Annotated in this window: 202 protein-coding genes and 1 riboswitch (1 of these 203 cut by a window edge); of the genes, 87 read left to right on the top strand and 115 right to left on the bottom strand. The window is 63.3% G+C overall.

Features of this window, described 5'->3' with window-relative positions:
• Both AAIL67_RS03980 and AAIL67_RS03975 read right to left on the bottom strand, forming a co-directional pair.
• A protein-coding gene (locus AAIL67_RS03980) for a cytochrome c biogenesis protein ResB (protein ID WP_343483444.1) crosses the window boundary here: on the bottom strand, positions 1-2,005 show its 5' portion. The gene continues 176 nt to the left of window position 1, outside the view; 2,005 of the gene's 2,181 nt are visible here — the first part of the coding sequence; the start codon lies at positions 2,003-2,005; its stop codon lies beyond the left edge, outside the window.
• Positions 2,006-2,135: 130 nt separating this feature from the next.
• Positions 2,136-2,759, bottom strand: a complete 624-nt coding sequence (locus AAIL67_RS03975) for a c-type cytochrome (protein ID WP_034357400.1) — start codon at positions 2,757-2,759, stop codon at positions 2,136-2,138.
• Positions 2,760-2,836: 77 nt separating this feature from the next.
• Between AAIL67_RS03975 and yihA the strand changes: the two genes are divergently transcribed.
• Together yihA and AAIL67_RS03965 are read left to right on the top strand one after the other, a co-directional pair.
• Positions 2,837-3,607, top strand: a complete 771-nt coding sequence (yihA, locus tag AAIL67_RS03970; protein WP_034361323.1) for a ribosome biogenesis GTP-binding protein YihA/YsxC — start codon at positions 2,837-2,839, stop codon at positions 3,605-3,607.
• 44 nt (positions 3,608-3,651) lie between these two features.
• The gene (locus AAIL67_RS03965) at positions 3,652-4,569 is read left to right on the top strand and encodes an alpha/beta fold hydrolase (protein WP_343483443.1); all 918 of its coding nucleotides are present in this window, start codon (positions 3,652-3,654) and stop codon (positions 4,567-4,569) included.
• 50 nt (positions 4,570-4,619) lie between these two features.
• On the opposite strand, the gene AAIL67_RS03960 is transcribed toward AAIL67_RS03965, so the two are convergent.
• Together AAIL67_RS03960 and AAIL67_RS03955 are read right to left on the bottom strand one after the other, a co-directional pair.
• A complete protein-coding gene (locus AAIL67_RS03960) occupies positions 4,620-5,501 on the bottom strand; it encodes a lipid A biosynthesis acyltransferase (protein WP_224649770.1) in 882 nt (293 codons plus the stop codon).
• Positions 5,498-6,349: a lysophospholipid acyltransferase family protein gene (locus tag AAIL67_RS03955; RefSeq protein ID WP_034357391.1), complete on the bottom strand. Its 852-nt coding sequence runs from the start codon at positions 6,347-6,349 to the stop codon at positions 5,498-5,500. Before AAIL67_RS03955 ends, AAIL67_RS03960 begins: the two co-directional genes overlap by 4 nt.
• A gap of 126 nt (positions 6,350-6,475) precedes the next feature.
• Here AAIL67_RS03955 and metK point away from each other — a divergent pair, with 126 nt between their 5' ends.
• The gene (gene metK, locus AAIL67_RS03950) at positions 6,476-7,663 is read left to right on the top strand and encodes a methionine adenosyltransferase (protein WP_034357390.1); all 1,188 of its coding nucleotides are present in this window, start codon (positions 6,476-6,478) and stop codon (positions 7,661-7,663) included.
• 189 nt (positions 7,664-7,852) lie between these two features.
• A complete protein-coding gene (locus AAIL67_RS03945; protein WP_003058756.1) occupies positions 7,853-8,026 on the top strand; it encodes a DUF1328 domain-containing protein in 174 nt (57 codons plus the stop codon).
• A gap of 65 nt (positions 8,027-8,091) precedes the next feature.
• Here AAIL67_RS03945 and AAIL67_RS03940 read toward each other — a convergent pair whose 3' ends face one another.
• Positions 8,092-8,775, bottom strand: coding sequence for an NUDIX domain-containing protein (locus AAIL67_RS03940; RefSeq protein WP_034357388.1), 684 nt, complete (start codon positions 8,773-8,775; stop codon positions 8,092-8,094).
• A gap of 122 nt (positions 8,776-8,897) precedes the next feature.
• On the opposite strand from AAIL67_RS03940, the gene AAIL67_RS03935 reads away from it, so the two are divergent.
• From AAIL67_RS03935 to AAIL67_RS03910, 6 genes are all read left to right on the top strand, one after another.
• Complete coding sequence (locus AAIL67_RS03935) at positions 8,898-9,746, top strand: cysteine hydrolase (RefSeq protein WP_343483442.1); 849 nt, start codon at positions 8,898-8,900, stop codon at positions 9,744-9,746.
• A 67-nt stretch (positions 9,747-9,813) separates the two neighbouring features.
• A complete protein-coding gene (gene pncB, locus AAIL67_RS03930; protein ID WP_034357386.1) occupies positions 9,814-11,019 on the top strand; it encodes a nicotinate phosphoribosyltransferase in 1,206 nt (401 codons plus the stop codon).
• Between the two features lie 16 nt (positions 11,020-11,035).
• Complete coding sequence (locus tag AAIL67_RS03925; RefSeq protein WP_343483441.1) at positions 11,036-12,739, top strand: NAD+ synthase; 1,704 nt, start codon at positions 11,036-11,038, stop codon at positions 12,737-12,739.
• Between the two features lie 217 nt (positions 12,740-12,956).
• Positions 12,957-14,117 (top strand): bifunctional nicotinamide-nucleotide adenylyltransferase/Nudix hydroxylase, encoded by a 1,161-nt coding sequence (locus tag AAIL67_RS03920; protein WP_343483440.1) that lies wholly within the window; start codon positions 12,957-12,959, stop codon positions 14,115-14,117.
• A 66-nt stretch (positions 14,118-14,183) separates the two neighbouring features.
• Positions 14,184-14,678, top strand: a complete 495-nt coding sequence (locus tag AAIL67_RS03915; RefSeq protein WP_034357384.1) for a GNAT family N-acetyltransferase — start codon at positions 14,184-14,186, stop codon at positions 14,676-14,678.
• 188 nt (positions 14,679-14,866) lie between these two features.
• Positions 14,867-15,205 carry an H-NS histone family protein gene (locus tag AAIL67_RS03910; protein WP_034381503.1) on the top strand — a complete coding sequence of 113 codons (339 nt, stop codon included), beginning with the start codon at positions 14,867-14,869 and terminating at the stop codon, positions 15,203-15,205.
• Positions 15,206-15,218: 13 nt separating this feature from the next.
• Here the strand turns inward: AAIL67_RS03910 and AAIL67_RS03905 are convergent, their stop codons facing one another.
• Positions 15,219-17,861: a chemotaxis protein CheW gene (locus AAIL67_RS03905; protein ID WP_231905812.1), complete on the bottom strand. Its 2,643-nt coding sequence runs from the start codon at positions 17,859-17,861 to the stop codon at positions 15,219-15,221.
• Between the two features lie 246 nt (positions 17,862-18,107).
• On the opposite strand from AAIL67_RS03905, the gene groES reads away from it, so the two are divergent.
• Both groES and groL read left to right on the top strand, forming a co-directional pair.
• On the top strand, positions 18,108-18,398 hold the full coding sequence (groES, locus tag AAIL67_RS03900) for a co-chaperone GroES (RefSeq protein WP_003058782.1): 291 nt from the start codon (positions 18,108-18,110) through the stop codon (positions 18,396-18,398).
• A gap of 93 nt (positions 18,399-18,491) precedes the next feature.
• Entirely contained in the window at positions 18,492-20,135 is a 1,644-nt protein-coding gene (gene groL, locus AAIL67_RS03895; RefSeq protein WP_003061955.1) for a chaperonin GroEL, read from the top strand.
• Between the two features lie 158 nt (positions 20,136-20,293).
• Here groL and AAIL67_RS03890 read toward each other — a convergent pair whose 3' ends face one another.
• Both AAIL67_RS03890 and AAIL67_RS03885 read right to left on the bottom strand, forming a co-directional pair.
• Positions 20,294-21,463 (bottom strand): porin, encoded by a 1,170-nt coding sequence (locus AAIL67_RS03890; protein ID WP_034357378.1) that lies wholly within the window; start codon positions 21,461-21,463, stop codon positions 20,294-20,296.
• 229 nt (positions 21,464-21,692) lie between these two features.
• Complete coding sequence (locus AAIL67_RS03885) at positions 21,693-22,751, bottom strand: porin (protein WP_034357376.1); 1,059 nt, start codon at positions 22,749-22,751, stop codon at positions 21,693-21,695.
• 330 nt (positions 22,752-23,081) lie between these two features.
• Between AAIL67_RS03885 and coq7 the strand changes: the two genes are divergently transcribed.
• On the top strand, positions 23,082-23,699 hold the full coding sequence (coq7, locus tag AAIL67_RS03880; RefSeq protein WP_034357373.1) for a 2-polyprenyl-3-methyl-6-methoxy-1,4-benzoquinone monooxygenase: 618 nt from the start codon (positions 23,082-23,084) through the stop codon (positions 23,697-23,699).
• Between the two features lie 60 nt (positions 23,700-23,759).
• Here coq7 and AAIL67_RS03875 read toward each other — a convergent pair whose 3' ends face one another.
• Positions 23,760-24,212: an OsmC family protein gene (locus AAIL67_RS03875; RefSeq protein ID WP_012837016.1), complete on the bottom strand. Its 453-nt coding sequence runs from the start codon at positions 24,210-24,212 to the stop codon at positions 23,760-23,762.
• A gap of 383 nt (positions 24,213-24,595) precedes the next feature.
• Between AAIL67_RS03875 and ilvA the strand changes: the two genes are divergently transcribed.
• The 3 genes from ilvA to AAIL67_RS03860 all read left to right on the top strand — a co-directional run bounded on the left by ilvA (position 24,596) and on the right by AAIL67_RS03860 (position 27,656).
• The gene (ilvA, locus tag AAIL67_RS03870; protein WP_045838472.1) at positions 24,596-26,149 is read left to right on the top strand and encodes a threonine ammonia-lyase, biosynthetic; all 1,554 of its coding nucleotides are present in this window, start codon (positions 24,596-24,598) and stop codon (positions 26,147-26,149) included.
• A gap of 108 nt (positions 26,150-26,257) precedes the next feature.
• Positions 26,258-27,085: an adenosylcobinamide-GDP ribazoletransferase gene (locus tag AAIL67_RS03865; RefSeq protein WP_343483439.1), complete on the top strand. Its 828-nt coding sequence runs from the start codon at positions 26,258-26,260 to the stop codon at positions 27,083-27,085.
• Between the two features lie 7 nt (positions 27,086-27,092).
• Positions 27,093-27,656: a histidine phosphatase family protein gene (locus tag AAIL67_RS03860; protein WP_343483438.1), complete on the top strand. Its 564-nt coding sequence runs from the start codon at positions 27,093-27,095 to the stop codon at positions 27,654-27,656.
• Here AAIL67_RS03860 and AAIL67_RS03855 read toward each other — a convergent pair.
• On the bottom strand, positions 27,649-28,119 hold the full coding sequence (locus AAIL67_RS03855) for a type II secretion system protein N (RefSeq protein ID WP_343483437.1): 471 nt from the start codon (positions 28,117-28,119) through the stop codon (positions 27,649-27,651). The genes AAIL67_RS03860 and AAIL67_RS03855 overlap by 8 nt on opposite strands.
• A 70-nt stretch (positions 28,120-28,189) precedes the next feature.
• Here AAIL67_RS03855 and gspG point away from each other — a divergent pair, with 70 nt between their 5' ends.
• The 10 genes from gspG (at position 28,190) to AAIL67_RS03805 (ending at position 37,767) form a co-directional block, all read left to right on the top strand.
• Complete coding sequence (gene gspG / locus AAIL67_RS03850) at positions 28,190-28,618, top strand: type II secretion system major pseudopilin GspG (protein WP_003058806.1); 429 nt, start codon at positions 28,190-28,192, stop codon at positions 28,616-28,618.
• A 173-nt stretch (positions 28,619-28,791) separates the two neighbouring features.
• A complete protein-coding gene (locus tag AAIL67_RS03845; RefSeq protein ID WP_343483436.1) occupies positions 28,792-29,232 on the top strand; it encodes a prepilin-type N-terminal cleavage/methylation domain-containing protein in 441 nt (146 codons plus the stop codon).
• The gene (gspI, locus tag AAIL67_RS03840; protein ID WP_034357356.1) at positions 29,229-29,594 is read left to right on the top strand and encodes a type II secretion system minor pseudopilin GspI; all 366 of its coding nucleotides are present in this window, start codon (positions 29,229-29,231) and stop codon (positions 29,592-29,594) included. Before AAIL67_RS03845 ends, gspI begins: the two co-directional genes overlap by 4 nt.
• 3 nt (positions 29,595-29,597) lie before the next feature.
• On the top strand, positions 29,598-30,290 hold the full coding sequence (locus AAIL67_RS03835; RefSeq protein ID WP_343483435.1) for a prepilin-type N-terminal cleavage/methylation domain-containing protein: 693 nt from the start codon (positions 29,598-29,600) through the stop codon (positions 30,288-30,290).
• 65 nt (positions 30,291-30,355) lie between these two features.
• Positions 30,356-31,357: a type II secretion system minor pseudopilin GspK gene (gene gspK, locus AAIL67_RS03830; RefSeq protein WP_224651068.1), complete on the top strand. Its 1,002-nt coding sequence runs from the start codon at positions 30,356-30,358 to the stop codon at positions 31,355-31,357.
• Positions 31,358-31,402: 45 nt separating this feature from the next.
• Positions 31,403-32,629, top strand: a complete 1,227-nt coding sequence (gene gspL / locus AAIL67_RS03825; RefSeq protein WP_343483434.1) for a type II secretion system protein GspL — start codon at positions 31,403-31,405, stop codon at positions 32,627-32,629.
• Positions 32,626-33,168: a type II secretion system protein GspM gene (gene gspM, locus AAIL67_RS03820; RefSeq protein WP_034381482.1), complete on the top strand. Its 543-nt coding sequence runs from the start codon at positions 32,626-32,628 to the stop codon at positions 33,166-33,168. The genes gspL and gspM overlap by 4 nt, the downstream gene beginning before the upstream one ends.
• Before the next feature lie 8 nt (positions 33,169-33,176).
• Entirely contained in the window at positions 33,177-34,007 is an 831-nt protein-coding gene (gene gspN, locus AAIL67_RS03815) for a type II secretion system protein N (protein ID WP_343483433.1), read from the top strand.
• Between the two features lie 3 nt (positions 34,008-34,010).
• Complete coding sequence (gene gspD / locus AAIL67_RS03810) at positions 34,011-36,392, top strand: type II secretion system secretin GspD (RefSeq protein WP_034381477.1); 2,382 nt, start codon at positions 34,011-34,013, stop codon at positions 36,390-36,392.
• 13 nt (positions 36,393-36,405) lie between these two features.
• Positions 36,406-37,767 (top strand): ATPase, T2SS/T4P/T4SS family, encoded by a 1,362-nt coding sequence (locus AAIL67_RS03805; RefSeq protein WP_034357344.1) that lies wholly within the window; start codon positions 36,406-36,408, stop codon positions 37,765-37,767.
• A gap of 11 nt (positions 37,768-37,778) precedes the next feature.
• Here the strand turns inward: AAIL67_RS03805 and AAIL67_RS03800 are convergent, their stop codons facing one another.
• Positions 37,779-38,957 carry a helix-turn-helix transcriptional regulator gene (locus tag AAIL67_RS03800; RefSeq protein WP_343483432.1) on the bottom strand — a complete coding sequence of 393 codons (1,179 nt, stop codon included), beginning with the start codon at positions 38,955-38,957 and terminating at the stop codon, positions 37,779-37,781.
• 173 nt (positions 38,958-39,130) lie between these two features.
• Here AAIL67_RS03800 and AAIL67_RS03795 point away from each other — a divergent pair, with 173 nt between their 5' ends.
• The 5 genes from AAIL67_RS03795 to AAIL67_RS03775 all read left to right on the top strand — a co-directional run bounded on the left by AAIL67_RS03795 (position 39,131) and on the right by AAIL67_RS03775 (position 44,084).
• Complete coding sequence (locus tag AAIL67_RS03795) at positions 39,131-41,083, top strand: hypothetical protein (protein ID WP_343483431.1); 1,953 nt, start codon at positions 39,131-39,133, stop codon at positions 41,081-41,083.
• A 97-nt stretch (positions 41,084-41,180) separates the two neighbouring features.
• Positions 41,181-41,465, top strand: a complete 285-nt coding sequence (locus AAIL67_RS03790) for a hypothetical protein (protein ID WP_063662093.1) — start codon at positions 41,181-41,183, stop codon at positions 41,463-41,465.
• Between the two features lie 45 nt (positions 41,466-41,510).
• The gene (locus AAIL67_RS03785) at positions 41,511-42,518 is read left to right on the top strand and encodes an LLM class flavin-dependent oxidoreductase (RefSeq protein ID WP_063661904.1); all 1,008 of its coding nucleotides are present in this window, start codon (positions 41,511-41,513) and stop codon (positions 42,516-42,518) included.
• A 126-nt stretch (positions 42,519-42,644) separates the two neighbouring features.
• Positions 42,645-43,334 (top strand): YafY family protein, encoded by a 690-nt coding sequence (locus tag AAIL67_RS03780; RefSeq protein WP_034381465.1) that lies wholly within the window; start codon positions 42,645-42,647, stop codon positions 43,332-43,334.
• 93 nt (positions 43,335-43,427) lie between these two features.
• Positions 43,428-44,084, top strand: a complete 657-nt coding sequence (locus AAIL67_RS03775) for a glutathione S-transferase family protein (protein WP_034409029.1) — start codon at positions 43,428-43,430, stop codon at positions 44,082-44,084.
• Between the two features lie 71 nt (positions 44,085-44,155).
• Here AAIL67_RS03775 and AAIL67_RS03770 read toward each other — a convergent pair whose 3' ends face one another.
• Positions 44,156-44,905: an SDR family oxidoreductase gene (locus tag AAIL67_RS03770; RefSeq protein ID WP_063661906.1), complete on the bottom strand. Its 750-nt coding sequence runs from the start codon at positions 44,903-44,905 to the stop codon at positions 44,156-44,158.
• A 160-nt stretch (positions 44,906-45,065) separates the two neighbouring features.
• Between AAIL67_RS03770 and gspF the strand changes: the two genes are divergently transcribed.
• From gspF to AAIL67_RS03750, 4 genes are all read left to right on the top strand, one after another.
• Positions 45,066-46,289 carry a type II secretion system inner membrane protein GspF gene (gspF, locus tag AAIL67_RS03765; RefSeq protein WP_063661908.1) on the top strand — a complete coding sequence of 408 codons (1,224 nt, stop codon included), beginning with the start codon at positions 45,066-45,068 and terminating at the stop codon, positions 46,287-46,289.
• Between the two features lie 131 nt (positions 46,290-46,420).
• A complete protein-coding gene (locus tag AAIL67_RS03760; protein ID WP_034381457.1) occupies positions 46,421-47,623 on the top strand; it encodes an ammonium transporter in 1,203 nt (400 codons plus the stop codon).
• Positions 47,624-47,684: 61 nt separating this feature from the next.
• Positions 47,685-48,602: a 5'-nucleotidase gene (locus AAIL67_RS03755; RefSeq protein ID WP_003061895.1), complete on the top strand. Its 918-nt coding sequence runs from the start codon at positions 47,685-47,687 to the stop codon at positions 48,600-48,602.
• A 71-nt stretch (positions 48,603-48,673) separates the two neighbouring features.
• A complete protein-coding gene (locus AAIL67_RS03750) occupies positions 48,674-49,141 on the top strand; it encodes an EF-hand domain-containing protein (protein WP_034381455.1) in 468 nt (155 codons plus the stop codon).
• Positions 49,142-49,206: 65 nt separating this feature from the next.
• Here AAIL67_RS03750 and AAIL67_RS03745 read toward each other — a convergent pair whose 3' ends face one another.
• From AAIL67_RS03745 to AAIL67_RS03735, 3 genes are all read right to left on the bottom strand, one after another.
• Positions 49,207-49,644: a hypothetical protein gene (locus AAIL67_RS03745; protein ID WP_034357327.1), complete on the bottom strand. Its 438-nt coding sequence runs from the start codon at positions 49,642-49,644 to the stop codon at positions 49,207-49,209.
• Between the two features lie 205 nt (positions 49,645-49,849).
• Positions 49,850-50,341: a DUF1854 domain-containing protein gene (locus AAIL67_RS03740; protein ID WP_034381453.1), complete on the bottom strand. Its 492-nt coding sequence runs from the start codon at positions 50,339-50,341 to the stop codon at positions 49,850-49,852.
• Positions 50,338-52,635: an ABC transporter ATP-binding protein gene (locus tag AAIL67_RS03735; RefSeq protein ID WP_034381451.1), complete on the bottom strand. Its 2,298-nt coding sequence runs from the start codon at positions 52,633-52,635 to the stop codon at positions 50,338-50,340. Before AAIL67_RS03735 ends, AAIL67_RS03740 begins: the two co-directional genes overlap by 4 nt.
• 225 nt (positions 52,636-52,860) lie before the next feature.
• Here AAIL67_RS03735 and cphA (AAIL67_RS03730) point away from each other — a divergent pair, with 225 nt between their 5' ends.
• From cphA (AAIL67_RS03730) to AAIL67_RS03715, 4 genes are all read left to right on the top strand, one after another.
• Positions 52,861-55,041 (top strand): cyanophycin synthetase, encoded by a 2,181-nt coding sequence (gene cphA / locus AAIL67_RS03730; RefSeq protein WP_063662096.1) that lies wholly within the window; start codon positions 52,861-52,863, stop codon positions 55,039-55,041.
• 96 nt (positions 55,042-55,137) lie between these two features.
• On the top strand, positions 55,138-57,708 hold the full coding sequence (cphA, locus tag AAIL67_RS03725; protein WP_012836988.1) for a cyanophycin synthetase: 2,571 nt from the start codon (positions 55,138-55,140) through the stop codon (positions 57,706-57,708).
• A 269-nt stretch (positions 57,709-57,977) separates the two neighbouring features.
• Positions 57,978-58,352, top strand: a complete 375-nt coding sequence (locus AAIL67_RS03720) for a hypothetical protein (RefSeq protein WP_063661910.1) — start codon at positions 57,978-57,980, stop codon at positions 58,350-58,352.
• Positions 58,353-58,436: 84 nt separating this feature from the next.
• On the top strand, positions 58,437-60,752 hold the full coding sequence (locus AAIL67_RS03715; protein WP_343483430.1) for a TonB-dependent receptor: 2,316 nt from the start codon (positions 58,437-58,439) through the stop codon (positions 60,750-60,752).
• Positions 60,753-60,764: 12 nt separating this feature from the next.
• Here AAIL67_RS03715 and AAIL67_RS03710 read toward each other — a convergent pair whose 3' ends face one another.
• Positions 60,765-61,964 (bottom strand): MFS transporter, encoded by a 1,200-nt coding sequence (locus AAIL67_RS03710; RefSeq protein WP_059439770.1) that lies wholly within the window; start codon positions 61,962-61,964, stop codon positions 60,765-60,767.
• A gap of 273 nt (positions 61,965-62,237) precedes the next feature.
• Between AAIL67_RS03710 and AAIL67_RS03705 the strand changes: the two genes are divergently transcribed.
• Positions 62,238-62,738: a CreA family protein gene (locus AAIL67_RS03705; RefSeq protein WP_034381446.1), complete on the top strand. Its 501-nt coding sequence runs from the start codon at positions 62,238-62,240 to the stop codon at positions 62,736-62,738.
• A gap of 71 nt (positions 62,739-62,809) precedes the next feature.
• Here the strand turns inward: AAIL67_RS03705 and AAIL67_RS03700 are convergent, their stop codons facing one another.
• Positions 62,810-63,031, bottom strand: a complete 222-nt coding sequence (locus AAIL67_RS03700) for a hypothetical protein (RefSeq protein ID WP_034357313.1) — start codon at positions 63,029-63,031, stop codon at positions 62,810-62,812.
• A gap of 127 nt (positions 63,032-63,158) precedes the next feature.
• Positions 63,159-64,115 carry a LysR family transcriptional regulator gene (locus AAIL67_RS03695; RefSeq protein WP_224649726.1) on the bottom strand — a complete coding sequence of 319 codons (957 nt, stop codon included), beginning with the start codon at positions 64,113-64,115 and terminating at the stop codon, positions 63,159-63,161.
• 265 nt (positions 64,116-64,380) lie between these two features.
• Here AAIL67_RS03695 and AAIL67_RS03690 point away from each other — a divergent pair, with 265 nt between their 5' ends.
• The 3 genes from AAIL67_RS03690 to AAIL67_RS03680 all read left to right on the top strand — a co-directional run bounded on the left by AAIL67_RS03690 (position 64,381) and on the right by AAIL67_RS03680 (position 68,128).
• Positions 64,381-65,469: a YeiH family protein gene (locus AAIL67_RS03690; RefSeq protein ID WP_034381442.1), complete on the top strand. Its 1,089-nt coding sequence runs from the start codon at positions 64,381-64,383 to the stop codon at positions 65,467-65,469.
• Positions 65,470-65,645: 176 nt separating this feature from the next.
• Entirely contained in the window at positions 65,646-66,137 is a 492-nt protein-coding gene (locus AAIL67_RS03685; RefSeq protein WP_343483429.1) for a MarR family transcriptional regulator, read from the top strand.
• Positions 66,134-68,128, top strand: coding sequence for an FUSC family protein (locus AAIL67_RS03680; protein ID WP_343483428.1), 1,995 nt, complete (start codon positions 66,134-66,136; stop codon positions 68,126-68,128). The genes AAIL67_RS03685 and AAIL67_RS03680 overlap by 4 nt, the downstream gene beginning before the upstream one ends.
• A 5-nt stretch (positions 68,129-68,133) precedes the next feature.
• On the opposite strand, the gene AAIL67_RS03675 is transcribed toward AAIL67_RS03680, so the two are convergent.
• The 19 genes from AAIL67_RS03675 to AAIL67_RS03585 form a co-directional block, all read right to left on the bottom strand.
• Positions 68,134-68,889, bottom strand: coding sequence for an ABC transporter ATP-binding protein (locus AAIL67_RS03675; RefSeq protein WP_343483427.1), 756 nt, complete (start codon positions 68,887-68,889; stop codon positions 68,134-68,136).
• Positions 68,889-69,890: an iron ABC transporter permease gene (locus tag AAIL67_RS03670; protein ID WP_343483549.1), complete on the bottom strand. Its 1,002-nt coding sequence runs from the start codon at positions 69,888-69,890 to the stop codon at positions 68,889-68,891. The genes AAIL67_RS03675 and AAIL67_RS03670 overlap by 1 nt, the downstream gene beginning before the upstream one ends.
• A 135-nt stretch (positions 69,891-70,025) precedes the next feature.
• Complete coding sequence (locus AAIL67_RS03665) at positions 70,026-71,078, bottom strand: iron ABC transporter substrate-binding protein (RefSeq protein WP_343483426.1); 1,053 nt, start codon at positions 71,076-71,078, stop codon at positions 70,026-70,028.
• Complete coding sequence (locus AAIL67_RS03660; protein WP_343483548.1) at positions 71,072-71,608, bottom strand: DUF2478 domain-containing protein; 537 nt, start codon at positions 71,606-71,608, stop codon at positions 71,072-71,074. Before AAIL67_RS03660 ends, AAIL67_RS03665 begins: the two co-directional genes overlap by 7 nt.
• A 25-nt stretch (positions 71,609-71,633) precedes the next feature.
• Positions 71,634-72,530, bottom strand: a complete 897-nt coding sequence (locus AAIL67_RS03655; protein WP_343483425.1) for a substrate-binding domain-containing protein — start codon at positions 72,528-72,530, stop codon at positions 71,634-71,636.
• A gap of 5 nt (positions 72,531-72,535) precedes the next feature.
• A complete protein-coding gene (locus AAIL67_RS03650; protein WP_063662105.1) occupies positions 72,536-74,500 on the bottom strand; it encodes a TonB-dependent receptor in 1,965 nt (654 codons plus the stop codon).
• Between the two features lie 255 nt (positions 74,501-74,755).
• Positions 74,756-76,198: an NAD-dependent succinate-semialdehyde dehydrogenase gene (locus AAIL67_RS03645; RefSeq protein ID WP_034381428.1), complete on the bottom strand. Its 1,443-nt coding sequence runs from the start codon at positions 76,196-76,198 to the stop codon at positions 74,756-74,758.
• A 145-nt stretch (positions 76,199-76,343) separates the two neighbouring features.
• Complete coding sequence (cobA, locus tag AAIL67_RS03640) at positions 76,344-77,168, bottom strand: uroporphyrinogen-III C-methyltransferase (protein WP_343483424.1); 825 nt, start codon at positions 77,166-77,168, stop codon at positions 76,344-76,346.
• 36 nt (positions 77,169-77,204) lie between these two features.
• The gene (locus AAIL67_RS03635) at positions 77,205-80,066 is read right to left on the bottom strand and encodes a molybdopterin-dependent oxidoreductase (RefSeq protein WP_343483423.1); all 2,862 of its coding nucleotides are present in this window, start codon (positions 80,064-80,066) and stop codon (positions 77,205-77,207) included.
• 203 nt (positions 80,067-80,269) lie between these two features.
• Positions 80,270-80,668, bottom strand: coding sequence for a nitrite reductase small subunit NirD (gene nirD, locus AAIL67_RS03630; protein ID WP_034381424.1), 399 nt, complete (start codon positions 80,666-80,668; stop codon positions 80,270-80,272).
• A gap of 177 nt (positions 80,669-80,845) precedes the next feature.
• Positions 80,846-83,308: a nitrite reductase large subunit NirB gene (gene nirB / locus AAIL67_RS03625; protein WP_343483422.1), complete on the bottom strand. Its 2,463-nt coding sequence runs from the start codon at positions 83,306-83,308 to the stop codon at positions 80,846-80,848.
• Positions 83,277-83,663, bottom strand: a complete 387-nt coding sequence (locus AAIL67_RS03620; RefSeq protein ID WP_139032043.1) for a hypothetical protein — start codon at positions 83,661-83,663, stop codon at positions 83,277-83,279. The genes nirB and AAIL67_RS03620 overlap by 32 nt, the downstream gene beginning before the upstream one ends.
• A gap of 12 nt (positions 83,664-83,675) precedes the next feature.
• Entirely contained in the window at positions 83,676-84,488 is an 813-nt protein-coding gene (locus tag AAIL67_RS03615) for an ABC transporter ATP-binding protein (RefSeq protein WP_012836969.1), read from the bottom strand.
• 110 nt (positions 84,489-84,598) lie between these two features.
• A complete protein-coding gene (ntrB, locus tag AAIL67_RS03610; protein WP_063661930.1) occupies positions 84,599-85,591 on the bottom strand; it encodes a nitrate ABC transporter permease in 993 nt (330 codons plus the stop codon).
• Between the two features lie 26 nt (positions 85,592-85,617).
• Positions 85,618-86,889, bottom strand: coding sequence for a CmpA/NrtA family ABC transporter substrate-binding protein (locus AAIL67_RS03605; RefSeq protein WP_034381418.1), 1,272 nt, complete (start codon positions 86,887-86,889; stop codon positions 85,618-85,620).
• Between the two features lie 259 nt (positions 86,890-87,148).
• A complete protein-coding gene (locus AAIL67_RS03600) occupies positions 87,149-88,423 on the bottom strand; it encodes a nitrate regulatory protein (RefSeq protein ID WP_063662111.1) in 1,275 nt (424 codons plus the stop codon).
• A 57-nt stretch (positions 88,424-88,480) separates the two neighbouring features.
• Positions 88,481-88,855, bottom strand: coding sequence for a DUF2809 domain-containing protein (locus tag AAIL67_RS03595; RefSeq protein WP_343483421.1), 375 nt, complete (start codon positions 88,853-88,855; stop codon positions 88,481-88,483).
• A 63-nt stretch (positions 88,856-88,918) separates the two neighbouring features.
• A complete protein-coding gene (locus tag AAIL67_RS03590; protein ID WP_343483420.1) occupies positions 88,919-89,950 on the bottom strand; it encodes a tripartite tricarboxylate transporter substrate binding protein in 1,032 nt (343 codons plus the stop codon).
• 194 nt (positions 89,951-90,144) lie between these two features.
• Positions 90,145-93,018, bottom strand: a complete 2,874-nt coding sequence (locus AAIL67_RS03585; protein WP_343483419.1) for an Hsp70 family protein — start codon at positions 93,016-93,018, stop codon at positions 90,145-90,147.
• Positions 93,019-93,235: 217 nt separating this feature from the next.
• Between AAIL67_RS03585 and AAIL67_RS03580 the strand changes: the two genes are divergently transcribed.
• Entirely contained in the window at positions 93,236-94,246 is a 1,011-nt protein-coding gene (locus tag AAIL67_RS03580; RefSeq protein ID WP_343483418.1) for a porin, read from the top strand.
• 252 nt (positions 94,247-94,498) lie between these two features.
• Here the strand turns inward: AAIL67_RS03580 and AAIL67_RS03575 are convergent, their stop codons facing one another.
• Positions 94,499-96,475 carry an Hsp70 family protein gene (locus AAIL67_RS03575; protein ID WP_343483417.1) on the bottom strand — a complete coding sequence of 659 codons (1,977 nt, stop codon included), beginning with the start codon at positions 96,473-96,475 and terminating at the stop codon, positions 94,499-94,501.
• Positions 96,476-96,478: 3 nt separating this feature from the next.
• Positions 96,479-97,156 carry a DUF2760 domain-containing protein gene (locus AAIL67_RS03570; RefSeq protein WP_034381397.1) on the bottom strand — a complete coding sequence of 226 codons (678 nt, stop codon included), beginning with the start codon at positions 97,154-97,156 and terminating at the stop codon, positions 96,479-96,481.
• Positions 97,157-97,621: 465 nt separating this feature from the next.
• Here AAIL67_RS03570 and AAIL67_RS03565 point away from each other — a divergent pair, with 465 nt between their 5' ends.
• Complete coding sequence (locus AAIL67_RS03565; protein WP_063661943.1) at positions 97,622-98,533, top strand: transporter substrate-binding domain-containing protein; 912 nt, start codon at positions 97,622-97,624, stop codon at positions 98,531-98,533.
• Positions 98,534-98,658: 125 nt separating this feature from the next.
• On the opposite strand, the gene AAIL67_RS03560 is transcribed toward AAIL67_RS03565, so the two are convergent.
• Positions 98,659-99,576, bottom strand: coding sequence for a LysR family transcriptional regulator (locus tag AAIL67_RS03560; protein ID WP_343483416.1), 918 nt, complete (start codon positions 99,574-99,576; stop codon positions 98,659-98,661).
• 170 nt (positions 99,577-99,746) lie between these two features.
• Here AAIL67_RS03560 and AAIL67_RS03555 point away from each other — a divergent pair, with 170 nt between their 5' ends.
• From AAIL67_RS03555 to AAIL67_RS03535, 5 genes are all read left to right on the top strand, one after another.
• Positions 99,747-101,165 (top strand): VOC family protein, encoded by a 1,419-nt coding sequence (locus AAIL67_RS03555; protein ID WP_253232567.1) that lies wholly within the window; start codon positions 99,747-99,749, stop codon positions 101,163-101,165.
• Positions 101,162-102,400: a PLP-dependent aminotransferase family protein gene (locus AAIL67_RS03550; RefSeq protein WP_253232539.1), complete on the top strand. Its 1,239-nt coding sequence runs from the start codon at positions 101,162-101,164 to the stop codon at positions 102,398-102,400. Before AAIL67_RS03555 ends, AAIL67_RS03550 begins: the two co-directional genes overlap by 4 nt.
• 194 nt (positions 102,401-102,594) lie before the next feature.
• Positions 102,595-102,774: a hypothetical protein gene (locus AAIL67_RS03545; protein WP_012836954.1), complete on the top strand. Its 180-nt coding sequence runs from the start codon at positions 102,595-102,597 to the stop codon at positions 102,772-102,774.
• 143 nt (positions 102,775-102,917) lie between these two features.
• Complete coding sequence (locus tag AAIL67_RS03540; RefSeq protein ID WP_063662116.1) at positions 102,918-103,787, top strand: hypothetical protein; 870 nt, start codon at positions 102,918-102,920, stop codon at positions 103,785-103,787.
• Between the two features lie 93 nt (positions 103,788-103,880).
• Positions 103,881-104,588, top strand: coding sequence for a riboflavin synthase subunit alpha (locus tag AAIL67_RS03535; protein WP_253232540.1), 708 nt, complete (start codon positions 103,881-103,883; stop codon positions 104,586-104,588).
• A gap of 57 nt (positions 104,589-104,645) precedes the next feature.
• Here AAIL67_RS03535 and AAIL67_RS03530 read toward each other — a convergent pair whose 3' ends face one another.
• The 4 genes from AAIL67_RS03530 to AAIL67_RS03515 form a co-directional block, all read right to left on the bottom strand.
• Positions 104,646-107,129: a heavy metal translocating P-type ATPase gene (locus tag AAIL67_RS03530; RefSeq protein WP_343483415.1), complete on the bottom strand. Its 2,484-nt coding sequence runs from the start codon at positions 107,127-107,129 to the stop codon at positions 104,646-104,648.
• A gap of 103 nt (positions 107,130-107,232) precedes the next feature.
• Entirely contained in the window at positions 107,233-108,183 is a 951-nt protein-coding gene (locus AAIL67_RS03525) for a 2-hydroxyacid dehydrogenase (RefSeq protein WP_063661950.1), read from the bottom strand.
• Between the two features lie 69 nt (positions 108,184-108,252).
• A complete protein-coding gene (locus tag AAIL67_RS03520; protein WP_343483414.1) occupies positions 108,253-109,026 on the bottom strand; it encodes a class II aldolase/adducin family protein in 774 nt (257 codons plus the stop codon).
• Positions 109,008-109,889, bottom strand: a complete 882-nt coding sequence (locus tag AAIL67_RS03515) for a TauD/TfdA family dioxygenase (protein ID WP_343483413.1) — start codon at positions 109,887-109,889, stop codon at positions 109,008-109,010. Before AAIL67_RS03515 ends, AAIL67_RS03520 begins: the two co-directional genes overlap by 19 nt.
• A gap of 244 nt (positions 109,890-110,133) precedes the next feature.
• Here AAIL67_RS03515 and AAIL67_RS03510 point away from each other — a divergent pair, with 244 nt between their 5' ends.
• The gene (locus AAIL67_RS03510) at positions 110,134-110,787 is read left to right on the top strand and encodes a TetR/AcrR family transcriptional regulator (RefSeq protein WP_063662118.1); all 654 of its coding nucleotides are present in this window, start codon (positions 110,134-110,136) and stop codon (positions 110,785-110,787) included.
• A 50-nt stretch (positions 110,788-110,837) separates the two neighbouring features.
• Here AAIL67_RS03510 and AAIL67_RS03505 read toward each other — a convergent pair whose 3' ends face one another.
• Genes AAIL67_RS03505 through AAIL67_RS03480 form a run of 6 tightly spaced genes read right to left on the bottom strand, consistent with a single transcriptional unit; the run spans position 110,838 to position 117,337 of the window.
• Positions 110,838-112,562, bottom strand: a complete 1,725-nt coding sequence (locus AAIL67_RS03505) for a biotin carboxylase N-terminal domain-containing protein (protein WP_343483412.1) — start codon at positions 112,560-112,562, stop codon at positions 110,838-110,840.
• Between the two features lie 11 nt (positions 112,563-112,573).
• Positions 112,574-114,199, bottom strand: coding sequence for an urea amidolyase family protein (locus AAIL67_RS03500; RefSeq protein WP_063662120.1), 1,626 nt, complete (start codon positions 114,197-114,199; stop codon positions 112,574-112,576).
• 5 nt (positions 114,200-114,204) lie between these two features.
• On the bottom strand, positions 114,205-114,972 hold the full coding sequence (locus AAIL67_RS03495; RefSeq protein ID WP_063662123.1) for a 5-oxoprolinase subunit PxpA: 768 nt from the start codon (positions 114,970-114,972) through the stop codon (positions 114,205-114,207).
• Positions 114,973-114,992: 20 nt separating this feature from the next.
• Positions 114,993-115,655, bottom strand: a complete 663-nt coding sequence (gene pcp / locus AAIL67_RS03490) for a pyroglutamyl-peptidase I (protein WP_063661955.1) — start codon at positions 115,653-115,655, stop codon at positions 114,993-114,995.
• Positions 115,656-115,667: 12 nt separating this feature from the next.
• Positions 115,668-116,621 (bottom strand): DUF979 domain-containing protein, encoded by a 954-nt coding sequence (locus AAIL67_RS03485; protein ID WP_063661956.1) that lies wholly within the window; start codon positions 116,619-116,621, stop codon positions 115,668-115,670.
• On the bottom strand, positions 116,618-117,337 hold the full coding sequence (locus AAIL67_RS03480; RefSeq protein ID WP_343483411.1) for a DUF969 domain-containing protein: 720 nt from the start codon (positions 117,335-117,337) through the stop codon (positions 116,618-116,620). Before AAIL67_RS03480 ends, AAIL67_RS03485 begins: the two co-directional genes overlap by 4 nt.
• 293 nt (positions 117,338-117,630) lie before the next feature.
• On the opposite strand from AAIL67_RS03480, the gene AAIL67_RS03475 reads away from it, so the two are divergent.
• The 4 genes from AAIL67_RS03475 to AAIL67_RS03460 all read left to right on the top strand — a co-directional run bounded on the left by AAIL67_RS03475 (position 117,631) and on the right by AAIL67_RS03460 (position 121,338).
• Positions 117,631-118,308, top strand: a complete 678-nt coding sequence (locus AAIL67_RS03475) for a GntR family transcriptional regulator (RefSeq protein ID WP_003074324.1) — start codon at positions 117,631-117,633, stop codon at positions 118,306-118,308.
• Positions 118,309-118,479: 171 nt separating this feature from the next.
• Entirely contained in the window at positions 118,480-119,463 is a 984-nt protein-coding gene (locus AAIL67_RS03470; RefSeq protein ID WP_063661957.1) for a TRAP transporter substrate-binding protein, read from the top strand.
• 80 nt (positions 119,464-119,543) lie between these two features.
• On the top strand, positions 119,544-120,050 hold the full coding sequence (locus AAIL67_RS03465) for a TRAP transporter small permease subunit (RefSeq protein ID WP_343483410.1): 507 nt from the start codon (positions 119,544-119,546) through the stop codon (positions 120,048-120,050).
• Positions 120,043-121,338, top strand: coding sequence for a TRAP transporter large permease subunit (locus tag AAIL67_RS03460; RefSeq protein WP_343483409.1), 1,296 nt, complete (start codon positions 120,043-120,045; stop codon positions 121,336-121,338). The genes AAIL67_RS03465 and AAIL67_RS03460 overlap by 8 nt, the downstream gene beginning before the upstream one ends.
• Positions 121,339-121,737: 399 nt before the next feature.
• Here the strand turns inward: AAIL67_RS03460 and glmS are convergent, their stop codons facing one another.
• Entirely contained in the window at positions 121,738-123,654 is a 1,917-nt protein-coding gene (glmS, locus tag AAIL67_RS03455; protein ID WP_034357228.1) for a glutamine--fructose-6-phosphate transaminase (isomerizing), read from the bottom strand.
• Positions 123,655-123,790: 136 nt separating this feature from the next.
• On the opposite strand from glmS, the gene AAIL67_RS03450 reads away from it, so the two are divergent.
• Both AAIL67_RS03450 and AAIL67_RS03445 read left to right on the top strand, forming a co-directional pair.
• Positions 123,791-124,291, top strand: a complete 501-nt coding sequence (locus tag AAIL67_RS03450) for an Lrp/AsnC family transcriptional regulator (RefSeq protein ID WP_059439746.1) — start codon at positions 123,791-123,793, stop codon at positions 124,289-124,291.
• A 127-nt stretch (positions 124,292-124,418) separates the two neighbouring features.
• Complete coding sequence (locus AAIL67_RS03445; RefSeq protein ID WP_034357223.1) at positions 124,419-125,552, top strand: diguanylate cyclase AdrA; 1,134 nt, start codon at positions 124,419-124,421, stop codon at positions 125,550-125,552.
• A 4-nt stretch (positions 125,553-125,556) separates the two neighbouring features.
• On the opposite strand, the gene AAIL67_RS03440 is transcribed toward AAIL67_RS03445, so the two are convergent.
• The gene (locus AAIL67_RS03440) at positions 125,557-126,354 is read right to left on the bottom strand and encodes a HAMP domain-containing sensor histidine kinase (protein ID WP_343483408.1); all 798 of its coding nucleotides are present in this window, start codon (positions 126,352-126,354) and stop codon (positions 125,557-125,559) included.
• Positions 126,354-127,802 carry a bifunctional UDP-N-acetylglucosamine diphosphorylase/glucosamine-1-phosphate N-acetyltransferase GlmU gene (glmU, locus tag AAIL67_RS03435; RefSeq protein WP_034405965.1) on the bottom strand — a complete coding sequence of 483 codons (1,449 nt, stop codon included), beginning with the start codon at positions 127,800-127,802 and terminating at the stop codon, positions 126,354-126,356. Before glmU ends, AAIL67_RS03440 begins: the two co-directional genes overlap by 1 nt.
• Before the next feature lie 104 nt (positions 127,803-127,906).
• Between glmU and AAIL67_RS03430 the strand changes: the two genes are divergently transcribed.
• On the top strand, positions 127,907-128,887 hold the full coding sequence (locus AAIL67_RS03430) for a LysR substrate-binding domain-containing protein (RefSeq protein WP_343483407.1): 981 nt from the start codon (positions 127,907-127,909) through the stop codon (positions 128,885-128,887).
• 185 nt (positions 128,888-129,072) lie between these two features.
• Here the strand turns inward: AAIL67_RS03430 and tyrS are convergent, their stop codons facing one another.
• Positions 129,073-130,305 (bottom strand): tyrosine--tRNA ligase, encoded by a 1,233-nt coding sequence (gene tyrS / locus AAIL67_RS03425; protein WP_343483406.1) that lies wholly within the window; start codon positions 130,303-130,305, stop codon positions 129,073-129,075.
• Positions 130,306-130,496: 191 nt separating this feature from the next.
• On the opposite strand from tyrS, the gene AAIL67_RS03420 reads away from it, so the two are divergent.
• Positions 130,497-131,855: a M23 family metallopeptidase gene (locus tag AAIL67_RS03420; protein WP_034357214.1), complete on the top strand. Its 1,359-nt coding sequence runs from the start codon at positions 130,497-130,499 to the stop codon at positions 131,853-131,855.
• 141 nt (positions 131,856-131,996) lie between these two features.
• Positions 131,997-133,136, top strand: coding sequence for an anhydro-N-acetylmuramic acid kinase (locus AAIL67_RS03415; protein WP_343483405.1), 1,140 nt, complete (start codon positions 131,997-131,999; stop codon positions 133,134-133,136).
• A 27-nt stretch (positions 133,137-133,163) separates the two neighbouring features.
• On the opposite strand, the gene AAIL67_RS03410 is transcribed toward AAIL67_RS03415, so the two are convergent.
• The 11 genes from AAIL67_RS03410 to rplM form a co-directional block, all read right to left on the bottom strand.
• Positions 133,164-134,516 carry an LLM class flavin-dependent oxidoreductase gene (locus tag AAIL67_RS03410; RefSeq protein ID WP_343483404.1) on the bottom strand — a complete coding sequence of 451 codons (1,353 nt, stop codon included), beginning with the start codon at positions 134,514-134,516 and terminating at the stop codon, positions 133,164-133,166.
• A 13-nt stretch (positions 134,517-134,529) separates the two neighbouring features.
• On the bottom strand, positions 134,530-135,255 hold the full coding sequence (locus tag AAIL67_RS03405; RefSeq protein ID WP_343483403.1) for an ABC transporter ATP-binding protein: 726 nt from the start codon (positions 135,253-135,255) through the stop codon (positions 134,530-134,532).
• A complete protein-coding gene (locus AAIL67_RS03400; RefSeq protein ID WP_343483402.1) occupies positions 135,252-136,109 on the bottom strand; it encodes an ABC transporter permease in 858 nt (285 codons plus the stop codon). The genes AAIL67_RS03405 and AAIL67_RS03400 overlap by 4 nt, the downstream gene beginning before the upstream one ends.
• Positions 136,110-136,121: 12 nt before the next feature.
• On the bottom strand, positions 136,122-137,111 hold the full coding sequence (locus AAIL67_RS03395; protein WP_343483401.1) for an ABC transporter substrate-binding protein: 990 nt from the start codon (positions 137,109-137,111) through the stop codon (positions 136,122-136,124).
• A gap of 477 nt (positions 137,112-137,588) precedes the next feature.
• The gene (locus AAIL67_RS03390; RefSeq protein WP_003061737.1) at positions 137,589-138,890 is read right to left on the bottom strand and encodes an NCS2 family permease; all 1,302 of its coding nucleotides are present in this window, start codon (positions 138,888-138,890) and stop codon (positions 137,589-137,591) included.
• Positions 138,891-139,053: 163 nt separating this feature from the next.
• The gene (gene xdhB, locus AAIL67_RS03385; protein WP_034357203.1) at positions 139,054-141,480 is read right to left on the bottom strand and encodes a xanthine dehydrogenase molybdopterin binding subunit; all 2,427 of its coding nucleotides are present in this window, start codon (positions 141,478-141,480) and stop codon (positions 139,054-139,056) included.
• 1 nt (position 141,481) lies between these two features.
• Positions 141,482-143,086 carry a xanthine dehydrogenase small subunit gene (gene xdhA / locus AAIL67_RS03380; RefSeq protein ID WP_343483400.1) on the bottom strand — a complete coding sequence of 535 codons (1,605 nt, stop codon included), beginning with the start codon at positions 143,084-143,086 and terminating at the stop codon, positions 141,482-141,484.
• A gap of 318 nt (positions 143,087-143,404) precedes the next feature.
• A complete protein-coding gene (gene mdtD, locus AAIL67_RS03375) occupies positions 143,405-144,877 on the bottom strand; it encodes a multidrug transporter subunit MdtD (RefSeq protein ID WP_122974800.1) in 1,473 nt (490 codons plus the stop codon).
• A gap of 64 nt (positions 144,878-144,941) precedes the next feature.
• Entirely contained in the window at positions 144,942-145,307 is a 366-nt protein-coding gene (gene erpA, locus AAIL67_RS03370) for an iron-sulfur cluster insertion protein ErpA (RefSeq protein WP_003059000.1), read from the bottom strand.
• Positions 145,308-145,518: 211 nt separating this feature from the next.
• Positions 145,519-145,911, bottom strand: a complete 393-nt coding sequence (gene rpsI, locus AAIL67_RS03365) for a 30S ribosomal protein S9 (protein WP_003059002.1) — start codon at positions 145,909-145,911, stop codon at positions 145,519-145,521.
• A gap of 10 nt (positions 145,912-145,921) precedes the next feature.
• The gene (gene rplM, locus AAIL67_RS03360; RefSeq protein ID WP_003059004.1) at positions 145,922-146,350 is read right to left on the bottom strand and encodes a 50S ribosomal protein L13; all 429 of its coding nucleotides are present in this window, start codon (positions 146,348-146,350) and stop codon (positions 145,922-145,924) included.
• Positions 146,351-146,682: 332 nt separating this feature from the next.
• Between rplM and rlmJ the strand changes: the two genes are divergently transcribed.
• A complete protein-coding gene (gene rlmJ, locus AAIL67_RS03355; protein WP_012836927.1) occupies positions 146,683-147,549 on the top strand; it encodes a 23S rRNA (adenine(2030)-N(6))-methyltransferase RlmJ in 867 nt (288 codons plus the stop codon).
• 89 nt (positions 147,550-147,638) lie between these two features.
• Here the strand turns inward: rlmJ and AAIL67_RS03350 are convergent, their stop codons facing one another.
• From AAIL67_RS03350 to AAIL67_RS03295, 12 genes are all read right to left on the bottom strand, one after another.
• A complete protein-coding gene (locus tag AAIL67_RS03350; RefSeq protein ID WP_343483547.1) occupies positions 147,639-148,316 on the bottom strand; it encodes a septal ring lytic transglycosylase RlpA family protein in 678 nt (225 codons plus the stop codon).
• Positions 148,317-148,455: 139 nt separating this feature from the next.
• The gene (metF, locus tag AAIL67_RS03345) at positions 148,456-149,283 is read right to left on the bottom strand and encodes a methylenetetrahydrofolate reductase [NAD(P)H] (RefSeq protein WP_003061724.1); all 828 of its coding nucleotides are present in this window, start codon (positions 149,281-149,283) and stop codon (positions 148,456-148,458) included.
• Between the two features lie 77 nt (positions 149,284-149,360).
• A complete protein-coding gene (locus tag AAIL67_RS03340) occupies positions 149,361-150,557 on the bottom strand; it encodes a TlyA family RNA methyltransferase (RefSeq protein ID WP_063661974.1) in 1,197 nt (398 codons plus the stop codon).
• 292 nt (positions 150,558-150,849) lie between these two features.
• The gene (gene ahcY / locus AAIL67_RS03335) at positions 150,850-152,280 is read right to left on the bottom strand and encodes an adenosylhomocysteinase (RefSeq protein ID WP_054074378.1); all 1,431 of its coding nucleotides are present in this window, start codon (positions 152,278-152,280) and stop codon (positions 150,850-150,852) included.
• 75 nt (positions 152,281-152,355) lie between these two features.
• Positions 152,356-152,453: riboswitch (S-adenosyl-L-homocysteine riboswitch) on the bottom strand.
• Positions 152,454-152,471: 18 nt separating this feature from the next.
• Positions 152,472-153,179, bottom strand: a complete 708-nt coding sequence (locus AAIL67_RS03330; RefSeq protein ID WP_012836924.1) for a response regulator — start codon at positions 153,177-153,179, stop codon at positions 152,472-152,474.
• Between the two features lie 35 nt (positions 153,180-153,214).
• Complete coding sequence (locus AAIL67_RS03325; protein WP_343483399.1) at positions 153,215-155,908, bottom strand: sensor histidine kinase KdpD; 2,694 nt, start codon at positions 155,906-155,908, stop codon at positions 153,215-153,217.
• A 29-nt stretch (positions 155,909-155,937) separates the two neighbouring features.
• Entirely contained in the window at positions 155,938-156,825 is an 888-nt protein-coding gene (locus AAIL67_RS03320) for a TorF family putative porin (RefSeq protein ID WP_343483398.1), read from the bottom strand.
• A gap of 87 nt (positions 156,826-156,912) precedes the next feature.
• A complete protein-coding gene (gene kdpB / locus AAIL67_RS03315) occupies positions 156,913-159,003 on the bottom strand; it encodes a potassium-transporting ATPase subunit KdpB (RefSeq protein WP_343483397.1) in 2,091 nt (696 codons plus the stop codon).
• Positions 159,004-159,006: 3 nt separating this feature from the next.
• Positions 159,007-159,720, bottom strand: a complete 714-nt coding sequence (kdpC, locus tag AAIL67_RS03310) for a K(+)-transporting ATPase subunit C (RefSeq protein ID WP_063661981.1) — start codon at positions 159,718-159,720, stop codon at positions 159,007-159,009.
• Between the two features lie 65 nt (positions 159,721-159,785).
• Positions 159,786-161,492 (bottom strand): potassium-transporting ATPase subunit KdpA, encoded by a 1,707-nt coding sequence (gene kdpA, locus AAIL67_RS03305; RefSeq protein ID WP_343483396.1) that lies wholly within the window; start codon positions 161,490-161,492, stop codon positions 159,786-159,788.
• Between the two features lie 115 nt (positions 161,493-161,607).
• The gene (kdpF, locus tag AAIL67_RS03300) at positions 161,608-161,703 is read right to left on the bottom strand and encodes a K(+)-transporting ATPase subunit F (RefSeq protein ID WP_003061706.1); all 96 of its coding nucleotides are present in this window, start codon (positions 161,701-161,703) and stop codon (positions 161,608-161,610) included.
• 108 nt (positions 161,704-161,811) lie between these two features.
• Positions 161,812-163,086 (bottom strand): MFS transporter, encoded by a 1,275-nt coding sequence (locus AAIL67_RS03295; RefSeq protein ID WP_343483395.1) that lies wholly within the window; start codon positions 163,084-163,086, stop codon positions 161,812-161,814.
• A gap of 266 nt (positions 163,087-163,352) precedes the next feature.
• Here AAIL67_RS03295 and AAIL67_RS03290 point away from each other — a divergent pair, with 266 nt between their 5' ends.
• The 5 genes from AAIL67_RS03290 (at position 163,353) to AAIL67_RS03270 (ending at position 169,328) form a co-directional block, all read left to right on the top strand.
• Complete coding sequence (locus AAIL67_RS03290; protein WP_034357174.1) at positions 163,353-164,981, top strand: peptide chain release factor 3; 1,629 nt, start codon at positions 163,353-163,355, stop codon at positions 164,979-164,981.
• A 151-nt stretch (positions 164,982-165,132) separates the two neighbouring features.
• On the top strand, positions 165,133-165,933 hold the full coding sequence (locus tag AAIL67_RS03285; RefSeq protein ID WP_343483394.1) for an HAD-IIB family hydrolase: 801 nt from the start codon (positions 165,133-165,135) through the stop codon (positions 165,931-165,933).
• 251 nt (positions 165,934-166,184) lie between these two features.
• The gene (locus AAIL67_RS03280; protein WP_034357170.1) at positions 166,185-167,171 is read left to right on the top strand and encodes a TRAP transporter substrate-binding protein; all 987 of its coding nucleotides are present in this window, start codon (positions 166,185-166,187) and stop codon (positions 167,169-167,171) included.
• A 201-nt stretch (positions 167,172-167,372) separates the two neighbouring features.
• Positions 167,373-167,888: a TRAP transporter small permease gene (locus AAIL67_RS03275; RefSeq protein ID WP_343483546.1), complete on the top strand. Its 516-nt coding sequence runs from the start codon at positions 167,373-167,375 to the stop codon at positions 167,886-167,888.
• 153 nt (positions 167,889-168,041) lie between these two features.
• The gene (locus tag AAIL67_RS03270; RefSeq protein WP_343483393.1) at positions 168,042-169,328 is read left to right on the top strand and encodes a TRAP transporter large permease; all 1,287 of its coding nucleotides are present in this window, start codon (positions 168,042-168,044) and stop codon (positions 169,326-169,328) included.
• A 192-nt stretch (positions 169,329-169,520) separates the two neighbouring features.
• On the opposite strand, the gene AAIL67_RS03265 is transcribed toward AAIL67_RS03270, so the two are convergent.
• The 5 genes from AAIL67_RS03265 to AAIL67_RS03245 form a co-directional block, all read right to left on the bottom strand.
• Complete coding sequence (locus AAIL67_RS03265; RefSeq protein ID WP_343483392.1) at positions 169,521-170,282, bottom strand: hypothetical protein; 762 nt, start codon at positions 170,280-170,282, stop codon at positions 169,521-169,523.
• Positions 170,283-170,297: 15 nt separating this feature from the next.
• On the bottom strand, positions 170,298-176,234 hold the full coding sequence (gene uvrA, locus AAIL67_RS03260; RefSeq protein ID WP_343483391.1) for an excinuclease ABC subunit UvrA: 5,937 nt from the start codon (positions 176,232-176,234) through the stop codon (positions 170,298-170,300).
• Between the two features lie 148 nt (positions 176,235-176,382).
• Entirely contained in the window at positions 176,383-176,520 is a 138-nt protein-coding gene (locus AAIL67_RS03255; RefSeq protein ID WP_003059044.1) for a hypothetical protein, read from the bottom strand.
• Positions 176,521-176,740: 220 nt separating this feature from the next.
• Positions 176,741-177,733 (bottom strand): porin, encoded by a 993-nt coding sequence (locus AAIL67_RS03250; RefSeq protein WP_034405911.1) that lies wholly within the window; start codon positions 177,731-177,733, stop codon positions 176,741-176,743.
• A 259-nt stretch (positions 177,734-177,992) separates the two neighbouring features.
• On the bottom strand, positions 177,993-179,675 hold the full coding sequence (locus AAIL67_RS03245) for an MFS transporter (protein ID WP_034357159.1): 1,683 nt from the start codon (positions 179,673-179,675) through the stop codon (positions 177,993-177,995).
• 292 nt (positions 179,676-179,967) lie between these two features.
• Here AAIL67_RS03245 and AAIL67_RS03240 point away from each other — a divergent pair, with 292 nt between their 5' ends.
• Positions 179,968-180,276 carry a DUF485 domain-containing protein gene (locus tag AAIL67_RS03240; RefSeq protein ID WP_003061686.1) on the top strand — a complete coding sequence of 103 codons (309 nt, stop codon included), beginning with the start codon at positions 179,968-179,970 and terminating at the stop codon, positions 180,274-180,276.
• A complete protein-coding gene (locus AAIL67_RS03235; RefSeq protein ID WP_034379215.1) occupies positions 180,273-182,006 on the top strand; it encodes a cation acetate symporter in 1,734 nt (577 codons plus the stop codon). Before AAIL67_RS03240 ends, AAIL67_RS03235 begins: the two co-directional genes overlap by 4 nt.
• Positions 182,007-182,098: 92 nt before the next feature.
• On the opposite strand, the gene AAIL67_RS03230 is transcribed toward AAIL67_RS03235, so the two are convergent.
• Positions 182,099-183,019 carry a LysR family transcriptional regulator gene (locus AAIL67_RS03230; protein ID WP_343483390.1) on the bottom strand — a complete coding sequence of 307 codons (921 nt, stop codon included), beginning with the start codon at positions 183,017-183,019 and terminating at the stop codon, positions 182,099-182,101.
• 355 nt (positions 183,020-183,374) lie between these two features.
• Between AAIL67_RS03230 and AAIL67_RS03225 the strand changes: the two genes are divergently transcribed.
• On the top strand, positions 183,375-184,493 hold the full coding sequence (locus tag AAIL67_RS03225; RefSeq protein WP_229227973.1) for an NADH:flavin oxidoreductase/NADH oxidase: 1,119 nt from the start codon (positions 183,375-183,377) through the stop codon (positions 184,491-184,493).
• Positions 184,494-184,731: 238 nt separating this feature from the next.
• Here the strand turns inward: AAIL67_RS03225 and AAIL67_RS03220 are convergent, their stop codons facing one another.
• From AAIL67_RS03220 to AAIL67_RS03210, 3 genes are all read right to left on the bottom strand, one after another.
• Positions 184,732-185,655, bottom strand: a complete 924-nt coding sequence (locus AAIL67_RS03220; RefSeq protein WP_034391796.1) for an NAD(P)-dependent oxidoreductase — start codon at positions 185,653-185,655, stop codon at positions 184,732-184,734.
• Positions 185,652-186,338 carry a methyltransferase gene (locus AAIL67_RS03215; protein ID WP_059439724.1) on the bottom strand — a complete coding sequence of 229 codons (687 nt, stop codon included), beginning with the start codon at positions 186,336-186,338 and terminating at the stop codon, positions 185,652-185,654. The genes AAIL67_RS03220 and AAIL67_RS03215 overlap by 4 nt, the downstream gene beginning before the upstream one ends.
• Positions 186,339-186,518: 180 nt before the next feature.
• Entirely contained in the window at positions 186,519-187,511 is a 993-nt protein-coding gene (locus AAIL67_RS03210; RefSeq protein ID WP_343483389.1) for a tripartite tricarboxylate transporter substrate binding protein, read from the bottom strand.
• Between the two features lie 132 nt (positions 187,512-187,643).
• Between AAIL67_RS03210 and AAIL67_RS03205 the strand changes: the two genes are divergently transcribed.
• Positions 187,644-188,402, top strand: coding sequence for an IclR family transcriptional regulator (locus AAIL67_RS03205; RefSeq protein WP_034391792.1), 759 nt, complete (start codon positions 187,644-187,646; stop codon positions 188,400-188,402).
• 168 nt (positions 188,403-188,570) lie between these two features.
• Here the strand turns inward: AAIL67_RS03205 and AAIL67_RS03200 are convergent, their stop codons facing one another.
• The 12 genes from AAIL67_RS03200 to AAIL67_RS03145 all read right to left on the bottom strand — a co-directional run bounded on the left by AAIL67_RS03200 (position 188,571) and on the right by AAIL67_RS03145 (position 199,851).
• Positions 188,571-189,344 (bottom strand): SDR family oxidoreductase, encoded by a 774-nt coding sequence (locus tag AAIL67_RS03200; RefSeq protein WP_034379202.1) that lies wholly within the window; start codon positions 189,342-189,344, stop codon positions 188,571-188,573.
• Between the two features lie 146 nt (positions 189,345-189,490).
• Positions 189,491-190,126 carry a 2-hydroxychromene-2-carboxylate isomerase gene (locus AAIL67_RS03195; RefSeq protein ID WP_343483388.1) on the bottom strand — a complete coding sequence of 212 codons (636 nt, stop codon included), beginning with the start codon at positions 190,124-190,126 and terminating at the stop codon, positions 189,491-189,493.
• Between the two features lie 22 nt (positions 190,127-190,148).
• Complete coding sequence (locus AAIL67_RS03190; protein ID WP_343483387.1) at positions 190,149-190,439, bottom strand: DUF1289 domain-containing protein; 291 nt, start codon at positions 190,437-190,439, stop codon at positions 190,149-190,151.
• Positions 190,436-190,933, bottom strand: a complete 498-nt coding sequence (locus tag AAIL67_RS03185) for a YbaK/EbsC family protein (protein WP_003061666.1) — start codon at positions 190,931-190,933, stop codon at positions 190,436-190,438. The genes AAIL67_RS03190 and AAIL67_RS03185 overlap by 4 nt, the downstream gene beginning before the upstream one ends.
• Positions 190,934-190,979: 46 nt before the next feature.
• Positions 190,980-191,522: a DUF2799 domain-containing protein gene (locus AAIL67_RS03180; RefSeq protein ID WP_233425101.1), complete on the bottom strand. Its 543-nt coding sequence runs from the start codon at positions 191,520-191,522 to the stop codon at positions 190,980-190,982.
• 47 nt (positions 191,523-191,569) lie between these two features.
• On the bottom strand, positions 191,570-192,478 hold the full coding sequence (locus tag AAIL67_RS03175) for a hydroxymethylglutaryl-CoA lyase (RefSeq protein WP_343483386.1): 909 nt from the start codon (positions 192,476-192,478) through the stop codon (positions 191,570-191,572).
• Between the two features lie 16 nt (positions 192,479-192,494).
• Positions 192,495-193,418 (bottom strand): glyoxylate/hydroxypyruvate reductase A, encoded by a 924-nt coding sequence (locus AAIL67_RS03170; protein WP_343483385.1) that lies wholly within the window; start codon positions 193,416-193,418, stop codon positions 192,495-192,497.
• A 178-nt stretch (positions 193,419-193,596) separates the two neighbouring features.
• Positions 193,597-195,633 carry an acetyl/propionyl/methylcrotonyl-CoA carboxylase subunit alpha gene (locus AAIL67_RS03165; RefSeq protein ID WP_063662031.1) on the bottom strand — a complete coding sequence of 679 codons (2,037 nt, stop codon included), beginning with the start codon at positions 195,631-195,633 and terminating at the stop codon, positions 193,597-193,599.
• A gap of 58 nt (positions 195,634-195,691) precedes the next feature.
• A complete protein-coding gene (locus AAIL67_RS03160) occupies positions 195,692-196,444 on the bottom strand; it encodes a DUF4126 domain-containing protein (RefSeq protein WP_059439718.1) in 753 nt (250 codons plus the stop codon).
• 61 nt (positions 196,445-196,505) lie between these two features.
• Positions 196,506-197,288: an enoyl-CoA hydratase/isomerase family protein gene (locus tag AAIL67_RS03155; protein ID WP_034357118.1), complete on the bottom strand. Its 783-nt coding sequence runs from the start codon at positions 197,286-197,288 to the stop codon at positions 196,506-196,508.
• Complete coding sequence (locus AAIL67_RS03150; RefSeq protein ID WP_063662034.1) at positions 197,285-198,223, bottom strand: CocE/NonD family hydrolase; 939 nt, start codon at positions 198,221-198,223, stop codon at positions 197,285-197,287. The genes AAIL67_RS03155 and AAIL67_RS03150 overlap by 4 nt, the downstream gene beginning before the upstream one ends.
• 20 nt (positions 198,224-198,243) lie before the next feature.
• On the bottom strand, positions 198,244-199,851 hold the full coding sequence (locus AAIL67_RS03145; RefSeq protein WP_034357113.1) for a carboxyl transferase domain-containing protein: 1,608 nt from the start codon (positions 199,849-199,851) through the stop codon (positions 198,244-198,246).
• 224 nt (positions 199,852-200,075) lie between these two features.
• Here AAIL67_RS03145 and AAIL67_RS03140 point away from each other — a divergent pair, with 224 nt between their 5' ends.
• Positions 200,076-201,806 (top strand): Na+/H+ antiporter, encoded by a 1,731-nt coding sequence (locus tag AAIL67_RS03140; RefSeq protein ID WP_063662036.1) that lies wholly within the window; start codon positions 200,076-200,078, stop codon positions 201,804-201,806.
• Between the two features lie 104 nt (positions 201,807-201,910).
• On the opposite strand, the gene AAIL67_RS03135 is transcribed toward AAIL67_RS03140, so the two are convergent.
• Positions 201,911-203,674 (bottom strand): AMP-binding protein, encoded by a 1,764-nt coding sequence (locus AAIL67_RS03135; RefSeq protein WP_063662039.1) that lies wholly within the window; start codon positions 203,672-203,674, stop codon positions 201,911-201,913.
• Between the two features lie 135 nt (positions 203,675-203,809).
• Here AAIL67_RS03135 and AAIL67_RS03130 point away from each other — a divergent pair, with 135 nt between their 5' ends.
• Positions 203,810-204,886, top strand: a complete 1,077-nt coding sequence (locus AAIL67_RS03130) for an AraC family transcriptional regulator (RefSeq protein ID WP_059439714.1) — start codon at positions 203,810-203,812, stop codon at positions 204,884-204,886.
• 15 nt (positions 204,887-204,901) lie between these two features.
• The gene (locus AAIL67_RS03125; protein ID WP_063662044.1) at positions 204,902-205,597 is read left to right on the top strand and encodes a DUF4336 domain-containing protein; all 696 of its coding nucleotides are present in this window, start codon (positions 204,902-204,904) and stop codon (positions 205,595-205,597) included.
• A 7-nt stretch (positions 205,598-205,604) separates the two neighbouring features.
• Here AAIL67_RS03125 and AAIL67_RS03120 read toward each other — a convergent pair whose 3' ends face one another.
• Positions 205,605-206,330, bottom strand: a complete 726-nt coding sequence (locus AAIL67_RS03120; RefSeq protein WP_063662048.1) for an HAD family phosphatase — start codon at positions 206,328-206,330, stop codon at positions 205,605-205,607.
• Between the two features lie 101 nt (positions 206,331-206,431).
• On the bottom strand, positions 206,432-207,520 hold the full coding sequence (locus tag AAIL67_RS03115; RefSeq protein WP_063662052.1) for a hypothetical protein: 1,089 nt from the start codon (positions 207,518-207,520) through the stop codon (positions 206,432-206,434).
• A 156-nt stretch (positions 207,521-207,676) separates the two neighbouring features.
• Here AAIL67_RS03115 and AAIL67_RS03110 point away from each other — a divergent pair, with 156 nt between their 5' ends.
• Positions 207,677-208,372 (top strand): response regulator transcription factor, encoded by a 696-nt coding sequence (locus AAIL67_RS03110; RefSeq protein ID WP_034357094.1) that lies wholly within the window; start codon positions 207,677-207,679, stop codon positions 208,370-208,372.
• Here the strand turns inward: AAIL67_RS03110 and AAIL67_RS03105 are convergent.
• Together AAIL67_RS03105 and AAIL67_RS03100 are read right to left on the bottom strand one after the other, a co-directional pair.
• Entirely contained in the window at positions 208,369-210,198 is a 1,830-nt protein-coding gene (locus AAIL67_RS03105) for a hybrid sensor histidine kinase/response regulator (protein ID WP_343483384.1), read from the bottom strand. The genes AAIL67_RS03110 and AAIL67_RS03105 overlap by 4 nt on opposite strands.
• Positions 210,182-210,595 (bottom strand): YchJ family metal-binding protein, encoded by a 414-nt coding sequence (locus AAIL67_RS03100; protein WP_063662132.1) that lies wholly within the window; start codon positions 210,593-210,595, stop codon positions 210,182-210,184. The genes AAIL67_RS03105 and AAIL67_RS03100 overlap by 17 nt, the downstream gene beginning before the upstream one ends.
• A 130-nt stretch (positions 210,596-210,725) precedes the next feature.
• Between AAIL67_RS03100 and AAIL67_RS03095 the strand changes: the two genes are divergently transcribed.
• The gene (locus AAIL67_RS03095; RefSeq protein WP_063662058.1) at positions 210,726-211,217 is read left to right on the top strand and encodes a YetF domain-containing protein; all 492 of its coding nucleotides are present in this window, start codon (positions 210,726-210,728) and stop codon (positions 211,215-211,217) included.
• 24 nt (positions 211,218-211,241) lie between these two features.
• Here AAIL67_RS03095 and AAIL67_RS03090 read toward each other — a convergent pair whose 3' ends face one another.
• Together AAIL67_RS03090 and AAIL67_RS03085 are read right to left on the bottom strand one after the other, a co-directional pair.
• Positions 211,242-212,033, bottom strand: coding sequence for an alpha/beta hydrolase (locus AAIL67_RS03090; RefSeq protein ID WP_003073149.1), 792 nt, complete (start codon positions 212,031-212,033; stop codon positions 211,242-211,244).
• Between the two features lie 181 nt (positions 212,034-212,214).
• Complete coding sequence (locus AAIL67_RS03085; protein ID WP_343483383.1) at positions 212,215-212,499, bottom strand: hypothetical protein; 285 nt, start codon at positions 212,497-212,499, stop codon at positions 212,215-212,217.
• Between the two features lie 105 nt (positions 212,500-212,604).
• Between AAIL67_RS03085 and AAIL67_RS03080 the strand changes: the two genes are divergently transcribed.
• From AAIL67_RS03080 to AAIL67_RS03030, 11 genes are all read left to right on the top strand, one after another.
• A complete protein-coding gene (locus AAIL67_RS03080; RefSeq protein ID WP_343483382.1) occupies positions 212,605-212,820 on the top strand; it encodes a hypothetical protein in 216 nt (71 codons plus the stop codon).
• Positions 212,817-213,005 (top strand): hypothetical protein, encoded by a 189-nt coding sequence (locus tag AAIL67_RS03075; RefSeq protein ID WP_343483381.1) that lies wholly within the window; start codon positions 212,817-212,819, stop codon positions 213,003-213,005. Before AAIL67_RS03080 ends, AAIL67_RS03075 begins: the two co-directional genes overlap by 4 nt.
• A gap of 104 nt (positions 213,006-213,109) precedes the next feature.
• Complete coding sequence (locus AAIL67_RS03070) at positions 213,110-213,454, top strand: hypothetical protein (RefSeq protein ID WP_343483380.1); 345 nt, start codon at positions 213,110-213,112, stop codon at positions 213,452-213,454.
• A gap of 2 nt (positions 213,455-213,456) precedes the next feature.
• The gene (locus AAIL67_RS03065; protein WP_343483379.1) at positions 213,457-213,654 is read left to right on the top strand and encodes a hypothetical protein; all 198 of its coding nucleotides are present in this window, start codon (positions 213,457-213,459) and stop codon (positions 213,652-213,654) included.
• Complete coding sequence (locus AAIL67_RS03060) at positions 213,654-213,857, top strand: hypothetical protein (protein WP_343483378.1); 204 nt, start codon at positions 213,654-213,656, stop codon at positions 213,855-213,857. Before AAIL67_RS03065 ends, AAIL67_RS03060 begins: the two co-directional genes overlap by 1 nt.
• Positions 213,847-214,095, top strand: coding sequence for a major capsid protein (locus AAIL67_RS03055; RefSeq protein ID WP_343483377.1), 249 nt, complete (start codon positions 213,847-213,849; stop codon positions 214,093-214,095). The genes AAIL67_RS03060 and AAIL67_RS03055 overlap by 11 nt, the downstream gene beginning before the upstream one ends.
• A 134-nt stretch (positions 214,096-214,229) precedes the next feature.
• Positions 214,230-215,651 carry a hypothetical protein gene (locus AAIL67_RS03050; RefSeq protein WP_343483376.1) on the top strand — a complete coding sequence of 474 codons (1,422 nt, stop codon included), beginning with the start codon at positions 214,230-214,232 and terminating at the stop codon, positions 215,649-215,651.
• Positions 215,652-215,954 (top strand): DUF2523 domain-containing protein, encoded by a 303-nt coding sequence (locus tag AAIL67_RS03045; RefSeq protein WP_343483375.1) that lies wholly within the window; start codon positions 215,652-215,654, stop codon positions 215,952-215,954.
• Positions 215,955-215,964: 10 nt separating this feature from the next.
• Entirely contained in the window at positions 215,965-217,146 is a 1,182-nt protein-coding gene (locus AAIL67_RS03040) for a zonular occludens toxin domain-containing protein (RefSeq protein ID WP_343483374.1), read from the top strand.
• A gap of 843 nt (positions 217,147-217,989) precedes the next feature.
• Positions 217,990-218,874, top strand: coding sequence for a hypothetical protein (locus AAIL67_RS03035; protein ID WP_343483373.1), 885 nt, complete (start codon positions 217,990-217,992; stop codon positions 218,872-218,874).
• Entirely contained in the window at positions 218,865-219,605 is a 741-nt protein-coding gene (locus AAIL67_RS03030) for a recombinase family protein (protein ID WP_343483372.1), read from the top strand. The genes AAIL67_RS03035 and AAIL67_RS03030 overlap by 10 nt, the downstream gene beginning before the upstream one ends.
• On the opposite strand, the gene AAIL67_RS03025 is transcribed toward AAIL67_RS03030, so the two are convergent.
• The 10 genes from AAIL67_RS03025 to AAIL67_RS02980 all read right to left on the bottom strand — a co-directional run bounded on the left by AAIL67_RS03025 (position 219,571) and on the right by AAIL67_RS02980 (position 229,379).
• The gene (locus AAIL67_RS03025) at positions 219,571-220,713 is read right to left on the bottom strand and encodes an acyl-CoA dehydrogenase family protein (protein ID WP_343483371.1); all 1,143 of its coding nucleotides are present in this window, start codon (positions 220,711-220,713) and stop codon (positions 219,571-219,573) included. The genes AAIL67_RS03030 and AAIL67_RS03025 overlap by 35 nt on opposite strands.
• Before the next feature lie 45 nt (positions 220,714-220,758).
• Positions 220,759-221,430 (bottom strand): SDR family oxidoreductase, encoded by a 672-nt coding sequence (locus AAIL67_RS03020; RefSeq protein WP_034357079.1) that lies wholly within the window; start codon positions 221,428-221,430, stop codon positions 220,759-220,761.
• 77 nt (positions 221,431-221,507) lie between these two features.
• Entirely contained in the window at positions 221,508-222,137 is a 630-nt protein-coding gene (locus AAIL67_RS03015; RefSeq protein ID WP_343483370.1) for an MSMEG_1061 family FMN-dependent PPOX-type flavoprotein, read from the bottom strand.
• Positions 222,134-223,246: a hypothetical protein gene (locus tag AAIL67_RS03010; protein WP_063662061.1), complete on the bottom strand. Its 1,113-nt coding sequence runs from the start codon at positions 223,244-223,246 to the stop codon at positions 222,134-222,136. Before AAIL67_RS03010 ends, AAIL67_RS03015 begins: the two co-directional genes overlap by 4 nt.
• Positions 223,247-223,353: 107 nt before the next feature.
• The gene (locus AAIL67_RS03005; RefSeq protein ID WP_343483369.1) at positions 223,354-224,538 is read right to left on the bottom strand and encodes an acetyl-CoA C-acyltransferase; all 1,185 of its coding nucleotides are present in this window, start codon (positions 224,536-224,538) and stop codon (positions 223,354-223,356) included.
• A 41-nt stretch (positions 224,539-224,579) separates the two neighbouring features.
• The gene (gene aceK, locus AAIL67_RS03000; RefSeq protein WP_063662063.1) at positions 224,580-226,427 is read right to left on the bottom strand and encodes a bifunctional isocitrate dehydrogenase kinase/phosphatase; all 1,848 of its coding nucleotides are present in this window, start codon (positions 226,425-226,427) and stop codon (positions 224,580-224,582) included.
• A gap of 103 nt (positions 226,428-226,530) precedes the next feature.
• Complete coding sequence (gene can, locus AAIL67_RS02995; RefSeq protein WP_003059108.1) at positions 226,531-227,193, bottom strand: carbonate dehydratase; 663 nt, start codon at positions 227,191-227,193, stop codon at positions 226,531-226,533.
• 50 nt (positions 227,194-227,243) lie between these two features.
• Positions 227,244-228,431 (bottom strand): isovaleryl-CoA dehydrogenase, encoded by a 1,188-nt coding sequence (locus AAIL67_RS02990; protein ID WP_059439711.1) that lies wholly within the window; start codon positions 228,429-228,431, stop codon positions 227,244-227,246.
• Positions 228,432-228,470: 39 nt separating this feature from the next.
• Positions 228,471-228,929 carry a PaaI family thioesterase gene (locus AAIL67_RS02985; RefSeq protein WP_034357067.1) on the bottom strand — a complete coding sequence of 153 codons (459 nt, stop codon included), beginning with the start codon at positions 228,927-228,929 and terminating at the stop codon, positions 228,471-228,473.
• A gap of 48 nt (positions 228,930-228,977) precedes the next feature.
• Positions 228,978-229,379 carry a MerR family DNA-binding transcriptional regulator gene (locus AAIL67_RS02980; protein ID WP_003061601.1) on the bottom strand — a complete coding sequence of 134 codons (402 nt, stop codon included), beginning with the start codon at positions 229,377-229,379 and terminating at the stop codon, positions 228,978-228,980.
• A gap of 121 nt (positions 229,380-229,500) precedes the next feature.
• On the opposite strand from AAIL67_RS02980, the gene AAIL67_RS02975 reads away from it, so the two are divergent.
• Positions 229,501-230,586: an MBL fold metallo-hydrolase gene (locus AAIL67_RS02975; protein ID WP_034357064.1), complete on the top strand. Its 1,086-nt coding sequence runs from the start codon at positions 229,501-229,503 to the stop codon at positions 230,584-230,586.
• Positions 230,587-230,686 lie beyond the last annotated feature (100 nt).

Genomic DNA, 230,686 nt, shown 5'->3' with positions numbered 1-230,686 from the left:
CGTACAGCATGGCAAAAACGCCGATGATCAGAAAGAGGCAACCCAGGTAAACAATGTTTTTACCAGGAGCGCGTGCCACCTGGAACACGCTGGCCTGGACCTGCTTGAAGTCCTGCAGCATGAAGACCACGGGCGCCGGATAGAACTGCGCGTCGCTGAGCGAGAACACCGATTGCGTCATGAAGGCCTGGGTCTTCTCGTCGTTCTCGAAAGGCTTGAGCCCTGCCTGCTGGCGCACCTGCTGGGCCAGCTCGAACAGCACGCCGTTGAGAATCCGCACCAGCACCTCGCCGGCGCGCTCGCGCTCGGCCTCGGGCACATTGCTGTCCATGAAGTCCGATATCGCCTGCAAACCACCCAGCTGGCGGCCGTCAGGGCCCTTGAACTTGGCGTCCTGTCCGGCAAACAGCTCCAGCGCCTTGAGAGCGGACTGCGTCAGCGGCTCGGCCAGCTCGGGTTTGGAGACATCGACCGCCCGCTGCACATAGGCGCGCGCCGCCTTCTCGGCCTGGGCCTTGTTCTGCATGGCCTGGCGCAGCTGCATGAAGGTGTTCATCGTGCCCTCAGGATCGGCAGGCACGCGCAGATAGCGCATCTGGTCGGCCTGGTTCTCACGCACGCCAAGCAGGAAGACGGGCTGGCCCTCGCCCGTGTCAACGGGCAGCATATAGTTCTGGAACTCGCGCGCCTGACCCGAGGCATCGCGCAGCTTGTAGCCCACGCTGGGGCCGATATTGCGCAAATCCTTTTTGTCCGTGGTCTTGTGGGCAGCGCCCAGACGCTCGTCGATGGCCTGCTTCAGATCGACCTTGCGCACATCGGTGCCGGCACCGCCCTTGTCCTGGCCGCCGAAGTTCTCCACATTGATGGTGCGCAGTGCCGTGTACTCCAGCGTCACCTTGTCCTGCTGGCCATCGGCCAGCTTGCGCACGAACTCGGTCGAGTTGCCGATCACGCCCTCCACGTCGAAGGGCTGGGAGACGCCATCCATGGGCACGGCATGCAGCTTGACGCTGGAGCCGCCGTCATCGAAGCTGCTCTGGTAGATCTCGATGCCCTTGTAGCTGGCCGGATGGTTCACTTCCACGCGCTTTTCCAGCTTCTCGCCGGTGGCTCGGTCGTGGATGACGATATCGCTGGCGAACAGCTTGGGCATGCCGGTGGAGTAGTACTCCACGATGAATTTCTTGAGTTCCACCGAAAATGGCAGATCTTGCAGCAAGATGCCATCCGATTGATTCAGGATCGCAGTACCGGACTGCGTGCCTTCGGACACCATGAGGTTGCCGCGGAAGGTCGGATTCTTGATCGACAGACGATGCTCTGGCGCCACGTCCGAGATCATGCCGCCGCCGGTATAAGGCGTTTTGCCGCCCAGCAGCATCTGGGCCCGCACGATGAGATCGCCGTCAAACAGCCCGCCAATGCAGATCAGCACGATCGCGCAATGAGCGGCGATATAGCCCAGCTTGTTGGCCGCACCGGCCTTGGCTGCCAGCATCCAGCCGGTACCGGGCCCGGCCGCCGTATCGCGCTGCTGCATCTTGACCTTCCAGCCGCCAGACACCAGTTGCTGGCCGATGCGCTTGGCCGCCTCTTCGGTGCTGCCAGCCACATCCGCCTCGGCGCGATGGTGGAAGGCCTTGAGGCTTTGCTCGCGGAGGTTCTCCTTGTAGTTGCGGATGTCGGCCAGATATTTGGGAGCATGGCGGCTCACGCACAACGAAGTGCTGATGACCAGGAAGGCCAGAATCAGCAGAAACCACCAGGCGCTGTAGACCGCATTGAGCTTCAGCGCCAGAAACAGCTGCGCCCAGAAGGGACCGAACTGGTTGACATAGTTGACCAGCGGTTCATGTTGCTTGAGCACCGTGCCGATGACCGATGCGATGCAGATCACCGTGAGCAGTGAAATCGCAAAGCGCATGGAGGCCAGCAACTCCAGAGTCGCGCGCACTGCCTGTGAGCGAGAGGAGTCACGATCGCGAAGTGGAAGGTCTGACATGAGGATGAGATAGAGCCGAACGCAAAAAGGCGGGCCATCTGCTGAACTAGCCGATGGGCCCGCCTGACTTGGGGGGTGCCAGATGCCTGAAAGTTCCCGAAGTCACCCGCGCATCTGATGAAAAGGATTTTTAACGCAAGCCAGCTATATAGTCTGCCACGGCCTTGATTTCGCGATCATTAAGCTTGGCAGCAACCTGGGCCATGGGAATGCTATTGCTGCGCTTGCCGTCGCGGAAGTCCGTCAACGACTTCACGGTGTATTCCGCATGCTGACCCGACAGACGCGGGTACTGGGCCGGAATGCCGGAGCCGTTGGGACTGTGGCAGCTCGCGCAGGCTGCAATCTGGCGCTCCTGAATGCCACCGCGGTAAATGCGTTCACCCAGGGCGATGGAGTCCTTGTCCTTGGAGAAACCGTTCTTGGGTGCCTGGGTATGCAGCCAGGCCGCAATGTTCTGCATATCGCCATCGCTGAGCGTGGCGGCGAAGCCCTTCATCACCGGGTCGTTGCGCTTGCCATCCTTGAACTCGCGCAGCTGCTTGACCAGATACTCGGGGTGCTGGCCGGCCAGCTTGGGCTGCAGGGGAATGGTGGAATTGCCGTCTGCGGCGTGACAGGCGGCGCAAACCGCCCCATAACTGGCTTGCCCTTTGGCAGCATCCGCCTTCACAGGTGTTTCTCCCGCCGAAAATGCGGGGAAGGCAGGTGCTGCGAAAATGGCAGCAGTCAGCAAAGAGGCAAGCAACTTCATATCAAGGGGCTGGGTCTATTGTTGAGAGCGCGAATCCGTCAAATTCTACAATGGGCCTCCCTGAAATAGTTACCGTCATGACCCATGCTTCCCCGGATACCACTGCCGGAAAAACACTTTCTTTGATCGACAGCAAGCTTGCGATGGGCTGGATGCACACCGCGCGCTTTTTCACGACCGCGGCCCAGCTCAACCAGCTGCCCAAGGTCGACGTTCCCGAGATTGCCTTCGTTGGCCGCTCCAACGCCGGCAAGTCCACCGCCATCAATACGCTGACCCAGCAAAAGCAGCTGGCTTTCGCTTCCAAGAAGCCCGGCCGTACCCAGCACATCAACCTGTTTGCGCTGGGCAAGCAGGGCGTGACCGACGCCGTGCTGGCCGACCTGCCCGGCTATGGCTACGCTGCCGTCTCCCGCACCGACAAGGAGCGCTGGCAGCGCGTCATGCTCAACTATCTGATGAGCCGCGAAAGCCTCTCCGCCGTGGTGCTGCTGTGCGACCCGCGCCTGGGCCTGACCGAACTCGACGAAGCCCTGCTGGATGCCATCCGCCCACGCGTGGAGCAAGGCCTGAAGTTCCTCATCGTGCTGACCAAGGCCGACAAGCTGACCCGCGCCGAGCAGGCCAAGATCCTGTCCATCACCAAGCTCAATGCGGGCGGTGGCGAGGTGCGTCTGTTCTCTGCCCTCAAAAAGCAGGGCGTGGACGATGTGGCCCAGTTGCTGTGGCACTGGTGCCACCCCGAGGGGTTGCCCCAGGCGGGGACGCCCCAGGCGGGAATGCCCCAGGCTGCGCCCGTCACCCAAGCGACGCCCGCAGACGAGACACCTGCGCAAAATCAGCCATAGGCGCTTATCTTGCAAGCGCCAGAAGCTACAAAAAGGAGAGCTTCATGGTCACGACTTGCACGCATACCCTGTCCACAGGGGTTGAACTGGAATGCCGCACCAGCGGCGAGCCGGGTCAGCCCCTGTTGCTGTTTCTGCACGGTTTCCCCGAAGGCGCTTTCATCTGGGATGGGCTGCTTGAGCAATTCGGCAGCCGCTACCGCTGCGTGGCGCCCAATCTGCGCGGCTATGGTCGCTCCAGCCAGCCCACGGCCATCAGTGACTACCGCGCCAAATACCTGGTGGAGGATCTGGCCGCCCTGATTGCGCTGGAGAGTCGTGACAAGCGCGCTGCCTGCGTGATTGCCCATGACTGGGGCGGTGCCGTGGCCTGGGGTCTGGCCAACCGCTACCCCCAGCAGCTTGAGCGGCTGCTCATACTCAACTCCCCGCATCCCGGCAGCTTCTTGCGCGAACTTCAGTCCAACCCTGTGCAGCAGTCCGCCAGCCAGTACATGCATTTTCTGCGCCGGCCCGACGCCCCCGAGCTGCTGGCCGAAAACGGCTGGCAGCGCATGCTGGGATTCTTTCAGAACCCCGACGGCAGCATGCCCGCATGGCTGACGCCCGAGCGTCAGCAGCAATACCGCGAGCATTGGGATCTGGGCGTGCACGGCGCCTGCATGTTCTACGCTGCCAGCCCGCTGGTGCCCCCCCGACCCGGCGGCAGCGCCGAGGAGCTGCAGGACATTCGCGAGCTCAGCCTGCCCGATGAAATGCTGCACATCCCTGTGCCGGTGCGCATTCTCTGGGGCGATAGCGACCTGGCACTGCAGCCCGCCTTGCTGCATGGGCTGGAGCAATGGGTGCCGCAGCTTGCGATAGAGCATCTGCAAGGCTGCAGCCACTGGGTGGTCCATGAAAGACCCGATGCCGTGCAGCGCGCTCTGGCGGAGTTTCTTCAGACGCCAGCTCGCTCCTGAAAAGGAAGCCTCTGGCGCCCATGCCATCAGGCATGGAAACGATTTGACGCCTATTTCCCGGAGTACAGCGATGGCTCGCCATCGGGGCGCGTCTTGAAGCGTTTATGCACCCAGTAATACTGCGGCACCATGGTCATGATGGCGGCCTGCAGCTCGCGGTTCATGCGGGCGGTGTCGGCCACATGGTCGTCAGTCGGGAAGTTCTCCCAGGCCGGCGTCAGCTCGGCCACATAGCCTTCAGGCGTCATGCGGTTGTAGAGCGCCACCACCTTGGCCTTGCCCAGACGCGCAAAGCGCGAAAGCGAGGGAATCGTGGCCGTGTTTTCCACCGCAAAAAAGGGCACGAACACCGAATCGTTCTTGCCATAGTCCATATCGGGCAGCAGATACAGCAGCCCGCCCTTGCGCAGGCACTGGATGATGGGCTTGACGCCATCGGCACGATTGAGCATCTTCACATTGCCGAAGCGCTGACGGCCATTCATGAACCAGGCATCCAGGTCCGGATCGGGATTGGTGGCAAAGATGGAGGTGAACTCGCGCTCGGTATTGAGCGGCAGGGCCAGGCCACCGGCATCCATGCTGTAGAAATGCGGTGCGAAGACGATGGTGGGCGTATCGCCCTCCAGTTCATGCGTGGCCCCGACCAGCTTGACACGGCTGCGCACCAGCTCCTCGGAGCCGAACCACAACCAGCTTCTGTCGAGAAAAGTCTGGCAAAAGACCTCAAAAGACTCTTTCGCCCAGGCTTTGCGCTGCGCCTCAGGCACATCGGGAAAGCACAGCTCGAAATTGCGCAGCGCGATGCGCCGGCGCTGGCCCGCCACCACAAACAGCACACGCCCCACAAACTTGCCCAGACCACGTAGCAGGGGTAGAGGCAGCTTGGCCAGCACATGCATGAAGCCGATGGCGATCTTGCTGACGCTCATGCCTTCTCCCCCGAGAGTTGCTTGTCTTCACGCGGCTGCTTGTAGCGGCCATAGCCCCACAGGTATTGCTGCGGAGACTGGCGAATGGTGGTTTCCATGGCGTGATTGATCAGCGCCACGGTGGCTTCCAGCGATTGAGATTCGGGCACAGGCAATTCCTCTAGATACAGCGTGTAGCCCCGCCCCCAGGACTTGCGCTCGCACCGCGCCACGATGACCGTGGCCCCGGTTTGCAGCACCAGACGTGCCGCCAATGTCATCGTATACGCATCACGGCCGAAAAAAGGCGACCAGATGCCCAGACCGTTGGGCGGCACCTGATCAGGCAGCAGCCCCACAGCCGCCCCCTGGCGCAGCGCCTTGATCATCTGACGCACACCCGCGAGGGTGGTGGGAACGGCCTGAACGCCAGGACGATTGCGCGCGGTTTCCAGAATTTCGGCCAGCCAGCCCTGACGTGCGGGGCGGTAAAGCACGGTGATTGCGCCATGCCGATCCGACCAGCGCCGCGCCGCGGCCTGCACGGACATCTCGAAGCAACCCAGATGTGGCGTAAGAAACACAATGCCCTTGCCACGCGCATAGGCCTGCTCGGCCACGGCTCCATTGACGATATCGCAATCCGGCAACTGGCCCAGCCAGATACGCGGCATCTCGAACACCATGCGACCCGCATGTCCCACCGCAGCCCTGACCTGGGCAAATGCATAGCCAGCCTGGGCGGCGTTGGCCGCAAATCGGCGCCGATAGGTGGGAGATAGCGCCCAGGTCACCCACCCCATGGCAGCGCCAAGGCCATGCAATAGCCATAAAGGCAGTGCAGCAAACAGTCGAAACAGGGAAGGCATTAGAATAACGGGGTCGCTGAGTTAAAGAGCAACTTGCAGGGCGACGTAAAAACAAAACTGCTAAAGCGTTCGCCAGACTTCGAAGCTCGGGCAACGCAATTGCCCAAGCTACAAGGAGTTATATCAATGGCGAACAGCGATTTTCTGTTTACCTCGGAATCGGTTTCTGAAGGCCACCCCGACAAGGTTGCCGACCAGATCTCTGACGCGATTCTGGACGCTATTTTCACCCAAGACCCGCACAGCCGCGTGGCTGCCGAGACACTGACCAACACCGGTCTGGTGGTATTGGCCGGTGAGATCACCACCGGTGCGAATGTGGACTACATCCAGGTCGCACGCGACACCATCAAGCGCATCGGCTACGACAACACCGAATACGGCATCGACTACAAGGGTTGCTCGGTACTCGTCGCCTACGACAAGCAAAGCCAGGACATCGCCCAGGGCGTGGACAAGGCCAGCGATGACGAGCTGAATACCGGCGCTGGCGACCAGGGCCTGATGTTCGGCTACGCCTGCGACGAAACACCCGAGCTGATGCCAGCGCCCATCTATTACGCGCACCGCCTGATGGAACGCCAGGCCCAGCTACGCAAGGATGGCCGTCTGCCTTTCCTGCGCCCCGACGCCAAGAGCCAGGTGACCCTGCGCTATGTGGATGGCAAGCCCCACAGCATCGACACCGTGGTGCTGTCCACCCAGCACAGCCCCGATCAGTCGGAAACGGCAACCAAGATGAAGGCATCTTTCACCGAAGCCATCATTGAGGAAATCATCAAGCCCGTGCTGCCTTCGGCCTGGCTGCAAGAGACCAAGTACCTGATCAACCCCACGGGCCGCTTCGTCGTGGGCGGCCCTCAGGGTGACTGCGGCCTGACCGGCCGCAAGATCATCGTGGACACCTACGGCGGTGCCTGCCCCCATGGCGGCGGTGCCTTCTCCGGCAAGGATCCAACCAAGGTGGACCGCTCGGCCGCCTACGCCGCCCGCTATGTGGCCAAGAACGTGGTGGCCGCCGGTCTGGCGCGCCAGTGCCAGGTCCAGGTCGCTTACGCCATCGGCGTGGCCCGCCCCATGAACATCACCGTGTACACCGAAGGCACGGGCGTGATTCCCGATGCTGAAATCGCCAAGCTGGTGGCTGCGCATTTCGACCTGCGCCCCAAGGGCATCATCCAGATGCTGGATCTGCTGCGCCCCATCTACAGCAAGACTGCAGCTTACGGTCACTTCGGCCGCGAAGAGCCCGAGTTCACCTGGGAACGCACCGACAAGGCAGCCCTGCTGCGCGCCGCCGCAGGTCTGAAGTGATTCGGACACCCACTGGGCCTGAGAATCCAAGGGCTTGAGCCTTCAAGCCTCATCAAGAAGCCATCGCGAACCATTGCGGTGGCTTTTTTGTTGTCGGATCAAACCGACAAGGATTTCCCCCGAATGAGCACCGCAAGCCTGCGCCCGGCGACTTAGGCTTGAAACATCGCTTCAGACAAAGGAGTTCCGATGCTCAAGTGGGCCATTATTTTTGCCATCATCTCCCTGGTGGCCGGTGTTTTCGGCTTTACCGGCGTAGCCGCGGGCGCTGCCGGCATAGCCAAGATCCTGTTCTTTATTTTCATTGCCGTTGCCGTGATCTTCGTGGTTCTGGCCCTACTGGGCATTGGAGCAGTCAGCTAACCGCCCTCCGCTGCACACCCGCCCAAATGCCTGCCTTGTGCAGGCATTTTTCATGCAGACCGGCCTCAAAGCCCTCGGGCAGTCAGCGCCAGCGTCTGGCTGAAGCCGGGCTTGGCCCGGTAAAGCTGGGCGGGCCGGTGCGCCCCGCCACCCAGCATGGCCCCAGGCACAACCTCCAGCCAGTCCATCTCGTCCATCTTGCGCCTGAAGCTGACCTTGTTCAGCGGCTCGCCCAGAATGTTTTCATAGACCTGCTGCAGTTGCGGCAGCGTGAAGGTTTCGCCGCACAGATGCACGGGCAAGGAGGAATACAGGCTTTTGCTGCGCACGCGCTCCAGGGCGGCGTCCAGGATGGCACGGTGATCGAACGGCAGTTGCGGCAGAGCCGAGAGCGGCACCACGCTGATATCGGAGCGATCGGGGGGCAGGTTCTGCACGGGCAGCAGAGCGCAATAGGCGATTGCCACCGACCAGCCGCGCGGATCACGCGCCGGGCCGCTGAAAGTGGCCAGCTGCTCCAGATACGCACCTTCTATGCCCACCTTGGTTCTGAGCACGCGCGCCGCACTGGCCTTGGCGTCCGCATCCTCATCGGTATGAATAAAGCCGCCGGGCAAGGCCCACACCCCGGCAAAAGGCGCAGCCTGACGACGCAGCAGCACGGCATGCAGCTGCTGCTCCACCAGAGTCAGCAGCACCACATCCACACTCACCTGCACCGCTTCCCTGCGCTCATCGCTTTGATTCATTTTTTTACCAACTTCGTTTTTCTTGTCTGATTATTTCATATCAATCCAAAAATACTTAGTTGCAAAAATATTTTAAGTGTTTTAGACTGCAGACATTGCATCTCGCATGAAAGCTGAACACCATGAGTCATCCACAAACCCAGCTGCTCATCATTGACCCGCAAAACGACTTCTGCGATCTGCCTGCAGACTGGTGCCCCCGCTCACCAGACACTCATCAGCTGATAGCACCCAGCCTTCCGGTGACGGGCGCTCATGCCGATATGCAGCGCCTGAGCAGCTGGATGGCAGCCCAGGGAGACAAGCTGGGCCAGATCACCATCACTCTGGACTCGCATCAGGCTTATGACATTGCCCACCCCGCCTTCTGGCAGCAGCGCGATGGCCATGCCGTCCTGCCATTCACCTCGATCACGGCAGCGCAGGTCCGTGCTGGCGACTATGCACCGCGCAACGCTGCCGAACGCGAATGCACTCTGCAATACCTGGATCAGTTGGAGGCCCAAGGCAGCTACACCCTGATGGTCTGGCCGCTGCACTGCGAGATCGGGAGCTGGGGCCATGGCATGCATGCCAGCGTGCTCGCGGCCTGCCGCCAGTGGCAGCAGTTGCAGCACCGAGCCACCCGCCATGTCTTCAAGGGCATGAACCCCTGGACCGAGCATTACAGCGCCATTCGCGCCGAGGTGCCCGATCCGCAGGATGGCGAAACCGGACTCAACACTGCCCTGCTGGCCCAGTTGCGCCAGAGCAGCACCCTGGTGATCGCGGGCGAAGCCAGCAGCCACTGCGTAGGCGCCACCACCGAGCACATCGTGGAGCACTGGGAAAGCAGCGACTACTCGCGCATCGTGCTGCTGACGGACTGCATGAGCCCGGTCGCCGGATTCGAGGGCGCGCACCTCGACTTCCTGCAACGCATGCGCGCAACCGGTGTACGCTGCGAAACCAGCGCCAGCTTTGGCTTATGAGACAAATCAGCCTCTAGCGCCTATGGATAAAGCGCTAGCAGCTCATATTTTTGAAAAGAAGAACGGCATGAAGCCCATCATCACCAGCCTGCTGGACACCGACCTCTACAAATTCACGATGTGGCAGGCCATGCTGCACCGCCACCCCCAGACCGAGGCCGAGTACGAATTTGTCTGCCGCACGCCCACGGCCTTCCCGCTGGCCGAGCTGTTGCCCGAGGTGGAGCGCGAGCTGGACGCCCTGTGCAGCCTGCGTTTCGACAAGGGCGAGCTGGACTATCTGGCCGGCCTGCGCTTCATGAAGAGCGACTTCATCGACTTTCTGCGCATCTTCCAGTTCCAGCGTGCCTTCATCCGCGCCTGGGCCGAAGGCGACCGGCTCCATATCGTTGCCAAGGGCCCGCAAGTCCATGTAATGGGCTTCGAGATCTATGTGCTGGCCATCGTCAACGAGCTGTACTTCCGCCGCTTCGATGCCGATGCCGCCCTTGTCGAAGGCCGCAAGCGCCTGCAGGTCAAGCTGGCCCAGCTCAAGCATCTGGCTGTCGAGGCCAGGCTGCACAACCCCTTCGAGCTGTTCGACTTCGGCGTGCGCCGCCGCTTCTCGGGAGCCTGGCAACGCGAGGTGGTACAGGCTTTTGCCCAGGAGACCGCGCAGTGGTTCAAGGGCACGTCCAACGTGCTGCTGGCTCGCGACCTGAACCTGGTGCCCATTGGCACCATGGCCCATGAGTATCTGCAGACCTATCAGGCCCTGGGCGTGCGCCTGCGCGACTTCCAGGTGGCCGCCCTCGAGGACTGGGTGCAGGAATACCGCGGCGACCTGGGTATCGCCCTGACCGATACCGTGGGCATGGACGCCTTTCTGGCCGACTTCGACATGTACTTTGCCAAGCTCTTCGACGGCCTGCGCCATGACTCCGGCGATCCCTTCGAGTGGGGCGAGAAGGCCATTGCCCACTATGAAAAGCTGCGCATTGCGCCGCAGAGCAAGCGCCTGGTGTTCTCGGACGGACTGGACCTGGACACGGCCCTGGCGCTCTACCACCGCTTTGCAGATCGCATCCAGTGCGGCTTCGGCATAGGCACGCGATTGACCAATGACATGGGACTGACCACGATCAATATCGTGATGAAGCTGACCCATGCCAATGGCCAGCCCGTAGCCAAGATTTCGGACTCGCCCGGCAAGACGCTGTGCAACGACGAGACCTATCTGGCCTATCTGCGCCAGGTCTTCAACATCCCTGAGCCTGCTGCCAAGGCCGCCTGATTCCCTGGAGAAAACCATGCTGAAAGTCACCCTCGCCCAGCTCAACTACATGGTGGGCGACATCAGCGGCAATATCCGCCGCATGAGAGAAGCCGCAACCAGGGCCGCGGCCGAACAGGCCGACCTGGTGGTGTTTTCCGAGCTGTCGCTGTGCGGCTACTACCCCGGCGACCTGCTGGACGAGCCCAGCTTTCTGCAAAGACTGGATGCAGGTCTGCAGGAATTGCTGCAGGCCACGTGCCAGTTCCCCGATCTTCACTGGGTCGTGGGCGCGCCGACTCGACACGATGGCCCCGGCAAACCGCTGCACAACAGCCTGCTGGTGCTCAAGAACGGACAAATCCGCCTGCAGTACGACAAGCAACTGCTGCCCACCTACAACATCTTTGACGAGCGCCGCCACTTCGAGCCCGGAGCCGACACGGCCAAGGTGCTGCGCGTGGGCAACTGCCAGGTGGGCTTTCTGGTCTGCGAGGACGGCTGGAACGACCAGGGCGCCGACTACGCCACCAACCCGTTCGTGCGCATGGGCGATGCGGCCCCCGACCTGGTCATCAGCATCAACGCCAGCCCCAGCCACCTGGGCAAGCGCGAGCAGCGTCACGAGATCTTCACCCAGGCGGCGGCACGCCACAAGCTGGCCATCCTCTACATCAACCAGATCGGCGGCCAGGACCAGATCGTGTTCGACGGCGCATCGTTTGCCGTCGAGCCCGAGGCAGGACTGGTTTTTGAAGCCAGGCGCTTCGAGGAAGATGTCTGCACGCTGGAGCTGAATGCGCAGGGCCGGTTTCAGGCCTGCGACGGCACTGCCTTGCCTACCGTGCCGACGCAAGGCCTGGCCACCATGGAGTTCTACCGTCAGCAGATCGTGCTGGGCCTGCGCGACTATGCGCGCCGCTGCGGCTTCAAGCAGGTGGTGGTGGGTAGCTCGGGCGGCATCGATTCGGCCTTGACGCTGGCCCTGGCCGTCGATGCCCTGGGAGCGGACAACGTGGTCGGCATCACCATGCCGTCGAGCTACTCCTCTGCGGGCTCGGTCGACGACTCCGTGCTGCTGTGCCGCAATCTGGGCATCAGACTCTACGAGCATCCAATCAAGGAGCTGGTCACCACCTATGCACGCCAGTTCGAGGCCAGCTTTGGCGAGCCGCTCAAGGGCCTGGCGCTGGAGAATCTGCAGGCCCGCGCACGCGGCACCACGCTGATGGAGTTTTCCAATGCCTTCGGCCATCTGCTGCTGACCACGGGCAACAAGTCCGAAGTCTCGGTGGGCTACTGCACCCTGTATGGCGACACCAACGGCGGTCTGGGCCTGCTCGGAGATCTGTACAAGACCGAGGTCTTCGAGCTGTCACGCCATATCAATACGCATGCGGGCCGCGAGCTGATCCCGCAGACCATCATCGACAAGCCGCCCTCGGCCGAGCTGGCTCCCGGCCAGAAGGACGAGGACAGCCTGCCGCCCTATGCCGTGCTCGACGAGATTCTCAAATGGCATATCGAGGGCCAGCATCTTTCCAGCAAGGAATATGCGCATGCCGCAGCCTTTGTGGCCAGGCTGCGCACCCAGGCCGGCGGGCCCGAGACCATTGCCCGTGTGCAGAAGCTGGTGTTCCGCAGCGAATACAAGCGCCGCCAGGCTCCGCCCATGCTCAGAGTACGTCCACGGGCCTTTGGCACGGGCCGGCAGATGCCGATTGCGGCACACTACGAGTAGCAATGCCCGGCACCTGCTTGAGACTAGCTGGCAAAGCCTTGCTGCACCTCGGGTGCGGCCGAGCGCCTGGCAGCCTGTCTCGAATGCCGACTTTGGCCGTACCGGGCCTGGTTAAACATTAAAAAGTGAGCTAATTTCGCTTACCCAGTAAACGTTTAGCGCGTTTTTATCCATATTTGCCCTTGTGGGCGCCGATTTCTGTACGGGTTTCGCTCTCATGCCTCAAGCCAGTCCCAACACCTCCAGCAAGCGTGTCATCGCCGCCGCACCCGAGACCCTGCCCACCTCCGTGCCCTTGCATACCGCCGTGCTGATCGGCCGCTTCCAGCCTCTGCACAACGGCCATATGGCCTTGCTGCATGCCGCACTGGAGCGGGCTCGCCAGGTCGTGGTGATACTGGGCAGCGCCTGGCAGGCACCCAATCCCAAAAATCCGTTCAGCTGGCAGGAGCGCGCGCAGATGTTGCGCAATGCGTTATCGAAAGAGGATGCCGAGCGCGTGCGCTGCGTGCCCGTGCGCGACTATTACAACGAGCCGCTGTGGGTGCATGCCGTACGCGAAGCCGTGCAGGCCCATGTGCCCGAGGGCGCGAGCGTGGCCCTGGTCGGTCATTTCAAGGACTCCAGCAGCAGCTATCTGGCCCGCTTTCCGGGCTGGGAGCTGATCAGCCTGCCGCGCCTGGGCCAGTTCGACGCCACTCCGCTGCGCGAAATCTTCTTCGGTGAAGGCGGCGCCTCGCCCGAAACCATGGATGCCGCCCTGGCCAGGCTTTCCTCCCAGATGCCCGAGAGCACGCTGGACTTTCTGCGCCGCTGGGCCCAGACACCGCTGTATCTGCGCCTGCAAAAGGAATGGCATATGCTGCAGGACTACAAGCGGGCCTGGGCCAAGGCGCCTTATGCGCCGGTGTTCGTCACCGTGGATGCGCTGCTGCGCTGCCGTGCCAAGGGCCAGGACCAGGTGTTGCTGATCCAGCGCGGCCATGCGCCGGGCCAGGGCCTCTGGGCGCTGCCCGGCGGCTTTCTCGAGCAGCGCGACAGCCTCTGGCAATCCTGCATGCGCGAGCTGCGTGAAGAAACCTGCTCCTCCATCAGCGAGGCGGATTTGCTGGCAGCCCTGCAGGCCGTGCAGGTCTTCGATCACCCGGACCGCAGCCTGCGCGGGCGTACCATTACCCATGTGCACTATCTGGATCTGGGAGTGCAGCCCAGCCTGCCTCCGGTACAGGGTGCGGACGACGCCGCCCTGGCCCGCTGGGTGCCGATTGCCGATCTGCCCCGCATGGAGGCCGAGTTCTTCGAGGACCATTTCCAGATCCTGTGCCAGTTCCTGCCCGTGACTCTGGCTCAGAGCGAGCCCGAGCGCCAGGTCGCCTGATACAACAAAACCATAGCTGCGAGCGCTTTACCATCAAGCGCTTGAGCCACTTTTTCCTGATATTTAATGAGCCAGCTCCATATCCGCCCCGCCACCGAGCAAGACATCGACCTGATCCTGCACTTCGTACGCGAACTCGCCATCTATGAAAAGGCCGAGCACGAAGTCAAGGCCACGCCCGACCATGTGCGTCGCACGCTGTTCTGCGCCAACCCGGCTGTCTTCGGCCTGATCTGCGAGATTGACGGCCAGGCCGTGGGCTTTGCCGTGTATTTCTTCAACTATTCCACCTGGCAGGGCCAGCATGGCCTGTATCTGGAAGATCTGTACATCACGCCTGACGCCCGCGGCCACGGCGCCGGCAAGGCCCTGCTCCAGCATCTGGCCCGGATCGCCATGGAAAAGGACTGCGGCCGCTTTGAATGGAGTTGCCTGGACTGGAACACGCCCTCCATCAAGTTCTATGACAGCCTGGGCGCCCTGCCACAGACCGAGTGGATCCGCTATCGCATGACGGGCTCGGCCCTGCAGGCCATGGCCACGGGTGACAAACAGGCTTGAGCCCCAGGCAGGATCATCCAGAGTGATGTGTGCAGCCCTTCGAAGTGATGCGCGCCCCTTTGCAGATTGAGTGTACGCAACATCAACAATGCGGCGCGTTCGCGCTTGCGCCAAAATGAATGGTTTTGCAAAACAATAACAAAGGCGGCAATCAGTGCTGACCTTTCACACTATCTCTGGAATCCAGAATGCCAAGCTATCAAGAACTCATCGCTCAGAAAAATGCGCTGGACAAGCGCATCGAAGAAGCGCGCAGCACCGAAGCCAAGGAAGCCCTGGCCACCGTCAAGCAACTGATCGCCACCTTCGGCTTTACCTCTCAGCAGGTTTTCCCCTGGAAGCCTGAAGAAAAGAAAAAGGTCGAGGCCAGGTACTATGACCCCGAAAGTGGTGCGACCTGGACCGGCCGCGGCAAGCCCCCAAAGTGGATCGAAGGCAAGGATCGCGGCCAGTACGAGATCAAGACCACGCCCAACGTGGACTTCAGCGCGCCGCGCGACGAAAAAAACCCGTTCCCGGTTCAATAAGCAGCCCGGCCGTTCAGCCGCCAGCAGCCTGCTCCGCCGGCTGCGGTGCCTTGAGCATGCGCACCAGGGCCGCCACGTTCAGGCACTGGATGAGCAAATCGCCGTCATTGGCCCGGATCAAGCGGTCAACCAGCTGATCCGCCGCACCCGCCATTGCAGGGGCCAGTCGCAGCTGCCCGCTCTCGAATCGCGCCACCCCTTCGAGATCGCTGACCAGCACACCCAGCTTGAGCCCCCTGTGCTCCAGCACGATCACCTGGCTTTGCGCCGTCCTGGTCACGGGCTTGCCAAAAAGCAGCTCCCCCAGATCGAATACCCAGACATAGCCAGCCACAACCCCTTGGCTGCGCCGCGCCAGCGTGCCCACGCAATGCGGCAAGCGACCGGCTGAAACGGGGGCGATGGCCGAGGCACTCTGAGCCTCGAGCACGCAGGCAGCATCCACGGCGAGCACGCTGCACCCCACAAAAAAGGTCGCCATCTCCATGCCCACGGCACTGCCCTGGCTGGCCGCCGCCAAGCTTTGCACCCTGGTGTTGCGGCGAGAGACGGCCGCCAGCGCATCGTCCTGCACGGCACCAAACGCCTGCACGGACAAGGCCAGCACCTCTTCGCTATAGCCGTCGCTGCGCTTGAACTCCCGGTAACCGCTGCCCGCCGTGATAGCCACCACGCAATACTGGCCCTGATACACCATGGCGCGGGCCATGCTCTGTCCAGATGCCAGGGCCAGCATCTGCGGCGGCAGATCCAGCTGCATGCCCGGCTGCAGCTGCACATCCGAGGAAGACATGACCAGGCCCGAGCGGTTCAGATAGGCCACCCGCCTGCCGCCTGCCGCCTGAACACCGGTCACGCCCTCAAGCATGGCCTTGAATTCACGCTGTGCATGGAACACCAGGCCGATTCCGCCCAGCACCACGCCATCGGCATTGCGTATGGCCGCGTGATAGACATAGGTCGGGCCGTCCTCCTCGTGCTGAACACAAGGGCGCCATGGCGAGACGTGATAGGCCTGGGTCCCGCCCAGCGCCAGAACCTGGTGCAGGCTGTCCGTCTCTATATAGGTGCCCAGCAGCCCACGGATCTCGGCATCGGGGCGGCCTCGCTGACTGACGGCCACGACCCTGCCGCGAACGTCATAGACCATGATTTGCTGGTAGACCGTATACAGGTCGTGAATGGCGGTGAGCAGCGCACAGGCCTCGCTCACCTGATCCGGGGCCGTCTCGCCCAAGGCCAGGTCCTCGAGCAATTCGGACAGCTGCGGCGTCAAGGCCCACCAGCGGCAGTCGTTGGCACGCTCATAGAGATTGCGATCGAGCAGATCCACCAGCAGACTGGTCAACAGGCTGTTGTCTCTCAGTGCGGTGTTGAGCACCGTGCCGTAGAGCGCATCGATGGACTGGGAGAAGACCTCGTTGGTCCGCGCCCCCGTCTCGCCAATCTGCTCCAGCACGGCCTGCAGCCGCGTGTTGTCCATCTGCTTGCCTGCTGTCATGACGCGGCCGTTCCAGACCACACGTCGTATGGTGTCCGCTGCGCTGCGTATGGCATGCAGGGGTGGGCAGAAGCGATGTGCATGTGCCAGCAGGCCCTGGGCCACCGCGGCATCCAGCCCATCCAGACCTGCTTGCGATTGAAGACCGAAGGCCAGCTCCAGCGGCGTCATGATCTGCGCCCGCCAGCCCTGGGGGCCCATATAGCCTTGATAGCCTGCCGAGGCCGCCGATTGCACCAGATAGGTGCGTCCTCCATGTACATACAGCGAATCCGCACCATCACGGTGAGGCCGCACGTTCGCACCCACACCAATCCAGTGCGGATCGCTGCTGGCCAGCACCAGTCCCCGATCATCGAGCAACAGGGCGATGCTGGTCTGAGCTTCGGGCGCGCCGCTACCGTCTGTCCGGTCTCGGCCGCTCCAGATGCCTTGCATCTCGCCATCAAAGTCAAAACACAGGCACAGCACGCCAATAGGCTGGCGGTTGCCGGCGTGCAGCATGCGATGCGCATAGATCAACGCGCTGCCGTGCCCTGGCAGCAGGTCGGTGGCACCGAAACTCTGCACAAAGCCCGGGCTTTGCAGAGCGCGGGCAATCAATGTATCCCGGCATGGCTGATCTGCGGCCTGACTCCTCTCGCGCGCACTCGCTCGCACCCGGCCTTCGGCATCCAGCAGCAGAATGTCCGCGTAGACCGTGTACTTGCTTCGGTAGGCACGCAGACGCTGGGTGATGGCCGCCTCGTCGCCATCCGCTGCGGCCATGAACTGGCACAGCATGGCGTCGGTCGCCAGAAACCCCACGTCGGCCGTGCGCTCGTAGAGATTGCGCACCAGGGTATCGATCAGATGCTGTGCCTGACTGGCCAGCCCCGCCGTCACCCCCGTCACCGCCTGCATCACCATGGACTGCACCAGCTCCTGCTCCAGCCGCTCGAAGCCGCCACGCGTGGCGGCCATCATGGGCAACAAGGCCTGCGCTTCCTGAGGGCAATTCATCTTGGCTGAGGACTCTATGAGCCGCCACATCAGATTCAGCTCCCTGAGCGAACTCTCGCAGCGCCCGACCTGGCGCATATGAGGAATGAAGACGTCTGTCTGCAGCAGATCCTGGGCGCGCTGCGCCGGGGCAGTCATGGTTTCTAGAGGCATGTTCTGCCAGAGCAAAAGCCAGGCCTATTTGTAAAAACACGTTACACATGACTAAGAACAAACCCTGTTTCCTCGCAGATTTGTCCTGCGAACGGCTGGGGAGAGGTCTTGAAAGCGCGAGAAATTGCCTTATTATTAGCACTCAATGGGGTTGAGTGCTAACAGCTTGACCCTAGATATTCCGAATGTCGGCCAGGATGGCTGGCAAGTCTTGTTTCAACTTTGTTGATGTATTTAGGAGTTGGTATGAACCTGCGTCCCCTGCACGATCGCGTGATCGTCAAGCGCCTCGAAAACGAAACCAAGACAGCCTCGGGCATCGTGCTCCCTGATGCTGCCACCGAGAAGCCTGACCAGGGCGAAGTGCTGGCTGTGGGTCCCGGCAAGCGCAATGACAAGGGCGAGCTGATCGCTCTGAACGTGAAGGTCGGCGACCGCGTTCTGTTCGGCAAGTACTCTGGCCAGACCGTGAAGATCCACGGCGACGAGCTGCTGGTCATGAAGGAAGACGACCTGTTCGCAGTCGTCGAGAAGTAATCCTTCCCGAACACCTCCCCCTATTCATGGCTTTCGGCGACTGATTGACAAGCGCTGGCAGCCCAATTGAACCCCATTCTTTAGGAGCCAAAAATGGCAGCAAAAGACGTAGTTTTCGGCGGTGAAGCACGTGCACGCATGGTTGAAGGCGTGAACATTCTGGCTAACGCAGTCAAGGTTACCCTGGGCCCCAAGGGCCGCAACGTGGTGCTGGAGCGCTCCTTCGGCGCCCCCACCGTGACCAAGGACGGCGTGTCCGTGGCCAAGGAAATCGAACTCAAGGACAAGCTGCAGAACATGGGCGCCCAGCTCGTGAAGGAAGTGGCCTCCAAGACCAACGACATCGCTGGTGACGGCACGACCACCGCTACCGTGCTGGCCCAAGCCATCGTGCGCGAAGGCTCCAAGTACGTGGCCGCCGGCCTGAACCCCATGGACCTGAAGCGCGGCATCGACAAGGCTGTCGCCGCCCTGGTGGAAGAGCTGAAGAAGCAATCCAAGGCCACCACCACTTCCAAGGAAATCGCTCAAGTGGGCACGATCTCCGCCAACTCCGACTCCGACGTGGGCGAAATCATCGCTCAAGCCATGGACAAGGTCGGCAAGGAAGGCGTGATCACCGTTGAAGAAGGCAAGAGCCTGGCCAACGAACTGGATGTCGTCGAAGGCATGCAATTCGACCGCGGCTACCTGTCGCCCTACTTCATCAACAACCCCGAAAAGCAAGCCGCGATTCTGGACAACCCCTTCGTGCTGCTGTTCGACAAGAAGATCAGCAACATCCGCGACCTGCTGCCCACGCTGGAAGCTGTGGCCAAGGCCGGCCGTCCTCTGCTGATCATTGCCGAAGACGTCGAAGGCGAAGCCCTGGCGACTCTGGTGGTGAACACCATCCGCGGCATCCTGAAGGTTGTGGCTGTGAAGGCTCCCGGCTTCGGCGACCGTCGCAAGGCCATGCTGGAAGACATCGCCATCCTGACTGGCGGCAAGGTCATCGCTGAAGAAGTGGGCCTGTCGCTGGATAAGGTGACTCTGGAAGATCTGGGCCAGGCTGCTCGCGTCGAAATCGGCAAGGAAAACACCACCATCATCGACGGTGCTGGTGCTGCTGACGAAATCGAAGCCCGCGTGAAGCAAATCCGCATCCAGATCGAAGAAGCCACTTCCGACTACGACCGTGAAAAGCTGCAAGAGCGCGTGGCCAAGCTGGCCGGCGGTGTTGCCGTGATCAAGGTTGGCGCTGCCACCGAAGTCGAAATGAAGGAAAAGAAGGCCCGCGTGGAAGACGCCCTGCACGCTACCCGCGCTGCTGTGGAAGAAGGCATCGTGGCCGGCGGTGGCGTGGCCTTGCTGCGCGCCAAGCAAGCCGTTGGCGCCCTGGCTACCGGCAATGCCGAACAAGACGCCGGCATCAAGCTGGTTCTGAAGGCCATTGAAGCACCTCTGCGCGAAATCGTGGCCAACGCCGGTGGCGAGCCCTCGGTGGTCGTGAACGCCGTGCTGAACGGTTCCGGCAACTACGGCTTCAACGCTGCCAACGACACCTACGGCGACATGCTGGAAATGGGTATCCTGGATCCCACCAAGGTGACTCGCACTGCTCTGCAGAACGCCGCTTCCGTGGCTTCCCTGCTGCTGACCACCGAGTGCATGATCGCCGAAGCCCCCAAGGCTGACGCAGCTCCTGCCATGCCCGACATGGGCGGCATGGGCGGCATGGGCGGCATGGGCATGTAATTGCTCTGCTGCTGACCGGGTGGTTTGCTCCACCTGGTTTGCCCACAACAAAAAGGCCGCATTTGCGGCCTTTTTCTTTTGCACCGAGCTTCACGAGCTGCTCCGAGCATAAAAAAGCCAGCCGATACCGGGCTGGCTTTTGTATCCAGAGATTCGCCTTAGAAACGATGACGCAGACCGATGGTGATACCGGTACGCTTTTTCGCGCCATTGGCATCAAGCATCACGCCCGCACCGCCTTTGGTCTTGGTGTGATCCACCGCGAAATAGGCGTCCGTGCGCTTGGAGAAGGCATAGTCAGCCACGGCAACGATAAAGTCGGCCTTGCCATTGAAGGCGCCAGTCGCCGATCCCGATTGCTTGGCATGGTAGTAATGCAGACCTGCATTGAGCTGCGGCGTGACCTGGTAGCCAAAACCGACCTTGAACATCTCACGCTTGTTGGCAAAATTTCCGGGCGCATTACCTGCGATAAAGCCACCATTGGAAGAGCCTGTCCAATATGCATTGAGCAGGCCGGCGTCAAAAATGGCACCAGCCCCCGCAGCACCGAGACTATCCTTGACCTTGTTCTGGCCGTAACCAGCCATCAGATACAGAGGCCCGGTGCGATAGGAGCCGCCCAGTGTCCAGGCATCCACATCGGTGCCGGCCGGCAAGGTGGAGCGCTGGAAAGCACCGCCCACAGAAATGCCATTGGCAGAATAGCGCAGATATCCGCCTGCGGTTTTCAATGCCAGACCACCTGGCGTCATATCAATACTGCCGCCCTTCTTGGCAAAGGTATTTCCTTCGTCAAAAGAATACTGCAGCCCTGCACGAACCGGCCCGAACTCGGCAACGTACTTCAGCATATTGTTTGCACGCGCGCCCAGAGACATGCCGATTTCAGGCTTGTAGGCATCCATATAAGGCGAATATGGGAACGATGCATAGGTAGAGGTCACCAGATCAAACAGCACGTTGTATTGGCGCCCCATGGTCACCTGACCAAAACTGGTGCTGCGCAAGCCCACCCAGGACTGCGCAAAGTAAGGTTGAGCGGTGCTGGGCGTGCCCGAATCCGTCCAGAAACGATTTTCCAGATTGGCAATAGCCGACAAGCCTCCGCCCAGATCTTCCTTGATATTGATACCCCAGCGGCTCTCCGACATGCCGCCACCGATCATTTTGGTCAGACCACTTTTATTCGGACCCTCATTAGTCGTGTGACGAATCGCTGCATCCACAATGCCATACAGTTGCACGCTGCTTTGTGCATAAGCAATCGTCCCCAGCGAACCCAGCACAGCCAAAGCCAATGTTTTTTTCACAAATGAAGATGTCATTGTGTTGCCTCTCTCTTAATTCAATTCGCAAACAGTTGGTGGAAAATTCATTCTAGAAATGCTTTCCTCAACCGCGCGAGCATTGGCACAAGCGCAACACAGGCCTTTCCCTCTGGGGGCAAACCTCTCAGCAAACACCCTTTAAGGTTTAACCCCAGAAATAAAAAAGGCCTGTCTTTCGACAGGCCTTTTAGCTTTTAAGCAATTACTGGCTTATGCCAGCAATTGATTAGAAAGCGTGGCGGATACCAACTTGCACACCAGCTTGGTTCATGCCAGTGCCATTAGCCTTCATGCCAACGGTGTCGCTCACACCCTTGGCAGCCAGAGCCATGGAGGAACCGTCTTGGTTCTTCAGGTAAGCAACAGTACCGTACAGAGCAGTGCGCTTGGACAGGTTGTGCACATAGCCCAGCGACAGTTGGTGAGCCTTGGCAGGACCTTGTTGGTCGTAGTAAGCGTACTGAGCCTTCACTTCGCCCACGCCACCCACGGGAGCGGACACGCCCAGCAGGTAGTTACGGAACTTGGCGCTGGAACCAGCATCGGGCTTGTACTTGATCTGCTGTGCCAGACCTGTCACCTTGGCCACGCCGAAGTTGTAAGAAGCGCCGATGGACATTTCATCACGGTCGCCAGCAGAACCCTTCAGGTTGCCGTATGCAGCAGTCACGCTCAGGGGACCGTTGTCGTAGCCAACGTTACCACCAGCGTAGCGGCCAGACTTAGTACCAGCAACAGCCTTCTCGTCGAAAGCGTAGCTCACATTAGCTGTGAAGCCGCTGAAGTTAGGCAGAGAGTAGGACACCATGTTGTTAGCACGGATGGTGTTTGTGTCGCCAGAAGCGGCGAAACCACCAACGGTAGACCAACGGCTGTAGCCCATGTTTTGGCCGATACCGGTAGCGCCGAACAGGTCATACTTCAGACCAGCACGGAAAGTGGGGGTGGTTTCACGACCCAGGCGAACTTCACCGAAGTTGCCCGACAGACGCACGGTGGATTCGCGCTTGAAGTCGAAGCCCGAAGCATTGCCAGTGTCGCCGAAGATTTCGCCTTCCAGCCAGAAGCCAGCCTTCAGACCGCCACCCAGGTCTTCAGTGCCGCGCAGGCCCAGACGGCTGGTAGCGTTACCGCTTGTACCAACACCGTACTTTGCATCCTTGCCGTCAGCGTTGTCCACATAGGAAACGCCAGTGTCAACGATACCAAACAGGGTCACGGAAGATTGAGCCATTGCGGCGCCGGAAGCGGCCAGCACTGCCAGGGCGATCAGAGATTTTTTCATTACGAGTTACTCCAAGGTTTAGAAGGGCGCCGGTTCTATGGGAGAGAGACTTGAGCCTCGAGCTCCACCGGTTTCCCGCGCCAACCTCCTGGTGGGGAAGTTGGGTCTATTGCACCAGACCACCGAGCCCAGCGCAAAGGAATTCACCCAAAACTGCTCGATTCGGCGCGTTTTCGTTGCACTACCGCAACAAACACCAAGCCACACTAGCGGGCACACCCTTAGGGGTTCCTGCCTAGGATTGCCCCAGCGCAAGTTGCGGATGAGCCACTCTGGTGTACCTTATGTGCATTGACGCCAGACAGGCGCCGCACTGAGTTCTTTTTAGCCATGGACAAGTTACTGACCGCTGCCGACGCAGCTCTTCGCACTCTGTTTGCCGACCCGGTGGCCGCAGAGCGCTCGCCTGCCGCAGGGATCGCCGAAGCCGATCTGAGCGATGAACAGCGCAAGCTCTCCGCAGCCTTGATGCGCGTCAATCATGTGGGCGAGGTCTGCGCTCAGGCGCTATACAACGCTCAGGCCATGGTGACCAAGGACATGGAGTTGCGCGAGCATCTGCTGCATGCCGCTCGCGAGGAAATGGACCATCTGGCCTGGACCCGCGAACGCCTGCATGCCCTGGGTGACAGACCCTCGTTGCTGAACCCGCTGTGGTTTGCTGGCGCTTTTGCCATTGGCACGATTGCCGCCAAATTCAGCGATGCCGCCAGTCTGGGCTTTGTGGTCGAGACAGAAAATCAGGTTTCTGCCCACCTGGCAAGCCATCTGGGTCGCCTGCCCGAGGAGGACGAGGCTTCGCGTGCCGTGGTCGAGCGCATGAAGGATGACGAAGAGCGTCATGCCGCAGCAGCGATCGACGAAGGTGCAATGCAACTGCCTCCGATTGCCCAGGGACTGATGCGTGTGGCGGCCAAAGTCATGACGATTACAGCGCATCGCATCTGATTAGCGTCTGTTCAACAAAAACGGGCCGTTGAGGCCCGTTTTTTCGATCGAACGTCCAGTTCAGGCTTCGACGATGTCGAAACCCGTCGTGATTTCGGCCGTCTTGCCCAGCATGATGGTGGCCGAGCAGTATTTGTCGTGGCTCATGGCGATGGCGCGTTCGACGGCTCCGGCAGGCAGGTTCTTGCCGCTGACCGTGAACTGCATGTGGATCTTGGTGAACACCTTGGGGTCGGTCTCGGCGCGCTCGGAAGTCAGCTGCACGCTGCAGCCCTTCACATCGTGACGGCCACGCTTGAGGATGAGCACCACGTCGTAGGCCGTGCAGCCGCCGGCGCCGGCCAGCAGCATCTCCATGGGACGAGGAGCCTGATTGCGACCGCCATTGGCCGGGTTCTTCTCGTCCGGTGCGCCGTCCATATTGACCACATGGCCGCTGCCGGTCTCTGCCACAAAGCCCATGCCCGAGCGCGTTCCGGTGGCCGCGCCTGTCCAACTAACCGTGCATTCCATTGTTTTTCCTCTCAAAACTGTTGCAATTTTGCATCAAATACATAAAAACCCGAATCTTTTGATGCACAGAAAACACAAGCCTCATACAATACAACCCAAGCGTTACCTGTGAGGTCAAACCCGCAGGCAGACTGCAGATTACTGGTTAACACCAATCTGTATCGCACCATTTGTCTCCTCCACCTCCTCTAATGGTGGATTCAGCCCCTAGCTCCTGAGCTAGGGGCTTTTTTTCGTGCCTGCTCATCCTGCTTCTCAGAGCAGCAGCATGCACCTCTTGAGCGAGTACTGCAGCGCAGCAAGCAAGCGCCTATCATGGTCGGCTTCCATGCACCCGGCAGGCTGATTACCCTGGCTCTGGTGCTCTGCTTTCGATTTGCACCATGACTCAAGCCCTGACCCCTGCCGATTATCTGACTCGCATCCTCAATGCACGCGTCTATGACGTGGCCGTGGAGTCGGATCTGGACATTGCCAAGAACCTCAGCCGCCGCCTGCACAACAAAGTGCTTCTGAAGCGCGAGGACCAGCAGCCCGTGTTCAGCTTCAAGTTGCGCGGCGCCTATAACAAGATGGCCAATCTGACGGCCGAGCAGCTGCAAAAGGGCGTGATCTGCGCCAGCGCGGGCAACCATGCCCAGGGCACGGCGATGAGCGCCAAGAAGCTGGGCTGCCGCGCCGTGATCGTGATGCCCACCACCACGCCCCAGGTGAAGATCGATGCCGTGATCGCCCTGGGCGGCGAGGCGGTGCTAGCCGGGGAAAGTTACTCGGACGCCTACAAACACGCCGTCAAGCTGCAGAAGTCCGAGGGCCTGACCTTTGTCCACCCCTTTGACGACCCCGATGTGATTGCCGGCCAGGGCACCATCGCCATGGAGCTGCTGCGCCAGCTGCAAAAGCTGGGCAGCCAGCGTCTGGATGCCATCTTCGTGCCCATCGGCGGCGGCGGCCTGATTGCCGGCATTGCCAACTACATCAAGGCCGTGCGCCCCGAGGTGAAGGTGATCGGCGTGCACACCAAGGACTCGAACGCCATGATGCAGTCCGTGCAGGCGGGCGAGCGCGTGGAACTGGCCGATGTGGGCCTGTTCGCCGACGGCACGGCCGTGAAGCTGGTGGGAGCGGAAACCTTCCGTGTCACCCAGGGCCTGGTGGATGACTATGTGACCGTGGACACCGATGCCGTCTGCGCCGCCATCAAGGACATCTTCACCGACACCCGCTCCATCGTCGAGCCCTCGGGCGCCCTGGGCGTGGCGGCCATCAAGCAGTATGTGGCCAAGCACAAGACCAAGGGCGAAACCTACGCCGCCATACTGAGCGGCGCCAATATGAACTTCGACCGCCTGCGCTTTGTGGCCGAGCGCGCCGAAGTCGGCGAGGAGCGCGAAGCCCTGTTCGCCGTCACCATCCCCGAAGAGCGCGGCAGCTTCAAGCACTTTTGCGAGGTGGTGGGCAAGCTGCCCGGCGGCCCGCGCAACGTGACCGAGTTCAACTACCGCATCAGCCACGACAGCAAGGCCCATGTGTTCGTGGGTCTGACCACGCCGACAAAGGGCGAGTCCGAGAAGATCTGCAAGAACTTCCAGAAGAACGGCTTTGAGGCACTCGACCTGACCTTTGACGAGATGGCCAAGGAACATCTGCGCCATATGGTGGGCGGCCACTCGCCGCTGGCCCAGGACGAGCGCCTGCTGCGCTTTGTCTTCCCCGAGCGCCCCGGCGCGCTGTTCAAGTTCCTGAGCCTGATGGCGCCGACCTGGAATATCTCCCTGTTCCACTACCGCAACCAGGGCGCCGACTACGGCCGCATCCTGGTCGGCATGCAGGTGCCGGCCAAGGACCACAAGAAGTTCGACAGCTTTCTCAAAAACCTCGGCTATCCCTGGGTGGAGGAAACCAGCAATCCTGCGTACCAGTTGTTCCTAAAGTAAAACAAAAAAAGGAGCTGCCACCGCATTACAGACAATGATTTCAGATAGAAAAGAATCTGAAACATAGGAATATCAAGCGAAACCAGCTCCTTTTTTATTCGCAACACCATGCAAGCCCTGCGCCACTATCTGCTGGCCGTCCAGTTCTTCAGCCGCATCCCCGTGGCTGGACGTCTGGCGGCCTGGGTGGGCTGGAGCCCCGAGATGCAGCGTGCCAGCGCCGCGCATCTGCCCGGCGTGGGCTGGCTGGTGGGCCTGTGGGCCGCACTGCTGCTGGCAGCCCTGCTCTGGCTGCTGCCGGCAAGCCCTTGGTCGCCGCTGGCGGCGGCGCTCATCAGCACCGCCGGCACCTTGTGGCTGACCGGCTGTTTTCATGAGGACGGTCTGGCCGACGTCGCCGACGGGCTGGGCGGCCTGGTCCCGCCCGAGCGCGCGCTGGAGATCATGAAGGACTCGCGCATAGGCGCCTATGGCGTGATGGCTCTGCTCATGGCACTGCTCACCAAGGTCGTGCTGATCGCCCTGTTGCTGTCCGTCATGCAGCCGTTCTGGGGACCGGCGCCGGTACTCATCCTCGTGTGCTGCATTCATGTGCTGTCGCGCTTTGCGCCGCTGGTGCTGATGCGCAGCCTGCCCCACGTCGGCCTGGCCGCGAGCAGCAAGACCCTGCATATCGCGGGCAGGCAACTGGGCTGGCAAGGCATGCTGACCGGCTGCCTCTGGTGTCTGCCGGCACTGGGCCTGCTGGGCTGGCTCGGCGTCTGGAGCTTTGTGCCCAGCCTGCTGGCTGCCATGCTGGTCACCACCTGGCTGATGAAGCGCTGGTTGCGTAAGCGCCTTGGCGGCATGACGGGCGACTGTCTGGGCGCCTGCCAGCAGCTCAATGAACTGGCTCTGCTGCTGGCCAGCTGCATCTATCTGCGCCAGCTGCTATAGAACGGCCATGAAGACGCTATGGCTGGTGCGCCACGCACGTCCCTTGATCGATACCGAGCGCTGTTATGGCCGCCTCGATATCGCCGCCGATGCAGAGGCCACCCGGCAAGCCGCTCAGACCCTGCAGCAATCTCTGCAGCACCTGCATGGCAGGCTGCAGATCCGGCACTCGCCGCTACAAAGATGCAGGCAGTTGGCATTGGATCTGCAGGTACTGGAGCCGGATTTCGTCTCCACCCCCGACGGCAGACTGCTGGAGATGGACTTCGGCCATTGGGAAGGCCTGCGCTGGAATGACATCGGCGAAGCTGCCATCGGTGTCTGGGCGCACGATCTGGCGCGGCACGCACCCGGCGAGGGCGAATCACTGGCACAGATGCTGCAGCGCGTCCACGAGGCGCTGCAAGACGCGCTCAGCAGCAACAGCGAACATATGGTGTGGATCTGCCATGCCGGTGTGGCACGCTGTGTGCAGTGGCTGCTGCAACATGGCCGCCGGCTGCCGCAAAGCCATGAATGGATCTTGCCGGCGCCCGCCTATGGACAGTGGCTGCAGCTCGAACTCAATTGAAGCTGGCCATGGGCGGCCTGGGCAATTGCAGCACCGTGCTGGCCGGCCCGTTGGCAGGGCCCAGTCGCGCTTCGCGCGCCGCCAGAGATTGCAGAATCACGCCATCCTCCACGGCTTCACCTACACGCACGGCCTTGCTGCCCTTGCCTTCCACGGCGATCACCGCGGCACCGCCGCCTGTTTCGTGCCCTGCCAGCACCCCCAGCAGCGCATAGCGGCTGGCCACTGGCGCGGCCACGGCGGCAACAGGCGCGGCGACCGCCCCCAAAGCCTTGGCCATGGCCTGGACATTGGCCTGTACCGGCTGCGCAGGCGGGACGACATGTAACTGCTCACTGCCACTGCCGACGAACCGGAGTGTCCAGAACACCACCACCGCAGCGGCAATCGCCCACAGCAGCAGGGTCGTGAGTTTGACCGGCATGGAAAGGCCCTGACCGGCATTGAAAGATTGCAGTCGCATTCGACGATTATGATGGTGCAATACTGCATTTTTCCTACAGTTTCCAATGAGCACCAACTGCCGTCATCCGATGTCTGCTATTCGCCACGCCGCATCACGCGGCTTTACCCTGATCGAATTGATGGTGGTGCTGGTCATCATTGGCGTGCTGGCAGCGCTTATCGTGCCCAATGTGCTGGACCGCGCCGACGATGCGCGCGTGACCGCAGCCAAGACCGATATCGCCAATATCAACCAGGCGCTCAAGCTCTACCGCCTCGACAACCAGCGCTATCCAACGGCCGAACAGGGCCTGCAGGCGCTGGTAGCCAAACCAACCACCGGCCCCGCTCCGCAGAACTGGAAGCCCTACCTGGAAAAGCTGCCCAATGACCCCTGGGGCAATCCTTATCAATACCTGAACCCAGGCGTGAAGGGCCCCATCGACATCATGTCCCTGGGCGCTGACGGCAAGGCCGGCGGCGAAGGCAAGGATGCGGATATTGGCTCCTGGCAATGAGCGTTAAGGAGGCCCCCACAAGAGCATCGACCCCACGCTCCCTCACTGCGTGTGGTCGCTGCCCCCAAGGGGCCCTGACCGGCTAAAGCCGAGTTTCGCCTTGGGGCTGCCCGGCGGCGAAACGTCCTCCGTCTAACCCGCTTCACATCAGCAATTCGGCCGCTCACTCCTTCATGGCTCAACTCAAACACGCCGGATTTACCTTGCTGGAGTTGCTGGTGGTGATTTCCATCATGGCGCTGGCGACGGCGGGTGTGAGCCTGGCCATACGCGACAGCGGCGAGCAGCAGCTCGAACGCGAGGCCCAGCGTCTGGCCACCTTGCTCGAATCGGCCCGCGCCCAGGCCCGTACCAATGGCGCCCTGGTTATCTGGCGCCCGATGCCGCAGGGCTTCCGGTTTGAAGGTCTGCCACCCAACGTCAAGATGCCCACTCAATGGCTGCAGACTCCTGTGCTGGTGCAGCCCAATACACCCGTGGTGCTGGGACCGGAGCCGCTGATTCCAAGGCAGAGCATTACCTTGTCGCTGCCCGGGAGCAACTCGGCACCACTGCGGCTGGCCACCGACGGGCTGCGCCCGTTCAGCATTCAAAATCTGCAGGTGACGCCATGAAGCCCGCCCTGCTGCAGCGCGGCTTCACGCTGATCGAGGTACTGGTCGCGGTCGGCATTGTCGGCGTCACCCTGCTGGCTGGACTTCAGGCCAGCAGCGCCCTGACGCGCAATGCCCAGCGCCAGTCCGACGTCATCCTGGCCCAGCTCTGCGCGCAGAACGAACTGGTGCGACTGCGCCTGTTCAATCAGATGCCTGCCGTCGGCGACACCACCATCCAGTGCCAGCAGGCCGGCAGACAGATGCAGGTACAGCTCAGCGTGCGCCCCACGCCCAACCCCAGCTTCAGACGCGTGGATGCCCAGGTGTTTTCCGAAGCGGCTGCGGTGCTGCGCGTGTCCACCATCGTCGGCCGCTACTGAATAATGAGCAGCATGCGCAACATAAACAAAGGCTTCACGCTGATCGAGTTGCTGGTGGCCCTGGCCGCAATGGCCCTGCTGTCCATCATGAGCTGGCGCGGCATCGACGGCATGCTGAGGGCGCAGGAAGTGACGCGCGAGCAAGGCGAGCAGCATGCCGTCATGCAGACCGTGCTGGCTCAGTGGAATGCCGACCTCAACGCGCTGATGCCGCTTCAGGGTCGCCAGGTGCTGGACTGGGATGGCCAGGTGTTGCGCCTGACGCGCAAGACCAGTGCAGCCGTCGACAACGGGGCGCTCATCGTGGCCTGGAGCCGTCGCAATGTTGATGGCCGCTTTCAATGGGTGCGCTGGCAATCGCTGCCCGCGCGCACGGTCAGCGAATGGAACGATGCCTGGAACCAGGCGGCCCAATGGGGCCGCAATCCTTCCAGCGACCAGATGCGCCGCGAGACCGTGCTGATCCCGCTTGATCTGTGGCGCGTCTATTACTACCGCAGCAACGCCTGGACCAACCCGCAGTCCAGCGATCAGGGCAGCGATGACGGCAGCAGCGTCGGCAGCGACGGCAACCCCGTGCTGCCCGTCGTGCCCGACGGCATACGCATAGAACTGACACTGCCCCCAGGCCGAGCGCTCAATGGAGTGATGACGGTGGACTGGGTCAACCCGCTGCGCTCGAACTCCAGATCATGAAATCCCCCCTGAGTCGCTTCGCGCCTTCCCTCCAGAGGGACAACGCCATCGCTGCGGGGCGGCCCATGCTCGGGGTTTCCGGCTTGGGGTGCGCCAGTTTCCGACGCGTGCGCCAGCGCGGTGCAGCACTGCTGGCAGCCATGCTGACGGTGGTGCTGGTTGCCACCCTGGCCTCGGCCGCGCTCTGGCAGCAATGGCGCGATGTGGAAATCGAGACCGCCGAACGCAATCGTGTGCAGGCCAACTGGTTGCTGCTGGGCGCGCTGGACTGGTCGCGCGTGGTGCTGCAGGAGGACTCGCGCGCCAACCGCAGCAACCCGGTCGATCATCTGGGCGAGCCCTGGGCGGTGCCGCTGAAGGAGGCTCGCCTGTCCACATTTCTGGCAGCCAAGAACAATGTCAGCCAGGTCGATGACGGTCTTGCCGACATGCAGGACGCTTTTCTCTCGGGCGAGATCGTGGATCTGCAGTCGCGCCTGAATCTGCGCAATCTGCTCAGCGGGGCCGACTCGAGCGTGAAAGAGGAGAACCTCAAGCCTTTTCTGCGCCTGTTCGAGCGCCTGGGTCTGCCCGGCAGCTCCGTCATGCAGATCGCCACGGCCTTGCAGCAAGCCATGCGCGGCAAGAGCCAGACTGCGGCGCTGATGCCGCGCACCGTCGGGCAACTGGGCTGGCTGGGCGTCGATCCGCGCATCATCGCGCGCATCGAGCCCTATGTCTCGCTGTTGCCCGAGCGCACCATGGTCAATCTCAATACGGCCAGCGCCGAGGTCATCTGGGCCAGCACCGAGGACCTGGACTGGGCCCGCGCCAACCAGCTGGTGCAGTTGCGCGACGCCTCGCCTTTCAAGTCCCTGAATGCAGCGGCTGCGGCCATAGGGCTGACCGGCGTCTTCAACAGTGCCATGCACTCCGTGACCACCAGCTATTTCGAAGCCCGCGGTCGCCTGCGCCTCGGGGACAACGTCTTGAGCCAGCGTTCACTGATTCAGCGCAAGGACATGAACGTGACTACCCTGTGGCAGGAGCACGCCGACTGGGGTATGCCCGCAGTTGCCAGACCCTGACACCCTGATGTCACACTGCCCCCATAGAATGCTGCATCTTCCCTCATGAGCACATTGCTAATACAGCTGTCGGCGAAGCACGCCAACTCCGCCACGGAATATCTCTACGTCCTCAGCGACGATGGCCAAAGCATTCAGCGCAGCGGCCAGGCTGCGGCGTCCCTACTGCCGGCCACGGGCCGCACGGCCCAGATCACCGCCGTCATCCCGGCCGCTCAGCTGTCCTGGCATGCCGTCACCCTGCCTCCAGGACTGAATGTGCAAAGCCGGCGCCAGCAGCGTCTGCGCGCCGTGCTTGAGGGTTTGCTGGAAGAAAAGCTGCTCGATGAGCCGTCCGTCATGCACCTGGCACTGGACGCTGGCTCGGCGGCGGGTCAGACCTGCTGGGTGGCTGCCTGCGACAAGGGCTGGCTGCAATCCCATTTGCAGGCCCTGGAACAGCATGGTCATGCCGCCAGCCGTCTGGTGCCCGAACAATGGCCAAGCAGCAAGGCCCAGCTGCTTCTGTCGGGCGACAGCACCCAGCCCCAGCTGAGTGCCACCGGACTGGATGCACAAGCCTGCCTCGTCGTCCTGCCCCAGCATGCCGATGCCGGCCTGTTGCAGCCACTGCTGGCTCGCCTGCCCGAGGATCTGCCGGTGCTGGCCGAACCCCATCTGGCACGCAGCGCGGAGACACTGCAGCGCCCGGTCAGCATCTTCACCGCCGCCCAGCGGCTGCTGCAAAGCCATGGCTACGCAGGCGACCTGGCCCAGTTCGATCTGGACCTGGGCGGCAGCACCCGCGCCAAGCGCCGCCTGCTCGATGCCTGGCATGGTTTTGCCAAGGCTCCGCAATGGCGTGCTGCGCGCTGGGCTGCAGGCATTGCCGTCGTCGCCCAGCTGGTCGGACTCAACGCCTGGGCCTTCAGGGAAAACCGTGCCATCGAACTGCGCCAGCAGCAGGCCAAGCAGGTACTTCAGACCACCTTCCCTCACGTGCCCGTCATCATCGATGCTCCGGTACAGATGCAACGCGAACTGGATCTGCTGCGCAGCAACTCCGGCGCCCTGTCCGCCAGCGACCTTGAAGCCCTGCTGGCCGCTAGCGCCGGCATTCAGGGCGTGCAGAATGCCAAGAGCCTGCAATACCAGGACAAGCAGCTGCGTATCTCGGGTCTGGACCTGAGTCCCGAAGCAGTGGGCGACGCACAGCAAAGCCTGCAGGCCAATGGCTATATGCTGCAACGCGAAGGAGCAGATCTGGTGCTCAGTGCAAAGGCTAGGCCATGAAGCAGAAGAACGCCTTGAAAACCGCATTGGCTCCGCTGCGCCAGCGCTGGAGCGTCCTGGCCCAGCGCGAACAGAATCTGTTGCTGATCGCCGCCAGCGTCGTGCTGCTGGCCCTGCTCTGGTGGGTGGCGCTGGCACCGGCCCTGCACAGCCTGCGCACGGCCCCCGCACGCCATGCGGCAGCGGAGCGCGAGCTGCAGAACATGCTGCAGATGCAGGCCCAGGCCGAGCTGCTGCGCCAGCAGCCGCAGGGCAATAGCGCTGATGCGCGCACGCAGCTGGAGCAGTCGCTCAAGACCGAACTCGGCAGCAGCGCACAGTTGCAGTGGCTGGGCAACCGTGCCCAGGTCAGCCTGAGCAATGCCGCCGCTCCCGCCCTGGCCCGCTGGCTGGCACAGGTGCGTGACAACAGCCATGCCTCGGTGGCCGAGATGAAGCTCAACCGCAATCTCGGCGAAAGCGTCGACGGCGCTGCCGTCACACGCTGGAGCGGCAATCTGCTGCTCGATTTGCCCGACAACGCAGGTGCACAGAATTAGCCGCGACCATGAGCCTGAGCACCTCACGCACCACCAGCAAAGCCTCGCGCAGATCGCGTGAACCGGGCGATCCGCGTTCGCCGCGCCGCTGGGCAGTGGGCGGTGCCTTGCTGGGTGCTCTGCTGACGGTGCTGGTCCAGGCTCCGGCGGCCTGGCTGGCCGCAGGCGTGCAATCGATCACAGCCGACCAGGTACAGCTGCAGGAGCCGCGCGGCACGCTCTGGCGCGGCTCGGCCAGACTGGTGCTCACGGGCGGCAAGGACAGCCAGGACCAGAGCAGCCTGCCCACGCGCCTGAACTGGACACTGCGACCCGGCCTGAGCGGCGCCAGCATCAGCCTGCAAAGCGATTGCTGCACCAGTACCCCGATGCTGGCGCAGCTGCAGCCGGGCTGGAACGCCATGACAGTGCACGTCAAGGACAGCGTGCTGCAACTGCCCGCTGAGCTGCTGGCCGGCCTGGGCACGCCCTGGAACACCGTGGCCCTGCAGGGCCAGTTGCGCCTGTCCACCGTCGGGCTGACGCTGCAATATCGCGCCGGCCGGGCTACCAGCCAGGGCCTGACGCGGCTGGAAGCGCTGGCCGTATCGTCCAGGCTGTCATCGCTCAAGCCCCTGGGCAGCTACCGCCTCGATATACAGGGCGGAGACAATGCCCAGCTGAATCTGACCACGCTGGGCGGCGACCTGCAGCTCAGCGGCCAGGGCCAATGGGTGGACTCGCGCCTGCATTTCAGGGGCGAAGCCTCTGCCAGCCCCGAGCGCGAAGCCGCTCTGTCGAATTTGCTCAATATCTTGGGGCGCCGCCAGGGTGCGCGCTCCATCATCACCTTTGGTTGACACATGACTCAGCATTCACGCACCGCCTGGCAAAACACACTGCATTCGATAGCTGTTGCCTCGCTTGCCGTCTGCATTTCAGCACCTATTCATGCTCAAACCCAGAGCGGACAAGCGAATGCCACTCCCAGTTTGCGACCTGGCGAGCCGGTCACGCTGAACTTCACCAATGCCGATATCGAGGCCGTGTCGCGCGCCATGGCAGCCATCACCAATCGCAACGTGGTGGTGGATCCGCGCGTCAAGGGCCAGATCACGCTGCTGACCGACAAGGCCGTCTCGCCTGCCACTGCCTATCAGCAGTACCTGGCGGCACTGCGCATGCAGGGCTTCACGGTGACGGAGTCGGCAGGTCTGTTCAAAGTGATTCCCGAAGCCGATGCCAAGCTGCAGTCCAGCGAGGTCTCCGTCGGCCAGGGCGGACGCGGCAGTCAGGCTGGCGGCGGACAGATAGTCACGCAGATCTTCAAGCTCAACTACGAGAACGCCAACAATCTGGTGCCCGTGCTGCGGCCGCTGATCAGCCCCAACAACACCATCAACGTCAACCCCGGCAACAACTCGCTGATCATCACCGACTACGCGGACAATCTGCAGCGCATCTCGCGCATCATCGCCAGCACCGATGTATCCAACGCCACCGATGTGGAAGTCATCGCGCTGCGCCATGCCGTGGCCGCCGATATGGTGGCCCTGGTCAACCGTCTGATGGAAGGCGGCTCTGCCACCGCAGGCGGCGTGGTCCAGGCCGGAGCCGGCGCGGCAGCAGGCCAGGCGGACACCAGCTTCCGCACCTCCATACTGGCCGAGCCGCGCAGCAACTCGGTGCTGATCCGTGCGGCCAACCCGGCCAAGTTGTCGCAGATCCGCTCGCTGATCGCGCGTCTGGACCAGCCGGCCATGACGGGCAACGGTGACGACGGCAACATCCATGTGGTGTATCTCAAGAACGCCGACGCGGTGTCCCTGGCCGCCACGCTGCGTGCCGCCATCAACGCCCAGACCAGCGCCAGCACCGCCCTGGGTGGCCAGCCGGGCATGACGGCAGCCGCCGGCTCGACCACGAATGCAGCAAGCTCCCAGCCCGTGATCTCGCGCGGCACGGACGGCAGCGCCACCGTAGGCCTGGGCGGCGGCAACAGCGGCCCCAGCTCGCGCTTCGGCACGGCCCAGCAACCCTCCACGGGCGGCATGATCCAGGCCGACCCCACGACCAACTCGCTGATCATCACCGCCCCCGGCCCGCTGTACCGTCAATTGCGCACCGTCATCGACAAGCTCGACGGCCGCCGCGCCCAGGTGCTGATCGAAGCACTGATTGTCGAAGTCTCGGCCGACAAGGCGGCCCAACTCGGCGTGCAGTGGAGTTCGGTGATCCGCAACAACGGCCGCGTGCTGGGCGTGCTCGGCAACGGCACTTCCATCAGCGGCATCTCGAACATCTTCGGCCTGTCAGGGGCCGTGGGCAATCTGGTCAACGGCACGCCTCTCACCGACAGCCAGGCCTCGGCGATCGGCGGCATGAAGGGAATGAACCTGGGCTTCACCCAGAACGTCAACGGCAACACCAGCCTGGGCGCCCTGGTCAACCTGATGCAGGGCGACGGCGACACCAACATTCTCTCCACGCCCAATCTGATGACGCTGGACAACGAGGAGGCCAGCATCATGGTGGGCGAGAACGTGCCCTTCCCCACAGGCTCCTATACCAACACCGCCGGCACCTCGGGCTCGGTCAATCCCTTCACCACCTATGAGCGCAAGGACGTGGGTACGCTGCTCAAGATTCGTCCGCAGATCAACGAGAACGGCACCATCAAGATGGCCGTCTACCAGGAGAACTCGGCGGTCAAGCAGGGGACGGCGAATGCACAGTCCGGTGCCACCACCACCAAGCGCTCCATCGAGTCGAATGTGCTGGTCGAGGACGGCGCCATCGTGGTGCTGGGCGGCCTGATTGCCGACGAATACAGCCAGAGCCAGGAGCGCGTGCCGCTGCTGGGCGACATTCCCTTGCTGGGCAATCTGTTTCGCAACACCAGCCGCGAGCGCAAGAAAACCAATCTGATGGTGTTTCTGCGCCCCACCGTGCTGCGTGACGCCAACTCCACCAGCCAGCTCTCGCAGGACCGCTATGAGTCCATTCGCGGCATGCAGCAAACCGTGCAGCCCGACCCCAATCTGCTGATGCGCAATGTCAATGCCGCTCCCTTGCTGCCCGCATCCAGCGGTGCTGCACCGGCAAGCGTGCCCAATGTGGCCATCGTTCCCGGGGCCAAGCCCGAGATCGTGGACTTCACGCGCCCAGGCCAGCCCACGGTGAACGGCCAGCCTGTGACCGTGACGCCTGTGACGCCCGCCACCCTGCCCCCGGGCACCCTGTAAGCGAAGGCCAGGCATGCGCTACCCCCTGCCCTATGGCTTTGCCCGCAGCAGCCAGCTGCTGATCGAGGATGACGGCCAGGAGCCCGTGCTCTGGCATGGTCCGCAACCCGACTGGTCGGCCATCTCCGAAGTGCAGCGCAAGCATGCGGTGCAACGCTGGCAGTTGCTGGACAGCGGCGCGCTGGCTCATCGCATCAGCGCGGCCTATGCGCAAAGCGACTCCAGCGCGGCCATGGTGGTCAGCGAGGTCGAGTCCGATGCCGATCTGACGCGCATGATGCAGGACCTGCCAGCCGTGGAGGACTTGCTGGAAACTGCCGACGACGCCCCCATCATCCGCATGCTCAACGCCCTGCTCACGCAGGCGGCACGCGACGGCGCGTCGGACATCCATATCGAGCCTTACGAACGCCATTCCAGCGTGCGCTTTCGCGTGGACGGCGATCTGCGCGAGGTGGTTCAGCCCAATCGCGCCCTGCACGCCGCCCTGATCAGCCGCCTGAAGATCATGGCCGATCTGGACATTGCCGAGAAACGTCTGCCCCAGGACGGGCGCATCAGCCTGCGCCTGGGCACGCGAGCCATTGACGTGCGCGTCTCCACCCTGCCCAGCGCCCACGGCGAGCGCGCCGTGCTGCGCCTGCTGGACAAGAGCGAGAGCAAGCTCAGCCTGGAAGCCGTGGGCATGGGCGGCGAGACGCTCAGGCGCTTTACCCATCTCACGGCGCAGCCGCACGGCATCGTGCTGGTCACCGGCCCCACGGGCTCGGGCAAGACCACCACGCTCTACGCCGCGCTGCAGCGCATGGATGCCAGCCACAGCAACATCATGACGGTGGAAGACCCCATCGAATATGAGCTGGCCGGCGTGGGCCAGACCCAGGTCAACGCCAAGATCGAGCTTACCTTTGCCAAGGCCTTGCGCGCCCTGCTGCGCCAGGACCCGGACGTGATCATGATCGGCGAAATCCGCGACTTCGAAACCGCGCAGATCGCCATCCAGGCTTCGCTCACCGGCCACCTGGTACTGGCCACGCTGCACACCAACGACGCACCCAGCGCCGTCACCCGCCTGATCGACATGGGGGTCGAGCCCTTTTTGCTGTCCTCATCGCTGCTGGGAGTGCTGGCACAGCGCCTGGTACGCAAGGTCGACCTGAGCGAGCCCAGCGGCTACCGTGGCCGCACCGGCATCTTCGAGCTGCTGGCCGTGGACGATGCGATTCGCGCCCAGATCCATCGCGGTGCCAGCGAGGCCGAGATCCGCGAGACTGCCATGGCTGCAGGCATGCAGCTCATGCGCGAGGATGGCGAACGCCTGGTTCGCGAAGGCATCACCACGCAAGCCGAGGTGATGCGCGTCACGCGCGACTGAGGGCCCGAGACTCACTCGCGCCAGCGCAGCATGGCAGGCCCCGTGAGCAGCACGCGCACGAAATCGGCCTGCCGCCCCACACCGACCTTGAGCGCCGCCGATTTGAATTGCGAACGCGCGGTATGGATGGACAGGCCCTGTCTCTCGGCGAACTCCTGCAGGGTCCAGCCATTGATCAGCGCCTGGGCCAGTTGAGCCTCTGCAAGCGTGAGCCGATAGAGATTGCACAGCAAATCCTGCAGCGAAGGAATGCGCAGCGCCGGATCGCTGATCAGCAGCATGGCGGCACTGCGCTCGCCATAGGGGCTGCTATGTATGGGCAAGGGCGACACCATGACCTGCAACTGCTGTCCGGCCAGCCCTGTGAAGCGGCTGGCCCGCCCGTGGTGCAGCGCCTTGCCCAGCCCCGTGGCAACACAGTCCCGCATGGCTTTCTGCAGCCAGCGCTGGTCTGCGGCATTGGTGGCCTGCAGGCTCTCGTCGGCCGCGCGGTACATCAGCTGGCTTTGCTCCATCAAGCGCAAGGCCCGGCTGCTGGCATGCATCACGGCCGCACGTTCGTCCAGAAGAACCACGCCTACCGGCAGATCCTCCAGTACGGCCAGCGATGCATTCAGCAATGCCTGGGTACGGTACAGGCGTCGGTGAATTGCAAATGCGCTCTGCAGGTGCGGCATGAGCTGCTGCACAAGGCCCAGCTCTTCGGCGCTGTAGGCACCCACGGCATGCGGCCTGACAACGGTGATGTTGAACGATCGGTCATGCTGATTGTCGACCACGGCCGCGCAGGAGTAGAACAGGTCCTGAGGTCGCAGCCAGTCGCCATACCACTCGGTACCCGGCAGGTTCCGGTCGGGAAACAGTGTGGAGGAATTCACCACCGTGCCCGGTCTATGCAGACTCTGGTCCTGCAGCCAGACATTGCACTGACAGTAGTGCGTGGCAAAGCTTTCCAGTTCGGCGGCGGCAAAGCCCTGACTGGCGCCGAAAGTGCCAAAGCCCCCGTCCAGATCCACCGTCCGCTGCGCAAAGTCGTTGGCCCAGATCACGCTGGCCGGTGAACGCAGGGCCGCGCCGAACAAGGCCAGAAAGCCCTGCCAGCGCGCCGGCTCCAGTGCCGACTCGTAGATGGCCGCAATCAATGCGGGCAACCGTTCCTGCAACATCAAAGGCAGATGCGCTACCGCCATAGAGCCTCCTTCCAAGGCTCGCCACAGCAAGCGCCTCATGGAGCTTCGCTGGGGATTCATTTCATTTACTCACACTTTGAAATAGCTGCAAACCCTTCACCCAATTTGGTGATGTTTCCGCGACAACAAGTGCTTACAAACAACGGCAGCCACTCTATCAACCAAAGGCTGCCATGTCACAAGCACTCACCACAACTCCATTCATCCGCCGCTCGGTGTCCCTGGGCACCCTGGTCCTGATTGCCTCCATTGCCGGCTGCGGCGGTGGCAGCGACAGCGCTTCTCCTGCTCCGTCGCCCGCCCCGGCTCCGGCCACAAAATCGATCTCCACCACCGTGATCGACGGCGCCTTGCAAAACGTCAGGGTCTGCATGGACAGAAACGACAACGGCAGCTGCGACGCAGGGGAGCCCAGTGCCGTCACCAATGCCGCCGGTCAGGCCAGCCTGGAAGTGCCAGAGGCCGATGTGGGCAAATTCCCGATTCTGGCCCTGGTCACCAAGGACTCTGTCGATGCCGACACCGGCGCCGTTCCCGTGGCTTTCATATTGCGAGCACCCGCCGATCAGCCTGGTGTCGTCAGCCCGCTGAGCACCCTGGTCCAGGCGCACAGCCAGGCCACGGGCAGCAGCACCGCCGATGCGGCAGCAGCCATCCAGAGCCAGCTGGGCCTGGGCACTTCGGTGCTGGCGGATTTCACCCAGGACGGCAGCAACGCCGGCAAGCTGGCCGCCACCATGGCGCGCCTGATCGTGGTGACCACCCAGACCCAGCTCACCAACACGGCAGGCGCCACAGGCGTCGACGGCGCGCCGCTGACTTCGGTACAGCTCAACGCCGCCGTCAACAGCGTGCTGCTGCAGCAGCTGCAAACCCTGGCCACGGCCGTGCTGGACAATCCCGCCCTTAGCGACACCAGCAGCTCCATGAAGGACAAGCAATCCGCCATGGAAACCGCCGCCCAGCAGGTGGCCAGCGCTTCGGGCGTCACGGCCGGCAATGTGGGCCTGATCGCAGCCATGCAGTCGCAAACCAGCATCCCCGAGGCCGGCGGCCCCACGGCGAGCACGCAGCTGCGCTGGCTCAGCTTTACCGACACCAGCAACTACTACATCCGGGCCTTCGAAGCCACGGCCGAGCAGAACACTCCCGATGCGAACGGCAAACGCTATTTCACGGAGTTCCGCGAGCGCGTGGTCAGCGGCCAGGAGCAACCCTGGACAAGGCCGCAGATCTATTGGACCGGCAGCGAATGGTTTGCCTGCCCCACCGATTTCGTGCAGCAGGTCACCAGCCTCGCGAGCGGAGAGAGCGAATCCCTGTACTGCAAGAGCCTGGTCAGCAGAGCCAAGCAGAGCGTGCGCAATATCGCCGGCCTGAAGATGCGCGACATCGTCACCGAGATCCGCTCCGCACCGTGGCAGGACTCTGCCGACGGCAGCTTTGCCAACTGGGGCCCGAGGCCCGATCAGCTTCCGGCCGAAACGACCTTCCCCAGCGGCTCCACGCTCAGCTATCGCACCGTCACCGACCTGGGCGGCAGCGACTACTACCTGAGCAACAACGCCAACCGCGCCACCATTGCCCGTGCCGACGCACCGAACAACCCTGACACCAGCACCTGGCGCAGCGCCACGCTTGCGGAATTCATCGCGTGGAATGCCGGCGACTTTGCGCCCAATGTCTCGGCCGCCGATGTGCATGGCAACAACTCGCGCGTGCTGGTCAGCCGCCGCGACTATCTCAAGCCCGATGGCAGCGCCGCCTACAAGCGCTATATGGTGGGTTTCGAGAACGGCGGCGAACAGCGCGCACGCTTTTATGAATGCGAGGGCGATATGAGCACCTTGCCCAACAACCGGACCCTGTTCATCAACGGCGTGTCCACCTGCAAGACGATCCTGGTCAGCAACTACAGCATCGCCACCCAGGCAGATGCCAAGGTGCTGCGCTTCGCACAGGAGCCCACCCAGCTCAATGTCAGCAACTTCCAGAACTATCGCCTGTTCGTCGAGCGGGGCGGCATCACCTATGTCGGCTATCGGGACAAGCAGATGGTCAGCAATCAGCAGCGGCTCAATGGCACTGCAGCCGATGCGCTGCTTGCCGCCCTCGGCCTGAACTGACTCCCCGCCCTAGCGCAGCACAGCCCACCTCTCGGTGGGCTTTTTCATGCATGGCCTCAGCCAGCAGCGGTCATTGAGCTTTGCCAGAATCGTTGCCATGCTTGAAAACCTTCGCACTTCCGTCCAGCCCTATGGCGGCGATCTGTTTCTGCTGCTGATCGCCCTGGCTGTCATCAGCCTCGCCGTGCTGTTCAACATCAAGGGCCGTCTTCCCGTGGACCAGTTGCGCCGCGTAATCCGCATGGCGGCGCTGGTGGCCTTGCTGGGCTCGGTATTTGCCATGCAGGCCGGCAGCAGCTATTACGCCATGGCAGCCTTGCTGCTGGCCTGGGGTGTGCTGGTCGCCATTGTTTTTGGACGTGAAATCGGCCGAAAACGCTGACCCAGAAAACGCTGCAAGCTATCAAAACCATAGAGATCAATCGCCATGAAATCCCTGAACAACGTCAAGCTGTCCATGCTGGACCTGGTCGCCGTGCGCGAAGGCGGAACGGTGGCCGATGCTCTGCAGATTGCCGTGCGCACCGCGCAGCAGGCTGAAAAGCTGGGCTTCACCCGCTACTGGCTGGCCGAGCACCACAATATGCCTGGCATTGCGAGTTCGGCCACGGCCGTGCTGATCGGCCACATCGCAGGCGCCACGCAGAAGATTCGTGTGGGCTCGGGCGGCATCATGCTGCCCAACCATGCACCGCTGGTGGTGGCCGAGGCCTTCGGCACGCTGGCCGAGCTCTACCCGGGCCGTATCGACCTGGGCCTGGGCCGCGCGCCGGGCACCGACGCAGCGACCATGCGCGCCCTGCGCCGCGACCGCGTGGAGACCGAGGAAGACTTTCCGCGCGACGTGCAGGAGCTGCAGCGTCTGCTCGGCGATCACCAGGATGGAGCACGCATCATCGCCATGCCGGGCGCGGGCACCCACGTGCCCATCTGGCTGCTGGGCTCCAGCCTGTTCTCGGCCCAGCTGGCTGCACACATGGGCCTGCCCTACGCCTTTGCCTCGCACTTTGCGCCACGCATGCTGCACCAGGCCCTGGCCCTGTATCGCCAGATGTTCAAGCCCAGTGCCACGCTGGCCAAGCCTTACGCGATTGTCGGCGTGCCCGTGATTGCAGCTCCCAGCGATGAAGAGGCGCGGTTTCTGGCCAGCAGCACCTATCAGCGCGTGCTCGGCATTCTGACCGGCAACCGTACCCGCCTCATGCCCCCGATACCGGACTTCTGGGAGCAGTTGGATGGGCGCGCTCAGGCGGCGATTGCCGATTTCCTGGCCGTGGGCGTCATCGGCGGCCCCGATACCGTGCGCCAGGGCCTGCAAAAGCTGGCCGACGAGACCCAGGCCGATGAATTCATGATCGTCAGCGATGTCTATGACGCCGAGCTGCGCCTGCGCAGCCTGAAGATCACGGCTGGCGCAATGAACACTGCCTCCTGAGCGGACCTGGCAGCTCCCCCCTCTCACGCTGCACGGAAAGGGGGAGCTCAGGGGTAACGACAAACCGGCTGCCCTGGCATGAGAGCATGCCAAACTCCTGCGTCGTTCACCTCCGAGATTTCGCCCATGAGCCGTTCCGCCCGTCTGCTGCAATTGCTGGATACGCTGCGCCGCGCCCGTCAGCCGCAGACCGGGCCCGAGCTGGCCCAGGCGCTGGGCATCAGCCTGCGCACGCTGTACCGCGACATCGCCACCTTGCGCACTCAGGGCGCCGACATCCTGGGCGACCCCGGCATAGGCTTCGAGATGCGGCCCGGCTTTCTGCTGCCGCCGCTGATGTTCAACGCCGACGAGCTGGAGGCCCTGCTGCTGGGCGCTCGCTGGGCCAGCCTGCAGGCCGATCCGCAACTGGCCCAGGCTGCCACCGCCGCCATGGACCGCATACGCACAGCACTGCCGCTGGAGCTGCGCATCGCCGTCGATACCAGCGGCCTGCTGGTTCCCAATATGCAGACAGATCCGCCGGCCGAGCCCTGGCAGGCCGCGCTGCGCCGCGCCATCCGCGCCGAACACAAGGTCGTGCTGCATTACCGGGACCAGCATGGCGTGCCGAGCCAGCGCCGGGTCTGGCCGTTTGCCATGGCCTACTTCGAGCGCAGCCGCGTGGTCTCGGCATGGTGCGAGTTGCGCCAGGCCTTTCGTCACTTTCGCGCCGACCGCGTGGACGCGCTGGAGGATCTCGGAGAACGCTATCCGCAGCGACGTCAGGCACTGATACAGCGCTGGCTGGACGAAACCGGCTACACGCTGGATTGAGCGGCGCTGCTGACAGAAACTGTCAGCCCCCGCTCCTACATTGGCTGCATGGCGTTTTTGCCATGTCACAACAGCCCGCCAAGGAGAGCCGCAATGTCCACACCTCAGCAACCCAAGCTGCGCTTTTTCAGCAACCCCAGATCACGCGCCCGCATGGTGCGCTGGATGCTGGAGGAATGCGGCGCCGACTATGAAACCATTGAGCTGGAATTCGGACCCGAGATGAAGTCGCCCGAGTACCTGTCCATCAACCCCATGGGCAAGGTCCCGGCGCTGCAACATGGCGATGCCGTGGTCACCGAGACCGGAGCCATCCTCGCCTATCTGGCCGAGCTTTTTCCCGAGAAACGACTGGCCCCGGCAATGGGCAGCCCGGAACGGGCCAGCTACTTTCGCTGGCTGTTCTTTGTCGCCGGGCCGGTGGAGGCCGTCACAACCGCCCGCAACGAAGGCTGGCTGCAATCGCAAACTCATCAGCAGGCCATAAGCGCGGGCTTTGGCCGCTTTGACGATGTGCTGAACACCTTGCTGCATGCGGTGGCCGGCAAACGCTATGTCTGCGGCGACCACTTCACGGCCGCCGATCTGTATCTGGCCAGCTATATCGGCTGGAGCATGATGGACGGCAGCTTGCCCAGGCGGCCCGAATTCGAGGCCTATGCCACGCCGCTGCTGCAGCGTGCAGCCTCGGTGCGCGCCGACGAGATCGACGGCGATATGCAAGCCGCCGCCATGGCGCCAGTCGTTTAAGGTTTTTGCCCGCAGCGCTTGCCAGTCAAGCGCAGGGCCATCAAAACCTATAGCAAACCGCTGCAGACCACTCAGCGCGCCAAGTAACCGCCGTCGACCGGGTAATAAGCGCCCGTCACAAACGACGCGCGGTCACTGGCCAGCCAGGCCACCAGCTCGGCGATCTCCTCGGGCTGGCCCAGCCGTCCCATGGGGTGGGCCGCCACCAGCGCCGCATGCGTGGCCGGGTCCTGCTCCAGACCGCTGATCATGGGGGTCTGGACAAAGCCCGGCCCCACGGCATTGACGCGCACGCCTCTGGCCGAATATTCGAGCGCCGCCGCCTTGGTCAGGCCCAGCACGCCATGCTTGGCGGCCGTATAGGCCGCAGAGTTGGCAAAGCCCACGGCGCCGAGGATGGATGCCATATTGATGATGGAGCCGCCACCGCCTTGCAGCATGGCGGCAATCTGGTATTTGCAGGCATAGAAGACACCCGAGAGATTGACGCGCAGCACCTGCTCCCAGGCATCGAGTGGATAGTCGGCGGTTGGCGCGCTGGCTCCGCCGATGCCGGCGTTGTTGCAGGCCGCGTCCAGCCTGCCGAAGTGGCGCATGGTCAGGGCCACCAGCGCTTCATGATCCGCTGGGCTGCCGACGTCGGCGCGCAGATACAGTGCCTCGGCACCCAGCTCGCGCACCAGAGCCGCGCTCTCCTGGCCCTGCTCCTCGTTGAGGTCGGCCAGCACCACCCGCGCGCCTTCCCTGGCCCATGTCAGCGCCACACAACGGCCTATGCCGGATGCAGCCCCCGTCACCAATGCAACCTTGTCCTTGAGCATCGAAACCTCGCATTCTTGAATCGGCAGACCATTGTGCCGACCTCAGCCGCGGCAGTCCTGACCTGCGTCAAGCCGGGTTCGCTCTCTCAAACGCCGAAGTGCTGACATCATTAGTCGCTACCATCTGCACTAACCCCTCACCCGTCAGATCGATTCGCGCATGCCCGCCTTTACCTTTGAAGCCCTGGATGCCCAGGGCCAGACCCGCAAGGGCACCCTGGAAGCCGACAACGCCCGTGCCGCGCGCAGCCAGCTGCGCAGCCAGGCCCTGGTGCCGCTGCAGGTCGAGCCCGTCGCCGCAGGCAAGGGCCAGGGCCGCACCGGCGCATCCGGATGGTTCACGCGCCCGGTCTTCAACTCCACCAGCCTCGCGGTATGGACCCGCCAGCTCTCGGGCCTGGTCAGCTCCGGCCTGCCCATAGAACGCGCACTGGCTGCGCTGTCCGAGGAAGCCGAGGACGAACGCCAGCATCAGCTGGTCGCAGCGCTGAGGGCCGAGGTCAATGCCGGCTCCAGCTTTGCCAGGGCGCTGGAACAGCATCCACGCGAGTTTTCCGATATCTTTTGCGCCGTGATCGGCGCCGGCGAATCCAGCGGCAGCCTGGGTCCGGTGCTGGAAAACCTGGCCGACGACCTGGAGGCGCGCCAGGCCTTGCAGTCCAAGCTCATCGGCGCCTCGCTGTATCCGGCCATCGTGACGCTGGTGGCCATCGTCATCGTGATCTTTCTGGTCAGCTATGTGGTGCCGCAGGTGGCCGGCGTGTTTGCCGGCACCAAGCGTGCGCTACCGTTTCTCACCGTGGTCATGCTCGGCATCAGCGACTTTGTGCGCCACTACGGCTGGTTCATGCTGGCCGTGTTGCTGCTGGCTGCCGTGGGCTTTCGGCTGGCGCTCAGGAACGAGGCGTTTCGCGAGCGCTTCGATGCCCAGTGGCTGCGTCTGCCGCTCATAGGCCGGCTCTCACGCAGCTATAACGCGGCGCGCTTTGCCGGCACTCTGGCCATGCTGGCCGGAGCGGGCGTGCCCATTCTCAAGGCCTTGCAGGCCGCGGCCGAGACGCTCAACAACCGCGCCCTGCGCGCCGATGCCATGGATGCGCTGGTGCTGGTGCGCGAAGGCGCGCCGCTGGCCTCGGCCCTGGCTCAGAAGAAGCGCTTTCCGGGCCTGGTCGCCATGTTCGCCCGGCTGGGCGAGCAGACGGGCCAGCTGCCGCTGATGCTGCAGCGTGCCGCCACCCAGCTGTCCACCGAGGTCCAGCGCCGTGCCATGCACCTGGCCACGATCCTCGAGCCGCTGCTCATCGTCATCATGGGACTGGTGGTCATGCTCATCGTGCTGGCCGTGCTCATGCCCATCATCCAGCTCAACCAGTTCGTCAAATAGGCCGGCCGCGCCCGCAACGGTGCGGAAGCGCCCACTCCAGCTTGGCGCAATTCTTGCTTTCTTTTAGTGCATTGCGGGTTTTTTCCGCAATTTCGCACCAATAAATAGCAAATTTCAGCTGGAGCGTTTTCATGCAAGCACTAAAACAGGGCGCGGATGCCCTGTTCATTCTGATGGGCGCCGTCATGGTCCTGGCCATGCACGCCGGTTTTGCCTTCCTGGAACTGGGCACCGTGCGCCGCAAGAACCAGGTCAATGCCCTGGTCAAGATCCTGGTCGACTTCTCGGTCTCCACCGTGGTCTATTTCGCGCTCGGCTATGGCGTGGCCTACGGCACGCACTTTTTCGTGGGTGCCGAGCAGCTGACGGCACTCAACGGCTACGGCCTGGTCAAGTTCTTCTTTCTGCTGACCTTCGCGGCCGCCATTCCCGCCATCATCTCGGGCGGCATTGCCGAACGCGCCAAGTTCTGGCCCCAGCTGATCGCCACGGCCATGATCGTGGGCCTGATCTACCCCTTCTTCGAGGGCATTGCCTGGAACCAGCATTTCGGCGTGCAGGCCTGGATCAAGGCGCTGACCGGCGCCGAGTTCCACGACTTTGCCGGCAGCGTGGTGGTCCACGCCGTGGGCGGCTGGATCGCTCTTGGCGCCGTGCTGCTGCTGGGTCCGCGCAGCAATCGCTACCGCCAGGGCGGAGCGATCGCCGCCACGCCCCCCTCCAGCATTCCCTTCCTGGCGCTGGGAGCCTGGATTCTGATCGTGGGCTGGTTCGGCTTCAATGTGATGAGTGCCCAGAGCCTGGACAAGATCTCCGGTCTGGTCGCCGTGAATTCGCTGATGGCCATGGTGGGCGGCACGCTGGCTGCCCTGGCCGTGGGCAAAAACGACCCGGGCTTTGTGCACAACGGCCCGCTGGCCGGTCTGGTTGCCGTCTGCGCGGGCTCGGATCTGATGCACCCTCTGGGGGCACTGGTCGTGGGGGCTGCCGCCGGCGCCATCTTTGTCTTCATGTTCACGCTGACGCAGAACAAATGGAAGATCGACGATGTGCTGGGCGTGTGGCCGCTGCACGGTCTGTGCGGCGCCTGGGGCGGCATTGCAGCCGGCATCTTCGGCACGCAGGCACTGGGCGGGCTTGGCGGCGTACATCCGCTGGCCCAGCTCATAGGCACGCTGATGGGCGTGGCCTGGGCAGCGCTCGGCGGCCTGCTGGTCTACGGTCTGCTCAAGAAAACCATGGGGCTGCGCCTGAGCCAGGAACAGGAATTCGACGGCGCCGATCTGTCCATACACCATATCAGTGCCACGCCAGAGCGCGAAGCCAACTGGTGAGGGCGCGGCGGCCTGCGTATCATCGGAGCTTGTCTGCACATCCGCTCAAAGCCGTACCGCCATGGCCATGACCCTGAACGACAAGCTCGTCGTCGCCATCTCCTCGCGAGCCCTGTTCGATTTCGAGGAGGAAAACCGCCTCTTCGAGGACAGCGACCCGGCGACCTATCTGCGCTTGCAGCGCGAGCGGCTGAACGTGCCTGCCGCGCCCGGCGTGGCCTTCTCGCTGGTCAAGAAGCTGCTGGCCTTCAACACCGAGGCACAGCAGCATGTGGAAGTGGTGCTGCTCTCGCGCAACGACCCCGTCAGCGGCATGCGCGTCTTCCGCTCGGCCCAGGCCCACGGCCTGCACTCCATACAGCGCGGCGTATTCACCCAGGGGCGCGACCCCTTCGGCTATCTGCGCCCGCTGGGAGCCCAGCTGTTTCTCTCGGCGAATGCCGATGACGTGACCCAGGCACTGCAGCTGGGCTACCCGGCCGCCCATGTGTTCACCGACTCCATGCGCGCCAGCAGCAGCCATCCGCGCGAAGTGCGCATCGCTTTCGACGGCGATGCCGTGCTGTTTTCCGACGAGGCCGAGCGCATCTTCCAGGCCCAGGGCCTGGAGGCTTTCCAGCAGCATGAGCTGGAGAAAGCCGCCCAGCCGCTGCCTGAAGGCCCTTTCAAGCCCCTGCTGGCCGCCCTGCACCGGCTGCAGCAGGCCGATGTAGCCGGCATGCGCGTGCGCACGGCCCTGGTCACGGCGCGCAGCGCCCCGGCCCATGAACGCGCGCTCAATACGCTGATGGACTGGAAGATCGATGTCGATGAAGCCATGTTCCTCGGCGGACTGGCCAAGGGCGGGTTTCTGCGCGAGTTCGAGCCCGATTTCTTCTTCGACGACCAGACCGGCCATGTACGCAATGCGGCCGGACATGTTCCCTCGGGCCATGTGCGCAGCGGCATTGCCCATGACAAGGCGGCGCTGCCTACGTAAAGCTTGGCAAAGTCCGGCAAGCGAATGCAAAACTTTGAAAGTGCGGCGGGACAGTGCTTGAGAATGCCGTCATGGCCCTCATCTGTACCGCTATGTCAAAAGCCAAGAACCACCCCATCGTCGCGCGCAGCAGCTCGGTCATGAAGACCGCCATGGGCGTGCTGCTGACCAGCGCCGTGCTGCTGCTGCCCACGGTGCGCGCCGAGGAAACTGCCGGCGACAAGATGGCGGAAAGACAGGGAACCCAGCTCTCCAAGGGCGAGATCAAGGCCCAGCAGCAGTTCAAGATGCTGGACTTCAACCAGGATGGCAAGCTCAGCCGCAAGGAAGTGGCCATCATCCCCAAGCTGGCCGCCGCCTTTGACGAAACCGACACCAACAAAGACGGCTTCGTCACCTATGAGGAAGTGCGCGCCTTTGCCGTCAAATACCGTGCAGCGCGTGAAAAGGCCAAGGCCGCGGAAGCCGTGGCAGCTGCATCAGCCAAGGACGATGCTCACAAATCAGAAGCTGACAGCGCTGATCCTGAAAGCAAATAAGATATAAAAATAGCTGAAGCGCTTGAATATCAAGCGCAATCAGCTCTCAAAATAAAAGCAATCGCTTACTTGGCGTTGCCGCTGCGCTTTATCCGGGGCTCGGAATAAGTCAGCGGCTCATTGCGCGCCGTCTGCTTGCTCTGCAGCAGATCTTCCGACTTGCTGGTTTCCTGCGCCTGCTCCACCGCCTGGGCGCTGGCGCGCCACATGGACTGGATGAACTCGATCAGCTGCTTGGAGATCGGCTCCTTGGGTGGCTCCTCGACCTCCTCCTTTTGCTTGACCTCCTCGGCCAGCGTCCAGTCTCGGTTCTCGGTATCGGGAGCCGAGGGCTTCTCGGGCTCGCGCACCGTGCGGCCCTCGCCGATCTTGTCCACCGACTCCGTCGCATTCACCGCATTCACGGGGCGCACCGGCGCGGCGCCAGAGGCGCCTGTGGAATACAAATCCGCACCCTGGGTACGCCAGGGCGTCTGTGTCCGGTCTAGAGGTGGAATTTGCATGGCTTGGCCCTCGGCAGTAAAAAGGTGCAGGCGGAAAATCAGCTATCTCGCCCTGTTATCGGCCACGCTTGAGAAAACTGTAGGATTATTTTCAATCCTATTTTGATAGCTATCAGTCTATATATATCAAGCACCACTGCGCAATTTGATACAAAAAAGGGCCTCGCGATTATGCGAAGCCCTTGAAATAGTCGCGCTGCGCAGCTTACAGAAAGCGCTCCAGCAGCTTGCGCGAATGCCGGTCCAGCTTGCTGCTGTCGGGAATCCGATATTGCACGCCATCCTGGCCCGTGATTTGCAGTCGGGTGCGCCCTGACAGCTTGCGGATGTCTTCCTCGGCCTTGAGCACCATCTGCGTCAGACCGCGATCCGTCTGCAGCTCCCAGGTGCTGGGGGTGGAGAAACTCGAGACCTTGAGAATGCGCTCTATGGTCGGCACGAACTCCCGCACTGCCAGGTCCTGCTCGATCAGCTGACGATGCTCGGGCTGCAGGTCTGCCATGCGGGCCACCCACAGCGCTTCCTTGCCATCGGAGGCGATCAGCGACAGCCCTTCGGCAGGCGCGGCAATCGGAAATGCGCGCACGGGAACGACGGCTTCGTAGACCAGGCCGTTGCCCAGGGTCAGCACCAGACGGCCATGGGCGTTGCGCTCCAGCTGCATGCCGCTCAAATTGGATTGGGGAGCTTCGATCATTGTGTTTCCTTGGTCTGCAGCTTGAGGCCGGCCGCTTGCGCATCCTCTTCGGCACGACGTGCCTGCGCGTCGTACAGGCGGAAGTAATGGCCCTTGAGATCCATCAGCTCGTCGTGCGGGCCGACTTCGACGATCTCACCACGATCCATGACCACCAGACGGTCGGCCTTGCGCAAGGTGGACAGGCGGTGGGCAATGGCGATCGTGGTGCGCCCCTGCACCAGATTGTCCAGCGCCTTCTGGATCTCCTTTTCGGTCTCGGTATCCACGGCCGAGGTGGCTTCGTCGAGGATCAGGATGCGCGGATCGATCAGCAGCGCACGCGCGATGGAGATACGCTGGCGCTCGCCACCCGACAGGCCCTGGCCGCGCTCGCCGACCAGGGAGTCATAGCCGTGGGGCAGGCGCAGGATGAACTCGTGGGCATGGGCGGCACGCGCCGCGGCCACGATTTCCTCGCGCGTGGCATCGGGCTTGCCGTAGGCGATGTTCTCGGCGATCGTGCCGAAGAACAGGAAGGGCTCCTGCAGCACCAGGCCGATATTGCTGCGGTAGTCGGACACGGACATGCGGCGCACGTCCACGCCGTCGAGCTGGATGGAGCCCTCGGAGACGTCGTAGAAACGGCAGATCAGGTTGACCAGGGTGCTCTTGCCCGAGCCGCTGTGGCCGACCAGTCCGATCATCTCGCCGGGCTTGATCTCCAGGTTCAGATGCTTGATGACGGCACGGCTGCCGTAGCGAAAGCCCACATCCTCCATGGTGATGGCACCCTTGGCCTTGCCGGGCAGCTTCACGGGGTTGCTGGGCTCGGGCACATTGCTGACATGGTCGAGGATGTCGAAGATGCGCTTGGCACCGGCTGCAGCCTTCTGCGTGACCGAGACAATGCGGCTCATCGAATCCAGGCGGGTATAGAAACGGCCGATATAGGCGATGAAGGCGGTCAGCACACCGACCGTGATGGAGCCGCCGGCCACCAGATAGATGCCGAAGCCCCAGACCACCAGAATGCCGACCTCGGTCAGCAGCGTCACCGTGGGGGTGAACAGCGACCAGGTCTTGTTGACCTTGTCGTTGGCCTGCAGATTGATCAGATTGGCGTCGGCAAAGCGGTCGGCTTCACGCTTTTCCTGGGCAAAGGCCTTGACCACGCGGATACCGGGAATGGTGTCGGCCAGCACATTGGTCACCTCGGACCAGACGCGGTCTATCTTCTCGAAGCCCGTGCGCAGACGATCGCGCACTGTATGGATCATCCAGGCGATGAAGGGCAGCGGCACCAGCGTGACCAGCGCCAGCCAGGGGTTGATGGAGAACAGGATGGCCGATGTCATCACGATCATCAGCACATCGGTTGCAAAATCAAGTGCGTTGAGCGACAGAAACAGATTGATGCGATCGGTTTCGGCACCGATACGCGCCATCAGATCCCCCGTGCGCTTGCTGCCGTAGTAATCCACAGACAGGTTCAGCAAGTGGTTGTAGGTGGTGGTGCGCAGATTGGAGCCTATGCGCTCGGACACCTTGGCCAGCACGAAAGTACGTGCCCAGCCCAATGCCCAGGCCAGCAGCGCCGACAGCAGCAGCATGCCCAGATAGAAGAAAACCAGATCCCGGTCGATTTTTTCACCGTTCTGGAACGGAATCAGTATCTTGTCCATCAGCGGGATGGTCAGATAAGGCGCCACCAACTGGGCCGCCGTGGTGGCCAGGGTCAGCAAGAAGCCCAGCAGCAGCTGGCCCTGATAGGGTTTGGCAAAACGCCACAGGCGCAGCAGCACCCAGGTGGAGGTCTGGGGCGCCTGCTGGCGTGCGCAGGCCGGGCATTCCTCGGTATCGGGCGGCAGCACCGAGTGGCAGACCGGGCAATGCGGGACATCCTCATCGCTGACCGCGCTATAGGCCTCCTGACGGGCGATGCGCTCGCGCTGGCGGTCGAACTGCTGCATCAGCTGCAGCATGGAGGTCTGATGCTTCAGCGTGATCAGCCACTGTGCAAGACGCGCGCTCCTGTCATGCAGTTCCAGGTTGCCCACACCGCCATGATCCTGCAGGCGCAGGCTTTGATCTACCGCCAGGGCCCATTCACGCCACTGCTGTGTCTTGGGATCGCAGGCCAGCAGACGCTCCTGGGTCAGGGCCAGCAGGCCGCTGCCGAACTGCAAATCCGCACTCAGGTCAACCGGGACGACGGCTAATACGTTTTCATGTTCAGCGAGTCTTGCTCGCAGCTCGCCCCCCAGGGGGCTGGCGAAGACTGCCGAGGCGTCCACAGTATGGTGATGTTGCATGTTGAGTTATTTTTCTCCGCCGATGGCGGCTCCAAGAGTCATGCGGGCAACCGCATCGGCATGGTGAATATGGCTGCGCCTGACGTCCGATATATCCTGGTTAACGCGCGAACCTGCATTTAGGCTGACAAGCTTCACAATGCAGATTCTGGGCGCACAATGCCAACCTATCAGGGGCAGGAGTTTAAGAAAACCTGCTCTCCTCATTCCTATCCGCTGATCAACATGGCGAAATTCAACGACATCCAACTCTTGCGCACAACTTTCCTGCGTGGCCCCAGTGTCTGGACCTACCGCCCGGTACTGGAGGTCTGGCTGGATCTGGGAGAGCTGGAAGACTATCCGTCCAACAAGATTCCCGGCCTCAATGAGCGCCTGACCAGCTGGCTGCCCGACCTGATCGAGCACACCTGTGGCGTCGGCGAGCGCGGTGGCTTCATCCAGCGCCTGGAAGGCGGCACCTGGATGGGTCATGTGATGGAGCATGTAATCATCGAGCTGCTGAACCTGGCCGGCATGCCCGCCGAGTTCGGTCAGACCCGCGAAATTTCCAGGCGCGGCGTGTACCGCATGGTGTTCCGCTGCCCCGAAGAGGCCGTGGCCCGCGTAGCACTGGAATATGGGCACAAGCTGCTGATGGCGGCCATCAATGACGAGCCGTTCGACCTCAAGCCCGCCGTGCATGCCATCAAGACGGCCATCAACGACCGCTACCTGGGCCCCTCGACAGGCTGCATCGTCGATGCCGCCAGCGAGCGCCGCATCCCCCATATCCGCCTCAACGACGGCAACCTGGTGCAGCTGGGTTATGGCGCGGCACAGCGCCGCATCTGGACCGCAGAGTCCGACCAGACCAGCGCCATCGCCGAAGGCATTGCCCAGGACAAGGACTTCACCAAGCGCCTGCTGGCCGCCTGCGGCGTGCCCGTGCCCGAAGGCCAGATCGTGGCATCGCCCGAAGAGGCCTGGGAAGTGGCCCAGGACATCGGCTTTCCCGTGACCGTCAAGCCTTCGGACGGCAACCATGCCCGTGGCGTGACCCTGGAGCTGTCCAAGGAAGCGGACATCAAGGCCGCGTTTGCACTGGCCCAGCCCGAAGGCTCGGACGTGATCGTCGAAAAATTCATCGACGGCGTGGAGCACCGCCTGCTGGTCGTGGGCGGCAAGGTGGTGGCAGCGACCAAGGGCGAGACGGTTTCCGTCTACGGCAATGGCAATGCCACGCTGCGCGAGCTGGTGGAAGTGCTGAACCAGGACCCGCGCCGCGGCCCCGAGCAGGAATACCCGCTGGACTGGATCAATCTGGAAGCCGGCGCCGTCAAGCTGGAACTCAATCGCCAGCATGTGACGCCCGACAGCGTGATCCCCCAGGGTCAGGGCGTGCTGTTGCAGCGCAACGGCAATATGGCCATCGACTGCCTGGACGATGTACACCCCGACGTGGCTTACTACGCCGTGCTGGCCGCCAAGATCGTTGGCCTGGACATTGCCGGCATGGACATGATCCTCAAGGATGTCTCCAAGCCCATGCAGGGCCAGGGAGCGATTCTGGAAGTCAACGCCGGCCCCGGCCTGTTGATGCACCTCAAGCCCACCAGCGGCGCACCGCGTCCTGTGGGCATGGCGATTGCCGACCATCTCTTCCCCCGCGAAGACGGTGCCGGCGCTGGTCGCATTCCCGTGGTCGGCATTGTGGGCACACGCAACAACGCCTTCATTTCGCGCCTGGTCGGCTGGCTGCTGCAGCTGTCGGGCAAGCTGACCGGCGTGGCCAGCAGCGAAGGCATGTTCCTCGCCAATCGCCATACGCAAAAGACCAATACCGCCAACTGGGCCGGAGCCCATCGTCTGCTGACCAACCGTCTGGCCGAAGCCGCCGTCATCCAGACCACGGCCCGTTCCATTCTGGAAGAAGGCCTGGCCTATGACCGCTGCCTGGTCGGCGTGGTCACCGACATGGACGGCTACGAGCAACTGGCCGATCACGATGTGCTGGAGCCCGGCCAGATGCGCCGCGTGATGCGCACCCAGATCGACGTGGTGCTGGACGAAGGCGCGGGCGTGCTCAACGCCGACCTGCCCGAAGTGGCCGATCTGGCCGAGCTCTGCGACGGCGAAGTCATTCTGTACGCCACCGGTGCCGAGAATGAATTTGTCGCCTCCCACCGCGCCAACACCGAAGCCCGTCATGAAGGTGGCCGCGCCGTCTTCCTCAAGGGCAATAACGTGGTGCTGGCCACAGGCACGCAGGAGCGTGTGCTGGGCACGCTGGAAGCGCTGTCGCTGGCAGGCGGCAAACGCCCCGACACCAGCGCGCTGCTGGCTGCGATTGCCTCCGCCTGGGCGCTGGACATCACGCCCGAGCTGATCGGCGCCGGCATCAAGACCTTTGAATACCAGGCTTGATTGCTCCATAAAACGCTTCAACAGATATAGCTGCTGACGCTTTCCTCACAAGCGTCAGACCAAGAAAAAGCTTGAAATCCAGCTGAAAGAAACACTATGCAGATCACTCGCAACCGAGCCTTGCGCGGCCCCAACCTCTGGACCCGCAGCACAGCCATCGAAGCCATCGTGCACTGCGAAGACAGCGAGCTGCTGTACACCGCCATGCCCGGCTTTGAAGAAAAGCTGCGCGCGCGTTTCCCCACCATCGGTACGCTGCAGCCGCATGGCGCAGACCAGCGCCTGTCGCTGGCCCATGTGCTGGAAGTTGCTGCACTTTCGCTACAGGCCCAGGCGGGCTGCCCCGTCACCTTCAGCCGCACCCACGAGACCGTGGAGCAAGGCACCTTCCAGGTGGTGGTCGAGTACACCGAAGAATCCGTGGGCAAGCTGGCCATGGAGCGTGCCGAAGCCCTGATTCAGGCGACATTGAACGACACGCCCTTCGACGCCGACGCCACGATTGCCGAACTGCGCGAGCTGGACGAGGACGACCGTATCGGCCCCTCGACCGGCGCCATCGTCGATGCCGCCGTGGCACGCGGCATTCCCTTCCGTCGCCTGACCACCGGCTCGCTGGTGCAGCTGGGCTGGGGTTCGCGTGCGCGCCGCTTCCAGGCCGCCGAGATCGACTCCACCAGCGCCGTGGCCGAATCCATTGCGCAGGACAAGGATCTGACCAAGCGCCTGCTGCATGCAGCCGGCGTGCCCGTGCCCATGGGCCGTCCCGTCACCGACGTGGAAGACGCCTGGGCCGTGGCCCAGGAAGTGGGTCTGCCCGTGGTGGTCAAACCTCAGGACGGCAACCAGGGCAAGGGCGTGGTGGTGAACATCACCACCCGCGAAGGCCTTGAAGCCGCTTACAAGACCGCCAGCGAATTTGGCGATGAAATCCTCGTCGAGCGCTTTTTGCCCGGCCATGACTTCCGCATGCTGGTCGTCGGCGGCCAGCTGGTCGCTGCCGCCCGCCGCGAGCCGCCCCAGGTGCTGGGCGACGGCCAGCACACCATCCGCGAGCTGGTGAACATCGTCAACCAGGACCCGCGCCGCGGCTCGGGGCACGGCACGGCACTGACCAAGGTGCGGCTGGACGATATCGCCATCGCCCGCATCGCCAGTGAAGGCCTGACGCCTGACAGCGTTCCCGCCCAGGGCCAGCGCGTGGTGCTGCGCAACAACGCCAATCTGTCCACCGGCGGCAGCGCCACCGATGTGACCGATGATGTGCATCCCGAAATCGCCGCGCGCGCCATCGAGGCCGCACAGACCATAGGCCTGCATATCTGCGGCGTGGACGTGGTCTGCGAAACCATGCTCAAGCCTCTGGAAGAGCAAAGTGGCGGCATCGTGGAAGTCAATGCCGCTCCCGGCCTGCGCATGCACCTGGCGCCCTCCTTCGGCCGTCCCCGCAATGTGGGCGTGCCCATGGTGGACGAGCTGTTCGCGCCCGGCGACGACGGCCGCATCCCCCTGGTCGCCGTCACCGGCACCAACGGCAAGACCACGACCACGCGCGTGATCGCCCATCTGTTCACCTCGCATGGCTGGCGCACTGCCATGACCAACACCGATGGCGTGTACGTCAACGGTCGCCAGATCGACAGCGGCGACTGCTCGGGCCCCAAGAGTGCGCGCAACGCCCTGGCCCACCCCGAGACCGATGCGGCCGTGCTGGAATGCGCACGCGGCGGCATCTTGCGTGAAGGCCTGGGCTTTGACCGCTGCCAGGTCGCCGTGGTCACCAATGTGGGCGAAGGCGACCACCTGGGCCTGAACTTCATCACCACCAAGGAAGATGTCAGCGTTCTCAAGCGCGTCATCGTGCAGAACGTGGCTTCCACGGGCTATGCCGTGCTCAATGCTGCCGATCCACTGGTCGCGGCCATGGCCCATGTCTGCCCCGGCAAGGTCATCTTCTTTGCCGCCGACCGCCACCACCCCGTCATGGCCACGCACCGTGCCCAGGGCAGCCGCGTGGTCTATGTCGATGGCGACGCCATCGTGGCCGCAGAAGGTTCCTGGCGCGAGAGCATCGCGCTGCGCGACATTCCGCTGACCCGTAACGGCACCATCACCTTCCAGGTGGAAAACGTCATGGCATCCATCGGCGCCGCATGGGCCGCAGGCCTGCCCTGGCAGACCATTCGCCGTGGTCTGGCCGGCTTCCTCAACGACAGCGACAACGCCCCTGCCCGCTTCAATGTGATGGACTACAAGGGCGCCACCATCATTGCCGACTACGGCCACAACCCCGACGCCATCCGCGCGCTGTCGCAGGCCGTGGAAGCCATGCCCGCCAAACGCCGCAGCGTGGTGATCTCGGGCGCCGGCGATCGCCGCGACCAGGACATCACCGAACAGACCCAGATCCTGGGCAAGGTGTTCGATGATGTGGTGCTCTATCAGGACGCCTGCCAACGTGGCCGCGTGGATGGCGAAGTGCTGGCCCTGCTGAAAAAGGGCCTGGAAGGCGCGCCGCGCACCAGCTACAGCACCGAGATCCATGGCGAGTTCCTCGCCATCGACCATGCCCTAGCCCGCCTGCAACCCGGCGACCTGTGCCTGGTGCTGGTGGATCAGGTGGAAGAGGCTCTGGAGCATCTGCGCAAGCATGTGAATGGACAGTGACCCCCTGAGGGGGACGACGGCCTCGCCGCGAGGCGGCGCGGCCGGCCAGGCTCTTGCTTGCCATCTCTCGCTTGAGCGAGTGCCTATATTCCAGCCCAGGAGCCGTGCATGAACCCTCGGCACCTCCATACCGACCCGGCCTTGCGCCGGGTTCTGTATTTGAAGTCACAGCACTTTGCACCTGCGGCATGGCTTGCGCGGCGGTTTTCACGCATGGTCTGAGGCGGCGGACGACGTATGATGCGGACGCATATCAGCACCGCACACCCATGACCTTGCAACAGCTTCGCCGCATTGCCACCTGCCTGCTGGGCCGGTGCGTGCTGGCATGGATGGCACTGTCCATGGGGGTGGCGGCAGCCGCACCGCTGATCCAGTCTCAGGGGTTTGAGCTGATCTGCACCAGCACCGGCGCGGTCAAGCTGATCGCCAAGGGCGAAGATGGCGGCAGTGCCCTGGGTGCGGGCCACCTCGATTGCCCCATGTGCCTGCCCAATGCAGCACCGCCTCCGCCCGCGCTGCAGCTGCCGCCGCCTACCGAGTCGCCGCTGTGGCATGCGCTGCAGCCCGTGCAGCGGGCGCGCATCGCCTCACTCACCGCAGCCCCCCTGCCTGCGCGCGGACCGCCTCCCGTTTACCTCTGAACCATTTCAGGCTCTAGCGCAGTTCCTATCTGCGCTGGCCGCAATCAGATTCATAGGGACGATCACGTCCCAAGGTAAGCATTCATGAAACAGATTTTTCTGCCGCTGGTGGTCAGTGGTATTGCATGGCCGTGCCTGGCCCAGACCTCGACCGATTCCGCCGACCTGCCTGAGCGCTCCAAGACCCTGGGCGTGGTCACCGTCAACGGCGGCCAACCCAGCTCGCTGCCCACGCAGATTCCGACCACCATCGAAGGCATCACGCGCGAGGAGATAGAGACCCGCATCAATGCCACCGACAGCGAGGATGCCCTCAAATATCTGCCCAGCCTGCTGGTGCGCAAGCGCTATATCGGTGACTACAACCACGCCATCCTCTCCACGCGCGCTTCGGGCACGGGCAATAGCGCGCGCTCGGCCGTCTATGCCGACGGCATTCTGCTGTCCAACTATCTGGGCAATGGCATTGCCAACGGCAGCAACTATGCGCCGCGCTGGGGCCTGGTGACGCCCGAGGAAATCGAGCGTGTCGATGTCATGTACGGCCCGTTCTCGGCCGCCTACCCCGGCAACTCCGCCGGCGCCGTGGTGGACTATGTGACGCGCATGCCCGACAAGCTCGAAGCCCATGTGGCCACCGGCTATGCCCACCAGAGTGCCGACGTGCTGGGCAGCAGCGGCCATTACCGCAGCTGGAATAGCAGCGCTTCCATCGGTAGCAGAAGCGGCGACTGGTCGTACTGGATCAACCTGAGTCGCAGCGACAGCCAGGGCCAGCCCATGACCTTCCCCACCGTGCTGCAGTCCGCCGGCGTGGCGGGCGGTGCCGGCACGCCCGTGACAGGGGCGATTGCCGGGCTCAACACCACCAACCAGCCCTGGTACATCCTGGGTGCGGGCACGCAGTACCGCACCCGGCAGGATCACGCCAAGATCAAGCTGGCCTATGACATCACGCCCACGCTGCGCGCCAGCTACACGCTGGGCTGGTGGCAGAACAGCGCCAGAGGCAGCTCCGAGACCTATCTGCGCGGGCCGGACGGCCAGCCGGTCTACAGCGGCAGCATCAATATCGACGGCAAGACCTACAAGCTGGCCGACACCGCCTTCGGACTGAGCCAGGACCGGCAGACCCACACCATGCATGGCGTCTCGCTCAAGAGTCATACCCAGGGCGAGTTTGACTGGGAGCTCAGCGCCAGCCTGTACGACTACGGCAAGGACCAGCAGCGCGTGCCCACCGTAGCCCAGCCGGCCGCCAATCTGGGCGGCAAGGGCACGCTGCAGGATCAGGACGGCACGGGCTGGAACACGCTGGCCGCCAAGGGCACATGGCGACAGAACGACATACTGGGCCTGCAGGGCACACATATCGTGGACTTCGGAGTGGGCCGCGATGCCTACAAGCTCAACATCAGCAAATACAACGTGCTGGGCGACTGGCAGTCCGGCCCGGCCAACGAACAGTCCATCGTCAGCCAGGTCGGCGGCAGGGCCGAGACCCGCTATGCCTGGGCACAGGACAGCTGGCAGCTGGCCAGGGACTGGAAGGCCGTGCTGGGTCTGCGCTGGGAGGACTGGACGGCCAGCCAGGGCCATACCGCCACGGCCAGCAGCCAGCTGAGTTACGCCCAGCGCAGCGAATCGCATTTCTCGCCCAAGGCCGCGCTGGCCTACCAGCTGGCCCGCCACACCACGCTCAAGGCATCGCTGGGCCGCGCCGTGCGCTTTCCCACCGTGGGCGAGCTGTATGGCGCGACTTCGGGCGGTGCGCTGTCCTTCATCAACGACCCGAATCTGAAACCTGAAAAATCCTGGACGGGCGAGCTGACGGCCGAGCAGGATCTGGGCAATGGTTTGCTTCGCGCCACCTGGTTCCACGAGCGCACGCGCGATGCGCTCTACAGCCAGCTGATTGCCGGCACCACCATCTCTGCGGTGCAGAACGTGGATCAGGTCCGTACCTCGGGGCTGGAACTGGCTTACTCGGCGCAGTCGGTGTGGATTCGCGGGCTTGACCTGGGCGGCAGCCTGACCTGGGCCAACTCGCGCATCACGGCCAATGCAGCCAACCCGGCCAGCGTCGGCAAATGGCAGCCGCGCGTGCCGCGCTGGCGTGCCACGGCCTGGGCCACCTACAAGCCCGATGAACGCTGGGCCTTCACGGTGGCGGCGCGCTACAGCGGGCGCCAGTACTCGAATCTGGACAACAGCGATGTCCATGCCGACACCTATATGGGTGCCAGCCAGTACTTCAGCGTCGATCTGCGGGCCCGCTATCAGATCGACAGACAGCTATCAGCAGCCCTCGGCATAGACAACGCCAACAATGCCAGGTACTGGAACTTCCATCCCTATCCGCAAAGAAGCTTTAGCGCCTCCCTGCGCTGGGATCTTTAGACGCCAGCGGCTCTAGGCCAGCCTGGCCACCAGGCCATGGGTCTTGCGCATCCTGAAAGTGCCCAGGCAGGCCAGCAGCGCCAGTGCCAGGCCCAGCACGCAGGCACCCTGCCAGCCGTCAATGCGCCAGGCGAGAGTCCCCAGCGCCGAGCCCGCCGCCGCGCCCGTGAAATAGCCCGTCATATAGACGGCATTCATGCGGCCGCGGGCTGCGGGCAGCAACTGGGCCACCGTGGCCTGGTTGGTGATGTTCAGGCATTGCAGACCCAGATCGATCACCACCATGCCCAGCACGAACCAGCCCAGATGCGCTCCGCCCACCCACAGCAGAGGCCAGGACAGCAGCAGGGCCAGCGCCCCGATGGCGCAGCTCACGCGGCCCAGGCCCTTGTCCACCAGCCGCCCCGCCTGCGTGGCCACCAGGGCACCCGCCGCGCCAGCCAGACCGATCAAGCCGATCTGGCCGTCATCCAGACCCAGGGGACCGCTGGACAACTGCAGCGCCATGGTCGAGAACAGCACGCTGACCGAGGCGAACGCCAGCGCGCTGACCAGGGTGCGCTGGCGCAGGCCCGGCTGGCTGCGCAGCAGATGCCACATGCTTCTCAGCACCTGTGGATAACTGACAGGACTGGGGTTGCGCGATGCCGGCAGCGCCCTCCACAGCCACAGCGCCACCACGGCCATCACCAGCGCAGCGCCCTGATAGACGGCTTGCCAGCCCCAGGCCTCCGAGACCATGCCGGCCACGCTGCGCGCCAGCAGAATGCCCAGCAGCAGACCGCTCATCACCCAACCGACGGCCCGCCCGCTTTGCCCAGGCTGGGCCAGCGCCGCCGCCATGGGCACCAGCACCTGGGCCGCAACCGAGAACAGACCGGCCATCAGCGTGCCCAGCAAAAACAGATCGAACTGACCCGCCAGGCCGCACAGCGCCTGCCCCAGGGCAGCCAGCAGCATCAGGCTCACGGCCAGGCCGCGGCGCTGCAGCTTGTCGCCCAGCGGCGCCAGCAGCAAAAGACCTGCCGCATAGGCCACCTGGGCCAGCGTCACGCTGGTGGCAGCCGCCGACTCGCTGACCGAGAAATGACCGGCAATCGAGTGCAGCAGCGGCTGGTTGAAATAGTTGCCGCCCGCACACAGGCCGCAGGCCAGTGCCATCAACAACAGGGAGGAAGCGCTCAGACCGGGCGCGGAAACGTTCACCGACATAGATAACAGCCACATCCGGCGGATGCGGCGCTTGCATGAAGCCACCGCCCGAGGGCCGTCGCTGATCAAAGAGGGAGTTCGGAAGTCCGGCATGCGCTGTGTCATGCCTGTGGCAGCGTCTCAGCTGCCGGTGCCCGCCAGCAGGCCGGGGCAAACCGTGATGCAATACAGAAAGCTCTGCAGCAGCCGGTATTGTCTTCAGGCCGGCTGCCAATCCCTTGTCCGGGACACAATGCCCTGTTAAAAGACAAGGGTTAACCCTTAACTCACTGTATGCACACCACCATGAAATTGCTCTCCGCCGCTCTGGCCGTTGCAGCCGCCACCGTAGGAACCATGGCCTTTGTCGGCATGAGCCATGCCGAGCAGATCGGCGCCGTGGATACCGTCTTCAAGTGGATTGGCCCGGATCACAAGATCGTGGTCGATGCCTATGACGACCCCAAGGTGCCGGGTGTGACCTGCTATGTATCGCGTGCCAAGACCGGCGGCATCAAGGGCGGCCTGGGCCTGGCCGAGGATCGCTCGGAAGCGTCTATCGCCTGCCAGGCCACAGGCAATATCCAGTTCCCCGCGCCGCTCAGGCAGCAGGAAGAAGTGTTTACCGAGCGCACCTCGCTGCTGTTCAAGCGCCTGCGTGTGGTGCGCATGGTGGATGCCAAGCGCAATGCCCTGATCTATATGACCTACTCGGACCGGGTGATCGAGGGCTCTCCGCAGAACAGCGTCACCGCCGTGGCCGTGCCCCAGGGCACGGCTATCCCGCTGAAATGAAAATCAGAGCAGGCTGCGCTTGTGCGGCCTGCGTTTGAGGCAGTTTTAACTCAAGACCCAGGCCGCGCGAGCTACTGACTGAAGATCAGGCCGCCTGCGTCCAGCGCCGGCGGGCGCAGCAAATCCTCGTTCACGCCCATGGCCTGGCTGGCGCGCTCCACGGCCTGCCAGAGTCCGGCAGGCATCTGCAAAATGGCCTCGGGGGACTGCGCATCGTCGATCCAGTGGCTGATCTGCAGATGCTGTTCGTGAGTGAGCAGGTCCAGGTGCAGCATTTCATCGATGGTTTTCATGGTGTTCCTCCCTGCTTGAGAAAGCCGGCGCTGCACAGCCCGCGCCCGGCTTGTCTACCCAATATAGGGGCAAAAACCGGTGTCGCAAGCAAATCATTGTTAAGAAAACCATAGCTGCCGACGTCTGTCATTCAGGCGCTACAGCGTGTTTGACATTGGAGGTGCCCGAGGGCTCGCTCAGCGCCGGTTCGCTGGCCTTGCAGGCATCGACAAAGGCCTGCAGCGCAGGCGAGCGGCGCTTTCCGGCGCGCTGCACCAGAGAGAAGTTGCGCCACATGCGCGGCAAGGTGGTGGGCAGAATCTCCAGCGCACGAGCCTGCAGCTGTGACTGCACCAGCACGCGTGACAGGCAGCTGATGCCCAGCCCCTGCTCGACACAGCGTGCAATGGCCTCGGAGCTGCCCAGCGTGGCAGCCGCAGGCAACTGGTGCAGATGCGGCAGCAGCGCATGCTCGACCATCTCGCGCGTGCCAGAACCCGCCTCGCGCAGCAGCCATGCCGCCTTGCGCAGCGCTGCCACGCCCAGCGGCTTGCTGCGCGCCTGCTCGGCCAGCGGGTCCTGCGGCGATGCCACGATGACCAGTTCGTCGCGCAGCCAGGGCTCGACCTCCAGCCCCTGCCAGTGGCTGCTGCCCTCGATCAGGCCCATGTCGACCTCCATGGCCAGCACGGCTTCGCCCACTTCCTGGGTGTTGGCGATCTGCAGGTCCACGCGCACCAGCGGATGCGAGCGTGCCAGCCGCGCCAGCACTTCGGGCAGCGCATAGGTGCCGATGGTGGTGCTGGCCGCCACGCGCAGGCGCACCGGCATATTGGCCGCACGCGCGGAAAACGTCTGCTCTATGCCTCTTGCCTGCTCCAGCACGCTAAGGGCCTGAGGCAATAGCGCACGACCCGCATCGTTGAGCACCAGGCGCTTGCCCACGCGCTCGAACAGTTGCACGCCCAGGCCTTGCTCCAGCTGCTGCAGCGCGGCACTGGTGGCCGACTGCGAAAGCGCTACGGCCTCTGCGGCAGCCACCGTGGTCCCGCTTTGAGCCACGGCGCAGAAGATCTCGAACTGACGCAAGGTGAGGTGCAGCATGACGATGATTCGTATATTCGTATCGATGACAGCAGGCTCGCCAGGAGCCCTGGCCTACCAGCAAAAAATGGGCGGCCCGGCCCCTACGGTACCGGCTCATCCAGTCAATGATTGAGTCGAATCGCAGGATGCAGAGAGCTCAATCTACCTGTTTTATAGGTTGATCTTACAAAAACTATTAGTTATACAAATATAACCAGGAAATCTAAAGTGATCTCCATGCCGGCAATCAGACCTGTTGTCTTGCCTGCTGCGAAAGGTCACGATGAACACTACAACACTGAAAAACTCCGCACCCTCGCAAGGCTGGATGCACAAAACCGGCGGGATGATTCCCGGCCTGCTGCTGGCGGGCGCCATCGCTGCCGTGGCCACCTGGGCCGCGCAGTTTCCGGCCATCAGGAACAACGGCCTGAGCGCGCTGACGCTGGCCATCATCATCGGCCTGTTGATCGGCAACACCGTCTATCCGGCCATCGCCAGCCAGTGTGCCAGCGGCATCGCCTTCACCAAGGCCCGTCTGCTGCGCACCGGCATCGTGCTCTACGGTCTGCGCCTGACCTTCCAGGACATAGGCCAGGTCGGCATGGCCGGCGTGGTGATCGATGCGCTGGTGCTGTCCAGCACCTTTTTGCTGGCGCAGTGGATAGGCCAGAAGCTGCTGGGCATGGACAAGCGCACCACCATGCTGGTGGGGGCAGGCGCCTCCATCTGCGGCGCTGCCGCCGTGCTGGCCACCGAACCCGTGGTCAAGGGCCGTGCCGAGGACGTGGCCGTGGCCGTGGCCACCGTGGTGGTGTTCGGCACCATCGGTACCTTTCTCTACCCGGCGCTGTTCCACTGGAATGCCGAGTACGGCTGGATAGACACCAGCATGCAGCAGTACGGCGTTTTCGTCGGCTCCACCGTGCATGAGGTGGCCCAGGTCGTGGCCGCCGGCGAAGCCATCGGCAGCCAGGCCGCCGATACGGCCGTGATCGCCAAGATGGTGCGCGTGATGATGCTGGCGCCCTTCCTGCTGGTGCTGTCCATGTGGCTGACACGCAGCGAACGGACCCTGGGTGTGAACAACGGCCAGCCCGGCAACCGGATCACCATTCCCTGGTTTGCCGTGGGCTTCGTGGCCATGGCCGGCGTCAACTCCCTGGGCGTGCTGCCCAAGGAAGTGGTCAGCGTCGGCATTCAACTCGACAACGCGCTGCTGGCACTGGCCATGGCCGCTCTGGGCCTGACCACCCATATCCGCGCCGTGCGTGCTGCCGGCACCAAGCCGCTGATTCTGGCCCTGGCTCTGTTCGCTTGGTTGCTGGTCGCCGGCCTGGCATTGAACCTCTGGATTCCAACACTGTTTTGATAGCGGCTTGCGCCTGACTGGATTAGAAATAGAACATTTACAGGTCTGAAACCCTTTGAAAGAGAGCGCTTGTCGCTCTCTTTTTTTTGCATAAATACAAGGGAATACCCTTTCTATAAATGCAGATTCAATTAGTTTGAATTGCAAATTAATTGAGCAAGCATCAAAATTCAGCCATGTCTTTTGCCGATGCTCCCTCCCGCGACCGCCTGGGCTTTCTCATGGTCACCCTGACCCGCCAATGGCGGCGTTTTGTCGAAGAACAGCTGGCGGCCAGCGGCCTGACCGACGCCACCTGGACGCCGCTTCTGCATCTGCGCGCCTGGGGCGACGGCGTGACGCAAAAGGAGCTGGCCGAGCGCGTGGGCCTCGATGGCTCCAGCCTGGTGCGCCTGCTGGACATTCTCGAGGGCAAGGGCTGGGTGGAGCGCCGAGCCGATGTGGCCGACCGCCGCAGCAAGCGCATCTTTCTCACGGCCGAAGGCAATAGCGCCGTGAACCATGTCCGCGCCACCATGCTGGAGGCCGAGCTCAGCCTGCTGCAAGACCTTGAGGACTCCGAGGTCAAAGCCATGCTGGACGGCGTCAACAAGATTCGCGCCCGCATCGAGCAGATGCACGAGCAGCGCTCAGCCCAAGCCCAGCCCGGTACCGAGGAGCGCGCATGAGCGTGGCTGCCTACGACCGCCTGCTGGAGCGCGCCACGTTATGGGGCTTTGACAGCGCCCGCCTGCGCCAGCATTTGCGCACGGCTTTTGCAGCCTGTATTGCCGTGTTCGCTGCCTGGGCCCTGGGGCTGGAACATCCGCAATGGGCGGGCATGACGGTCTGGGCCGCCTCCCAGCCGCTGCGCGGCCAGTTGCTGGAGAAAAGCTTTTTCCGTACCACGGGCACGTTGGTCGGCACGGCCGCCGGCGTGGTGCTGGTGCTGGTGGCCAATGGCGATCTGCTCTGGCTGGTCACGGGGCTGGCGGTGTGGATAGGCATTTGCGCGGGCCTGGGCAATCTGCAGCGCAGCTTTGCCTCCTACGGCACCATGCTGGCCGGCTATTCGGCCTCCATGGTGGCCCTGCTGGACAACGGCAACCCCGCCCATGTCTACGCGCTGGGCTGGGATCGCCTGTTCACCGCGCTGACCGGCGTGGCTGCCGCCCTCGTCGTGGGCTGGCTGTTCACGCCCGTGGGCGCTGAAATCCCCGGCGACGGCAGGGTACGGCGACTCTGCGCCCGCCTGCTGCGCGACATCGCGGACGCCGCACAGGCCACGGCCAGCGGGCATAGCGCCCTCAGCCCCAGGGACCTGGCTGAGCGACTGGCCGTGATGGCTGCCATCGAGGAGGGGCTGGATCCGCACGCCGCGGGCTCGCAGCGTTCGCGCCGCGCCGTGCGGGCGTTACGCCGCCTGATCAACACCCAGATTTCGGCCCTGCTCTGGCTGCGCGACAGCACGGGCAAGACCATCACCCCGGCATTCACGCCTGCGCAGGCCCAGGCCATGACGGCCGCGCTGGAGCAGGCCGCCATGCTGCTCGAAACCCAGCCCGCACCGCTGGCCGCCATCGACGCCATCGCCACGGCCCGCAGCGCCGCCGCCGGCTGGGGCCATGCCGAGGAGATTCTGGGCAATATCGGCCTGGCCCTGCAGGCTCACTTTGTGGCTGCCAGCGACCTGACTCTGCCAGCCCACCATCGCGCACGCCAGTTGCCCGTGGTCCTGCACAGCGACTGGGTGAGCGCGCGCCGGGCCATGCTGCGGGCCTTCAGCTCCATTTTTCTGGTCGGCCTGATCTGGGTCGTCACGGGCTGGCATGGCGGCGCCTATATGTTGCTGGGCCTGTCGGTGATGATCACCGTATTCTCCTCGTTCGAGAACCCTGCCTTCACCATGCGCTTTGTGATTCTGGGCCAGGCCATGGGCGCGGGCGTGGCGCTGGTCTGCCAGTGGTTTGCCTGGCCGTTCGCCAACAGCCAGCTGCAGATGGTGCTGATGATGCTGCCCTTCATCTTCCTTGGCGCCCTGCTGCTCAGCCACCGCCGCACCACGCTGTACGGCTTTGACTGCAATATGGTGATCCTGCTGGCGCTGTCGCCGCATTTCCCCTATCAGCTCGATGTGGGCCACTCGCTGTCCATGGCCTTTGCCATCGTCACCGGCCCGCTGGCCGGCTGGGCCGCCTATCGCTTCATCCTGCCCGTCACCGCGCAAGGCAGGCTCAACGGCCTGCGCGCCATGATGGTTCATGAGTTGCAGGACATGGCCTGCGCCCCGGTGCACGCCCGAGACGTGCGCGTGTGGCGCGCCCGCCTCTATCACCGCCTGCTGCGCCTGGTGCGCGCCTCCGAAAAAGTCAGCGCCCCCGCCGTGCAGGACGCGGCCGACTGCGGTCTGGCCGCGCTGCGGGTGGGCAAGGCCGTGCTGATCCTGCACCAGCTGCAGGCGGATGTACTCCTGTCCGAAAGCAGCTTGCGCGGTGTGCGCAGCGCGCTGCAGAGACTGCAGCAATTGCCCAGCGCTCCAGACAGGGTCGCGCCACTGCTGCAAGGTCTGGCCCGGCGCATACAGCAGCGCCAGCCCGAGCAGGCGCTGCAACTGCGGCTGGCTGCCCAGGACATCCGCGAGCATCCGGCCTTCTTTGCCTCCAGCGCCGCGTTGCGCTGAGCGCTTCAGCGGCTGCCCGAGAGATGGGCGGCAATCGCCGCCTCGCTGACGCCATAGAGCTCAGCCAGCGCTGTGGGCGTGGCCACGGCGCGCGGCTCGCCCGCGCCCAGCAGCCGACCATGGCCCAGCAGAGCGATCCGGCTGGCCACGCGCAAGCCGTGCTCTGGCTGGTGGGTGGACAACAGCATGGCCATGCCCTGTGCGCTCAGCGCCTCGATCTGCTCCAGCACGCGGATCTGGTTGCCGAAGTCCAGGCTGGCCGTGGGCTCGTCCATGACCAGCAGCGCCGGCTCCTGCGCCAGCGCGCGTGCAATCAGCACCAGTTGCCGTTCGCCGCCGCTGAGCTCCGTGTAGCGGCGTGCGGCCAGATGGGAGATCTGCAGCCGCTCCATGCAGGCCAGTGCCATGGCCCGGTCCGCTCCGGACGGCCTGGCCAGCAGGGGCAGGCGCGCGGCGCGTCCCATGAGCACCATGTCCAGCGCCTCGAAGGCAAACACCCCGGCCTGGGCCTGGGGCACATAGCCGACGCGGCGCGCGAACTCCGCGCGCGGCCAGTGCTGTACCGGCTGGCCCTCCACCAGCACCCGGCCCGCCAGCGGCGGCAACAGGCCCAGAACCGTGCGAAACAGCGTGGTCTTGCCGCAGCCGTTGGGGCCGAGCAGACACAGCACCTCGCCCGCGTCAATCGACAGATCCACGGATTCGCTGACCACGCTGCGGCCATGGCCGGTGCTCAGACCCTGCAAGTCCAGCACCGTCATCAGGCATCTCCTTCGCGGCGGCCCGTGCGGGCCAGCAGATAGAGAAAAAACGGTGCGCCGACCAGGGCCGTCAGAATGCCCAGCGGCAGCTCGATGCGCGCCATGCTGCGGGCCAGCGTATCGGCCGCCACCACAAAGCCAGCGCCCAGCAGGGCCGAGGCCGGCAGCAGGCGCACGAAATCGGGGCCGACCAGCAGGCGTGCCACATGCGGCACCACCAGTCCGACCCAGCCGATGATGCCGGCCAGCGACACGGCCGCCGCCGTGCCCAGCGTGGCGCAGACCACCAGCACCAGGCGCAGCCGCCCGACCGGCACGCCCAGAGCCCGTGCCTCCTCATCGGGCAGGGCCAGCAGATTGATGCGCCAGCGCAGCAGCAGCAAAGGCAGCAGGGCCGCCAGCATCACTGGCGCCGTGGCGGCTACTTCCTGCAGCGTCACGGCCGACAGGCCGCCCATGAGCCAGAAGGTGATGGACGGCAGCTGGGTGTTCGGGTCGGCCAGGGTCTTGATCAGGGCAATGCCGGCCCCCAGCAGGGCGCCCAGTGCAATACCGGCCAGTACCAACACCAGCACCGGATCGTGCCTGCGCACGCAGGCGCTGATAGCCACCACGACGGTCACTGCGACCAGTCCGCCGCCAAAGGCCAGCCATTGCACGGCAAACATCGACAGGCCCAGATAGATGGCGATGACGGCACCCAGGCCGGCACCGGCCGAAACGCCCAGGATGTCAGGCGAGACCAGCGGGTTGCGAAACATGCCCTGGTAAGCCGCACCGGCTGCAGCCAGCATCGCGCCGACCGCCATGCCGGCTGCGATGCGCGGCAGCCTGATGTTCCAGAGCACGGTTTCGGCCGCTGGCGGCAGCGGCGAAGCCGCCCCCGTGGCCCGTGCCCATAGCGCTTCGGCCAGCTGTGCCGGTGCCAGCGCAAACTGGCCCGAACCCAGCGCCCAGAGCAACACCAGAGCCAGCAGGGCCAGGGCCAGCCACCAGCCCATGCCCACACGCAGATGACGGCGCTGGCGACTATGCCCGGAGGCATTGCTTGATGCCGCGCTTTCCAAGCTTCCCGCTTCTTTCGAGCTTTGAGCGCCTTCGCTGATATCGAATGAGTTCATGCCAGCCCCATGCATTCAGCGCGCCGCCTGCAGCAGCGCTTGCAGCTGCGCCGGCGACAGCTGGATGCCATAGAACAGTGCATAGAACTCGCGTACCGCCTGCTCCAGGGGCTTGGCGCCATGCCGCGCGGGCCGGCCAGGATGCAACTTCTCAAGCAGCCAGCGCACGCCGATCAGCCGGTTCACGCTGGGCGGGCCGTCCAGCCAGCCGAAAGGCAGCACGGGCGCACAGTGCACTCTGCCGCTGCGCACGGCGCTGATGCCGCGCCACAAGGGGTCCTGGCGCACACGCTCTGCAAAACCCGCCTCCTGGGTCAGTATGACTTCGGGGTCCCAGGCCAGGATCTGCTCCATGGAGACGCGCGTGAGTCCGCCCCTGCCGGCCTGGGCCGCCACATTGCGGCCGCCCGCATACTCGATCACCTCGACATTGATGGAGCCGGCCAGCCCGGTTTCCAGGCCGTTGGCGCCGCGCCCCAGATAGACACGCGGCCGGGCCTGCTCACCCAGCTCAGCAGTCACGGCGCGCACCAGCCTGGCCGCTTCGTCGGCATGTCGGGCCAGGGTCTCGCCACGCTCGGCTGCACCCAGCAAGCTACCGACCTCGCGCAGCTGGCGCGCATGGTCGCTCAGGCTGCCCTGCACCAGCACGCATGCCAGGCCCGTCTGGCGCGCCAGACGTTCGATGGCAGAGACATGGGTGGCGTCGGAGGTCCCGGAGTCCAGCACCAGATCGGGTTGCAGCGCCAGCAGCTTTTCAAGCGGCAGCGTGCTGCCGCGCCCCGACAGGCGCCCCAGATAGGGCAAGGCCTGCAGCGGCGCTCCCAGATGGGCGCGCGCCGCATCGCCAAGCTCCATGGGCCAGCCCAGCAGTTGCTGCGGCGCCAGCGCGGCCAGCAGCACGCCGGCCGGCGGACCCGAAGCGAACACGCGGCCCGGCCGTGCCGGCAGCGAGCCAAAGCGAGCTGCAATGACCGAGCCGCTATCCTGGGCCCAGGCCCCGCCCTGATACAGGCCCGAGGCCAGCGTCGCAGCTCCGGCCTGCAGCCATTTCCGCCGCGTCAGCATGACCGGTCTTCCCTGTCTTCGCGTGCCAGCTGCTGCCGGCACCAGTGCAGCAGTGCCTGCTCGTCGACCGGCAGGCGCACGAAGGCGCCGCCGGTAAAGCTCTGCCAGCCGGCCTCGTGGCGGGCCGCCACGGCCGTGATCACGGGAATGCCGGCCTCGACAAAAGCGGCGATCTCCTGGACAAACCCGCCGCCAGCGGCTTCGAGCTGGCCGAAGCAGTTGACGACGGCCAGCTCCACACCATCGGCCAGTGCCTGACGCAGCACCACGCTGGCCCGGGCCAGGGCCTGCGGATTGAGGCTGCAGGCCTGCGAAGACGCCCCCAGGTCCTCGGTCATCTCGAACTGCTGGCCGCTGCGCAGATCCACGAGACGCATGCACTTGTTGCCATTGGCATAGCGACTCTGGCGATGTACCAGCCCGCCCACCTGCCGGCCCGACTGTTGCAGCCGCCGCGCCACGCCTTCGAGCAAGTCCCCGATATCGTGCCGCTCATCGGGGTAAATCAATGCCGCCAGCGGCGGCGTCATAGCGGTGCTCATGCTGCTCCTTCGCTCAAGTCTGTCCATCGGCACCGGCGCTCATGCCGGCGGGCACGCTGTCGCGCGCAAACACCCAGGGGCCGCCCGCGCCGCTGGCCGCTTCCAGCGCATGCTGGCCGGCCGCAGACAGCAGGTACTCGGCCAGCAGGCCCGCCGCCCGGCGCTGCTCCGGCGTGGCCGGATGGCGCGGGCCGGGCGTGAGCAGCACATAGGGTCTGCGCATCAGCGGATCACCATGCAGCAGAAGTTCTATGCCAGGGGCGCCCATCTTGCCGAAGGCCAGGGGAATATGGCCGACCACGGCATAGGCCTGCTCGCGCGCCGCCAGCTCCAGCACGGCCTGTGATCTCGGGCCGGTGTCGGCGCGCAGCCAGCGCGCATCGGGTCGTATGCCGCCGCGCCGCCACAGACGCTGCACCACCGTATAGCTGCCGGGATCGCGCAGCGCGATGAAGGGCGAGCCGGTTTCGGCAATGCGCCGCAGCGCCTGCGTGCCGTCAGCGGCCGAACGCACGCCGGCGGGGTCATGAGCGGGGCCGGCAATCACATACTGATTCCAGCCCCAGACGCGCGCGGCGCCAGCCATGCCACTGGCCTCCAGTGCCATGGCTTCGTCGCTGGCGTGGATCAGCAGCATCTGTGCCTCGCCGCGCGCGAAGGCGGGCACCACGCCCTCCTTGGGCGCAGCCGCCACGGTGGTGACCGGCATGGCCAGGGCCTGGCTGGCCTGCTCGGCCACGCGCGGCCACACGCCGCACAGCACGAGTCCGCCCACAGCCGCCACCTGTACGCCGGTGCCCGAAGCGGGTTGTGCCCTCACCGCCAGGGCCGGGCCACCGGCCATGCCCAGGGCAGCCAGACTGCGCAGCCAGTCACGCCGTGCCAGCGATGTCCGAAGCAGGTTTTGCATGACCATCAGAACCGGTAGCCCAGGTTCACATACCAGCTGCGCCCCGGCATGGGCAGGCCGTCCGCCAGCTGATACCACTTGTCGCCCAGATTGGCCACGCCGAAGTCCAGCGTGGTGTCCGGACGCGGCAGATAGCGCGCGCGCAGATTGGCCACGCCGTAGCCGGCCATCTGATAGACCTGGGCCTGGCCGCTGGCCGACAGCGGCACCTTGCGGCCCTGTTCTGCCTCCAGCTCGGCGCGCAGCTGCCACTGGGCCTGCGGATTCCATTGCAGGGCCGCTGTCAGGCGCTGGCGCGGCGTGTCCGTCAAGGTGATGCTGCGGTCGCTGAGATTGGTGCGGCTCAGGTAGGTGTAGCCCGCATGCAGAGCCCATTGGGCCGACAGTTGCTGCGCCAGCGACACCTCAAAACCGATATTGCGCGTGCGTCCCACGTTCTGCGCCTGGTTGCAGGTCTTGCCGCCGCAGGCCGTGGAGTCAACGACCATGGTCTGGATCTGGTCGCGCACCCGGCTGTAGAACAGAGCCGCCTGGCCCTTGCCACCCTGCCAGGGCTTGCCGCTCAGGCCCAGCTCCAGATGGTTGGCCACCTCGGGCTTGAGGTCGGGGTTGGCCAGGGCCGTGCCCATGCGTGCCGAATAGCGGTCCTTGATGGTCGCAAAGCGGGTCTTGTGCGAGGCAATCAGGTAGACCTCGTCGCCCTGGGCCGTGAGCGCATAGCTCAGGCGTGCCAGGCCGTTGGTGGCGCTGGTCGAGCCCGTGGGCCACTGGTAGACCTGCTTGGCGTCGCGCTGGTCATGGCTCAGGCCCAGCGTCAGGCGCCAGCGCTCGGCCAGGGCGATGTGATCCTCGAGCACCAGCGAGGTGGTCACATCGCGGTAGTGCTTCTGCGGGTCCTTGCCCGAGGCCGCGTCGGTGTGCTCGTCCTGCTTGTAGTGGAAGGCCGCATGCAGCTCATGACCGGAGAAGGCGTAGTTGACCCACTCCACGCTGGCCCCCTTGCTCACGTCCTTGTAGCTGCTGGTCGGATCGTGGGCCGTGTAGCTGGCGTCCTTGTACATGTCGAGACCGTTTTTGTAGGTGTCGTGGTAGAGGCGCGTCTTGAGCACATTGCTGCCGTTCAGACGGGTGGTGCTCAGGAAATACAGGCTGTCCTTGTCCCAATAGGGCCAGCGCCAGTAGCGCACTGCGTTCTTCTGCGTGGACTGGCCGGTGTAGACGGGATTGCCCTTCTCGCCTTCCTGGCGCACATAGCCGATGGCGTATTCGTCCGTGGCATTGGGCGTGAGTCCCAGCTTGAAGGACAGGCGCTTGTCGGTGCGGCCCGCGTTCTCGCGCTTGCTGCCGGTATCGGTGGGCTGCTTTTTGTAATCCCTGAAGCCCCGGGGCAGAGGAAAGCTGTCGGCATCCAGGTAGGAGGCACCCAGCTGGTAGTACCAACTGCCCTGATTACCGCCCAGGTTGAAGCTCGCCCTTCGCTCGCCGCCGCTGCCCACACCCAGGCGTACATCGCCCTCGAAGGGCTTGACCGGTTTGCGCGTGACCAGATTCACGGCACCGCCCAGCGTATTGGGACCGTACAGCAGCGAGGCACCGGCCTTGGCCACATTGATCTCGGCCAGGTCGAAGGTGGTGAAGCGGCCCAGATCCACATAGCCGTCATAGGGCACGTACAGCGGCACGCCATCCACAAAGATGGGCACCTGGCGCGAGTCGAAGCCGCGCAGGCTGATCATTTCCTCGTTGCGGTTGTTGCGCGACAGGCTCACGCCGGGGAGATTGCGCACGGCATCGGCCACGGTGTTGGCATTGATGCGCTCCATCTCTGCGCTGCCGACGCGTTGCATGTCGCCGGCCCCGAGCTCCTCGGCCTCGCGCCGCGCGCTGACCTCCACCGTGCCCAGCGTAAAGGTCTGGCTGGCGGCTTCGGCTGCGCCCGCAGCTGCCACCTGGGCCCAGGCCGTGCCCATGGGCACGATGGCCAGCGCACCCCACAGCCAGCTGCGGCGAAGAACAAAACTCGGAGGATGGATCTGGGAAACCGTGAAGTGCAATGACATGGCGCGGGCTGAAATTTGTTGTCGAATGTAAAAAACCGTCGATTCTAGCCACCGCTATTCATTTTTGGAATAACGATCGACAAACAGTCTCCATAAGCCGCCCGGCATACCTATCCCATGAAAAAGGCCACCCGAGGGTGGCCTTGCATCAAATGCCTTGCAAATTTAAACGCAGCTGATTGCCACGGCCTTGGCCACCAGATAGGCCTCCAGCGCTTCCGGGCCGCCTTCGGAGCCGTAGCCCGAATCCTTGATACCGCCAAAGGGCAGCTCGGCAGACGGCAGTGCCGGCTGGTTGATCCACAGCATGCCGGCTTCCACATCCTGCGACAGCTGGTGGGTCGTTTTGAGCGAGCGCGTGAAGGCATAGGCCGCCAGGCCATAGGACAGGCGATTGGCCTCCTGAATGGCGTCTTCGATCCTGTCGAAGCCGCGAATCGCCGCCACGGGGCCGAAGGGCTCCTGGTTGAAGATATCGGCCGTCAAAGGCACGTCGGCCAGCACCGTGGGCGCAAAGAAGTTGCCGGCAGAGCCAAAGGATGCGCCGCCCGTCATCAGCTTGGCACCGCTTTGCTCGGCGTTCTGGATCAGCTGGGTCAGCGCCGTCACGCGGCGCGGATTGGCCAGCGGGCCCATCTGCGTGCCCTGCTCCAGGCCGTTGCCGACCTTCAATGCCTCGGCATGGGCCACCATGGCACGCGTGAACTCCTCGCGCACGCTGTTGTGCACCAGAAAGCGCGTGGGCGAGATGCAGACCTGGCCCGCGTTGCGGAACTTGGCCGCACCCGCGGCCTTGACGGCCAGTTGCACATCGGCATCCTCGGCCACGATCACGGGGGCATGGCCGCCGAGCTCCATGGTGGAGCGCTTCATGTGCTGGCCGGCCAGCGCCGCCAGCTGCTTGCCCACGGCCGTGGAGCCCGTGAAGGTCACCTTGCGGATTACGGGGTGGGCAATCAGATATTCGGAAATCTGTGCGGGGTTTCCATAGACCAGGCCCACAACACCGGCAGGAATGCCGGCATCGACAAAGCACTTGAGCAGGGCTGCGGGCGAGGCCGGGGTTTCCTCGGGCGCCTTGACCAGGAAGGAGCAGCCCGAAGCCAGGGCCGCGCCGATCTTGCGCACGATCTGGTTGACGGGGAAGTTCCAGGGCGTGAAGGCAGCCACGGGCCCCACGGGCTCCTTGATCACCAGCTGCTGCTGCTCGGGGCGACGCGAAGGCACGATGCGGCCATAGACACGCAGGGCCTCGTCGGCAAACCATTCGATGATGCCGGCGCCGGCAATGACTTCCACCTTGGCCTCGGCCAGCGGCTTGCCCTGCTCCTGCGTCAGCAGCGCGGCGATCTCGTCGGCACGCTCCTTGAGCAGAGCTGCGGCACGGCGCATGATGGCGCCGCGCTCATGGGCAGATACCTTGCGCCAGACCTGAAAGCCCTTGTCTGCCGCCGCCAGGGCGCGGTCCAGGTCGGCAATATCCGCATGGGCCACACGGCCAATCACCTCGCCGCTTGCAGGGTTGCGCACATCAATTTTCTTGCCGCTGGCAGCGTCCTGCCACTGTCCGTCGATCAAAAGCTGGGTATCGGGATATGCAGTGCTCATCGCATGACTCATAGGTGTCGGCCGCCACTATCCCCCTGCAGACTGACGAGGCCGGGTGTGACAAATGTTCAGGGGTTACCGGACAAATTCTAGTCATGCAGGCTCGGCACTCAGACAAAAGGGAGACAGCTGTCAGCAATCGGCCTCATGCGCCCACGGCGCGGCGCAGCTGCGCCTGCTCCAGCAGCCCGCCCAGGCCCTCGGCGGACGACGCGGCCAGCCTGACCACCTCGCCCACCACGAACACGCAGGGGCTGCCCAGTCCGCTGGCAGCCAGCGCCTGCGCCATCTGCCCCAGATCGGTCAGTATCTGTTGCTGTGCGGGCAGGCTGGCGTTCTGGACCAGGGCCACTGGCGTAGAAGCTGGCAGTCCGCCGGCCAGCAGCTGCTGCTGGATGAGGGCGGCAGTGGCAACGCCCATGTAGATCACCAGCGTCAGCCCCAGCATCCGTGCCGTGCCGGCCAGCAACTGCCAGTCATGGCCGGCACTGCCTGGCTTGGCGTGACCGGTAATGAACACCACGCCATGGGCATGGTCACGATGGGTCAGCGCAACGCCCAGGCTGGTGGCAGCGGCCAGCCCTGCGGTGATCCCGTTGACCACTTCCACGGCGATTCCGGCCCGGCGCAGATGCTCGACCTCCTCACCGCCGCGGCCAAAGATGAAGGGATCGCCGCCCTTGAGGCGCACCACCAGCTCGCCCTGGCGGGCCGCCATGATCATGAGCTTTTCGATGAACTCCTGCGAGGTGCTCTCGCGCCCGCCGCGCTTGCCCACATGGACGACGCGGGCGCTAGCGCTGGCAAGCTTCACGATATCGGCAGACACCAGGTCGTCCGCCAGCAGCAGCGTGGCGGACTGAATCAGTCTCAGCGCCTTGAGCGTGAGCAGCTCCGGATCACCGGGGCCGGCACCGACCAGATAGCAGCGGCCCACGGGCGGCAGGGAAGTGGCATGGCTGTTTGTCATGGCTGGCCTTTCATATGCATTGCCGGACATCAAAATCTAGGAGGCAACCGGCAGGGCTGCCGACTGCGGTGCAGACGTCGCATGTACCAGTTGTTTGATTTTGGGAATACAGGAGCCGCAGCGCGTGCCGCAACCCAGAGAAGACTTGAGCTGCGCGAGCCGCTCGTCGGCGGAGCCCTCGCAGATGGCCAGCGCCGAGCTGATGCTGGCCTCATCCACATTCATGCAGGCACAGATCTGCGGCGACCGGGCCGGCATGGCGGCTGGTGGCCTGGCACCCGAGGACAGCAGCAGGCGCCCATAGCTTTGCACCGATTGTTCGTCGCGCAGTACCGGCCCCAGCCAGCGGCCAGCGCTGGCGTCACCACAAAGCAAAAAGGCATCGAGCCTGGGCTCCTCGGTCTGCCGGCCTATCGCCATGGCCCGGCTGCATTGGCGACGCGCGTCGGCATAGCGCATGGCCTGCGGGCCATCGAGCTGCAGCAGACCATGCAGCCGCGCCAGCACCTCGGCGCTGGGCTGCGCATAGGCCGCCGCGCGGAACTGCACGCCGGTGCGGCCCTGATCCGCTTGCTCCAGCGGCACGGCGCGCCCGAACAGCACGCAGCTGGCGAAGTCGAACTCGGCCATCAATTCGGTCAAAGCCTGGCGAACCGACTGCACCTGCCGTTCATCCAGCCATGCCATGCCCAGACAAGTCCAGGGCAGCTCGGCCTTGAGCAGCTTGACGGCCACATGCTTGAGCTCAGGCTGCTTGGAGCGCGGGCAGCGCTCGGGCGTGGTCAGGGCGTTGACGCCCGCAAGCCGCTGCCCCTTGGAGCCCATGCCGCTCAGGTACATGCTGCCCCAGTGCATGGGCAGATAGAGCTGTGCGGGCTGCAAGCCCGGGTCCGCCTGCACGGGCAGCACGATGGCGCCATAGCGGTTGGAGACATGGACCAGATCGCCATCCTGCAGCTGCAGGCGCTGCATGTCCTGAGGGCCGACCTGCAGCTGCGGTTCGCTGACATGGGCAAACAGGCGCCCCAGCTGGCCGGTGCGCGTCATGCCATGCCATTGATCGCGCAGGCGACCGGTGTTGAGACTGAACGGATGTCGCGCATCGCGCGGCACGGCCGGCGCCTGCCAGGGCTGGGCATCAAAACGTGCGCGCCCGTCATCGGTTGCAAAGACTGCGTCGCCATACAGACGCTGACGGCCCTGGCTGGCGCCTTGGGGCATGGGCCATTGCTGGGGTCCCTTGACCTCCAGCAACGGCCAGCTCAGACCCGTGATATCCAGATCGCGCCCGCGTGTGGACTCGCGATGCTCGTTCCAGATGGCTTCGGCACCCGCGTCGGCATTCGCAGTGTCATAGGGAAACAGGGTTGGCAGCGAGGGCCGCAGATGCTGCTCCAGGCGCCGCGCCAGCTCCACGCCTATCTGCCAGTCATGGCGTGCCGCCCCCGGCGCGACCACGGCAGCCCGCACCCGCGAGATGCGCCGCTCGCTGTTCGTGACCGTGCCCAGCTTCTCGCCCCAGGTGGAGGCAGGCAGCAGCCAGTCGGCATAGGCCGTGGTCTCGGTCGCTGCAAAAGCCTCCTGCACCACCACCAGCTCGGCGCGCTCCAGCGCCCTGCGCACCATGGCCTGTTCGGGCATGCTCTGCGCGGGATTGGTGCAGGCAATCCACAAGGCCTTGATCTGCCCGTCGGCGGCAGCCTCGAACATCTCCAGCGCGGACTTGCCGGGCTGCGCGGGAATCGACTCCACACCCCATAGCTGCGCCACTTCGGCCCTGTGCCCTGCGTTGGAAAGATCGCGATGCGCGCTCAGCAGATTGGACAGTCCGCCCACCTCGCGCCCGCCCATGGCATTGGGCTGGCCCGTCAACGACAGAGGCCCGGCGCCAGGCCTGCCGATCTGGCCTGTCGCCAGATGCAGATTGATCAGCGCAGCATTATTGGCCGTGCCGCTGCGGCTTTGGTTCAGGCCCTGGCAGTACAGGCTGAGCGATGGACGACGCGCGTCCGTCGGCTCCTCGGCACCACCCAGTGCCATCCAGCGCGCCGCCCGGTACAGGTCCGCCACGGGCAGGCCGCAGACGGCGGCGACCTTCTCTGGCGTGGCTTCGCGCACCAGCTCCTTGAGCTGTGCAAAGCCGCTGGTGTGCTGCGCGATGAAGGCGCTGTCCGTCCAGCCCTCCCACAGCATGATGTGCAGCAGGCCATGAAACAGCATCACATCGCTGCCCGGCTGCAGCGGCAGATAAAGATCGGCCAGCTCGGCGGTCTCGGTGCGGCGCGGATCGGCCACGATGATCCTGAGCTGCGGATTGCGGGCCCTGGCCTCCTCCACACGCCGGAACAGGATGGGATGCGCCCAGGCCATATTGCTGCCCGTGATGAACAGGCAGCCGGCCAGATCTATGTCCTCATAGCAGGCCGGTGGTGCATCGGCGCCCAGCGTGGCCTTGTAGCCGGCCACGGCGCTGCTCATGCACAGGCGCGAATTGGTGTCGAGATTGTTGGTGCCCAACAAGCCTTTGACCAGCTTGTTGAAGACGTAGTAGTCCTCGGTCAGCAACTGGCCACTGAGATAGAAGCCCAGTGCATCGGGCCCATGGGCGGCGCGAATGCCGGCAATGCGCGCCGCCAGCTCGTCCAGGGCCTGATCCCAGCTCGCGACCTGCGGCGCGGATGTCCGCTGCAGCCTGCGCATGGGCTGCAGCAGACGGGCCTGCTGGGCATAGGCGGGCGCGGCCGTCAGATGCAGGGTGCTGCCCTTGGTGCACAGACGGCCGAAGTTGGCAGGATGCTCGGGATCGCCGCGCACGCCGGTAATCTGCAGGCCATCGGACTCGATGACCACGCCGCAGCCGACACCGCAATAGGGACATGTGGACTTGGTTTCTTTCATGGCGTCACCAGAGAGAGGCGGCGGCGTTCAGATTCACTCCTACGCGGGCCGCCGCAACGCGGACCGCCGAAGGCGAGTCCGCAGCCGACGCCGCAATAGGGACAGGTGGATCGGGTCTCATGCATGGCAGACTTTCAGTGAAATTGCGCCGCAGCGCCCGGCTATCAAGCGCATGCTGCTACTCGATTCATAACTATCAGACGCTAGGCCGCAGCACAGCCGGACCTGGCTGCGCAATGCGCAGGACCGGCATGCGGGCGGGTCTGCTCCAGGGCACGGCTGGCCAGTTCGTCGGCGCGCAGCTGCACCTCGCCGTCCTGCACACGCACGCTGAAATAAGGCGTGCAGCCCTCATCTGGCGCCGCTGCCTCGCCGGTGCTGAGCGCAATCGTCCAGTTGTGCAGCGGGCAGGCCACGCTGCGCCCGAACACAATGCCTTGCGACAGCGGTCCGCCCTTGTGCGGGCAGCGGTCCAGCAGCGCGAACACCTCGTCGTCGGCATTGCGGAACACGGCCACATCCAGACCTTTGGCCCGCGCCACGCGGCGGGCCCCCAGCACGGGGATGTCGTCCATCGTGCAGATAGAAATCCATTCGCTCATTTACATCTCCTAAGCTCCCCCTGAGCCGCTTTGCGGCTTCCCCCTCTCTCGCTTCGCGGGAGGGGGACGACGGCCTCACTGCGGGGCGGCGGGGCCGCCCAGGCCCTTGCTCGCCGTCCCTTGGCTATGCCGCGCCAGGTTCGTAAATTGCTGAAAAATTGAAAGAGGTTCTCGGTTTCAAGCAATAGCTGACACATCAGCAGGAAGAGCCTGAAACTGGCGCGTATCCACGGATGCCTTGTCGGTTTCGAACCAGGGATCGGGCTCGCCATCCAGTGCAAACTGCAGCTGCTCCCACAGCGCCCTGCGGCCCTCGGCATCGTCGAGAATGCGGCGCTTGACATAGTCCAGACCCACGCGATTGATGTAGTGCACCGTGCGCTCCAGATACCAGCCTTCCAGCCGGTACAGCTGCATGAAGGCGCCCGTGTACTCCATCACCTCTTCGGCGGTCTTGAGCTTGGTGAAGAAATGCGCCACCTCGGTCTTGATGCCGCCGTTGCCGCCCACATACATCTCCCAGCCCGAGTCCACACCGATGATTCCCACATCCTTGATGCCGGACTCCGCGCAGTTGCGCGGGCAGCCGCTGACGGCGAACTTCACCTTGTGCGGGGCGTACATGCGCCACATGGCGCGCTCCAGGTCCTTACCCATCTGGGTGCTGTCCTGCGTGCCCATGCGGCACCATTCGCTGCCCACACAGGTCTTGACCGTGCGCAGCGCCTTGGCATAGGCATGGCCGCAGGGCATGCCTATATCGTTCCAGACGGCCTGCAGATCCTCCTTCTTCACGCCCAGCAGATCGATGCGCTGGCCGCCCGTGACCTTCACGGTGGGGATCTGGTATTTGTCCACCACATCGGCAATGCGGCGCAGCTCGGAGGCCGTGGTCTCGCCGCCCCACATGCGCGGAATCACGCTGTAGCTGCCGTCCTTCTGGATATTGGCGTGGCTGCGTTCGTTGATGAAGCGGCTTTGCGGGTCGTCCCTGGCCTCCTTGGGCCAGGTGCTTACAAGATAGTAGTTGACGGCCGGGCGGCAGGAGGCACAGCCATTGGGCGTGCGCCACTCCATGAAGCGGAACACCGCATCGGTGCTCAGCAGCCTGTGTTCGCGAATGGCGTCGCGCACGGCCTGGTGCCCGTGGTCGGTGCAGCCGCACATGGCCTTGGTCTTGGGGGCCGCCGAGTAGTCACCGCCGGCCGTGAACATGATGATTTGCTCCACCAGTCCCGTGCAGGAGCCGCAGCTGGCACTGGCCTTGGTGTGCTTGCGCACATCGTCGAGCGTGAACAGGCCCTTGTCCTTGATGGCCTTGCAGATCGCGCCCTTGGTCACGCCGTTGCAGCCGCAGACCTCGTCGCCGTCGGCCATGGCCGCAGCTTTGCTCTGCCCCTGGTGGCCGGTGTCGCCGAGATTGGATTCGCCAAACATCAGCTTGTCGCGGATATCGGCCACGCTGCGGCCCTCGCGCAGCAGCTTGAAGTACCAGCTGCCGTCCACCGTGTCGCCGTACAGGCAGGCACCAATCAGTTTGTCGTCCTTGATGACCAGCTTCTTGTAGACCCCCGCATAGGGGTCGCTCATGAGAATTTCCTCGGTATCGCCGCCGCCCTGGAAATCGCCTGCAGAGAACAGATCGATGCCCGTGACCTTGAGCTTGGTCGAGGTCAGCGAACCCAGGTAGCGACCGATGCCGAACTCCGCCAGATGGTTGGCCAGCACCTTGCCCTGCTCGAACAGGGGCGCTACCAGTCCGTAGGCAATGCCTCGGTGTGCCGCGCATTCGCCCACGGCATAGATGCGCGGATCGGTCACGGTCTGCAGCGTATCGCTGACCACGATGCCGCGGTTCACATGCAGATGCATGGACTCGGCCAGTTCGGTGCTGGGACGAATGCCCACGGCCATCACCACCAGTTCGGCCGGGATCTCGCTGCCATCCTTGAAACGCACGGCGCGCACGCGGCCGCCGGCGTCGCCCAGCAGCTCCTGCGTCTGCGCCTGCATGCAGAACTGCATGCCGCGCTCGGCCAGCGATTTCTGCAGCATGCGGCCCGCCTGATCGTCGAGCTGGCGCTCCATCAGCCAGTCGCCGACATGCACCACGGTGACCTGCATGCCGCGCTTCATGAGGCCGTTGGCCGCTTCCAGTCCTAGCAGGCCACCGCCGATCACCACTGCATGCCTGAGTGTCTTGGCCGCCTCGATCATGGCCTCGGTGTCGGCGATGTCGCGGTAGGCCAGCACGCCCTCCAGGTCCTTGCCGGGAATGGGCAGGATGAAGGGCTTGGAGCCTGTCGCCATGATCAGGCGGTCGTACTCGGCGCTGGCGGTCTCACCCAGGGCATTGACCGCATGTACCATGCGCCGGGCTCGGTCCACGGCCGTCACGGTATAGCCGGCGTGCAGCAGGATATGGTGGTCCTGGTACCAGGACCAGTCGTTGAGCACGATATCGCCGAGCGTCTGCTCGCCGGCGAGCACGGGCGACAGCAGAATGCGGTTGTAGTTGGGATGCGGCTCGGCGCCGAAGACCGTGATGTCGTACAGATCGGGGGCAATGGCCAGCAGCTCTTCCAGCGCGCGCACGCCCGCCATTCCGTTACCAATCATGACCAGTTTGGATTTTTTCATCTGAGTCCCCGTGGGCTTGCGAAAAAGGCCTTCCGCGCAGAACCGCTGCATTTGGCAGCAGCACCTCCAAAAAGGCGCTTGTGTCCTGAAACGGCCCGGCAACAAAAAAGACGTCTGCATGCTTCATGACTTGCATGAGCATGTAGACGTCTTTGTCTTTTGGGTTCTGGTCCAGCCTTGCACCATCACCCTGTGGCCGACCTTGGCCACGATTGAGGACATGCAATTGCCGTGCCAGCTCTGTCGTCTCGCGGAATGCGGCAGGCAGGAAAGAGATGCACCATCTTTGTGCCTGTTTGCCGCTTTGCTGTGCACCAAACAAACATGGCGCCCCAAGGCGCCATGCAGCAGACATCGAGGCCAGGACTCAGGCCGCCTTCTCCACGTGGCCCTGACGCGTGTAGAGGAAGTCGATCACCGCCTTGCGGTAGCTTTGATACTGGGCATCCTCGGCCAGCTCCACCCGGCTGCGCGGGCGTGGCAGTGCCACATGCAGCACCTCGCCAATCGTGGCAGCGGGACCGTTGGTCATCATCACGATCTTGTCGGACAGCAGTACGGCCTCATCCACATCGTGCGTGACCATCACCACCGTGCTCTGGGTCCGAGCCACGATCTCCAGCAACTCGTCCTGCAGCTTGGCACGCGTCAGGGCATCGAGGGCACCGAAGGGCTCGTCCATGAGCAGCACCTGGGGCTCCATGGACAGGGCACGCGCAATGCCCACGCGCTGCTTCATGCCGCCCGAGATTTCGCCGGGGCGCTTTTGCGCCGCATGGCTGAGGCCCACCATGGCCAGCGCCGCATCGGTGCGCTGCGCCAGCTGTGCCTTGCTTTCGCGCTTGCCGAAGACACGCTCCACGGCCAGGTGCACATTGCCCCAGCAGCTCAGCCAGGGCAGCAGCGAATGGTTCTGAAAGACCACCGCACGCTCGGGGCCAGGGCCCTTGATTTCCTTGTTGGCGCACAGCAATGCACCGCCCGTGGGAATGGTCAGGCCGGCAATCAGATTGAGCAGCGTCGACTTGCCGCAGCCCGAATGCCCGATGAGGCTGACGAACTCGCCCTTGGCAATGTTCAGATTGATGTCACGCAGCGCGGGAAACAGGCCCTTGGCGGTCTTGAAGGTCTGCTCCACCCCGTGGATCTCGATGTACTTGGTGCTGAGAGATGTATGCATGAGGTACTCCTTGCTTTTTTCCGAGGCCACCGTGGCGCCGGCTTTGCCGGGCCACCGGTGGTGCCCCCCTTGAGGGGGTGACGCGCCCGAAGGCGCGGCTCAGGGGTGGGTTAAGTCTTGACCTCTTCGAACGTAAAGGCCGAAGCCAGCTTGACCAGGGCCCACTCCAGCACCAGGCCCACGATGCCGATCACGAAGATGGCGATGATGATGTTCTTGACGTTGAGGTTGTTCCACTCGTCCCAGACCCAGAAACCTATGCCTACTCCGCCCGTCAGCATCTCGGCGGCCACGATCACCAGCCAGGCCGTGCCCACGGCCAGGCGCACGCCCGTCAACATATAGGGCAGCACGGCAGGAAACAGAATGGTGGTGGCGATCTTCCACTCCGACAGATTGAGCACGCGCGCCACATTCATATAGTCCTGGGGCACACGCTGCACGCCTACGGCGGTGTTGATGACCATGGGCCAGATCGAGCAGATGAAGATGGTCCAGATGGCCGCCGGATTGGCGCCCTTGAACACCAGCAGGCCGATCGGCAGCCATGCCAGCGGCGAGACCGGGCGCAGCAGGCTGATCAAGGGATTGAACATGCGCGACAGAAAGCTGAAGCGCCCGATCACGAAGCCCAAAGGGATGCCGACCAGTGCCGCCAGACCGAAACCCAGAGCCACGCGCTGCAGCGAGGACAGCACATTCCAGCCCACGCCCTGGTCATTGGGTCCGTTGCGGTAGAAGGGATCGCTGAACACCTGCAAGGCCTGTTCCCAGGTCTCGGCCGGGGTAGGAATGCTCTTGCCGGTGCTGCTCGATACCAGCGACCACAGCCCGACCAGCAGCGCCAGCCCCAGAAGCGGCGGCAGGGCCTGAGCAAATAGCTGTTCAGCCCATTGGCGCAAGCGACTGGGTGCCACCGCAACCGGAGCCGTGACCATCGCTTTGGGTTTGATATCTTTTTGCACTTCAGCCTTTACAAGTTCTGCGCCAGCAGCTATCTCTTTTGAGGTTTCGAGCAGCGCATCATTGGCCGCCTGGGCTGCCAGTTGCGGATCGTGCGGGGGATCGAGTTCGAGCGGCGCGTGAAGTACGGCACTGACCATGATGTCTCTCCTGTCGGATGGCGGCCTCAGGCCTTGATCTTGAAGCTGTCGGCATACTGGGCAGGGTTCTTGCCGTCCCAGACCACGCCGTCGATCAGCTTGCTGGTGCGTAGCACATCCTTGGGCACGCTGACCTTGAGCTGGCTTGCCGCCTGCTGGTAGAGGTCGATGCGGTTGATCTGCTTGGCCACGGCCAGATAGTCGGGATGGGCCTTGAGCAGACCCCAGCGCTTGTGCTGGGTGAGAAACCACATGCCGTCCGACAGATAGGGGAAGTTCACGGCCCCGTCATTGAAGAACTTCATGTGGTTGGGGTCGTCCCAGGTCTTGCCCAGGCCGTTCTGGTAGCGGCCCAGAATGCGCTGGTTGATGGCGTCCACACTGGTGTTGATGTACGACTTCTGGGCCACGGTCTCGGCCATCTTCGTCTTGTTCTGCAGGCTGGCGTCAATCCAGCGGCCGGCCTCAAGAATCGCCATCATCACGGCGCGGCAGGTGTTGGGATTCTTCTGCGCGAACTCGCCCGTGGTGCCCAGCACCTTCTCGGGGTGATCCTTCCAGATGTCCTGCGTGGTGTTGGCCGTAATACCGATGCCGTCCATGATGGCGCGATGGTTCCAGGGTTCCCCCACGCAGAAGCCATCCATATTGCCCACGCGCATATTGGCCACCATCTGGGGCGGCGGCACGGTGATCAGCTTGGCCTCGGATAACGGATTGATGCCCGCAGCCGCCAGCCAGTAATGCATCCACATGGCGTGGGTACCGGTGGGGAAGGTACCGGCAAACGTGTATTCGCGCTTTTCCCTGGCCATGACCTTGGCCAGGCTGGCTCCGTCCACTGCGCCCTTGTCGGCAAGGGCCTTGGACAGCGTGATCGCCTGGCCGTTGTTGTTCAGGCTCATGAGCACGGCCATGTCCTTCTTTGGCCCCCCCACACCCAGATGCAGGCCATAGACCAGGCCGTAGAGCACATGGGCGAAGTCCAGCTCGCCGTTGACCAGCTTGTCGCGCACGCCGGCCCAGCTCGCCTCCTTGCTGGGGACAATCTTCACGCCGTATTTCTGATCGAAGCCCAGCACCGAGGCCATGACCACGCTGGCGCAATCGGTCAGCGGGATGAAGCCTATCTTGACTTCTTTCTTCTCCGGCGCATCGGAGCCTGCGGCCCAGGCGCCATGGTGACCCAGCGAGCCATAGAGGGCGGCGGCGCCAGCCACGCGCAGAAACTCACGCCGGCCACCGGCAGATACGGGCTCCGGCGTGGGAGCAGTAGACGAAGGGAGGCACTGGCTCATGAGAAAACTCCATCAAGAATCGTGGTGAAGGCGATCCGGAAAACAAAAAGGCGCCCTTCCCTCCTCGGGTGTGAGGAGAAAAGGACGCCGTTGTCCCAGGTCACTCGTAATAACGCTTTAAGCGCGACCGCCTTTGGTCTGCTTGACATCAACAGTCATGCACAAACCATGCCAGACCTTGATCAGAGACGGAGCAGGCTTTGCGCCTCCGGTTTTGGCCCATATTTGGTGCAGCGCAACAAACACCGCGCGGCCAAGGCTATGAATTGGTGCTACCCGGCAGCAAGTCCACCGTGGCCAGAATGGCCTCGGCCACATCCAGCATGCGCCGGTTCTGGTTCATAGCCGTCTGGCGGATCAGCTTGTAGGCATCGCCCTCACTGAGCTGGCGGTAGTTCATGAGCACGCCCTTGGCCCGCTCTATAGTCTTGCGCTCCTTGAGCGTGGCGCGCGCCTTGTCGATCTCGGTCTGCATGTCCTGCAAGCGCATGGACTGCTCCTGCACCAGCAAGACAATGCTTTTCTCGAGCTGCAACCCGTACGCACCCTCCGCAGGCAAGGAGGCGGCTGACTGCGTGGCCCCCAGAAAGGCCGCAGCCGCTTCGGCACGAGTCCCAGGCTGCGGCTGCATCTCCAGCAGCGCCAGTTGCTGACAGAGCGCTGTACGGGCCTGCTCAAGCTTGCACAGGCATTGCTCCTGCAGCTCATGGACCAGAAATGCCTCAATCTGGTGCATGGCATCGAGCCGGCTGGAACAGGCCTCGAACCACGGTGAGCTCAGGCTACGGTCCAGCAGCACGCCGTCCCCCGCCGTGCAGCCCATTCGACGCAGCCTCTCGATCACCGTCATATCGGGGCAGGCCCCGCATTGCTGCTGCCAGCGATCCATCCCCGAGGGGCTCGCGAAATCCGCAAACACCTGAAAGCAGCGCTCCTGCGACTCGATCAGATGCAGCCAATGGCGCTGACGCTCCGTCCTGCCGACCCCTGCGGTAAACGCCGCAACCCCCGTGGCGCGCTCCTGGCCCGCCAGCTCCTTGCCCTGCATGAAATGAAACAGCGCCACCAGCAGTTTCGCGATATCGGGATCGCAAGCGCTGTCCGCTGCCTCGAACACCACGGTCAGGCAGGCCGCAATCATGCGGATCAACGCCTGTGTGCAATCCTCGGCACTGAGCTGCAGCGCATCGCGCCGGTGGCGCAGCAGCGGCAGGGCTTCAAAGCCTTGCAGCGCGTTGGCGATCGCATTGAACAAGCGAGCGCCATGCGCGCCCGGTGCCCGCGCGCCCAGCTCTTCAAGCGCCAGGCAGACTCGCTCCATGACCCGGTCCACATGCCGGCCATGATCGGACAGGCTCTGCTGCGCCTGTGCTCCGCTGCTGACCAGAAAGATATTCGAGAGCCCGCGCTCTTTTTGCAGCGCATGGACGAGCTCGGACATGCTCGCCACCAGGCTGCTGGCGCGGCTGATCTGCTCCAGCTCGGCAATCTCGCTTTGCCTTGCAGCCACCAGATAGTGCAGAGGCGTTTTCATGGGGTAGTGCTTGTCGTCATGTTGATGCCATGAATGATCAGCACATTTCATGCCATCTCAGGCAAGGCGACGCTGCCGCCTCTGCCAGAGCCGGTCCACCATGGCGCCCACACCGATTCCCACGACGTAGGCCAGCAGATCCAGGGGGTCGAAGCCATTGCCCAGCACCAGATAGGCCAGCTTGTTGGCACGCAGGGCCTGCATCCAGGGGGCCTGATAGAGCTGCAGGAACTCGATGGCAAAGGCGATGACCAGGGAACAGGCCATGAGCTTGCCGCGCGTGATGGCCGGCCGCAGCCAGGCCACGCACAGCAGCACTACCCAAGCCCAGAGCGCATCGCCCGGATAGTTGCCCAGCACGGCGGGAAAGGGCACATAGCCCCGGCGTGAGGCCAGCCCGATGGCAATGACCGCCGCAATGAGCAGGGTCAAGCCCGCCCGTGAGCGACGAAAGGGCCCGGCAGCGGCCAGACGTATCAACAAGCTGTCGTCCCCTCAGTCGATATGCGCGCCGGAGTCCTTGACCACCTGCTTCCAGTACGCCAGCTCGGCCGGCAGCATGGCCTTGAAGCTTTGCGGCGTGGACTCCACGCGCTCTGCGCCCAGGGTCTTGAGGCGTTCGGCCATCTCGGGCCTGGCGAGCACTGTCTTGACGGCCTTATAAAGCTTGTCCACCACCGGCTGCGGCGTACCGGCCGGTGCAAACAAGCCGTACCAGCTGGTCACGGCCAGGCCCTTGCCCAGCACGGGGATCTCGGGCGCCAGCGAGGTCGGCCTGTCGGACGCCACGCCCAGCACGCGCAGCTTGCCGCTGCTGACAAACGGCATCACGCCGGGAAAGCTGCCAAAGGTCATCGGCAACTGGCCAGCCACCACATCGGTGGCAGCGGCCGAAGCCCCTTTGTAGGGCACATGCAGCAGGCTCACGTTCTTCTGCTTTTTCAGCATCTCGCCCAGCAGATGGTTGAGCGTGCCGTTGCCGGCAGAAGCGTATTCCACCTTGCCCGGATGCGCCTGGGCATAGGCCACCAGTTCGTCCAGATTCCTGGCGGGGAAGTTCGGATTCACCACCAGCAGATAAGGCGCGACGGCCAGCTGCATCACGGGAGTGAAGTCCTTGATGGGATCGAACGGCACCCTGGAATACAGCGCTGGATTGATGGTGTAGGCGCTTTGCGCCGTCACGAGAAAGGTGTAGCCGTCGGCCGCGCTGCGCGCCACCTGCCCGGTGCCCAGATTGCCATTGGCTCCGGCGCGGTTTTCCACGATGACGGGCTGGCCCAGCGAATTCTCCAGCCCCTGCGCCACGGCACGCGCAATCACATCGTTAGCACCGCCCGGTGCCTGGGGCACGACAAAGGTAATCGGCTTGGCAGGCCAGTTGCCGCCCTGCGCCAGTGCTTGCGTCAGAGGAGCCGCCACCATCACGGCAGCCACCGCTGCCAACAGCAGCGAGCGGCGTTGGTTTGCAGAGATAAAAACAGCGTTTCGCGCCATCTCGGTGCGCGCAGCTTCTTCAAACTTCATGGCAATAACTTCCTGTGGTGGTGGACATGGATGCTGCCAGCCCTCCACGCCGGCCTGTCGTCCATGCAACAGACCATTCTTGCATCGCTCGCCGGGCGGCCTGAACAGCACTCACTGTTCGGCCATCGTGTTTGGCAGGGGCTGCCTCCTGCAAATGCAGTGACCCAAAGCCTGGCTGCGGCGGCACGGCCTCTTCAAATCAGCACCAGCCCCGGCGGCAGGCTGTCGCCCAGACTGCGCCTTTGATCCTCGGCTTCCATCTGCACCACCTGCTCGACCATGGTCAGCCAGCGCTCGGGCGCACCGCTGCTGCGCATCTTCTCCAGCACCTGCGCCCTGACGGCATCGGGCAGATCGCGCGCGCGGTCGCCCGTCATGCGGGCCATCTGCACGGCGGCAAACATCGCGGTTTCGTTCTTGCGCCAGTCCTGGGCCAGCGTGGCGTTCAGGAACTCCAGCGCCGCGTCGGGCGGCATCACCAGATGGGCGTTGGCGGCCAGCGACTGGCGTGCCGCCAGGCGGCCTATGGCCCACCAGGTCTGCACGGTTTCATCCTCGCGCCTGAGGCGCTGCAGCATCCACTGCCCCATTTCCTGGCGGTACTGCCAGGGCACGGCCTCCATGGCCGCAAACAGGCGCAGCATGTCGTCGTAGCTGCCATGGCTGGATTTGCCGCGCGTGTTCTGCTGCACGGCCTTGTGCATATGGCCGGCCACGTCTTCAAGCAGCTCCATCTGCCGGGCCTCGTTCAGACCCGCGGCCACGCGACGCCAGAACACCCACCACTCCGTCCAATTGGCGGCCTCTTTGGCATGACCCAGACCCTGGCCATACAAGGCCCAGACCTGGTCTATGCGCCAGCCATCGAGTTTCGCACCCACGCCGGGGCGCAGACACCAGCCTGCGAGATTGAGCCAGACACGCTCATGGTCGGCCGTGCGGCGGCGGCGCCTGGCACGGGCCAGCAGCGCATCGAACAGCGCACGCAGCAGGCCCAGTTCCCAGCCCTCGCGCGGGCCGAGGATTCTTTCGAGCGACTGGCGCAGCTGGCGCACTTCCCGGGCCGTCACTTCCTGCGCCTGCGTGCCGAAGATGCGATCCACCAGCACCACGGCTTCGGGCAGCCTGGCCATCAAAGAATTTGAAAGTTTCCGGCCCTCGGCGCTTTGTGCGTCTACGTTGTCAGCGATGGTTTCAGAAGCTGCAGCACCACGCACGGCAAAGGGCAGCAGCCAGGACCGGCCCGCATCCTGCACGGCCACGCAGCGCACTTCCAGCGTGCCGACCTCGCTCATGCAGACCTGCAACTGCACCTCGACCTGGGCAGCAGCCCGGCCTTCGGGCGCGGGCAGCACCGTGGCCAGGGGCGGCAGCTCCACCCAGCCCTCGCCGATCAAAGGTGCAATCTGGCCGGCCTGAGCTGGCACATGGCTCAGGCTGTTGGCCAATACATTGAAGCGCACGGCCTGGCCCAGCTTGAGCGCAAAGCGCCGGCCAGAGAGCACCATGCGCACGCCCTCCTCCGTGCCACGCGGCAGCAGGCACAGGCCTTGGGGCGCCTCGCCCTTCTTGCCCGGCAGCAGCAGCCAGTAGCTGCGTGCCGAACCGCCACCAATGCGCGGCACCATGGTCTTGATCGCTGCCGACGCCTGCCCGGCCTGTGCTTCGGGCGGGTTGGGCGCAGCAATCTGTGCCACCGCCAGCTCGGCCTGATGGCGTGCCAGCCCGTAGGCTGCCGCACCGCGCGCCACGGCCCAGTCCGGGTGCGGGTTGTGCAACACACGCACCGGGCTGCCGCGCCAGCGGCCAAGCAATTGCGTCAGACGCTGAACCATGGCATGGGCATGGAACACGCCGCCGTTGAGCAGCACGGCATCGGGCAGGCCCCCACTCGCATGCTGGGCGAGAAAATGCGCCAGATGACGACTGATGGCCGCATCGGCCGGATAGGGCAGGCCAAAGCCGCGCAGCGCGCCTTGCCGCCTGGCGGGCATATCGCTGATCTGCGCGACCGGCAAAAAGCCCTCGACCACCGACTGCAGCACCTGCTCACGAGTCAGCGTGACGCTTTGAGTCGCCGCCATCAGCTTGCTGCCGCCCCCGAGCAAGGTGATGCCGATCTGCTCGGGCGCGTTCTGCACCAGCAACTGCTCCTTGGCCATGCGACAGCGCTGCACCAGCTGGGCAAAGCGCTGTGCGGACAGCCTCTGTCCCTGGTCTGGCGCCTTGTGCGCAAAAGCCGGCTCAAGCTGATGGGCCAGCGCCAGGTCCATGTTGTCGCCGCCCAGCATCAGGTGCTCGCCGACGGCCGTGCGCGTCAGCGTGGGCAGGCTGCCATCGGCCGATGCATCCACGCGAATCAGCGTCAGATCGGTAGTCCCTCCGCCCACATCAACCACCAGCACCAGTCGGCTGTCCGCCAGTTGCGCAGCCAGCTCATCGCCCTGCAGCACCAGCCAGTCGTGAAACGCAGCCTTGGGTTCCTCCAGCAGCTGCACGCGCGGCAGACCCGCCATCTGCGCGGCCTCCAGCGTCAGTGCACGTGCACCTTCGTCGAACGAGGCTGGTACCGTCAGCACCACGCTTTGCTGGTGCAGTGGCGCTTCTGGACGGGCCTGGTCCCATGCCGCTTTCACATGGGCCAGATAGGAGCTTGAGGCCGCCAGCGGCGATACCTTGGCCACGTCCTCGCCAGCCCCCCATGGCAGGATGGCGGCTGTGCGATCCACGCCGGTATGCGAGAGCCAGCTTTTGGCACTGGCCACCAGCCGCCCCGGCACGGCAGCGCCCAGATCTCGCGCCCAGCGGCCGATGACGGCAGGCACCGCTTCATCCGCGCCCTGCGGCGGCCAGGGCTGGCGCCAGGCCTCGCCCAGCTCGCCCTGGGCGGCCTGGTAACGCACCGAAGGCAGCAGCGGCTGGGCCACGACCTCGCCTGCCGTGCTGCGCTGGGCAATATCGAGCAGCGCGATATCGCTTGTCGCAGCGTCCAGCGCAACGCTTGCCACGACCGTGTGACTGGTGCCCAGGTCGATGCCGACGGCGTAGGTGGGGCGAGATGAATGCATGGGCTGAGGCGGAAACACGTAAAACTCTGTCGCCGATCGTAACAAGAGCCGGATGCCCGAACCGCCTGCCGGGATGAGCGGCTGCTGCGACGACAACTGTCCAAAGCAGTGCACGGTGGCTGGCACGGGACTTGCCTTGTAACAAGCGCGCAGATTCGCGCAAGTTTCATAGCAAAGATCGAAGGCTAGTCGCTACATGCCAGTCAAAACAACAACTGTGTCTCGTGTCCTCCTCGCCGCTCTGGCCACCGCCGGAGCTTCCGTCGCGCTCGCACAAAGCAGCGTGCAGATCTATGGCCGCCTCAATACCTCGGTCGAGCATCAGAAGGTCGGAGGCAGCAGCCTGACCGGGCTCTTCAACAACAACTCGCGCTTTGGCTTTGTAGGCAGCGAAGACCTGGGCGGCGGCCTCAAGGCCGGCTTCCAGCTCGAATCCGGCTTCGAATCCGATACCGGCGCCGGTACCGGCAGCACCGGCGCCCTGGCCTTTCAGCGCCAGAGCGAAGTCAACCTCTCGGGCAGTCTGGGCAAGCTGCGTCTGGGCCGTTTTGGTGCTGCCACCTATTTCGGCATTGCCGACTATGGTGCACTGGATGAGCCCAACCACGATACCGGCTCCATCGCCGATGCGCTCTACGACTACGTGATGCGCAACACCAACAAGATCGCCTATCGCAGCCCTGTGATGGCCGGGCTGACATTGGAGGCTCAGGCATCGCTACACGAAAAGACGACAGGTGCCGTGCAGAAGAACGGCTACGACCTCTATGCCAACTGGGAACGCGGCCCCTTGGCCCTGGGCGCGGGCTTTACCCAGCTGGGCGACGACAGGCAGTTTGCCCTGCGCGGCCACTACATCTGGAATGCGCTGCAGATCGGTGCCTACTACCAGCGCTCGGACAACGGCTCGGGCTCGCTGTGCAGCAATGGCGGTGCCGGCTGCGGCACGCGTGACGCTGCGCGCGTGACTGCGGCCTACCGGGTTGGCGCTTCGGAGCTTGCCCTGGGCTACGGCTGGGCCAGCCGATGGAGCCATGTGCCCGGCAGCAGTGCGCGCCAGTGGATTCTTGGCTACAACCACCACCTGAGCAAACGCACCAAGCTCTACGCTACCTACACACGCATCGACAACGGATCCGGCGTGGCCTATGGCTACAACTTCAAGGGTGGCGTGGGCTATGGGCAGGATGCCAGCAGCCTGAACGTGGGTCTGCGCCACGCGTTCTAGACCTCTGCTTGAGTGGGGCGCGTGCCATGTTGCTGGTGGGCATGGTGCGCGCCCTGCTTCTCAAAAGAAGAGCTTCATGATCTTGCGCCTGGCGTGATTGGGGCTGAGCCTTTTTGTGACATGCCTTTGTCACGGACAGAGGGCGGGTCTCGGCCAGAAGTGCAGCCACAAACAAGAGAACGAAAGAGAGAACAAAAAAAGCCCGCCAACCAATCGGCCAGCGGGCTTTCGCCGTCAAGCGACTCAACGGCCTTACTCGGCAGCCTCCACAGAGGTCTCCGCGCGCACATCGAACTCCACCTTCCAGCGCTCGCTGCCGCCCACGGGCACGGCATTGAGCTCCAGGGTGCCGATATCGGTCACGCGCGCCTCCAGGGTCACGGGCACCACCTCGCCGGCAGCGCGGCCGGCGGCGGGCAGATTCAGCTCGATCTCCTGCAGCTCCACCAGCTCTTCGGGCGACCAGAAGTCCAGCATAGTGCCGACCTGGTCGGTGCGGCGCACGGACGAGCCAAAGAAGCGCAGACGCACGGGCTCGCCCACGACCAGGCCGAACTCCTCGTCAGGCAGAGCGACTTCCGTGCCCTCCTCCATGCCGAACGGTGCCAGGCACAGGGCGGACTGGGGCGGCTCCATGCCGGGGATGGCGGGCATATTGCTCTCCACACCCACGTAATAGGACTGAGCCGTTCCGCCGCGAATGCGCACGCCGCGGCCGCTGGTGGCGATATGGCCGTAATAGGCCGCACCGCGGGCCACGGCCAGATCGAGGTTGGCGCCGTCCAGCAGACGCGCAGGCTCGCAGGCCTCGTCGTCCAGCCAGCCGTTGATGACTTCCAGGATGCGCTGCTCGATCTGGGGCGCCTTGAGCACGCCGCCGTTGAACAGGATGGCCGTGGGATGCAAAAAGGTGGAGCCGTCGATCTGATCGCCCCTCAGGCCCTCGATCTCGGCCAGCGCATGAACCTGGCGGCTCAGAAAGGCCGCCAGGTGGCGTGTGACGGCGGCATCTTGCGCATAGGGCAGGCCCAGCTGCGTGAGCGCGCCGCGCGCGCGGGTCTTGGGCTTGTCGCTGACGGCCACCTTGGGGAAAAAGCCCTCGACCAGCATGGCCAGCACTTCATCACGCGTGACTTCGGTACGGATGCTGCCGCCGATGAGCTTGCTGCCCCGGCTGGGCACAACCACGGGCACGGCCTGCAAATTGGCGTCGGCCAGCAATTGCTCCTTGGCTGCGCGGCAGCCATGGGCCAGCGCCCGGGTTTGCCAAGCATCGAGCTGCTTGCCTTCGGCCGCCAGCTTGCGTGCAACGCCGTAGGCCAGGGCCAGGTCCATGTTGTCGCCGCCCAGCAGAATGTGTTCGCCCACGGCAATGCGCTGCAGCTCCAGATTGCCATCGCGCTCCAGCACGGCGATCAGCGAGAGGTCGGTGGTGCCGCCGCCCACGTCCACGACGAGGATGATGTCGCCATGCTTGACCTGCTTGCGCCACTGGCCGCCACTGGCCTGGATCCAGCTGTAAAGCGCGGCTTGAGGTTCTTCGAGCAGTGTCAGCCTGGCAAAGCCCGCGGCCCTGCAGGCCTCGGCCGTCAACTCGCGCGCGGCGGGGTCGAACGATGCGGGGATGGTGACGGTGATGTCCTGCTGGGCAAACGGGGCCTCGGGATGGGCCTGCTCCCAGGCGCGGCGCAGATGCTCGAGATAGCGGGTTGAAGCGGTCAGCGGCGAAATGCGGCTGACTTCCTCGGGTGCATCGGCGGGGAGAATGCCTGCGCGGCGATCGACGCCGGGGTGGCAGAGCCAGCTCTTGGCGCTGCTGACCAGACGGATGGGCGTGGCTGCGCCGCGGATGCGGGCGAATTCGCCGGTGATGAAGTCGCCGGGTGCACCGGGCAAGCTGCGCTCGGCTTCGGTCAGCTCGCTTTCGTGCGGCAGATAGAGAAAGGACGGCAGCAGTGGCCTGGCCTCGACACTGCCGGGAGCCGTGAGCTGGGGAATGTCCAGCACGCCCTGCACCACCTTCTCGCCATCGCTGGCGGTCTTGTTCACATAGGACAGCGCGCAGTGGGTGGTGCCCAGATCGATGCCGATGCTGTAGCTAGCGCCGGCAGACGGGGCGTCGGCCTGGCCTGCAATGCTTTGTGGCTGAGCAGCGGCAGCCACGGAATCAGGAGTGCTCGCAGCTTGACTGGCCGCACCCGATGCGGCGATGGAGGCAAACATATTCATGGATCACAGCTCCACTTCGGCTTGGGCGATGACCTTGGCGGCCTGAATGTCGGTGAGCTGGGGCAGCTTGACCTGCGTCACCAGCCAGCCGCGATGGGACAGCGTGCCGGTAAACGGCGGCTGGCCGACCACATTGCCCGTCAGTCGCACGGCAGCAGCGTCAAAACCGGCCTGCAAAGTGATGCGCGAGCCTTCGGCTTCGCTGCAAACGGGGGAGAGCGTGAAATGCTCGCGCAGCACCTTGCGGCAGCCCTCATGCACCACGCGCGCGGCCGCGCCGATCTCGGCATCGGTATAGGGCGTGACGTCTTCCTGGATGAAGTCCACAAAACGGGCCTCGCGCTGCATCAGGCCCAGCAGTTGCAGGGCGGCGCTGTCGGTGGCGACGAGCTTTTCCACTTCGACGGTTTTTTCGATCAGCTTCTCGACCGGAACCTCGACGCGCTTCTCGACGGTCTTTTCCACGATTTTTTCGACCGGCACTTCGACGCGAACCTCGACGATCTTCTCGACCGGCACTTCCACGCGTACTTCCCTGGGGGCGACGTCGGCGGCAAAAGCCTCACCGGCGCGCACACGACTCACGTCGGCGGCCAGGCGACCGTTACCGAGAATGGCAAAGAAACTGCCGATCGCGATGGCGATGCGGCTCAGGAATGAGGGGGGGGTATTGGCAGTCATGGAGTCTGTCTCAAAACAGGTTCACGCATGCAGAGTCATTCTGTGGCGCCCTTGCGGGCGGCGCTGCGCGAACCGAAAACGGAGCCGGACCAGGCGGCAGCGACACGGCCGGCCCTGGCGGCACAAGGCTGGACGCGCCGCAAGCGATGCGCGCGGGCCTGTGCAACAGGCGCAGATATTACCCAAAAAGCCCGGTCAGCCCTCCCGCTATGGCTTTGCCACGCCGGCTGCCGCACCTGGACACGCGCTGCCGGGTCATACGCCGCAAGCATGACCTTCTTCCGTTTCATCGTTATGAAACCGCTGCCATTTGCCGGATAGTTGATGCAGGATCTTGACAAACAGGCCGCTCCGGCAACGGGTCTTGCCGATTCATGGGCTGCAGGCAATGCGCGGCACCATGGACGAGCGCACAACAATTGCATTGCGTTTTCGATACGCCCACTTCCCGAGGAGACTTCCCCCATGCGCCTGATGACCGCGAACATAACGCTGGCATGTACCGCCCTTGTAGCCGCCATGGCCGCCTCCGGCGTCCAGGCCCAGACCGCCTCCGGCAGCACGCTGGAAAAGCTGCAAAAGACCGGCAAGGTGGTCATAGGCGTGCGCGAAAGCTCGGCCCCCATGGCCTATGCCATAGGCGCCAACCACCGCTTCACCGGCTACCACGTGGAGTTGTGCGAAAAGGTGCTGGCCCAGATCGCGCCCAGCGCCAAGATCGAATACATGGCCATCACCGCGCAGAACACCATGCCTCTGGTGCAGAACGGCACGGTGGATCTGGGCTGCGGCCCCACGACCAACAACCTCAGCCGCCAGAAGCAGGTCTCGTTTGCCGTCACCACCTATGTCAGCCAGGTGCGCATGGCCGTGCGCGCAGACTCTCCCGTGACCTCGTTCAAGCAGCTGGACGGCAAGACCGTGGCAGCTTCGGCGGGGACCACCGCCGTGCAGCTGCTGCGCAAATACAGCCATGACAACAATGTCAAGCTGCCGACCCAGCTGGGCAAGGACCATTTCGAGAGTTTTCTGATGCTGGAGTCGGGCCGCGCGGATGCTTTTGTGCTTGACGACAATCTGCTGGCCGGCGTGATCGCCAACTCCAAGGACCCCAGGGGCTACAAGATCGTGGGCGAGGCGCTGGGATCGGAGCCCATCGCGCTGCTGATGCGCAAGGACGATCCCGGCTTCAAGAAGGCCGTGGACGATGCCCTGGTGCGCATGATGAAGTCCGGCGAGGTGGCGAAGATCTACGACAAGTGGTTTATGCAGCCCATTCCACCCAAGGAAATGCCGCTGAACCTGCCCATGAGCGAGACGCTCAAGCAGTTGCTGCAAGTGCCCAATGACAAGCCGCTGGAAGCCTACAACAGCTGAAACGACCGCAAGCCTGCACCTGGAGTCATGCTTTATTGATAGCTAGTTGCGCTTTTTGAGCAATCATTTCAGGCATATTCATAGCTGAATTCATTGAAGGAGCTGCGCTGACAGCTCCTTTTTTATTACAGCTGCACAGAGCAAGCAAACTCCTGCGCGACCTGCTTGAGCCAGCCCTGGAAAGCCTGCAGCGGCGGATAGGCCGAGCGGCTGGTCGGCCAGGCCAGGTAGTAACGCTCAGCACTTTCCACCTCGGGCAGCTGCGGCAGGGCCTGGACCAGATCGCCGGTCTGCAGCTCGCGCTGGATCAAAAACTTGGGCAGCAGCGCCACGCCCACGCCAGCAATTGCCGCCTGCGCCGCCGTGGCGAACTGATCGAACAGCATGCCCTGCATATCGCCGCCCTGGCAGCCCTGGCTGCCGAACCAGCGCTGCCAGGCGTCGGGGCGCGAAGCCAGATGCAGCAGCGGCGCGCGCAGCAGGTCCTGGGGCCGGGCAAAACCATGGCGGGCCGCCACATCGGGGCTGCAGGCCGGCACCACGGTCTCACTCATGAGGAACTCCAGCTCCGCGCCCGGCCAGTTCGGCAAGCCGAAATGAATGGCCGCATCGACGGCCTCGAGCTGGAAATCGAACTGCGACAGCCGCGTTGTCAGATTGATGGTGATGCCCGGATGAGCGCTGAAGAACTGCGGCAGCCGTGGCGCCAGCCAGCGCGTGCCGAAGGTCGGCAGGATGGCCAGGTTCAGGCTGCCGCCCTGCGGATTGGTGCGAAAGCCCAGCGTGGCATTGGAGATGCGCGCCAGGGCAGCGCGTATCTCCTGCGCATAGGCCTGGCCCGCAGCGCTCAGGCGCACGGTCTGGCGCTCGCGCACGAACAGCTCGGTGCCCAGGCGCTCCTCCAGCGCGCGGATCTGGCGGCTGACGGCGCTTTGCGTCAGATGCAGCTCGGCGGCCGCCGCGGTAAAGCTCTGGTGCCGCGCCGAGGCCTCGAAGGCGCAGAGCAGGGACATGGGGGGCAGAAAGCGACGGGATAACTGCATGGCGGCAAGGATGTGGGAGGGATTCGGATGCAGGTTCATTCCGTCCGGGTATGACCTGCAGGCCGGATTATCGTTTGACCAAAGTCATGACGACGCAGAACATGCTGCATATTCCTGCGGCCCCGCCAGCGGCGCGGCCATCCCACGAACCCCTGCCCTTCTGTTTTGTAATGAGCGCCACGCCCCACGCCTCTTCCACCGCAGCCCGCTTTGTCAGCGTCAACGAGATCCGCACGCGCTTCTCGCGTGCCATGTCCGAGATGTACCGCAAGGAAGTGCCGCAATACGGCACCCTGATCGACCTTGTGGCCGATGTCAACGCCGTGGCGCTGCAGGCCGACCCCGAGATGCGCCAGCGCATGGGCAAAAGCGGCGAGCTCGAACGCCTGGATGTGGAGCGCCATGGCGCCATCCGCGTGGGCACGGCCGAGGAACTGGCTACGCTGCGCCGCCTGTTCGCCGTGATGGGCATGGAGCCCGTGGGCTATTACGACCTCTCGGTGGCCGGCGTTCCCGTGCACTCCACGGCCTTTCGCCCCGTGCACGACGAGGCACTGCTGGCCAACCCGTTTCGCGTCTTCACCTCGCTGCTGCGCCTGGAGCTGATTGCCGATGCAGCGCTGCGCGCGCAGGCCGCCGAGATCCTCGAGCGCCGCAGCATCTTCACGCCACGCGCACTGGAGCTCATTGCCCAGGCCGAGCGTGACGGAGGCCTGGACAGCAGCGACGCCGACGCCTTTGTGCAGCAGGCCCTGGAGACCTTCCGCTGGCACAGCGACGCCACCGTGGATGCCGCCACCTACAAGGCCCTGCAGCAAGCCCACCGCCTGGTGGCCGATGTGGTGTGCTTCAAGGGCCCGCACATCAACCATCTGACGCCACGCACGCTGGACATAGACATGGCCCAGGCCGATATGCCCACGCGCGGCATGGATGCCAAGGACGTGGTCGAAGGCCCGCCACAGCGCGCCTGCCCCATCCTGCTGCGCCAGACCAGCTTCAAGGCACTCAAGGAGGCCGTGCGCTTTACCGATGCCGACGCCAACGCGGACAGTTCCGGCGCCCATACCGCGCGCTTTGGCGAGATCGAGCAGCGCGGTGTCGCGCTGACACGCAAGGGCCGCGCCCTGTACGACGAGCTGCTGGGCCTGGTGCGCGGCATAGACAGCGCGGGCAGCGCCGCGCCCGACTATGCACACCGCCTGCAGCAGGTCTTCACGCAGTTTCCCGATACGCACGAACAATTGCGCCGCCAGGGCCTGGCCTTCTACCGCTACCGCCTGACCGGGCAGGCTCAGGCCTCGCTTGCTCAAAGCCCTGCCGGTGCAGACCTGGAAGCACTGATCGACCGGGGTCTGGTGCAGGCCGAGCCGATTACCTATGAAGATTTTCTACCCGTGAGCGCGGCCGGCATCTTCCAGTCCAACCTCGGCGGCGAGGAGCAAAAGCAATACCAGGCCCATGCCGCGCAGCAGGTCTTCGAAAGCGCGCTGGGCGCGCGCGTGCATGATGAAATCGCCCTGTACGAGGCCTCCGAGCAGCAATCCAGGGCCCAGGTTCTCGCAATGCTGTCGGGAGCGACAGCATGAGTCGGGACAGCACACTGGCGCCCTTTGCAGCGGTGTTTGCCGAGCCTGCGGGATCGCCGATACGCGAGCTGTTTCCCTATCTCTCGCGCCCCGGCATGATCTCGCTGGCCGGCGGCTATCCATCGCCAAGCCTCTTCGATGCCGAGGGCCTGGCCCAGGCTGCACAGCAGGCCATGGCCCAGGGCCCCGGCGCGCTGCAGTATGGCGCCACCGAAGGCCTGGGCGAACTGCGCGAGGCCCTGGCGCAGCAGGCGCGCGAGCGCGGCATGCAGGCGACGGCCGCCGACATCCTCGTGACCACCGGATCGCAGCAGGCCTTTGACCTGCTGGTGCGCGTGCTCGTCGAGCCCGGCGACACGGTGCTGGTCGAGGTGCCTGCCTATCCCGCCACGCTGCAGGCCCTGCGTCTTGCCCAGGCGCGCATCCTGCCCATTCCCATGGACGAACAAGGCCTGCAGACCGAGGCCCTGGCCGATTTGCTGGACACACTGCCGGCCGGCCAGCGCCCCAAGCTGCTCTACACCGTGCCAAACTTCTCCAACCCGCGCGGCACGCTGCTGGCGCAGGAACGCCGCGAGGCCCTGGTGCAACTGGCCCGGCAACACGGCTTCTGGGTGGTCGAGGACGATCCCTATGGCGAGCTGCGCTTCGACGAACCCAGCGGCATCCACCAAGCCATGCCGGGCACCGTGCGTGCCGCGGGCGAGCGGCTGGCCGAGCCCGGCTCCAACCCCGTCATCTATCTGTCCAGCCTGTCCAAGACCGTGGCCCCCGCGCTGCGCGTGGGCTGGATGCTGGCCGACGCACCGCTGCTGCGCCGCTGCACGGTGGCCAAGCAGACGGCCGATCTGTGCACCTCGCCGCTGACGCAGTCGGTCGCTGCCTTCTATCTGGCCAGCGGCCGCTACCCGGCCACCGTGCAGCGCGCACGCCAGGAATACCAGCGCCGCATGCAGGCCCTGGTCCAGGGCCTGAACGCTGCACCGGACAGCGGCATACGCTGCTCGCGCCCCGCGGGCGGCATGTTCGTCTGGGCCGAGCTGGACCGCAGCATAGATCCGCAAAAGCTCTTCGACGCCGCCGTGGCCCGGGGCGTGATCTATGTGCCTGGCAAGGCCTTCTATCCTGCCGATCCCGACCTGCACACGCTGCGCATGTCGTTTGCCGCGCCCGAGGTGCCGCAGATCGCGCAGGCCGTAGAGCGCTTGTGCCAGGCCGCCGCGCAAAGCCGCTGAGATAAAGCACCCTCTGTGCCGCTTCGCGTCTTCCCCCTCTCTGGCTTCGCCGGAGGGGACGGCACCGACGCTGCGGGGCGGCCCTTGCGCGGCGCCCGGCCATGCACAGCGCCATGAAACAACGGACAAGCAGGGGGTCATCTGCACCGGCCCGGGCCGCGCGGCATAATCGGGGCTCAGACATCTTCTTAGCCATGGCCTGCCTGCACCTGTCCACCGCTGCCCGCCTGCGCCGCTCTGCCCTTGCTGCAGAGCTGCCGGCGCGTGCCTGCGTGCTGCGTGCGCTGCACACCCGCCGCCATGGCATTCCCACCGCATTCGTGAGCCTGAGCGGTGTCACGGCCATGCTTTCCGCCGCCGTGCGGATGGCTTGAAGCACACAGCTCACATCCTCCGCACGGCCTTCCCAAACAGCATTTCCCTGGTGCATGGGAGAGGTACGTCCACGCCTAAGGCGTCCGTACTGTCACGCGCACCGCATCTTGCTCAAAGGACGATCCGGAGGTCAGCCATGGACATGGAACTCACTCAAAATTTCTTGCGCGGCAAAAACCCATGTGCCATGGGCTACCGCTGGTTTGTGCGCAACAACCTGGCCGGCGGCGACTACCAGGCCGCCATGGACACCCAGGTGGCCGCCGGCCGCGTGGAAGATGCACGCTGGCTGCTGGAGAACTTCGGCTCCACCAACAGCGTGCTGGAGCTCGAGCACCTGGAGGCCGACAACTTCGTCTATGCCGGCACCCTGATCGTGCACGGCGATGTGCGCGTCCCCGGCCAGTTGCTGGTGGGCCGCAGCCTGGAGGCGGGCGGCGGAATACGCGCGGGCAAGCTGGAAGCGGGCGAAGAGATTCAATGCGGCGGCGCCATCTTCGCCGGTGAATTGCTCCAGGCCGGCGGCAGCATCAAGGCGGCCTGGAGCGTGGAAGTCGAGGGCGAGCTGCGCGCCGAAGACCTGCGCTGCGGCTGGGAACTGCGCGGCGGCAGCCACGTGAAGCTCAAGGGCAATGCCCATATCGGCCAGGAAGTGCAGGTGCAAGGCGATATGCACTGCGGCAAGGGCCTGAAGGCAGGCGGCGCCATCGAGGTGCAGGGCCTGCTCGATGTAGGCCATGGCATTGCCGGCAACGACGGCATTCTGTGCGGCAACCATATTCAGGCCGGCTGGGGTATCAAGGCACAGGGCGATATCCGCGCGGCCTGCAGCATCCGCAGCGGCGAGACCCTGCAGGCTGATGGCGAGATCGCGGCCGGCCCGGGCTATGGAGTGTTTGCCGGCATGAATGTACAGATGCAAGCCTGGCCCGACTGCGCCTGGGTGCGTGCGCTCAAAAAGCCCGAGGCGCTGATCAGCGGCTTCTGGGAAGGCCGGCCGACCTTCGCCTAGACGCTGGCCGGGTTACCGGGCAAACAGGCAAAATAGCCGTTTTGACCCAAGGCCAGCGCCCGGCGCCCGCCTGTTGATAAGAGAGTCTGCCCCGTGTTTACCGGCATCATTCAGGCCGTGGCAAAGATTGCCGCGCTGCGCGACCAGGACGGCCTGCGCACCTTCATCATGGAGTTCCCCGAAGGCTTCTGCCAGGACCTGGCCATTGGCGCCAGCGTCTCGCATGACGGCGTCTGCCTGACGGTGACCGAAAACCTCTCGCCCACCAGCGCCAGCTTTGATGTGATGCTGCAAAGCCTGAACATCACCACGCTGGGCAGCTGCAAGGCCGGCGACACGCTCAATGTGGAGCGCGCCGCCAGGGACGGTGCCGAGATTGGCGGCCACCCCTTGTCGGGCCATGTGGACTTCATGGCGCCGCTGCTGGAGGTGATGCAGACCGAGACCAACCACAAGATCCGCTTCGGCATTCCCGAGGCCTTTCGCCCCTATGTGTTTGCCAAGGGCTATATCGCCGTCAACGGCGCCAGCCTGACGGTGGCCGAGGTAAATCGCAAGGAAGGCTGGTTCGAGGTCTGGCTGATTCCCGAAACCCTGCGCATGACGGTGTTCGGCAACAAGAAGGTCGGCGATCTGGTCAATATCGAGATCGAACGCAGCACCCAGGTGGTAGTCGATACCGTGCGCGAAACCGTGGAAGCCAGCCTGGGCCGGCTCAAGCCCGTGCTCGAAGCCCTGCTGCAGGAAAAAGGCCTGAGCCTCGACGATTTCGTGGATGTGCCGCAACTGCCCAAGCAATAGCCCCAGGTCAGGGGCAAACGTCAGAACATCTTCCGGCGCCCACCCCATGCCCTCTTTTCAGAGAGCCGGTTTGAAGCGCTTGAGCCGCAGCGCGTTGGAAAGCACGAATACGCTCGAAAGCGCCATGGCTCCGGCCGCAAACACCGGCGACAGCAACATGCCGTTGAACGGATAGAGCAGACCTGCCGCCACCGGTATCAGCGCCACGTTGTAGGCAAAGGCCCAGAACAGGTTCTCGCCGATGTTCTTCATGGTGGCCTTGGACAGCGCAATCGCATTCGGCACGCCCGAAAGATCGCCCGACATCAGCACCACATCGGCCGCCTCGATCGCGATATCGGTGCCCGTGCCTATGGCGATGCCCACATCGGCCTCGGCCAGGGCCGGCGCGTCGTTGATGCCGTCGCCCACATAGGCCAGCGTGCCATGTTCGGCCTTGAGGCGCTTCACGCTCTCGACCTTGCCGCCTGGCAGGACCTCGGCCACCACCTCGTCAATGCCCAGCTGCCGGGCAATCGCCTCGGCCGTGTGGCGGTTGTCGCCGGTAATCATGGCCACCTTCAGGCCCAGTGCGTGCAGGGCATCGATCGCGGGCTTGGTGCTGGGCTTGATGGGATCGGCTACGGCAATCATGGCTGCCACCTTGCCGCCGATGGCGGCATACAGCGGCGTCTTGCCTTCGCTGCCCAGGCGCTCGGCCTCGGCCGCAAAGCCCTCAACGCTCAGGCCGAGTTCGCGCATGAAGCGGTCTGCACCGATCTCCACCTGATCGCCAAGCACCAGGGCACGCACGCCGAAACCGGTCACCGATGCGAAGTCGCTGATGGCCGGAACCTCCAGCCCCTCGGCCTTGGCCGCATCGACAATGGCGCGCGCAATCGGATGCTCGCTGCGGTCTTCCACGGCAGCCACCTGCGCCAGCACCGCGCCGCGCTCAAAGCCGTCGGCCAGCACCAGGTCGGTCAGCTCGGGACGGCCACGGGTCAGCGTGCCGGTCTTGTCCACCGCCACCACCCTGGCATCCTTGAGTTGCTGCAGTGCCTCGCCCTTGCGCAGCAACACTCCCATTTGCGCGGCACGGCCGGTGCCCACCATGATGGAAGTCGGCGTGGCCAGCCCCATGGCACAGGGGCAGGCAATGATGAGCACGGCCACCGCATTGACCAGGGCAAAGCTCAGCGCAGGATCGGGACCCCAGACCAGCCAGATCACAAAAGTCAGCAGGGCCGCCGCCATGACGGCCGGCACAAACCACATGGTGATCTTGTCCACCAGCGCCTGGATCGGCAGCTTGCTGCCCTGGGCCTGCTCCACCATGCGGATGATCTGCGCCAGCAGCGTATCGGCGCCCACCTTGGTGGCTCTGAAAGCCAACGCGCCATTCTGATTGACCGTGCCGCCCACCACTTCGGCGCCTTCCGCCTTCTCGACCGGAACGGGCTCGCCGCTGATCATGGATTCGTCGACAAAGCTGCGGCCTTCGATGACCTCGCCATCGACGGGAATGCGCTCGCCGGGGCGCACGTCGATCACATCGCCGGCACGCACCTGGGCGATATCGACTTCCTGGACCAGGCCGCCCTTGCGCACGCGCGCCGTCTTGGCCTGCAACTGCACCAGGCGGCGAATGGCCTCCGAGGTATTGCCCTTGGCACGCGCCTCCAGAAAGCGGCCCAGCAGGATCAGCGCCACGATAACGGCCGCGGCTTCGAAGTACACATTCACGGTGCCTGCAGGCAGCCATTGCGGCACAAAGGTCGCGACCACCGAATAGGCAAACGCCGCCGAGGTGCCCACGGCGACCAGCGAATTCATGTCGGGCGCAGCGCGCAGCAGGGCGGGCACGCCTTTATCGAAGAAGCGCCGACCCGGCCCGAACAGCACCACGGCCGTCAGCGCAAACTGGATATACCAGCTGTTCTGCGTGCCGATACTGCCCGCAATCCAGTGGTGGAATGCGGGCACCATGTGACCGCCCATTTCCAGCAGAAACACGGGCAGTGCGAACACGGTCGCAAAGATCAGCGAGCGCTTGAGCGACTCGCGCTCCTGCGCCTGGCGCTGGGCTGCGGCGTCCTCCCCGGTTGCGGCAACGTTGTGCAGCACGGGTTGGGCTTCATAGCCGGCCTTTTCTATCGCTGCAATCAAGCTGCTCACATCCACGCTGCCCTGCAGCTGCACGCTGGCACGCTCGGTCGCAAGATTCACCACCGCATCCTGCACTCCGGGCACTTTCTTGAGCGCCCGCTCCACGCGGCCCACACAGGACGCGCAGGTCATGCCGCCCACCTGCAAGTCCACGCTTTGCGCGGGTACTGCATAACCTGCTTTTTCAATCGCCGCCACGGCCTGCGGCAGGATGGCCGCAGCCTGCGCCGGATCGGCCACGGTGAGGCTGGCTTTTTCCGTGGCCAGATTGACCACGGCCTCCTGCACACCGGGCACTTTCTTGAGCGCCCGCTCCACCCGGCCCACGCAGGAAGCGCAGGTCATTCCTTCCACAGACAGCTCAAAGGCTCCGCTTTTGGTCAGTGCATTCATCGCGTTCTCCATTCACGTTGAAGGCCACTGTAGAGATTGACATCATGTAAAGGTCAACCCCCCGGCAAAAACCTCTGCAGCAAGGGTGCAAACATGCGGCGGTTCAATCTGTGATTTCGGGCAGTCCGAAGTGCTTGAGCAGGTACGACTCGGCCTGCGCAAGCATGGCCTGCAGGCCATGCCGTGTGGAACTTGCCATATGCGGCGTCAGCACCGTATTGGGCAGATCCATCAAGGCTTCGGGCACTTGCGGCTCATGCACGAACACATCGAGCGCCGCAGCCGCAATCGTGCGCTCCTGCAACGCCTGCCGAAGCGCCTTTTCATCCACGATGGAGCCACGCCCCACATTCACCAGCACGCCCTGCGGCCCCAGGGCCTGCAGCACTTCGGCATCGATCAGCCCCCGGGTTGCAGGCCCGCCGCTGGCGCAGAGCACGAGAAAATCCACATCTGCGGCCAGCTCCAGCACACTGCCGCACCAGCGGTACGGCACATCGTTCTTGGGAGCACGCCCCGTATAGGCAATCGACATATCAAAGGCCTGCGACCGCCTGGCCACAGCACGGCCGATGCGCCCCAGGCCGACGATGCCCATGCGCTGCCCCGAAAAGCGCAAGGTGGGTGGATACCGTCCCCGCAGCCAGCGACCATGTCGCACAAACTCATTGGCCTGCACAATCTCGCGCGTGGTAGCCAGCAGCAAAGCCAGCGTGTGATCGGCGATATCTTCGGCAGAGATAGCTGGCGTATTGCACACCTGGATGCCCATCTGCTCTGCGGCGTCGAGATCGATGCCGTCCATCCCCACGCCAATGACCACGATCAGCTCCAGTGCAGGCCACTGCAGCAACTGCTCGCTGCCGATGACGGACTGCGCATTGCACAGCATGGCGCGCACCTGGCCGGACAGCGAGCTGCTGCGGGAGATTTCAAGCGCAGCCGCGTCTAGCAGCTCGAACTGCAGCTGCAGTCTCTCGCGCATGGCTGGCGTCAGCGTCGTGTGCAGCAGCAGCCGGGGACGCTGCGGGAGCGGTGATTCATGAATGGACATAAGAGAGCTTTCGGCAGATCGATGCAGTCCTGGCTTCCCGCTCTCAGCGGGCGGGAAGCCAGAGCGGGCTTAGTCCAGCACGCTGGGGTCTCGGCGGATTTCCTCGCGGCACATGGCTTCCCAGAGGAAGGGAAAGCCGTTGAGGTCGGTGCGCGCTCCGGTCGCCTGGATCACGGCATCGCTCAAGGGGGTGCCGCCACCGAGCACCTGCACCCGCCAGGCCAGGCGGCAGCGCCACTCCAGCGTGATGGCACGCAGATGCGCCTGTCGAATGCTCTCGCCCACCACCAGCGCACCATGATTGGCCAGCAGCGCCCATTTGCTCTGCTGGCCCAATGCTCTGGCCACGGCATTGCCCAGCTCGCGCTGCTCCACCGTGCCCCGGTATTCGTCATAGACCACGGGGTCGGTATCGACCAGGGCCGAGGTCTGGTCATAGACCGGCGGCACCTTGCCCGTGGCGGACCAGACCGAGCTCCATTCGGGATGGTTGTGGATGACCACGCGCACATCGTGGCGCTTTTCATGCACGTCCATGTGCAGCCGGATGGCCGGAGTGATGTTCCAGTCGCCCTCGATCACCTGGCCTTGCGCATCCAGCCTCAGGATGTCCGAGGCCGTCAGCTCGCTCCAGGTCAGCTCCCAGGGATTGGCCAGATAGCTGCCGTCATCCAGGCGCAGCGTGATGTGGCCCGCGATATGGTCGTTATAGCCTTCGCGCGAGAGCACGCGGCACAGCAGCGCAAGCTGCTGGCGATCACCGAGCGCTGGCAGCAGCGGCTTGCGGCCCGGGCGCGGCGCGTATCTGGACAGCAGTTCCCGGTTCAGTCCGTCGTGGCGCATGCTGCCTCCTGTCCGTTGTGCTTCTGGGCGGCAGCGCCCTGGCGTGCAAACACCGATGCACGGTGCATGCGACGCTGGTGCGGCGCATAGTCCATGATGGCGTTGTGCACCACGCTGCGGTTGTCCCAGATCACCATATCGCCCAGTACCCAGCGGTGCTTGAACAGGAACTCCACCTGCATGCAGTGCGCATGCAGATAGGCCAGGATGGCACGGCTTTCAGCCTGTGGCAGACCATCTATATGCGTGACATAGGTGGGGCTGACGTAGAGCGCCTTGCGCCCCGTGAGCGGATGCACTCTCACCATGGGGTGCAACTGGCGACGGTTTTGCGCGACCACTTCCACATAGCGCTCGTGCGTGCAGACTCCATGCTGCAGCGCCGCCGTCATGGGGCTGTTCATGTCATGCCAGGCACTCAGACCATCGAGGTACTGCTTCATCTGCGGCGACAGCGCATCGTAGGCACTGGTCATGCTGATCCAGCAGGTATCTCCACCCGTGGGCGGCAGGATGCGCGCATGGGTCATGGTGACGATGGGCGGACTGGGCAGAAAGCTTTCGTCGTGGTGCCACATATCGGCGCGGTCGCCGAGCTTGGAGTCTATGACTGTGATCTGCTCATAGCCCTGGCCCAGATTGGGATAGAAGGTATGGACTTCGGCCTCGCCAAAATGCCGGGCAATCGCCAGATGCTGGTCGGGCGTCATATCGGGCACATGCAGCACCAGTGCTTCATGTCTGAGCAGGGCGGCTTCCAACTCCTGCAAGGTTTGCGCAGACAACGGGTCTGCCAGGTCAAGCTTCAGCACTTCGGCTCCGATGCGCGGGCCGAGAATCTGAACCGAGATGGGGGATGACATGGGCTTTCTCCTCTATGGAATGTCTCGCCCGAGTGCAGCGCTTCTGTCTCCTCCACCGCGTCTGCCTCAGGCTCTGTCGGGCCGCTCCTTAGCGCTAGGATGGTGAGCAGCCTGGTACAAAGTCTAGGCAGAGGGAGTGCATTTTTCCACTCGCATTCCAGCTCCCTCAAAGACATCGCAAGTCATTGATGGAAAAAGCAAAAATCAGCGCCAACAGATAAACCGAAGACAGGACTTGCATTTCATGGAAGCGCCCACCACCCCACGCCCCAAGGACCAGTTGCCGCAACCGCGCAAACAGCCTGTGCAGGCGCGCTCCAGAGCGCTGGTTGATGCCATTGCCGAAGCCTGTTTGCGCCTTCTCGAAAAAGAGGGCGAGGACGCTCTCACGGTCAATCGCATTGCAGAAGTATCGGGTGCTGCCGTGGGCTCCATCTACCAATACTTTCCCAACAAGGAATCCATGATTGCGGCAGTGTATGAACGCCTGCTCGATCAGGAATCCGAGCAGCTTTTCCAGATGCGCGAGCAGTTGCAGGGCCTGTCGCTCGAAGCCATATTGCGCCAGATCTTTGCGAACATGATTCGGGTCGAGCAGCGCCTGCATCAGCTCAGCCATGCTTTCCACACGCGCTATCGCACGGCCTTGCATCTGGGCCTGTGGCATGCACCGCAGGCCAGCCGGGAGGAATTCATCAACACCACCTGGCTGCCACTGCTGCAGATGCATGGCTCGCAGGTACAGACCGACAACCTGCCACTGGCTGCCTATCTGCTGGGCCAGGGCCTGCGCGAGATCATTCACAGCGCCGTGCACGATGTGCCGGAGCAGGCCCGCTCACCCGAGTTTCTCGACGCACTGGTAGCCATGGCCATGAGCTGCGTGAAGCGAGGCTAGAAAAACAAAGCGCGACACAGAGGTCGCGCTTCGAGCGGGGCTGGCTATGCCTATCGGATATGCGCGATCACGGCGCCCAAGGTCTGCGCAGAGCCTGCCTGTGCGGCCAATGTGACACGACCGCTCTTGTGGGCCGAGACCTGCATTTCCATTTTCATGGCTTCCATCACGGCGATCACATCGCCTTCCTTGACCTCGTCGCCATCGGCGACCTTCCAGGCATGCAGATTGCCGGCAATCGGCGAGATGACCGCCTCAGGGTCCACGCTTTGCTGCGCGGCTGCCTGAGACACGCCAGTCGCCGGCGCGGACAGACCTTGCAGCAGCATGGCGGGCAGGCCCAGCTGCACGCGGCGGCCGTCGATCTCGATGGCCGTGCGCAGCAGGCTGGTATCAGCCACAGGTTCGGCGCGAGCAGCCGCTGCCAGCGGCTCGGCAAACTCGGTCTCGATCCAGCGGGTGTGGACATTGAAGCCCGCAGTCCCCACAAAGTCGGCCTGATTCAGCACGGCCTTGTGGAAGGGCAGCACCGAAGCCACGCCCTCGATGCGGAACTCGGCCAGCGCACGTCGAGCACGGGCCAGGGCCTGCTCACGCGTGGCGCCGGTGACGATGAGCTTGGCCATCATGGAGTCGAACGTGCCGGGGATCACCGAGCCGGTTTCGACGCCCGAATCGAGTCGCACGCCCGGCCCCGAAGGAGGGGCAAAGCGCGTGATCAGACCCGGTGTGGGCAGAAAGCCGCGCCCCACATCTTCGGCATTGATGCGGAACTCGATGGAATGGGCCCGTGGTGCCGGAGTCTGCGTGAAAGACAGCGGCAAGCCGTCGGCCACACGCAGCTGTTCCTGCACCAGATCGATGCCCGTGGTTTCCTCGGTCACGGTGTGCTCGACCTGCAAGCGGGTATTGACCTCGAGGAAGGAAATGGCGCCATTGCCGCTGAGCAGAAATTCCACGGTTCCGGCGCTGATATAGCCTGCCTGCGCACAGATGGCCTTGGCTGCGCTGTGAATGCGTTCACGCTGCGCCTCGGTGATGAAGGGTGCGGGCGCTTCTTCCACCAGCTTCTGGTTGCGGCGCTGCAGCGAACAGTCGCGCGTGCCCAGCACCACCACATTGCCATGCGTGTCGGCAATCACCTGCGCTTCGATATGGCGCGGCTTGTCGAGGAACTGTTCCACAAAGCATTCACCACGGCCGAAAGCCGTCACGGCCTCGCGCACGGCAGAGGCATACAGCTCGGCCACTTCGTCCATGCGCCAAGCGATCTTCATGCCACGGCCACCGCCACCAAAAGCAGCCTTGATGATGATGGGCAGGCCATGCTGCTGGGCAAAGGCCAGCACTTCGTCGGCATCCTTGACGGGATCCGGCGTGCCAGCCACCAGCGGCGCTCCGACCTGCAGCGCAATCTTGCGCGCCTCGACCTTGTCGCCCAGCTTGGCAATGGTGTCGGGGCGCGGGCCGATCCAGATCAGACCCGCATCCAGCACGGCCTGTGCAAAGGCTTCGCTCTCGGACAGAAAGCCATAGCCGGGATGGACGGCGTCGGCGCCCGAACGCCTGGCGATCGCAATCAGCTTGGCGATGTTCAGATAGGTGTCGGCGGGCTTGTCGCCATCGAGGCCATAGGCTTCATCGGCGCGGCGCACATGCAGGGCATCGATATCGGCATCGGCATAGACGGCGACGGACTTCACTCCGTAATCCGCGCAGGCTCGCGCGATGCGCACGGCGATCTCTCCACGGTTGGCAATCAGAACTTTTTTCATCAACTCACTCCTCATTGCGCGCTTGCAGGCACCAGCTCTGCAAAGGCGCGGATGGGGTTAAAACGAATCCAGGCACCTACGGGAATCTGCCCCGCAAGATCCAGATGATGGGGTGCCACGCAACCGATGACGGGATAGCCGCCGGTCAAGGGGTGATCGGCCAGAAACAGCACGGGCTGGCCACTGGCGGGAACCTGGATGGCCCCCAGCGGCGTGCCTTCGCTGGGCAGCTCGCTGGTCACGGCGCGCGTCAGCGCCTGTTCGCCGGCAAGGCGCAAGCCCACGCGGTTGGACTGGGGCGTGACCTGCCAGCGCTGGGCAGCCAGCAAGGCCACGGCTTCGGGCGTGAACCAGTCGGTGCGCGGGCCCAGCTCCACATCCAGCACCACCTCGCCGTCTGGGGCAGGCAGGTCCTGCGCAGGCAGGGCCAGCTCGGCCACCACGGCATGGCGAGGCGGCTGCACCGCCAGCAACTGGCCGCTGTGCAGAGCGGGCGGGCCGACATGGGCCAGGGTGTCCGTCGAAGCGCTGCCCAGCACGGGAGCCACCTCATAGCCGCCGCGCACCGCCACATAGCAGCGGGCACCGGCGACGGGTTGGGCAAGGCTCAGCGTGTCGCCATCGGCCAGCGCAATCGCGGCCTGGCGCGGCGCAGGCCAGCGGCGCCCGTCGGCCGTGGTGATGCTGATGGGCGCATCCGCGCCCGTCACTGCAACGACGTTCTCGCCCACGCTTTGCAGCGACAGGCCGCCACCTACTGTCTCCAGCACCGGCAGCTGGCTGGCATTGCCGACAAGCCGGTTGGCCATCTTGAACGCGGCCTGATCCATGGCACCGGAGGCAGAAACGCCCTGCCCGGCCTGGCCGTGGCGCCCCATGTCCTGGAACATCGTGAGCAGACCCGTGGCGCGCACACGCAAGGCGCAGCCATTGAAACTCGTAGCTGCTTGCGCCTGTTCGCTCTTGATCTCAGATACTTTTCCATCTGAAATCGAACCAGATAAATCGCCAGCAGCTACTTTTTGAGTAGCAGCATCGACAAACTGCACGCGGTAGCCGGGCTGCAGCAAAGCCGGCAGATCGCGCGCCAGATCCCACATGGCAGCATCGGTGACGCCAATGATCTGCCAACCGCCCGGGCTGGCCTGTGGATAGACTGCGCTGAAGCTGCCGGCCAGCGCCACTGCACCGGCCGGAACCTTGGTTCGCGGCGTGGCACGGCGTGGCACGTTGAAGACGGGGTCACCGCCGCTCAGATAGGCAAAGCCCGGCGCGAAGCCGGTAAAGGCCACCGACCATTCGCTGCCGGTGTGGCGGCGCACCACTTCCTCGGCCGTGATGCCCAGTATCTGCGCGACTTCGGCCAGATCTTCGCCGTCATAGCGCACGGGAATCTGCACCAGCACATCCGAGCGCTGCACGCTGCCGCTGAGATCGCAGTCAGCAATGCGCCTCACCAGTTGCGCCGCGCCGATGATATGGGGCGCAAACTGCACAAGAATGGTACGCGCGGCAGGCACCAGCTCCTGCACGCCTTCTATGGGCTGGGCCTGCAAGGCACCCAGCAGCACCAGCGTCTGCTGCAGGTCGGCGAGCTCCACCAGAATGGCCTGGCGGTTGACGGGCAAAAAGCGCATGGAACTCATGGTGCTGTTTCCACAAAGGAAGCGATCTGCACACCCTCCTGCTCGAAACGCTGGCGGATGTTGCGCGCAATGGCCACGGCACCGGGACTGTCGCCGTGCACACAGATGGAGTCTGCCTCCACGCGCACCAGGCTGCCGTCCACGGCCTCAATCACGCCCTCGCGCACCAGGGTCAGCATGCGCTGGGCGATCAGGTTTTCGTCGTGCAGCACGGCACCTGGTTCGCGGCGCGAGACCAGGGCGCCGTCGGGCGTATAGCCGCGATCGGCAAAGGCCTCGGCCACCACGCAGAGGCCCGCATCGCGGGCCCATTCAATCAGGGGCGCACCTGCCAGAGCCATCAGCACCAGCTTGGGATTGATGGCCTTGATGGCATTGATCACATCCATGGCCTGGCGCTTGTCCTGGGCAATGGTGTTGTAGAGCGCGCCGTGCGGCTTGACATACTGGACGCTGGTGCCGGCCGCCTGCGCCAGACCTTGCAGGGCGCCGATCTGGTAGATCACGTCGGCCACCAGATCGCCGCTGGCCACATCCATGTTGCGACGCCCGAAACCCGACAGGTCGCGGTAGGCCACATGTGCGCCGACGACCACGCCGCGCGCCTTGGCGGCCCTGAGCGTGGTCAGCATCCCGGCCGGGTCGCCGGCATGAAAGCCGCAAGCCACATTGGCGCTGCTGACGATGTCCAGCATGGCTGCATCGTCGCCCATGCGCCAGGCGCCGAAGCTCTCGCCCAGATCGCTGTTCAAATCCATTTTCATCATTCGTCTCCCGGTCAGCCTCAATGCAGCTGACCTGCGTGTTCCTGCAAATCCTGCTGCACCGTCATGGCCGTATGAATGGCTGTGCGTATGCCCTGAATCTGCGTTTCCAGCGCCATGCTGGCCATGCCGGGCTGGCGTGCCGCCTGCTGCGGCAGCGCGGGTATGTGAATAAAGCCGCCGCGCACGCCGGGGCCCGCACGGCGAGACAGCCTGTGCATCAGGGCATAGAACACATGGTTGCAGACAAAAGTACCCGCCGTGTTCGATACCGAAGCCGGAATGCCCGCATCGCGCAGATGGCGCACTATGGCCTTGATGGGCAGGGTCGAGAAGTAGGCCGCGGGCGCATCGCGCACCACGGACTGATCGACGGGCTGATGGCCCGCGTTGTCGGGAATGCGGGCATCGTCGATATTGATGGCCACGCGCTCAGGCGTGATTTCGCTGCGCCCGCCAGCCAGCCCCAGGCTGATGATGAGCGAGGGCTGCAGCCGGGCCAGCGCCTCGTCGAGCACCACCATGGCCGCGCCGAACACGCAAGGCAGTTGCACGGCATGCACCACACCGTCCGCAATCAGCTCGCCGTCCAGCGCGCGCGCCACTTCCCACGAGGGGTTGACGCTGTCTTTGTCGAAGGGCTCGAAGCCGGTCAGCAGGATTCGGTGGGCAGCCTCAGTCATGGCAACTCTCTCTTAACGGAACATCAGGAAGTTGAGCAGGAACACATTCACGATCAGCAAGGTGATCGCCGTGGGAACCTGCGCACGGATGACGGCATTTTTGTCAATTTCCAGCAGTGCTGCGGGCACCAGGTTGAAGTTGGCCGCCATGGGCGTCAGCAAGGTGCCGCAGTAGCCCGACAGCATGCCGACTGCCGCCATCACGGCCGGGTCACCATGGTAGACGCCAACCAGCACGGGCACGCCCACACCGCCCGTCATCACCGGAAAGGCCGCAAAGCCATTGCCCATGATGACCGTGAACAGCGCCATGCCGATCACATACACTGCCACGGCCACAAAGCGCACATCCATGTTGATGTAGGTGGTGGTCACATAGGCCACGGCCTTGCCCACGCCGGCATCCGAGAACACCAGGCCCAGCATGCCCAGCATCTGGGGCAGCACCAGGGCCCAGCCCAGCGCGTCGATCAGGCGGTGCGACTCGCGCAGGCCCTGCATGGGAGTCTCGCGTGTCATCTTGCAGGCCAGCACCAGCGCAATCACGCAGCCGATGCCCAGGCTGACCAGCGTGCTGTTCTTGGGGTCGATCAGGGGAGTGCCGCCAAAGACCAGATGCTTGGCCGACAGCGTACCCACCATGGTGATCAGCGGGATGGCCAGCGCCGGCACGAACAGCTTGTTGCCCAGGCGCTTGGCACTTTCCAGGTATTGCGCATCGGTGCGTGGCTGATGCTTGCCGCCCATCACGCCGCCGAAACCGGCAATCAGGGCCATGACGACCGCGACCGCTCCCACCCATACGGGCGGCAGCAGATCACCGACGAGGAACACCAGCGCATACAGCGCCCAGAACAGGCCCGCCGAGAAACGGCGCGGGTTGCTGCCGTCGCGCAGCGTCATCACGGCCGTCACCGCCAGCACCAGGCCGACGAGGTAGTACAGGTATTGAATGGTGATGGTCATGCCGACTCTCCCTGGGCAACTTTCTTTTCCACAGCAATTTCACGCGCCAGCTGCTTGTCCAGGCGATGCAGGCGGAAGGCATGGATGGCAAAGGCCGAGATGGCCGTAGGAATGCCCCACAGCGCGACATGAATCGGCTCGACCTCGATACCCGCCTCCTTCAGGAAGGTGGTCATCAGCACGATCGCACCGAAGGCCACGAAGATGTCTTCACCAAAGAACAGGCCCACGTTGTCCGTGGCAGCAGACATGGCGCGCAGCTTCTCGCGCACCTTGCCCGACAGCTTGCCGTAGCGGTTTTCCGTCGCGCCTTCGGCCATGGGAGCCAGCAGCGGACGCACCATCTGGGGATGCCCGCCGAGGCTGGTCAGGCCGATGGCTGCCGTGAGCTGACGCGCGGCCAGGTAGACGATCAGCAGGCGCCCGGCTGTGGCCGACTTGATGGAGCTGATCCAGTTCTGTGCGTGCTGACGCAGGCCATGGCGCTCCAGCAGGCCGATCACGGCCAGCGGCAGCAAGATGATGAGCGGCAGGTTGCGGGTCTTGATGAAGCCGGTCCCGATGGCGGCCAGAACCTTGTCCAGCGGAAAGCCCGCCGCAAAGGCTGTGCCGATGGCGGTCACGATGACCACCAGCATGGGATTAAAGCGCAGCGCGAAGCCGGCAATGATGATGAGCACGCCGATCAGCGGCCACAGGTTTACGTCTACAGGCATGGAAGCCTCCGGAAATCACGCCCTGATCCGCTGCGCGGCGGGCTCTACCAAAGACGGGAACGCTATCGGCAACCCCGCCCAGCTCTTTTGAAGAAGGCTGATCAGCTCTGTTTCAGATCTGCTTCATTCCTCAAATTGTTGAACAATCTATTTAGATTGATTCCACAAATGAAATTGTTTGCAGAACAAATAGACTTTGTAATAGAGCAAACCCTAGGTCGCACCACTCTTTTGAACTTCTCTGAGTCAACAGAACGATGGCTACACTCTGGCGACAGCCAAAAGGGAACGCCATGAAAGTCGCAGCAGAGGTCCAGAACCTGACCGAACGCATCGCCGAGGAAATACGCAGCCAGCTGGTCAAGGGCGTGCTGAGCCCGGGCCAGCGACTGTCCGAAGCGGCACTCAGCGAAGCGCTGGATATTTCGCGCAACACCTTGCGCGAGGTGTTCCGCATGCTGACCAAGGAAGGTCTGCTGGTACACGAGCCCAACAAGGGCGTATCGGTGGCCGTGCCCAGCATGGCGTCCATCATCGACATCTATCGCGTGCGGCGCATGATCGAGTGCCAGGCCCTTGCACAGGCTTACCCCATGCACCCTGCACTGACGCGGATGCGCGAGGCCGTGGAAAGCGGCCAGCGGCACAGCGAGGCGGAGGACTGGTCCGAGGTGGGCACAGCCAATATGGCGTTTCACAAAGCCATCGTGGCCCTGGCCGACAGCGAACGCCTCAACGAGATGTTCTCGCATCTGCTGGCGGAGCTGCGTCTGGCCTTCGGCCTGCTGCGCGACCCGCATTTTCTGCATGCACCCTATGTGGGCATGAACCTGAAGATTCTGCAGATCTTCGAAGCCGGCAGGCCTGCGGAGGCGGCACAGGAGCTCAGTGCCTACCTGGTGCATTCGGAACGCATCATTCTGGCCGCCTATGCCCGGCGTCTGGCAGAGGCGGGGATCAAGGCCCCTTGAGGGATCTTGTTCAACAAAATGCTATTTTCAATAGGAACAAAGCAACAAAATACCCTACGTTTCTTTGAAACTCGTTGAAATCCCTCATAGATGTTTGTTGAGACAAATGCTACTTTTGGCACAACTCTTGCCTGAGTTCATTCGTCCGCATCTCTTATCCGAGGAGTTCTCATGAAGCGTCGCATTTTCTGCGCCACCGCAACCTTGCTCGCCGGCATCGGCATTGCCGGTCATGCCATGGCACAAACCAAGTGGGATTTCGCCACCGCATACGGGCCTGGAAACTTTCACTCCAAGAACAACGAACTGTTCGTGAAGGATGTGGATGCTGCCACGGGCGGCAAGCTCAAGATCACGCCACACTTTGGTGCATCGCTGTTCAAGATGCCCGAAATCAAGCGTGCCGTGCAAACCGGCAACGCACAGATGGGCGAATTCTTTCTGGTGAGCTTTCAGAATGAGTCACAGATCTTCGGCGCCGACGGGCTCCCGTTCCTGGTGAGCAACTATGACGAGGCCTACAAGCTCTATCAGGCTCAGAAACCCGCGCTGCAAAAGCTGCTGGACAAGCAGGGACAGGTGCTGCTGTATTCCGTGGCCTGGCCTCCCCAGGGGATCTACACCAAAAAGCCCGTCAATTCCGCGGCCGATCTCAAGGGCATGAAGTGGCGCGTGTACTCCCCCACTACCGCCCGCATTGGCGAACTGATCGGCGCCCAGCCCGTGACCGTGCAGGAGGCCGAGCTGTCCCAGGCTCTGGCGACCGGCGTGGTGGATGGCCTGATCACCTCCAGCGCAACCGGTGCCGACAACAAGCTGTTTGAAAGCCTGAAGTACTACTACAACGTGCAGGCCTGGATTCCCAAGAATGCCGTGACCGTGAGCAAGAAGGCCTTTGGCGCGCTGGACAAGAGCACGCAGGAGGCCGTGCTCAAGGCCGCCGCCGCTGCCGAGCAGCGCGGCTGGAAAGAGTCCAGGGAAGTGGATGCACGCTCGATTGCCGCCCTCAAGCAAGGCGGCATGCAGGTCGAGCAGCCCTCCGCCCAGCTCAAGGCAGACCTGAGCAAGATCGGCGCGACCGTGATCAAGGAATGGACGGACAAGGCCGGTGCTGACGGCCAGGCCATTCTCGACGGCTACAAGGCTGGCAAGTAAGGCGCAGATTGCATCGGTTCGCCCGCTCCTGGCATTTGGGGGCGGGCGGCCGATGACCTCATCCCCTCAGGAAGACAAGCATGCGCAAGTTACTCAACGGCCTCTATGACGGCAGTGCCTGGCTTGCCGGCATCGCCATGATCGGCGTGCTGGCGATGGTGCTGCTGACCATCACCAGCCGACTCTTTGGCTTCAGCGCCCCGGGCACCGATGCCTACGCAGGCTACGCCATGGCGGGCGCCGGCTTCATGGCCCTGGCCAGCACCTTGAAGAAAGGTGAACATATCCGCGTCACCCTGCTGCTGGGTGCGCTCAAGGGCCAAGCCTACATGGCCCTGGAACTGACCGCCCTGGGCATCGCCACCATTCTTTCGGCCTTTCTGGCTTTCTATTCCACGCGCCTGGTCTGGCAGTCCTGGGAGATCGAAGACATCTCCGTGGGCATAGACGCCACACCGCTGTGGATTCCCCAGATCTTCATGGCTCTGGGCACGATTGTTTTCTTCATCGCGTTCTGCGACGAACTGGTGCTGGAGCTGCTGGGCAAACGCAAGGCGGTAGAGAAGGAGGGAGTCCCTCATGAATGAAATCACCGCAAGCATTGCACTGATCGTGGTGCTGCTGGTCCTGCTTGGCGGCGGTGTCTGGGTCGGACTGACGCTGGCGGGCGTTGCCTGGTTCGGCATGGAATTCTTCACCGCGCGCGCTGCGGGCGATGCCATGGCCATGACCATCTGGGGCTCTGCCAGCAGCTGGACCTTGACGGCTTTGCCACTGTTTGTCTGGATGGGCGAGATTCTCTACCGCACCAATCTGTCCGAGAGCATGTTTCGCGGTCTGGCGCCCTGGGTCAATGCACTGCCGGGCCGCCTGCTGCACACCAATGTCATAGGCTGCACGATCTTTGCGGCAGTGTCCGGCTCCTCGGCCGCCACCTGCGCAACCGTGGGCAAGATGAATGTGCCCGAGCTGCGCAAACGCGGCTATCCCGAGAACATGGTGATCGGCTCGCTGGGCGGCCCCGCCACACTGGGCCTCCTGATCCCGCCCTCCATCATCTTGATCGTCTACGGCGTATCTGCCGAGCTGTCGATCTCCAAGCTCTTCATGGCAGGCGTGCTGCCAGGCATCATGCTGGCACTGATGTTCAGCGGCTGGATCATGGTCTGGGCCCTGATGAACCCGGACAAGGTGCCCAAGGCCGACAGCACCATGAGCTTCAAGCAGAAAGTCTACGAGTCGCGCCACCTGATCCCCGTCGTGCTGCTGATCTCGGGCGTGATTGCCAGCATCTACAGCGGCATTGCCACGGCGACCGAAGCGGCCGGCATAGGCGTGATGGGAGCGCTGATTCTGTCGGCTCTGCAAGGAGCCCTGACCTGGAAGAACTTCAAGGAATCGCTGTTCGGAGCAACCCGCCTGTACTGCATGATTGCGCTGATCCTCGCCGGTGCAGCCTTCATGACCTTGTCCATGGGCTATATCGGACTGCCACGCCAGCTGGCCGAATACGTGGGCAGCCTGAACCTGTCGCCCGCCATGCTGATTGTGGTGCTGGGGCTGTTCTACATTCTCATCGGCTGCTTTCTGGACGGCATCTCCACCATTGTGCTGACCTCCAGCGTGGTTCTGCCCATCATCCAGGCCGCAGGAATCGACCCCCTGTGGTTCGGCATCTTCCTCGTGATCACGGTGGAAACCGCTCAGATCACGCCACCGGTGGGATTCAACCTGTTCGTGCTGCAGGGCATGACGGGTAAGCAGATTACCTATCTGGCCCGCGTCTGCGCACCGTACTTCCTGCTGATGGTGCTGGCACTGGTCATACTGTGGTTCTTCCCTCAGATCGTGACCATGCTGCCCAATAATATGTAAGCAAAATCGCTCTGCACAAACGCCCCGAAAGGGGCGTTTGTCATGGGCGAGCCAGGATGGCTGCATGCATGCCAGGACATGCGGGATTCAGCGCCGGGATGTGGATGTCGAATCCCTCTGACAGGGTGTTACGAAAAATGCGCACTACGCTGTTAGATTAGTCGGGTTAGCCATCCAGACACATCGCAATGAAAGAAAAAATCAACTTCATTGAGAGGGAGCGCCTCTACCGACATGAACTCAAACGCCGCCGCGTGAAGTTTCTGCCCATGCAGGTACTGCGCCGGGTCTTCAAAGCGGCAGGAGTCTAGCCAGCGCTGAAGCCAGCCATCCACCTGCCATGCCAGAGACGAAAAAGCGCTCCCATGGAGCGCTTTTTCGTGGCACGAAGCAACTGGCTTATTCCACCGTGACCGACTTGGCCAGGTTGCGCGGCTTGTCCACATCGGTGCCGCGTGCCACCGCCGTGTGATAGGCCAGCAGCTGCAGTGGCACCACGTGCAGGATGGGGCTCAGGGCACCATAGTTCTCGGGCATGCGAATTACATGCATGCCTTCGCTGCTTTCGATATTGGTCTTGGCATCGGCCAGCACATAAAGGACGCCGCCGCGGGCACGCACTTCCTGCATATTGCTCTTGAGCTTTTCCAGCAGTTCGTCGTTGGGTGCCACGGTGACCACAGGCATCTGGCTGTCCACCAGTGCCAGCGGGCCATGCTTGAGCTCTCCGGCGGGATAGGCCTCTGCGTGGATGTAGCTGATTTCCTTGAGCTTGAGTGCACCTTCCAGTGCGATGGGATAGTGAATGCCGCGACCCAGGAACAGTGCGTTTTCCTTTTTTGCGAAGTCTTCAGCCCAGCTGATGATTTGCGGCTCCAGCGCCAGCACGGATTGCAGGGCCACGGGAAGGTGGCGCATGGCCGTCAGATATTGCTGCTCCTTCTCTTCCGTGAGACGCCCCTTGGACTGTGCCAGCGCCAGCGTCAGCAGGAACAGACCCGCAAGCTGCGTCGTGAAGGCCTTGGTCGAAGCCACGCCGATTTCCACGCCGGCGCGCGTGATATAGGCCAGCTCGCACTCGCGCACCATGGCGCTGGTGGCCACATTGCAGATGGTCAGGCTGTGCTTCATGCCCAGGCTCTGGGCATGGCGCAGGGCCGCCAATGTATCGGCCGTCTCGCCCGACTGGCTGATGGTCACGATCAGTGTCTTGGGATCGGGCACACTGGTGCGATAGCGGTACTCGCTGGCCACCTCCACATTGCAGGGGATGCCGGCAATCGCCTCTATCCAGTACTTGGCCGTGCAGCCGCTGTAATAGCTGGTGCCGCAGGCCAGAATCAGGACCCGGTCGATCTCCTTGAATACTCGCCAGGCCGCCGCGCCGGTCTTGCCTTCCGAAGTGACCCCGTCAAACAGCTCGGGGGCAATGTTCTTCAGGCCTTCCAGCGTATCGCCCAAAGCGCGCGGCTGCTCGAAGATTTCCTTTTGCATGTAATGGCGATAAGGGCCCAGTTCGGCTGCGCCGCTGTGCGCCATCACGGTTTTGACCGGGCGCTGCTGCTCTGTCAGGCGCTCACCGCTCTTGCTGATGACCCAGTAGCGTCCCGGCTGCAGATCGATCAGATCGCCCTCTTCCAGGTACACGATCTGGTCGGTCACACCCGCCAGCGCCATTGCATCGCTGGCCAGGAAATGTTCCGCGCCGTCCTTGCCCACACCCAGAATCAGCGGCGAGCCGGCACGAGCGCCCACCACACGGCGAGGTTCATCCCGGTGCATCACGCCAATCGCGTAGGCGCCATGCAGGCGAGCCGTTGCGGCTTGCACGGCCTCGAAAAGATCGCCGTTGTAGAGACTGTCCACCAGGTGAGCAATGACCTCGGTGTCGGTCTGGCTGGCAAATACATAGCCCTTGGCCTGCAGCTCGGCACGCAGGGCTTCGTAGTTCTCGATGATGCCGTTGTGCACCAGGGCCACGCGGGCCGGCGCATCGGCATCGGCCACGGGCGAGATGCCGGGACCATGGCTGAAGTGGGGATGGGCATTGCGTACGGCAGGCTCGCCGTGGGTGGCCCAGCGGGTATGGGCAATGCCGGTGAAACCTTCCACATGCTCGGTCTTGACCTGCTCCATCAGCTCGGCCACGCGGGCTGTAGAGCGCGCACGCTGCAATCCCAGGCTCAAGCCGCTGGCATCCGCTGCCTGTACAGCCACACCACAGGAGTCATAGCCGCGATACTCCAGTCGCTGCAGACCCTGGACCAGAACCGGAACGATATTGCGATGAGACACCGCAGCAACAATGCCACACATAGAGGTACACCTTAGGTTGTTTGATCGAGCATGCTAACGGTTGCAATAAAAAATTTTCAATCAATAAAAACAGCCAAATGACTGAAAATTTCATCGAATCGGAATATTGATTATTTATTCAATAAAATTCATATAAATGAATGAAAATTCCATCAATCTGGATGACACCGACTTGCAACTACTGCAGCAATTGCAGCTGGATGCCAGCCTGAGCAACCAGGCCCTGGCCCGGCATCTCGAGCTATCTGCCCCTACCTGCCTGCGTCGCGTCAAGCGCCTGCAGGAGCTGGGTCTGATCGAGAAACAAGTCGCCATCCTGAGCAGCGAACACATCGCCCGCCTCACAGGCCATGGCCTGCAGGCCATTGTGGAAGTCTCGCTGGACCGGCAGGACAGCAGCTCACTGCTGCAATTCGAGCACAAAGCCGTGGCCGAACCCGGCGTGCAGCAATGCTGGCGCGTCTCTCCCGGCCCCGACTTCATCCTCATCATTGCCACCATCGATATGCCTGCCTACCTGGCATTGAGCCAGAAGCTGTTCACTCAGGATGCCAATGTGCGCAATGTCAAAGCCTTCTTCAGCATCAAGCGCGCCAAATTCAGTACCGAACTGCCCTTGCCAGCCCCCAATCATTAGGGACTTGCACGCCTTTATTTTTGAACCGCCATGTGTGGTGCGGATGCCGCGCAAGCCCCTCAATATTTGATACAAATTGTATTAATTAGATTATTCTCGCAACCTTGACTTAAGCCAACTCCACCAGATGCCCTTGCATCGAGATATTCACCGCCGGACCTACCCTCTGCGCGCCTCTTATATGGCACTGGGCGGAGCGGTGGTGGCTGCGAGCCTGTCATATCTCCCGACCAATCTCGCCTGGTGGGCATTCACGACGGTCAGTGCGCTGGTATGGCCGCATATTGCTTTTTTGCATTCAAGCCGGCAACAGGATCAGTTCCATGCGGAGTATTTCAATTCTCTGATAGATGCGCTGATCGTCGGCTGCTGGATTTCTCTGATGCACTGGAGCCTGCTGCCCAGCATCTGCATTCTGGCCATCGGCGTGGCCGACCGCTTCTATACCGGTTTGAAGCGCCGCTGGCTGCCCTCCCTGATCGCGCTGCTGTGCGGCATGCTTTTCATGAGCATCGCCATAACGCCCACCCCGCAATGGGGCGCGCCACTGGCGGTACAGCTCAGCCTGCTGCCGCTGATCATCCTGCACAGCGCCTATGCAAGCTGGTCCAACAGCCGAATGCTCAAGACTCTGGCCAGGCAGAACCTGCAGCTCAAGTTACTGGGACGCATTGATCCTCTGACCACGGTATACAGCCGCGATTACTGGTGGAAAAAAGCCCGTGCCGCGCTGCATCAGCACCGCACCGTCAAGGAGCAGACCTGCCTGCTGGTGATTGACATTGACCGTTTCAAAAGCGTGAATGATCTGTACGGCCATATTGTGGGCGACGATGTTTTGAAAATGATCGGGCTGGCGATTAGAAACAGCCTGCGCAGCAACGATATTGCTGGGCGCTACGGCGGTGATGAATTCACCGTGCTTTGCAAGCACACCACGGCCAAGGAGGCATATTCGGTCGCCATGCGTATTTGCGAAAAAATTGCTCAGATACGCATTCGCGAATATCCACAGCTGCACATCAGTGCGAGTATCGGCGTTGCTGCAGCCGATGAAGGTTTTGGCTCGGTGTCCGAATGGATAAAAGCGGCCGACAGTGCGCTTTACAGCGCCAAGAGCGGCGGGCGCGACCAGGTGATGGATGCCACGCAGCAACCCGAGCGACAGCACAGTCCATCGACCATGCCCATGCGACCGGAATCCACGCGAATCAGCCCAGCGAGTGCCGAGCAGGAAAGCCTGGACCGCAACGTGGTCTGAGCACTCAGGGCAGGCAGGTGGGCCAATGCATCTGCAACTGGCATCCTGCATTGAGCTGGGCCTGGATTTCCGCCTCGCCGCCATGGCGGCGGCAGATATCGCGCACCAGCGCCAGGCCGATGCCTAGGCCCTCGAACTCGGCCTCGCGATGCATGCGCTGAAAGACGCCAAACAGCTTGCCTGACCGCGCCTGCTCGAAGCCGGCGCCGTTGTCGGCCACGGTGATGAAGCAGCCCCCCTGCCCGTCACGCTGCACATCGACCTGGATGCGCGCCAGCGGCACGGCCCGCGTGAACTTGACGGCATTGGCGAGAGCTGCATCCAAAGCCTGCTCCAGCAGATGCGGATCCGCCTGCAGCATGGGGGCTGCAGCAGGCAGACACCACTCTATGCGTCGGCCTTGCGCGCCTGCCTGCAGACGCTGGCTCAGACTTCCCAGCAAGGCCAGCAAGTCCACGAGCTGCGGCTTCAGCACATGGCTCTGGGCCCGATTCAGCTTCAGCAAGCCGTCGAACATGGCCGCCATGCGCTGGGCGGACTGATCCATGGTCTGGAGGAAGCTTCGCGCTTCCTCCAGGTCTTCGGCACCGGGACTGGCGGACTGCAGCAGCTCGGCAACCAGCGGATTGAAAGCCAGCAGATGGCGCAGCGGCGCCCGCAAATCATGCGAGACGGCATGCATCCATTCCTGCTGCGCCGTGCGCAAGGCGGACAGTTCGGCCTCGCGCCTGGCCAGCAGCGCCAGCGCTTCGCCCAGGGACTGAGGCGCCATGCTCTCCAAAGCTTGCTGCGCTTGTTCCATCAGGCTTTTGGCAGCTTTTCAGGGCGCTTCCAGTTGCTGATGCTGACCTGCCTGCCACGTCCTACCGTCAAGGCACCAGCCTCCGTATTCTTGGTCACGGTGGAGCCACCGCCCACGGTGCCGCCAGCGGCAATCGTCACCGGAGCCACCAGCACGCAGTTGCTGCCGATATGCACATCGGCCTCGATCACGGTACGGTGCTTGTTCACGCCGTCATAGTTGGCGGTGATGCTGCCTGCACCATAGTTCACGCGCTCGCCCACCGTGGCGTCGCCCAGATAGGCCAGGTGATTGGCCTTGGCACCGTCGGCCAGGACGGAGTTCTTCACTTCCACGAAGTTGCCGATATGCACTTCGCGGCCCAGCTTGGCGCCGGGGCGCAGGCGGGCAAACGGGCCGACCAGCGCGCCCTGGCCCACTTCCACACCGGCCTTCTCGCCATCGATGTGCGTGAAGGGGTGGATCACGGCATCTTCGGCAATGCTCACATTGCTGAGGTGGCAGTTGGCGCCGATCCTCGCGCCGGCGCCAATCGTCACCTTGCCGGCAAAGATGCAGTTCACGTCGATTTCCACATCCTGGCCGCAGCTCAGGCTGGCCTTGGTGCCGCGCGCATCGTCACGCAGGTCGAAGCGCGCAGGATCGGCCATGCGCACGCCCTGCTCCATCAGCTCGCGCGCCTGGCGCAACTGGTGAGCGCGCTCCAGCTCTGCCAGTTGCAGCGGGCTGTTGACGCCCGCCACCTGCAGGACATCGGCAATGCGGTGGCCCACCACGGGCACTCCGTCGGCCACGGCCATGGCGACGATATCGGTCAGGTAATACTCGCCCTGGGCATTGTTGTTGTCGAGCTTGGCAAGCCAGGCCGTCAGATGCCTGGCTGGCACGGCCATGATGCCGCTGTAGATCTCGGTGATGGCGCGCTCGGCCTCGCTGGCATCTTTCTGCTCGACGATGCGCTGCACCGTGCCTGCATCGTTTCGCACGATGCGGCCATAGCCCGTGGGATCGGGCATGGTCACGGTGAGCAGCGCCATCTTGTCGCTGCCTGCGGCATCGAGCAGACCTTGCAGCGTGTCGGCCCGGGTCAGCGGCACATCACCCGACAGCACCACGACCAGACCATCTTCCTTGAGCGCAGGCACGGCCTGCTGCACGGCATGGCCGGTTCCCAGCTGGGGCTCCTGGCGCACAAACTTCAGGTCCATTGCACCATGGGTGCCATCCGCGCGATCCACGCCATTGGCAGCGGCGATGGCAGCTTCCACTTCCGCTGCGCCATGACCCGTCACTACCACGGCCGAGCGCGCCTTGAGCTGCGCAGCGGTGTCCAGCACATGCTGCAACAGGGCACGACCGGCCAGCTTTTGCAGCACCTTGGGATGGCGGCTTTTCATGCGGGTGCCTTTGCCGGCAGCCATGACGACGATGTCCAGAGGTGCAGTCATATTGATTTATAGGATGAAAACCGCCTGATTATCGACCCATAGCCGCGGTCGGCAACTGCAAGCGCAGGCAACAGTCGCTGCAAACACCTTATGCTTGCCCTGCCATGCCTCATGCCACCACCAGCCCCACTCCGCTGCTTCGCACCCGCGCCATCGGTGCCGGCCATCTGCGCGCCTTTCTGGCCGTGGCCCGGCACCTGAACTTTCGAGCCGCGGCGGACGAGCTGGCACTGACCCAGTCTGCCGTCAGCCGCCAGATCCAGTCGCTGGAAGACGAGGTGGGCATCCCGCTGTTTCTGCGCCATTCGCGCGCCGTGGAACTGACGGGTGCCGGCGCCCAGCTGCTGCATGCCGTGCAGCCTGCATTGGAGTCGATCGATGCCACCGTGCGCCAGATCCGCCAGACCGTGGGCCGCAAGAGCGTGGCCATCACCACCTGGGCCAGCTTTGCCGCCATGTGGCTGATTCCGCGCCTGGAGGCTTTCCAGCGCGCCTATCCCGATATCGACATTCGCATAGACACGGGCGACGCCGTGGTGGATCTGGAGACCACCGATGTGGACCTAGCCATACGCTACAGCGCCGGCGTCGCCGATGCCGCGGCAAAGGCCCTGTTTGGCGAAGAACTGGTGCTGGTCGCAAGCCCAGCCCTGCTCAGGAGCGGCCCCGCCGTGCACAGCCCCGCCGATGCGGCCCGCTACACCTTGATTGAAACCGGCGACGTACACCGCATGCCCCAGCTGGAGTGGCTGAGCTGGCAGCGCTGGTTTGCCGCCAACGGCTGCGACCAGCTGCAGCCGCCGCGCTGGCTGTACTTCAACTACGCCCACCAGATCGTGCAGGCCGCGCTGGCGGGCCAGGGTCTGGCCATCGCGCGCCTGCCGCTGGTAGCCGATGCACTGGCGGCCGGCACCTTGATCGAGGTATTGCCCGAGCGTCGCCTGGCCTCGCCGCTGTCGTACTGGCTGCTGCAAGGCCCGCGCAGCAGCGAGCGGCCCGAAGTGCAGGCCTTCTGTCAGTGGCTGATGGAACAAGCCCGCCAGACGCGCGACGCCATGCAGGGCGCGAGCGAGCCCACTCAATAAAAAAAGAGCTATTCACGCATGACCTGCATCGATTTCAAATACAAAGTGATTTGAAACGCAGATGTATCAAGCGTAAACAGCTCTCATTTTTACTGTCACCTCTTTAGGCCGCGCCACAACGGCAAAGGCCTTGTCCTGTGGCGCCAAGCGCAAAGAGGCGAATGGGGCAAAGCGCCCCAGGGCGCTCAGCTCAGCGTGACACGCGCAAACTTGCGCTTGCCCACCTGCAGCACAAAGATGCCGGCGTCCAGCTTCAGTGCACGGTCGCTGATGACGTTGCCGTCGACGCGCACGCCGCCGCCATCGATCAGGCGGTTGGCTTCGCCGGTCGATGCAGCCAGATTGGCCTGCTTGACCAGCGCACCAATGCCCAGCGGAGCGCCGGACAGGCTGATTTCAGGGATGTCATCGGGAATGCCGCCCTTGGAGCGGTTGATGAAATCCTGCTCGGCCGCATCGGCGGCTTCGGCGCTGTGGAAGCGCGCGGTGATCTCCTTGGCCAGCGCCACCTTGGCATGCTTGGGATTGCCGCCGGCCTCGATCTCGGCCTTGAGCGCGGCGATATCAGCCAGGCTCTTGAAGGACAGCAGGGTGTACCAGTCCCACATCAGCTCGTCCGAGATCGACAGCACCTTGGCGAACATGGTGTTGGCGTCCTCGGTGATACCGATGTAGTTGTTCTTGGACTTGGACATCTTGTGCACGCCGTCCAGGCCCACCAGCAGCGGCATTGTGAGCACGCACTGCTGCTCCTGACCGTACTCGGCCTGCAGATGCCTGCCCATCATCAGATTGAACTTCTGATCGGTGCCGCCCAGCTCCAGGTCGGACTTGAGCGCCACCGAGTCATAGCCCTGCAGCAGCGGGTAGAGAAACTCGTGCAGGCTGATGGAGCTGCCGTCGGTGAAACGCGTATGGAAGTCGTTGCGCTCCATCATGCGCGCCACCGTGTACTTGGCCGACAGCTGGATCATGCCGCGCGCGCCCAGTTGGTCGCACCACTCGCTGTTGTAGCGCACCTCGGTCCTGGCCGGGTCCAGCACCTTGGCGGCCTGGGTGTAATAGGTCTCTGCATTGACCTTGATCTGCTCGGCCGTCAGCGGCGGGCGTGTGGAGTTGCGGCCCGAAGGGTCGCCGATCAGCGTCGTGAAGTCACCAATCAGGAAGATCACCTGATGGCCCAGATCCTGCAGCTGGCGCATCTTGTTGAGCACCACGGTATGGCCCAGGTGAATGTCGGGGGCTGTCGGGTCCAGACCCAGCTTGATGCGCAGGGGCACGCCGGTGGCTTCGGACCTGGCCAGTTTCTGGACCCACTCGTCCTTGGGCAGCAGCTCATCGACTCCACGCAGAGTGACTTCCAGCGCCTGGTTCACTCTGTCGGTCACGGGAAAACTTGTAACAGCAGATTGATTCATAAGGGTTTTTCGGCAGGCGAGGTAGGACGCGGCCGATATACTTGGAGGTTTGGTGTTACGGTCAATTCTAGACTGCTCCCTCATAAAGACCTCTTTGGATGGACTTATGGCACGGTAGAGCTGCTGGAGACGTGTCAGTCGTAACAAATACCAACTCCACCGACACGCTTTCCCAAGGATTTGATGTTTTGATGACTGGCTTGAAAAATGCCGGCGGTGCTCTGCTTGCGCGGCTGACATCGGCTCTGCAAAAACACCCCAAGCGCGCCACGGCGGCGCTGGCGACTGTTTTGCTGACCGGTGGCAGCGGCGCCTTCGCAGTGGCCAGCCTGGGTCCCGACCCCGCCGACCTTCCCGTACGTACACTGACCGAACCCGTCACCTCCCTGGCCGCCGGCCAGGATCTGGCCGATCTGACGGATCTGCAGTCCTTCTCCCTATACCGTTCCGAATACACCCGCAGCAACGACACTACCGAGTCGCTGCTGCAGCGCCTTGGCATTGCCGACCCGCAGGCCGCAGCCTTTATGCGCAGCAACGAAGCCGTGCGCCAGAACGTGCTGGGCCGCGCCGGCCGCCTGGTGTCAGCAGAGACCACGCCCGACCAGCAACTGAGCCAGCTGACCGTGCGCTGGGCTCCCAGCGAAGACGGCAGCTTTCAGCGCCTGACTGTGGAGCGCGTGGATGGCAAGCTGCAATCCAAGATCGAGACCGGCAAACTCACGGCCAGCCCGCGTCTGGCCGGCGGCGTGATTCGCTCCTCCTTCTTTGCCGCCACGGATGCCTCCGACATTCCCGACAGCATCTCCATGCAGATGGCCGACATCTTCCAGGGCGAGCTGGACTTCCGCCGCGGCCTGCGCAAGGGCGACCGCTTTGCCGTGGTCTATGAATCGCTGGAAGCCGATGGCGAGCCACTGCGCGCCGGCCGCGTGCTGAGCACCGAGTTCTACAACAATGGCAAGTCGCACCAGGCCATGTGGTTCCAGGAAGCAGGCAAGAAGGGCGCCTACTACACGCTGGACGGCAAGAGCCTGCGCCAGGCCTATCTGAACTATCCCGTGGAGTTCTCGCGCATCAGCAGCGGTTTTTCCATGCGCGTCCACCCCATTCATAAAACCTGGCGCGCTCACCTGGGCACCGACTTCGCGGCCCCCACGGGCACCAAGGTGCGTACCGTGGGCGACGGCGTCGTGTCCTTTGCCGGCGTGCAAAACGGTTACGGCAATGTGATCTTCGTCGATCACGCCAACCAGCACACCACCGTCTACGCCCACCTGAGCCGCATCGACGTCAAGCACGGTCAGCGCGTGGACCAGGGCGACATCATCGGTGCCGTGGGCTCCACGGGCTGGGCCACCGGCCCTCATCTGCACTTCGAATTCCGCGAGAAGGGCGAGCAGCGCGACCCGCTGACCATTGCCCAGATCACCGATGCCGCCCAGCCCATCTCCAAGGCCGCCCGCCCGGCCTTCGAGCAGCAGGCAGCGCAGATGCGCATCGAACTCAACGCCGGCACGCAGTCGTTCGCCTTGGCCAGCACGCGCTGATCCACCGCTGCGACACAACCTGAGGGCTGCAAATTGCAGCCCTTTTTCATTTCCGCATCAGGATCGTTTGCAGCGACCGCCAGGAAAGCCGCAAACGCTACAGCTAAGATAGTGAACCGCACGCCAACCCTCTGATCTGCCATGCCCAATGCCATTGAACAAGCCGCTCAAAGCAACCTCTATATCGGCCTGATGTCCGGTACATCGCTGGACGGCGTCGACGGGGTTCTCGTGGACTTCAGCCAGGGCACGCGAGTGCTGCAACATGCCAGCTGCGGCTTCGATGCGGCATTGCGCGCCGAGCTGCTGGCTCTCAACACCGCTGGCGGCCAGGACGAGCTGCATCGCGCCGCCCTGGCCGCCAATGCACTGGTGCGCCACTATGCACAGGTGGTGTGGCAACTGCTGACTGCAGCCGGTATCGAGGCCTGGCAGATCGCGGCCATAGGCGCCCATGGCCAGACCGTGCGCCACCGTCCGCAGATGTTCGATGGCACGGGCTATACGCTGCAGCTCAACAGCCCCGCCCTGCTGGCCGAGCTGACCGGCATCACCGTCGTCGCCGACCTGCGCAGCCGTGATGTGGCGGCAGGCGGCCAGGGGGCGCCGCTGGTGCCGGCCTTTCACCAAAGCGTGTTCGGCAGGCCCGCTGAAACCGCGCTGGTACTCAATATCGGTGGCATTGCCAATCTCAGTGTGCTGGGTGCCGACGGCTCGGTGCTCGGCTTCGACACCGGCACCGGCAATGCGCTCATGGACGGCTGGTGCCTGCGTCATACCGGCAGGAGCTATGACGAAGGCGGCCGCTGGGCCGCCAGCGGCAAGGTCCTGCCCGAGCTGCTGGCCGCCATGCTGGGCGATCCCTATCTGGCCCAGCAGCCGCCCAAGAGCACGGGGCGCGATCTGTTTCACGCCGAGTGGCTGGAGCGGCATCTGCAGCAGCATGCGGCCCAGGCCGCCGCGGCCGATGTACAGGCGACCCTGACCGAATTCACGGCCGCCAGCTGCGCCCACGCCGTGCAGCGTTTCGGCAAGGACGGCACCGAACTGCTGGTCTGCGGCGGCGGCGCACTGAACACCCATCTGATGCAGCGCCTTGCCGCCCTGCTGCCGGGGGTGAAGGTAGCCTCCACGGCAGAGCTCGGCCTGCCCCCGCTGGAAGTGGAAGCAGCCGCCTTTGCCTGGCTGGCACGTCAATGCCTGCTGGGCCTGCCCGGCAATCTGGCCAGCGTGACAGGCGCCAGCGGCCCACGCATTCTGGGCGCCATCCACCCCGCTTGAAAGCGCGGCCGCCGGCCCGCTGCAGGCTCAGGCCGCTACTGCGGCATCCGCCTGCGCCTTGTGCTGCACCACAGGCAGATCAGGCAAGCCGAAATGGCCGCGCAGTGTGCTGCTCTGGTAGTCGCTGCGAAACAGCCCGCGCTTGCGCAAGATGGGCACGACCTCGCTGGCAAACAGCTCCAGCTGCTGCGTGATGACCGGTGGCATCACATTGAAGCCATCGGCGGCACCCGTGCGGAACCAGTCTTCAATCGTGTCCGCCACCTGCTCGGGCGTGCCGGCAATTGCCAGATGCCCGCGCGCGCCAGCCAGCCGCTTGAGCAGCTGACGCAGCGTGAGCCCGTCGCGCAGCGTGGTCTCCACATAGCCTATGGCGCGGCTCCTGGAAGCCTCCACCAGCGCGGGGTCCGGAAAGTCGTCGCGCGTGAGCCGTCGGTCCAGCGGCAGGCCGCTGAAATCATGGCCGCCAAAGCGGGCCGACAGGCGCCCCAGCCCCACGTCGATGCTGGTCAGGCTGTCGAGCTCCTCCCACACCTGACGGGCTTCGTACTCCGTGGAGCCGATCGCGGCACTGATGCCCGGCAGAATCACAATGTCCTCGGCCCTGCGCCCCAGGGATTTCGCCTGTCCCTTGATATCGGCATAAAAGCCTTGCGCCGACTCCTTGCTGCCATGCGCCGTGAAAATGGCCTCGGCCCATTGCGCGGCAAAGGCCCGGCCCGTTTCGGACTGCCCGGCCTGCACCAGCACTGGACGGCCCTGGGGGCTGCCCGGCACATTCAGCGGTCCACGCGTACGGATATGTGTTCCCGCATAGTTGACGGGGCGCACCTGGCCTATGTCCAGGAACTGGCCCGATTCGGCATCGTCCACCACTGCCCCGCCCGGAAAGCTGCGCCATAGCGCATCCACTGCGGCCACGAACTCGTCGGCGATGCGGTAGCGCTCGGCATGCTCCACGTTCTCTTGCAACCCGTAGTTTTCTCCGGCCCGGGGCAGCCAGGAGGTCACGATATTCCAGCCAGCCCGGCCCTTGGAGAGATGGTCCAACGTGGCGAACTGCCGCGCCAGCGTATAGGGCAGGCTGTAGGTGGTGGAAGCCGTGCCGATCAGCCCGATACGCTCGGTATGCTGCGCCAGTGCAGCCAGCAGCAGCAGCGGCTCGAGCTGGCCTGAAGAAGCCATCTGCCCGTTGTCGGGCCCGACCAGCCCGTCGGCCAGAAACACGGCATCGAACTTCGCGGCCTCGGCGATGCGGGCCGCATCCACATAGAGCTCCAGATCGGTCAGCGCCTTGCGATTGGCTCCGGGGTGACGCCAGGCACCTTCGTGGTGGCCTCGTGTCATCAGAAACAGGTTCAGGTGTAGTTGTCGTGTCATGGCAAGGCTTCTTTCAGACAAGTTCGGCTTCCACACCCAGACTGCGCAGCAAGGTCGCGCGCAGCTGCATGAAAGCGGGGTGATCGGGTCGCCGCGGATGGGTCAGATCCAGCGCATGGTCTTCGGCGATCTTTCCGTCCCTGAGCACCAGAATCCGGTCTGCCAGCAGCAGGGATTCGTCCACATCGTGGGTCACCAGGATCACCGTCGGGCGTATGCGCTCCACCATGCGCCGCAAAAGGCCTTGCATGCGCATGCGGGTCAGCGCATCCAGGGCGCCAAAAGGCTCGTCGGCCAGCAGCACATGCGGCTCGCGCAGCAAGGAGCGAGCCAGTGCCGCTCTTTGCTTTTGCCCACCGGACAGGGTGGCGGGCCAGACCGCGGCCTTGTCTTCCAGGCCCACCTCGCGCAGTAATTGCACTGCGGCGGGCCGGGCCGCCTGCGCATCCAGCCCCAGCGTCAGGTTGTCCAGCACCGTCAGCCAGGGCAGCAGGCGCGAGTCCTGGAACAGCACTGAGACATTGCCATGGGCCAGCGCCGCCCCCGAACTCCGGGCCTCGGCATCGAGGCCGGCCAGGGCCCGCAACAGCGTGGTCTTGCCCGAGCCCGACTCCCCCAGCAATGCCACGAACTGCCCGGGGGTGATATCGAGATGGAGGTCGTCGAGCACCTGCTTGCCATGGAAGCTGCGACTGAAGCAGCGCAGTTGCACGGCACCGGTCAATGATGGATTGCTCATGATCCCAGCGACCTCCGATAGGACAGCACATGTGCCTCCAGGCGCCGCACTGCGGCGTCGGACAGCAGACCCAGCAGCGCGTAGATCAGGATTCCCACCACGATCACATCGGTCTGCCCCCAGTCGCGCGCACGGTTCATCAGATAGCCGATACCGGTCTGCGTGTTGATCAGCTCCAGCACCACCAGCGCCGTCCAGCACAGCGAGACCGCCATGCGCAGGCCGACAAAAAAGCCCGGAAAGGCACCCGGCAGCGCCACCTTGCGAATGAATTCGGCACGCGACAGTCCCAGCGTCTGAGCCAGCTCCACATGGCCGATGTCGATGCTGCGCAGCGCTGCATGGGTGTTGATGTAGATGGGAATCAACACTGCGGTAAAGATGAGGAAGACCTTCATCGCCTCGCCTATGCCCAGCCAGATGATGGCCAGCGGGATCAGCGCCAGCGTGGGAACGGCCCGCTTGATTTGCACCAGGCCATCGATCAGGGCCTCGCCGCTGCGGCTCAGTCCGGCGGCCAGCGCCAGCAACACTCCCACCACAATGCCCAGAAACAGTCCCGTGTAGGCGCGCCCGGCCGAAGCCAGCAGATGCGGCAGCAGGCTGCCATCGAGCACCATTTCGTAGCCGGTACGCAGAGCCTGCGACGGTGCGGTCAGCGTCTCGGGCGAGAGATAACCCAGGCGCGATGCAGCCTCCCACAACAGCAGCAGCAGGACGGGCCCGGCCAGCAGCATGCCCGGCGACAGGCGGGCCGGCACCAGCGCCGGGGCTTTGCGGTCTGGCGCGGCGAGCGGCGATCCAGTCTGAGACTGCCAGCCGGCCAAGCGCGCTTCCAGAGGAATCGGTGTCATCACGGCCACTCCTCAGCGATTGGCGACGATCACGCCGTCATAGCTCGCCACAAAGGAATCCCTGGCATCCAGGCGCCGGGGCAGACTGCCTGCGCTGTGCAGGATGTCGATGAGTTTCTGATGATGGGGCTGGGCCTGTGCCGCCGTCTGGAACTCCAGCGGAGCCTGCGCCGCCTGGATGGCCGCCGCGCTCTCGGCATCGAGGCGCTGGAAGTTGCGCAGGTAATGCTGCCCCCATTCCTTGCGATGGGTATTGCTCCAGCGCCCCGCACGCACGAAGGAGGCCAGGAATTCGCGGATGGCTTCTGCCTTTTGCGGATCGGCCAGCACATCCGGGCGGGCATAGATATAGGAGGTGGACGGCAGCAGTTGCCGCTCCAGTGGATCGGGCACCACGCGCGCTCCAACCTGCCTGGACAGTCGCGTGACATGCGGCTCGGAAATGGTGGCGACATCGACGGCACGGGCGCGCAAGGCATCGTTGAGCTCGGCCACGCGCAGATGCACCAGCGTGACATCCTTGAGCGTCAGGCCCGCCCGGTTCAGCGCCTCGATGAGGAACACCTGGCGCCCCGAGCCTTCCACATAGCTCACGCGCTTGCCGCGCAGATCGCTCAGGCGCTCCACCCCGGCTCCGGCATGCTGGAGCAAACGATATTCCGCCCTGGCTCGGGTGAAGGTCGCGATGATGGGCAGGTTCACGCCTGCGGCCCGCGCCTGTATGGGAGGCGTATCTCCCACATAAGCCATGTCCAGTGCCCCGGCGCGGATGGCCTCGAAAATGGCCGGACCGCCGGCAAAATTGGGCAGCTCCAGCTGAAAGCCGGTCTTCTTGCGCTCACCGCTGGCATCCAGCAGATGACGAATCAGCTCGCTCTGATCGGCGACAACCAGCCTGGTCCTGGCGTCTGCCGCAGCACGTGCAACACCGGTGGTGCCCATGGCAGTCACTGCCAGCAATGAAGGCCCTGCCAGCAGGAATCGACGCTTGTCCACTTCCATCTCCCATGTATGCAATGGGACGGATGCTAGGGAGCAGTCGATCGATCAAAAAATATTGATTTCAAATTTGGAAACAACCAACTCATCCGAGCGCCGGAGTCAGCTCACCGGCCTCGCATGAATTTCACTGTGCTGCCAAGCACTTAAGACGGCACGAGTTGAATTCCGCCACCCGCAAAGCGCGCAACAAGCTTTGATTCAGCAATATGCTCATGAAATCAATGTTGTTGAAGCTTGGGGAAATGGCCGGCCACCTGGGGCCTGGGTGTCTAGCTGTCAACACATGCTCGGATGACATGCTTGCAAATGTCTTGCCACTCACAATGCAAAACAGCCCGACCCCACCAGAAGCCGGACTGCTTGTCGCATCTGTGATTTCATGCCTGGCACGCTCCAGCGAGCCATGTCAGCCGGCCTCTCCTCCGACTGACATGGCCCGGCACAGATTACTGCCAGGCTTGATCGGCGTATGGGCGCTCAGTGACCGCCGACGTAGATGAACTTGAACAGGAACAGGGCAGCAATCACCCACATGATCCAGTGCACCTCCTTGACCTTGCCAGTGCAAAGCTTGAGTACGGCATAGGTGATGAAGCCGAAGGCCAGACCGTTGGCGATGGAGTAGGTGAAAGGCATCATCAGCGCGGTGACGACTGCCGGTATGGCTTCGGTGGTTTCATCCCACTGCACTTCCGTCAGGTCACGCAGCATCAGGCAGGCCACGAACAGCAGCGCAGGCGCAGTGGCATAGCCGGGCACCACACCGGCCAGCGGCGCGATGAACAAGCAAGCCAGGAACAGCATGGCAACCGTGAGAGCCGTCAGACCGGTACGGCCGCCGGCCTGCACACCGGCAGCGCTCTCCACATAGGCGGTGGTGCTGGAGGTACCCAGGATGGAGCCCACAAAAATCGCGCCCGAATCGGCCAGCAGCGAGCGGTTGAAACGCCCCATGCGCTCAGGCACCAGCAGGCCGGCGCGACGCGCCACGCCCATCAGCGTGCCGGTGGCATCAAACAGTTCCACCAGGAAGAACACCAGCACCACGTTGAGGAAGCCCGTGGTCAGCGCCGTCTTGATGTCGAGCTTCATGAAGGTGGGCTCGATGGAGGGAGGTGCCGAGAAGATGCCGTGGAAGGTATTGCCGCCGAAGAAGAACGAGGCCACCGTCACGGCCAGGATGCCGATCAGCAAGGCGCCCGGCACCTTGAGACGGTCCAGCACCACGATCAGCAAAAAGCCCAGCAGCGCCATGATGACCTCGGGCTTGTGCAGATCGCCCAGCGTCACATAGGTGTTCTGGTCGGCAGCGACCACACCGGCGGTCTTGAGCGCGATCAGCGCCAGGAAAAGACCCAGACCCACGGTGATGGAAACGCGTATGGACTGCGGTATGCCCTTGATGATGAGCTCACGCAGGCCCAGCATGGTGCAGATCAGGAACAGACATCCCGAGACGAACACCGCCCCCAGGGCAGCCTCCCACGTATAGCCCATCTTGAGCACCACCACGTAGGCAAAATAGGCGTTCAGCCCCATGCCCGGCGCCAGCGCAATCGGGTAGTTGGCATACAGCGCCATGATGGTCGAGCCCAGCGCTGCGATCAGGCAGGTGGCGACAAAGACCGAGCCCTTGGGCATGCCCGCATCCCCCAGAATGGAGGGGTTGACGAACATGATGTAGGCCATTGAAAGAAAGGTCGTCAGTCCTGCGACCAGTTCGGTGCGCACATTGGTGTTGTGCTCCCTGAGTTTGAATATCCGCTCTGTCCAGTTCATTGCATAGTCTCCGTGTTGTTTTGCATGCGAGGCGCAACGCGAGGAACGCGCCCGGTCCTGCGCCGCCAAATGGACGGCGCAGCACATGGCCTTGCCCCGCGGCAAACAGCCATGACTCAGAATGGCTGCCGCCCCGCAAGGCGACAACACCTGTGAGGAAAAACTAGCCAGTGTGCCCTTGAACGGCTTCCACTGCTCGCAGGATGGCCTCTGACGTGGCAGGCGCCTGCAGAGGAGGGTTCATGCGATGCTCGCCGGCAGCCGACACCGCATCGCGAATCGCGAAGAACACCGAGAACGGCAGCAGCAGCGGGGGCTCGCCCACGGCCTTGCTGCGGTGGATGGAGTCTTCATAGTTATCGCCCTCGAACAGGCGCACATTGAAGACCGGCGGGCAGTCATTGGCAGTAGGAATCTTGTAGGTGCTGGGCGCGTGGGTCGTGAGCTTTCCGGTTTGCGGATGCCAGACCAGTTCCTCGGTGGTCAGCCAGCCCATGCCCTGAATGAAGGCCCCCTCCACCTGGCCCACATCGACGGCCGGGTTCAGCGAGCGGCCCACGTCATGCAGCACATCGGCGCGCAGCAGCTTCCATTCGCCCGTCAGCGTATCGATGACCACTTCGCTGACGGCCGCGCCATAGGCAAAGTAGAAGAAGGGGTGACCCTTCATGCGCTTGCCGTCCCAGTGCAGGCCGGGCGTGGCATAGAAGCCATCCGACCACAGCTGAACACGCTGCAGATAGGCTGCGCGCACCAGCTCGGCAAACGGCACATTCTGGCCGTTGACCTGCACCGCATTGTTGGCAAAGCGCACGTCATGGGCATCGCCGCCATGCAGGCGTGCGGCGCATTCGGCCAGACGCTCGCGCAGCTGGCGTGCGGCATCCTGTGCGGCCTTACCGTTGAGGTCGGCTCCCGTCGAAGCCGCCGTGGCCGAGGTGTTGGCCACCTTGCTGGTATCGGTGGCCGTCACGCGCACATTCTCGAATGCCACGCCCAGCTCATGCGCCACCACCTGCGCCACCTTGGTGTTCAGGCCCTGGCCCATTTCGGTGCCGCCATGGTTCACGAGAATCGAGCCATCGGTATAGATATGGACCAGTGCGCCGGCCTGGTTGAAGTGGGCCACATTGAAGGAGATGCCGAACTTCAGCGGCGTCAGCGCCAGGCCGCGCTTGAGCACGGCACTGCCGGCGTTGAAGGCATTCACGGCCGCACGGCGCGCACGGTAGTCGCTGGACTCCTCCAGCTCGGCCACCAGCTCGTGAATCACGTTATCGGTCACGACCTGCTCATAGGGCGTGATGTTTCGCTCGCCCTTGCCGTAGAAGTTGACGCGCCGCACATCGAGCGGATCGCGCCCCAGGCTGCGCGCCACCGTATCCAAAATGTTCTCGATGGCAATCGCGCCCTGAGGTCCGCCAAAGCCACGGAAAGCCGTATTGCTCTGGGTATTGGTCTTGCCCATATAGCCATGCATGAGCACATCGGGCAGCCAGTAGGTATTGTCGAAATGGCAGAGCGCACGCGTCATCACGGGCGCCGACAGATCGGCAGAGTGACCGGCGCGCGAGACCATGGAGATCTCGGCTCCCAGCACGCGGCCTTCATCGTCATAGCCCACTTCGTACTCATACCAGAAGCAGTGACGGCGACCGGTAATCATGAAGTCGTCGTCGCGGTCCAGACGCAGCTTGACCGGTTTCTGCAGCCTGGTTGCCGCCACGGCCGCCACGCAGGCGAACAGCGCCGACTGCGATTCCTTGCCGCCGAAGCCGCCCCCCATGCGCCGGCATTCCACATGCACGCTGTGCGAAGCCACGCCCAGAGCATGAGCCACCAGATGCTGCATCTCGCTGGGATGCTGGGTGGAGCAATGAATGTGCACAGCCCCGTCTTCCTTGGGCGTGGCATAGCTGATCTGCCCTTCCAGATAGAACTGCTCCTGCCCGCCCACATCGAAGGAACCCTTGAGGCGGTGCGGCGCGGCATCCATGGCGGCGCGCGCGCCGCCTTCCCGCGTGCTGCGCTCCAGGTGCATGGGCGGCATCACATACTGCCCCAGCTCATGGGCCTTGCGCGGTGTCAGCACGGGCGGCAGCTCGCTGATGGTGGCCGCTGCCTTGGCCAGGGCGGCCGCACGTCTTGCCGCATCGCGCGAGCGGGCAATCACGGCGAACAGGGGCTGGCCTACGTAGCGGATTTCGCCGTCGCACAGAATCGGGTCGTCATGAATGATGGAGCCGCAGTCGTTGACACCGGGGATGTCGGCTGCCGTGATCACGTCCACCACTTCGGGCATGGCCCGCACGGCCTCCAGCGCCAGCGCCGTCAAACGGCCGTGGGCCACGGGCGAGAGCCCCAGCGCACAATGCAGCGTGCCTTCCAGCTCGGGCAGGTCGTCGATATAGGCGGCCTCGCCGGCCACATGCAGGTGTGCGGACTCGTGCTTGCGGCTGACGCCCACGCGTGCGCCCTGATCATGGGCCTTGGCCTCGGTCACTTCGTCAATGCGATAGGCCTGATTCTTGCGGTAATCGGCAAAGGCTTCCGCCACCAGTTCATTCGTCAATTCAAGGGGGTTGTTCATTTCAGACTCCTTGCTCCACGGCGGCGGGAACGACGTGGGGCATCACGCTCCAGACACTGGTCGCATCAGTGCCCTGCGGCTGATCGGCGCGCGTTTCCAGCCACAGACGCTGGATCAGGTTCTGCGCCACCTTGAGGCGGTAATCGGCGCTGGCGCGCATATCGCTCATGGGCTTGAAATCCTGGGCCAGCGCGGCCTGCGCGGCCTTCACATTTTCAAGGCTCCAGGGCTTGCCCAGCAGGGCCGCTTCGGCTGCCGCCGCTCTTTTGACCGTGGCGGCCATGCCGCCAAAAGCCAGCCTGATGGATTGCACGATCTCGCCATCGAGCTCAATGGCAAAGCCGGCGCACAGGGCAGAGATATCGCAGTCGAAGCGCTTGCTGATCTTGTAGCCGCGCACCTGGCGCTGCATGGCCGCCAGCGGCACAGCCAGGGCCTGCACGAACTCGCCCGCCTCCAGCTGGTTCTTCATATAGTCCAGATAGAAATCCGTCAGCGGCATGCGGCGCACGCGCTCGCCCTTGCGCAGCTCGATCTGGGCATCCAGCGCCATCAGCACCGGTGGCGAATCGCCGATAGGCGAACCATTGGCCACATTGCCGCCCATGGTTCCCGCGTGGCGGATGGGCGTGGAAGCAAAGCGCAGCCAGACATCGGTCAGACTGGGCCAGCGCTGCACCAGCGCGCTCCAGGCCGATTCCAGCGAAGCCCCGGCGCCGATGTACAGTTCGCCACCCTCGGCGTCGGGCCGCACTTCAATGCGCTTCATCTCGGCCACGTCGCCGACGTAAATCATGTCGCCCAGATCGCGGAACTGCTTGTTGACCCAGAGTCCCACATCGGTGGAGCCTGCCACGATGCGGGCCTTGGGCTTGGCCTCGCACAGACCGGCCAGATCCGCCAGCGTGCGCGGAGCATGGAAGAAGTCCGTGCGCAGGCCCTGGGGCGCCGCATAGTTCAGCCCTGCATTGCCGGCCTGCAGGCCTTGCAGCGCAGCCACCACGGGCGCCGTATCCAGCCGCACCGCAGGCAGGTCGAACATGCGCTGACCGGCATCGAGAATCGGGCGGTAGCCCGTGCAGCGGCACAGATTGCCCGAGAGTTCGTCGGCCAGTTGCTGGCGCGTGGGCTCGCTGCCCTGCTGCTGGTGATGCTCATAGGCCGACCACAGCGTCATCACGATGCCGGGCGTGCAGAAGCCGCATTGCGAACCATGGCACTCCACCATGGCCTGCTGTACCGGATGCAGGCTTTGCGGGCCTGCGGGCTTGCCGGCGCAGGCAGACTTGCCCGCGCACTGGCTCTTGAGGTCTTCCACCGTGAACAAGGCCTTGCCATGCAGGCTGGGCAGAAACTGAATGCAGGCATTGACGGTCTGCAGGCGCAGGCCGTTGACGGCCTCGGTATCGCCGGCTTCGGCCAGCTCGCCGATGACTACCGTGCAGGCACCGCAGTCGCCTTCGTTGCAGCCTTCCTTGGTGCCGGTGCAATGGGCATCCTCGCGCAGCCATTGGAGCACGGAGCGTGTGGGGTGCGGGCCTTGCACTTCCACCACCTCGCCGCGGTGGAAGAAGCGTATCGGTTGAGAGTTCTGACTGGTGCTCATGATCGTGGGACAGGGTGAGATTGAATGCCTGCATGCAAGATGCATTCCAAACGCAGCATTCGTCAAGATCGAAGGCTACGCCTGCATGGGCAGCTTCTCATACAGACGCGCTCATAGGGGCTATGTAGCGCGTCATATATCCGTGACCAAAATCAAGGGTGAACCCGTACAAAACCCGGCAGCCTACGGGTAAATCCCAGGAAGCGAGAGCCGAGTAGAGCTCCTCTATCAATAGCTATTAGCACCCTCCAATAAACGACTTCAAATTGAAAACAATCTGAAATCTTTTATTGACAAGCGCTATAAGCTATCAAATTTTCAGGCATCGCCACCATCCGGAGCCGGGCGCACCGGCTCGTCGGCATCGAGCTGGCTGAACACCAGCGTCGCCGCCAGCGTCATCAATGCCACCGTCACAAAGGTGGCGCGAATGGCCTGCATGCGCTCGTCGCTGTGCGTCGGCCACATATCGCTGAAGCCCGTCAGCAGGGCTCCGGCCAGTGCCACGCCCATGCTCATGGCCAGCATCTGCACCATGGACAGCAGGCTGTTGCCGCTGCTCGCAGACTCGCCCTCCATGTCCTTGAGCGTGACCGAATTCATGGCCGAGAACTGCATGGAGTTGAAGCCGCCGAAGATGAACAGCTGCACCAGCAGCAGCCAGACCGGCGTTCCAGGCACCACCAGCCCGAAGGAGGCCAGCATCACCGCCAGCATCACCGAATTGACCTGCAGCACGCGCTTGTAGCCAAAGCGCTGCACCGTGCGCACGGCAATGCGCTTGACCAGCATGCTGCCGGTGACGGTAGCCAGCATCATCAGGCCCGCGTTCATGGGCGACATCTTGAGGCCGACCTGCAGCATCAGCGGGATCAGGAACGGCGCGGCACCGCTGCCGAAGCGGGTGAACAGATTGCCCAGCAGGCCCACGCGCAGCGAGCGCACCTTGAACAGGCCCGGCGCAAACAGCGGCTCATCCACGCGCAGCGCATGCATCCAGTAGCTGGCCAGACTGGCCAGGCCGAACACCATGAGCACCACCACCAGCGCCATGCCCAGCCCCATGCCGGACAGGCCGTCCAGCGCGATGGAAATGGCCACCATGCCGAAGGCCAGCATGGCATAGCCCTTGCCGTCAAAGCGGTGCACGGGCACGGGTGCACTGCGCGGAAACCAGCGCCAGGTGGCCCACAGTCCGATCAGTCCCACGGGCACATTGATCCAGAAGATCCAGTGCCAGCTGGCGTACTCCACCATCCAGCCGCCCAGGGTAGGCCCCAGCAACGGCCCGACCTGGCCCGGAATGGCGATGAAGCTCATGGCACGAATGAACTCGCCGCGCGGATAGGTACGCAGCACGGCCAGCCGCCCCACCGGCAGCATCATGGCCCCGCCCACGCCCTGCACCACGCGTGCCGCGATCAGAAACGGCAGGCTGGGCGAGAGTGCGCACAGCACCGAGCCCAGCACAAACAGGCCTATCGCCCAGCCGTAGACACGCCGCGTGCCAAAGCGGTCGGCCACCCAGCCCGTGGCCGGGATCAGCATGGCCGTGGTCAGCGCATAGGCCACGATGACGGACTGCATCTTCATCGGGCTCTCGCCCAGCTCGGTCGCCATGGCCGGCAACGCCGTGTTGAGAATGGTCGCGTCCAGCGACTGCATGAAAAAGCCTATGGCCACCAGCCAAAGCAGTCTTTCTTTATGGGGGGCACTATGGTGCGCGGTGGGCATCTCACCCATGGGCAGCTCCGGAACGAGTCGGCAAGGCAACAAAAAAGCCGCTGACAAGCAGCGGCTTAAGCAATATGCGAGCGCCAGACCAAAGCGGCCGGCGCGCGGACAATCATTTCACTCAGACCGAGAAGCTGGAGCCGCAGCCGCAGGTGGTCGAGGCATTGGGGTTCTTGATCACGAACTGAGCGCCTTGCAGGTCTTCCTTGTAGTCGATCTCGGCACCCACCAGGTATTGATAGCTCATGGAGTCGATCAGCAGCGAGACACCGTTCTTGGTCATGGTGGTGTCGTCGTCATTGGTGATCTCGTCGAAGGTGAAACCGTACTGAAAACCGGAGCAGCCACCACCTTGCACAAAAACGCGCAGCTTCAGATCGGGATTGCCTTCTTCGGCAATCAGGTCGGCCACCTTGGCAGCAGCGCTGTCGGTGAAGACGATGGGGGAAGGCATTTCGGTGGTCGTGGTTTCAGCAACGGCGCTCATGGCATTACTCCGTAGTTTCTTGATTGCCTGAAATGGTACAGCAAGGGGCTCGGGAATACCGGCCGTATCTCTTTGTCGCCAGTGCAAGTGGGGGCTTTGCGCAAGCGCTGGACAAGGCTGCGACCGCCCATGAAAAAACCGCCAGGAATTTGCATTCGAGGCGGCTTTTCTTGAAAAGACTCCGCAGAGTCTTTCCTGCAGGGGAAACGGATTAACGCTTCGAGAACTGCTTGGCGCGGCGTGCGGAGTGCAGACCGACCTTCTTACGTTCGACTTCACGAGCGTCGCGAGTCACGAAGCCGGCTTGGCTCAGTGCAGGCTTCAGAGCTGCGTCATAGTCGATCAGGGCACGGGTGATGCCGTGACGGGTTGCACCGGCTTGACCGGATTCGCCGCCGCCATGGACGTTCACTTGAATGTCGAAAGTCTCCAGGTTCTCAGTCAGAACCAGGGGTTGCTTTGCGATCATGATGGAGGTTTCGCGACCGAAGTACTGCTGAATGTCCTTGCCATTCACAGTAATCTTGCCGGAGCCCTTCTTCAGAAACACGCGAGCGACGCTGGACTTGCGACGGCCTGTGCCATTGTTCCAATCACCAATCATCTAGGTCTCCTTAGATTTCCAGAGCCTTAGGCTGCTGTGCGGTATGGGGGTGCTCAGCACCGCCGTAAACCTTCAGCTTCTTGATCATGGCGTAGCCCAGAGGACCCTTGGGCAGCATGCCCTTGACGGCCTTCTCGAGAGCACGGCCAGGGAACTTGGCTTGCAGGTCGCGGAAGTTGGTGGCAGTGATGCCGCCGGGGAAACCGGAGTGACGGTAGTACACCTTGTCCAGGTTCTTGGTACCAGTGACCTTGAGCTTGGAGGCGTTGATGATGACGATGTAGTCACCGGTGTCAACGTGAGGTGTGTAAATGGCCTTGTGCTTGCCGCGCAGACGGAGTGCCACTTCGCTGGCGACACGTCCGAGCACCTTATCGGTGGCGTCAATCACAAACCACTCGTGTTGCACCTCAGCGGGCTTTGCGCTGAATGTAGACATGAGTTTTCTCTTTCAAGAAGGTTTGGCGGTCCCTTTTCCGCGGTCGGTGCTTCTTCTTGAAAAAGACAGGTCTTTTAAAGGAAGCCTCTTAGGCGGGGTTACTCGGACCAATTTAAACTTGGACCAAGCCTTCGCCGCGGGAACCATAAAATCGCTGCGAAGCCCGCCATTATACAAAAACGCCAGAATCTGCGTGTTTTCGTGCAGCAGCCTGTTGTGAAACAGCCCCTAGTGCCTGTTTCTCCCTCTGCATCCAGGCGCCGACAGCCTTTAAAGACCACAGGGTAAAAAGTGCTGTTCCCCTCTTGCCCTGCTGGTTACCATCCATTTCTATGTTCAGTTACCGCCACGCCTTCCATGCAGGCAATCACGCCGATGTGCTCAAGCACACCGTTCTGATTGCCACCGTGCAATACCTCACGCAAAAAGAGGCTGCGCTGACGGTGCTCGACACCCACGGCGGCGCCGGCCTGTACCGCCTGGACGGCGACTACGCCAGCAAGAGCGGCGAGGCCGAGGAAGGCGTGCTGCGCCTGGCTGCCGCCAAGGAGGCCGAGCTGGCCCCGGTGCTGCAGGACTATCTTCAGATGGTGCGTCGCTTCAACCAGGGCAATGCCATCCGCAACTATCCCGGCTCGCCCTTCATCACCCAGGCGCTGCTGCGCGGTCATGACCGTCTCAAGGCCTTTGAACTGCACCCCACGGACATGCGCTCTCTGACCGGCAACATGGCCCAGCTGGAAGTCAGGCGCCAGGTCGCCATCCTGCACGAGGATGGTTTCGAAGGCGTGAAGAAATTCCTGCCTCCGCCATCGCGCCGCGCCTTGCTGCTCTGCGATCCAAGCTACGAATTGAAGACCGACTACGGCCGCGTGCTGGACATGGCGGCGGACGGTCTCAAGCGCTTTCCCACAGGCACTTACGCCGTCTGGTACCCCATCATCCCGCGCCCCGAAGCCCACGATCTGCCCAAGCGGCTCAAGACCATGGCAACCAAGGCCGGCAAGAGCTGGTTGCATGCAACGCTCACGGTCAAGAGCAACAAGACCTCCGAACGCGGCGGCCTGCCTGCCAGCGGCATGTTTCTGATCAACCCGCCATTCAATCTCAAGGATCAGCTCAAGCCCGCCATGCCGCAGCTGGTCAAGCTGCTGGGTCAGGACAGCAATGCAGGCTTTACGCTGGAGTCTGGCGGCTAACTACGCGGCTGTAGGCCGGCCCTTGCCGGCCCTCTGCAGTCCGGGCGCGCCAGCTTCACCGGCTGCACCCCTTCAACAGCAACAATGGTTCAGCGCTTGCGCTTGGCGGTCTGGGAAACCTTGCGCGCGGGCTGATTCGCGGACGCTGCGCGCGTCTTGGAGGCGGCAGCGCCCTGCGCCACACTGGGATGGCGCTTCTTGCTCGAAGCATTGAGCGTGGCCGGGCACTCGTCCTCATCGGCGTCCAGCTGCCACAGCTCCACGGGCTTGATGCCCAGGCCCAGCATGCCCAGCTCCTGGGCCGCGGCCTTGCTCAGGTCGATGATGCGACCCGGCGCAAAGGGGCCGCGGTCATTGATACGCACCACCACGCTCTTGCCGGTCACGGAGCTGCGCACGCAAACGCGCGTTCCGAAAGGCAGGGTCTTGTGCGCTGCCGTCATGTCCATGCTGTCAAAGCGCTCGCCGCTGGCCGTCTTGCGGCCGTGGAACTGCCCGCCATACCAGGAGGCCAGGCCCTCCTGGTCGCTTTCTCGCGGAGGGCTCAGCTCGTACTTGCTGCTGTCTTCGGGCAGGTCTGCCTTGTCGGCATCCGCAGGCTTGTTGGCCTTGACGCCCAGGCCTTTGTCGCGATAGTTGCTGCGCGCATAGGCGTCGGGCAGCAGGGGGCCGGAGACCGTGGGCTGCGCGCCCTTTTTTCGGGGCTGGCTCTGAACGACGGGGGACTGTTCCTCGGACTTTTCCTGCAGCGGAGCACAGCCGGCCATGGTCGCGGTGACGACGGCAAGACCTATCCACTGACAACAACGCAAGCGCCAAAATTTCGGTTGCACGGGCGCAATCTCCTTGAAAGCTCAAGTGAGAGCCGCCCAAGACCGGCCGCCTCGCGGCCGGCAAGCTTTTGGCTTACAGGCCCAGACGGTCGCAGATCTCCAGAGTGGCGACGCTCTGGTTCATCGTATAGAAGTGCAGCCCGGGAGCACCCTGGCTGCGCAACTGCTCGCATAGATGAGTCACGACATCCAGACCGAACGCACGAATGGAAGCGGTGTCATCTCCGAACGCCTGCAGACGCAGACGAATCCAGCGCGGAATCTCGGCACCACACGCATCCGAGAAGCGCATCAGCTGCGTAGAGCTGGTAATCGGCATGATTCCTGGCACGACCGGCACGTCGAGCCCCAGGGCCCTCACCTCATCGACAAAGCGCATGTATGCGTCGGCATTGTAGAAGTATTGCGTGATGGCGGAATCTGCACCAGCGCGCACTTTAGCAACAAATGCGTCCAGATCGCTGCGAGGGGACTTTGCTTGGGGGTGAGTTTCGGGATAGGCGGCCACTTCGATGTGAAACCAGTCGCCGAACTCCTGGCGCACGAAAGCCACCAGATCGCTGGCGTACTGGAACTCGCCGCCCAGGCCGTAGCCGCTGGGCAGGTCGCCGCGCAAGGCGACGATGCGCTTGACGCCCATGGCCTTGAGTTCGTTCAGCTCGGCGCGCACTTTTTCATGCGTGGCGCCGATGCAGGAGAAGTGCGAGGCCGCGCCCACACCCTCGTTCTGAATGTCGCGCACCATGGTGAAGGTGCCGGCCTGAGTGGAGCCACCCGCGCCATAGGTCACGGAGCAGAACTCGGGCTTGCGCGCATACAGGGCCTGGCGCACGCCCACATGCTTGGCAGCGCCCTCGGGCGTCTTGGTGGGGAAAAACTCGAAGCTGACGGGAAAGCTCATGGCGGTCTATGTCTCTGAATCCTGGATCATGTGCGGGCGTCGAAGGCTCGGCACCCGCCACGCTTTTTACTCAACGCTCAACGTTCGTTGCGCTTTTTCTGCTTGCTGCGGGCCGGGCCGGGCTGGCCGAAGCTGGCCACCTCGGGGTCTTCATACAGCTCCTGCTTGGCGCGCTGGGCCTTGATATCGGCACGCGAAGGGCGCTTGGCGGCTGCCTTGACGGCCGGCCTGGCCGCAGCGACCTCGTCGGCAGCAGCGGGGGCCGGAGCCTTGACTTCGGCGCCCTGCTGGGCCCAGACAAAGAATTCGTGATTGCCGTCGCCGCCTTCAATGGACGAGTCCAGCCACTGCTTGACGCTCAGCCCCAGATCTCCGAGGCAGTCGCGAATGCGTTTTTCGACCTCGGCGTACAAGGCCGTGTCGCGCACGATGCCGCCCTTGCCGATCTGGCCGGGCTGCAGCTCGAACTGGGGCTTGACCAGCATCAGCAGCTGGCCATGGGGCTTGAGCAGCTGCACCACGGCAGGCAGCACCAGGGTCAGCGAGATGAAGGACAGATCGCCGGTCACGAAATCAAAGGCCGGGCTGATGTCGATATTTTCGGTGCCGGGCTTGCGGCGCAACTCCACCGGAGCCAGACCTTCGGCCCGGGCCTTGGCCTTGGCGGCGCGCTCGGCCTTGAAGCTCTCGACATCCTGTTCCTTGGCATCGTCGCTGTCGTCATAGTCTTCATCGACCTGACCGCCGTTGCGCATCCAGGCATAGGGAGCGATGGGCTGGGTGTCGTTGTCCTCTTCTTCCTCGATGACTTCGCACAGCGCCTCGTCGCAGGCCTTCTCCAGCAGCTCGGGCGTCAGCGCGCGGGCGTTGAAGCCCTCGACGCAGACCACGCGTTCGTCATTTTTCAGGCGCTCATGCAACTGGCCGTGGCCCACGTCGAGGCCGATGACCTGGGTCGCACCGGCCTGCAGCAGGCAATCGGTGAAGCCGCCCGTGCTCTGGCCCACATCCAGGCAGCGCAAGCCCTTGACGCTGAGGCCGGTCGCGGCCAGCGCGCCCTCGAGCTTGAGCCCGCCGCGCGAGATGTATTTGGCCTCGGCGGCGTCCAGCAGCTGCAGCTCGGCACCGGCAGGAATGTCATCGCCGTTCTTGGCCACTTTCTTCCATGGCGCCAGCGGCGTCAGGCGCCACTCCACACCCGAGGCAATCAGGCGCTGGGCCTGGGAACGGGTGGCAGCATGACCTGCTTCAACCAAAAAAACATCTGCGCGCATAGCGTCGCTTCCTTTGAAATCAACCGCAGCCATACGCTGCAGGCAAGAAAATCTGTTTTTTAATAGCTTCCTGCGCTTACCCTGTCTTAGTTTCAGACAGAAATTCATCTGAAATCAAGGTACGACAAGCGCAAGAAGCTATCAAATAAATCAACACAACCCCAATACTGGCGCACACCAAACAAGGGACAGCGAGCAAGAGCCGCCTCGCAGCAAGGGCTGCCCCAGCGAGGCTGTCGTCCCCATCCGGCGAAGCCAGAGAGGGGGAAGGCGCAAAGCGCCTCAGGGGGAGTTAATAGCGATACGTTTCAGGCTTGTAAGGGCCTTGCTTGCTCACGCCGATATAAGCGGCCTGCTCGTCGCTCAGTTCGGTCAGCATGGCGCCGACCTTCTTCAGGTGCAGGCGGGCGACCTTTTCGTCCAGGATCTTGGGCAGCACATAGACCTTGCCCACTTCGTAGGCGTCGGGGCGGGTGAACAGCTCGATCTGCGCCAGGGTCTGGTTGGCGAAGGAGTTGGACATCACGAAGCTGGGGTGGCCGGTGGCGCAGCCCAGGTTCACCAGACGGCCCTTGGCCAGCAGGGTGATCTTCTTGCCGTCGGGGAACTCGATCTGATCCACCTGGGGCTTCACTTCTTCCCACTTGTACTTCTCGATCGAAGCCACATCGATTTCGTTGTCGAAGTGACCGATGTTGCAGACGATGGCCTGATCCTTCATGGCAACCATGTGCTCGTGGCGGATGATGTCCTTGTTGCCGGTGGTGGTCACGAAGATATCGGCCTTGTCGGCAGCATATTCCATGGTCACGACCTTGTAGCCTTCCATGGCGGCCTGCAGGGCGTTGATGGGGTCGATCTCGGTCACCCAGACCTGGGCCGACAGTGCGCGCAGCGCCTGGGCCGAGCCCTTGCCCACGTCACCATAGCCGGCCACGCAAGCCACCTTGCCGGCGATCATCACGTCGGTGGCGCGCTTGATGCCGTCCACCAGCGATTCGCGGCAGCCGTACAGGTTGTCGAACTTGGACTTGGTCACCGAGTCGTTGACGTTGATGGCGCGGAACAGCAGCGTGCCCTTGGCCGACATTTCGTTGAGGCGGTGCACGCCGGTGGTGGTCTCTTCGGTCACGCCCATGATCTGGGCCGACTTGCGGCTGTACCAGGTGGGGTCCACGGCCAGCTTGGCCTTGATGGCGGCGAAGACGATGCGTTCTTCTTCCGAACCGGGGTTGGCCAGCACGGACAGGTCCTTCTCGGCGCGCTTGCCCAGGTGCATGAGCATGGTGGCGTCGCCGCCGTCGTCCAGGATCATGTTGGGGCCTTCGCCTTCGGTGCCGGCAGCGCCGAATTCAAAGATGGAGTGGGTGTAGTTCCAGTAGTCCTCCAGCGACTCGCCCTTGATGGCGTAGACAGGCACGCCGGTTTCGGCGATGGCGGCAGCTGCGTGGTCCTGGGTCGAGAAGATGTTGCACGAGGCCCAGCGCACTTGTGCGCCCAGTGCCGTCAGCGTCTCGATCAGCACGGCCGTCTGGATGGTCATGTGCAGCGAGCCCGTGATGCGCGCGCCCTTCAGGGGCTGGGCAGCGGCGAACTCTTCACGCACAGCCATCAGACCGGGCATTTCGGTTTCGGCGATCCTGATTTCCTTGCGACCCCAGGCAGCCAGGGAAATATCGGTAATGGCCGAATCAGCGGGGTTGAAGCGCACGGCAGCGTTCATGGTTTTCTCCAAATCTTGAATGAAAAACCACGTTCTGCAGCAGAGGGGGAATAAACCGGCTCACCGCACAGAAAGCGTGGGCGAGCGTCGTTGCGGGATGAAATCCGAGCCTCACGCCCCGCGCAGACCAGCTCATGGCTGGCCGGGGGAACGCTGCAACGCTCCTCGGATGGACGGCGATTATAAAGGAATCAGCCTTCCAGGCCCACCAAGCGATAACCGACTTGCAACTCGGTTACCAGATGCCGGGGCTGGGCCGGATCGAGCTCTATCTTCTGGCGCAGATTGGCCATGTGCACGCGCAGATAGTGGGGGCGGTCCAGATATTCAGCGCCCCAGACCTGCAGCAGCAACTGGCGATGCGTCAGCACCTTGCCATGGCCGGCAATCAGGGCCGCCAGCAGGCGGAACTCTATGGGCGTCAGGTGCACGGCCACACCGTCGCGCCTGACATCGTGCGCCGCCAGATCCACCACCACCGCGCCGAAACGCGCACAGCTGCCGGGCTTGTCTGCCGCCGATGCCTGCTGGCGGCGGCGCAGCATCACGCGCAGCCTGGCCAGCAGCTCGGGCACGCCGAAGGGCTTGGTCAGGTAGTCATCGGCCCCGGCGTCCAGCGCCGCCACCTTGTCCTCTTCCCGCTCGCGCGCGGACAGAATCAAAATCGGTAACTGGCTCCAGGCGCGCAGCTCGGCAATCACGGTCTTGCCATCGGCATCGGGCAGCCCCAGGTCCAGCACCACGGCGTCGGGCTGGCGGCTGGCGGCCTCGATCAGGCCGCGCCTGGCGGTTTCTGACTCGAACACCTGCCAGCCTTCGTCCTCCAATGCCAGGCGCACAAAGCGGCGGATGCTGGCGTCGTCTTCAATCAGCAAGATGCGGGGTGCGGCGCTTGTCATGTTCGGATTTGCATGTGATGCACGGGATTGTCGGCTCATTCGTCCATCGCCGGCTGCTCGGGCACGGGCAGGTGTACGCTGAAGACGGTGCCCGGACCGGGCTCTGCCTGTGCAACCCGCAATCTGCCGCCATGGGCTTGCACAATGCGCTGAGCCAGAGCCAGGCCGAGCCCCATGCCGAACACGGCACTCTCCGCCTGCCCACGCGTGAAGGGCTCGAACAGTTGCTCAGCTGACAGATGCACGGGCAGGCCCGGCCCTGCGTCCTGCACGCTCAGCACGCAGTCGCCATCGGCCACGCTGGCTGCCACGGTAATCGTCGTGCCTTCGGGCGTGTACTTGATGGCGTTGTCCAGCAGATTGACCAGCACACGCTCCATCAGCACGGCATCGAGCTGCAGCAAGGGCAGATCGGCCGGCAGCGAGGTCTGCAGCGCATGAGCGGCCAGTCGCTCGCGCATCTGCGCCAGCGCGCTGCCCACCAGCTCGTCCACCGGCAGCCATTCGCGCTTGAGCTGTACGCCGCCTTGCTGCAGGCGCGCCATGGCCAGCAGGTTGTCCACCAGTTGCTGCAGCGCCTGTGCCTGATTGCGAATCTGCACCAGCATGTGATGCGCCGGCCCCTGCGGCGCATGTGGCAAGGCCGCCTGGGCCGCGCCCAGGATGCCCGTCAGCGGCGTGCGCAGATCATGCGAGACGGCCGAGAGCAAGGTGTTGCGCATGCGCTCGCCCTCCATGGCGATCTGGGTCTGCTGCGCCACCTCCACAAAATGCACACGCTCCAATGCCAGGGCAATCTGGCTGGCACAGGCTTCAAGCAGACGGCGCTCCTCGGGCACTCGCAATCGTTGCGGCGCACGCAACTGCAGTACCAGCACGCCGCGCGAGCGCACAGGTGCCATCAGCGGCACATAAAGTGCCGGCGCAGCTGCCAGGGTATCGGTTCCATGGCCGGCCATCTGGCCATGCTCCATGCTCCAGCGACCCACGCTGGTGTCGATCTGAGCTTCGCTGCCAGGCGCCGGCTGCAAGCGCTCATCGGCATCGGGCACCAGCAGCCCGGTCTGGGCATCGAAAACGCCTGAAATCGTAGTCAGCGCGATCTGCGTGACCTGCTCCTGCGTCAGCGCACCCGACAGGTCACGCGCCAGCCTGGCCAGCGCGCCGGCCCGCCTTTCGCGCTCTGCGGCCACGCGTGCCTCGTGGCGCAGCCGCGCCGTGAGCTGGCCGCAGACCAGGGCCACACCCAGCATCAGGCTGAAGGTGAACAGGTATTGCGTATCGTTGACGCTGAAGGAGTTGCGCGGCGGCACAAAGTAGAAATCGAACAGCAGCACCGACAGCAGGGCCGCCCATGCTCCGGGGCCGCGTCCCCAGCGTACGGCGGACAGCACCACCACCAGCAGGAAAAGCATGACGACATTGGCAGGATCGAACACTCGCAGCAGCAGCTCCGCCACCGCTGTAGCGGCCAGGCAAGCCAGGGTCACACCCGCATAGCCCTTCCACGGAATGTTCTTTTCACGCGCCGCCGGCAATCGCAAGGTGCTCTCGTTCTTGCTTTGCTTGACGGACAGCAGCAGCACGTCCAGGCCAGGATCCAGCGCAGCGATCTGTTCGGACAGGCTGGGGGCACGCCAGCGCAGCCAGCGGCTCAAAGGTTCATGCACACGCGCCAGCACCAGATGACTGGCATTGCGCTCACGCGCAAAGTCCACCAGAGCCTGGGCCACATGGGCGCCGGGGATGGTGGCCGTTTCCGCGCCCAGACGCGCCGCCAGCGCCAGGGTCTTGAGCACGGCCTCCTGCGCTGCCCGAGGCCGATGCTGGCGCTCCGGCGCATCCACATAGACCACCACCCAGTCGGCCTCCAGCCGCCTGGCCAGGCGCGCCACCTGGCGCACCAGGGCATCGTCACCGGCGCGGCCGCCCACGCCCACCAGCAGGCGCTCGCGCGTGGGCCAGACATCGCCGATGGAGCGCTCGCGGCGGTAGTCACGCATGTCCTCATCGACACGATCGGCCGTGCGGCGCAAGGCCAGCTCGCGCAGCGCCAGCAAATTGCCCTGGCGAAAGAAATTTCGCGAGGCCCGCTCGGCCTGCTCCAGCGGATAGACCTTGCCCGACTTGAGGCGCTTGAGCAGTTCCTCTGGCGGGATGTCGACCACGATGACCTCGTCGGCATCGTCAAAGATATGGTCGGGCACGGTCTCATGGACCTGTATGCCCACAATGCCGCCCACCACATCGTTCAGGCTTTCCAGATGCTGAACGTTGAGCGTGGTCCACACCTCGATACCCGCCTCCAGCAGCTCCTGCACATCCTGCCAGCGCTTGGGATGGCGTGAGCCGCTCACATTGCTGTGCGCCAGCTCGTCGAGCAGCAGCACCTCCGGGCGGCGTGCCAGAGCTGCATCCAGATCGAACTCGTCCAGCTGCCTGCCCTGGTAGGCCAGCGTGCGCCGCGACAGCAGCTCCAGGTCGTGCAACTGCTGCTCGGTCTCGGCACGGCCATGCGTCTCCACCAGCCCCACCAGAACCTTGCGCCCGGCCTGCCGCTCGCGCTGCGCGGCCGCCAGCATGGAATAGGTCTTGCCCACTCCGGCATTGGAGCCAAAGTAGATGCGCAGCTTGCCGAGATGGGCGCGCTGCCGATCTGCCTGCAGTTGAGCGACCAGCGCATCGGGGTCGGGGCGCTGCGCGGCGGAGGATGGTGTGGATGAAGGCATCAGGCGATCAGCGTATCACTCAAGTCCGGTCAGAACCCGGCACTCAGGCCCAGCAGCCAGCCGCTGCGTGCCAGATCACGCCATTGGCCACGGCTGTTGACGGCGCTGTAGTACCTGGCATCGGCCGAGGTACCCGCGTACGCAAGCGATGCAGTCCATGGGCCCCAGGCCCTGGATAGCGAGATGCGCCAGTCGGCATAGGAGACATCGCTGTAATTGCGCACCCAGGTATAGCCGCCATGCAGGCCCAAGGTGGCGAGATCGCCCAGCGGATGCTGATAGTTCAGATCCAGATACTGGCTGCCGCGGCTGCTGCCTGCCGGCTGCAGCGCAGTGGCGAACGCCGAGTCGGCGGTACTCTCGCCCAGGCCGAAATAAGGCGTCAGTGCCACGGACCATTTGATGCTCAGACCACCATGAGTCGCTCCCAGATAGAGCTCGGTGGTGTCAAAGCGTTTGCTGCTGCCATCGCTTGCGCCCAGGCGTGCGCCGGGATAGCGGTACTGCAAAAGCCCGGCATCCAGCAACCAGTCAGGCACGAGCTCGCCGCGCCAGCCACCATAGATATCGTGCTCCAGCCCCTGGCCCCGGCCGTAGCTGTTGGTAGAGACATTGGACAGCGACGTGCCCAGATAAAAGCCCTTGGGCAAGGCCAGTTCCACTGCGCCCTGCACGGCCGCACCTTGCCAGGTCTGCGAGATGCCGCGAAAGCGGTAGTCACTGATCAGGCTCAGCGAGCCGGTCAGGGAAGACCTGTTGTCGGCCTGCGCAGGAGCTGAGCTTTCAGAAGCAGATTGCGCTTTTGTTTCCTCGGCAGCAGAGGGCTTTGCACAGCTCAAGGCAAGCATCAGCAACGCAGAGCCGATGACCCAGGAGCGCGAGGCGTGAAATGGTTTTTGGAGATGGGAGAGACGCATGATGGTGAAGCAAACAGATCAGACTTGCCGCGCCCGCAGAGAACGCGGACAAGCCCGAGAAACGAGAAAGCAAGGCCTGGATATGACTTAGACGAGGCCCAGAACGGCCAGCAGCATGTCGATGAGCTTGATGCCAACAAACGGCACGATCAGCCCGCCCATGCCATAGATCAGCAGGTTTCGGCGCAGCAGCAGGGCCGCACCCACGGCGCGATACTGCACACCACGCAAGGCCAGCGGCACCAGGGCGATGATGATCAGTGCATTGAAGATCACGGCGCTCAGGATGGCGGAATCGGCGCTGTGCAGCTGCATCACGTTGAGCGAGGCCAGTTGCGGATAAGTGCCCACAAAGGCGGCTGGAATGATGGCGAAATACTTGGCCACATCATTGGCAATGCTGAAGGTGGTCAACGCACCGCGCGTCATCAGCATCTGCTTGCCGGTTTCCACCACCTCGATCAGCTTGGTGGGGTTGGAGTCCAGGTCCACCATATTGCCGGCCTCTTTGGCAGCCTGGGTGCCGCTGTTCATGGCCACGGCCACATCGGCCTGGGCCAGGGCCGGAGCATCGTTGGTGCCGTCCCCCGTCATGGCCACCAGGCGGCCCGCCGCCTGGTGCGAGCGGATCAGCTGCAGCTTGTCTTCGGGCCTGGCTTCGGCTAGGTAATCATCCACCCCGGCTTCGGCGGCAATGGCGGCAGCCGTCAGCGGGTTGTCGCCCGTCACCATCACCGTCTTTATGCCCATGCGGCGCAGCTCGGCAAAGCGCTCGCGCATGCCCGGCTTGACGATGTCCTTGAGTTCGATCACACCCAGAACCTTGGCGCCATCGGCCACCACCAAAGGCGTGCTGCCCTTGCGCGAGACATTGTCCACGGACAGTTGCACCTGAGCCGGGAAGCTGCCTCCCAGCGCCTCGACATGCCGGCGCACGGCATCGGCAGCGCCCTTGCGCAAGCTGCGCAAGCCTTGCGGGCTCTGCAGATCCACCCCGCTCATACGCGTCTGAGCGGTAAAGGGTACGAACTCGCCCGGAAAATCCGCACTGCTGCGATCAGGCAAGCCATGGCGCTCCCTGGCCAGAGCCACCACGCTGCGGCCTTCAGGTGTCTCATCTGCCAGAGACGAGAGCTGTGCGGCTTCGGCCAGCTGCGCGGCGCTCGTTCCGGGGGCCGGCAGAAACTCGCAGGCCTGGCGGTTGCCCAGGGTAATGGTGCCGGTCTTGTCCAGCAGCAGCACGTCCACATCGCCGGCAGCCTCAACGGCCCGGCCCGAAGTCGCAATGACATTGGCCTGCATCATGCGGCTCATGCCGGCCACACCAATGGCCGACAGCAGGCCGCCAATCGTGGTCGGAATCAGGCAGACCAGCAGCGCAATCAGCACGGCAATGCCGACCACCGAGCCCGTTCCGGCCTGTGACACCGCAAAGGCCGAGAAGGGCCACAGCGTGACGATGACCAGCAAAAAGACCAGCGTCAGCCCCACGAGCAAGATCGTCAGAGCCAGCTCATTGGGAGTCTTCTGGCGCTTGGCCGACTCGACCATGGAGATCATGCGATCGAGAAACGACTCGCCAGGATTGACCGTGACTTCCACCACCAGCCAGTCCGACAGCACGCGCGTGCCGCCGGTCACCGACGAGAAGTCGCCTCCGGCCTCGCGGATCACGGGGGCCGATTCGCCTGTGATCGCGCTTTCGTCCACCGAAGCAACGCCTTCTATCACCGTGCCGTCAAGCGCAATCGTGTCGCCGGCTTCCACGAAGATGACCACGCCCTTGCGCAGTTCGCTGGCGCGCATGGGAATCCATGAGCTGCCGAAATGCGGTTGCTGCAGCAGCTTGGCCACCGTATCGCGCTTCATGCCGCGCAGGCTGGCGGCCTGGGCGCGGCTGCGGCCCTCGGCCAATGCCTCGGCAAAGTTGGCAAACAGCACGGTGAACCACAACCACAGCGCAATCGCCAGGACAAAGCCGCTGTTCTCGCTGCCCGGCTCCATCAGGCTCTGCCACCACAACAGACTGCTCAGGATCGCACCCAGATACACCACAAACATCACCGGGTTGGCCCACTGCGTGCGTGGCGAGAGCTTGCGCAGCGCATCCCAGAGCGCCGACTTCACCAACGCGGCGTCAAGCAGGCTGCGGCCTGCCGTCATTTTTCTTGCGCTCATGGCTTACTCCTTCGCGGCGCTGTTGGCGGGTTGCAAGGCATCCAGCGCCAGATTGAGTTGCAGCACGTTCACGCGCGGCTCGCCCAGCAGGCCCAGCGTGCGCTGCTCTGTTTTCTGCGCCAGCAATGGCTGCACCAGGTCTGGCGAGAGCCCTCGCGCCCTCGCCACACGCGGCAGTTGCAGCAGCGCATTGGCCATAGAGATATGCGGGTCCAGGCCCGATGCCGACGCCGTGACCGCATCCACCGGCACCGCCAGGTCTGCGGCCAGACCGTTATCGGCGCGGTACTGTGCGACACGCTGCGCCACGGCTTCGGACAAGTCCTTGTGCGTTGCCCCCTGGTTGCTGGCACCGGACAGGCCGGCGTTGTAGGGAGCAGCAATATTTGCCCCCTCCTGACTCGGATCGGGAGCGACTGTGGCGCTGGGACGGCCATGGAAGTACTGCGGCCCGGTGAATTGCTGACCGATCAGGGCCGAGCCCACGATCCGGCCCTGGCGTTCGATCAGGCTGCCATTGGCTGCATGCGGGAACAGTGCCTGCGCCACACCCGTGGTCAGCAAGGGATAGGCAATGCCGGAGACCACCATCACCAGCAGGGCGGCGCGCACGCTGGAGCCCAGCAGATGTGGCCAGGAGGCGGATTGCGCCTCGGGCTGCGCTTGTGCATGGCTTGGCAGCACTGAAGCGCAAAGAGTTTGAGTCGATGTTTTCATGATTTGCTCCCTGGTCTGAAGCCGTGCATGGACTGCAGACCATTGGCATCAATTGGAAGAAGGCGTCAGGCGTACAGCTGAGCCACAAGCATTTGCAGGTGCTCGATCACGGGCCCCAGAGCCAGCGCCGGCAAAAAGGTCAACCCGCCCACCACCAGCACCACAAACACCAGCAGGCCCATGAACAGCGGCGTGGCCGTGGGGAAAGTGCCCGGGCCCGGAGGCACGGTGGCCTTGGCAGCCAGGCTGCCAGCCACGGCCAGCATGGGCACAAGCGTCAGAAAGCGCCCCGCCAACATGGCCAGTCCCGTGGTGGTGTTGAAGAACGGCGTGTTGGCATTGAGCCCCGCAAAGGCCGAGCCGTTGTTGGCCGTGGCCGAGGCATAGGCGTAGAGAATCTCCGAGAAGCCATGCGGGCCGCGGTTGTTGAGACTGGCTGCGGCATCCGGCCAGAGCGCGGCCAGCGCCGTGAAGCCCAGAATGCAGGCCGGCGGCACCAGTACCGCAAGCATGACCAGCTTGATCTCGCGCACCTCGATCTTCTTGCCCAGGAATTCAGGGGTACGACCAATCATCATGCCGGCCAGAAACACCGTGAGGATGGCGTACTGAATCAGGTTGATCAGTCCCACGCCGTCGCCGCCGAAGACGCAGTTGAGCATCATCTGCGCCAGCGGCGTGATGGAGCCCAGCGGGGTCAGCGAATCATGCATGGCATTGACCGAACCCGTGGTGGCCGCGGTGGTGGTAGCCACGAACAAGGCTGTATCGGCAATGCCGAAGCGCAGCTCCTTGCCCTCCATATTGCCGCCGCTCTGGGTCAGGCTGTATTGCTGATCGGCTCCGGCGCGCGCCAGCAACTGGCTGCCGTTTTGCTCGGCCACAAACACCAGGCTCAGAAAGCCGACGAACATCACCATGCAGGCAGCAAACAGCACCCAGCCCTGCTTGCGGCGCAGCAGCATGGAGCCGAAGGCATAGGTCATGCCGGCCGGGATCAGCAGCATCGAGAGGATGTGCAGCAGGTTGGTCAGCGGCGTCGGGTTCTCGAAGGGGTGGGCTGCATTCATGCCGAAGAAGCCGCCGCCATTCGTGCCCAGATGCTTGATGCTCTCCAGGCTGGCCACGGGCCCCATCAGCAGCTGCTGTCGGCCCCCTTCGAGCGTCGTCGCCACGGCCTCGGCGTGCAGGGTCTGCGGAATGCCCTGCCAGACATAGACCAGGGCCATGATGAAGGAAAGCGGCAGCAGCACGCGCCAGAACACGCGCACGAAATCGACCCAGAAGTTGCCGATATCCTGTGCGCTTGAGCGCGCCAGGCCGCGCACAAAGCCGGCACCGGCAGCAACACCCGTGGTGGCACCGGCAAACATCAGAAAGGTGATGACCACCATCTGTGTCGCATTGCTCAGGCTGTTCTCACCCGAGTAGGCCTGCCAGTTGGTATTGGTGATGAAGGAGGCTGCGGTGTTGAAGGCCAGGTCGGGCGCCTGCGCCGCGATCTCCAGCGGGTTCAGCGGCAGTGCGCCCTGCAGACGCAGCAGCAGATAACCCAGCAGCATCATCAGCGCATTGCTCAGCACCATAGCGGTGCCATAGCGCTGCCAGCCCATGCGCTCCTGCGGGTTCACGCCCATGACCCGGTAGCTCAGGCGCTCCAGCCAGCCATGACGCTCGCTGGTAAAGCAGCGTGCCAGCCATTGGCCCATGGGTATGGTCAGCAAGGTTGCCGCCGTCAGCACGGCGGCAAATTCCATCCAGGGTAACCACATGATCCACCCCTTTCACAGACGCGCCAGGGCGCGCACAAAGCCCAGCAGTCCGACAAAGCAGACCACTGTCAGGCTCACAAAAATCAGGTCTTGCAGCACTTGCATGGCGGCCCCTTCAGAATTTCTCGGGGCGCAGCAGCGCATAGCCCAAATAGGCAAACAGCCCCAGCGCCGTCAGGGCGGCCAGGGCTTCGATCCAGGTGATGGTCATTTCATTCCTCCCGCAAGCCGTTCACGCGGCTTGATTGCGATGGAGGAACTGTAGGAATTCGCCCGTCAAGAACGGGTAGAGATTGGCCTTGCCGATATCAAGACGGCATCAAGAAGCGGCTCGATTCGCGGCCGCAACCCCGGCCAGCCACTGAACGCGCAAGGCCAGCACGATGACCAGCGCCAGCACAGCCAAGGCCACGAAGCCGACGCCCGTCCAGCCCCAGCGCGACCAGAACCAGCCCGCCCCGGCCCCCAGTACGCTGGAGCCCATGTAATAGCCCCAGAGGTATAGCGATGATGCGTGCCCCTTGGACTGCGTGGCCAGCCGCCCCACCCAGCCGCTGGCCACCGAATGCGCGATGAAGAACCCTGCCGTCAGCAGGACGATGCCGGCCACGATGACGGCCAGCGGCTGCAACAGGGTCAGCACCACGCCTGCGGCCATCAGCAAAGTGCCAGCGACCAGCACCGGGCCGCGGCCCAGCCTGTCGGCCAGCCCCCCGGCAATCGGCGACGCCGCCGTGCCCAGCAGATAGGCGTAGAAGATATGGCTGATCTGCAACTGGCTCAGACCATAGGGCGATGCGCTGAGCAGAAAGCCGGCATAGTTGTAGATGCTGACAAACACGCCCATCAGGCCGAAGGCGATCAAAAACAGCAGCGGCAGGCCCGGGTGGCGCAGATGCCGGCCCCAGGCCTGCAGGTGATACCGGGCACCCAGCCCGGTCTTCTTGATGAAGTTGCGCGAGTTGGGTAGCAGCCAGACAAAGCCAAGGGCGGCCAGCAGGTCAAGCACCGACAGTGCAGCCATGGCGTGGCGCCAGCCCCAGAACTCGGTCATCGCACTCATGCCGACCCGGCCCAGCATGCCGCCCAGCGCCGTGCCGCCCACATACAGGCCCATGGCAAAGCCCAGGCCGGGCGGGTCGATCTCCTCGGACAGATAGGCCATGGCCACGGCAGGCACGCCGCCCAGCAGCAAGCCTTCCAGCGCGCGTGCGGCCAGCAGCGCATGCCACTGCGGCATGAACGAAGCCAGCAGATTGCACAGCGCCGCCAGGGCCATGGAGATGAACATCAGCTTGCGCCGCCCCAGTCCTTCGGACAAGGCCCCCGCCAGCACGATGGAGCCGGCCAGGCAGGCCGTGGATACCGACAGCGCCAGCGCGCTCTGGGCCGGACTGACGGCAAAGCTGTGGGCCAGCTCGGGCAGCAGCGGCTGCACGCAGTACAGCAAGGAGAAGGTGGCAAACCCCGCCAGGAACAGCGCCACGCTGACCCGCCGGTACTCGGGCGTGCCGCGCTTGATCCATACCGGGGCGGCAGAGGCTGGAGGCTGGATGGGCAAGGAGGTGTTCACATCCTGCGGGGCGCTGTTCATGAGGGGCAAATAAGGACCGGAGACTAGGCTGCTATTGTGCTCCGCATCTGCCAGTTGCCGGAGCCAGCGGCCTTGGGCAATGGCGTCGCCCGCCCCGCATTTGCCGGAGCATCTCCATGAATTGGCCCTGCCGTTAAAATAAGCGCCCTCAAGACTTATTCACAGGTCTGCCCTGCATGGGTGCGGGCCTGGTGCGGCAAACGGACCGCCGCACCTTTTGTTGTCACAGCCGGCGTTCTCCGGCTGTATTTACAGCTCTCAATACTGTGTCATACGCCCCAGAAACCCGGCGCCGTCGTACGTTCGCCATCATCTCCCACCCGGACGCGGGTAAGACCACGCTGACCGAAAAGCTGCTGCTGTTCTCGGGCGCGATCCAGATTGCCGGCGCCGTCAAGGGCCGCAAGGCTTCGCGCCACGCCACCTCCGACTGGATGGAAATCGAAAAGCAGCGCGGCATCTCGGTGGCCTCGTCGGTGATGCAGATGAGCTACCGCGACCATGTGATCAACCTGCTCGACACTCCCGGCCACAAGGACTTCTCGGAAGATACCTACCGCGTGCTGACGGCCGTGGACTCGGCGCTGATGGTGATCGACGCGGCCAACGGCGTGGAATCGCAGACCCGCCGCCTGATCGAGGTCTGCCGCCAGCGCAACACCCCCATCATCTCCTTCGTCAACAAGTTCGACCGTGAAGTGCGCGACCCGCTGGACATCATGGACGAAGTCGAGCGCGAGCTGGGCATGCCCTGCTGCCCCATCACCTGGCCCGTGGGCCAGGGCAAGAGCTTCGGCGGCATCATCAATCTGCAGACACAGAGCATGACGGTGTTTGCCGCCGGCAGCGAGAAGCGCCCCGAAGACTTCGAAGTCATCCCGCTGACGGAAGTCGACAGGCTGCGTGCCCGCTTCGGCCAGGCCTACGACGATGCCATCGAGAGCATGGAACTGGCCCAGGGCGCATCGGCCGAATGGGATCACCAGGCGTTTCTGGAAGGCAAGCTGACCCCCGTGTTCTTCGGCTCCGGCGTGAACAACTTCGGTGTGATGGAAGTGCTGAACGCCGTGGTCGACATGTCGCCCCCGCCCGGCCCGCGCGTCGCCTTCACCGAAGTGAACCGCCAGCGCGAAGAAGTCACCATTAACCCTGAAGACAAGACCTTCGCAGGCGTGGTGTTCAAGGTGCAGGCGAACATGGATGCCAACCACCGCGACCGCATCGCCTTCGTGCGCGTGGCCAGCGGCAAGTACACGCCCGGCATGAAGATGAAGGTGCAGCGCACCGGCAAGGAGCTGCGCCCCACGTCCGTGGTGACCTTCATGAGCCAGCGCCGCGAGGCCGTTGACGAGGCCTATGCTGGCGACATCATCGGCTTCACGATTCACGGCGGCGTGCAGCTGGGCGACTCCATCACCGACGGCCCCAGCCTGCAGTTCACCGGCCTGCCCTTCTTCGCACCCGAAATGTTCATGACCGTGGTGCTCAAGAACCCGCTGCGCACCAAGCAGCTGCAGCAAGGCCTGATGCAGCTGGGCGAGGAAGGCGCGATCCAGGTCTTCAAGCCCGATGTCGGCGGCAATATGCTGCTGGGCGCCGTGGGTCAGCTGCAGTTCGAAGTGGTGCAGCACCGCCTAAAGACCGAGTACGACTGCGACGTGCGCTTGGAAGGCTGCCAGTACACCGGGGCGCGCTGGATCACGGCTGACTCGCCCGCCGAGCTGCGCGAGTTCGAGAACGCCTACCCCATGCGTCTGGCACATGATGCGGCCGACACCCTGGCCTATCTGTGCACCAGCCCCTATGACGTGCGCCTGGCGCAGGAGCGTTTCCCCAAGATCCACTTCCACCCGCTGCGCGAGCATGCGGGCCTGGCACTGGGCTCAGCGAACTGAGCGTGATCACCCCCTGAGGCGCTTCGCGCCTTCCCCCTCTCTGGCTTCGCCGGAGGGGGACGACATCCTCGCTGCGAGGCGGCTCTTGCTCGATGTCTCTGAGTTGGACCGCGCTAGCCTCAGGCGAGGATCAACATCGAGAGAGTTTGTTGTGAGCCAAGAATTTCTGCGCCCTTTGTCTGAACTGCGGACACCTGCCAAGCTGCTGGGCGTGCTGACCGATATCGACGACACGCTGACCACCGACGGCGTGGTGCCCGAGCATGTGGTGGCCGCGATTGCGCGCCTCAAGGATGCGGGCCTGAAGGTCGTGCCCATCACCGGCCGCCCCGTGGGCTGGAGCGTGCCGTTTGCATCGGCCTGGCCCGTGGACGCCATCGTGGCCGAGAACGGAGCCGTGGCCCTGCGCCGCAATGCCGAGGGCAGCCTGGACAAGCTCTACCAGCAATCTGCCGACGAGCGCGCCCGCAACTTTGCCCGCATGCAGCAGGTGCTCGAGCAGATCGAGGCCACCGTGCCCGGCGCCAAACGCGCCACGGACTCGGCCGGCCGCGAATGCGATATCGCCGTGGACCACAGCGAGTTCACGCACATGCCGCAGGCACAGATCGACCAGTGCGTGGCCATCATGAAGGCAGCCGGCATGAATGCCACCGTCAGCTCCATCCACATCAACGGCTGGTTCGGCGAGCACAACAAGCTCGAAGGCGCACGCTGGATCACTCGCGAGCTGTTCGACATCGATCTGGACGCCACGCTGACGCGCTGGGTGTATATCGGCGACTCGACCAACGACCAGCAGATGTTCGAGCACATGCCCCACAGCGTGGGCGTGGCCAATATCGCGCGCTTCGTGCCCCAGCTCAGGCATCTGCCGCGCCATGTGACCACGGCCGAGCGCGGCGACGGCTTTGTTCAGCTCGCAGAGCTGCTGCTGGCTCAGCAAAAATAGTAGCTGCAACCGCTCTTTGCTTAATGATTTCAATATCAAAACAATCTGAAATCGTTTGACAACAAGCGCAAGCAGCTCTCATTTTCAAAGGCCTCCGTGCTTGCCGGCACGGAGGCCTTTTTTGACGCCCATCCATCGCCAAACACGATGCATCCACCCGTACAAGACGACCCCCGGATGCGTAAAAACCCACGGTTGGCACTCACTACAATTTTTGATTCATTTCAAAACATTTCTGAGAGACCAACACCATGCGCATGATTCGCCGCACCTTCGTCGCCACGGCCGTGGCAGCAACAGCCGCCCTGAGCGCAGGCACTGCATTTGCCCAGGGCAAGGAAGTCAAGATCGGCTATGCGCTGGCCGTCAACTCCCACTACGGCGCTGCCGCCAACGCCTGGGCCGAAGGCGTGGAAAAAGGCACCAACGGTGCCTACAAGTTCAAGCAGTTCCCCGCCTCCGCGCTGGGCGGCGAGCGTGAGCTGATCGAAGGCCTGCAGCTGGGCACCGTGGAAGCCGCCATCGTCTCCACGGGAGCGCTGAGCAACTTCGTGCCCGATGTGGGCGTGGTGGACATCCCCTTCCTGTTCCGCGACACCCAGCACGCACGTGCCGTGATGGACGGTGCCTTCGGTCAGGAGCTGCTGGCCAAGTTCCAGAAGCGCGGTCTGATCGCGCTGGCCTGGGGCGAGCAGGGCTTTCGCCATCTGAGCAACAACAAGCATGCCGTCAATGGCGTGCCCGACCTCAAGGGCCTGAAGATCCGCGTGACCGAGAACCCCGTGCACATCACGGCCTTCCGCACCCTGGGTGCCTCGCCCACTCCCATGTCCTGGCCCGAAGTCATCGGTGCGCTGCAGCAAGGCACGATTGACGGCCAGGAGAACCCCATCTCCGTGCTGGTGTCCGCCAAGCTGTGGCAGGTGCAAAAGCACCTGACCCTTACCTCCCACGTCTACGCCCCCATGGCCCTGATCGTGTCGCCCTCGTTCTGGGGATCGCTGAACGCCGCCCAGAAGACCGCCTTCACCGAAGCTGCCAAGAAGGGTGCTCTGGCCTCTCGCGCCTTTGTGGACAACGTGGAGAAGAAGGGCGTGGAAGAAGCCAAGGCCAACGGCATGAAGGTCGTGGAGAAGGTCGACCAGACCGCCTTCCGCACAGCGCTGGAGCCCGCGTACAAGGAATACGCCAAGAAGTTCGGCCAGAAGACGCTGGACTCCATCACCGCCGTCAAGTAAGCACTGCCAACATGGGCCTGTCTCCTCGGAGACGGACCTATGCATTTTTCTCCCTCCTGGGCAAGGCCGGTCCTTGCCCGGCTGCGGTCAGCACGAATGGACTTGCGCCAATTCCTGCCGATGATGATGCAGCTCTCAACTTTGTGATGCAGCCAGCTCTTGCGGCGTTCCGTGCCGCTGCGCCTGCTCACCCCCACTCCTATGCTTGATCGTATCGAACGCATTCTCGTGGCCGGCAATCGCTGGCTGCTGATCTTGCTGCTGCTGGCCATGGCCTGCATCGTCTTTGCCAACGTGGTGCTGCGCTACACCACGGGCGACTCCATCGTCTGGGCCGAAGAAGTGGCCCGCCACATGATGATCTGGGTCACTTTCCTGGGCGCAGGCCTGGTGCTGCGCTTTGGCGGCCATGTGGCCATCGACAATCTGCACCGCAGCGTGAGCGCCCGCAAGGCACAGGCCATGCGCGGCTTTGTCGTGCTGATCCTGGCGGTCTTCTTTGTCGTGATGACCGTGACCTCCTCGCAGTATGTGTACGCCACGCGCTTTCAGACCACGGCGGCCACGGACATCCCGATCTCCTATATCTATGCGGCCATGCCCGTGGGCTTTGTGCTGATGCTGATCCATCTGCTGTTCATCGCACGCGGCTACATCACCGCTGGCAACTTCGCCGAGTCCGATGAAATGGATGCGGATGCTGCAGCGTCTATATGAAACACCCCCTGTGCAGCTTCGCTGCTTCCCCCTCTCTCGCTTCGCGGGAGGGAGACACACCTTCGGTGCGGGGCGGCCCTTCCTCGGTGTATCTCACTTGGGGCGCGCCAGTTTCATGCGCTGCGCCATGAATCTCTGATCGATTGAAACATCATGGGTATCACTTTATTTGTTGCCATCATCGCCCTGCTCACGCTGGGCTTTCCGGTGGCGTTTGCGCTGGCCATCTCGGCAGCCCTGGCGGTTTTCGTGGGAGGACGTTATCCACAGCTGATCGTCTTCAAGGAAATGTTCACGGGCATCGACAGCTTTCCGCTGATGGCCGTGCCCTTCTTCATCCTGGCCGCAGAGCTGATGTCGGGCGGTGCGCTCACGGCCGTGCTGCTGCGCTTTGCCGCCCAGTTCGTCGGCCATCTGCGCGGCGGCCTGGGCTATGCCAATGTGCTGTCGCTGACCATGTTCTCGGGCATCTCGGGCTCGGCCCTGGCCGATGCAGCCGGACCTGGCTCCATGATGGTCAAGATGATGGACAAGGCCGGCTACAGCCGCCCCTATGCAGCCGCGCTGACGGCCAGCACCGCCATCGTCGGCCCCATCATTCCGCCATCGGTCAGCATGATCATCTATGCGCTGCAGGATGAGAACGTGTCCGTGGGCGGCCTGTTCATGGCCGGCTTCATTCCCGGCATTCTGATCGCGCTGGCCATGGCGGCCGTCAACTGGTGGGTCTGCAAGAAGCGCGACTACCGCAGCACCGAGCCGCGCCCCTCTGCTCGCGAGATGTGGAGCACCAGCTTCAAGGCGATCCCCGCGCTGATGCTCATCGTGCTCATCGTGGTCGGCATCCGCTTCGGCATCTTCACGCCCACGGAAGCCTCCGTCGTGGCCGTGTTCTATGCCCTGGTCTGCGGCAAATGGGTTTACCGCACGCTCAGGTGGTCGGCCCTGCCCGGCATCCTGGCGCGCTCGGCCATGCTCACGGCCTCGGTGCTGCTGGTGATGGCAACCTCGGCCGCCTTTGCCTGGGTGCTCACGGTGGAAGGCATTCCGCAGTATCTGTCCGAGCTGATCGTGAGCTGGGAACTCTCGCCCGTCATGTTCCTGATTGCCGTGAACATTCTGCTGCTGGTCTTCGGCATCTTCATGGAGCCACTGCCCGGCGTGATGATTCTGGTGCCCATTCTCGCGCCCATCGCCTTCAGCCTGGGCATCGATCCCACGCACTTCGCCATGGTGGTGATCGTCAACCTCACGCTGGGCATGATCACGCCGCCGGTCGGCGGCCTGCTGTTCGTGACGGCCGTATCGACGCGCGTGTCCATCACCGATCTGACGCGCGAGATGCCGCTGTTCCTGCTGGCCCACTTCGTCGTGCTGTGCCTGCTGACCTTCATCCCCGAGCTGTCGACCTGGCTGCCGCACACGCTGGGCTTCCAGTAAAGCGGACTGTGCTGGACCACAAGGCCTGCGTGCATCACGCGGGCCTTTTTTTCGATCAAATAATCGGTGCCGCTGCCCATGAACACCATGAACCTGCCTTGGCAGAAATGGCGCGGGTGAGGTGTGATGATGGTGAATTGTGTTTTGGAAGGACGCGCTGCATGCGCCGTATCGGCCGCCCTTGCGTGCGCGCTACAAGCGACGTTCACTCACTTCCACGCGCGCGCCCAGCCCCCCGAAATGCTGCACCAGGCGGTCCTTTTGCAAGACGCTGACGCTATCGTCGAGCAGCGTCAGCGGCAGCCGGGTCTTGAGTTTCAGCAGCTCCTGCGCAGACATCGTTGTGAAGATTTTCCTGAGCGCCAGCATGACCCTGGCCGGATCGGGCCCCAGCTCCAGCAGGCGCACGGTGTAGAAGATAGTGGAAGAGCGCGTTTCACGCGGCACAAGTGGCGCTTTGGCGGCCGTGGCCTGCACATGCGCCATCAACTCCTCAAGCGAGGCGAACAATAGCCTGGCCGCGCGGTGCGGCTCGTCATGCCACTTCCACAGCACAGGCACTTCGGGCCGGCTCATGTCACCGATCAGCGGGTCGCCATCCAGGCCATGGGTCAGCACCAGCCAGTGCGGGCTCCAGCCATCCGCCACCGCACCATCGATCCAGCGCAGATCACCGGGCGTGCTGGCCTTGAGATCCAGACCAAAGCGGTACTCACCAGTCTGAGACCACAGCCCCGCCGCATCGGTGGCACGCTGCATCGCGAGCCGGTTGCCCGCACCTTCACGCCATGCAGGAAGCTGCAACCACGGCAGCTCATCTTTCCAGCCAAGCGCCCAGGTCATCCAGGTCTGCACCGCCGGCGGCAGCGGTGGGCGCGCGATCTGCGCCATCCACGCGACACGCGAGGCCGCCAGCTCAGCCGGTGCAGGAAATCTGCCACGCGAGAAGGACATGGTGTGCGCCGCCTCCTACCGCGCCAGCACCGGCGCCAGTGCCTTGCCGGTGTGGGTGCCGATCTTCACCAGTTCCTCGGGAGTTCCCGTGGCCACGATGCGCCCGCCGTCCTTACCGCCTTCGGGGCCCAGATCGATGATCCAGTCCGCCTCGGCAATCACGTCGAGGTCATGCTCGATGACCACCACGCTGTGGCCGCCATCGACGAGGCGGTGCAGCACATGGATGAGCTTGTCCACATCGGCCATGTGCAGGCCCACGGTGGGCTCGTCCAGCACATACAGCGTGTGCGGAGCCTTCTGTCCGCGTCGGCCGATATCGTCGCGCACCTTGGTCAGCTCGGTCACCAGCTTGATGCGCTGTGCCTCGCCGCCCGACAGCGTGGGCGATGGCTGGCCCAGGGTCAGATAGCCCAGACCCACGTCTTTGAGCAACTGCAGCGGATGGGCAATCGAGGGCATGGAGGCGAAGAACTCCACGGCCTCATCGACCTCCATCTGCAGAACATCGCCAATGCTCTTGCCGCGCCAGCTCACGGCCAGCGTCTCGGGGTTGAAACGTGCGCCGTGGCAAACTTCGCAAGGCACTTTCACATCGGGCAGAAAGCTCATCTCGATGGTGCGCACGCCCTGCCCCTCGCAGGCCGGGCAACGGCCTTCACCGGTATTGAACGAGAAGCGGCCGGCCGCATAACCGCGGGCCTTGGCCTCCAGAGTCTCGGCGAACAGCTTGCGAATCGTGTCCCAGAAGCCGATATAGGTCGCGGGGCAGGAGCGCGGCGTCTTGCCGATCGGAGTCTGGTCGACTTCGAGCACGCGATCGATGGTTTCGAAGCCCTTGAGCCCCTTGCAGCCCACGAGCGCCGGCGACTTGCCGGCATCCATGGCATCGCGGCCGGCCTTGGTGGAGCGCTGCTGCACCCAGGCCGCCACATTGCTCAGCAGCACATCGCGCGCCAGCGTGGACTTGCCCGAGCCTGAAACGCCGGTCACGCCCACCAGGCGCTTGAGCGGAACGCGCGCGTCCACATTCTGCAGATTGTGCAGATTCGCGCCCAGCACCGTGAGCCAGTGCAATGCATCGCTGTCTTGCTGCACCACATTTTCAGTAGCAGCTACCGCTTTCTTTTTCTTGGTTTTAGATGGTTTTTTATCTGAAACCTCCATATCTCCGGCGTCAGAAGCTTCTGCATTAATAGCAGTCGGCTGCACCGGAGGCTCGCCTTCTCCCACCCACAGACGTGGCTTGAAAGGGTGGCGCATGGCGTGCAGCAGATAGCGCCCGGTGACCGAGTCCTTGGCTGCCATGATGTCGGCAACCGTGCCCTCGGCCACCAGACGGCCGCCGCGAATGCCGGCGCTGGGGCCGATGTCGATCACGTGATCGGCGCGGCGAATCGTGTCTTCGTCGTGCTCCACCACCACCAGCGTGTTGCCCTTGTCGCCGAGCTTGTGCAAGGCATTGAGCAGGATCTGGTTGTCGCGCGCATGCAGGCCGATGGTGGGCTCATCCAGCACATAGCAGACACCTTGCAGATTGCTTCCCAACTGCGCGGCCAGGCGGATGCGTTGGGCCTCGCCCCCGCTCAGGGTGGGAGCGCCGCGGTCCAGCGTCAGATAGTTGAGACCGACTTCTTCCAGGAATTCGAGACGGCTCTGGATCTCGGGGATCAGGTCGCGCGCAATATCGGCCTCGCGGCCCGTAAGCTCAAGACTCTGTATCCAGTGGCGCACATCGCTGACCGACAGCTGGGCGATATCGGTAATCGCCTCGTCGTGAAACTTCACGGCTCGCGCCACGGGGTTCAGACGTGTGCCGTGGCACTTGGGGCATTCCACCTCGGCCAGATCTTCCACTTCCTGGCCCTCGAACTTCACCTCCCGACCCCGGTTGTCGTCGGCCAGCAAGGTGTCGTCATAGACCTTGCGCTGGTCCTTGGTCAGCTTCACGCCCGTGCCCACGCAATCGGGGCACCAGCCATGCTTGCTGTTGTAGGAGAACAGACGCGGGTCCAGCTCGGCATAGCTGGTGGCGCAGATCGGGCAGGCACGCTGGGTGGAGAACACCTGCAACGCGCCGATGCCGGCCGTGCTCCGGCCGCCCTGCATGGCGTCGGCCAGGTTCTCGATGCCGGACAGCACATGCAGCACGCCCTTGCCGATTTCCAGCGCCTGGCGCAGATGGCCGCGCAACTCCTTCTCGTTGGCCGCGGTCACCGTCACGCTGGCCACGGGCAGCTCGATGGTGTGTTCCTTGAAGCGATCTATGCGCGGAAAGCCCGTGGTCGGCAGAAACTCACCGTCCACGCGCAGATGCGTGTAACCCTTGGGTCTGGCCCAGTCGGCCAGCTCGGTATAGACGCCCTTGCGGTTGACGACCAACGGACTCAGCAGGCCTATGGTCTGGCCGCGGAAATTCGTCATCAGCTGCGCGGCAATGCTTTCCTCGGTCTGCGGCTGCACGATGGCATCGTCGTGGATGCAGTGCTGCACGCCCAGCTTCACATAGAGCAGGCGCAGAAAGTGCCAGACCTCGGTGGTCGTGCCCACCGTGGACTTGCGACCGCCGCGCGACAGGCGCTGCTCGATGGCCACCGTGGGCGGTATGCCATAGACCGCATCGACCTCGGGACGTCCCGCAGGCTGCACGATGGAACGCGCATAGGCATTGAGCGATTCGAGATAGCGGCGCTGGCCTTCATTGAACAGGATGTCGAAAGCCAGCGTGGACTTGCCCGAACCCGACACCCCGGTCACCACATTGAACTTGCCGCGTGGCACATCCACGCTCAGGGACTTGAGGTTGTGTTCCTTGGCATTGACGATCTCGATCGCGTTCTTGGCCTGCGGCGCCTTTTCGGCCAGGGCCTTGCGCTGGGGCTTGTAGAGCATGGGAGCGACTTCGCGCACCGCCTCGCCGCCCACGCCCATGGCCAGGTCGTATTCGCGCAGGGCCTGGGCCGTGTGCGACTCCTTCACATGGCGCACCTCCTCAGGCGTGCCCTCAGCGACGATCAGACCGCCGCCATCACCGCCTTCAGGGCCCAGATCGATCAGCCAGTCGCTGGCGCGAATCACGTCCAGATTGTGCTCGATGACGATCAGCGAGTGGCCGGCTTCGAGCAGCTTGCGCAATGCGCGCATGAGCTTGGCGATATCTTCGAAATGCAGGCCGGTCGTGGGCTCGTCGAACAGGAACAGCGTGCCTTTCTTGGCCAGCGACTGCTTGGACTTGCTTTGCGCGCGAGCCGCTTCCGCGAGGAAGCCTGCCAGTTTCAAGCGCTGGGCCTCGCCGCCCGACAGCGTGGGCACGGGCTGACCCAGCTTCACATATTCCAGACCCACATCGACGATGGGCTGCAGAGCGCGGATCACATCGCGGTCCTGCGCAAACAGCAGCGCGGCTTCGGCCACAGTGAGCTCCAGCACATCGGCCACATTCAGCGGCTGGCCGTTGCGCTCGATTTTCACTTCCAGAATCTCGGGGCGATAGCGCGTGCCGTTGCAGTCCGGGCAGCGAAGATAGACATCCGAGAGGAACTGCATCTCCACATGCTCGAAGCCCGAGCCGCCGCAGGTCGGGCAGCGGCCGTCGCCGCTGTTGAAGCTGAACTTGGCAGCCGTGTAGCCGCGCTGGCGCGACAGCGGCGCGACGGCGAACAGCTCGCGGATCGCATCCCAGGCGCCCACATAGCTGACCGGGTTGGAGCGCGCCGTCTTGCCGATGGGCGACTGGTCCACGAACATCACATCGGCCAGATGGTCCGCGCCCAGCAGGCGCTCGAACGCACCCGCCGCATCGGTAGGCTTGCCGAAATGGCGCATCAGCGCAGGCACCAGCACATCCTGGATCAGCGTGGATTTGCCCGAGCCCGACACGCCGGTGATCGTGACCAGGCGCTGCAGCGGAAAGTCCACGTTGATATCGCGCAGATTGTGTTCGCGTGCGCCTTCGAGAATCAGGCGCGGCGTGCTCTCGGTCACCATGCGCTTGAGACCGAAGCCCACCTGCTTGCGCCCACCCAGATAGGCGCCAGTGAGGGTATCGGCCTTGCGCAGATCCTCGGGTGTGCCGTCGAACACGATCTGGCCGCCGCGTGCGCCAGGGCCCGGCCCCATGTCGATCATGCGGTCGGCGGCAAACATCACGGCCGGGTCATGCTCCACCACAACCAGCGTATTGCCCGCATCGCGCAGGCGCTGCATGGCTTCGGTGATGCGCTCCATATCGCGCGGGTGCAGACCTATCGATGGCTCGTCGAGCACGAACAAGGTATTGACCAGCGAAGTGCCCAAAGCGGTGGTCAGATTGATGCGCTGCACCTCGCCACCGCTCAGCGTGCGGCTCTGGCGGTCCAGCGTGAGATAGCCTATGCCCACATCGCACAGATACTGCAGCCGCGTCATGACTTCTGCATGCAGCATCCTCAATGCCTGGGCTTCACCATCATTTTTGACGGCATCGCTGTCTGGCGCCAGCTGCGCAAAGAAGTCACGCAGGCGCGTGATCGGCAAGCGCATCAGATCGTGCAGACACAGGCCAGGCAGGCTGTCGAGCTGCTCTCGGCTCCAGCCCACTGCCTGAGGCATGAAGCGCTGGTATCTGCCGCTGTCGTCGCCGGGCGGCAGCACGGCATCCGCAGCCTGCTTGCCTCCTATGCGCCAGAGCAGGCTTTCGGTCTTGAGACGCGCACCTCCGCATGTCGGGCATTCGGTATAGCTGCGGTACTTGGACAGCAGCACCCGGATATGCATCTTGTAGGCCTTGCTTTCGAGATACTCGAAGAAGCGGCGAATGCCATACCAGGTCTGGCTCCACTTGCCGTTCCAGTTGGGCGAGCCCTCGATCACCCAGTCCTTCTGCTCCCGGGTCAGCTTGGACCAGGCCGTATCGCGTGGAATGCCCTCGGCCTCGGAATGGCGCATCAGGTCGTCCTGAATCTCCTTCCAGGCTGGCGTCTGGATCGGCTTGATGACACCGGTGCGCAAGGTGAGCTTTTCATTGGGAATCACCAGTCCCCAGTCGACCCCGATGACTCGGCCGAAACCACGGCAGGCATCGCAGGCACCCACCGCGGAGTTGAACGAGAACAGCGAGGGAATCGGCTCCTGGTAAGTCAGATTGCTCTCGGGGCAATGCAGACCCAGCGAGAACTTCCACAGCTCGGGCTCGGTCGCCTCAACACCGCTCTCGGGCAACACATAGACCGTGAGCCTGCCGCTGCCGCGCTTGAGGCCCACCTCGATCGCCTCCATGGCGCGGGACCGCTCGGCCTTGCCGAGGCGAAAGCGGTCGGCAATCACATCCAGCACCTTGATCTTCTCGGGGGCTGGCTTGGCCTTTTTCTTGCCCTTGGCGACCTCATCAGCTGCTGGGTGAGCGCGCTCCACTTCGCGCTCGGCCTGCACCTTGGTGAAGCCGCTGGCAGACAGCCATTGCTCCACCTCTTCGGCCGAGGTATTGGCCGGCAGCTCCACCGGGAAGGTAATGGCAATGCGCGGATCGCCCGCGGCCTCGCAGCGCTGGGCCAATTCGGCATAAATGCTGTCCGCCGTATCGTGGCGCACCGGCAGGGCCGTCCTGCTGTCGAACAACTGGGCCGCGCGCGCAAACAGCAGCTTGAGGTGATCGTTGATCTCCGTCATCGTGCCCACGGTGGAACGCGAGTTGCGCACCGGATTGGTCTGGTCGATGGCAATCGCTGGCGGCACACCCTCGACCTTGTCCACGGCCGGCTTGTCCATGCGATCGAGGAACTGGCGCGCATAGGCGGAGAAGGTCTCGACATAGCGGCGCTGACCTTCGGCGTACAGCGTGTCGAACACCAGACTGGACTTGCCCGAGCCGCTGGGGCCGGTGACTACGGTCAGCTCACCAGTACGGATATCGATGTCCAGATTGCGAAGATTGTGCTGGCGAGCACCACGGATACGGATCAGGCCCTGCGTCATGTTCTGCGGTCTTTTCTATGGAGGCCAAACATTCTAGGCAGTCCTGGCATGAGCCTTGGGTGCGCATGTGCATTACCGTTTCAGCGTACAGCCAGGGCCGGCGCAAAAAAGCCCCGGCTGGCGGGGCTTTGATCGAGTGCTGCTGCCTTCATTTGGACTCTGCCGGTGCATGAATCGCATCCGCGCCATGCTTTTCTCCACTCATATCCACCTTGTCGCCCGCCTTCATGATGACAAACAGCGCCACGGCAGCAAACACCACAAAACCAATCGCCAGCTTCCACATATCAGTCTCCAGAGTGTTATGAATAAACAGCTGGTGCAGCCGCTCGTGCCACGCCAGTCAGCACGACCATTGAGCCTGAGCGAGTTTGCGCGTGGCTTACTGCCAGACAGGCTGCACATAAGAAAAAACCCCATGCCTTGCGACATGGGGTATGAACTTGGAGTAATGGTCTGCATTATCAGCTGCAGCTGCTGGAGACACCGCTTACGCGGTGCACAAATTAGAAGTTGTGGCGGATACCCACGGCGATGGAGCTGAAGTCCTTGCCAGCTGGTGCGTTATATGCAGCACCGCTGTCGTTGTTCACACGGGTGTAGTAACCGTAAACCTTGGAGCGCTTGCTCAGGTTGTAGTTGTAGCCCAGAGTCCACTGGGTAGCTGCGGAGTCGGCAACCTTGCTCCACTTGTTGGCGTGACCAACGTTCACGTGGAACTCGGAAGCACCCATGGTGTACATACCGGACAGGCGGAAGTTGTTGCGTGTGCCGATCAGGTCTTGGTCATTGCGCTGGTAGTAGGCGCCAACCGTGAACTGACCAAATGTGTACAGACCGCGCAGTGCGGCTTGCCAGTTGTCGCCCACCTTGCTGAAACCGGCACCCAGGTGCAGAGGACCGGTGGCGTAGTTTGCAGCCAGATCGTAGCCGTTCTTGCGAGGACCGACCGTGGGATCCTTCTCGTGCATAGACACGGAGGCATCCACCGTCAGGCCGCCCATGTTGGGGGTGCGATAGCCGATCTTGTTCTTGGTGCTCAGACCGCCAAACCAGACGGGATCGTAGTACAGCGCATCGGAAGAAGAACCGGTGTCGTGGTTGTGCATGCTGATGTAGTCAGCAGTTGCGTAGTAGGACTCGGGAACGAAGTTGCCCAGACGGATCATGCCGAAGCCGCCGGACAGGTTCACTTCGCTCTGACGCGCAAAGGACATGCCGGTGGTGGGATGGGTCCAGGCGGAACCGGTACCGGTGTCGGAGTTGAAGCCGGACTCCAGGGTGAAGCCAGCCTTCAGGCCGCCACCCAGATCTTCGGTACCGCGAATGCCCCAGCGGGAAGCATTGTTGTACAGGCCGGACACCGACTCATCGCCCACCTTCTGGCGTTCGACTGTGGTGTTGATACGGCCGTACAGCGTCACGCTGCTCTGTGCCATTGCGGTGGTTGCGCCCATCACAGCCAGTGCGGCCAGTGCGATGCGAGTCATCTTGGTCATTCAGTGCTCCTATGTCCTGGGATAGTGTTTTTTGCACCGCATTGGCTTGTAGGTTGTCGGCCCTCTCGCGGCTAGGTGTGATTCTAGGTTGGCCCCTCTCAAAAGCATGATTTCCATCGCAAAAAAGTAACGCAATGATGCTTTGTTGCCACACTGCTGTAACCCACTAGTGCTGAAGCAAACAAAAAAGACCTGCAAAGCACAAGCCTTGCAGATCTTTGATGCGATGCTGCATAAATTGCAGCATCAGCGCCTGGCATCAGTCTTCGGCGTAGATGTCGCGATCCTTGGTTTCGGGCACGAACAGCGTGCCGATCACGGCCGTCACACCAGCGATGATGATGGGGTACCAGAGACCGTTGTACATATTGCCGGTCTGCGCCACGATGGCGAAGGACATGGTGGGCAGCAGACCGCCAAACCAGCCGTTGCCGATGTGATAAGGCAAGCTCATCGAGGTGTAGCGGATGCGTGTCGGGAACAGCTCCACCAGCATGGCCGCGATGGGGCCGTAGACCATGGTCACCAGCAGCACCAGATAGGTCAGGATCACGATCATCATGACCTTGTTCATCTTGGCGGGGTCGGCCTTGGTGGGATAGCCATCCTTGGCCAGTTCTGCCGCCACAGTCTTCTTGAACGCACCGTCCTTGGCCTTGGCGTCTTCAGGGCTCAGGCCCTTGAGCGAGAACGAAGGAATCTCGGTCGCGCCGATACGGATCACGGCCTGCGTGCCTGCTGGCGCATCTTCGTTTTCATAGCTCACGGAACCCGCGGCCAGCACCTGCTTGGCCACGTCGCAGGAGCTGGTGAACTTGCTCGTACCTGTGGGGTTGAACTGGAAGGAGCACTCCGCAGGATCGGCCACGATGACCACCTTGTTCTTGGCTTGAGCCGCAGCCAGATCGGGGTTGGCAGCTTCGGTCAGCGCCTTGAAGACGGGGAAATAGGTCAACACGGCCAGAATGCAGCCCAGCATGATGATGGGCTTGCGGCCGATCTTGTCGGACAGCGTGCCGAAGATCACAAAGAAAGGCGTGCCGATCAGCAGTGCGGCGGCAATCATCAGATTGGCCGTCACGGCATCGACCTTGAGCTGCTGCGTCAGAAAGAACAGCGCATAGAACTGGCCGGTATACCAGACCACAGCCTGGCCGGCAGTCAGGCCGACCAGCGCCAGAATCACGATCTTGAGGTTCTTCCACTGACCGAACGACTCAGTCAGAGGCGCCTTGGACACCTTGCCCTCGGCCTTCATCTTCTGGAAGGCTGGAGACTCGGACAGCGTCATGCGAATCCAGACCGAGATGGCCAGCAGCAAAATGGAAACCAGGAAGGGAATGCGCCAGCCCCAGTCGGCAAACTTCTCTTCGCCCATCGAGGTACGCACACCCAGAATCACCAGCAGCGACAGGAACAGGCCCAGCGTTGCCGTGGTCTGGATCCACGAGGTGTAAGCACCGCGCTTGCCATGCGGCGCATGCTCTGCCACATAGGTGGCAGCGCCGCCGTACTCACCGCCCAGGGCCAGACCTTGCAGCATGCGCAGCGCGATCAGGATGACGGGTGCGGCCACGCCAATGCTGGCGTAGTTGGGCAAGATGCCGACGATGAAGGTGGACAGGCCCATGATCAGGATCGTCACCAGGAAGGTGTACTTGCGCCCGATCATGTCGCCCAGACGGCCGAACACCAGCGCGCCGAAGGGGCGCACGATGAAGCCTGCCGCAAAGGCCAGCAACGCGAAGATGAAGGCCGATCCCGCATCCAGACCGCTGAAGAACTGCTTGGCGATGATGGCTGCCAGAGATCCGTACAGATAGAAGTCGTACCACTCGAAAACGGTTCCGAGGGAAGACGCAAAGATGACTTTGCGCTCTTCCGGGCTCATCGGCCTTGGGGCCGATTTACCTCCCATATGTGCTGTCGCATTGATGGCCATGTTTGTCTCCTAGGTTTTGGAATTTCAGGCGCTGCCAACTCACCTGTTTGCCCAATATCAAAGCGACAACTGACCGCTAACTTACAAAAAAATGCTTCTCAAAAATTCAAGACTGGGCATTACCCGACCCTCTCCGCACTTACCCGGATTGGTTTTTTTTTGATGTGAAAAACCAGGGGCAAACACCGATATCGTAAGTAAGGAGACGGTCAGACGGGCTTCTCAGAATGCATCGCAAGCAAGCCACCGAGCACCTGATGGCAGGCTGGAAAACTTCAAAGGAGACAACGCTGTGCGAGACCCGGTGATAGAGACAATCCAAAGCAACCCCGCCTACCAGCAGCTGCGCCGCAAGCGCAATCGCCTCGGCCTGGCGCTGACCGTCCTGATGCTGATCGTGTACTACGGCTATGTTGCGCTGATCGCATTCGACAAGGAATTCCTGGCCCGGCCCATAGGCGCTGGAGTGACCACGCTGGGCATTCCCATCGGCATGGGCGTCATCATTTTTTCCGTGATCATTACCGGCCTCTATGTGCGCCGCGCCAACAACGAGTTTGATCAGCTCACCCGCGACATTCTCAAAGGCATCAAGCAATGAAGCAGCGCATCTCTTCCCAATGGCTGGCGGGCGCTGCGGCGCTGGTCGCGACAGCTCCCGTGCTGGCCGCCGGCGGCGACGTCGGCAACGCCGCCAAGCAGGCCACCAACTGGACGGCCATCATCATGTTCACCGCCTTTGTGGTGGCAACCCTGTGGATCACCAAATGGGCGGCGGGCCGCACCAAGTCGGCTTCCGATTTCTATACCGCAGGTGGCGGCATCACCGGCTTTCAGAATGGTCTGGCGATTGCGGGCGACTATATGTCCGCCGCCTCCTTCCTCGGCATCTCGGCCTCCGTCATGGCCAGCGGCTATGACGGCCTGATCTACTCCATCGGCTTTCTGGTCGGCTGGCCTCTGCTCACCTTCCTGCTGGCCGAGCGCCTGCGCAATCTGGGCCGCTTCACCTTTGCCGATGTGGCCGGCTACCGCTTTGCGCAGACGCCGTTCCGCATTTTTGCCTCCTGCGGCACGCTGGTCGTGGTGGCCTTCTATCTGATTGCCCAGATGGTCGGCGCCGGCCAGCTCATCAAGCTGCTGTTCGGTCTGGACTACTGGATCGCGGTGGTACTGGTGGGCGCGCTGATGATGATCTATGTGCTGTTCGGCGGCATGACGGCCACCACCTGGGTGCAGATCATCAAGGCCTGCCTGCTGCTGGCCGGCGTGACCTTCATGGGCTTCATGGTGCTGGCCAAGTACGGCTTCAGCCCCGAGGCACTGTTTGCCGAAGGTGTGAAGGTGCGCACCCAGATCGCCGCAAATGGCGGCGCAGAGCCATCCGTTGCGGAAAAGCTCGGCCTGGCCATCATGGGACCGGGCGGCTTCATCAAGGACCCGATCTCCGCCATCAGCTTCGGCATGGCGCTGATGTTCGGCACGCTGGGCCTGCCCCACATCCTGATGCGCTTCTTCACCGTGCCTGACGCCAAGGAAGCACGCAAGAGCGTGTTCTGGGCCACGACCTGGATCGGCTACTTCTATGTGCTGATCTTCATCATCGGCTTCGGCGCCATCACCCTGGTGCTCACCAACCCCGAAATGGCGGACACGGCCAAGGGCGTGATCCACGGCGGCGCAGGCACGGCCAATATGGCGGCCGTGCTGGTGGCCAAGACCGTGGGCGGCGATGTGTTCTACGGCTTCATCTCGGCCGTGGCCTTTGCCACGATTCTCGCCGTGGTCGCAGGTCTGACCCTGTCCGGCGCCTCGGCCGTCTCGCACGACCTCTACGCCACCGTCATCAAGAAGGGCAAGGCCGACAGCGCCTCCGAACTCAAGGTCTCGCGCATCACCACGCTGTGCCTGGGCTTTGTGGCCGTGCTGCTGGGCATTGTGTTCGAGAAGCAGAACATCGCCTTCATGGTCTCGCTGGCCTTTGCCGTGGCGGCTTCCGCCAACTTCCCGCCGCTGCTGCTGTCGGTGCTGTGGAAGAACTGCACCACCAAGGGCGCCGTCATCGGCGGCTTCATGGGCCTGGTCTCCTCCGTGGGTCTGACCATCGTCTCGCCCTCGGTGTGGGAAGCGACTCTGGGCCATCCCGCCGGCTCGGCCTGGTTCCCCTACGCCTCGCCCGCACTGTTCTCCATGGCAATCGGCTTCTTCGGCGTGTGGCTGTTCTCCGTGCTCGACAAGAGCGCTCAGGCGGCCAAGGAGCGCGCCGTGTTCCCTGCGCAGCAAGTGCGCTCGGAAACCGGTCTGGGTGCCGCAGGCGCATCGGGCCACTGATGATGTGAATGGCTTGGCACCATGCCAGGCCCCGGCAGGAATCTGCCCTCACCTAGGCCCGCAGAGACCTCCACGGTTTCTGCGGGCCTTGCTCATTCCACGTCCAGCCCGCCGGACTGCGCCAGCTCGAACAGCAGCTCCCGTGACCATTGGTGCCCCGCAGAGCGATGGGTGCGCGCATGCCAGGCGGCCGTCTTGGTAAAGCCCGGAATTTCCAGCGGCGGCTCCAGCACCACCAGCCCCGAGTCGGGCTTGACCAGCCGCCTGGGCACGACGGCAATCAGATCGCAGCTGCGCAGGATTTCGGGCAGCACCAGAAAGCTGGTCACGGACAGCGCCACACGCCGCTTGCGGCCCAGACGCTCCAGCGCCTCGTCCGTCACACCATGAAAACTGCCTCCGTCATAGGACACCAGCGCATGATCCAGAGCGCAGAAGCGCTCCAGTGACAGGCCACGCCGGCGCGCATCGGGATGGCCCTGGCGCATCACGCAGACATAGCGTTCGTCGAACAGCCGGCGCGCATGCAGATCGGGAGCCGTGCGCTCCGGCGTGATCAGCGCCAGGTCGATATCGCCGCGCTCCAGCCGCTCGTGCAGCGGCAGATGCTGGGCCGGCACCACGGCCACGCACAGACCGGGCGCGCGCTGGCGCAACACGGCCAGAAACGGCAGCACCACCGCCTGCAGCGCGTAATCCGTGGCGGCAATGCGCAGCGTCATATGCGCCGTGGCCGGATCAAAGGCCTGGGGGCGCAACAGCGCTTCGGCATTGCACAGCAATTCCTTGAGCGGCCCTGCCAGTGCCAGCGCGCGCAGCGTGGGGGCTATGCCGCGCTGCGTGCGCACGAACAAGGGATCGTCGAAGCTCTCGCGCAGCCGCGTCAGCATGCCGCTGACCGCCGGCTGGGTCAGCGCCAGACGCTCGGCAGCGCGCGTCACGCTGCGCTCGTCCAGCAGCGCATCCAGGGCTTTGAGCAGATTCAGGTCCAGACTCTTGATATCAGTCGGCATGATTTCACAAATCATAAATATCGATTGGATTTATTTCACCACAACCCCCATCATTTCCCCATTCCCTTCGACAGAAGCCCTGCATGCACCGCATTCACTGGCCCGCCGACTACATGACGGGCACCACCGCAAACTTCGTCTCCAGCGAGCTCATTGCCCGGGGCCTGTATCCGCCGCTTTCCGAGCCCTGATGCCCTTGATTTTTTGATAGCTGTCAGCACCTTCATTCATTGAATTTCAGTTTGATTTCATGCTGAAAACAGGCCATGAAAAGCGCCAGGCGCTATCAAACCTTTTGCATCCTGCATTGCCGCAGGACTGCTGGCTCATTCCATTCGCACCACCGATACTTCGCATGTCTGCACTCTTTACCCCTTTCACACTCAAAAGCCTGACCCTGCGCAACCGCATCGCCATTCCGCCGATGTGCCAGTACAGCGCCGTGGACGGTCTCACCAATGACTGGCACCAGGTCCACTACGCCTCCATGGCGCGCGGCGGCGCGGGGCTGGTGATCGTCGAAGCCACGGGCGTGTCGCCCGAAGGCCGCATCTCGCCCGACTGCACCGGCCTGTGGAATGACGGCCAGATCGACGGCATGTCGCGCATTGCCGCCGGCATCAAAGCCGCAGGCGCCGTGCCCGGCATCCAGATCGGCCATGCCGGACGCAAGGCCAGCGCCAACAATCCCTGGGAAGGCGACGACCATATTGCCGAAGGCGATGCCCGCGGCTGGCAGCCGATTGCGCCATCGGCAATCGCCTTTGGCGGCGGCCTGCCCCGTGTTCCTCGCGCCATGACGCTTGCGGACATCGCCCGCGTGCAGGACGACTTTGTAGCGGCGGCCCGCCGCGCGCTTGCGGCCGGCTTCGAATGGCTGGAGCTGCACTTTGCCCACGGCTATCTGGCCCAGAGCTTTTTCTCGCCCCACAGCAACCAGCGCGACGACGCCTATGGCGGCAGCTTCAGCAACCGCGCCCGCTTTCTGCTGGAGACCGTGGCCAAGGTGCGCGAGGTCTGGCCCGAGCATCTGCCGCTGACCGCGCGTTTCGGCGTCATCGAGTACGACGGCCGCGACGAAGAAACCCTGGAGGAATCGATTGCCGTGACGCGCCAGATGCGCGAGCGCGGCCTGGACCTGCTCAATGTCAGCGTCAACTTCGTGATTCCCGATGTGAAGATTCCCTGGGGAACGCCCGCCTTCCTCGCTCCCATCGCCCAGCGCGTGAGCCGCAGCGCCGGCCTGCCCGTGGCCTCAGGTTGGGGCATGGATGATCCACAGATTGCCGAGCGCATCGTGGCCGACGGCCAGGTCGATCTGGTGATGATCGGCCGCGCCCATCTGGCCAATCCGCACTACGCCTACCAGCTGGCGCAAAGCCTGGGCGTTGCCCGTCCCGACTGGACGCTGCCCGCTCCCTATGCCCATTGGCTGGAACGCTATCGCGGCGCCGCCAAGCAGGCCACAGCCTGAGAGCCGGCCGTCGCCCCTTCACGCGCCAAAGATATCGACCGCAAGGAGGCCGGGCTGCCTGCGCTCCTGCGCCATGCAGTCGGCGAAGGTTTTCACCGGCGGCCCGCCCCACGACCAGCACCGCAGAACTGGATGCCACCGCGCGCAAGGGCGGGAAAAAGCGCACCGCATCGATGCCTCGCCCGCCCGCAGCAAAGCCCACAGCCAGTCTCATCGGCCTTGCAAGGCAGGCGCCGGCTCAGGAGACGCTGGCGCGCTCCAGCACCGCCAGCACGTTGCGCGCCGCTCCCACTCCCATGTTCACATAGGCATCCGAGGTCACGCCGCCGATGTGCGGGCTGAGGATGAAACCCGGCTGGTGCAGGAACGGGTGGCCAGCCGCCATGGGCTCAACGGCAAAGCTGTCCAGGCCTGCGGCGCTGACCTGGCCTTGCTGGACGGCGGCCAGCAGCGCGGCCTCGTCGATGAGACCGCCGCGCGCGGTGTTGACCACAATCACGCCGCGCCTGCAGCACGCCAGAGTTGCGGCGTTGAGCAGGTTGCGGTTGTCGTCGGTCAGCGGGCAGTGCAGCGAGATCGCATCGCTTTCGCGCCACAGCGTATCCAGCTCCACGGCCTGCACGTAGCCGGGCAGCTGGCCTGCAAAGGGATCGAAGCCGATCACACGCATGCCCAGTGCATCGGCCATCTTCGCAAAGCGCAGGCCTATGGCACCCAGGCCGACCAGGCCCACGGTGCGCCCGGCCAGTTCCAGGCTTTTGTGCGTGGCCTTGTCCCAATGGCCGGAGTGCATGCGCGAGTCCAGCTGCACCACCGACTTGGCGCAGGCCAGCAGCAGGGCCAGGGCCTGTTCGGCCACGGCCGCCGCGTTGGCGCCGGCCGCCGCCACGACCTCGATGCCGCGCTGCGCGGCCTCGGCCTTGTCTATGGTGTCCGTGCCGCTGCCGTGCTTGGAAATCACCTTGAGCGAAGGTCCGGCATCCATGACTGCGGCCCCCACCTTGCCGTAGCGCACGATGATGGCGACGGGATCATGCCGGCGGCACAGGGCCACCAGGTCTTGCTCGGTGGGCGTCCTGCCCGCGTAGACTATGTCGTGGCCTTGCAGCAGATCCAGTGCCTGCTGCGCCAGGTCGGCGCCCGTGACGATGATGGTGCTCACAGCGTCTCTCCTTCCTTGAGCACGCCGGCCGCGCGCAGCGCGGCGGGCAGCCACTTCGAGGCCGTGTCGCCGCGGGCGATGGCCTCGATGCGCGCGGCCTCGTCGGCCACTTTCCTGTCGGCCAGCGCCAGCATGGCGGGCGCCTTGGCGCGCTCGATCACGACCACGCCGTCGGCGTCGCCCACCACCAGGTCGCCCGGGTTCACCATCGCACCGCCGCAGGAGATGGGGTGATTGATGCGACCGGGCACGAACTTGGTCGGACCTGCAGGATTGAAGCCGGCGCTGAACACCGCAAAGCCCAGCTCCAGCAGCTCCAGCTTGTCGCGGATCGCGCCATCCACGATCACGCCGCCAAGGCCTTTCTTCTTGCAGGCGCTGAGCATCAGCGTACCCATCAGGGCCGCAGTCTGGTCTCCCTTGCCGTCGATGACCAGGATATCGCCGGGCTTGGCCAGGGCGATGGCGGCGTGGATCATCAGGTTGTCTCCGGGGCGCACCTCGACGGTGAAGGCCGGGCCGGCGAGCTTCATGTCCTGGTGCACGGGTGCCACGCGTGCGTTCATGGTGCCGCGGCGGCCGGCCACGTCGGCCAGGATGGCGGCCTGAAAGCCCGAGGCCTTCTGGACGACCTCGGCGCTGACGCGCTCGAAGTCACGGATGATTTCTGGAAGTTGGCTCATGATGGTTAGGTCCGCGGTTCGGTCCGGTTGCAGAGGTGAAAGTGAAGAAGGAGCAGGAGTGGCAGGGCACACCGCGTCCTGCCCGCAAGGGCACATGCCAGGCATGTGCACCAGGCATGGCGCGGCAGGTGTGCTCGGTGGGCGCTTTGTCGGCGCGATGGCACGTTGGCCTGATCGGCCTCAGTCCAGGCTGGCGCCCGAGTCCTTGACGATGCGGCCCCAGCGCGGCACCTCGGTGCGCAGCAGCTGGGCGAAGGCCTGGGGCGTGCCGCCCAGCACGTCGCCGCCCTCGGAGCGCAGCTTCTCGACCACATCGGCCTGCTTCAGGGCCAGGTTGATGGCCTTGTTGAGCTGCTGCACGATGGCCTCGGGCGTGCCCGCAGGCGCCAGCACGCCGTACCAGGAGCTGGCCTCGAAGTCCTTGTAGCCGAGCTCGGCCAGCGTGGGCGTGTCGGGCAACTGGCTGGAGCGCGCCAGCGAGGTCACGACAATGGGCCGCAGCTTGCCGTTGCGCACCTGGCCAAGCAGCGTGGGAATGGCGGACATGTACAGGTCGATCTGTCCGCCCACCAGGTCCGTCATGGCCTGGCCTGCTCCCTTGTAGGGCACATGGCGCAGGCTCATGCCCGAGATCTTCTGGGCCTGCTCGCCCGCCAGATGGGCCACTGTGCCGTTCCCCGAATAGCCCAGGGTGATGCCGTCGGGCCTGGCCTTGGCCGCCGTCACCAGATCGGCAAAGGTCTTGTAGGGCGTGTTGGCGGGAGCGGCCATGACGATGGGCGCCGAGGACACCAGGGCCACGGGCGCCAGGCTCTTGATCGGGTCGTAGGGCAGCTTGGCGTAGAGCCAGGGGTTGATGGCGAGATTGCTGGTCTGGCCCATGACCAGGGTGTAGCCATCGGGCGCGGCCTTGGCTGCGGCATCCACGCCCAGGTTGCCGCCCGCGCCGGGGCGGTTGTCCACCACCACGCTCCACTTGTTCTGCTCGGCCATCTTCTGGGCCACGGTGCGCGCAATCATGTCCGTGCCGCCGCCAGGCGGGAACGGCACGATCAGGCGGATCGGCTTGGCCGGATAGGCCGGCTGCGCCAGCGCGCTGTCGAAGGGAGTGACTACAGCCACGAAGCCGAGCACGGCGGCATGCAGGGCGCGCGAAAGCGGGCGAAAGTTCATCTGTTGTCTCCTGTTGGTCGCTTTGAAGCGTGTTCTGATGCGTGCGGCCGGAATCCCCGACCGCTGGAGGCGACTGTAGGCAAACGTTTCAACCCATACAATGCTGTTTCGCAGAATGAAACGCATTGCACCATGAGCAACCCCACCCAATCCGCACAGAAGTCCGGCGACGGCGTCATCGCCGTCACCCGCGCACTGCAGCTGCTCGAGGCCTTTGCGCTGGGCGAATCCCATCTTTCGCTGGCCGAACTCAGCCGGCGCTGCGGCCTGCACAAGACCACGGTGCTGCGGCTGGCGCGCACGCTGGCCCAGTCGGGCTACATGGTGCAGCGCGAGGACGGGGAATGGCGGCTGGGCCCTTCCTCGGGCTGGCTGGGCGCGCGCTACCAGGCCGGCTTCGATGTGCAGAACGTGCTGGAGCCCGCGCTGCGCGAGCTCACCCAACTCAGCGGCGAGAGCGCCGCCTTCTACGTGCGCGAGGGCCATGTGCGTACCTGCCTGGTACGCGTGGAAGGGCCGCAGGCCCTGCGCCACCATGCGCGCATGGGCGAGGGGTTGCCACTGGACAAAGGCTCGCCGGGCCGCGTCATCCTGGCGTTCTCGGGCGAGCCCGGCGAGATCTACGAGCAGATCCGCCAAAAGGGCTACCACTGCTCCATCGGCGAGCGCGAGCAAGGTGTGGCGACGGTCTCGGCGCCGGTGTTCGGCATGCACTGGCGGCTCATGGGATCGGTCTGCATCTCAGGCCCCGCATCGCGCCTGCCCGAGGCCAGGCTCGAAGCCCTGGCCCGGACCGTGATCGCCGCAGCCAACAAGCTGTCCTATGCGCTGGCAGGCAATTCCGCCACACCGGCCGCCAGCCCCGTGCGCGCCACGCAGTGGCATCCCTGAGCGCAGGGGAGCGGCCTCGAAAGGATCTATTTTTGTCGGAGTGATGATTCAAAAACAATAGCTTTTCTCGCTTTCTGGAATTGAAATTCAGATACTTTTGTATCTGAGCTACTTGTCCATCAAGCGGTAGAAGCTATCTTTTTATGCAATGGCTGCGCTCGAGCGAGCTCAGCGCGCCCAGGCGCAGCCGCCATCCACGACCAGGGTGGAGCCCACCACATAGTCGCCGGCGCGCGAGGCCAGGAAGATGGCGGCGCCGGCCATATCCTCGGGCTCGCCGATGCGGCCCAGGGGCACGCGCCCCGCGGCCTCGTCCGCATGGTCGCGCGCGTTCTTGTTCATCTCCGAGGCGAACGGGCCGGGCGCGATGGCGCTGACCACGATGCGCTCGGGCGCCAGGCGCAGGGCCATGCGCTTGGTCAGGTGGATCAGGCCGGCCTTGCTGGCCGCGTAGGAGTAGGTCTCCCAGGAGTTGACCGAGACGCCGTCGATGGAGGCGATGTTGATGACCTTGGCCAACTGCGCGCCCGCGGCCGACTTGCGCAGCATGGGCGTGAGCGCCTGGGTCAGGAAGAAGGGCGACTTCATGTTCAGGTCCACGACCTTGTCCCAGCCGCTTTCGGGAAATTCGTCATAGGGCGCGCCCCAGGCCGCGCCCGCGTTGTTGACTAGGATGCCCAGCTGATCTTCGTGCGCCGCATAGGCATCGACCAGCGACTTCACGCCGTCCATGGTGGACACGTCGGCAGGCAGCGAAACGCAGTGGCCCAGCTCCGACAGCTCGCGCGCCGTCTGGTCGCAGGCCTCGGCCTTGCGCGCCGAGATGTACACGCGCGCGCCCTGGCGCACAAAGCCTTCGGCGATCATGCGGCCGATACCGCGCGAACCACCGGTGACAAGAGCCGTGCGGCCCTTGAGCGAAAACATCTGCTGGGTATCCATGGTGCGGGTCTCCTTGATGGTCTTGAAAACCGCACCAGCTTATGCAAGGCCCGCCACGCCCGGCGTCGCCTAGGCGCCATGGCCGATGCCAAAGAGAAAGCACCGTCCTGCGTGTCGATCCCGGCTCCGGCCCCACACCTGCAGCCCTATTCCAGTCCCCAGGATATGCCGGCTGTAGTCTCCCACTGCTGCGCAAACCACTCGTCGCCACGCAGATAGGCCTGCAGCATGGGCAAGGCATCAAGGCCCCAGAAAACATGCTCGTCCACCACCCATGCCGGCACGCCGAATACGCCGGCCTGCTGCGCCTGTTCGGTATTGCTGCGCAGCCATTGTTTGACCTCGGCACTGTCCTCTTCCTGGCGCAGTTGCTCCTTCAACTGCGCGCGCAGTTGCTGCAGGCGCTGCGCATCATTGGCCTCATGTCCGCCCTGCCAGACATGCTGCATCACGGCCTGCGCCACAAAGCGGTTGATGCTGCCGTCACGCCCATGTGCCAGCGCCAGGCGCAGCAGCGGCAGCGGCTTGAACGGATGCCGGGCCGGCATCTGCAGAGGTATGCCCAGCGACCGGCCAAGCCATGTGACATGGCGGTAGGTCCAGGTGCGCTTGGCAGGAATGCCGGCCGGTCCGGGGTTGGCATTGCCTTGCAGCAAGGCACCCAGCAGCACCGGGCGGTAATCAACGTGATAGCTGAGCCCTTGCAGCGCCTTGGGCATTTGCTCCAGCGCCAGCCATGCATAGGGCGACACAAAGTCCAGATAACAGGTGATGTGCTTCATGTCGGCTCTCCTCAAAGAGTGATCAGATCTCGGCTTTGCGCGGGTCCTCGAGGCCGGCGCGCTGCAGCAGTTGGCCCCAGATCTGCAGACGCAGCTCGGTATCGCCCTTCGACCAGGCGCGAATCTCGTCAATGGTTCTGAAGCAGCCCTGGCAATGGCTGCGGTCCACCGTCATGCGACAGACGTTGATGCAGGGCGAAGCCACGGGCTGGTCGGCCTCTGCCCAGACCAGGGCCACCTCGGCCTTGGCGGCAAGTTGTGCCAGTTGCTGGGCCTGCTGTGCCTGCTGCTCCTGAAGAAGTTCCGTGCTCATGCCTGCTCCACCACGTCCGACCAGGGGGCTGCGGTCAGCGCCTGCAGCTGCGCGGGCGATGCGGGAAACACGCCGTGAGGATGGCCTGCTGCGGCCCACACCGTCTCGAAACGCTGCAATTCGGCATCCATCAAGGTGACGACCTTGGTGGCATGAGCCACGGGGCTGACGCCGCCAATCGAGAAACCCGTGCTGGACTTGACGAAATCCGCATCGGCGCGGCCGACCTTGCCCACCAGCTGCGTCACTTTCTTTTCATCGACACGCCTGTCGCCCGAGGCCACGACCAGCACGGCCGCGCCATCGCTCCTGCGCTTGAAGATGATGCTCTTGGCCACCTGCCCGACCAGAATGCTGAGCTGATCGGCGGCCTCCTGGGCGGTACGCGCCGCACCGTCCAGCATCTGCGGCGCATGCGGATGACCGGCATCCTGCAAAAAGCGGCTGACGCGCTGCACGCCTTCCGGCAGCGCATGAAGTTCTGACCCACACATGATGTTTTCCTGAAAATCGCGCCGCCATCCGGCAGCGCCACGGCCCCTACTGTGCCAGCTTGAGCCTGAGCTGCACCAGCTCCAGCTGCAAATCACGCAGGTCTTTCTGGACATAGGCGATATGTCCGGCACTGTTCTTGGCGTCACGCGCCTCGCGCAGCTCTTTTTTCTTGGCCTCGATGCGGCGCTCCAGCTCAAGCACCGACTGTCTGTCCTGATAGCGGTCGCGCGCCGGCGCATAGCCTTGCAGAAACGCCGCCTCCAGCGGTGCCGGGCAATAGCCCGGCTGAAACTTTCTGCCGGCTTCCGCATAGGCCTTGCCGCTTTCCGGGGTGCAGAAATCCTGCAGGCCGCGCAGCCAGCCCTGCTGATAGGCCCGTGCATCCATCTGCACGCCCTGGTCCTTGCAGGCCTTGAAATGCCGTCTGGCGCGGGTTGACAGGTCCAGCCTGCCGTCCATGGCATCGAGCTGGCCCAGATAGGCCCAGTCCGTGTCCCTGCACTCCTGGGCATCCATGCCGGCACAACCACCCAGCAGGGCAGCTGCCGCCAGACACAGGGCCAGCGAAAAACGTGATCTTGCTTGCATGGCGGCGATGGTAACAACGCCCATGCCTGCCCGGGCCGAGCCGAGACTCAGCCCGCGCGCTTGGTCAGCAAGGCCTTGGCCACGCGCGACTGCGTGGGGCGGCCCAGATGCTCGCTGATGAACTGGCCCGCATCGATCAGCTTGTCGAGGTCGATGCCGGTCTCTATGCCCATGCCCTGCAGCAGATAGATCACGTCTTCGGTGGCCACATTGCCCGTGGCGCCCTTGGCATAGGGACAGCCGCCAAGGCCAGCGACCGATGACTGGAAGTTCCAGACCCCCAGGTCCAGCGCCGCCAGCGTGTTGCTCAGGGCCTGGCCATAGGTATCGTGGAAATGGCCGGACACCTGGTCGAGATCGAAGTGCGCCAGCGTGGCTTCCAGCGCTTTTTGCACCTTGACGGGCGTGCCCACGCCGATGGTGTCGGCCACATCCACGCGCTGCACGCCGATGTTCTTCATGAGCCCGGCCAGATAGCCCACCTTCTCGGGCGCGATCTCGCCCTCGTAGGGGCAGCCCACGGTGCAGCTCATGGCGCCGCGCACGGCAATGCCGGCCTCCAGGGCCGCCTGCACCACAGGCGCAAAGCGCTCGATGCTCTCGGCAATCGAGCAGTTGATGTTGCGCTGGCTGAAGGCCTCGCTGGCCGCACCGAACACCACGATCTCGTCGGGCTTGCCGGCCAGCGCGGCCTCGAAGCCCTTGAGATTCGGCGTGAGCACCGAATACCGCACCCCGCCTCGGCGCGCTATGCCAGCCATGACTTCGGCGTTGTCCGCCATTTGCGGCACCCATTTGGGCGACACATAGCTGGTGACCTCGATCTCCTTGAGACCTGCGTCCTGCAGGCGCTGCACCAGCTCGATCTTGACGCCGGCAGGCACAGGCTGCTTTTCGTTCTGCAGGCCGTCGCGCGGGCCCACATCGATGATCTTGACGCGTGCGGGGTACTTCATTCTTGTCTCCTTGCTATCAATAGCCCTTGCTCAGATCGACCCGACCTGTGACGGGCTCGCCCCGGCTCATGGCTGCGACCTTGCCCACGATCTGGGCAATGCTGTCCGCCGCCAGCGTGCGGGCCGAGGTATGGGGGGTGAGGATGATTCTGGATTGCTTCCAGAACGGGTGATTCTCGGGCAGCGGCTCCTCACGGAACACATCCAGCATGGCGCCGCTGACATGGCCGGACTCGATCTGCGCAATCAGGTCGGCATCGACCACATGGCCGCCGCGCCCCACATTGATCACATAGGCACCGGGCTGCAGCAGCGCCAGCGTTCGGGCGTTGATGATGTCGCGGGTCTCGTCGTGCAGGGGCAGCAGATTGACCAGAATGCGCGTCTCGGACAGAAACCGGTCCAGGCTGTCCATGCCGCTGAAGCATTCAACGCCCTGCAGCTCGCGCGGCGAGCGGCTCCAGCCATTGACCTTGAAATCGAACACCGTCAGCGCCCTGGCCACGCGCTCGCCCATCTTGCCCAGGCCCATCACGCCCACGGGATAGTCCACCCGCCTGGGGTTGCGCTGGTGCTGCCACAGGCCTTGCGCCATATCGGACTCGTACTGATCGAGGCCGCGAAAGAAGCGGATCACGGCCTGGGCCACATACTCGGCCATCTGCACGGCCATGCCCGCATCTTCGAGGCGGTAGACGGGCAGCTCGGCGGGAATGCGCAGCGGCAGCAAGGCATCCACGCCCGCGCCGATGTTGAACATGGCCTTCAGTCCGGCCGCCTGCTCGTCGAGGAACTGCTGGGGCGGCGCCCAGACCAGTGCATAGTCGGCCTGGGGCGCGCCCGGCTCCCAGATGGCAATCTCCGCGCCCGGCAGCGCGTCGTGCAAACCTTTGAGCCAGGGCTCCGGCCGCGTATCGTCACAGCAAAATAAGACTTTCATAGATGCGAAGCCTAACGCTTTGGCATTCCTGCTGCAGACGCAGATGGCCAATGGACCGCTATCAAAAAAGAAGCTTCTTGCGCTTTACCTGTCTTGATTTCATCGTCGAAAGTGACTGAATTCATGGATAGTCCAGCGCAAGCTGCTCTTTTTGTTAAACAGTTCAACCCTGGCCGGATCAGGCGGCCACCTCGATGCGCAGCAGCTCCGCGCCTTCGCTGACCTGGTCGCCGGGAACATACAGCAGCTCCAGCACCACGCCATCGCCGGGAGCGGCAATCGTGTGCTCCATCTTCATGGCCTCCATCACGGCCAGCGGCTGGCCCTTGCTGACCTTGTCGCCGGCCTTGACCGTGAAAGACACCACCTTGCCCGGCATGGGCGCCGTCAGGCGGCCGCCTTCATGGCCGGTATCGCCGGCATGGGCCAGCTGATCGACCACGGTGATCTGGGTGCTGCCCGCCTCGGTGAAGATGGACAGCTGGTCACCCTGGGCATGGACCACGACCACCGTGCGCTTGCCGTCCAGGCCCAGCTCCAGCCGCCCGTCGGCCAGTGCGCGCCACTGCAGCGCGGCATCGCTGCGGCCTTCGCCCTCGCCAATGCCGAGCTGATAGGTCTGCGCCGCCTGCATGCCGCGGCCATAGGCCAGGCCGGCCGTGAAGTCCTCGCCGCGGTAGGCAAAGCCGAAGGAGCGCACATAGCGGCCCGACATGCGCCAGCCGTCGCGGCGGCTGAAGGGGTCTGCACCTTGCGCGGCCTGCTCGCCCTGCAGCTGCCAGGCCATGGCGGCGGCGACGGCCAGGTCGCGGCCCACGAAATCCTTGCCGAACAAGGCCTCGCGCTCACGCTCGATCAGCGCGGTATCGAGCAGGGCATTGGAGAAAGCCTGGCTCTTCACCACCTGGCGCAGAAACTGCACATTGGTCGTCAGGCCCACGATATGGGTCTGGGCCAGCGCCGCGTCCAGACGCGCCAGCGCCTGAGCACGGTCCTCGCCATGGACGATGAGCTTGGCGATCATGGAGTCGTAGAAGGGGCTGATCGCATCGCCCTCGCGCACGCCGTCGTCCACTCGCACATCGCTGATCTCGAAGCTGCTGCACACGGGCTTGCGATAGACGGCCAGATGGCCGGTGGCAGGCAGGAAGTTGTTTTCGGGGTTCTCGGCGCAGATGCGTGCCTCGATGGCATGCCCCTGGATACGAAGCTCCGACTGCGCCTTGGGCAAAGGCTGTCCTGAAGCCACCAGCAGTTGCCACCGCACCAGGTCCTCGCCGGTGATGGCTTCGGTCACGGGGTGCTCCACCTGCAGCCGGGTGTTCATTTCCATGAAGTAGAACTTCATGGCTTCGGGCTGGTCGTAGCCACCGGGCTGCTCGACGATGAACTCCACCGTGCCCGCGCCCACATAGTTCACGGCCTTGGCGGCGGCCACGGCAGCCTCGCCCATCTTCTGGCGCAGCGCGGCAGTCATGCCCGGCGCCGGCGCTTCCTCAAGCACCTTCTGGTGACGGCGCTGCACCGAGCAGTCTCGCTCGAACAGATAGACGCAGTTGCCTTGCGTGTCACCAAACACCTGAATCTCAATATGGCGCGGACGCAGCACGTATTTCTCGATCAGCACGGCATCGTTGCCGAAGCTGTTGATGGCCTCGCGCTTGCAGGACTCCAGCGAAGCCGCAAAGTCCTCGCTCTTTTCCACCAGACGCATGCCCTTGCCGCCGCCGCCCGCGCTGGCCTTGATGAGCACGGGATAGCCGATGCGGTCGGCCTCTTGCTGCAGCAGCTCGGGATTCTGGTCGTGACCGTGATAGCCGGGCACCAGCGGCACGCCGGCTTTTTCCATCAGCTGCTTGGACTCGGCCTTGAGACCCATGGCGCGGATCGCGCTGGCGGGCGGGCCGATGAAGACCAGACCGGCCGCCGCGCAGGCATTGGCAAAGTCTTCGTTCTCGGAGAGAAAGCCATAGCCGGGGTGAATGGCTTCGGCACCCGTGGCCTGGGCCGCCTCCAGAATGCGCTCCCAGCGCAGATAGCTGTCCTTGGGGGCGCTGCCGCCGATGTGCACGGCCTCGTCGCAGGCCGCGACATGCTTGGCCCTGGCATCGGCATCCGAATACACAGCCACGGTCTTCACACCCATGCGACGGGCGGTGGCGGCTACGCGGCAGGCGATTTCACCTCTATTCGCAATCAGAATTTTCTTGAACATATCGTCTCCGGTTATCGGTCAAATCACCACTCAGCGCATATCCATCAAACGCAAGCAGCTATGTTTTTTGCAATGGATCCTGCGCCTCACCACTGCCGCGCAGGCGTCGAAAAATCGCCTTGAGAAAGCGCCAAAGCGCCCAGATCACCAGCCACATCGCAATCACCACGACCAGCAGCACGGCGGCAAACACCAGCGGATTGGTCAGCGCCAGCCAGATGGCGCCCAGCGACACCGTGTCTTCAGCCAGACTGGCTCCCACGTTGGAGAACGGTTCGGGCGAGGTGTTGATGAGGGCACGCGTCGTGGTCTTTGCCGCCTGGCTGGTCGCGGCCAGCGTTCCGCCCATCAAGGCGGCAGCCATGGCCATGGTGGTGCTGTCGGCAGCAAAGACCGAGGCCGCCAGCGCTGCCCCGGCGGGAATGCGCAGCACGCTCTGGAACAGGTCCCAGACCGAGTCGACCACGGGAATCTTGTCGGCAAAGAACTCCACGAACAGCAGACCGCCGCTGATGACCAGCACCATGGGATGCTGCAGCACATGCAGACCGCCGGGCAGCGGCATCAGACCACTTGCCCCCAGCAGGCCCACGACAAACACCACGGCATAGAGGCGAAAGCCGCTGGCCCAGCCCAGAGCCGCGGCCAGCGCAAGCATGGACGCCATGTCCATCTGCCCCACGGCTTGCCCGGCCCTGGCAGCCACATCTGTGACCTGGCCGGCAGCATCGCCCACGGCCCTGGCCGTTTCGGGGTCGATATGCAGGCCGATGCGGTGCAGCCAGTCGATGATGGTTTGCCAGATATCCATGGTGTTCATTCCCTATGTCTCGCCCTGACTCTAAAGCGCCCCGGACACAAGGTTTGTCATCTCATCCAGGCAGCCAGTTGGGTTTGCGCTTGTTGAGAAAGGCCTGCACGCCTTCCTTGCCTTCGCTGCTGGCGCGGATGGTGGCAATCGATTCCACTGTCGCCGCAATCAGCTGCTCGCTGATCTCGCGCTCGGCCATGTCCAGCACCAGGCGCTTGCAGGCCCGAACAGCTGCGGGGCCGGCGCTCAGCAAATGCTTGAGCCAGCCGTCGACCACGGCATCCAGCCCGTCGGCATCGACCACCTCATGCACATAACCGATGCGATGCGCCTCCTGCGCCGAAAAGCGCTCGCCCGTGAGAAAGTAGCGGTGCGCAGCCCTGGCACCCATGGCGCGGATCACATAGGGGCTGATGGTGGCGGGAATCAGGCCGATCTTGACCTCGCTGAGGCAAAAGCCCGCCGTGTCGGCCGCCACCGCCATATCGCAGCAGGCCACCAGGCCCATGCCGCCCGCATAGACATCGCCCTGCACACGCGCAATCGTGGGTTTGGGGCATTCGTAAATGACGCGCAGCATCTCGGCCAGCAAGCCCGCATCGACGCGGTTTTCGTCGCGCGAGTAATCGGCCATGCGGCGCATCCAGTTCAGGTCCGCGCCCGCGCAGAATGCGGGTCCTTCGGCGGCCAGCACCACGGCGCGCACATCGGCACGCTCGCCGACCTGAATGAAGGCGGCGGTGATCTCGGCAATCGCCGCATCGCTGAAGGCGTTGCGAATGGCGGGCTGAGCCAGCGTGACGCGGGCGATGCCGCCGTCCACGGTCAAAGTCAAAGCAGTCATGGCTTGTCTCCCAGTGAGTTAGAGCTTTGCAGTTGCGCAGCCGCCGTACCCGGCAGCTGCTGCATCAGGAATTCACGGACCTGCGGCAACCATTGCCCGATATTGGCTGCACGGTCAAAGAACTGGTGTCCCTCAGCGCCACTGGATGGAGCAAACACCAGTTTCAGGTTCTGGCCTGCGGCCAGATAGCTTTCAGCCATCTTGCGCACCAGCGGCGGGCGAAAGTAGCTATCGTTCTCGGCATAAATCCACAGCTGTGGCACACGGCTGGTGGCGGCAAAGCCGGCCACGGTCTTGAGCAGTTGTGCCTCGCCGCAAACCGCGGCTTTTTCACGCATCTGCGGCTGCGAACCGCGGCCACCGGCAAAGTTGACGACGCCGCGCAAGCCCGCGGGCTGCTGCGCCGCCAGCGCCAGCGACGCAAAGCCGCCGGCGGACTTTCCCAGCAGCAGCACATGCGAGCCATCGACATAGGGCAGCTTTTGCCCGTAAGTCATGATGGCCGCCACATCGCGCGCTGCCTCCTGGGCCGCATGGACGTAGTCGGGGTCATCGCAGCTGCCGTAGCGGTCGGCCAGAGGGCCATCCGATGCGCCATAGCCGCGGCGCAAGCCCGTCACCACCACATAGCCCAGCTCGGCCAGAGCGCGCGCCTGCGGGCCGTAGCGATCGGTCATGGCGTCGCGCGCCTCCTGGCCGCTGGGTGTTCCGTGGCTAAGCACGATCAGCCCCCAAGGACCCTGCCCTTGCGGACGATAGACATGGCCTGCCAACTCGGCGCTGTGCGCAGGCGAATCGCCGCTTGCTGGCACCCAGACCGGAATGCGCGCATCCATGCGCTGCACCGCTGGCTCGGCAGCACCAACCATGGGCATGGCCAACGCAGCCGACAGCAGGACTGGCAGCAAGCAGTTGAGGAAATGGCGACGCGACATGACTGGCAGCCTCTGCCCGCTTACATGCGGAATACGCCGAAGCGCGTGTCTTCAATCGGCGCATTACGCGCGGCAGCCAGGCCCAGCGCCAGCACGCGGCGCGTGTCGGCGGGATCGATCACGCCGTCGTCCCAGAGACGCGCCGTGGCGTAATAGGGATGTCCCTGGTCTTCATACTGCTGGCGGATGGGCGCCTTGAAGCGCTCCTCTTCTTCGGCACTCCAGTTGCCGCCCTTGGCTTCGATACCGTCGCGCTTGACGGTGGCCAGCACGCTGGCCGCCTGCTCGCCGCCCATGACGCTGATGCGCGCGTTGGGCCACATCCAGAGGAAGCGGGGCGAATAGGCGCGGCCGCACATGCCGTAATTGCCCGCGCCAAAGCTGCCACCGATGATGATGGTGAACTTGGGCACCGCTGCCGTGGCCACGGCCGTGACCAGCTTGGCGCCGTGGCGGGCAATGCCTTCGTTCTCGTATTTGCGGCCGACCATAAAGCCCGTGATGTTCTGCAGGAACACCAGTGGCACCTTGCGCTGGCAGCACAGCTCGATGAAGTGTGCACCCTTGACGGCCGACTCGGAAAACAGAATGCCGTTGTTGGCGATGATGCCGACCTGCATGCCCTCGATGCGCGCAAAGCCGCAGACCAGGGTATTGCCGAAGCGGGCCTTGAACTCGTCGAACTGGCTGCCGTCCACGATGCGGGCGATGATCTCGCGCACATCGAAGGGCTTGCGCGTATCGACGGGAATCACGCCATACAGCTCTTCGCTCTCGAACAGCGGCGCCGCTGGCGTATGGTCGGTCTGCGACTGGGGCTTGTCCTTGTTCAGGTTTGCCACTGCCTGGCGTGCCAGCGCCAGTGCATGCAGATCGTTCTCGGCCAGATGGTCGGCCACACCCGACAGGCGTGTGTGCACATCGCCGCCGCCCAGGTCCTCGGCACTGACCACCTCGCCGGTGGCCGCCTTGACCAGAGGAGGGCCGCCCAGAAAGATGGTGCCCTGGTTCTTGACGATGATGGACTCGTCGCTCATGGCCGGCACATAGGCGCCGCCTGCGGTGCACGAACCCATGACCACGGCGATCTGGGCGATGCCCTGCGCGCTCATATTGGCCTGGTTGTAGAAGATGCGGCCGAAATGCTCGCGGTCGGGGAAGACCTCGTCCTGATTGGGCAGGTTGGCACCGCCCGAGTCCACCAGATAGATGCAGGGCAGACGGTTCTGCGCGGCCACTTCCTGCGCGCGCAGATGCTTTTTCACCGTCATCGGGTAGTAGGTTCCGCCCTTCACGGTGGCATCGTTGCAGACGATCATGCAGTCCACGCCGCTGACGCGACCCACGCCGACAATCACGCCGGCGCCCGGTGCATCGTTGTTGTACATATTGAGCGCGGCCAGCGGCGACAGCTCCAGAAACGGCGTGCCGGGGTCCAGCAGCCGCTGCACGCGCTCGCGCGGCAGCAGCTTGCCGCGCGCCACATGCTTGGCGCGCGCGGCTTCATTGCCGCCCAGCGCGTTCTGATCGCAGCGTGCATGCAGCTCATTGACCAGCGCCTGCATGGCTGCGGCGTTGGCCAGGAAATCTGCCGAACGCGGATTCAGTTGTGTGCCCAGAATGCTCATCGCTTGCCTCTTAAAAAATGATTGCCCCCTGAGCGGCTGCGCCGCTTCCCCCCGAGGGGGGCGACGACCTCGCTGCGGGGCGGCCCTTGCTGGCCGTCCCGAGCTTGGCACACGCCTGTTTCAGGGGTTACGGCTCGTACTTTGCCGCTTGATAACTGATGTGAGAACTTGGTTTTTTTCTTGCTCAGACACAGCGCTGCCACGGCAGTTGAAGAAAATGCCTCATGCACGCTGTTGAAACTGTTCTGCTTGTCTTGCTGCTGGGAGCGCTGACAGGCATTGTGGCCCGCTATATCCGGGCCATTCCCCTGCCTCTGATTCAGATCGCGCTGGGTGCGCTGATTGCCTGGCCGCAAGCCGGCCTGCACATCGCATTCGACCCCGAGCTGTTCCTGTTGCTCTTCATTCCGCCGCTGCTGTTCGCCGACGGCTGGCGCATCCCCAAGCGTGAATTCTTTGCACTGGCCAAGCCGATCTTGCTGCTGGCCCTGGGCCTGGTGCTGTTCACCGTACTGGGCCTGGGCTATCTCGTCCACTGGATGATTCCCGAGATTCCGCTGACCGTGGCCTTTGCCCTGGCCGCCGTGATCTCGCCCACCGATGCCGTGGCCGTTTCGGCCATCACGCGCAATCTGGGCATGCCCGAGAAGACCATGCATGTGCTGGAGGGCGAGTCGCTGCTCAACGACGCATCGGGCCTGGTGGCGCTGAAATTTGCGATTGCAGCCACGCTGACCGGCATGTTCTCCTGGGGCGAAGTCGCCAAGGAATTCACCTGGATGGCCGTCGGCGGCCTGGGTGTGGGAGCGCTGATAGGCTGGGGCTTCAGCCATGCGCGCGGCACCATCACACGCCGCCTGGGCGATGTCGCTGCCACGCAGATGGTGTTGCTGCTGGTTCTGCTGCCTTTTGCCGCCTATATCGTGGGCGAAAAAATCGGTGTCTCCGGCATTCTGGCTGCCGTGGCCGCCGGCATCGCCACCAATTTCGCCGACCTGGAACGCAGCAGCTACATCAGCGAACGCCTGCAGACCGAAGGCACCTGGAGCATGGTGGAAGCTGCCTTCAACGGAGCCATCTTCCTGCTGCTGGGCCTGCAGCTGCCATCCATCATCGGCGTGCCGCTGCATCAGGCTGGCCATGACTGGTGGATTCTGGTCGGCTATGTGGCCGCGATTTCGTTTGCGCTGCTGCTGATGCGCTGGATCTGGCTGGTGCTGGGTGTGCATGGCTCGCTGCTGCGCGCCCACCGGCAGGGCAAGATGTCCGAGCGTCCCTCGCCACTGCTGAATCTGGCCACCACGCTGGCCGGCATTCGCGGCGCGGTCACGCTGGCCGGTGCGCTGTCCGTGCCCATGCTGCTGAACAACGGCCAGCCCTTCCCGGGCCGCGACATACTGGTCTTTCTCGCCACCGGCACCATTTTGTTCACACTGGTGATCGGTGCCGTGGGCCTGCCCATCGTGCTGCGCCATCTGCCCCCGCACGAAGAGTCGCCCACCGTGCGCGAGGAGCGCCTGGCCCGTGAACAGGCCTGCATGGCGGCCATGGCCAAGCTCACGCTGAGCGAGGAGGAAATGCAGCACCGCGACCCCGAATGGGTGGCGATGCGCCAGGAGGTCAACGGCCACCTGACCCAGGAATACCGTAACCGCATCCAGTTGCTCGACGACGGCAGCGGCGCCGCGCAAAGCATAGAGCTGCTGCGCGAAGCACCCGAAGTCGTGCGCCAGCGCAAGCTGCGCTATGTGATGGAGATCGAAACCCGCATCGAGTGCATTCATGCCGAGCGGGACTTTTACTACGCCGAAAGACAGGCCCATCGCATCAACGACGAATCGCTGCGCAGCCTGGTCAGCGAGCTGGACATGCAGGAAATCGCCATGCGCAAGCGCCTCGCGGTCGCCCGCCGCGCCGCCGGTCTGCCCATGACCAGCACGCACGCCAACCACTAATTCAGAGACGCCCAGCAAGAGCCGCCTCGCGGCACGGGCGTCGTCCCCCTTGGGGGGCACCCGGTGCAGGGAAGGTGCGAAGCAGCTCAGGGGGTAGCGCATATTCAGGCCGTCTTGATCACGCGCAGATCCAGCAACTCGATCATCTCGTCGCGAATCTTGAACTTCTGGATCTTGCCCGTCACCGTCATCGGGAAGGCCTGGACAAAGCGGATATAGCGCGGCACCTTGTAGTGCGCAATCTGCCCCTTGCAGAAGTCGCGCACCTCATCCTCGCCGAGCTCAAGACCGGGCTTGACAATGATCCAGGCACAGAGCTCCTCGCCATAGCGCACATCGGGCACGCCCACCACCTGCACATCCTGCACCTTGGGATGGCGATAGAGGAATTCCTCGATCTCACGCGGATAGATGTTCTCGCCGCCACGGATCACCATGTCTTTGATGCGGCCCACGATATTCACATAGCCTTCGGCATCCATGGTCGCCAGATCGCCGGTGTGCATCCACTGCTCGGCATCGATGGCCTCGCGGGTTCGGGCCTCGTCTTCCCAGTAGCCGTGCATGACGGAATAGCCACGCGTGCACAGCTCGCCCGACAGGCCGGGCGGCATGATCTCGCCCGTGGACGGGTCCACGATCTTCACCTCCAGATGCGGCTGCACCTTGCCCACGGTGGCAACGCGCTTTTCCAGCGGCGTGTCGGCATCGCTCTGGCAGCTCACGGGACTGGTTTCGGTCATGCCGTAGGCGATGGTGATTTCGCTCAGATGCATGTCGCGCACCACACGCTTCATCACCTCGATGGGACAGGGCGAGCCGGCCATGATGCCGGTGCGCAGCGTGGACAGATCGAACTCGGCAAAGCGCGGATGGTCGAGCTCGGCGATGAACATGGTGGGCACGCCGTGCAGACCCGTGCATTTCTCGGCCTGCACTGCCTCCAGCACGGTGATGGGGTCAAAGCCATCATTGGGATAGACAATGGTCGAGCCATGGGTGAAGCAGGCCAGATTGCCCAGCACCATGCCGAAACAGTGATACAGCGGCACGGGAATGCACAGTCGGTCCTCGGGCGTGAGGCGCATGCATTCGCCAATGAAAAAGCCGTTGTTGAGGATGTTGCGGTGTGTCAGCGTCGCCCCCTTGGGGAAGCCCGTGGTGCCGCTCGTGAACTGGATATTGATGGGGTCGCGGTTGCTGAGCGTGGCCGCAATCGCATCAATGCGCTCATCCGCACTGGTTCCTTGCGCCATCAGCTGCGAAAAACGCAGCATGCCGGGCTGTTCGGCGTCCAGATCCACCGCACCTGGGCCGGCCGCACCTGAGCCGGCCGCACCTGGGCCGGTAGCATCAATCCACACCACGGTGCGCAAGGCCGGCAGGCGTTTGGATTGCAACTGACCTGGCGCGCAGCTCGTCAGCTCGGGCGCCAGCTCGCGCAGCATGCCCAGATAGTCGCTGGTCTTGAAGCGCGGCATGGACACCAGCGCCTTGCAACCCACCTTGTTGAGTGCATATTCGACTTCGGCGGTGCGATAGGCAGGGTTGATATTGACCAGCACCAGGCCCACCTGAGCCGTGGCCAGCTGCATCAGCACCCACTCGGCGTTGTTATGGCTCCAGATACCCACCCGGTCACCTTTGACCAGCCCTTGCGACAGCAGCGCGCTGGCCAGCTGGCGCGCTGCCACATGCAGCTGGGCATAGCTGTAGCGCAGACCCTGATGACGGCTGACCAGCGCGTCACGCGGGCCCTGGCGCTGTGCCATTGCAGCAAAAAAATCGCCAATCGTCTGCTCGATCAGCGGCACATCCGTGCGCCCCTTGGCATAGCTGGCGGTCAGCGCGTTCACTTGCGATGGCATGGTCTTGTGTCTCCTTGCGTGCCGGCAGCCACCTGCGAACTGGCTGCGCAGCGTCCATTCAGCACCGTTTTCTGCGCCTCAGAATAAGGGCAAGCCCTGTCCAGAAGAGGTCACAAAGGTTGCAATAATTGCCAAATGCTCACCCCCTCTCTGGTCAAGACTCCACTACCGCACCATGCCAGCTCCGTGCTCAAATCGCACCCGGCAATTACCCCCATGGCGTTTGTCAAAGCCATTGTCAGCGCTTATGAAGCCAGGCAGATGTCAGCGCTAGGAGCTCTGGAAAAGGCACAAATCCCGCCAGATCTGATTAACGATGCCAACGAGCGCATCACGGCCCTGCAGATGGAGGCACTATCCGATGCAGCCATGCGCGAGCTGGACGATGAAGCCTTGGGCTGGTTCGAGCGTCGCCTGCCCTGGGGCAGCTACGGCATGCTGGCCCGCGCCAGCATCAGCGCACCGCAATTGGGCCTGGCGCTGGCGCGCTGGTGCCGACATCACGGCCTGATTGCGCAGGACATACAGCTGCAGCTCAGCGAGCAGGCCGGCATTGCCACCCTTACCCTGCATGAAAGCCGTCCACTGGGCGCCATGCGCGAGTTCTGCATGGTATCGGTGCTGCGCAATATCCACGGCTTTGCCAGCTGGTTGATCAACGAACCGATCAGCCTGCTGCATGCCAGCTTTCCGTTTGCCGAGCCCGCGCATGCCGATGTCTACAAGGTGCTTTTCGCACCGGGCAGCATCGCTTTTGATGCCCCCGTCGCCAGTCTGCAGTTTGAAGCACGCTGGCTGCAGGCACCGCTGGCGCGCGACGAGGCCGCCCTCAACCGGATGCTGCAGCGTGCCTTGCCGATCCAGGTGCGCCCCTACCAACGCGAGAAGACTCTGGTGCAGCGCGTGCGCCATCTGCTGGCCGCCAGCGGGGAGGAACAGCAGACGGCTGAAACGCTGTCCCGCCAGCTGCATCTGTCGCAGCGCAGCCTGCACCGCCAGCTCAAGGAAGAAGGTATTTCGCTGCAGGCCCTCAAGGACGATATCCGGCGTGAACGCGCGATTGCGCTGCTGCTGCGCACCAGCCGCCCCATCAAGCGCGTGGCCCAGGCCTGCGGCTTTCTCAACGACAAAAGCTTTATCCGCGCCTTTCGCCTCTGGACAGGGCTCTCCCCTTCGGAATTCCGCAAAACCGCCGGCCAGCGCGCCGCCTGACGCAAGGAGCTCTCCATGCAGGAATCCTCAGAAAACTGGCAGGCAATCGCTGATGGGGTATGGGCACTCAGCTATCACTTCAGCAATGCAGGGCTGAAGGTCAGCACACGCATGACGGTGATCCGGCTGGCCGACGGCAGCCTGTTCTCGCACTCTGCAGTGCCGCTGACGGGCGGGCAGAAAGCTGCGCTCGACGCCCTGGGACCGCTGCAACACATCGTCGCACCCAGCGCCATGCACCACTTGTTCGTGGGCAAACTGGCCAGGCTTTATCCACAGGCCCGGATCTATGGCACACAGGGCGTGCTGCGCAAGCGACCTGATCTGCCGCTGCTGGAGCCCCTGCCATCAGATGCCGAAGCGCCCTGGGCAGGCGAGCTGCAATGCCTGCCGCTGGGCGGCCTTCCCATGCTCGACGAGACGCTGTGGTTCCACCCGGCCAGCGGCAGCCTCATCGCCACCGACGTGCTGCAATGCTGGCAGGGACCGCTAAGCCTGCCGGTACGCATGTATCTGGGCCTGACGGGCGGACATGAGCGTCTGATCGTGCCGCGCACCGTGCGCCTGCTGGTCAGGGACAGGACCGCCGTGCGCAGCTGGGTGAAGCGGGTCGAAAGCTGGCCCGTACAGCGCGTGATCCTGCTGCACAACAGCGTGATCGACGATCAGCCCATGAAGCAGCTGCGCGAGGCGCTGTCGATCTGGGACTGAGCGCGCTTTAGCGCAGGTCGTGCTCGTCGTCTTCGCCGGTCGAAGCGCTGGCGGCACTCCTGCGCACGGCCTCGAACATGGCGGGCAGATCCCCCATGTCGCCGAACACGCAGGCTGCGCCAGCCTCGAGCAACTGTTCTGCCGAAGCATGACCCTGATCGGCCGGGAAATAGCCCCAGACGGTGGCACCGGCGGCCACGCCGGCCTGAACCCCGGTCATGGTGTCCTCGATCACCAGGCACTTGGCAGGATCGGCCTTCAGTGCCTCGGCCGCAGCCAGATACACATCGGGGAAGGGCTTGCTGCGCGGCATTTCATGGCCGCTGTAGACATGACCTTCGAAATAAGGCGCCATGCCCACCTTGGCGAGCTGCATCTCCACCTTGGCACGGTCCGCACCCGAGGCGCAGGCAATGCGACCGTTGCACAGCGCATGAATCCGCCTAACCGCTTCCAGCGCGCCATCGATGGCCACCAGCTCGGCACGCAGGGCGGCATTGCGGCGCTCGTAGAACTCGGCCATCCAGGCATCGGTCAGCGGCTTGCCGGTATGGGCTTCGATCACGGCCGCCTGGCTGCGCACCGTCTTGCCGATGAAGTCGCGCGTGCACTGTTCCTGGCTGATGGCCCAGCCAGATTCGTTGAGCATGGTGCACAGCACACGATTGGTGATGGATTCGCTGTCCACCAGCACACCATCACAGTCGAAAAGCACAGCGTCAAAAGCAGTCATGGGAACATTACCAGCGCATCAGAGGATGCGAAAAAGGCGCCCAATGGCGCCTAGTATCAAGAAACGGAGGGCGTGATTATGCGCTCACGCCCTTTTCGGGTTCAGGGGAAGGTCACTCCGGCCAGCGGATTGATCATCCACGCGCTGTTCTTGACGTAGATGGTGCTGGTCTTGCCGTCTGCGGTCATGATGCCGCTGAAGTAGAAGAAGCCGTTGGCCGCATTGGCATTCATATTGCTCAGCTGGGTCGTGAGCGAGTCACTGCTTGCCGAGGCCTCGACCAGATACTCGATGGCGCCATTCTGTGCCGAGCTTTTCTCGAAGACATCCACATAGTTCATGTTCATCGGGTCGCCGCCCAGCCCCTGCGTGCCGCGGATGAACCAGCCGTCCGCACCCTTTTGGGCCAGGCGCGTTCTCATCGCTGCCGCATCGGCGGCCGAGGATGCGCTGCCGAGCTTGTCGACCTGATAGGTATAGGTGACGCTGTCATTGCGCTTGGCATACAGGCTGAACAACTCGTTGTTGACGATCTGGGGACCCAGATAGCGATAGCCTTCGGCGCCCTGGCCGTTGAGCTCCACGGCAAAGGCTTCGGCGGTCGTGGCCACGGGCGTCACCGTTCTGTAGCTGAACTGGTCGCTGCGGCTGTTGTCCTTGACATAGACGCTGCGGTTGTCGCTGACATCATTGAAGATGGCATCGGACTTGTACATATAGCCGCTGCTGCCCTGTTGGTTCAGCTGTGCCAGAAAGGCGGTGCGCGATGGCTGCGCCGCAGGATTGACATAGCTGAACTTGCGCCCGGCATGCGCGGTATCCGTGAGATAGAAGTCGCCGATCTCCGAACCGGTCGAACCGACCGAGCCCGCCAGGGAGCTGAACAGCGCATAGCCGTCGGCCCCCATGCTGTTGGCGGCTTCAAGCATCTGCGCATGGCTGGTGGCCGTCTGGCCGCCCATCTTGTAGGTTCCCGTGACGGCCTGATTGCCGGTGCCGCCACCAGTACCGCCACCATTGTTGCCGCCGCCGTTGTCCCCGCCTCCCGTATTGCCGCCGCCACCTTCGGAGCCGCCTCCTGAGCCTGCGCCGCTGCCTCCGTCTCCACCACCACCGCCGCCACAGGCAGCCAGAGTGGAAATCAGCAGCAAGGCTGCAGTTCTACGGGTGATTTGCATAAGAGATGGCACGGGCTTGCTCCTCGGTCTTGATGTTGGTTGAAAATGTCCATATCCCGACACTGAGATAACAAGCAGCGTCGTCTTACAGACATTGTCAGAAGGCTTGCGAGCAGATCACTCCCTACCGAGGAGGGGTCTTTGTTACCAAGCCCCAAAGGAACGCTCATGCCCGATCTACTGCAAATCCTGAGCACCACTCAACTGAGCGCACAGCCCTATGCGCTGGTGGTGGATGATCACCCGCTGGTCGCGGAGGGTGCAGCCCATGTGCTGATGACCAGCGCCGGCGTGCAGCGGGTGCGCTGTGCGGCACACGGCAATGAGGCTCTGGCAATGATTGCTGCGCTGGGCGAACCCGTTATCACCGTGATGGACTTCTGGCTGGAGGACGGCGCATCACTGGAATTTGTGCACAGCATCCTGGCCTTGGCTCCTGGCACACGCATTCTGGTGACCAGCGGCGACAAGCACCCGGCCATCGCCAGCAAGGCCGCAGCCGCAGGTGTGCATGGCTTTGTGCACAAAAGCAGCCCGTCTCACGAATTTCAGGCAGCAGTGCAAGCCCTGCTGAGCGGCCGCACCTGGTTTGAGGCCCTGCCTCCCATCCCCACCGCCCCTCCGGCACCAACCGCGGGCAGCATCCTGCATATGAGCGCCAGAGAGCTCGGCATCACTGCCCGCCAGGCGCAGGTGCTGAGCCTGTTGCTGCAGGGCAAGCCCAATCGCGCCATTGCACAGGCGCTGAACCTGTCCGAATACACGGTCAAGGAACATGTCACCGCCCTGCTTCAGCGCCTGGGCGCCAGCAACCGCGTGGCACTGATCACGCGCATGCGAGGCATCGAGGTCGACTTGGACTAAGGCTGACGGATCGCCATACAGCGCGCCAGCACCGCATGCAGCTGGTCGGGCTGCAAGGGCGTCGCCAGAGCCAGATAGCCCTGATCCTGGACCTGCTCCAGCATCTCCTCATCGCCGCTCATCAAAGCACCGCTGGCTTGCGGATGCTGGTCCAGCAGTTGCATCAAACACTCAAGCCCGCTTGCACCATCCTTCAATCGCTGGTCGCACAACACAAAGTCTGGCCGCAATCCATCGGCCAGCAGTTGCTGCGCCTCAGGCAAGCTGCGCGCTCTTTGCACCTGCACACCCCAGCTCTGCAAAATCTGCACCAGCACCGGGGCCAGCTGCGCATCGTTTTCCACGACCAGACAGTGCCCCTGCAAGGGGGCAAACCACTGCGGCCCAGCCGATATCGGCGGTGCCGGCAGCACAGACGAGGTCTGCCACTGCTCGGCATCCTGCGGCCAGCGCAGCCAGAAACATGAACCCTTGCCCGGCAGCGACTGAACCCCGCATTCCACGCCCAGCCGCTGCGCCGCCAGCGCCACCACGGACAAGCCCAGGCCACGCCCGCGCAATGGCGCCGGCACGCCATCCCTGGCATCGCGCTGCTGGCGCGCAGGGCTGCGATAGTGACGCATGAAGACCTGTGCGCATTCCTGCTCGCTCATGCCACAACCGCTGTCCCACACCTGCAAAAGCCAGCGCCCCTGCCTGTGCCGCAGCGCCAGCAGCACCCCGCCTTGGTCCGTGTAGCGCAGCGCGTTTTGCAGCAGATTGAAAACCATCTGCCGCAACAGCACCGCATCCGTGCACAGTGCCGGCATATGAGCCGGCTGCCTCACGCGCAGACGCAGACCGCGCTGCGCTGCCTCGCGCGCGAACAGGCGCCGGGCTTCGTCCAGCACCGCACTCATGGATACCGCCTGCCATTGCGGTGCGAAGCTGTCGCCCTCAAGTCGCGACAGATCCATCAGATCGTTGAACATGGAGCCCAGATCGCGCGTGCAGGCCTGCATTTCCTGCAGCAGCTGCGCCAGCTCGTCATCCTGATTGCGCTGATGGGCGGCTTGCAGCATCAGGCCCATGGCATGCAGGGGTTGCCGCAGATCATGGCTAGCGGCGGAAATGAACCAGTTTTTCTCGGCCAGCGCATTCTCTGCCTGCTCCTTGGCCTCGCGGTAGCGCTCCGCCAGTGCCTGACGCTCCAGCTCGTGCGCCATCTGCTGCTGCACGAAACGCCGCGCACCCCAGGCGTGGCGAACCAGTATGGCGCCGTACAGCAGCAGCAGCGGCAGCAGATAAGGGCCTTTGTGTGGAAAGTAATGCAGCGTGCACAGCAACATCGGCAAGTAGATACCCGCCATGAAGGCCGCAAACACCTGCGGCACGGGCGCCAAAAAAGTGGCCGCCGATGCCATCACGCCCAGCAGCACCAGATAGATCAGCAGGCGCAGTTCGCTGTGGCTGCCACTCCAGGTAAAGGCCAGCACACTGACCCAAAGCAGGCCGTTGATCAACGCGGCCAGCGCCAGTTGCCGCTGCCAGGCTGTCAATGCCGCCTGCAGTCGCGATGGCTCCCAGTCGCGCGCCGACCGCCACTGACGATGCAGGCTGCGGCGGAACAGCAGAAAGCCCAGCGCCATGACGATCATCAGCCCCCACCACCAGGCCAGCCCCACGCTGACGGCTGGGCTGTTGCGGGTACTGACCCACAGCAGCAGGGCAGGAATCAGCAATGCGGCGATTTCGGAGGAGCCACGCGAAGCCAGGGACTGCAACAGGCGCAACCAGGCCTGCAGCCGGGTCAACTGCGCCGAATCGACTTCAGAATTGGTCGCCATCGACGTAGAACCAGCGCCCACCCTCAAGCACAAAGCGGCTGCGCTCATGCAAGCGCACGGCACGACCCGCCAGACGATAGCGGGCGACGAATTCGACCTCTGCAGAAACGTCGCCGGTCAACTGAAACTGCTTCACATCCAGCCCCAGCCATTTGGTGGCGGCATCGAAATCGAGCTGCGACGGGCGCTGGCTGGCATGCCAGGTGGCTTGCAAATATTCCTGATTCTCAGACACGAAGGCCGTGTAGCGCGAGCGCATCAGCGCCTCGGCATCGGGAGCGGGCCGGGCATCCCAGTGATCGATATAGCGGCCGCAGCAATCGGCATAGGCCAGCAGCCCCCCCTTGGCATTCTTTCGTCCACAGGGACAGTCCCGCTTGTTCTCGGCTTCTTTCACAGCTTTGGCAGTCTTGATTGGCAATGCTGCATTGTCGACCAAGTCGAACAACGAGCAAGCCGGCTTGCGCAGTCGGTTGCCTCAGAGCACAGTAGCGGCAGTCCAAAGCTCGCTGCTCAAAGGTTTGCCTATGTTCTCCATGGCTGCTCCCTGGTGGGAGTTCGTGATTCGCGGTGTCAGCGTCTACCTGTTTCTGCTGGTGTTTCTGCGTCTGACCGGCCGGCGCCAGACCGGCCAGTACGCACCTTTCGACCTGGTGCTGCTGCTGATTCTTTCCAACGCAGTACAGAACTCCATGAATGCAGGCGACAACTCGCTGATCGGCGGCCTGATCAGTGCCGGCACGCTGCTGGCCTGCCATGCACTGCTCTCCCGCCTGAGCTACCGCTTTGCGGGGCTGCGCAAACTGGTCAATGGCAAACCCAAGGTCCTGATTCACCAGGGCATTGTGCAACCCAGTCTGATGACACAGGAGCAGATCACTGCCGAAGACCTGGCGGCGGCCCTGCGCTCCAATGGCTGCCTCAACGCGCATGAGGTGGAGCGCGCCACGATCGAGACCAATGGCCAGATCACCGTGGTGCTGCGCAAGCGCAGCATGGCCGAACTCGGGGAGGCCTGAGAGCCTCAGAACGTGTTTAAGTTCTCAGTGCAGGCCGTCCAGAAACTGCCTGATGGCCGCATTCACGGGTTCCGGGTGCGTGAGATTGGCTGCATGGCCTGCACCGGCCACATCCACCCACTGGGCCTGGGGCAAGCCCTTGAACATGGCCCGCGCACGCTCCACACCGATGGCAGCATCCTTGTCGCCATGAATCACCAGCGCGGGCACCTTGATTTCGGCCAGGCGCGGGCTGATGTCGTCGCGCAGCGCCAGCGTCGCAAAGCTCTGCCCCAGGTTGATCGGCGAGGCCTGCTTCCATTTGGCGCGCCACTGCGCAGCCCCGGGCCAGCCCTGGCCCAGAATCGTGTGCTCCACGATGGTGGCCATGTCATCCGACAGCCCATGCTCCATCCAGGCCTTGAGCAAGGCCTCGTGGTGCGGCATCTGCTCGGGGTCTTCCAGCATGGCCTGGGTGTCTATCAGCACCAGCGCACCCACGACATCCGGATGAATCAGCGCGCAGCGCAGCGACAGATAGCCGCCTTGCGACATGCCCACCAGCACCGCTTTTTCCACACCCAGATATTTGAGCAAGGCCGCCAGATCGTCGGCCGAGTCATAGTAGCTGAACGCTTCGCAATGCTCGGGATCAGCGGTCTGCCCGTGGCCGCGCTCATCCCAGCTGATGCAGCGATACTGCCCCTGCAAAGCCTGTATCTGCGGCTCGAACATGGTGTGATCCATGAGCAGGCCGTGCGAGAACACAATGGCCGGGCCACGCCCTCCCGTGTCCTCGTAGTAGATATTCTGACCATTGACCTGGGCAAAAGGCATGCCGGACTCCTGCTGCAAATGGTTGAAACCCCTGGGGGAACTCCCCACACTGAGCACATCCTAAGCAGGCCTTGTGACATCGGCAACCGGCCCGTCCCCTGATGTGCCACAGCCTCGTGCACAACAGTTGACAGCGGCGGGCTTTTGCCACCTGACTCAGATCAGGCCAGCGCCCGCTGGATCAGGATTCAGGGAACGCCTTAAGCATGGCGATGAATCCGGCTTTTGCTTCGGCCTCGTGTGGCACGTCATCGCTGAGGGAGTCGATCATCCCTTGAATCACGATGCGCCTTGCTTCTTCATGCATTCCTGCCACTGCTGCGATCTGTGCATGTTTCTTGTAGCTGCATGGGCGGCCTCGCTTAAATGCACTGAGGCTCGACTCCTTCTCACCTAGTAGCTCTGCTAGTGCTTTCTGGCTACCGACGATCTTTGCAGCTCGTTCGATGGTTTCGGAAATATTCATTCTTTACACCCCTTGTAAATAATTAGCATCTGGTGTAAATTTCGCTCCAATTAGCACCAAATGTTCATTAACTCTGGGTGCTAATTTTCACATAGGAGCTACCACATGTCTAAACCTGAATTACGTCCTCCTGCTGGCCACGAAAGCGCTGATGTGCGCGTGGTAGCTCCCATCAACGGTGGTCAGCAGGGGGACACCAGATTGCACCGATTCGCGAACCGCTATGCCGTTGAGCTGCTGTTTGTCCAGCTCGTTGCTGTGATCTTGAATGTTGCGGCTTTCGGTTTGAGCGTCACAAAGCTTTTGGGGGTCTGCGCATGATCGACTTCCTCCGCATCATGGTTCGCATGCGCATCTTCTGGATTTGCATGCTCTTCAATGTGATCTTGTTTATGCGCGAGGTTGTCCTGCCTCGTTTAGTCGCGGACTCCCCCTTTGCTGTCGTTGAAGACTGGGGCGACTTCTGGGGCTTCTTCTTCGTTCACTTCCTGCCCTCTCTCTTTTGACAACCCTCCGCGCTGCCTCGCGTGCGGGGTAGCTCAGAGCGCTGTTGCGCCATTTGCCCGATCTGCCCGGGATACCTATTGGCAGTCACCTAGAGAGGTTTTCCATGTCCGTTGCTGAGGCTACATCCCTGCCCGCGTTCATTCGTGTGCTCATCGTCCAAGAAATTCGCAAGGGTGTCGGTAAGTCCGGCAAGCCATATGAAATGCAAGAAATCGACTGCATGACGCTGGATGAAAACGGCGTGGAAATGCAGGTGGGTGTGATGCAAGTGCCTGCCCCTCTGCTGGGCAAGATCACTCGCGGTGTCTATGCCCCGGTTTACGGCATGCGCGTGGACTTTGCCTCTCGCGGCATCAAGCCCGCCATTGTTGACCTCACGCCTGTTTCCGGTGCGCCCACTCCTGGCCGTGTCGTCAAGGCTGAGCCTCCTGCTGCTGCTAAGGCCTGACCATGGGACTCAATGAAGAGCAACTCCAGCACATGGCTTGGACCATCGTGCAAATAGCGTTTCTCGGCGGTATTGCTGGTGCGATGGCCTTCCATCTCATTCTTGGCGCTATCACTGCTGTGGCTGATCGCCTTGCTGAGCGCACTGTTCGCGCCATGCGTATTCGCGCTGCTCGTCAGCGTGCCCTGAAGGCCTCCTGATGGCCGATCAAGTCATCCAGTGCCCCTCTGCCTGCACCGTCACCGTGGTGCATGAGGTCAATGTGCCCATCCTCAACCTGTCGATTGAGGAAGCCTCCGCACTGATGACGCCGATCACTCTGGTTTTTTGCGTTGCATGGGGGTTCCGGGCCCTGCTGCGCTTTATCAACTCCCCGGATGAAAGGTCTACAGATGACTCGTAATGCTCTCAAACAACTGGCGATCAAGGCGCGTGGACATGGCGCCAAGCTCGCAGCCGGTGGTGTCACATTGATGCTGGCTGCACAAAACGCGATGGCTCAGACAGCTCCTGCTGCTCCTGACGTCAGCGCTGGCGAAGGCTTCCTGATGAGCCTGTTGACGCCCATCGGCATCCTGGGTTCGGCCTACCTGATCGTGACCATCGCTATCCGCGGCTGGAAGATCATGCGCTCGGTCTAACCGTCCCCCACTGTGTCAACAAGGGTGCAACTGCACCCTTGCATGTGCGTCGCGGCGATTCGGAGAACGGCGGGGCGCACATGCAAGGGAGGTCACATGGGACTGCTTGGCTTGATTGTCTACATGGGGGCGTTATGGCTCATTTGCTCCGCCTAATTGCTCTCGCATTCCTGGCATTCACTGCTAGCGTTGCTTCTGCGGCCCTCACGCCTGTTTATCAAAAATATGGCTGGAATTCAGAGGGGCCGTTTTTCTCGACGCCGCTAGCGGCCTGTCAGGCGATGGCGCCTAGCTATGGCTTTACAAGTACCTATACCATGGACGGTGGTCGCTCCAATGGCTGTGTTGTGAACGGTGGTGTTGGTGGTTGGGTGAATGGGTTTGATCTTGCCTGCCCTGTTAACTCCACTGCCTCAGGGGGTGCTTGTATTTGCAACTCTGGCTATTTGGAGTCAGGCAATGCTTGCGTGAAGAAGAAAGATGAGATTTGTGGCCCTCTCGCTGGCATGTCCATCGGTATCACTTCCATGGAGTCTGATTTTGGGCCTCAGTCTGCCAAGTGGGCTGCCAGCAAGTTAGGTCAGTCCGGTAATGCTTGTATGACGGGTTGCCAGACTACCGGCACTATCTCCTCCTGCATTGCTGGCATTGGCAAGAGCAGCTCTACCGTCTGCAACTTGTCGAATCCTACATTTACAGGTGAGGCCTGCACTGACCCCTCAACTGGTGGCAGTGGTGGGGAAGGTACTGAAGGCGGCAAAGACAAGCCGCAAGATTGCCCGGTTGGCTATGAGGCCTCCAAGTACGCTCCCGGCGTCTGCATCCCTAAAGAAAATAATTGCCCCTCTGGCTCCAGTCCTTCCAAGTATGTTGAAGGCATCTGCATCCCTGATGAAAAAGGCGATGACGGATCTTGCGAGGATCCAAAAGACCCGACAAAGCGCGCTGAGTGTGAGGGCAAGGGCAATCAGTGCCCCTCTGGTCAAGTCCAGTCCACAACGCAGACCAATACCTGTGTTCCTGCCAAAGATGGTGCCGACAAGGGCAAGGATGGCTCAAAGGTCGAGTGCAAGGATGGCAAGTGCACTGTCACTAAGCCTGATGGTTCTAAAGAGGACAAAGGGCAGGATGAGGTCTGCAAAGAGCAGCCTGACTTGGCCATGTGCAAGGAGAGCAAGGGCCAGTTCTCCGGTTCCTGCTCGGCTAATTTCCGCTGTGACGGTGATGTGCTCCAGTGCGCTGCCTTGCAAGAGCAGCACAAGCGCAATTGCACCATGTTTGATATCGAAAACGACATGTCGCGGCTCTTTGATGCGGATGCCAAAAAGCCTCAAGAAAACGTGCTGACAGCCAATGGCACGGAGATCGATCTCAAGGGCCATATCACCGTGGATTCCATCATCGGTAACGGTCAGTGCCCTGCTGATGTGCCACTGCAAGTGTTCGGCAAAACCGTTGTCTTCAAGCTCAGTGAGTTCTGCCGCTATTTCAATGCCATGGGCATGTTGCTGTTCTTGAGTACCTGTGCAACCTGCCTGCGCATTCTGGGGACTTAAATGCCTATCTTCATCACGTCTATCTGGGGTGCTTTTCTCAGCATCATCGGCACGGTCGTCGGTCGTGTGGCCGTCGCGCTGGGCATTGGCTTGATCTCGTACATAGGCTTCGGCTCCATCATTGAAGAGATCTCCAGCTACGGCAAAGAGGCCTTGATAGGCCTGCCAGACGAGCTCAAGAAAATCCTGGGCCTTCTACGCATAGGTGAGTCCTTCTCGCTGTTGACTGGCACGGTCACCGTCAAGCTGATTGCCAATGGCATGAAGAACGGGACCATCAAGCGCATCGGCTACAACAAGTAAGGGGGTAGTCATGCTCTACTTGACCACGGGCGGCATGGGTGCCGGCAAGACTCTCCTTACCCTGCTTTGGGTGCGTACTCTTCAACTAGCCACAGGTCGCCCTGTGTGCATCCATCTGTGGACTGATCCAGCAGATCAGCAGGTCAAGCCCCGCATCACGCTGAAGGCTGAGGGCCTCAAATTTGGCTGGAAAGCCATCGAATTTGAGAAGTGGCAGGATGAACCCGACGGCACGATTTTCATCATTGATGAATGCCATGAGGTTATGCCTACCCGTGGTGCTACGGCCAGCGCTCCGCAACCTCATATCCAGCAGTTAGCGGCCCATCGCCATCGTGGTTTTGACTTCTATCTGATCACTCAGCATCCAAAAAACATGGATAGCTTTGTGCGTAGATTGATTGCTGACCCTGGTTGGCATCGTCACGTGAAGCGTCGCAGCGGCGCTGAGATTGTGTCTCTTCTTGAGTGGCCTAACGTCAATGAAAAATGTGAGGGCCTTACCTCAGGCAAGACCGCTACTGTCAGCCTACAGCGTTACCCCAAAGAGGTTTATGACTGGTACGTGTCCGCCAGCATTCATACAGCCAAGTTCCGCTTTCCAAAGCAGCTCTATTTCATCATCGCGGCTGTCATTCTTGTGCCCGTGCTTATCGGTGGCGCTATCTACTATCTCAAGACCGTTCGCGGTGCGGGTAACGTGCAAGGCGCGAAGTCCTCTAGCCTGATGCCAAGCATGAGCCTTGGCCCCCAGCGGCCTAATCAGGGCCAGTCCAATGACAAGCGCCCTCTGACTACTGCTGAGTACGTGGATCAGTTCATGCCCCGGGTGCAAGGTCTGGCGTATACCGCTCCGCGCTATGACGAGCTCACGAACCCCATGCGCGCGCCATACCCTGCGGCCTGCATGCACAGCAAAAAGCGCGATGAATGCAAGTGCTTCACGCAAGATGCCACTCCGCTGGATGTGCCCCAAAAGCTCTGCCTGCAGATTGTCAAAGACGGCATCTTCTTGGACTGGAAAGACCCGGCCGCAAACCGCTCGCAGGCCATGTTTGATGAACCCACTCCGGCCCCTGCAGTGGTGCATACGCCCCCTCCACCAGTTGCACGGCCCGCCGATCAGCCCATGGGCTATGCAGAGCGCCTTGCTGCCCGCAATGCCGCTGTTAGCTCCGTCTTTGGGCAGTAGCCATGGCCCGTCGCAAATTCCCGTTCCGTCGATCTGTTGGCCTCACTGCTTCGGTTGCTGAGCGTGTCAAACGGCTCTCCATTGTTGAAAACCGCTCGTTCGAGTACACCCTCCGGCTGCTCATAGTCGAGGCGCTGCGATCGCGTGAATCACGCTGGCCAGACGCTTCTTCTGGCCCGGCAAAACAGGGTTTTGTTGGGTCAGAAGAACATGGGCAATAGCTGCGCCATGGGGCTACCTGATCAGGCACAAGCCGGCACTTCGGTTTCCTGCTCAAGACGACGTCTTGGGCGGGAAATTGAAGTGACAGCTCCCTGGCATCGTCACCTCTTCGATCAGGCACAAGCGGGCATCTCGGTTTCCTGCTCAAGACAACGTCTTGGGCAGGAAATTGAGATGCCAGCCCTCCGGCACAGCCCCCCGCCAGCTCAAGCATGCAGCGGTTTCTCTCTCCTCCAGTCAGAACAAGGTTCTGGCTGGAGGAGAGAGAAAAGAGCGCCCCAAAAAGAGACCCCTGAGGATGTTGGCATGCCCACCCCAAAAAACAAAAAAGCAAAGCCGCTCAAGCAAGAAAACCCCGCTCTGAGGATTCGTGAAACCGCACAGCGGTTTTGCGAATCGTCGGAGCCACCGCCGGTAGGGCCCCAGCCCTCGCCACAAGCATGCGTTGGCTACCGGGCGCTGTCTCTCCCCAGCGGCGCGCAATGCCAGCAGGGCTGGCGGCGCAGCCGCCTAGATTTATCCCTCTGACACTTCAGCACATCACCACGGCTAGAAAAGAAAAAGGGCCTCAACCCTCTCACCGGTTGAAGCCCTTAGATGCCAAAAGCGATAGGAGCGCTTATGACAGTTCGAATTATTGGCGACACCATTTATGAACGCAAGAGCGTTCCCAACTGCTTCAAGGTCAAAACCACTGATTTAGGTAACGGGCACGTGGAATCCGTGGTCTCTCAGGCATGGGAGCTGGTCGAACTGGATACCTCCCGCATGCCCGACGATGTGCTGCGCAACCTCAAAGAGCACATCCTTGAAAAACGAGATGACCCAGACCGGATTAAAGAGCGCGAAGAGATCAACCGCCATAGGGCTGCCAGAAGGGCTAAAACGCGCGTCAGGCAGCTTTGCAAGGCCGCCAATGCCGATACCCTTATGACGCTCACATATCGCGAAAATCAGACCGATTTGGAGCTTTGTAAAAAGCACCTTAAAGAGTTTGTCCGCCGTGTCTACCGCGTCATACCTGACTTCGTGGCCATCGCTGCCTTTGAACCTCAAGACCGTGGTGCCTGGCATGTGCACATGGCCTGCCGGCGCGTTGCCACTGTCCTGTCCAACAATCAAGGCGTGCGCATCAAAAGCTTTGACTTGCTGCGCTCCATCTGGCGCTCTGTTACCAAAGAGCTGGGCGGCAATGTCGACGTAGCGCGTCGCAAGAGTACCTCCAAGCGTTCACCAGCGCGCATTGCCAGCTACATCAGCAAATACATCACCAAGGCTTTTGAAGATGGCGCTAAGTTCTCTAACAGGTGGACAAAGTTCGGTGATTTCACTGTCCCGCCATCTGTCCAGCTCGGCTATGTGACAAGCATGCGTGAGGCTATTGAGCTCGTTTATGACTTGGTGACTCCTGGCGCTGCCGTGGTCACTTCTTACCTGTCCCATTTCAAGGACGTTTTCTTTTTGGTCACCGAGAGTAGGTCAGGCATACCGAAGCCATGCAAGTGATTGTGATGAAACTACAGTTTCGCGCTCTTGCTATGAAAAGACTAGCTGTATACCTCATTGGCGCTTACGTTTGCGCATGGCCTGAGAGACTTCTCCTTGTTCAAAAGAGGAGAAAAACTGTGTTGATTGGATATGCTCGCGTCTCCACTAGAGAGCAGGAAACCTACCTGCAAATTGACGCGCTAAACAAGGCTGGCGTAGAGGTTATCTACCAGGAGAAGACTAGTTCTGTGGGTTCGCGGCCTGAGCTGCAAAAGCTGCTCTCCTCGCTCACAGAAGGCGATTGCCTTGTTGTTTACAAGCTCGATCGCATTGCACGTTCTTTGAAGGATCTGCTTGCTATCTTGGACAAGATCAAACTGTCTGGGGCGACAATTCGGTCGATCACAGAGCCTCTGGATACAACCGGTCCTATCGGGCTATTTATGGTTCAAGTCCTCGGTGCTGTTGCCCAATTGGAGCGGGGGATCATCCGAGAGCGGGCCATTGCTGGTCAAGTCGCAGCCATTAAGCGGGGGGTTGTCTGGGGTGGCCGTAAGTCCGCGTTGTCACCCGAGCAAGCTGCTGAGGCGCTTCGCTTGCGTCAGGATGGCATGACCCAGAAGGAAGTAGCAGAGGCTCTTGGGGTGTCGCGGTCGACAATTTCGCGCTTAGAAAGCCCAGCTCGTCCTAGAGCTGAGCCACGCCGCCCTGTGCTTAGCCAGTACTTGTCGCAAGAGCCCGCTGAATAAGGATCTTCTGCACATCGCTGGTGCCTTCGTAGATCTGGCATACGCGCACATCGCGATAGATGCGCTCCACGGGAAAGTCGCTCACCACGCCATAGCCGCCCAGGGTCTGGATGGCGGCACTGCATACGCGCTCGGCCATCTCGCTGGCAAAGAGCTTGGCCATGGCTGCTTCCTTGAGGCAGGGAAGACCCGCATCACGCAGGCTGGCAGCATGCCAGATCAGTTGCCGGGCCGCTTCGATCTGCGTCGCGCATTCGGCAAGCCTGAAGCCCACGGCCTGATGGTTGAAGATGGGCTGACCAAAGCTCTCGCGTTCCTTGCTGTATTGCAGCGCGCATTCAAAGGCCGCACGCGCCATGCCCACGCTTTGCGCGGCAATGCCGATACGCCCGCCTTCCAGCGCGGAAAGTGCAATCCTGTAGCCCTCGCCCTCGGCCCCGATCAGGTTCGCGGCGGGAATGCGACAGTTCTCGAAATTGATCTGCGCCGTATCGCTGCTGTGCTGGCCCAGCTTGTCTTCGAGGCGTGCCACCTGGTAGCCGGGATTGCCGGTGGGCACGATGAAGGCACTCATGCCCTTCTTGCCCGCCGTCTTGTCGGTGACGGCGATGACGATGGCTACATCGCCATTCTTGCCGCTGGTGATGAACTGCTTGACGCCGTTGATGACGTAGTCGCCGCCATCGCGTACGGCCGTGGTACGCAGCGCCGAGGCATCTGAACCCACATGGGGCTCGGTCAGGCAGAAGGCTCCCAGCATCTGGCCCTGCGCCAGCGGACGCAGCCATTGCTCCTGCTGGCTGGCATTGCCGTACTTCATCAAGATGGCATTGACCGGGCAATTGGTCACGCTGATGACGGTGCTGGTGCCGCCATCGCCAGCGGCGATTTCCTCAAGCACCAAGGCCAGGCTCACATAGTCCAGGCCCGCACCGCCGAGTTCCTCGGGCACGCAGATGCCATAGGCACCGAGCGCGGCCAGCCCCTGGTGCACGTCCTTGGGGAACTCGTGCTCCTTGTCCCAGCGCGCGGCATGGGGTGTGATCTGCTCGCGCACAAAATCGCGCAAAGCGTCGCGGATCATTTCCTGGTCCTGATTCAGCAGCATGTTGTCTCCGATATTTATAGCTATATGCCCGTTGTTCAGCCTGGGCTAGGCGTCTAGAAGCTTGATGTATCTGCCGTCGTGGCGCAGCAGCTGACCACGGTCTTCGGGCTTGACCTGCGCCAGGGCCTGCATCAGCCCCTGCACGCTTTGAGCCACCGACAGCGGGGCCGCAGCGCCGCCCATCTCGGTCTGCACCCAGCCCGGATCCAGCGCCAGCAGCGTCAGGCCCGGCCATTGGCGGCAGGCCGAGACCACGGCCATATTGAGCGCAGCCTTGCTGACGCGGTACAGCCAGGCGCTCTCGTCCGCATCGGCCAGCAGGGACATGCCGCTGGAGAAGGCGCCGATCACGCCGCCAGCCTCCTGCACCATGGGCGCAATCTGCGGCAGGGCCTGCATAAAGCCCAGCACATTGCTGTGCATCACCAGATCGAACTGCTGCTGAGTAGGCGGCACGCCTGCGTCATGACCGTCCCAGACACCGGCCACGTAAAGCGCGATATCGATGCTGGCCCCGTCGAGCTGCCAGGCCAGGCCGCTGACGCTGGCAGGATCTGCCAGATCGACCTGCAGCACCCGGGCGCCGCGGGCCTGCAGGTCGACCATGTCTTCAGCCTTGCGGACGGTGGCAATCACCTGGTGGCCCTGTGCCAGATAGGCCTCGGCCAGGGCTCGCCCCAGACCGCGTGATGCGCCGAGAATCAGTATCAAAGCCATAGCTGTTTGCGCCTATAAATGTTGGGTTTCAAAACGTTTTTCATCGGAAATCCTTTCATGACAAGCGCTGCAAGCTATCAACTTTTCTTGGTCTGCTCGGCAGCAATCATGGCGCCATAGCGGGCCACCATGCTTTCCTGCGACTCGGGCTGGGCGGTCAGTCCCATTTGGGCATGGATGATCTGATTGAGCGTGGGCATGACGTTGCGCGCCACCCTGGCCTCCTCGCTCCACAGGCGGGAGCGCATCAGCGCCTTGGCACAGTGCAAATAGGCTTCCTGCACACGGACTTCGATCACCAGCTTGGGGCGGAAATGATCGCTGGCAAACAAGGCCGTGTAATGCGCCTCGTCACGCAGCTGGGCTGTGCCGTTGACGCGCAGGGTTTCGTCAAAGCCCGGCACAAAGAACAGCAAACCCAGGCGCGGGTCGTCGAGCAGATTGCTCAGGCTGTCCAGCCGGTTGTTGCCGCCCGCATCGGGAATGAGCAAGGTATTGGCGTCCGGTGCCTTGACGAAGCCGGGCTTGCCGCCTCGTGGCGAGGCATCGAGCAAGGCGCCGCCTGGACCGCCCGTGGCCATGACCAGAAACGGCGACAGCGCGATAAAGCGCAGGCAGTGCCGATCCAGCTCCCACTGCTGCTTGAGCAGCGCCCGCTCGGCAGGAGGGTCGTACAACTGCAGCAGTTGTTCGCGCGAAGTGATCATGAAGCCAGGACCTCCTCGGGACGGTCGTTGCGGTGGATGGCTGCGTACAGTGACAGGAACTCGTTCCAGGAAGGGTCGAAGCTCACGCTGAGCTCGCCCTCCAGTTCGGGCACATGCTGTCTGCCCAGCTGTCCGGCCAGTTGCACCGCATGGGCCGGATCTTCCACATAGTAGGTGGCCACGCGGGCACTCATGTTTTCCACGCGCGAGAAGGCAAGAATGCCGCGCTGTTCACGGCTGAGTTGTTCATCCAGCGCATCCTGGGCGTCACGCACCCCGTCCAGCTCTTGCTGGCTGGAGAAATTGAAGCGCCATTCCATGAAATGCGACAGATCGGCACGCGTGGCCACGGCATTGGCACCGTCGTGGAAGGTCAGGATGTCGGGCGGTGCCTCCTCGTCAGCATCCTGCGCGCGCACTTCCAGCGACAGCCAGCGGTCGCTGTCCTCCTTGGGGAATTCATAGCTGCGGCCCAGTTGCTGGCGGATGAAGCCATCGAACAGGGGCGGGAACTCCGACAGCAGAGCGGAGCCGTAGACATCGGCCGCAGCCTCGGAGGCAAACTCGACCGGACCCACGCGTACGGAAAAATCCCACTCGCCCAGCACGTGGTCCAGCATGATGAAAGCCATGTGCTGCGCATGCTCGGCCATGTCCCGGGCAATGGGCTTTTCGAACGAGAGCTTGAGGCCTATGATGCCTCCCGCATCGTAATAGCCCACCCGGATATCGGAGCAGGCCAGCTCGAAGCCGTCCATGCGCATGCCGAAGTTGCTGCCCAGCGCGCGGCTGCGAAACGCCTGCACACTGTAATGCTCGAAACGCGGCGCCTGGCGCACCAGTGCCTGGGCGTTCTCGAACTGCGCCGTGTTGCCATGGGCCGAGATCACCAGACGGGAGCCGGCCTCCCCGAGCTTGCCTTCCAGCTCCAGACTCAGGCCCGGCGCATATTGGTGCAGCAACTCATTGGAGCTTTCCACAAACTCATGGCGATCGAGCTCCTCCAGCTGGCTCAGCTGGTTGGAAAAATCGCCCCAGAAAGCATCAATCTGCTGCGGCTCCAGCGGCTTGATGGTCTCGCTCTCGTCGTGGTGAATGTCTGCGCTCATGAATGATTTCCGCAATGTGAGCTGCACACATTCAGCGCGAATGCGTGCAATCCGTTGAACATGCGTTCACTGTAGAGCAAACCGGTGACGGTTCTGAGCAAATGGCGTCAGATCAGCTCAATTGCCATGGCCGTGGCCTCGCCGCCGCCGATGCACAGCGTGGCCAGGCCCTTCTTCTTGCCGCGTGTCTTGAGCGCGTGCAGCAGGGTGACCAGAATGCGCGCACCGCTGGCGCCAATCGGGTGTCCGAGAGCACAGGCACCGCCATTCACGTTGACCTTGTCATGCGAGACCTTGAGATCGGCCATCAGCGCCATGGGCACCACGGCAAAAGCTTCGTTGATTTCCCACAGGTCCACATCCTCCACGGCCCAGCCGGCCTTCTTCAGCGCCTTTTCGGTGGCGCCCACGGGTGCGGTGGTGAACCACTCGGGGGCCTGTGCAAAGGTCGCGTGCGAGACGATGCGCGCCAGCGGCTTGCAGCCCAGCTGCTTGGCCGTGGACTCGCGCATCAGCACCATGGCGGCAGCGCCGTCGTTGATGCTGGAGCTGGAAGCGGCCGTGATGGTGCCGTCCTTCTTGAACGCTGGCTTGAGGCTGGAGATCTTGTCCAGCTTGGCCTTGGCCGGGCCTTCGTCAACACTGACGGTCACGTCACCCTTGCGGGTCTTGACTGTGACGGGCGTGATTTCGGCGTCAAAAGCACCGCTTTGCGCTGCTGTCTGGGCGCGCTGCACGCTGGCAATGGCAAACGCGTCCTGCGCTTCACGCGTGAACTGGTATTTGGCGGCGCAGTCCTCACCGAAGGTGCCCATGGAGCGGCCGGCCTCATAGGCGTCCTCCAGACCGTCGAGCATCATGTGATCGAAGATCTTGTCGTGCCCCATGCGATAGCCGCCACGCCCCTTCTTGAGCAGATAAGGGGCATTGGTCATGCTCTCCATACCGCCGGCAATCATCACCTCGCGGCTGCCGGCGATGAGCTGGTCGTGCGCCAGGATGGTGGCTTCCATGCCGGCGCCGCACATCTTGGACAGGGTCACGGCACCTGTGCTTTGCGGCAGGCCGCCCTTGAAGCCGGCCTGACGGGCCGGAGCCTGGCCCTGGCCTGCCATCAGGCAGTTGCCGAACAGCACTTCTTCCACCAGCTCGGGCCGGATGCCGGCGCGCTCGACTGCCGCCTTGATGGCTGCGCCCCCCAGGTCATGGGCGGCCAGATCGGAAAAATCGCCCTGGAACGCGCCCATGGGAGTGCGGGCAGCGCTGACGATGACTACGGGATCCTGATGCATGGTTTGTCTCCTTGAAAAATGGATGGATGTGATCTGCCTCTTCAAGCGAGGCTATTGGCGGGAATCTCGAAACGCTGCGTGTCCAGGCCTGCGTCGCCGGCATGCAGAAAGCGGCTGCGCTCGTAGGGGAACACGTCAAGGAAATGACCGTCACGGATGCGGCTCTGGTGACCGCGCCAGAACTCGGCCTCAAGCAGATCGGCGTGATGGCGCATGAAGATGTCGCGCACGGCCGGATGGCCCAGCAGAAAAGGCCCGAAGGTCTCGGGAAAGACATCCCTGGGGCCGACCGAGTACCAGATGTCGCCCGACATCTCCTCTTCCTCGGTTCGCGGCTGCGGCACCTCGCGGAAATTGCAATCGGTCAGGTATTCGATCTCGTCATAGTCGTAGAACACCACCTTGCCGCCGCGCGTGACGCCGAAGTTCTTCCACAGCATGTCGCCGGGAAAGATATTGGTGGCGACCAGATCCTTGATGGCATTGCCGTACTCGAGAATCGCCCTCTCCATGGCAGCGCGGCGCTCCGGCTTGGTGTCTGCCTCGGCCAGGCACTCCATCAGGAACAGATTCAGCGGCACCAGGCGACGCTCGATATAGAGATGGCTGATGATGACTTCCATCTGCCCGTCGCCGTCGCGGTCGCTGATCTCGATCTGCTCGGGAGCCTGGGCATGCAGCTCGGCCAGCAGTTCATCGCTGAAGCGCTCCTTGGGAAAAGCCACCAAGCTGTACTCCATGGTGTCCGCCATGCGACCGCCGCGGTCATGCTTTTTGACCAGTTGGTACTTGGCCTTGACCTGAGGACGCGACACATCCTTGCTGCTGGCGATGCGGTCCTTGATGAGCTTGAACACATAGGGGAAGCTCGGCAGGTCGAACACCAGCATGACCAGGCCTTTGATGCCGGGCGCAATGCGCAGCTGATCGCTGGAATGGCGCAGATGATGCAGAAAGTCGCGGTAGAACAGCGTCTTGCCCTGCTTGGCCAGACCCAGGGCGTTATAGATTTCCGCCTTGGGCTTGCGCGGCATGAGGCTGCGCAGAAAGCTCACATAGGCGCTGGGCACTTCCATGTCCACCATGAAGTAGGCGCGCGCAAAGCTGAACAGCGCATGCAGATCGTCCTCTCCAAACAGGGCCGCATGTAGTATCAGTTGCTCCTTTTCTCCATGCAGGATGGGAATCGCCAGCGGCAGCTCGGTATAGCCGGTAATGATCTTGCCGACCAGGTACGCTCCCTTGTTGCGATAGAACAGGCTGGACAGCACCTGAAGCTGGAAGTTGGCCCTGAGCGTCAGGCCCGCCAGTCTCTCGCGTATGCGCTCGGCCAGCAGATACACGTCGCGCTGCAGGTCTTCGAAGCGGCATTGCAGCTGCAGTTGCTCGAACAGGCTCTGCAGCGTGCCTTCGATCTGGGCGAGGTTGCCGGGGTAGTAGGCGCGGTAGATGGGTACGGCACCCGGCGCGGTGTTTTCCAGGTATTCGGTGCTGACGGCCGCACGCACGAAGATGAAGTCGTTCTGGAAATGGGTGCGGTGCAGAATTTTGGTGGTGACCGAATTGAAGAAGGTCTCGGCCAGCTCGGGCTGCAGATGATCGACCATCAGGCCGATGTAATGCAGCTTGACCTGCTGCCAGACAGCCATGCTCTGCAGGCTGGCGGCAAACTCCTCTTCCAACCTCTGGATGCAGGCACGCACCTGCCGGTCGTAGAACTCTATGCGCTCACGCTGAGCCTGCTGCTGGCCCGGCCAGTCCATGGTCTCGAAGCGCTGCTTGGCTCGGGCAGCTTCCGCACTGAACATGCGGTAATGCTGGTTGTAGCCATGCATCAGGGCCTGCGCAATGGCATAGGCCTCGGGGGCGTCCAGTCGTTGCGGAAACATGGCGGGCCAGTCGCTCCAGATAAGTGAGCAGCACTCTCAAGCGGAACAAGCGGCACAGGCCTTGGGTCTGCTTGAGGGCACTGCAACTGCGCAGCGGCAGCGATCAGTCGCGCTTGCGCGCAGCGACCTTCTCGACAGCCTTGTTGTAGACATCCTCCAGGCCGCCCACACCAGGCACGGTCATTTCGAGGTTGGTGATGTGGCCGTTGTTGAGGCTGTAGCACCAGCCGTGCAGAGTCACCTTCTGGCCACGGGCCCAGGCATCCTGCATCACGGTGGACTGAGCCACGTTGACCACCTGCTCGATGGCGTTGAGTTCGCACAGCACATCGTGGCGGAACTGGGTGGAGATGCCTTCCAGCAGCTTGATGTGCTTGTCGCGCACGTCGCGCACGTGGCGGGTCCAGTTGTCCACCAGACCCAGGCGCAGATTGTTCAGTGCCGCATACACGCCGCCGCAGCCATAGTGGCCCACAACCATCAGGTGCTCGATCTTCAGATGATCGACCGAGTACTGGATGGTGGACAGGCAGTTCAGATCGCTGGGCACCACCACGTTGGCCACGTTGCGGTGCACGAACACCTCGCCAGGCTCCAGACCCGTGATCTGGTTGGCTGGCACGCGGCTGTCCGAGCAGCCGATCCACATGTACTTGGGTTTTTGCTGCGCCATCAGTCCGGTAAAGAAACCAGGACGATCACGCTCCATCTGGTCTGCCCATTCGCGGTTGTGGACAAACAGTTCTTCGATGGAGGTCGTTGTCATGAAGCTATCCTTCTTTTTGTGGTTGAAAGAACGGCGCAGCTCCTGCTTTTTCAGCAGGTTTCAGCAAACAGCTCGCGGCCTATGAGCATGCGGCGAATTTCGCTGGTGCCAGCGCCAATCTCGTAGAGTTTCGCATCTCGCCACAGACGACCGAGCGGATACTCGTTGATATACCCATTGCCGCCATAGATTTGCACGCCCTCGCCGGCCATCCAGGTGGCCTTCTCGGCGCACCACAAGATCACGCTGGCGCAGTCCTTGCGAACCTGGCGCACATGATCGGTTCCCAGAAGATCCAGGTTTTTAGCGACCGTATAGGCAAAAGAGCGGCCTGCTTGCAGCACGGTGTACATGTCCGCCACCTTGCCCTGGATCAGCTGGAACTCGCCGATGCTCTGGCCGAACTGCTTGCGGTCGTGGATATAGGGGACGACATTGTCCATGACGGACTGCATGATGCCCAGCGGGCCGCCGGTCAAGACGGCGCGCTCATAGTCCAGGCCGCTCATCAATACCTTGGCGCCCATGTTCAGGCCGCCAAGAATGTTTTCAGCCGGCACTTCCACATCCTGGAACACCAGCTCGCCCGTGTGGCTGCCGCGCATGCCCAGCTTGTCGAGCTTTTGCGCGATCGAGAAGCCCTTCATGCCCTTTTCGATCAGAAAGGCCGTCACGCCGCGCGCGCCCATCTCCGGCTCGGTCTTGGCATAGACCACCAGGGTGTCGGCGTCGGGCCCGTTGGTGATCCACATCTTGCTGCCGTTGAGCAGGTAGTAGCCGCCCTTGTCCTCGGCCTTGAGCTTCATGCTGATCACGTCAGAGCCGGCGCCGGGCTCGCTCATGGCCAGAGCTCCCACATGCTCGCCGCTGATGAGCTTGGGCAGGTACTTGGCCTTCTGCGCCTCGCTGCCGTTGCGATTGATCTGGTTCACGCACAGATTGCTGTGAGCGCCATAGGACAGGCCCACCGAGGCACTGGCGCGCGATATTTCCTCCATGGCCACCATATGCGCCAGATAGCCCATATCGGCGCCGCCGTACTGCTCGGGGACGGTAATGCCGAGCACGCCCAGCTCGCCGAACTTGCGCCACACGTCCATGGGGAACTGGTCGCTGCGATCAATCTCGGCCGCACGCGGAGCAATCTCGCTCTGTGCGAATTCACGCACCGCATCACGCAGCGCATCGATGTCTTCACCGAGCTGGAAGTTCAGTCCGGGCAGATTGGCAAGGCTCATGGTTGTCTCCTGTAGATATGGGTCTGACGAATCGTCTTGTCAGTGTTGTATGCCTTCACGGTTCTGCACACACATCAGAGTGCAGCCCATTGTGGCAATCAGTTTCTCTTTTCCCTGGTCAATGGCAAATGCCTTGCCTTCGGATACGGTGATGGTGCGTCCGGGCTTGATGACCCGGCCTTCCATGCGAAAGCGCTGGCCTTTGGCAGGAGCGAGCAGGTTGATCTTGAATTCGATGGTGAGCACGGCCGCATCGGCCGGCATCAGCGTCAGGCCCGCGTAGCCGCAGGCCGAGTCGAGTGCGGTGGATACCATGCCGGCGTGCAAAAAACCATGCTGCTGCGTCAGGCCTGGAGCCCAGTCCAGGCAGATATCCACAACGCCTGGCTCCACCAGGGTCAGCTCCGCGCCAATCGTGGCCATGGCGCCTTGCTTCGCAAAGCTCTGCTTCACCCGATGAACAAAATCCAGAGACTCGGTGACACCTGCAACAGACATGGCAACTCTCCAGCAAAGCTTTGCAATTGACGTTTACGTAAACGTCAATTATGCGCCATTTTTGCTCTCGCTCCTTTTCAATAGTGTGCGGGCCTCTTTTTCCTGCTCTCGCACCTCATCCAGAGTCACTTGCAGATCGGCCATCTGCGCTTCGAGCTGCTTGCGATGGATGGCCAGCACGTCGAGAAACTTGCGCAGCTGCACGCCCGTATCACGCGGGCTGTCATACATGTCGATGATTTCCTTGGCCTCGGACAGCGACAGTCCCAGGCGCTTGGCCCGCAGCGTCAGGCGCAGACGTGCGCGGTCTCTCGATGAATACACGCGATTGCGACCGCCTGCGCCGGAGCGCTCCGGCTGCAGCAAGCCCATGTCCTCATAAAAACGGATGGCCCGGGTCGTGAGATCGAACTCTTTGGCAAGGTCACTGATGGTGTAAATGGTCGACATGATTCTGTGGGGTTGTAAGTCTTGCATCGCACAGGCGACTGCCAGAGGTGGCTTGATCTCTAAAATGCTTTGACAAAACTGACGTTTACGTTAACGTCAATGCTAAACGAAATACCGCCCCATGACCTCAAGCCAAGAATCCGCTCTTCACTACCCACTCGGCGATACCTTGCCCGGTCCGGCCCAGACTCTGGAAGTGGCCCCCGGCGTCAAGTGGATCCGCATGACCTTGCCGTTTGCCCTCGATCACATCAACCTCTGGCTGCTGCGTGATCGCCAGACCGATCTGCATGGCCAGGTACGCGAGGGCTGGACGGTCATCGACTGCTGCGTCAATCGCACCGAGGCGCGCGAGCAATGGGAGCAGATCTTCGCCGCCGAACTGGAAGGCCTGCCCGTTTTGCGCGTCATCGTCACCCATATGCACCCCGACCATATCGGCCTGGCCGGCTGGCTCTGCCAGCAATGGAACGCGCCCTTGTGGATCAGCGCCACCGATTACAACGTCGCCCGCGTCGCCATGAAAGACAGGGACGGCTTCGGCGGCGAATCCGGTGCGGACTTCTACAGCCTGCACGGACAAAGAGATGAGGAATTTCTGCTCCATGTCCGCGGCCGTGGCAGCTACTACTCTTCCCTGGTGGCCCCCATACCCGACATCTATCACCGCATCATGGATGGCGACGAGATCGACATCAACGGCCGCACATGGCAGTGCATTGCCGGCTATGGTCACGCGCCGGAGCACATGGCGCTTTACTGCGCCGAGCTCGAGACACTGATCAGCGGCGACATGGTGCTTCCCCGTATTTCCGCCAATGTCAGCGTGCATTCTTCCGAGCCCGAAGCCAACCCGCTGCAGCTGTTTCTCACATCGCTGAAGCGCTACTTCGCTCTCCCACAGAACACCTATGTTCTGCCCTCGCATGGCAAACCCTTTACAGGCTTGCATATCCGTGTCCAGCAACTGCTGGACCATCATCAGGAACGTCTGAACGACATCATGCAGGCCTCCAGGCTACAGGGGCTGAGCGCTGCCGACATCCTTCCCATTCTCTTCAAACGCCAACTGGACACTCACCAGATGACTTTCGCCATGGGCGAGGCTCTGGCTCACCTGCACTATCTCTGGTTCAGCCGGCAACTGACGCGGCGGCTGGATGAAAACGGCATCCTGCGCTTCTACGCACCGAATATGCAGAAATAAAAAGAGAGCGCCTGGCGCTCTCTTTTTATGGGTTTCCGGTATTTTTGTAGCTGGAATGCTTTGACACCCTGCGGCAAGCGCTCCTCGTTTCGAAGCGCCC

It is taken from the genome of Comamonas sp. A7-5, assembly GCF_039581385.1.
Classification (GTDB): Bacteria; Pseudomonadota; Gammaproteobacteria; order Burkholderiales; family Burkholderiaceae_C; genus Comamonas; species Comamonas thiooxydans.
This window is presented reverse-complemented; position numbering and strand designations above follow the sequence as displayed.

Coding starts and splice junctions, on each gene's coding strand:
- AAIL67_RS03940 (WP_034357388.1), bottom strand. CDS start 8,775: ATGAATCAAAGCGATGAGCGCAGGGAAGCGGTGCAGGTGAGTGTGGAT.
- AAIL67_RS03180 (WP_233425101.1), bottom strand. CDS start 191,522: ATGCAAGCAAGATCACGTTTTTCGCTGGCCCTGTGTCTGGCGGCAGCT.
- AAIL67_RS03920 (WP_343483440.1), top strand. CDS start 12,957: ATGCCTCAAGCCAGTCCCAACACCTCCAGCAAGCGTGTCATCGCCGCC.
- AAIL67_RS03390 (WP_003061737.1), bottom strand. CDS start 138,890: ATGAACTGGACAGAGCGGATATTCAAACTCAGGGAGCACAACACCAAT.
- ntrB (WP_063661930.1), bottom strand. CDS start 85,591: ATGGTCAGTGCCGTACTTCACGCGCCGCTCGAACTCGATCCCCCGCAC.
- nirD (WP_034381424.1), bottom strand. CDS start 80,668: ATGAGCGAATGGATTTCTATCTGCACGATGGACGACATCCCCGTGCTG.
- AAIL67_RS03555 (WP_253232567.1), top strand. CDS start 99,747: ATGAGCGCCACGCCCCACGCCTCTTCCACCGCAGCCCGCTTTGTCAGC.
- AAIL67_RS03700 (WP_034357313.1), bottom strand. CDS start 63,031: ATGAAAACCATCGATGAAATGCTGCACCTGGACCTGCTCACTCACGAA.
- AAIL67_RS03280 (WP_034357170.1), top strand. CDS start 166,185: ATGCGCATGATTCGCCGCACCTTCGTCGCCACGGCCGTGGCAGCAACA.
- AAIL67_RS03010 (WP_063662061.1), bottom strand. CDS start 223,246: ATGAGCGCAGACATTCACCACGACGAGAGCGAGACCATCAAGCCGCTG.
- AAIL67_RS03755 (WP_003061895.1), top strand. CDS start 47,685: ATGGCCATGACCCTGAACGACAAGCTCGTCGTCGCCATCTCCTCGCGA.
- AAIL67_RS03135 (WP_063662039.1), bottom strand. CDS start 203,674: ATGCCATCGCAAGTGAACGCGCTGACCGCCAGCTATGCCAAGGGGCGC.
- AAIL67_RS03055 (WP_343483377.1), top strand. CDS start 213,847: ATGACTCGTAATGCTCTCAAACAACTGGCGATCAAGGCGCGTGGACAT.
- AAIL67_RS03915 (WP_034357384.1), top strand. CDS start 14,184: ATGAGCCAGCTCCATATCCGCCCCGCCACCGAGCAAGACATCGACCTG.
- AAIL67_RS03450 (WP_059439746.1), top strand. CDS start 123,791: ATGAATGAAAATTCCATCAATCTGGATGACACCGACTTGCAACTACTG.
- AAIL67_RS03160 (WP_059439718.1), bottom strand. CDS start 196,444: ATGGATATCTGGCAAACCATCATCGACTGGCTGCACCGCATCGGCCTG.
- kdpA (WP_343483396.1), bottom strand. CDS start 161,492: ATGTGGTTACCCTGGATGGAATTTGCCGCCGTGCTGACGGCGGCAACC.
- AAIL67_RS03265 (WP_343483392.1), bottom strand. CDS start 170,282: ATGTCCTTCTCGCGTGGCAGATTTCCTGCACCGGCTGAGCTGGCGGCC.
- AAIL67_RS03960 (WP_224649770.1), bottom strand. CDS start 5,501: ATGAGCGTCAGCAAGATCGCCATCGGCTTCATGCATGTGCTGGCCAAG.
- metK (WP_034357390.1), top strand. CDS start 6,476: ATGGCGAACAGCGATTTTCTGTTTACCTCGGAATCGGTTTCTGAAGGC.
- AAIL67_RS03945 (WP_003058756.1), top strand. CDS start 7,853: ATGCTCAAGTGGGCCATTATTTTTGCCATCATCTCCCTGGTGGCCGGT.
- gspM (WP_034381482.1), top strand. CDS start 32,626: ATGAAGCAGAAGAACGCCTTGAAAACCGCATTGGCTCCGCTGCGCCAG.
- yihA (WP_034361323.1), top strand. CDS start 2,837: ATGACCCATGCTTCCCCGGATACCACTGCCGGAAAAACACTTTCTTTG.
- AAIL67_RS03560 (WP_343483416.1), bottom strand. CDS start 99,576: ATGCAGTTATCCCGTCGCTTTCTGCCCCCCATGTCCCTGCTCTGCGCC.
- AAIL67_RS03340 (WP_063661974.1), bottom strand. CDS start 150,557: ATGCGCGCAGATGTTTTTTTGGTTGAAGCAGGTCATGCTGCCACCCGT.
- groES (WP_003058782.1), top strand. CDS start 18,108: ATGAACCTGCGTCCCCTGCACGATCGCGTGATCGTCAAGCGCCTCGAA.
- AAIL67_RS03270 (WP_343483393.1), top strand. CDS start 168,042: ATGGGTATCACTTTATTTGTTGCCATCATCGCCCTGCTCACGCTGGGC.
- AAIL67_RS03550 (WP_253232539.1), top strand. CDS start 101,162: ATGAGTCGGGACAGCACACTGGCGCCCTTTGCAGCGGTGTTTGCCGAG.
- AAIL67_RS03200 (WP_034379202.1), bottom strand. CDS start 189,344: ATGGATACCCAGCAGATGTTTTCGCTCAAGGGCCGCACGGCTCTTGTC.
- AAIL67_RS03590 (WP_343483420.1), bottom strand. CDS start 89,950: ATGAAGTTTGAAGAAGCTGCGCGCACCGAGATGGCGCGAAACGCTGTT.
- AAIL67_RS03525 (WP_063661950.1), bottom strand. CDS start 108,183: ATGTCCATTCATGAATCACCGCTCCCGCAGCGTCCCCGGCTGCTGCTG.
- AAIL67_RS03600 (WP_063662111.1), bottom strand. CDS start 88,423: ATGAAAACGCCTCTGCACTATCTGGTGGCTGCAAGGCAAAGCGAGATT.
- AAIL67_RS03665 (WP_343483426.1), bottom strand. CDS start 71,078: ATGCTGACGCGGCGGAAATGGCTGCAGGCCGGAGCTGCGACGCTGGCC.
- AAIL67_RS03155 (WP_034357118.1), bottom strand. CDS start 197,288: ATGACTGCTTTGACTTTGACCGTGGACGGCGGCATCGCCCGCGTCACG.
- AAIL67_RS03785 (WP_063661904.1), top strand. CDS start 41,511: ATGAAATCCCTGAACAACGTCAAGCTGTCCATGCTGGACCTGGTCGCC.
- AAIL67_RS03205 (WP_034391792.1), top strand. CDS start 187,644: ATGAGCAACCCCACCCAATCCGCACAGAAGTCCGGCGACGGCGTCATC.
- kdpF (WP_003061706.1), bottom strand. CDS start 161,703: ATGACCATCACCTGGATCGAAGCCCTGGCCGCCCTGACGGCGCTGGGG.
- AAIL67_RS03760 (WP_034381457.1), top strand. CDS start 46,421: ATGCAAGCACTAAAACAGGGCGCGGATGCCCTGTTCATTCTGATGGGC.
- AAIL67_RS03190 (WP_343483387.1), bottom strand. CDS start 190,439: ATGAGCACGGAACTTCTTCAGGAGCAGCAGGCACAGCAGGCCCAGCAA.
- AAIL67_RS03275 (WP_343483546.1), top strand. CDS start 167,373: ATGCTTGATCGTATCGAACGCATTCTCGTGGCCGGCAATCGCTGGCTG.
- AAIL67_RS03670 (WP_343483549.1), bottom strand. CDS start 69,890: ATGGGCTGGTGGCTGGCCCTGGCCCTGCTGGCTCTGGTGTTGCTCTGG.
- AAIL67_RS03860 (WP_343483438.1), top strand. CDS start 27,093: ATGAAGACGCTATGGCTGGTGCGCCACGCACGTCCCTTGATCGATACC.
- AAIL67_RS03250 (WP_034405911.1), bottom strand. CDS start 177,733: ATGACCAAGATGACTCGCATCGCACTGGCCGCACTGGCTGTGATGGGC.
- AAIL67_RS03110 (WP_034357094.1), top strand. CDS start 207,677: ATGCCCGATCTACTGCAAATCCTGAGCACCACTCAACTGAGCGCACAG.
- AAIL67_RS03770 (WP_063661906.1), bottom strand. CDS start 44,905: ATGCTCAAGGACAAGGTTGCATTGGTGACGGGGGCTGCATCCGGCATA.
- AAIL67_RS03125 (WP_063662044.1), top strand. CDS start 204,902: ATGCAGGAATCCTCAGAAAACTGGCAGGCAATCGCTGATGGGGTATGG.
- AAIL67_RS03165 (WP_063662031.1), bottom strand. CDS start 195,633: ATGTTCAAGAAAATTCTGATTGCGAATAGAGGTGAAATCGCCTGCCGC.
- AAIL67_RS03035 (WP_343483373.1), top strand. CDS start 217,990: ATGACAGTTCGAATTATTGGCGACACCATTTATGAACGCAAGAGCGTT.
- cphA (WP_063662096.1), top strand. CDS start 52,861: ATGGCGAAATTCAACGACATCCAACTCTTGCGCACAACTTTCCTGCGT.
- AAIL67_RS03295 (WP_343483395.1), bottom strand. CDS start 163,086: ATGAACAGCGCCCCGCAGGATGTGAACACCTCCTTGCCCATCCAGCCT.
- rplM (WP_003059004.1), bottom strand. CDS start 146,350: ATGTCTACATTCAGCGCAAAGCCCGCTGAGGTGCAACACGAGTGGTTT.
- AAIL67_RS03690 (WP_034381442.1), top strand. CDS start 64,381: ATGAACACTACAACACTGAAAAACTCCGCACCCTCGCAAGGCTGGATG.
- AAIL67_RS03095 (WP_063662058.1), top strand. CDS start 210,726: ATGTTCTCCATGGCTGCTCCCTGGTGGGAGTTCGTGATTCGCGGTGTC.
- glmS (WP_034357228.1), bottom strand. CDS start 123,654: ATGTGTGGCATTGTTGCTGCGGTGTCTCATCGCAATATCGTTCCGGTT.
- AAIL67_RS03475 (WP_003074324.1), top strand. CDS start 117,631: ATGAAAGTCGCAGCAGAGGTCCAGAACCTGACCGAACGCATCGCCGAG.
- AAIL67_RS03080 (WP_343483382.1), top strand. CDS start 212,605: ATGTCTAAACCTGAATTACGTCCTCCTGCTGGCCACGAAAGCGCTGAT.
- AAIL67_RS03660 (WP_343483548.1), bottom strand. CDS start 71,608: ATGACGCCGCCGCTGGCGGCATTGATTTACCCCGATGAGCGGCACGAT.
- AAIL67_RS02985 (WP_034357067.1), bottom strand. CDS start 228,929: ATGTCTGTTGCAGGTGTCACCGAGTCTCTGGATTTTGTTCATCGGGTG.
- AAIL67_RS03445 (WP_034357223.1), top strand. CDS start 124,419: ATGCCCTTGCATCGAGATATTCACCGCCGGACCTACCCTCTGCGCGCC.
- AAIL67_RS03150 (WP_063662034.1), bottom strand. CDS start 198,223: ATGTCGCGTCGCCATTTCCTCAACTGCTTGCTGCCAGTCCTGCTGTCG.
- AAIL67_RS03495 (WP_063662123.1), bottom strand. CDS start 114,972: ATGAAAATGGATTTGAACAGCGATCTGGGCGAGAGCTTCGGCGCCTGG.
- AAIL67_RS03145 (WP_034357113.1), bottom strand. CDS start 199,851: ATGAGCATTCTGGGCACACAACTGAATCCGCGTTCGGCAGATTTCCTG.
- AAIL67_RS03470 (WP_063661957.1), top strand. CDS start 118,480: ATGAAGCGTCGCATTTTCTGCGCCACCGCAACCTTGCTCGCCGGCATC.
- AAIL67_RS03620 (WP_139032043.1), bottom strand. CDS start 83,663: ATGTCTGCTGCATGGCGCCTTGGGGCGCCATGTTTGTTTGGTGCACAG.
- AAIL67_RS03515 (WP_343483413.1), bottom strand. CDS start 109,889: ATGTCATCCCCCATCTCGGTTCAGATTCTCGGCCCGCGCATCGGAGCC.
- AAIL67_RS03575 (WP_343483417.1), bottom strand. CDS start 96,475: ATGAATATGTTTGCCTCCATCGCCGCATCGGGTGCGGCCAGTCAAGCT.
- AAIL67_RS03530 (WP_343483415.1), bottom strand. CDS start 107,129: ATGAATGCACTGACCAAAAGCGGAGCCTTTGAGCTGTCTGTGGAAGGA.
- cobA (WP_343483424.1), bottom strand. CDS start 77,168: ATGACAAACAGCCATGCCACTTCCCTGCCGCCCGTGGGCCGCTGCTAT.
- AAIL67_RS03905 (WP_231905812.1), bottom strand. CDS start 17,861: ATGCCTCTAGAAACCATGACTGCCCCGGCGCAGCGCGCCCAGGATCTG.
- AAIL67_RS03885 (WP_034357376.1), bottom strand. CDS start 22,751: ATGAAAAAATCTCTGATCGCCCTGGCAGTGCTGGCCGCTTCCGGCGCC.
- AAIL67_RS03675 (WP_343483427.1), bottom strand. CDS start 68,889: ATGACGGTGCTGGACTTGCAGGGTCTGAGCACCGGCCATGGCCGCAGC.
- pcp (WP_063661955.1), bottom strand. CDS start 115,655: ATGACTGAGGCTGCCCACCGAATCCTGCTGACCGGCTTCGAGCCCTTC.
- AAIL67_RS03420 (WP_034357214.1), top strand. CDS start 130,497: ATGACTGGCTTGAAAAATGCCGGCGGTGCTCTGCTTGCGCGGCTGACA.
- AAIL67_RS03050 (WP_343483376.1), top strand. CDS start 214,230: ATGGCTCATTTGCTCCGCCTAATTGCTCTCGCATTCCTGGCATTCACT.
- AAIL67_RS03230 (WP_343483390.1), bottom strand. CDS start 183,019: ATGCCGACTGATATCAAGAGTCTGGACCTGAATCTGCTCAAAGCCCTG.
- AAIL67_RS03705 (WP_034381446.1), top strand. CDS start 62,238: ATGCACACCACCATGAAATTGCTCTCCGCCGCTCTGGCCGTTGCAGCC.
- AAIL67_RS03750 (WP_034381455.1), top strand. CDS start 48,674: ATGGCCCTCATCTGTACCGCTATGTCAAAAGCCAAGAACCACCCCATC.
- AAIL67_RS03460 (WP_343483409.1), top strand. CDS start 120,043: ATGAATGAAATCACCGCAAGCATTGCACTGATCGTGGTGCTGCTGGTC.
- AAIL67_RS03800 (WP_343483432.1), bottom strand. CDS start 38,957: ATGGCGGTAGCGCATCTGCCTTTGATGTTGCAGGAACGGTTGCCCGCA.
- AAIL67_RS03975 (WP_034357400.1), bottom strand. CDS start 2,759: ATGAAGTTGCTTGCCTCTTTGCTGACTGCTGCCATTTTCGCAGCACCT.
- metF (WP_003061724.1), bottom strand. CDS start 149,283: ATGAGCTTTCCCGTCAGCTTCGAGTTTTTCCCCACCAAGACGCCCGAG.
- AAIL67_RS03395 (WP_343483401.1), bottom strand. CDS start 137,111: ATGGAAGTGGACAAGCGTCGATTCCTGCTGGCAGGGCCTTCATTGCTG.
- AAIL67_RS03020 (WP_034357079.1), bottom strand. CDS start 221,430: ATGGCTTTGATACTGATTCTCGGCGCATCACGCGGTCTGGGGCGAGCC.
- AAIL67_RS03025 (WP_343483371.1), bottom strand. CDS start 220,713: ATGCTGCTGAATCAGGACCAGGAAATGATCCGCGACGCTTTGCGCGAT.
- gspN (WP_343483433.1), top strand. CDS start 33,177: ATGAGCCTGAGCACCTCACGCACCACCAGCAAAGCCTCGCGCAGATCG.
- AAIL67_RS03480 (WP_343483411.1), bottom strand. CDS start 117,337: ATGCCTGTAGACGTAAACCTGTGGCCGCTGATCGGCGTGCTCATCATC.
- AAIL67_RS03740 (WP_034381453.1), bottom strand. CDS start 50,341: ATGATCGAAGCTCCCCAATCCAATTTGAGCGGCATGCAGCTGGAGCGC.
- AAIL67_RS03615 (WP_012836969.1), bottom strand. CDS start 84,488: ATGCATACATCTCTCAGCACCAAGTACATCGAGATCCACGGGGTGGAG.
- AAIL67_RS03130 (WP_059439714.1), top strand. CDS start 203,810: ATGCTCACCCCCTCTCTGGTCAAGACTCCACTACCGCACCATGCCAGC.
- AAIL67_RS03805 (WP_034357344.1), top strand. CDS start 36,406: ATGCGCTACCCCCTGCCCTATGGCTTTGCCCGCAGCAGCCAGCTGCTG.
- AAIL67_RS03910 (WP_034381503.1), top strand. CDS start 14,867: ATGCCAAGCTATCAAGAACTCATCGCTCAGAAAAATGCGCTGGACAAG.
- AAIL67_RS03955 (WP_034357391.1), bottom strand. CDS start 6,349: ATGCCTTCCCTGTTTCGACTGTTTGCTGCACTGCCTTTATGGCTATTG.
- AAIL67_RS02990 (WP_059439711.1), bottom strand. CDS start 228,431: ATGAGCCTTGCCAATCTGCCCGGACTGAACTTCCAGCTCGGTGAAGAC.
- gspI (WP_034357356.1), top strand. CDS start 29,229: ATGAAGCCCGCCCTGCTGCAGCGCGGCTTCACGCTGATCGAGGTACTG.
- AAIL67_RS03045 (WP_343483375.1), top strand. CDS start 215,652: ATGCCTATCTTCATCACGTCTATCTGGGGTGCTTTTCTCAGCATCATC.
- AAIL67_RS03415 (WP_343483405.1), top strand. CDS start 131,997: ATGCCCAATGCCATTGAACAAGCCGCTCAAAGCAACCTCTATATCGGC.
- AAIL67_RS03545 (WP_012836954.1), top strand. CDS start 102,595: ATGGCCTGCCTGCACCTGTCCACCGCTGCCCGCCTGCGCCGCTCTGCC.
- gspG (WP_003058806.1), top strand. CDS start 28,190: ATGTCTGCTATTCGCCACGCCGCATCACGCGGCTTTACCCTGATCGAA.
- nirB (WP_343483422.1), bottom strand. CDS start 83,308: ATGAAAAAATCCAAACTGGTCATGATTGGTAACGGAATGGCGGGCGTG.
- AAIL67_RS03070 (WP_343483380.1), top strand. CDS start 213,110: ATGTCCGTTGCTGAGGCTACATCCCTGCCCGCGTTCATTCGTGTGCTC.
- AAIL67_RS03890 (WP_034357378.1), bottom strand. CDS start 21,463: ATGACATCTTCATTTGTGAAAAAAACATTGGCTTTGGCTGTGCTGGGT.
- AAIL67_RS03510 (WP_063662118.1), top strand. CDS start 110,134: ATGGAAGCGCCCACCACCCCACGCCCCAAGGACCAGTTGCCGCAACCG.
- AAIL67_RS03520 (WP_343483414.1), bottom strand. CDS start 109,026: ATGCGCCACGACGGACTGAACCGGGAACTGCTGTCCAGATACGCGCCG.
- AAIL67_RS03745 (WP_034357327.1), bottom strand. CDS start 49,644: ATGCAAATTCCACCTCTAGACCGGACACAGACGCCCTGGCGTACCCAG.
- AAIL67_RS03440 (WP_343483408.1), bottom strand. CDS start 126,354: ATGGAACAAGCGCAGCAAGCTTTGGAGAGCATGGCGCCTCAGTCCCTG.
- AAIL67_RS03715 (WP_343483430.1), top strand. CDS start 58,437: ATGAAACAGATTTTTCTGCCGCTGGTGGTCAGTGGTATTGCATGGCCG.
- aceK (WP_063662063.1), bottom strand. CDS start 226,427: ATGTTTCCGCAACGACTGGACGCCCCCGAGGCCTATGCCATTGCGCAG.
- AAIL67_RS03410 (WP_343483404.1), bottom strand. CDS start 134,516: ATGACACGACAACTACACCTGAACCTGTTTCTGATGACACGAGGCCAC.
- coq7 (WP_034357373.1), top strand. CDS start 23,082: ATGGACAAGTTACTGACCGCTGCCGACGCAGCTCTTCGCACTCTGTTT.
- AAIL67_RS03865 (WP_343483439.1), top strand. CDS start 26,258: ATGCAAGCCCTGCGCCACTATCTGCTGGCCGTCCAGTTCTTCAGCCGC.
- AAIL67_RS03320 (WP_343483398.1), bottom strand. CDS start 156,825: ATGCGTCTCTCCCATCTCCAAAAACCATTTCACGCCTCGCGCTCCTGG.
- gspL (WP_343483434.1), top strand. CDS start 31,403: ATGAGCACATTGCTAATACAGCTGTCGGCGAAGCACGCCAACTCCGCC.
- AAIL67_RS03680 (WP_343483428.1), top strand. CDS start 66,134: ATGAGCGTGGCTGCCTACGACCGCCTGCTGGAGCGCGCCACGTTATGG.
- AAIL67_RS03605 (WP_034381418.1), bottom strand. CDS start 86,889: ATGAGCCAGTGCCTCCCTTCGTCTACTGCTCCCACGCCGGAGCCCGTA.
- AAIL67_RS03565 (WP_063661943.1), top strand. CDS start 97,622: ATGCGCCTGATGACCGCGAACATAACGCTGGCATGTACCGCCCTTGTA.
- xdhA (WP_343483400.1), bottom strand. CDS start 143,086: ATGAGCACCAGTCAGAACTCTCAACCGATACGCTTCTTCCACCGCGGC.
- AAIL67_RS03015 (WP_343483370.1), bottom strand. CDS start 222,137: ATGATCACTTCGCGCGAACAACTGCTGCAGTTGTACGACCCTCCTGCC.
- AAIL67_RS03245 (WP_034357159.1), bottom strand. CDS start 179,675: ATGGCCATCAATGCGACAGCACATATGGGAGGTAAATCGGCCCCAAGG.
- AAIL67_RS03485 (WP_063661956.1), bottom strand. CDS start 116,621: ATGACCATCACCATTCAATACCTGTACTACCTCGTCGGCCTGGTGCTG.
- AAIL67_RS03695 (WP_224649726.1), bottom strand. CDS start 64,115: ATGCTGCACCTCACCTTGCGTCAGTTCGAGATCTTCTGCGCCGTGGCT.
- AAIL67_RS03775 (WP_034409029.1), top strand. CDS start 43,428: ATGTCCACACCTCAGCAACCCAAGCTGCGCTTTTTCAGCAACCCCAGA.
- AAIL67_RS03795 (WP_343483431.1), top strand. CDS start 39,131: ATGTCACAAGCACTCACCACAACTCCATTCATCCGCCGCTCGGTGTCC.
- uvrA (WP_343483391.1), bottom strand. CDS start 176,234: ATGACGCAGGGCCTGATCCGTATCCGTGGTGCTCGCCAGCACAATCTT.
- tyrS (WP_343483406.1), bottom strand. CDS start 130,305: ATGAATCAATCTGCTGTTACAAGTTTTCCCGTGACCGACAGAGTGAAC.
- can (WP_003059108.1), bottom strand. CDS start 227,193: ATGACAACGACCTCCATCGAAGAACTGTTTGTCCACAACCGCGAATGG.
- AAIL67_RS03040 (WP_343483374.1), top strand. CDS start 215,965: ATGCTCTACTTGACCACGGGCGGCATGGGTGCCGGCAAGACTCTCCTT.
- AAIL67_RS02975 (WP_034357064.1), top strand. CDS start 229,501: ATGACCTCAAGCCAAGAATCCGCTCTTCACTACCCACTCGGCGATACC.
- rpsI (WP_003059002.1), bottom strand. CDS start 145,911: ATGATTGGTGATTGGAACAATGGCACAGGCCGTCGCAAGTCCAGCGTC.
- AAIL67_RS03505 (WP_343483412.1), bottom strand. CDS start 112,562: ATGAAAAAAGTTCTGATTGCCAACCGTGGAGAGATCGCCGTGCGCATC.
- AAIL67_RS03780 (WP_034381465.1), top strand. CDS start 42,645: ATGAGCCGTTCCGCCCGTCTGCTGCAATTGCTGGATACGCTGCGCCGC.
- AAIL67_RS03120 (WP_063662048.1), bottom strand. CDS start 206,330: ATGACTGCTTTTGACGCTGTGCTTTTCGACTGTGATGGTGTGCTGGTG.
- AAIL67_RS03635 (WP_343483423.1), bottom strand. CDS start 80,066: ATGAAAGAAACCAAGTCCACATGTCCCTATTGCGGTGTCGGCTGCGGC.
- AAIL67_RS03210 (WP_343483389.1), bottom strand. CDS start 187,511: ATGAACTTTCGCCCGCTTTCGCGCGCCCTGCATGCCGCCGTGCTCGGC.
- AAIL67_RS03720 (WP_063661910.1), top strand. CDS start 57,978: ATGACCTTGCAACAGCTTCGCCGCATTGCCACCTGCCTGCTGGGCCGG.
- AAIL67_RS03090 (WP_003073149.1), bottom strand. CDS start 212,033: ATGCCTTTTGCCCAGGTCAATGGTCAGAATATCTACTACGAGGACACG.
- AAIL67_RS03330 (WP_012836924.1), bottom strand. CDS start 153,179: ATGACAAGCGCCGCACCCCGCATCTTGCTGATTGAAGACGACGCCAGC.
- AAIL67_RS03405 (WP_343483403.1), bottom strand. CDS start 135,255: ATGAGCAATCCATCATTGACCGGTGCCGTGCAACTGCGCTGCTTCAGT.
- xdhB (WP_034357203.1), bottom strand. CDS start 141,480: ATGAACAACCCCCTTGAATTGACGAATGAACTGGTGGCGGAAGCCTTT.
- AAIL67_RS03235 (WP_034379215.1), top strand. CDS start 180,273: ATGAAGCAGCGCATCTCTTCCCAATGGCTGGCGGGCGCTGCGGCGCTG.
- AAIL67_RS03935 (WP_343483442.1), top strand. CDS start 8,898: ATGAGTCATCCACAAACCCAGCTGCTCATCATTGACCCGCAAAACGAC.
- AAIL67_RS03855 (WP_343483437.1), bottom strand. CDS start 28,119: ATGCGACTGCAATCTTTCAATGCCGGTCAGGGCCTTTCCATGCCGGTC.
- AAIL67_RS03430 (WP_343483407.1), top strand. CDS start 127,907: ATGCCTCATGCCACCACCAGCCCCACTCCGCTGCTTCGCACCCGCGCC.
- gspD (WP_034381477.1), top strand. CDS start 34,011: ATGACTCAGCATTCACGCACCGCCTGGCAAAACACACTGCATTCGATA.
- AAIL67_RS03195 (WP_343483388.1), bottom strand. CDS start 190,126: ATGAAGCACATCACCTGTTATCTGGACTTTGTGTCGCCCTATGCATGG.
- AAIL67_RS03140 (WP_063662036.1), top strand. CDS start 200,076: ATGCACGCTGTTGAAACTGTTCTGCTTGTCTTGCTGCTGGGAGCGCTG.
- AAIL67_RS03845 (WP_343483436.1), top strand. CDS start 28,792: ATGGCTCAACTCAAACACGCCGGATTTACCTTGCTGGAGTTGCTGGTG.
- glmU (WP_034405965.1), bottom strand. CDS start 127,802: ATGACTGCACCTCTGGACATCGTCGTCATGGCTGCCGGCAAAGGCACC.
- pncB (WP_034357386.1), top strand. CDS start 9,814: ATGAAGCCCATCATCACCAGCCTGCTGGACACCGACCTCTACAAATTC.
- AAIL67_RS03875 (WP_012837016.1), bottom strand. CDS start 24,212: ATGGAATGCACGGTTAGTTGGACAGGCGCGGCCACCGGAACGCGCTCG.
- AAIL67_RS03585 (WP_343483419.1), bottom strand. CDS start 93,018: ATGCATTCATCTCGCCCCACCTACGCCGTCGGCATCGACCTGGGCACC.
- AAIL67_RS03650 (WP_063662105.1), bottom strand. CDS start 74,500: ATGGGCACGGCCTGGGCCCAGGTGGCAGCTGCGGGCGCAGCCGAAGCC.
- AAIL67_RS03710 (WP_059439770.1), bottom strand. CDS start 61,964: ATGTCGGTGAACGTTTCCGCGCCCGGTCTGAGCGCTTCCTCCCTGTTG.
- AAIL67_RS03500 (WP_063662120.1), bottom strand. CDS start 114,199: ATGCGCTTTTTGCCCGTCAACCGCCAGGCCATTCTGGTGGAGCTCGCC.
- AAIL67_RS03735 (WP_034381451.1), bottom strand. CDS start 52,635: ATGCAACATCACCATACTGTGGACGCCTCGGCAGTCTTCGCCAGCCCC.
- ahcY (WP_054074378.1), bottom strand. CDS start 152,280: ATGAACGCTGCCGTGCGCTTCAACCCCGCTGATTCGGCCATTACCGAT.
- cphA (WP_012836988.1), top strand. CDS start 55,138: ATGCAGATCACTCGCAACCGAGCCTTGCGCGGCCCCAACCTCTGGACC.
- AAIL67_RS03465 (WP_343483410.1), top strand. CDS start 119,544: ATGCGCAAGTTACTCAACGGCCTCTATGACGGCAGTGCCTGGCTTGCC.
- AAIL67_RS03065 (WP_343483379.1), top strand. CDS start 213,457: ATGGGACTCAATGAAGAGCAACTCCAGCACATGGCTTGGACCATCGTG.
- AAIL67_RS03350 (WP_343483547.1), bottom strand. CDS start 148,316: ATGGCCGGCTGTGCTCCGCTGCAGGAAAAGTCCGAGGAACAGTCCCCC.
- AAIL67_RS03645 (WP_034381428.1), bottom strand. CDS start 76,198: ATGAGCACTGCATATCCCGATACCCAGCTTTTGATCGACGGACAGTGG.
- AAIL67_RS03215 (WP_059439724.1), bottom strand. CDS start 186,338: ATGAGCCAACTTCCAGAAATCATCCGTGACTTCGAGCGCGTCAGCGCC.
- AAIL67_RS03105 (WP_343483384.1), bottom strand. CDS start 210,198: ATGGCGACCAATTCTGAAGTCGATTCGGCGCAGTTGACCCGGCTGCAG.
- AAIL67_RS03175 (WP_343483386.1), bottom strand. CDS start 192,478: ATGAAGTACCCCGCACGCGTCAAGATCATCGATGTGGGCCCGCGCGAC.
- kdpC (WP_063661981.1), bottom strand. CDS start 159,720: ATGAAAACATCGACTCAAACTCTTTGCGCTTCAGTGCTGCCAAGCCAT.
- AAIL67_RS03255 (WP_003059044.1), bottom strand. CDS start 176,520: ATGTGGAAGCTGGCGATTGGTTTTGTGGTGTTTGCTGCCGTGGCGCTG.
- AAIL67_RS03325 (WP_343483399.1), bottom strand. CDS start 155,908: ATGCCTTCATCCACACCATCCTCCGCCGCGCAGCGCCCCGACCCCGAT.
- AAIL67_RS03685 (WP_343483429.1), top strand. CDS start 65,646: ATGTCTTTTGCCGATGCTCCCTCCCGCGACCGCCTGGGCTTTCTCATG.
- AAIL67_RS03540 (WP_063662116.1), top strand. CDS start 102,918: ATGGAACTCACTCAAAATTTCTTGCGCGGCAAAAACCCATGTGCCATG.
- AAIL67_RS02980 (WP_003061601.1), bottom strand. CDS start 229,379: ATGTCGACCATTTACACCATCAGTGACCTTGCCAAAGAGTTCGATCTC.
- AAIL67_RS03570 (WP_034381397.1), bottom strand. CDS start 97,156: ATGACTGCCAATACCCCCCCCTCATTCCTGAGCCGCATCGCCATCGCG.
- AAIL67_RS03225 (WP_229227973.1), top strand. CDS start 183,375: ATGTCTGCACTCTTTACCCCTTTCACACTCAAAAGCCTGACCCTGCGC.
- AAIL67_RS03400 (WP_343483402.1), bottom strand. CDS start 136,109: ATGACACCGATTCCTCTGGAAGCGCGCTTGGCCGGCTGGCAGTCTCAG.
- AAIL67_RS03060 (WP_343483378.1), top strand. CDS start 213,654: ATGGCCGATCAAGTCATCCAGTGCCCCTCTGCCTGCACCGTCACCGTG.
- groL (WP_003061955.1), top strand. CDS start 18,492: ATGGCAGCAAAAGACGTAGTTTTCGGCGGTGAAGCACGTGCACGCATG.
- AAIL67_RS03075 (WP_343483381.1), top strand. CDS start 212,817: ATGATCGACTTCCTCCGCATCATGGTTCGCATGCGCATCTTCTGGATT.
- AAIL67_RS03085 (WP_343483383.1), bottom strand. CDS start 212,499: ATGAATATTTCCGAAACCATCGAACGAGCTGCAAAGATCGTCGGTAGC.
- kdpB (WP_343483397.1), bottom strand. CDS start 159,003: ATGAGCGCAAGAAAAATGACGGCAGGCCGCAGCCTGCTTGACGCCGCG.
- ilvA (WP_045838472.1), top strand. CDS start 24,596: ATGACTCAAGCCCTGACCCCTGCCGATTATCTGACTCGCATCCTCAAT.
- rlmJ (WP_012836927.1), top strand. CDS start 146,683: ATGTTCAGTTACCGCCACGCCTTCCATGCAGGCAATCACGCCGATGTG.
- AAIL67_RS03170 (WP_343483385.1), bottom strand. CDS start 193,418: ATGAAAGTCTTATTTTGCTGTGACGATACGCGGCCGGAGCCCTGGCTC.
- AAIL67_RS03790 (WP_063662093.1), top strand. CDS start 41,181: ATGCTTGAAAACCTTCGCACTTCCGTCCAGCCCTATGGCGGCGATCTG.
- erpA (WP_003059000.1), bottom strand. CDS start 145,307: ATGAGCGCCGTTGCTGAAACCACGACCACCGAAATGCCTTCCCCCATC.
- AAIL67_RS03030 (WP_343483372.1), top strand. CDS start 218,865: ATGCAAGTGATTGTGATGAAACTACAGTTTCGCGCTCTTGCTATGAAA.
- gspK (WP_224651068.1), top strand. CDS start 30,356: ATGCTCGGGGTTTCCGGCTTGGGGTGCGCCAGTTTCCGACGCGTGCGC.
- AAIL67_RS03925 (WP_343483441.1), top strand. CDS start 11,036: ATGCTGAAAGTCACCCTCGCCCAGCTCAACTACATGGTGGGCGACATC.
- AAIL67_RS03835 (WP_343483435.1), top strand. CDS start 29,598: ATGAGCAGCATGCGCAACATAAACAAAGGCTTCACGCTGATCGAGTTG.
- gspF (WP_063661908.1), top strand. CDS start 45,066: ATGCCCGCCTTTACCTTTGAAGCCCTGGATGCCCAGGGCCAGACCCGC.
- AAIL67_RS03005 (WP_343483369.1), bottom strand. CDS start 224,538: ATGCATCAGGATCCCGTAGTCATCGTCAGCGCTGCCCGCACTCCCATG.
- AAIL67_RS03655 (WP_343483425.1), bottom strand. CDS start 72,530: ATGCAAAACCTGCTTCGGACATCGCTGGCACGGCGTGACTGGCTGCGC.
- AAIL67_RS03185 (WP_003061666.1), bottom strand. CDS start 190,933: ATGTGTGGGTCAGAACTTCATGCGCTGCCGGAAGGCGTGCAGCGCGTC.
- AAIL67_RS03965 (WP_343483443.1), top strand. CDS start 3,652: ATGGTCACGACTTGCACGCATACCCTGTCCACAGGGGTTGAACTGGAA.